177 protein-coding genes and 2 riboswitches (1 of these 179 cut by a window edge) are annotated in these 230,686 nt (G+C 72.9%); of the genes, 98 read left to right on the forward strand and 79 right to left on the reverse strand.

Annotation, left to right across the window (positions count from 1 at the left end):
* The first annotated feature begins 14 nt into the window (after positions 1-14).
* From AB0I22_RS10915 to AB0I22_RS10925, 3 genes are read left to right on the forward strand one after another with little or no spacing between them, the layout of a single operon-like run.
* Complete coding sequence (locus AB0I22_RS10915) at positions 15-4,772, forward strand: amino acid adenylation domain-containing protein (protein ID WP_363130396.1); 4,758 nt, start codon at positions 15-17, stop codon at positions 4,770-4,772.
* Positions 4,769-15,127, forward strand: a complete 10,359-nt coding sequence (locus tag AB0I22_RS10920; protein ID WP_363130397.1) for an amino acid adenylation domain-containing protein — start codon at positions 4,769-4,771, stop codon at positions 15,125-15,127. Before AB0I22_RS10915 ends, AB0I22_RS10920 begins: the two co-directional genes overlap by 4 nt.
* 41 nt (positions 15,128-15,168) lie before the next feature.
* On the forward strand, positions 15,169-15,387 hold the full coding sequence (locus AB0I22_RS10925) for an MbtH family protein (protein WP_363130398.1): 219 nt from the start codon (positions 15,169-15,171) through the stop codon (positions 15,385-15,387).
* Between the two features lie 141 nt (positions 15,388-15,528).
* Here the strand turns inward: AB0I22_RS10925 and AB0I22_RS10930 are convergent, their stop codons facing one another.
* The 6 genes from AB0I22_RS10930 to AB0I22_RS10955 form a co-directional block, all read right to left on the reverse strand.
* Positions 15,529-16,113, reverse strand: a complete 585-nt coding sequence (locus AB0I22_RS10930) for a TetR/AcrR family transcriptional regulator (RefSeq protein WP_363130399.1) — start codon at positions 16,111-16,113, stop codon at positions 15,529-15,531.
* A gap of 122 nt (positions 16,114-16,235) precedes the next feature.
* The gene (locus AB0I22_RS10935; protein WP_363130635.1) at positions 16,236-17,225 is read right to left on the reverse strand and encodes a hypothetical protein; all 990 of its coding nucleotides are present in this window, start codon (positions 17,223-17,225) and stop codon (positions 16,236-16,238) included.
* Between the two features lie 122 nt (positions 17,226-17,347).
* Positions 17,348-18,592 (reverse strand): MFS transporter, encoded by a 1,245-nt coding sequence (locus AB0I22_RS10940; RefSeq protein WP_363130400.1) that lies wholly within the window; start codon positions 18,590-18,592, stop codon positions 17,348-17,350.
* 19 nt (positions 18,593-18,611) lie between these two features.
* Positions 18,612-19,574 (reverse strand): metallophosphoesterase, encoded by a 963-nt coding sequence (locus AB0I22_RS10945; RefSeq protein ID WP_363130401.1) that lies wholly within the window; start codon positions 19,572-19,574, stop codon positions 18,612-18,614.
* A 143-nt stretch (positions 19,575-19,717) separates the two neighbouring features.
* Positions 19,718-20,050, reverse strand: a complete 333-nt coding sequence (locus AB0I22_RS10950; RefSeq protein ID WP_363130402.1) for a DUF427 domain-containing protein — start codon at positions 20,048-20,050, stop codon at positions 19,718-19,720.
* Between the two features lie 119 nt (positions 20,051-20,169).
* Positions 20,170-21,711, reverse strand: coding sequence for a fatty acid--CoA ligase family protein (locus AB0I22_RS10955; protein ID WP_363130403.1), 1,542 nt, complete (start codon positions 21,709-21,711; stop codon positions 20,170-20,172).
* 241 nt (positions 21,712-21,952) lie between these two features.
* On the opposite strand from AB0I22_RS10955, the gene AB0I22_RS10960 reads away from it, so the two are divergent.
* The 4 genes from AB0I22_RS10960 to AB0I22_RS10975 all read left to right on the forward strand — a co-directional run bounded on the left by AB0I22_RS10960 (position 21,953) and on the right by AB0I22_RS10975 (position 27,578).
* Positions 21,953-23,548: an NAD(P)-binding domain-containing protein gene (locus AB0I22_RS10960; protein WP_363130404.1), complete on the forward strand. Its 1,596-nt coding sequence runs from the start codon at positions 21,953-21,955 to the stop codon at positions 23,546-23,548.
* Complete coding sequence (locus AB0I22_RS10965; protein ID WP_363130405.1) at positions 23,545-24,744, forward strand: alpha-hydroxy acid oxidase; 1,200 nt, start codon at positions 23,545-23,547, stop codon at positions 24,742-24,744. The genes AB0I22_RS10960 and AB0I22_RS10965 overlap by 4 nt, the downstream gene beginning before the upstream one ends.
* Positions 24,741-26,198, forward strand: coding sequence for a cytochrome P450 (locus tag AB0I22_RS10970; RefSeq protein ID WP_363130406.1), 1,458 nt, complete (start codon positions 24,741-24,743; stop codon positions 26,196-26,198). The genes AB0I22_RS10965 and AB0I22_RS10970 overlap by 4 nt, the downstream gene beginning before the upstream one ends.
* Before the next feature lie 84 nt (positions 26,199-26,282).
* Positions 26,283-27,578 carry a cation:proton antiporter gene (locus AB0I22_RS10975; RefSeq protein ID WP_363130407.1) on the forward strand — a complete coding sequence of 432 codons (1,296 nt, stop codon included), beginning with the start codon at positions 26,283-26,285 and terminating at the stop codon, positions 27,576-27,578.
* On the opposite strand, the gene AB0I22_RS10980 is transcribed toward AB0I22_RS10975, so the two are convergent.
* The gene (locus tag AB0I22_RS10980; protein ID WP_363130636.1) at positions 27,533-27,964 is read right to left on the reverse strand and encodes a YchJ family metal-binding protein; all 432 of its coding nucleotides are present in this window, start codon (positions 27,962-27,964) and stop codon (positions 27,533-27,535) included. The genes AB0I22_RS10975 and AB0I22_RS10980 overlap by 46 nt on opposite strands.
* Before the next feature lie 159 nt (positions 27,965-28,123).
* On the opposite strand from AB0I22_RS10980, the gene AB0I22_RS10985 reads away from it, so the two are divergent.
* The gene (locus tag AB0I22_RS10985) at positions 28,124-28,498 is read left to right on the forward strand and encodes a PadR family transcriptional regulator (RefSeq protein WP_363130637.1); all 375 of its coding nucleotides are present in this window, start codon (positions 28,124-28,126) and stop codon (positions 28,496-28,498) included.
* Positions 28,495-29,523, forward strand: a complete 1,029-nt coding sequence (locus AB0I22_RS10990; RefSeq protein ID WP_363130408.1) for a hypothetical protein — start codon at positions 28,495-28,497, stop codon at positions 29,521-29,523. The genes AB0I22_RS10985 and AB0I22_RS10990 overlap by 4 nt, the downstream gene beginning before the upstream one ends.
* Before the next feature lie 87 nt (positions 29,524-29,610).
* On the opposite strand, the gene AB0I22_RS10995 is transcribed toward AB0I22_RS10990, so the two are convergent.
* The 7 genes from AB0I22_RS10995 to AB0I22_RS11025 all read right to left on the reverse strand — a co-directional run bounded on the left by AB0I22_RS10995 (position 29,611) and on the right by AB0I22_RS11025 (position 43,696).
* Positions 29,611-32,586 carry a condensation domain-containing protein gene (locus tag AB0I22_RS10995; RefSeq protein WP_363130409.1) on the reverse strand — a complete coding sequence of 992 codons (2,976 nt, stop codon included), beginning with the start codon at positions 32,584-32,586 and terminating at the stop codon, positions 29,611-29,613.
* Positions 32,570-34,558, reverse strand: coding sequence for a non-ribosomal peptide synthetase (locus AB0I22_RS11000; RefSeq protein WP_363130410.1), 1,989 nt, complete (start codon positions 34,556-34,558; stop codon positions 32,570-32,572). Before AB0I22_RS11000 ends, AB0I22_RS10995 begins: the two co-directional genes overlap by 17 nt.
* A 55-nt stretch (positions 34,559-34,613) precedes the next feature.
* Positions 34,614-36,545, reverse strand: coding sequence for a non-ribosomal peptide synthetase (locus AB0I22_RS11005; RefSeq protein ID WP_363130411.1), 1,932 nt, complete (start codon positions 36,543-36,545; stop codon positions 34,614-34,616).
* The gene (locus AB0I22_RS11010; protein WP_363130638.1) at positions 36,542-39,688 is read right to left on the reverse strand and encodes an amino acid adenylation domain-containing protein; all 3,147 of its coding nucleotides are present in this window, start codon (positions 39,686-39,688) and stop codon (positions 36,542-36,544) included. Before AB0I22_RS11010 ends, AB0I22_RS11005 begins: the two co-directional genes overlap by 4 nt.
* 173 nt (positions 39,689-39,861) lie before the next feature.
* The gene (locus tag AB0I22_RS11015; protein ID WP_363130412.1) at positions 39,862-41,220 is read right to left on the reverse strand and encodes a non-ribosomal peptide synthetase; all 1,359 of its coding nucleotides are present in this window, start codon (positions 41,218-41,220) and stop codon (positions 39,862-39,864) included.
* Between the two features lie 93 nt (positions 41,221-41,313).
* Positions 41,314-42,621, reverse strand: a complete 1,308-nt coding sequence (locus AB0I22_RS11020; protein WP_363130413.1) for an MFS transporter — start codon at positions 42,619-42,621, stop codon at positions 41,314-41,316.
* A 397-nt stretch (positions 42,622-43,018) separates the two neighbouring features.
* On the reverse strand, positions 43,019-43,696 hold the full coding sequence (locus AB0I22_RS11025) for a phosphatase PAP2 family protein (protein WP_363130414.1): 678 nt from the start codon (positions 43,694-43,696) through the stop codon (positions 43,019-43,021).
* A 305-nt stretch (positions 43,697-44,001) separates the two neighbouring features.
* Between AB0I22_RS11025 and AB0I22_RS11030 the strand changes: the two genes are divergently transcribed.
* Entirely contained in the window at positions 44,002-45,201 is a 1,200-nt protein-coding gene (locus AB0I22_RS11030; RefSeq protein WP_363130415.1) for a metallophosphoesterase, read from the forward strand.
* Positions 45,202-45,225: 24 nt separating this feature from the next.
* On the opposite strand, the gene AB0I22_RS11035 is transcribed toward AB0I22_RS11030, so the two are convergent.
* Positions 45,226-46,251 (reverse strand): cation diffusion facilitator family transporter, encoded by a 1,026-nt coding sequence (locus AB0I22_RS11035; RefSeq protein ID WP_363130416.1) that lies wholly within the window; start codon positions 46,249-46,251, stop codon positions 45,226-45,228.
* A 351-nt stretch (positions 46,252-46,602) separates the two neighbouring features.
* Here AB0I22_RS11035 and proP point away from each other — a divergent pair, with 351 nt between their 5' ends.
* On the forward strand, positions 46,603-48,201 hold the full coding sequence (gene proP, locus AB0I22_RS11040; protein ID WP_363130417.1) for a glycine betaine/L-proline transporter ProP: 1,599 nt from the start codon (positions 46,603-46,605) through the stop codon (positions 48,199-48,201).
* Positions 48,202-48,213: 12 nt separating this feature from the next.
* Here proP and AB0I22_RS11045 read toward each other — a convergent pair whose 3' ends face one another.
* Entirely contained in the window at positions 48,214-49,839 is a 1,626-nt protein-coding gene (locus AB0I22_RS11045; RefSeq protein ID WP_363130639.1) for an IclR family transcriptional regulator C-terminal domain-containing protein, read from the reverse strand.
* 293 nt (positions 49,840-50,132) lie between these two features.
* Between AB0I22_RS11045 and AB0I22_RS11050 the strand changes: the two genes are divergently transcribed.
* From AB0I22_RS11050 to AB0I22_RS11080, 7 genes are all read left to right on the forward strand, one after another.
* A complete protein-coding gene (locus AB0I22_RS11050; protein WP_363130418.1) occupies positions 50,133-50,954 on the forward strand; it encodes a CoA-transferase in 822 nt (273 codons plus the stop codon).
* A complete protein-coding gene (locus AB0I22_RS11055; protein ID WP_363130419.1) occupies positions 50,951-51,739 on the forward strand; it encodes a CoA-transferase in 789 nt (262 codons plus the stop codon). The genes AB0I22_RS11050 and AB0I22_RS11055 overlap by 4 nt, the downstream gene beginning before the upstream one ends.
* Positions 51,736-52,521 carry a protocatechuate 3,4-dioxygenase subunit beta gene (pcaH, locus tag AB0I22_RS11060; RefSeq protein WP_363130420.1) on the forward strand — a complete coding sequence of 262 codons (786 nt, stop codon included), beginning with the start codon at positions 51,736-51,738 and terminating at the stop codon, positions 52,519-52,521. The genes AB0I22_RS11055 and pcaH overlap by 4 nt, the downstream gene beginning before the upstream one ends.
* Positions 52,522-52,591: 70 nt before the next feature.
* Positions 52,592-53,197, forward strand: coding sequence for a protocatechuate 3,4-dioxygenase subunit alpha (pcaG, locus tag AB0I22_RS11065; RefSeq protein WP_363130640.1), 606 nt, complete (start codon positions 52,592-52,594; stop codon positions 53,195-53,197).
* 148 nt (positions 53,198-53,345) lie between these two features.
* The gene (gene pcaB, locus AB0I22_RS11070) at positions 53,346-54,728 is read left to right on the forward strand and encodes a 3-carboxy-cis,cis-muconate cycloisomerase (RefSeq protein ID WP_363130641.1); all 1,383 of its coding nucleotides are present in this window, start codon (positions 53,346-53,348) and stop codon (positions 54,726-54,728) included.
* Positions 54,725-55,612, forward strand: coding sequence for an alpha/beta fold hydrolase (locus tag AB0I22_RS11075; RefSeq protein WP_363130421.1), 888 nt, complete (start codon positions 54,725-54,727; stop codon positions 55,610-55,612). The genes pcaB and AB0I22_RS11075 overlap by 4 nt, the downstream gene beginning before the upstream one ends.
* The gene (locus AB0I22_RS11080) at positions 55,612-56,787 is read left to right on the forward strand and encodes a 4-hydroxybenzoate 3-monooxygenase (protein WP_363130422.1); all 1,176 of its coding nucleotides are present in this window, start codon (positions 55,612-55,614) and stop codon (positions 56,785-56,787) included. Before AB0I22_RS11075 ends, AB0I22_RS11080 begins: the two co-directional genes overlap by 1 nt.
* Here the strand turns inward: AB0I22_RS11080 and AB0I22_RS11085 are convergent.
* Positions 56,763-57,326, reverse strand: a complete 564-nt coding sequence (locus AB0I22_RS11085; RefSeq protein ID WP_363130424.1) for a TetR/AcrR family transcriptional regulator — start codon at positions 57,324-57,326, stop codon at positions 56,763-56,765. The two genes, AB0I22_RS11080 and AB0I22_RS11085, sit on opposite strands and share 25 nt — an antisense overlap.
* 601 nt (positions 57,327-57,927) lie before the next feature.
* Between AB0I22_RS11085 and AB0I22_RS11090 the strand changes: the two genes are divergently transcribed.
* The 5 genes from AB0I22_RS11090 (at position 57,928) to AB0I22_RS11110 (ending at position 62,879) form a co-directional block, all read left to right on the forward strand.
* Complete coding sequence (locus AB0I22_RS11090; RefSeq protein ID WP_363130425.1) at positions 57,928-59,007, forward strand: ParB N-terminal domain-containing protein; 1,080 nt, start codon at positions 57,928-57,930, stop codon at positions 59,005-59,007.
* Between the two features lie 531 nt (positions 59,008-59,538).
* Positions 59,539-60,480 (forward strand): TauD/TfdA family dioxygenase, encoded by a 942-nt coding sequence (locus AB0I22_RS11095; RefSeq protein WP_363130426.1) that lies wholly within the window; start codon positions 59,539-59,541, stop codon positions 60,478-60,480.
* Between the two features lie 101 nt (positions 60,481-60,581).
* Positions 60,582-60,800, forward strand: coding sequence for an MbtH family protein (locus AB0I22_RS11100; protein ID WP_363130427.1), 219 nt, complete (start codon positions 60,582-60,584; stop codon positions 60,798-60,800).
* A gap of 222 nt (positions 60,801-61,022) precedes the next feature.
* Entirely contained in the window at positions 61,023-61,988 is a 966-nt protein-coding gene (locus AB0I22_RS11105; protein ID WP_363130428.1) for an ABC transporter ATP-binding protein, read from the forward strand.
* Positions 61,989-62,090: 102 nt separating this feature from the next.
* Complete coding sequence (locus tag AB0I22_RS11110) at positions 62,091-62,879, forward strand: ABC transporter permease (RefSeq protein WP_363130429.1); 789 nt, start codon at positions 62,091-62,093, stop codon at positions 62,877-62,879.
* Between the two features lie 94 nt (positions 62,880-62,973).
* Here AB0I22_RS11110 and AB0I22_RS11115 read toward each other — a convergent pair whose 3' ends face one another.
* On the reverse strand, positions 62,974-63,648 hold the full coding sequence (locus AB0I22_RS11115; RefSeq protein ID WP_363130430.1) for a response regulator transcription factor: 675 nt from the start codon (positions 63,646-63,648) through the stop codon (positions 62,974-62,976).
* Positions 63,649-63,703: 55 nt separating this feature from the next.
* The gene (locus tag AB0I22_RS11120) at positions 63,704-64,159 is read right to left on the reverse strand and encodes a flavin reductase family protein (RefSeq protein ID WP_363130431.1); all 456 of its coding nucleotides are present in this window, start codon (positions 64,157-64,159) and stop codon (positions 63,704-63,706) included.
* A 257-nt stretch (positions 64,160-64,416) separates the two neighbouring features.
* Between AB0I22_RS11120 and ddaH the strand changes: the two genes are divergently transcribed.
* From ddaH to AB0I22_RS11185, 13 genes are all read left to right on the forward strand, one after another.
* A complete protein-coding gene (gene ddaH, locus AB0I22_RS11125; protein WP_363130432.1) occupies positions 64,417-65,265 on the forward strand; it encodes a dimethylargininase in 849 nt (282 codons plus the stop codon).
* A 179-nt stretch (positions 65,266-65,444) separates the two neighbouring features.
* Positions 65,445-66,194, forward strand: a complete 750-nt coding sequence (locus AB0I22_RS11130; protein ID WP_363130433.1) for a GNAT family N-acyltransferase — start codon at positions 65,445-65,447, stop codon at positions 66,192-66,194.
* Positions 66,191-66,985: a lysophospholipid acyltransferase family protein gene (locus tag AB0I22_RS11135; protein ID WP_363130434.1), complete on the forward strand. Its 795-nt coding sequence runs from the start codon at positions 66,191-66,193 to the stop codon at positions 66,983-66,985. Before AB0I22_RS11130 ends, AB0I22_RS11135 begins: the two co-directional genes overlap by 4 nt.
* Positions 66,978-67,697 carry a VTT domain-containing protein gene (locus AB0I22_RS11140; RefSeq protein ID WP_363130435.1) on the forward strand — a complete coding sequence of 240 codons (720 nt, stop codon included), beginning with the start codon at positions 66,978-66,980 and terminating at the stop codon, positions 67,695-67,697. Before AB0I22_RS11135 ends, AB0I22_RS11140 begins: the two co-directional genes overlap by 8 nt.
* A 606-nt stretch (positions 67,698-68,303) precedes the next feature.
* Positions 68,304-69,380 carry a cysteine synthase family protein gene (locus AB0I22_RS11145; RefSeq protein ID WP_363130436.1) on the forward strand — a complete coding sequence of 359 codons (1,077 nt, stop codon included), beginning with the start codon at positions 68,304-68,306 and terminating at the stop codon, positions 69,378-69,380.
* Positions 69,377-70,867, forward strand: coding sequence for an argininosuccinate lyase (argH, locus tag AB0I22_RS11150; protein ID WP_363130437.1), 1,491 nt, complete (start codon positions 69,377-69,379; stop codon positions 70,865-70,867). Before AB0I22_RS11145 ends, argH begins: the two co-directional genes overlap by 4 nt.
* Positions 70,864-72,129, forward strand: coding sequence for an ATP-grasp domain-containing protein (locus AB0I22_RS11155; RefSeq protein WP_363130438.1), 1,266 nt, complete (start codon positions 70,864-70,866; stop codon positions 72,127-72,129). The genes argH and AB0I22_RS11155 overlap by 4 nt, the downstream gene beginning before the upstream one ends.
* Positions 72,126-75,407 carry an amino acid adenylation domain-containing protein gene (locus AB0I22_RS11160; protein ID WP_363130439.1) on the forward strand — a complete coding sequence of 1,094 codons (3,282 nt, stop codon included), beginning with the start codon at positions 72,126-72,128 and terminating at the stop codon, positions 75,405-75,407. Before AB0I22_RS11155 ends, AB0I22_RS11160 begins: the two co-directional genes overlap by 4 nt.
* A 128-nt stretch (positions 75,408-75,535) precedes the next feature.
* Positions 75,536-76,447: a kinase gene (locus AB0I22_RS11165; protein ID WP_363130440.1), complete on the forward strand. Its 912-nt coding sequence runs from the start codon at positions 75,536-75,538 to the stop codon at positions 76,445-76,447.
* A gap of 236 nt (positions 76,448-76,683) precedes the next feature.
* The gene (locus AB0I22_RS11170) at positions 76,684-77,229 is read left to right on the forward strand and encodes a hypothetical protein (RefSeq protein ID WP_363130441.1); all 546 of its coding nucleotides are present in this window, start codon (positions 76,684-76,686) and stop codon (positions 77,227-77,229) included.
* 207 nt (positions 77,230-77,436) lie between these two features.
* Positions 77,437-78,795, forward strand: a complete 1,359-nt coding sequence (locus AB0I22_RS11175) for an NAD(P)/FAD-dependent oxidoreductase (RefSeq protein ID WP_363130442.1) — start codon at positions 77,437-77,439, stop codon at positions 78,793-78,795.
* Between the two features lie 228 nt (positions 78,796-79,023).
* A complete protein-coding gene (locus AB0I22_RS11180; protein WP_363130443.1) occupies positions 79,024-81,102 on the forward strand; it encodes a SpoIIE family protein phosphatase in 2,079 nt (692 codons plus the stop codon).
* Positions 81,103-81,200: 98 nt separating this feature from the next.
* Positions 81,201-82,634: an FAD-dependent monooxygenase gene (locus AB0I22_RS11185; protein WP_363130444.1), complete on the forward strand. Its 1,434-nt coding sequence runs from the start codon at positions 81,201-81,203 to the stop codon at positions 82,632-82,634.
* Positions 82,635-83,108: 474 nt separating this feature from the next.
* On the opposite strand, the gene AB0I22_RS11190 is transcribed toward AB0I22_RS11185, so the two are convergent.
* From AB0I22_RS11190 to AB0I22_RS11220, 7 genes are read right to left on the reverse strand one after another with little or no spacing between them, the layout of a single operon-like run.
* The gene (locus AB0I22_RS11190) at positions 83,109-84,239 is read right to left on the reverse strand and encodes a zinc-binding dehydrogenase (RefSeq protein WP_363130445.1); all 1,131 of its coding nucleotides are present in this window, start codon (positions 84,237-84,239) and stop codon (positions 83,109-83,111) included.
* Positions 84,236-84,538: an antibiotic biosynthesis monooxygenase family protein gene (locus tag AB0I22_RS11195; protein ID WP_363130446.1), complete on the reverse strand. Its 303-nt coding sequence runs from the start codon at positions 84,536-84,538 to the stop codon at positions 84,236-84,238. Before AB0I22_RS11195 ends, AB0I22_RS11190 begins: the two co-directional genes overlap by 4 nt.
* Positions 84,535-85,191 carry a glycerol-3-phosphate responsive antiterminator gene (locus tag AB0I22_RS11200; RefSeq protein ID WP_363130447.1) on the reverse strand — a complete coding sequence of 219 codons (657 nt, stop codon included), beginning with the start codon at positions 85,189-85,191 and terminating at the stop codon, positions 84,535-84,537. Before AB0I22_RS11200 ends, AB0I22_RS11195 begins: the two co-directional genes overlap by 4 nt.
* A gap of 29 nt (positions 85,192-85,220) precedes the next feature.
* Positions 85,221-86,774 carry an FAD-binding oxidoreductase gene (locus AB0I22_RS11205; RefSeq protein ID WP_363130448.1) on the reverse strand — a complete coding sequence of 518 codons (1,554 nt, stop codon included), beginning with the start codon at positions 86,772-86,774 and terminating at the stop codon, positions 85,221-85,223.
* Entirely contained in the window at positions 86,771-88,456 is a 1,686-nt protein-coding gene (locus tag AB0I22_RS11210) for a glycerol-3-phosphate dehydrogenase/oxidase (RefSeq protein WP_363130450.1), read from the reverse strand. Before AB0I22_RS11210 ends, AB0I22_RS11205 begins: the two co-directional genes overlap by 4 nt.
* Positions 88,457-88,488: 32 nt before the next feature.
* Positions 88,489-90,036, reverse strand: a complete 1,548-nt coding sequence (locus AB0I22_RS11215; protein WP_363130451.1) for an FGGY family carbohydrate kinase — start codon at positions 90,034-90,036, stop codon at positions 88,489-88,491.
* A gap of 10 nt (positions 90,037-90,046) precedes the next feature.
* Complete coding sequence (locus AB0I22_RS11220; protein ID WP_363130452.1) at positions 90,047-91,510, reverse strand: MFS transporter; 1,464 nt, start codon at positions 91,508-91,510, stop codon at positions 90,047-90,049.
* Between the two features lie 352 nt (positions 91,511-91,862).
* Between AB0I22_RS11220 and AB0I22_RS11225 the strand changes: the two genes are divergently transcribed.
* The 7 genes from AB0I22_RS11225 (at position 91,863) to AB0I22_RS11255 (ending at position 97,757) form a co-directional block, all read left to right on the forward strand.
* Positions 91,863-92,759, forward strand: coding sequence for a heparin lyase I family protein (locus tag AB0I22_RS11225; RefSeq protein WP_363130453.1), 897 nt, complete (start codon positions 91,863-91,865; stop codon positions 92,757-92,759).
* Positions 92,760-92,912: 153 nt separating this feature from the next.
* Positions 92,913-93,488: a TerD family protein gene (locus AB0I22_RS11230; RefSeq protein WP_363130454.1), complete on the forward strand. Its 576-nt coding sequence runs from the start codon at positions 92,913-92,915 to the stop codon at positions 93,486-93,488.
* A 142-nt stretch (positions 93,489-93,630) separates the two neighbouring features.
* Positions 93,631-93,897, forward strand: coding sequence for a GlsB/YeaQ/YmgE family stress response membrane protein (locus AB0I22_RS11235; RefSeq protein ID WP_363130455.1), 267 nt, complete (start codon positions 93,631-93,633; stop codon positions 93,895-93,897).
* 299 nt (positions 93,898-94,196) lie between these two features.
* The gene (locus AB0I22_RS11240) at positions 94,197-94,784 is read left to right on the forward strand and encodes a DoxX family membrane protein (RefSeq protein WP_363130456.1); all 588 of its coding nucleotides are present in this window, start codon (positions 94,197-94,199) and stop codon (positions 94,782-94,784) included.
* 469 nt (positions 94,785-95,253) lie between these two features.
* Positions 95,254-96,000, forward strand: a complete 747-nt coding sequence (locus tag AB0I22_RS11245; protein ID WP_363130457.1) for an SDR family oxidoreductase — start codon at positions 95,254-95,256, stop codon at positions 95,998-96,000.
* Positions 96,001-96,063: 63 nt separating this feature from the next.
* Complete coding sequence (locus AB0I22_RS11250) at positions 96,064-96,972, forward strand: SDR family NAD(P)-dependent oxidoreductase (RefSeq protein WP_363130458.1); 909 nt, start codon at positions 96,064-96,066, stop codon at positions 96,970-96,972.
* 23 nt (positions 96,973-96,995) lie between these two features.
* The gene (locus AB0I22_RS11255; protein WP_363130459.1) at positions 96,996-97,757 is read left to right on the forward strand and encodes a TetR/AcrR family transcriptional regulator; all 762 of its coding nucleotides are present in this window, start codon (positions 96,996-96,998) and stop codon (positions 97,755-97,757) included.
* 277 nt (positions 97,758-98,034) lie between these two features.
* Here AB0I22_RS11255 and AB0I22_RS11260 read toward each other — a convergent pair whose 3' ends face one another.
* The 4 genes from AB0I22_RS11260 to AB0I22_RS11275 all read right to left on the reverse strand — a co-directional run bounded on the left by AB0I22_RS11260 (position 98,035) and on the right by AB0I22_RS11275 (position 101,916).
* Entirely contained in the window at positions 98,035-98,577 is a 543-nt protein-coding gene (locus tag AB0I22_RS11260; RefSeq protein ID WP_363130460.1) for a cupin domain-containing protein, read from the reverse strand.
* A gap of 49 nt (positions 98,578-98,626) precedes the next feature.
* Complete coding sequence (locus tag AB0I22_RS11265; RefSeq protein WP_363130461.1) at positions 98,627-99,559, reverse strand: alpha/beta hydrolase; 933 nt, start codon at positions 99,557-99,559, stop codon at positions 98,627-98,629.
* A gap of 9 nt (positions 99,560-99,568) precedes the next feature.
* A complete protein-coding gene (locus AB0I22_RS11270) occupies positions 99,569-100,153 on the reverse strand; it encodes an isochorismatase family protein (RefSeq protein ID WP_363130462.1) in 585 nt (194 codons plus the stop codon).
* 152 nt (positions 100,154-100,305) lie between these two features.
* Complete coding sequence (locus AB0I22_RS11275; RefSeq protein ID WP_363130463.1) at positions 100,306-101,916, reverse strand: CocE/NonD family hydrolase; 1,611 nt, start codon at positions 101,914-101,916, stop codon at positions 100,306-100,308.
* A gap of 200 nt (positions 101,917-102,116) precedes the next feature.
* On the opposite strand from AB0I22_RS11275, the gene AB0I22_RS11280 reads away from it, so the two are divergent.
* Complete coding sequence (locus tag AB0I22_RS11280; protein ID WP_363130464.1) at positions 102,117-102,749, forward strand: TetR/AcrR family transcriptional regulator; 633 nt, start codon at positions 102,117-102,119, stop codon at positions 102,747-102,749.
* A gap of 296 nt (positions 102,750-103,045) precedes the next feature.
* Here the strand turns inward: AB0I22_RS11280 and AB0I22_RS11285 are convergent, their stop codons facing one another.
* The 3 genes from AB0I22_RS11285 to AB0I22_RS11295 form a co-directional block, all read right to left on the reverse strand.
* Positions 103,046-104,491: a lipase maturation factor family protein gene (locus tag AB0I22_RS11285; RefSeq protein ID WP_363130465.1), complete on the reverse strand. Its 1,446-nt coding sequence runs from the start codon at positions 104,489-104,491 to the stop codon at positions 103,046-103,048.
* Positions 104,492-104,561: 70 nt separating this feature from the next.
* The gene (gene pepE, locus AB0I22_RS11290; protein ID WP_363130466.1) at positions 104,562-105,299 is read right to left on the reverse strand and encodes a dipeptidase PepE; all 738 of its coding nucleotides are present in this window, start codon (positions 105,297-105,299) and stop codon (positions 104,562-104,564) included.
* Positions 105,300-105,375: 76 nt separating this feature from the next.
* On the reverse strand, positions 105,376-106,191 hold the full coding sequence (locus AB0I22_RS11295; protein WP_363130467.1) for an IclR family transcriptional regulator: 816 nt from the start codon (positions 106,189-106,191) through the stop codon (positions 105,376-105,378).
* Between the two features lie 160 nt (positions 106,192-106,351).
* Here AB0I22_RS11295 and AB0I22_RS11300 point away from each other — a divergent pair, with 160 nt between their 5' ends.
* Genes AB0I22_RS11300 through AB0I22_RS11310 form a run of 3 tightly spaced genes read left to right on the forward strand, consistent with a single transcriptional unit; the run spans position 106,352 to position 109,973 of the window.
* Positions 106,352-107,302 carry a DUF1177 domain-containing protein gene (locus AB0I22_RS11300; protein WP_363130468.1) on the forward strand — a complete coding sequence of 317 codons (951 nt, stop codon included), beginning with the start codon at positions 106,352-106,354 and terminating at the stop codon, positions 107,300-107,302.
* Positions 107,302-108,666, forward strand: a complete 1,365-nt coding sequence (locus AB0I22_RS11305) for a cytosine permease (RefSeq protein ID WP_363130469.1) — start codon at positions 107,302-107,304, stop codon at positions 108,664-108,666. The genes AB0I22_RS11300 and AB0I22_RS11305 overlap by 1 nt, the downstream gene beginning before the upstream one ends.
* Positions 108,663-109,973, forward strand: a complete 1,311-nt coding sequence (locus AB0I22_RS11310; RefSeq protein WP_363130470.1) for a M20/M25/M40 family metallo-hydrolase — start codon at positions 108,663-108,665, stop codon at positions 109,971-109,973. Before AB0I22_RS11305 ends, AB0I22_RS11310 begins: the two co-directional genes overlap by 4 nt.
* A gap of 160 nt (positions 109,974-110,133) precedes the next feature.
* On the opposite strand, the gene AB0I22_RS11315 is transcribed toward AB0I22_RS11310, so the two are convergent.
* Positions 110,134-110,841, reverse strand: a complete 708-nt coding sequence (locus AB0I22_RS11315) for a FadR/GntR family transcriptional regulator (RefSeq protein ID WP_363130642.1) — start codon at positions 110,839-110,841, stop codon at positions 110,134-110,136.
* A 188-nt stretch (positions 110,842-111,029) separates the two neighbouring features.
* Here AB0I22_RS11315 and AB0I22_RS11320 point away from each other — a divergent pair, with 188 nt between their 5' ends.
* The 11 genes from AB0I22_RS11320 (at position 111,030) to AB0I22_RS11370 (ending at position 122,867) form a co-directional block, all read left to right on the forward strand.
* Entirely contained in the window at positions 111,030-112,091 is a 1,062-nt protein-coding gene (locus AB0I22_RS11320) for a sugar ABC transporter substrate-binding protein (protein WP_363130471.1), read from the forward strand.
* Positions 112,088-113,662, forward strand: a complete 1,575-nt coding sequence (locus AB0I22_RS11325) for a sugar ABC transporter ATP-binding protein (protein ID WP_363130472.1) — start codon at positions 112,088-112,090, stop codon at positions 113,660-113,662. Before AB0I22_RS11320 ends, AB0I22_RS11325 begins: the two co-directional genes overlap by 4 nt.
* Positions 113,655-114,698, forward strand: a complete 1,044-nt coding sequence (locus AB0I22_RS11330; protein WP_363130473.1) for an ABC transporter permease — start codon at positions 113,655-113,657, stop codon at positions 114,696-114,698. The genes AB0I22_RS11325 and AB0I22_RS11330 overlap by 8 nt, the downstream gene beginning before the upstream one ends.
* 287 nt (positions 114,699-114,985) lie before the next feature.
* Positions 114,986-116,353, forward strand: a complete 1,368-nt coding sequence (locus tag AB0I22_RS11335; RefSeq protein WP_363130474.1) for an L-fuconate dehydratase — start codon at positions 114,986-114,988, stop codon at positions 116,351-116,353.
* Positions 116,350-117,105: an SDR family oxidoreductase gene (locus tag AB0I22_RS11340; protein ID WP_363130475.1), complete on the forward strand. Its 756-nt coding sequence runs from the start codon at positions 116,350-116,352 to the stop codon at positions 117,103-117,105. Before AB0I22_RS11335 ends, AB0I22_RS11340 begins: the two co-directional genes overlap by 4 nt.
* Positions 117,102-118,103, forward strand: coding sequence for an aldo/keto reductase (locus AB0I22_RS11345; protein WP_363130476.1), 1,002 nt, complete (start codon positions 117,102-117,104; stop codon positions 118,101-118,103). Before AB0I22_RS11340 ends, AB0I22_RS11345 begins: the two co-directional genes overlap by 4 nt.
* A 174-nt stretch (positions 118,104-118,277) precedes the next feature.
* Positions 118,278-118,589, forward strand: a complete 312-nt coding sequence (locus AB0I22_RS11350) for an L-rhamnose mutarotase (protein WP_363130477.1) — start codon at positions 118,278-118,280, stop codon at positions 118,587-118,589.
* 4 nt (positions 118,590-118,593) lie between these two features.
* Positions 118,594-119,487: an amidohydrolase family protein gene (locus AB0I22_RS11355; RefSeq protein ID WP_363130478.1), complete on the forward strand. Its 894-nt coding sequence runs from the start codon at positions 118,594-118,596 to the stop codon at positions 119,485-119,487.
* A gap of 281 nt (positions 119,488-119,768) precedes the next feature.
* Positions 119,769-121,178 carry an SDR family NAD(P)-dependent oxidoreductase gene (locus AB0I22_RS11360; protein WP_363130643.1) on the forward strand — a complete coding sequence of 470 codons (1,410 nt, stop codon included), beginning with the start codon at positions 119,769-119,771 and terminating at the stop codon, positions 121,176-121,178.
* Between the two features lie 230 nt (positions 121,179-121,408).
* Positions 121,409-122,095, forward strand: coding sequence for a helix-turn-helix domain-containing protein (locus AB0I22_RS11365; protein ID WP_363130479.1), 687 nt, complete (start codon positions 121,409-121,411; stop codon positions 122,093-122,095).
* Between the two features lie 37 nt (positions 122,096-122,132).
* Positions 122,133-122,867, forward strand: coding sequence for an SRPBCC domain-containing protein (locus tag AB0I22_RS11370; protein ID WP_363130644.1), 735 nt, complete (start codon positions 122,133-122,135; stop codon positions 122,865-122,867).
* Positions 122,868-122,986: 119 nt separating this feature from the next.
* Here the strand turns inward: AB0I22_RS11370 and AB0I22_RS11375 are convergent, their stop codons facing one another.
* Entirely contained in the window at positions 122,987-124,486 is a 1,500-nt protein-coding gene (locus AB0I22_RS11375) for a SulP family inorganic anion transporter (protein ID WP_363130480.1), read from the reverse strand.
* Between the two features lie 431 nt (positions 124,487-124,917).
* Between AB0I22_RS11375 and AB0I22_RS11380 the strand changes: the two genes are divergently transcribed.
* Positions 124,918-125,319 carry a MerR family transcriptional regulator gene (locus AB0I22_RS11380; protein ID WP_363130481.1) on the forward strand — a complete coding sequence of 134 codons (402 nt, stop codon included), beginning with the start codon at positions 124,918-124,920 and terminating at the stop codon, positions 125,317-125,319.
* 307 nt (positions 125,320-125,626) lie between these two features.
* A complete protein-coding gene (locus AB0I22_RS11385; protein ID WP_363130482.1) occupies positions 125,627-126,736 on the forward strand; it encodes an FAD-dependent monooxygenase in 1,110 nt (369 codons plus the stop codon).
* A 342-nt stretch (positions 126,737-127,078) separates the two neighbouring features.
* Here AB0I22_RS11385 and alaS read toward each other — a convergent pair whose 3' ends face one another.
* The gene (alaS, locus tag AB0I22_RS11390; protein ID WP_363130483.1) at positions 127,079-129,733 is read right to left on the reverse strand and encodes an alanine--tRNA ligase; all 2,655 of its coding nucleotides are present in this window, start codon (positions 129,731-129,733) and stop codon (positions 127,079-127,081) included.
* 29 nt (positions 129,734-129,762) lie between these two features.
* Positions 129,763-130,878 carry a tRNA (adenosine(37)-N6)-threonylcarbamoyltransferase complex transferase subunit TsaD gene (gene tsaD, locus AB0I22_RS11395; RefSeq protein WP_363130484.1) on the reverse strand — a complete coding sequence of 372 codons (1,116 nt, stop codon included), beginning with the start codon at positions 130,876-130,878 and terminating at the stop codon, positions 129,763-129,765.
* Between the two features lie 446 nt (positions 130,879-131,324).
* Here tsaD and cbiE point away from each other — a divergent pair, with 446 nt between their 5' ends.
* Positions 131,325-132,695, forward strand: coding sequence for a precorrin-6y C5,15-methyltransferase (decarboxylating) subunit CbiE (cbiE, locus tag AB0I22_RS11400; protein WP_363130485.1), 1,371 nt, complete (start codon positions 131,325-131,327; stop codon positions 132,693-132,695).
* Positions 132,692-133,477, forward strand: coding sequence for a precorrin-4 C(11)-methyltransferase (gene cobM, locus AB0I22_RS11405; RefSeq protein ID WP_363130486.1), 786 nt, complete (start codon positions 132,692-132,694; stop codon positions 133,475-133,477). Before cbiE ends, cobM begins: the two co-directional genes overlap by 4 nt.
* A 270-nt stretch (positions 133,478-133,747) precedes the next feature.
* Here the strand turns inward: cobM and AB0I22_RS11410 are convergent, their stop codons facing one another.
* The gene (locus AB0I22_RS11410) at positions 133,748-134,881 is read right to left on the reverse strand and encodes a TetR/AcrR family transcriptional regulator (protein WP_363130487.1); all 1,134 of its coding nucleotides are present in this window, start codon (positions 134,879-134,881) and stop codon (positions 133,748-133,750) included.
* Between the two features lie 138 nt (positions 134,882-135,019).
* On the opposite strand from AB0I22_RS11410, the gene AB0I22_RS11415 reads away from it, so the two are divergent.
* Positions 135,020-136,231, forward strand: coding sequence for a cytochrome P450 (locus AB0I22_RS11415; RefSeq protein ID WP_363130488.1), 1,212 nt, complete (start codon positions 135,020-135,022; stop codon positions 136,229-136,231).
* Positions 136,232-136,253: 22 nt separating this feature from the next.
* On the opposite strand, the gene AB0I22_RS11420 is transcribed toward AB0I22_RS11415, so the two are convergent.
* Positions 136,254-137,213 (reverse strand): TetR/AcrR family transcriptional regulator C-terminal domain-containing protein, encoded by a 960-nt coding sequence (locus tag AB0I22_RS11420; protein WP_363130489.1) that lies wholly within the window; start codon positions 137,211-137,213, stop codon positions 136,254-136,256.
* Positions 137,214-137,356: 143 nt separating this feature from the next.
* On the opposite strand from AB0I22_RS11420, the gene AB0I22_RS11425 reads away from it, so the two are divergent.
* Positions 137,357-138,469: an FAD-dependent monooxygenase gene (locus AB0I22_RS11425; RefSeq protein WP_363130490.1), complete on the forward strand. Its 1,113-nt coding sequence runs from the start codon at positions 137,357-137,359 to the stop codon at positions 138,467-138,469.
* 27 nt (positions 138,470-138,496) lie between these two features.
* Here the strand turns inward: AB0I22_RS11425 and AB0I22_RS11430 are convergent, their stop codons facing one another.
* Entirely contained in the window at positions 138,497-139,639 is a 1,143-nt protein-coding gene (locus AB0I22_RS11430; RefSeq protein ID WP_363130645.1) for a cobalt-precorrin-5B (C(1))-methyltransferase, read from the reverse strand.
* Between the two features lie 74 nt (positions 139,640-139,713).
* Here AB0I22_RS11430 and AB0I22_RS11435 point away from each other — a divergent pair, with 74 nt between their 5' ends.
* On the forward strand, positions 139,714-140,475 hold the full coding sequence (locus tag AB0I22_RS11435; protein WP_363130491.1) for a cobalt-precorrin-6A reductase: 762 nt from the start codon (positions 139,714-139,716) through the stop codon (positions 140,473-140,475).
* Between the two features lie 186 nt (positions 140,476-140,661).
* Here AB0I22_RS11435 and AB0I22_RS11440 read toward each other — a convergent pair whose 3' ends face one another.
* The 3 genes from AB0I22_RS11440 to cobG all read right to left on the reverse strand — a co-directional run bounded on the left by AB0I22_RS11440 (position 140,662) and on the right by cobG (position 144,234).
* The gene (locus tag AB0I22_RS11440; RefSeq protein ID WP_363130492.1) at positions 140,662-142,161 is read right to left on the reverse strand and encodes a precorrin-2 C(20)-methyltransferase; all 1,500 of its coding nucleotides are present in this window, start codon (positions 142,159-142,161) and stop codon (positions 140,662-140,664) included.
* Positions 142,158-142,805 (reverse strand): precorrin-8X methylmutase, encoded by a 648-nt coding sequence (locus AB0I22_RS11445; RefSeq protein ID WP_363130493.1) that lies wholly within the window; start codon positions 142,803-142,805, stop codon positions 142,158-142,160. The genes AB0I22_RS11440 and AB0I22_RS11445 overlap by 4 nt, the downstream gene beginning before the upstream one ends.
* 100 nt (positions 142,806-142,905) lie before the next feature.
* A complete protein-coding gene (cobG, locus tag AB0I22_RS11450) occupies positions 142,906-144,234 on the reverse strand; it encodes a precorrin-3B synthase (protein WP_363130494.1) in 1,329 nt (442 codons plus the stop codon).
* Positions 144,235-144,754: 520 nt separating this feature from the next.
* A riboswitch (cobalamin riboswitch) is annotated at positions 144,755-144,891 on the forward strand.
* Between the two features lie 166 nt (positions 144,892-145,057).
* On the opposite strand from cobG, the gene cobN reads away from it, so the two are divergent.
* The 4 genes from cobN to trpS all read left to right on the forward strand — a co-directional run bounded on the left by cobN (position 145,058) and on the right by trpS (position 152,110).
* Positions 145,058-148,669 carry a cobaltochelatase subunit CobN gene (gene cobN, locus AB0I22_RS11455; protein ID WP_363130495.1) on the forward strand — a complete coding sequence of 1,204 codons (3,612 nt, stop codon included), beginning with the start codon at positions 145,058-145,060 and terminating at the stop codon, positions 148,667-148,669.
* Between the two features lie 75 nt (positions 148,670-148,744).
* A complete protein-coding gene (locus tag AB0I22_RS11460) occupies positions 148,745-150,019 on the forward strand; it encodes a VWA domain-containing protein (protein WP_363130496.1) in 1,275 nt (424 codons plus the stop codon).
* Positions 150,019-150,858, forward strand: a complete 840-nt coding sequence (locus AB0I22_RS11465) for a hypothetical protein (RefSeq protein ID WP_363130497.1) — start codon at positions 150,019-150,021, stop codon at positions 150,856-150,858. The genes AB0I22_RS11460 and AB0I22_RS11465 overlap by 1 nt, the downstream gene beginning before the upstream one ends.
* A 220-nt stretch (positions 150,859-151,078) precedes the next feature.
* On the forward strand, positions 151,079-152,110 hold the full coding sequence (trpS, locus tag AB0I22_RS11470; RefSeq protein ID WP_363130498.1) for a tryptophan--tRNA ligase: 1,032 nt from the start codon (positions 151,079-151,081) through the stop codon (positions 152,108-152,110).
* Between the two features lie 40 nt (positions 152,111-152,150).
* Here the strand turns inward: trpS and AB0I22_RS11475 are convergent, their stop codons facing one another.
* Positions 152,151-152,561 carry an NUDIX domain-containing protein gene (locus AB0I22_RS11475; protein ID WP_363130499.1) on the reverse strand — a complete coding sequence of 137 codons (411 nt, stop codon included), beginning with the start codon at positions 152,559-152,561 and terminating at the stop codon, positions 152,151-152,153.
* Positions 152,562-152,654: 93 nt separating this feature from the next.
* Positions 152,655-153,596, reverse strand: a complete 942-nt coding sequence (locus AB0I22_RS11480; protein WP_363130500.1) for a hypothetical protein — start codon at positions 153,594-153,596, stop codon at positions 152,655-152,657.
* A 394-nt stretch (positions 153,597-153,990) separates the two neighbouring features.
* Between AB0I22_RS11480 and AB0I22_RS11485 the strand changes: the two genes are divergently transcribed.
* A complete protein-coding gene (locus AB0I22_RS11485; RefSeq protein ID WP_363130501.1) occupies positions 153,991-154,485 on the forward strand; it encodes a helix-turn-helix transcriptional regulator in 495 nt (164 codons plus the stop codon).
* Positions 154,486-155,099: 614 nt separating this feature from the next.
* Here the strand turns inward: AB0I22_RS11485 and AB0I22_RS11490 are convergent.
* The 4 genes from AB0I22_RS11490 to AB0I22_RS11505 all read right to left on the reverse strand — a co-directional run bounded on the left by AB0I22_RS11490 (position 155,100) and on the right by AB0I22_RS11505 (position 160,906).
* Positions 155,100-155,687 carry a YIP1 family protein gene (locus AB0I22_RS11490; protein WP_363130502.1) on the reverse strand — a complete coding sequence of 196 codons (588 nt, stop codon included), beginning with the start codon at positions 155,685-155,687 and terminating at the stop codon, positions 155,100-155,102.
* A gap of 13 nt (positions 155,688-155,700) precedes the next feature.
* Entirely contained in the window at positions 155,701-156,477 is a 777-nt protein-coding gene (locus tag AB0I22_RS11495) for a L,D-transpeptidase family protein (protein WP_363130503.1), read from the reverse strand.
* Positions 156,478-156,686: 209 nt separating this feature from the next.
* On the reverse strand, positions 156,687-158,150 hold the full coding sequence (locus AB0I22_RS11500) for an APC family permease (RefSeq protein ID WP_363130504.1): 1,464 nt from the start codon (positions 158,148-158,150) through the stop codon (positions 156,687-156,689).
* A gap of 5 nt (positions 158,151-158,155) precedes the next feature.
* On the reverse strand, positions 158,156-160,906 hold the full coding sequence (locus AB0I22_RS11505; RefSeq protein ID WP_363130506.1) for a sugar-binding domain-containing protein: 2,751 nt from the start codon (positions 160,904-160,906) through the stop codon (positions 158,156-158,158).
* Positions 160,907-161,138: 232 nt separating this feature from the next.
* Here AB0I22_RS11505 and AB0I22_RS11510 point away from each other — a divergent pair, with 232 nt between their 5' ends.
* Together AB0I22_RS11510 and AB0I22_RS11515 are read left to right on the forward strand one after the other, a co-directional pair.
* Positions 161,139-162,371: an FAD-dependent monooxygenase gene (locus tag AB0I22_RS11510; RefSeq protein ID WP_363130507.1), complete on the forward strand. Its 1,233-nt coding sequence runs from the start codon at positions 161,139-161,141 to the stop codon at positions 162,369-162,371.
* A 183-nt stretch (positions 162,372-162,554) separates the two neighbouring features.
* Positions 162,555-162,779, forward strand: a riboswitch (cobalamin riboswitch).
* A 30-nt stretch (positions 162,780-162,809) separates the two neighbouring features.
* Complete coding sequence (locus AB0I22_RS11515; protein WP_363130646.1) at positions 162,810-163,943, forward strand: HoxN/HupN/NixA family nickel/cobalt transporter; 1,134 nt, start codon at positions 162,810-162,812, stop codon at positions 163,941-163,943.
* A gap of 164 nt (positions 163,944-164,107) precedes the next feature.
* On the opposite strand, the gene AB0I22_RS11520 is transcribed toward AB0I22_RS11515, so the two are convergent.
* Positions 164,108-164,854: a TetR/AcrR family transcriptional regulator gene (locus AB0I22_RS11520; protein WP_363130508.1), complete on the reverse strand. Its 747-nt coding sequence runs from the start codon at positions 164,852-164,854 to the stop codon at positions 164,108-164,110.
* Positions 164,855-164,892: 38 nt separating this feature from the next.
* Here AB0I22_RS11520 and AB0I22_RS11525 point away from each other — a divergent pair, with 38 nt between their 5' ends.
* The 12 genes from AB0I22_RS11525 (at position 164,893) to AB0I22_RS11580 (ending at position 179,796) form a co-directional block, all read left to right on the forward strand.
* Entirely contained in the window at positions 164,893-166,467 is a 1,575-nt protein-coding gene (locus tag AB0I22_RS11525; protein ID WP_363130509.1) for an FAD-dependent monooxygenase, read from the forward strand.
* Between the two features lie 126 nt (positions 166,468-166,593).
* Positions 166,594-167,379 (forward strand): aminotransferase class IV, encoded by a 786-nt coding sequence (locus tag AB0I22_RS11530; RefSeq protein ID WP_363130510.1) that lies wholly within the window; start codon positions 166,594-166,596, stop codon positions 167,377-167,379.
* 207 nt (positions 167,380-167,586) lie between these two features.
* Positions 167,587-168,792 (forward strand): lactonase family protein, encoded by a 1,206-nt coding sequence (locus AB0I22_RS11535; RefSeq protein ID WP_363130511.1) that lies wholly within the window; start codon positions 167,587-167,589, stop codon positions 168,790-168,792.
* Positions 168,793-168,913: 121 nt separating this feature from the next.
* Positions 168,914-170,554 carry an MFS transporter gene (locus tag AB0I22_RS11540; protein WP_363130512.1) on the forward strand — a complete coding sequence of 547 codons (1,641 nt, stop codon included), beginning with the start codon at positions 168,914-168,916 and terminating at the stop codon, positions 170,552-170,554.
* A 170-nt stretch (positions 170,555-170,724) separates the two neighbouring features.
* Positions 170,725-171,228, forward strand: coding sequence for a MarR family transcriptional regulator (locus AB0I22_RS11545; protein ID WP_363130513.1), 504 nt, complete (start codon positions 170,725-170,727; stop codon positions 171,226-171,228).
* 205 nt (positions 171,229-171,433) lie between these two features.
* Positions 171,434-172,477, forward strand: coding sequence for an AvrD family protein (locus AB0I22_RS11550; RefSeq protein ID WP_363130514.1), 1,044 nt, complete (start codon positions 171,434-171,436; stop codon positions 172,475-172,477).
* A gap of 180 nt (positions 172,478-172,657) precedes the next feature.
* Positions 172,658-173,335, forward strand: a complete 678-nt coding sequence (locus tag AB0I22_RS11555; protein ID WP_363130515.1) for a hypothetical protein — start codon at positions 172,658-172,660, stop codon at positions 173,333-173,335.
* A complete protein-coding gene (locus tag AB0I22_RS11560) occupies positions 173,335-173,502 on the forward strand; it encodes a hypothetical protein (RefSeq protein ID WP_363130516.1) in 168 nt (55 codons plus the stop codon). The genes AB0I22_RS11555 and AB0I22_RS11560 overlap by 1 nt, the downstream gene beginning before the upstream one ends.
* Positions 173,502-174,206, forward strand: coding sequence for a 3-oxoacyl-ACP reductase FabG (gene fabG / locus AB0I22_RS11565; RefSeq protein WP_363130518.1), 705 nt, complete (start codon positions 173,502-173,504; stop codon positions 174,204-174,206). Before AB0I22_RS11560 ends, fabG begins: the two co-directional genes overlap by 1 nt.
* 38 nt (positions 174,207-174,244) lie before the next feature.
* Positions 174,245-175,015, forward strand: a complete 771-nt coding sequence (locus AB0I22_RS11570) for an AAA family ATPase (protein ID WP_363130519.1) — start codon at positions 174,245-174,247, stop codon at positions 175,013-175,015.
* Positions 175,016-175,235: 220 nt separating this feature from the next.
* Positions 175,236-177,743 carry an excinuclease ABC subunit UvrA gene (locus AB0I22_RS11575; RefSeq protein ID WP_363130520.1) on the forward strand — a complete coding sequence of 836 codons (2,508 nt, stop codon included), beginning with the start codon at positions 175,236-175,238 and terminating at the stop codon, positions 177,741-177,743.
* A gap of 364 nt (positions 177,744-178,107) precedes the next feature.
* Positions 178,108-179,796: a TIGR03767 family metallophosphoesterase gene (locus AB0I22_RS11580; protein WP_363130521.1), complete on the forward strand. Its 1,689-nt coding sequence runs from the start codon at positions 178,108-178,110 to the stop codon at positions 179,794-179,796.
* Positions 179,797-179,883: 87 nt separating this feature from the next.
* Here the strand turns inward: AB0I22_RS11580 and AB0I22_RS11585 are convergent, their stop codons facing one another.
* On the reverse strand, positions 179,884-180,426 hold the full coding sequence (locus AB0I22_RS11585) for a MarR family winged helix-turn-helix transcriptional regulator (RefSeq protein ID WP_363130522.1): 543 nt from the start codon (positions 180,424-180,426) through the stop codon (positions 179,884-179,886).
* A gap of 551 nt (positions 180,427-180,977) precedes the next feature.
* Between AB0I22_RS11585 and AB0I22_RS11590 the strand changes: the two genes are divergently transcribed.
* Entirely contained in the window at positions 180,978-181,877 is a 900-nt protein-coding gene (locus tag AB0I22_RS11590) for an FAD-dependent monooxygenase (RefSeq protein ID WP_363130523.1), read from the forward strand.
* Positions 181,878-181,941: 64 nt separating this feature from the next.
* Positions 181,942-182,835 (forward strand): DNA-formamidopyrimidine glycosylase family protein, encoded by an 894-nt coding sequence (locus tag AB0I22_RS11595; protein ID WP_363130524.1) that lies wholly within the window; start codon positions 181,942-181,944, stop codon positions 182,833-182,835.
* A gap of 147 nt (positions 182,836-182,982) precedes the next feature.
* Here the strand turns inward: AB0I22_RS11595 and AB0I22_RS11600 are convergent, their stop codons facing one another.
* Together AB0I22_RS11600 and AB0I22_RS11605 are read right to left on the reverse strand one after the other, a co-directional pair.
* Complete coding sequence (locus tag AB0I22_RS11600) at positions 182,983-184,431, reverse strand: amino acid permease (RefSeq protein WP_363130525.1); 1,449 nt, start codon at positions 184,429-184,431, stop codon at positions 182,983-182,985.
* A 90-nt stretch (positions 184,432-184,521) separates the two neighbouring features.
* Positions 184,522-186,873, reverse strand: coding sequence for a GH92 family glycosyl hydrolase (locus AB0I22_RS11605; protein WP_363130526.1), 2,352 nt, complete (start codon positions 186,871-186,873; stop codon positions 184,522-184,524).
* A gap of 207 nt (positions 186,874-187,080) precedes the next feature.
* Here AB0I22_RS11605 and AB0I22_RS11610 point away from each other — a divergent pair, with 207 nt between their 5' ends.
* Positions 187,081-188,628 carry an acetolactate synthase large subunit gene (locus tag AB0I22_RS11610; RefSeq protein ID WP_363130527.1) on the forward strand — a complete coding sequence of 516 codons (1,548 nt, stop codon included), beginning with the start codon at positions 187,081-187,083 and terminating at the stop codon, positions 188,626-188,628.
* A gap of 106 nt (positions 188,629-188,734) precedes the next feature.
* On the forward strand, positions 188,735-189,391 hold the full coding sequence (locus AB0I22_RS11615; protein ID WP_363130528.1) for an SGNH/GDSL hydrolase family protein: 657 nt from the start codon (positions 188,735-188,737) through the stop codon (positions 189,389-189,391).
* A 55-nt stretch (positions 189,392-189,446) separates the two neighbouring features.
* Here AB0I22_RS11615 and AB0I22_RS11620 read toward each other — a convergent pair whose 3' ends face one another.
* Complete coding sequence (locus AB0I22_RS11620) at positions 189,447-190,817, reverse strand: hypothetical protein (RefSeq protein WP_363130529.1); 1,371 nt, start codon at positions 190,815-190,817, stop codon at positions 189,447-189,449.
* Positions 190,818-190,827: 10 nt separating this feature from the next.
* Positions 190,828-193,698 carry a peroxidase family protein gene (locus AB0I22_RS11625; protein ID WP_363130530.1) on the reverse strand — a complete coding sequence of 957 codons (2,871 nt, stop codon included), beginning with the start codon at positions 193,696-193,698 and terminating at the stop codon, positions 190,828-190,830.
* A 360-nt stretch (positions 193,699-194,058) separates the two neighbouring features.
* Between AB0I22_RS11625 and AB0I22_RS11630 the strand changes: the two genes are divergently transcribed.
* The gene (locus tag AB0I22_RS11630) at positions 194,059-194,310 is read left to right on the forward strand and encodes a hypothetical protein (RefSeq protein ID WP_363130531.1); all 252 of its coding nucleotides are present in this window, start codon (positions 194,059-194,061) and stop codon (positions 194,308-194,310) included.
* A 4-nt stretch (positions 194,311-194,314) separates the two neighbouring features.
* Positions 194,315-194,692 carry a toxin Doc gene (locus AB0I22_RS11635; protein WP_363130532.1) on the forward strand — a complete coding sequence of 126 codons (378 nt, stop codon included), beginning with the start codon at positions 194,315-194,317 and terminating at the stop codon, positions 194,690-194,692.
* Positions 194,693-194,730: 38 nt separating this feature from the next.
* Here AB0I22_RS11635 and AB0I22_RS11640 read toward each other — a convergent pair whose 3' ends face one another.
* Complete coding sequence (locus tag AB0I22_RS11640; protein ID WP_363130533.1) at positions 194,731-195,393, reverse strand: helix-turn-helix transcriptional regulator; 663 nt, start codon at positions 195,391-195,393, stop codon at positions 194,731-194,733.
* A 121-nt stretch (positions 195,394-195,514) separates the two neighbouring features.
* Between AB0I22_RS11640 and AB0I22_RS11645 the strand changes: the two genes are divergently transcribed.
* Entirely contained in the window at positions 195,515-198,757 is a 3,243-nt protein-coding gene (locus tag AB0I22_RS11645; RefSeq protein ID WP_363130534.1) for a cytochrome P450, read from the forward strand.
* Here AB0I22_RS11645 and AB0I22_RS11650 read toward each other — a convergent pair.
* The 6 genes from AB0I22_RS11650 to AB0I22_RS11675 are packed head-to-tail and all read right to left on the reverse strand — an operon-like array spanning position 198,742 to position 206,731.
* The gene (locus AB0I22_RS11650; RefSeq protein ID WP_363130535.1) at positions 198,742-199,281 is read right to left on the reverse strand and encodes a DUF2165 domain-containing protein; all 540 of its coding nucleotides are present in this window, start codon (positions 199,279-199,281) and stop codon (positions 198,742-198,744) included. The genes AB0I22_RS11645 and AB0I22_RS11650 overlap by 16 nt on opposite strands.
* 1 nt (position 199,282) lies before the next feature.
* Positions 199,283-201,316, reverse strand: coding sequence for a glycogen debranching protein GlgX (glgX, locus tag AB0I22_RS11655; RefSeq protein ID WP_363130536.1), 2,034 nt, complete (start codon positions 201,314-201,316; stop codon positions 199,283-199,285).
* Between the two features lie 40 nt (positions 201,317-201,356).
* Entirely contained in the window at positions 201,357-202,610 is a 1,254-nt protein-coding gene (locus AB0I22_RS11660) for a hypothetical protein (protein ID WP_363130537.1), read from the reverse strand.
* 56 nt (positions 202,611-202,666) lie between these two features.
* Entirely contained in the window at positions 202,667-203,797 is a 1,131-nt protein-coding gene (locus tag AB0I22_RS11665) for a cupin domain-containing protein (protein ID WP_363130538.1), read from the reverse strand.
* A gap of 51 nt (positions 203,798-203,848) precedes the next feature.
* Positions 203,849-205,648 carry a GMC family oxidoreductase gene (locus AB0I22_RS11670; RefSeq protein WP_363130539.1) on the reverse strand — a complete coding sequence of 600 codons (1,800 nt, stop codon included), beginning with the start codon at positions 205,646-205,648 and terminating at the stop codon, positions 203,849-203,851.
* 12 nt (positions 205,649-205,660) lie between these two features.
* A complete protein-coding gene (locus AB0I22_RS11675; RefSeq protein ID WP_363130540.1) occupies positions 205,661-206,731 on the reverse strand; it encodes a hypothetical protein in 1,071 nt (356 codons plus the stop codon).
* A gap of 211 nt (positions 206,732-206,942) precedes the next feature.
* Between AB0I22_RS11675 and AB0I22_RS11680 the strand changes: the two genes are divergently transcribed.
* Together AB0I22_RS11680 and AB0I22_RS11685 are read left to right on the forward strand one after the other, a co-directional pair.
* A complete protein-coding gene (locus AB0I22_RS11680; RefSeq protein ID WP_363130541.1) occupies positions 206,943-208,265 on the forward strand; it encodes an NAD(P)/FAD-dependent oxidoreductase in 1,323 nt (440 codons plus the stop codon).
* 132 nt (positions 208,266-208,397) lie between these two features.
* Positions 208,398-208,613 carry a dodecin gene (locus AB0I22_RS11685; protein WP_363130542.1) on the forward strand — a complete coding sequence of 72 codons (216 nt, stop codon included), beginning with the start codon at positions 208,398-208,400 and terminating at the stop codon, positions 208,611-208,613.
* Between the two features lie 36 nt (positions 208,614-208,649).
* Here the strand turns inward: AB0I22_RS11685 and AB0I22_RS11690 are convergent, their stop codons facing one another.
* From AB0I22_RS11690 to AB0I22_RS11720, 7 genes are all read right to left on the reverse strand, one after another.
* Positions 208,650-209,603: an aminoglycoside phosphotransferase family protein gene (locus AB0I22_RS11690; protein ID WP_363130543.1), complete on the reverse strand. Its 954-nt coding sequence runs from the start codon at positions 209,601-209,603 to the stop codon at positions 208,650-208,652.
* 75 nt (positions 209,604-209,678) lie between these two features.
* A complete protein-coding gene (locus AB0I22_RS11695) occupies positions 209,679-210,089 on the reverse strand; it encodes a universal stress protein (RefSeq protein WP_363130647.1) in 411 nt (136 codons plus the stop codon).
* Between the two features lie 159 nt (positions 210,090-210,248).
* Complete coding sequence (gene egtD / locus AB0I22_RS11700; protein ID WP_363130544.1) at positions 210,249-211,253, reverse strand: L-histidine N(alpha)-methyltransferase; 1,005 nt, start codon at positions 211,251-211,253, stop codon at positions 210,249-210,251.
* Positions 211,250-212,137 (reverse strand): ergothioneine biosynthesis protein EgtC, encoded by an 888-nt coding sequence (gene egtC, locus AB0I22_RS11705; RefSeq protein ID WP_363130545.1) that lies wholly within the window; start codon positions 212,135-212,137, stop codon positions 211,250-211,252. The genes egtD and egtC overlap by 4 nt, the downstream gene beginning before the upstream one ends.
* Positions 212,137-213,462 carry an ergothioneine biosynthesis protein EgtB gene (gene egtB / locus AB0I22_RS11710; protein WP_363130546.1) on the reverse strand — a complete coding sequence of 442 codons (1,326 nt, stop codon included), beginning with the start codon at positions 213,460-213,462 and terminating at the stop codon, positions 212,137-212,139. Before egtB ends, egtC begins: the two co-directional genes overlap by 1 nt.
* Positions 213,459-214,730: an ergothioneine biosynthesis glutamate--cysteine ligase EgtA gene (gene egtA / locus AB0I22_RS11715; RefSeq protein ID WP_363130547.1), complete on the reverse strand. Its 1,272-nt coding sequence runs from the start codon at positions 214,728-214,730 to the stop codon at positions 213,459-213,461. The genes egtB and egtA overlap by 4 nt, the downstream gene beginning before the upstream one ends.
* A 207-nt stretch (positions 214,731-214,937) precedes the next feature.
* On the reverse strand, positions 214,938-215,351 hold the full coding sequence (locus tag AB0I22_RS11720; protein WP_363130548.1) for a PaaI family thioesterase: 414 nt from the start codon (positions 215,349-215,351) through the stop codon (positions 214,938-214,940).
* 85 nt (positions 215,352-215,436) lie between these two features.
* On the opposite strand from AB0I22_RS11720, the gene AB0I22_RS11725 reads away from it, so the two are divergent.
* Positions 215,437-216,735, forward strand: a complete 1,299-nt coding sequence (locus AB0I22_RS11725; protein ID WP_363130549.1) for a cytochrome P450 — start codon at positions 215,437-215,439, stop codon at positions 216,733-216,735.
* A 66-nt stretch (positions 216,736-216,801) separates the two neighbouring features.
* Here AB0I22_RS11725 and AB0I22_RS11730 read toward each other — a convergent pair whose 3' ends face one another.
* From AB0I22_RS11730 to AB0I22_RS11745, 4 genes are all read right to left on the reverse strand, one after another.
* Complete coding sequence (locus AB0I22_RS11730; RefSeq protein WP_363130550.1) at positions 216,802-217,557, reverse strand: hypothetical protein; 756 nt, start codon at positions 217,555-217,557, stop codon at positions 216,802-216,804.
* Between the two features lie 43 nt (positions 217,558-217,600).
* On the reverse strand, positions 217,601-218,422 hold the full coding sequence (locus AB0I22_RS11735; RefSeq protein ID WP_363130551.1) for a hypothetical protein: 822 nt from the start codon (positions 218,420-218,422) through the stop codon (positions 217,601-217,603).
* 113 nt (positions 218,423-218,535) lie between these two features.
* Positions 218,536-219,300, reverse strand: coding sequence for a crotonase/enoyl-CoA hydratase family protein (locus AB0I22_RS11740; protein WP_363130552.1), 765 nt, complete (start codon positions 219,298-219,300; stop codon positions 218,536-218,538).
* Positions 219,297-220,943: an acyl-CoA dehydrogenase family protein gene (locus AB0I22_RS11745; RefSeq protein WP_363130553.1), complete on the reverse strand. Its 1,647-nt coding sequence runs from the start codon at positions 220,941-220,943 to the stop codon at positions 219,297-219,299. Before AB0I22_RS11745 ends, AB0I22_RS11740 begins: the two co-directional genes overlap by 4 nt.
* Before the next feature lie 130 nt (positions 220,944-221,073).
* On the opposite strand from AB0I22_RS11745, the gene AB0I22_RS11750 reads away from it, so the two are divergent.
* From AB0I22_RS11750 to AB0I22_RS11765, 4 genes are all read left to right on the forward strand, one after another.
* Positions 221,074-221,853: a PaaX family transcriptional regulator C-terminal domain-containing protein gene (locus tag AB0I22_RS11750; RefSeq protein WP_363130554.1), complete on the forward strand. Its 780-nt coding sequence runs from the start codon at positions 221,074-221,076 to the stop codon at positions 221,851-221,853.
* Positions 221,854-222,015: 162 nt separating this feature from the next.
* Positions 222,016-222,726 carry a response regulator transcription factor gene (locus AB0I22_RS11755; RefSeq protein WP_363130555.1) on the forward strand — a complete coding sequence of 237 codons (711 nt, stop codon included), beginning with the start codon at positions 222,016-222,018 and terminating at the stop codon, positions 222,724-222,726.
* 140 nt (positions 222,727-222,866) lie between these two features.
* On the forward strand, positions 222,867-224,306 hold the full coding sequence (locus AB0I22_RS11760) for an ATP-binding protein (protein ID WP_363130648.1): 1,440 nt from the start codon (positions 222,867-222,869) through the stop codon (positions 224,304-224,306).
* Complete coding sequence (locus AB0I22_RS11765) at positions 224,303-224,878, forward strand: hypothetical protein (protein WP_363130556.1); 576 nt, start codon at positions 224,303-224,305, stop codon at positions 224,876-224,878. Before AB0I22_RS11760 ends, AB0I22_RS11765 begins: the two co-directional genes overlap by 4 nt.
* 7 nt (positions 224,879-224,885) lie before the next feature.
* Here AB0I22_RS11765 and AB0I22_RS11770 read toward each other — a convergent pair whose 3' ends face one another.
* The 6 genes in view from AB0I22_RS11770 to AB0I22_RS11795 are tightly spaced (at most 40 nt apart) and all read right to left on the reverse strand, a layout consistent with a single transcriptional unit that may run on beyond the window.
* Complete coding sequence (locus AB0I22_RS11770) at positions 224,886-225,794, reverse strand: hypothetical protein (RefSeq protein WP_363130557.1); 909 nt, start codon at positions 225,792-225,794, stop codon at positions 224,886-224,888.
* A gap of 33 nt (positions 225,795-225,827) precedes the next feature.
* On the reverse strand, positions 225,828-226,808 hold the full coding sequence (locus AB0I22_RS11775) for an SCO2521 family protein (RefSeq protein WP_363130558.1): 981 nt from the start codon (positions 226,806-226,808) through the stop codon (positions 225,828-225,830).
* Positions 226,805-227,761 (reverse strand): SCO2522 family protein, encoded by a 957-nt coding sequence (locus AB0I22_RS11780; protein WP_363130559.1) that lies wholly within the window; start codon positions 227,759-227,761, stop codon positions 226,805-226,807. The genes AB0I22_RS11775 and AB0I22_RS11780 overlap by 4 nt, the downstream gene beginning before the upstream one ends.
* Entirely contained in the window at positions 227,761-228,678 is a 918-nt protein-coding gene (locus AB0I22_RS11785) for an SCO2523 family variant P-loop protein (protein ID WP_363130560.1), read from the reverse strand. The genes AB0I22_RS11780 and AB0I22_RS11785 overlap by 1 nt, the downstream gene beginning before the upstream one ends.
* A 3-nt stretch (positions 228,679-228,681) precedes the next feature.
* On the reverse strand, positions 228,682-230,523 hold the full coding sequence (locus AB0I22_RS11790; RefSeq protein ID WP_363130561.1) for an SCO2524 family protein: 1,842 nt from the start codon (positions 230,521-230,523) through the stop codon (positions 228,682-228,684).
* Between the two features lie 40 nt (positions 230,524-230,563).
* Positions 230,564-230,686 carry the 3' end of an SCO2525 family SAM-dependent methyltransferase gene (locus AB0I22_RS11795; protein ID WP_363130562.1) on the reverse strand. The gene runs 651 nt beyond the window's last position, so 123 of the gene's 774 nt are visible here — the last part of the coding sequence; its start codon lies beyond the right edge, outside the window; it ends in the stop codon at positions 230,564-230,566.

The following is a 230,686-nucleotide window of genomic DNA, read 5'->3' on the forward strand; positions in this document are numbered from 1 at the left end:
GGTCGGCGGAGAATGTGGTGGCGATGCTGGCGGTGCTGAAGGCGGGCGGCGCGTACGTGCCGGTCGACCCGGAGTACCCGGACGAGCGCATCGCCTTCATGCTGACCGACGCGGCCCCCGCGCTGGTGCTCACGAACGGCGACCTCGCCGCGCGACTGCCCGACGCCGCCGCTGCCCCGCTCCTGCTGGACGCCCCCGAAACCCTGGAAGCGCTGGCATCCGGACCGGCCGACGTGGCACGGCTCGCACCGCTGTCGGTGCGCAACCCCGCGTACATGATCTACACGTCTGGTTCGACGGGTGTGCCGAAGGGTGTGGTGGTGGAGCACCGCTCGCTGGGTGCGTATCTGGTGCGGGCGCGTGAGGTGTATGGGGATGCGGTGGCGGGTGTGTCGCTGGTGCATTCGCCGCTGGCGTTCGACTTGACGGTGACCGCGCTCTATACGCCGCTGGTCAGTGGCGGCTGCGTACGGTTGGCGGAGCTGGATGAGGGGGCTGCTGAGGGTCCGCGTCCGACGTTCATGAAGGGCACGCCGAGTCATCTGTCGATTCTGGAGGCGTTGCCGGAGGGGGTGTCGCCGTCGGGGACGTTGATTCTGGGTGGTGAGGCTCTGGTCGGTGAGGTGTTGGAGGGGTGGCGTGCGGCGCATCCGGGTGTGACGGTCTTCAATGCGTACGGTCCGACCGAGGCGACGGTGAACTGCCTCGAATTCCGACTCGCGCCCGGGGAGCCGACGCGGGCGGGTCCTGTTCCGGTCGGCCGTCCGTTCGCCAACACCCGTGCGTACGTGCTGGATTCCTCGCTTCAGCCGGTGCCGGTGGGTGTTCCCGGTGAGCTGTATGTGGCGGGCGTGGTTCTGGCGCGTGGTTATCACGGGCGGGCGGGGTTGACGGCGGAGCGGTTCGTCGCCGATCCGTTCGGCGGGGTCGGTGGGCGGATGTATCGCACGGGTGATGTGGTGCGTCGTCGTGCCGATGGTGACATCGAGTATGTGGGGCGTGCGGATGATCAGGTGAAGCTGCGCGGTTTCCGTATCGAACTGGGCGAGATCGAGGCCGCTTTGGCGGTCCATCCGTCGCTGTCGCGTGCGGCCGTGGTGGTGCGGGAGGACGAGCCGGGCGATAAGCGCCTCGCCGCCTACGTCGTCCCCGACCCGTCGGCCACGGCCGTCCCGAGCGCCGCGGAACTCCACACCTACCTGTCCGACGCGCTCCCCGAGTACATGGTGCCGTCCGCGTTCGTCGTCCTCGACGTGCTGCCGCTGACGCCGAACGGGAAGCTGGACCGCAAGGCGCTGCCCGCCCCCGACTACGGAACCCAGGCGCTGTTCGCCTCAGCTCCCGCCACGCGCGGGCCGCGCTCCCCGCAGGAGGAGATCCTGTGCGGGCTGTTCGCCGAGATCCTGGGCGTGGCGCGGGTCGGCATCGATGAGGACTTCTTCGAGCTGGGCGGGCACTCGCTGCTCGCCATCCGGCTGGTCAGCAGGGCCCGTTCGACGCTCGGCGTGGAGATGGCGATCCGTCAGCTCTTCGAGACCCCCACCGTCGCCACCCTCTCCGCGGCTCTCGGAGCTGCCGGAGCTGCCGGCAGTACGCGGGCCGCCGTCGTGCCCATGGAGCGCCCCGACCGCCTGCCCCTCTCTTTCGCACAGCAGCGGCTGTGGTTCCTCCACCAGATGGAGGGCCCGAGCGCGACCTACAACATGCCCACCGCACTGCGCCTCAAGGGCGCGCTGAACCAGCAGGCGCTGGCCGCGGCCCTGGCCGATGTCGTGGCGCGGCACGAGAGCCTGCGCACCGTCTTCGCCGAGGACGCCGAAGGCAGCTACCAGGTGATTCTCGCCGCCGACGAGGCGCGCCCCGCCATGGAGGTCGTACGGACCGCGAGCGCGGACGTGCGGCAGCGCGTCGCCGAGGCGGCACGCCGGCCATTCGATCTCGCGGCCGAGATCCCGCTGCGCACCTGGCTGTTCGAGGTGGGCCCCGATGAGCACGTCCTGCTGTTCCTGGTGCACCACATCGTCACGGACGGCTGGTCGGACCTCGTGCTCGCCCGCGACGTGGCGCGCGCCTACGCGGCCCGGTGCGCGGGCGCGCTCCCGCAGTGGGAACCGCTGCCGGTGCAGTACGCCGACTACGCCCTGTGGCAGCGCGAACTGCTGGGCAGCGAGGACGACGCCGACAGCGCCATATCCCGTCAACTTGCCTACTGGAAAGACGCGTTGGCCGAACTTCCGGAGGAGCTGGAACTGCCGCGCGACCGGCCCCGCCCGGCGACGGCGACCTACCGCGGCGAGACCGTGACCTTCGGTCTGGGCGCGGAGTTGCACGCCGGGCTGGCGAAACTGGCACGGGAGAGCCGCGCCAGCCTCTTCATGGTGGTCCAGGCGGCCGTCTCCACCCTGCTGTCGAAGCTCGGCGCGGGCGAGGACATTCCGCTCGGCACGCCCATCGCGGGCCGTACGGACGACGCGCTCGACGAGCTGGTCGGGTTCTTCGTCAACACGCTCGTGCTGCGCACCGACGTCTCCGGCGACCCGACGTTCGCTCAACTCGTCGAGCGCGTACGGGAGACGGACCTGGCGGCCTACGCGCACCAGGACGTGCCGTTCGAGCGGCTGGTCGAGGTCGTCAACCCAGCGCGTTCGATGTCCCGCCACCCGCTGTTCCAGACGATGCTGATGTGGAACAACAACGAGTCCGGGGGATCGGCCGGCCGTGACGCCGTCGGGCTGCCGGGCGTCGAGGTCACGGGCGAGCAGGTGAGCATGGAGTTCGCCAAGTTCGACCTGGCGTTCAACCTCGCCGAGCGACACGACACGGCGGGTGTGCCGGAGGGCATGGACGGCGTCATCGAGTACAGCGCCGACCTGTTCGACCGGGCGACGGTCGAAGGGTTCGCCCGGCGGCTCGTACGCCTGCTGGAAGCGGCCGCCGAGACGCCCGCGGCCCCGGTCAGCACCATCGATGTGCTGGACGCCGCCGAGCGGCGGCGGGTGCTGGTGGAGTGGAACGACACCGCGCGCGATGTGCCTGACGCGACGGTCGCGGAGCTGTTCGAGGGGCAGGCGGCGCGTACGCCGGATGCTACGGCGCTGGTTTTCCGCGACGAGACTCTGACCTACGCGGAGCTGAATGCGCGTGCCAATCGTTTGGCGCGGTATTTGGTGGAGCGGGGTGCGGGGCCGGAGCGGTTCGTTGCGGTGGTGTTGCCGCGTTCGGTGGAGCTGGTGGTGTCGCTGCTGGCGGTGCTGAAGTCGGGTGCGGCGTACGTTCCGGTGGACCCGGAGTTCCCGCAGGACCGCATCGACTACGTCCTGGATGATGCCCAGCCGGTCCTGACCCTGACCGAGGCGGAGCTGGCGGGTCTCGACCTCGGCGGATACTCGGTAGCGGACCCTGAGGCCGCCGCGCTGCCCTCGCAGGCGGCGTACGCCATCTACACCTCGGGTTCGACGGGCCGCCCGAAGGGCGTGGTGGTGCCGGGTTCGGCGCTGGTGAACTTCCTGTCCTCGATGCAGGAGCGGTTCGAACTCAGTGCGGCAGACCGGTTGTTGGCGGTCACCACCGTCGGCTTCGACATCGCGGGCCTGGAGCTGTACCTCCCGCTGCTCAACGGCGCCGGGCTCATCCTCGCCTCCCGCGAGACCGTGAAGGACCCCGCCGAGCTGGCCGCCCTGGTCAAGCAGTCGGCCGCCACGGCCGTACAGGCCACCCCGAGCCTGTGGCACGCGCTGCTGGAGGCCGGAGCCGATCTCTCCGGAGTGCGAGTACTGGTCGGCGGTGAGGCGCTGCCGGGCGATCTGGCGGGCGCGCTCGCCGGTGCCGCCCGGTCGGTGACCAACCTCTACGGTCCGACGGAGACGACCATCTGGTCCACGGCATCGGAGGTTGACGCTTCCGGGCCGGTGTCGATCGGGCGGCCGATCGCCAACACCCAGGTGTACGTGCTGGACGCCGCCTTGCGTCCGGTGGCCCCTGGTGTGGCGGGTGAGCTGTACATCGCGGGTGACGGTCTGGCGCGCGGGTACCACCGGCGCCCGGACCTGTCGGCGGAGCGGTTCGTGGCCGATCCGTACGCCCGCGCCGGTGCTCGTATGTACCGGACGGGTGACCTGGTGCGGTGGAACGCCGAAGGACAGCTGGAGTACATCGGCCGTACCGACTTCCAGGTCAAGGTCCGCGGCTTCCGCATCGAACTCGGCGAGATAGAAGCCGTGTTGACCGCCCACGCCGACGTCTCACGCGGCGCGGTCGTGGTGCGCGAGGACGCGCCCGGCGACAAACGGCTCGTCGCCTACGCAGTCCCGGCCGAGGGCGCGGCCCCGGAGGCGGGGGCGCTGCGCAAGCACATCGGAGCCGCGCTGCCCGACTACATGGTGCCCGCGACCGTCGTCACACTCGACGCGCTGCCGCTGACGCCCAACGGGAAGCTGGACCGGAGCGCTCTGCCCGCCCCCGACTACGGGCCCGCGAGCGAGGGCCGGGCGCCCCGCACGCCGGAGGAGGAGACCCTCGTCGGGCTGTTCGCCGAGGTGCTCGGGGTGTCCGGGGTGACCATCGACGACAGCTTCTTCGACCTCGGCGGCCACTCGCTCCTCGCGACCCGCCTGGCCAGCCGGGTCCGGTCGGCCCTCGGCAAGGAGATGAGCATCCGCGGCTTCTTCGAGGCGCCCACGGTCGCCGGCCTCGCGAGCAGCCTGGCCGAGAAGAAGGCGGCCAAGGCCCGTCCGGCCCTCCGCCGCCAGCCCAAGAACAAGGAGAACTCGTGATTCCGCTGTCCTTCGCGCAGCGCCGGCTGTGGTTCCTCCACCAGTTGGAGGGCCCCAGCGCGATCTACAACATCCCCACCGCGCTGCGGCTGACCGGGGAACTGGACCGGCAGGCGCTGCGCGCCGCCCTGGCCGACGTAGTGGAACGGCACGAGACGCTCCGCACCCTCTTCGCCGACGGCCCCGAGGGGCCGCACCAAGTCATCCTCGACGCGCGGGACGCCCGTCCCGAGCTGGCCGTCGTGCCCGTGAGCTCTGTCGGTGAGCAAGGCCTGGACCGGGAGCTGGAGTCGGCCGCCCGGCACGCCTTCTACCCGCTCGCCGACGCCCCGCTGAAGGCGACGCTCTTCGAGGCGGGGCCCGAGGACCATGTGCTGCTGATCCTCGTGCACCACATGGCGAGTGACGGCTGGTCGACTCCGGTGCTCGTACGCGACCTGCTCACCGCCTACACCGCCCGGCGCGAGGGCGGGGCGCCCGACTGGGAGGAACTCCCGGTCCAGTACTCGGACTTCACCGTCTGGCAGCAGGAAGTCCTCGGCTCCGAGGACGACCCGGAGAGCGTCATCTCGCAGCAACTGGCCTACTGGCGGGCCGCGCTCGACGGACTCCCGGAGGAACTGGAGCTGCCGACGGACCGGTCCCGCCCGGCCACCGCCTCCTACCGTGGCGACACCCTGCCCGTCGAGGTGCCGGCCGCGGTGCACGCGGGCCTCGCGGCGCTGGCGCGGGAGAGCCGCGCGAGCGTGTTCATGGTGGTGCAGGCGGCCCTGGCGGCCCTGCTGTCGAAGCTGGGCGCGGGCGACGACGTGCCGGTCGGTACGCCGATCGCGGGCCGCATGGACGACGCGCTGGAGGACCTGGTCGGGTTCTTCGTCAACACGCTCGTGCTGCGCGCCGACGTCTCCGGCAACCCCACGTTCCGCGAGCTGGTGGACCGGGTGCGGGCGGCGGACCTGGCCGCGTACGAGCACCAGGACGTGCCGTTCGAGCGGCTGGTCGAGGTCCTCAACCCGACCCGTTCCATGTCCCGCCACCCCCTCTTCCAGACCCTGCTGACCTGGAACAACAACGACGAGAGCCAGGCCCGGGCAGCGGCCGACCGGACGGCGGGCCTGACGGTCGCCGAGCATCCGACGGGCAGCGGGTTCGCGCGGTTCGACCTCTCCTTCACCCTGGGTGAGCAGCACGGCCCCGGCGGCCGGCCGGCGGGTCTGCTCGGCGCGCTGAACTACAGCACCGACCTGTTCGACCGCGCGACGGCCGAGGCGATAGCGGAGCGGTTCGCGCGGGTGCTCGCGGCGGTCGTCGCCGCCCCCGACGCGCCTGTCGCACGGCTCGATGTGCTGGACGGCGCCGAGCGGCGGCGGACGCTGGTGGAGTGGAACGACACCGCGCGCGAGGTCCCCGCCGCGACGGTCGCGGAGCTGTTCGAGGGGCAGGCGGCGCGTACGCCGGATGCTACGGCGCTGGTTTTCCGCGACGAGAGCCTGACCTATGGCGAGCTGAATGCGCGTGCCAATCGTCTGGCGCGGTATTTGGTGGAGCGGGGTGCGGGGCCTGAGCGGTTCGTGGCGGTGGTGTTGCCGCGTTCGGTGGGGCTGGTGGTGTCGCTGCTGGCGGTGCTGAAATCGGGTGCGGCGTACGTGCCGGTGGACCCGGAGTTCCCGCAGGACCGCATCGACTACGTCCTGGAGGACTCCCAGCCGGTCCTGACCCTGACCGAGGCCGACCTTCGGGACCTCGACCTCGGCGGGTGCTCGCCCGAGAACGTACGGGTGCCCGGCCGCTCGCCGAAGCACGCCGCGTACGCGATCTACACCTCAGGTTCGACGGGCCGCCCGAAGGGTGTGGTGGTGCCGGGTTCGGCGCTGGTCAACTTCCTGTCCTCGATGCAGGATCGGTTCGAACTCAGTGCGGCAGACCGGTTGTTGGCGGTCACCACCGTCGGCTTCGACATCGCGGGCCTGGAGCTGTACCTCCCGCTCCTGAACGGCGCCGCTCTGGCCCTCGCCTCCCGCGAGACCGTCAAGGACGCCGCCGCGCTGACGGACCTGATCAAGCTCTCCGGTGCCACGGCGATGCAGGCGACCCCCAGCCTGTGGCACGCGGTCGTCGAGACCGGCACGGATCTGTCGGGCGTACGCGTGCTGGTCGGCGGTGAGGCGCTGCCGGGTGATTTGGCGGGTGCGCTCGCCGGGGCCGCCCGGTCGGTGACGAATCTCTACGGTCCGACGGAGACGACCATCTGGTCGACGGCGTCGGAGGTGGATGCTTCCGGTGCGGTGTCGATCGGGCGGCCGATCGGCAATACGCAGGTGTACGTGCTGGACGCTGGACTCCGTCCGGTCGCGCCGGGCGTCAGCGGTGAGCTGTACATCGCGGGCGACGGCCTGGCGCGCGGGTACCACCGGCGGCCGGACCTGTCGGCGGAGCGGTTCGTGGCCGATCCGTACGGTCCGGCCGGGACGCGCATGTACCGCACGGGCGACCTGGTGCGATGGAATGCCGAGGGCGAGCTGGAGTACATCGGCCGCACCGACTTCCAGGTCAAGGTCCGCGGCTTCCGCATCGAACTCGGCGAGATCGAAACGGTGTTGACCGCCCACACGGATATCGCGCGCGCCGTCGTGATCGTGCGCGAGGACCAGCCGGGGGACAAGCGGATCGTCGCCTATCCGGTCCCCGGCGACGGCGCGGTGCTCGACCCCGCCGCGCTGCGCAAGCACGTCGCCGCGTCGCTGCCCGACTACATGGTGCCCTCCGCGTTCCTCTCCCTCGACGCGCTGCCGCTCACGCCCAACGGCAAGCTGGATCGGAATGCCCTGCCCGCACCCGAGTACGGGGTCGACAAGGCCGGGCGCGCACCGCGCACCCCGCAGGAAGAGATCCTGTGCGGGCTGTTCGCCGAGGTCCTGGGCGTGCCGCGGGTCACCGTCGACGACAGCTTCTTCGACCTCGGCGGCCACTCCCTGGCCGCCATCCGGCTCGCCGGCCGCATCCGCTCCACCTTCGACGCGGAGATGTCCGTCCGCCGGCTCTTCGAGACGCCGACGGTCGCCGGGCTGGCCGAGGCGATCGGCACGGGCGGCGGCGCGCGGACCGCGCTGGCGGCACGCCCCCGCCCCGAGCGGGTGCCCGTCTCCTTCGCCCAGCGCCGGCTCTGGTTCCTCAACCAGTTGGAGGGCCCCAGCGCCACGTACAACATCCCCACCACCCTCCGGCTCTCCGGCGCCCTGGACGCCGACGCGCTGCGCGCCGCGCTCGGCGATGTCGTGGAGCGCCACGAGAGCCTGCGCACGGTATTCGGCGAGGACGCCGACGGCCCGTACCAGCGGGTCCTGGACCCGTGGAGCGCCCGGCCCGAGCTGACGCCCGTACGCACCACCGAGGAGCGGCTGGAAGAGGAGCTGCGCCGCGCGGCGCGCCACGGCTTCGACCTGGCCACCGAACTCCCGCTGCGGGCCTGGCTGTTCGAGACAGGTGTCGACGAGCATGTCCTGATGGTCCTCGTGCACCACATCGTGAGCGACGGCGGCTGGTCGACGCCGCTGCTGGTGCGCGACCTCACCACGGCCTACACCAGCCGTTCCACGGGGCAGACGCCCGACTGGGCGCCGCTGCCGGTGCAGTACGCGGACTACACCCTGTGGCAGCGCGACATCCTCGGCTCCGACGAGGACCCGGACAGCCCGATCTCCCGTCAGCTCGCCTACTGGGAAATGGCGTTGGCCGGGCTGCCGGAGGAACTGGGGCTGCCGACCGACCGGCCCCGCCCGGCCGAGACCTCCTATCGCGGCGACAACGTCCCGATCGCGATACCCGCCGCCCTGCACCAGCGCCTGGAGGCGCTGGCCCAGGAGAACCGGGCCAGCCTGTTCATGGTGGTGCAGGCCGCGCTGGCGGCGCTGCTGACGAAGCTCACCGGCAGCACGGACATCCCCCTCGGCACGCCCATCGCGGGCCGCACGGACGACGCGCTGGAGGACCTGGTCGGGTTCTTCGTCAACACGCTCGTCCTGCGCACCGACACCTCCGGCAACCCCGCCTTCACCGATCTGATCGCCCGTGCCCGGGAGGCGGACCTGGCGGCGTACGCGCACCAGGACGTGCCGTTCGAGCGGCTGGTCGAGGCGGTCAACCCGAGCCGGTCCATGTCCCGGCACCCCCTCTTCCAGACGATGCTGGCGTTCAACAACGTCGACCAGCGGGCGGCCCTGGGGGAGCGCGGCGGGCAGCTGCCGGGGCTGAGCGTCACCGGCCACCGCGTCGGCACCGGCATCGCCCAGTTCGACCTGCGCTTCGCCCTCGCCGACGGACGGGCCGCCGACGGCGCACCCGACGGGATCAACGGCATCATCGAGTACAGCACCGACCTGTTCGACCGCGGCTCGGTCGAGCGGATCGGCGAGCGGTTCGTGCGGCTGCTGGAGTCGGTGACGGTCGCGCCGGAGCTGGCGGTCAGTCAGGTCGATGTGCTCGGCGCGGATGAGCGGCTGCGGGTGCTGGAGAAGTGGAACGACACCGCGGCCGACGTGCCGCGGGCGACGCTGCCCGCACTCTTCGAGGCACAGGCGGCCCGTACGCCGGACGCCGTCGCCGTCGTGTCCGGCGAAGTGGCGTTGTCCTACGTGGAGTTGAACGAACGCGCCAACCGACTCGCCCATCATCTGATCGCGCTGGGCGCGGGCCCCGAAGGCTTTGTGGGGATCTCCCTGCCGCGCTCGGAGCTCACCATCGTCGCTCTTCTCGCCGTCCTCAAGTCGGGGGCGGCGTACGTGCCGGTGGACCCGGAGTACCCGGCCGACCGCATCGCGTACCTTCTGACGGATGCCGCGCCCGCCCTGTTGATCACGGCCCGGGACGTGCTGTCGCGGCTGCCGGAGGGCAGCGGTCCGGCGCGCCTGGTCCTCGACGATCCGCAGACCGTCGCGGCCGTCGCGGACCGCCCCGCCGCCGATCCGGCGGACGCGGACCGCTCTAGCGCGCTGTCCCCGCTGCACCCGGCGTACGCGATCTACACGTCGGGGTCCACGGGGATGCCGAAGGGAGTGGTGGTGCCGCATGAGAACGTCGCGGATCTGGCGGCGTGGGCGGCGGGCGAGTTCGGGGCCGAGGAGCTGGCTCATGTGGTGGCGTCGACGTCCCTCAACTTCGACGTCTCCGTCTTCGAGATGTTCGGGCCGCTGCTCTCGGGCGGCTCGATCGAGGTCGTACGGGACCTGCTCGCACTCGCGGATGGCTCCCGGCCGGCCGTGGCCGCCGGACTGGTGAGCGGCGTGCCCTCGGCGATGTCCCAGATCGTCGGCGAGGGGCGGCTCCCCGTCACCGCGCGCAGTGTGGTGCTGGCGGGTGAGGCGCTGTCGGCGCAGGCGGCGAACGACATCGTGCGGGCGGTCGGCGCGGAGCGGTTGGCGAACATCTACGGGCCGACCGAGGCCACGGTGTACGCGGCGGCCTGGTACTCCCGGACGGGTGCGGGGGCGACGCCGCCGATCGGGCGGCCGATCCGCAACACCCGGCTGTACGTGCTGGACGCCGGGCTGCGCCCGGTCGCGCCCGGCGTCAGCGGTGAGCTGTACATCGCGGGGGAGGGCCTGGCGCGCGGCTATCACGGGCGGCCGGCCCTGTCGGCGGAGCGGTTCGTGGCCGACCCGTACGGCCGCGCCGGGGCCCGTATGTACCGCACGGGCGACCTGGTGCGGTGGAATGCCGAGGGTGAGCTGGAGTACATCGGCCGCACCGACTTCCAGGTGAAGATCCGCGGCTTCCGCATCGAACTCGGTGAGATCGAGACGGTGTTGGGGAGTTCGCCGCTGGTCGCGCACAGCGCCGTCGTGGTGCGCGAGGACCGGCCCGGCGACAAGCGCCTCGTGGCATACGTAGTGACCGCCGACGGGGCCGAAGCGGACGCGGGCGCGCTGCGCCGCCACGTGGGGGAGGCACTGCCCGACTACATGGTGCCGTCCGCCGTCGTCGTCCTCGACGCGCTGCCGCTCACCCCGAACGGCAAGCTCGACCGCAAGGCGCTGCCCGCACCCGACTACGCCGCCGCCGAGAACGCCGGGCGCGCACCCCGCTCCCCGCAGGAGGAGATCCTGTGCGGGATCTTCGCCGAGGTGCTCGGCGTGGACCGCGTCACGGTCGACGACGACTTCTTCGAGCTGGGCGGCCACTCGCTCCTCGCGACGCGGCTCGCCGCCCGGGTCCGTACCGCGCTCGGCACCGAGCTGTCGGTCCGTCAGCTCTTCGAGCGGCCGACGGTCGCCGCCCTCGCCGCCGCGCTGTCCGGGTCCGCCGACGGGAGGAAGCCGCTCGCGGCACGCGTCCGGCCCGACCGGCTGCCGCTGTCGTACGCGCAGCAACGCCTGTGGTTCCTCCACCAGTTGGAGGGGCCCAGCCCGACGTACAACGTGCCGACCGGCATCCGGCTGTCCGGCGCGCTGGACACCGACGCGCTACGGGCCGCGTTCGCCGACGTCGTGGCGCGGCACGAGACCCTGCGCACGGTGTTCGGCGAGGATGCCGAAGGCCCGTACCAGCGCGTCGTGCCGGAGCGCGAGGCCGCGCCGGAGCTGACGGTCGTCGCCACGTCCGAGGACGGTCTCGCGGGGGAGCTGGAGCGCGCCGCGCGGCACGCCTTCGACCTGACCCGTGAACCGCCGTTGCGCGGCTGGCTGTTCGAGACCGGGGCCGACGAGTGCGTCCTGTTGATCCTGGTGCACCACATCGCCACCGACGGCTGGTCCATGCCGCTGCTCGTCCGCGACCTGACGGCCGCTTACACGGCTCGCTCGGCCACGGGGCGCGCTCCCGGCTGGGCGCCGCTCCCGGCGCAGTACGCGGACTACACCCTGTGGCAGCGCGAGATCCTCGGCGCCGAGGACGACCCCGAGAGCACCGTCTCGCGGCAGCTCGCGTACTGGCGGCAGGCGCTGGCCGACCTCCCCGACCAGCTGGAGATTCCCGCCGACCGGCCGCGCCCGGCGGAGGCCACCTACCGGGGCGGCGAGGTCGCCTTCGAGATCCCCGCCGAGGTGCACGCGGCGCTCGCCCAGGTGGCGCGCTCCACGCAGTCCAGCGTGTTCATGGTGGTGCAGGCCGCACTGGCGACCCTGCTGGCCAAGCTCAGCGGATCGACGGACATACCGGTGGGCACCCCCATCGCGGGCCGCACCGACGCCGCCGTGGAAGACCTCGTCGGGTTCTTCGTGAACACCCTCGTCCTGCGCACGGACGTGTCCGGCGACCCGGTCTTCACCGAACTCGTGGGCCGGGTGCGCCGGACGGCGCTCGCCGCCTACGCGCACCAGGACGTGCCGTTCGAGCGGCTGGTCGACGTCGTCAAGCCGGTCCGGTCGATGTCCCGGCACCCGCTGTTCCAGACGATGCTGGCCTTCAACGCCGCGGGCCACCACAGCGAGTCGGGCCCGGACGCCGGCGGCTCGCCGGACGTGGCGGTGTCCGGCCACCGGGTCGGCACCGGCGTCGCCCGCTTCGACCTGCTGTTCTCGCTCGGGGAGCGGCCGCCGGCCGACGGCGCTCCGGCGGGCATCGGCGGCCTGCTGGAGTTCAGCGCCGACCTGTTCGACCGCGAGACGGCGCGGACTATCGCCGGCCGCCTGGTGCGTGTACTCACCGCTGTGGCCGCCCGGCCGGACCTCCCCCTCAGCGCCGTCGACATCCTCGAACCGGCCGAGCGGCGGCGCGTGCTGGAGGAGTGGAACGACACCACCCTCCCGGTGCCCGACGCGTCGCTGCCGGAGCTGTTCGAGGCGCAGGCAGCCCGCACCCCGGACGCGACCGCCGTCGTCTTCGAGGACGAGGAGCTGTCCTACGCGGAGCTGAACGCGCGGGCGAACCGGCTGGCCCGGCAGCTCCTCGCGCACGGGGCGGGCCCGGAGCGGTTCGTCGCGGTGGCCCTGCCGCGCTCCGCCGACCTGGTGGTCTCGCTGCTGGCCGTGGTCAAGGCGGGCGCCGGATACGTGCCCGTCGACCCGCGGTACCCGGCCGATCGCATCGCCCACATGCTGGCGGACATCGACCCCGTACTGGTGCTGACCAGCCGCGACGCCGCCCGGTCCCTGCCGCCGGCCGACGCGGGGAGCGCGCCCCGGCTCGTACTCGACGCCCCGGACCTCGCGGAGCTGATCGAGGGCGCGGAATCCGCGCCGGACGTCACCGCCGCCGAGCGGCCCGCGGCCCTGCTGCCCGACTGCCCCTCGTACGTGATCTACACCTCGGGGTCGACGGGGAAGCCGAAGGGCGTCGTGATGACCGTCGGCGCGCTGAAGAACCTGCTGACCTGGCACGCGGCGGAGCTGCCGAGCCCGCCGGGCACCCGTGTCGCGCAGTTCACGGCCGTCAGCTTCGACGTGTCGGTGCAAGAGATCCTCTCCGCGCTGCTGCACGGCAAGACGCTGGTGGCCTGCCCCGAAGAGGTGCGGCGCGACCCGGAACGGCTCGTCGCCTGGCTGGAGCGCCACCGGGTGGCGGAGCTGCACGCCCCGAACCTCGTCGTGGACGCCCTGTGCGAGGCCGCCGAGGAGCAGGGCGCACCGCTGCCCGCGCTCAAGCGGCTCGTGCAGGGCGGCGAGGCGCTGACGCTGGGCGGCGCGGTGCGCGCGTTCGCCGGCCGGAGCCCGGGCCGGCGGCTGCACAACCACTACGGGCCGTCGGAGACCCACGCGGTGACGGCGTACACGCTGCCCGAGTCCGTCACGGGCTGGCCGGGCGTCGCCCCGATCGGCCGGCCGATCGCCAACTCGCGGGCGTACGTGCTCGACGGCGCGCTGCGCCCGGTGGCGCCGGGCGTCGCCGGCGAGCTGTACCTGGCGGGCGCGGCGCTGGCCCGCGGCTACGTCGCGCGGCCGGGGCTGACGGGGGAACGGTTCGTCGCCGACCCGTACGGGCCGGCCGGAGCGCGCATGTACCGCACCGGCGACCTGGTGCGGTGGAACGCCCAGGGGCAGCTGGAGTACCTGGGCCGCACCGACCAGCAGGTGAAGGTGCGCGGCTTCCGCATCGAACTCGGCGAGATCGAGGCGGCCCTCGCCTCCCACCCGCACGTCGCCCGCGCCGCGGTCGCCGTGCACGAGGAAGGGCCCGGCGGCAAGCGCCTCGTCGCCTACGTCGTGCCCGCCGAGGGCGCGGCGCCGAGCCCGGGCGACCTGCGCGAGCACGTCGGGGCCGCGCTGCCGGACTACATGGTGCCGTCGGCGTTCATGACCCTCGACGTGCTGCCGCTGCGGCGGAACGGCAAGCTGGACCGCACGGCGCTGCCCGCGCCCGACTTCGCGTCCGCCGCCGGCGGCCGGGAGCCGCGGACGCCGCGGGAGACGGCGCTGTGCGCCCTGTTCGCGGAGGTCCTCGAAGTGGACCGGGTCACCGTCGACGACAGCTTCTTCGAACTCGGCGGCCATTCGCTGCTCGCGGCCCGGCTGGTGAGCCGGGTACGGGCCGCGCTCGGCGTCGAGGCGGCCGTCCGTCAGCTCTTCGCCGCCCCCACCGTCGCGGAGTTCGCCGCCGCGCTGGACGCGGGGGAGGAGGCGGACCCGCACGCGGTGCTGCTGCCGCTGCGCACGAGCGGATCGCGGCCGCCGGTCTTCTGCGTCCACCCGGGAGCCGGGCTGAGCTGGTGCTACGCCGCTCTGCTGGCGCACATCGGGCCCGACCACCCGGTGTACGGGCTCCAGGCGCGCGGCGCCGGTCGCGCGGAACCGCTGCCCGCGACCGTCGAGGAGGCGGCCGCGGACTACCTGGCGCAGCTGCGCACCGTACAGCCCGAGGGCCCGTACCGGCTGCTGGGCTGGTCGATCGGCGGGCACATCGCGCACGCCATCGCCACCGAGCTCCAGCGGCAGGGCGAGGAGGTCGAGCTGCTGGCCATCCTGGACTCCTTCCCGATGACGTGGCGCCACGGCGAGTCGGTCCCCGCCGAGCGGGAGATCGTCGCCGGGAACCTGCGGGGCATCGGGTTCCCGTTCGAGGACTCGGAGATCGAGGACGGGGCCTTCCCGGTGGAGCGCTACCGCGACTTCCTGCGGCAGGGGAACTACGCGATGGCGCATCTGGGCGCGGCGGAGATCCTCGCCCTGAAGGACCTGTGGGTGAACAACACGCGTCTGATGTGGGGGTTCACCCCCGGCCGGTTCACCGGCGACGTGATGTTCTTCACCGCCGGGCGGACCGGGGCGGACATCATGCGGCGGCGCGGCCCCGAGACCTGGCGCCCGTTCGTGACGGGGGAGATCAGGGACCACTTGATCGACTCCGACCATGAGGGAATCATGGTCGAGGCGAGCGCCGTCGCCCATGTCGGACGTCTGCTGGACGAAATGCTGGACACGTTGTGAGCTGCCCGCGGGCAGCCGTCGCGAATACAGGAGCAATTCCCATGACGAATCCGTTCGAGGACGCTGAGGGCACCTATCTGGTGCTGGTGAACGACGAGGGGCAGCACTCGCTGTGGCCCGCGTTCGTGGAGGTGCCGGCCGGCTGGACGGTGGCGCTGAAGGAGACGGCGCGTCAGGCGTGCGTGGATTACATCAACGAGCACTGGACGGACATGCGGCCCAAGAGCCTCATAGCGGCCATGGACGGCGACGCCGCCTGACCGTACGAAGCCTGACCGCAGGACGCCTGACCGTACGACGCCTCACCGGAACGGGCCGGCCGCCGCGAGCGGTCGGCCCGTTCCCGTGCGTGCCGCCTGCCCGCGGAGACCGCCGGGGAGCAGCCGTCATCGAGTCGCTGTTCAGCCGTCGGACTCCAGGCTCCGGGCGATGGCCCGCAGCCCGACGGCCAGCTCACGGCCGCTGGGCGCCCGCTCCGGGTCGATGAGCCACTGCTGGGTCAGCCCCGCGACCAGCGCCATGTGCACCGAGCCGACCGCGCGCGCCGTCTCCTCGTCGGCCTCCGCGTCCAGGCCGTGCAGCGCCGCCGCAAGCTGAGGCCGGGACCGCTCCTGCGCGTCGGCGATCTGCTGCCGGATCTCCGCCGACCGCTCCGCCTGCGCCTGCGACTCGGTGGCCGCCACCAGCAACGGCCGGTCCGACGCCACCGAGTCGACGATCCGCGACCACATCGACTCCAGCCGGTCCGCGGTGCCCGCCCCGGACGCGGGCCGCGCCGACCGCGCGGCGGTGATCCGCTCGCCCCACTCGTCGAGCGACTCCAGCAGGGCGGCGTTCAGCAGCTCCTCCTTCGAGCCGTAGTGGTAATTGATCGTGCCGAGCGGGGCATTGGCCGCCGCGGCGATGTCCCGTGACGTCGTACGGGCGTAACCGCGCTCCTGGAGGCACCGCTTGGCGCCGATCATGAGTTGTTCCCGATGTCCCATGCGTGTCACCCTACCGGGCTCTGGACGCACGTTCAGAACGGATGTTCATGGACCCCCGCCCAGGACGCGCGGATGTTCAAGGACGCCCAGACGGGACACGAGGGCCGTGCGCCCCGCCGCTGTCAGCGGACCATCGCGGGCGACGAACCGCCCGGCACGCGCAGCGCCGGAGCCCCCGAACCGTCCGCCGGCACGGTCCAGATGTCGCTCGTGCCCTTGCCGCGGCCCGGCAGGGCATAGCCGAGGGTGTGATCGTCCAGCCACACCACCTGGTCGTCGACGCTGCGCCGCTCGGCGATCGGCGCCTCCCGCATGGTGCGCAGATCCAGCACGTACAGCCGCCAGGGATCGGTGGCGCCCGACCGCACCCGCTTCTTGAACACCAGCCGGGTGTTGTCGGGGGAGAGCGACGGGCACTCCAGGTTCTCGCGCAGCGTGCGGGCCTTCCACGCCTTCATGTCGCCCTCGACGAGGTAGGTCTTGCCCTTTGTGGACACGGTGGCGTAGAAGCGGTTGTCGTCGCGGGCGAAGGTGACGCCCCAGTAGTTGACGTCGGGGGAGTGGTAGCGGCGGCCGCCGAGGGTCAGCTGGATGTTCTCCATGTTCTTGATGAGGTAGCCGGTGCGGGTGTCCAGGATCGAGGTGCGGGTGGAGAAGGACGACGTGGCGTACGAGTCGCCGGTCGCGAACATCGTCCACGACAGCATCCGCCCGGACGCCGAGACCCGCGCCCGGTTGGGGATGCCGGTCAGCGCGATCCGGCGCTTCTCGCGCAGCTTCCCGTCCAGCACGACCGCGTACGAGGTCGGCGGGATGCCGGGGCGGCGCGTGAGGCACAGGCCGGTGCCGCCCGCCGCGTAGAAGCGCTCGCACGCGGGGCCGCCGGTGGTGCGCTCCGCCGCGCCCACCCCCGGAGCGGCGGGCAGCCGGGCGACGCGGCCGTGTCCGGCGGCGGTGCTGCGGAAGTACAGATTCCCGCTGTCGAGGCCGAACGCGGAGACGGTATCCGCCGGTTCGGCCCGGTGCGCGGCGCCGACCGTATAGACGACGGCGACGGCGGCGAGCACCACGGCGGCCGTCGCGACGGCGATCACCTTGGCGCGTGTCGACATCGCCGCGAACGGGGTACGGGCGCTCGCGGGCGCCTCCTGGGTGCGGAGGTCCGTGACGACGGGTGTCTCGTCCGTCGCCTCGGCCACACCGGTTTCGTCGCTCATGCGTGACGGCATGGGTGTCACGCCCTCCCTTCGAGGCGGCGGAGCAGAACGGCCGAGCAGGCCAGGGCGGCCGCCAGCGCCAGCACGGCGGTGATGAGCGCGGGCCGTACGCCCCACAGCGTCCAGGCCGCGCCGAACCCGGCGGCGGCGACCAGCCGGGCCAGGGCCTGGCCCGTCTGCAACAGGGCCATGCCGCTCGCGCGCCGGGCGGCCGGCAGCACCGGACCGGCCAGCGCCATCAGCACGCCGTCCGTCGCCGCGTAGAAGACCCCGACCAGCAGCAGGACGCCGACCAGCAGGAACGTCCCCGCGCCGGTGGTGAGCAGCAGCAGGTACGCGCCGAGCAGCGCCGCGTGCCCGAACAGGAACGGCACCCGGCGGCCGATGCGGTCGCCGAGCCGCCCGGCAGGCACGGCGAGCGAGAGGTAGACGGCGGCGGCCCCCAGCGGCAGCAGCGGGAACCAGCGCACGGCGAAGTCCAGTTGCTTCTGGAGCAGCAGATAGACGAACGCGTCCCCGATGGTGGCCGCGCCGAGCAGCGACGCCGCGCCGAGGACGCGACGGAAGGCGGGGTCGCGGAACGGGTCGAGGATCTTGGGGCGGGCGGGGGAGGGCGGTACGGGCGGCTGTACGGTCGGCAGCGCGTCGCGCCCCGGCACGAAGGCGACCAGCATCAGCACGCCCAGCAGCCCGACGCAGAAGCTGACGACGAAGACGGCGTCGTACGCGTCGGCGGTGGCCCACAGCAGGGCGAAGGCGGCGAGCGGGCCGAGGAGCGCGCCCGTGGTGTCCATGGCGCGGTGCACGCCGAAGGCCCGGCCCAGCGTCTCGGGCGGGCCGCTGAGCGAGATGATCGCGTCGCGCGGCGCGGTCCGCACCCCCTTGCCGATCCGGTCGGCGGCCAGCGCCGCGCCGATGCCCAGCGTGCCGCCGCCCGCCAGCAGCAGCCCGACGCGGGACAGCGCGGAGAGCGCGTAGCCGGCACCGGCGACGAGCTTGTGCCGGTTGCCGCGGTCGGCGGCGTGTCCGCCGGCGAGCCGCACCAGCGCGGTGACCCCGTTGTACAGGCCGTCGAGGAAGCCGAACTGGAGCGGGGAGAGGCCGAGATGGAGGACGAAGTAGAGCGGCAGCACGGCCGTGACCATCTCGGAGGAGACGTCGGTGACGAGGCTGACCGAGCCGAGGGCGAGAACGGGGCCGGCGACGCGGCCGCGCGACACCTTGCGTGCCGCCGCGGTCGCGCCCGTGGTCGCGAGATACATCAGGGGCGTCCGGGCCCGCTCAGCGGCACTTGTAGGACGGGCTCGTGTCCTTGGTCTTGCCGTCCGTGCCGATCAGTTCCCAGGAGTAGCCGTCGTCGGTGAAGTCCAGCTTGACCACGCCGAAGGTCTTGGTCAGCCGCTTCTCGCTGTTCGGCTGGACCTCCTCGATCTTGTACGGGTTGGCGCCGCCCATCCCGCCGAGCAGCTCGACCAGGCCGTTCGGGTCGGCCTTGCCGTCCGCGTTCTGCGGCGCGAACCGCTCGTAGTGGTGGTCGTGGCCGTTGAGCACCAGCTCGGCCTTGGCGTCGATGAGCATCTTCCAGACGGGCCTGCTGACCGGGTCGTTGCCGTGCTCGCCGGAGGAGTAGAGCGGGTGGTGCCAGTAGGCGGCCACGCACTTCTTGGAGTTGGCGGCGAGGTCGGCCTTGAGCCAGTCGGTCTGGTCGGACTTGTCGAGGCTGTTGGAGTCCAGCGCGATGAAGTGCCAGTTGCCCTGGTCGAAGCTGTAGTAGGACTTGCCCTTGGGGTAGGCGATGGCGCCGAAGTAGGACTTGTAGCCCTTGAGCGCCCCGTCCGGGTCGTACGTCTCGTGGTTGCCGGGGATCGGGTGGGTCTTGTCCTTGAACGCGCCCCACGTCTTGTCGTAGTAGCTCTTGAAGTCCTTGAGCCGGGCGTCGTCGTACTGGTTGTCGCCCATGGTCATGACGAAGGCCGGGTTGATCTTCTTGACCAGCGCGGCGGTCTTGGGGTGGACGCAACCGCTGCTGCTCGCGGTGCACTGTTCGGCGATGTCGCCGGCCGCGACGGCCGTGAAGCCGGCGGCCTTCGCCCCGGCCGGGCGGCCGGTCGCGGCGTCCGCCCGGCCGCCCGGCGACCACAGCAGCGCGCCGCCGACCAGGGCGAGGGCGGCTCCCGCGGCCACGGGGACACCGATCCGGGGGTTTCTGACGAGCGGCTTCCTGGCGCGGGGGGTGGGCGTCATGTCCGTCTCCTCGTTGGGCGGGCGAGCCGTTGCGAGGAATCCTGGCGATGGCTCATGTACGCGTCAAGAACTACGGACGAACTATTGTTAGGAAACTTTCCTACCCTGGGCACTGTGCCCCGCCACGCCTCGCCGCTCCTGTCCTACTGGTCCAACTCGACCTCGTAGAAGCAGTAGTGGTCCTTGATCCGGGCGACGCCGTCCTTCGGCTCGGGGTAGGCCCAGACCAGGTCCCGCGGGCCGCCGTCGAGCGACCAGTAGGAGGCGGTGCCCTTGAACGGGCAGTAGGTGTGGGTCTCGGACGGGGTCAGCAGCTCGGTGCGCACGTCCTCGGGCGGCAGGTAGTAGCGCACCGGCAGCCCGGTCTCGTGCAGCAGGAGCGGACGGCTGCTGTCGGCGAGCACCTGGCCGTCGTGCACGACGCGTACGCGCTCCGCGCCCTGCTCGATCTCGATGTGGTGTCCCTTGGGTGCCATCTGAGTCCCTTTCGGTCGGGGCCGCGTCGTCCGTCCGCGTGGGTGGACGAACGGTCTGCGGTCTGCGGTCTGCGGTCTGCGGTCTGCGGGAAAGTCTCGCAGCCCCCGCGCCCCGGCGCTCAGCCCTCGCCGCGCGCGAGGAACGCGGCGAGCAGCGCCCGCTTGTCCGGCTTGCCGCCCGGCGTCATGGGCGCCTCCCGGACCACGGTGACCGTGGCCGGGACGCTCGCCTCGCCCAGTTCGGCGGCGACGCGCGCTCGGAGCGCGGCGATGTCGGGGGAGCGCCCCGCGACGGGGACGACGAAGGCGTACGCGGCCTCGCCCGTACGCTCGTCGGGCGCGCCGGCCACGTACGCCTGGTCCACATCGGGGTGGCCGGCCAGGCACTGCTCGATCGCCCCGGAGTAGTGGAGCACGGCGTTGACGATGACCACGTCCCGGCTGCGCCCGGTCAGCCGCAGGAAGCCGTCCTCGTCCAGGCGGCCGAGGTCGCGGGTGCGCACCCAGCCGTCCCGCAGCACCTCGCGCGACTGCTCCTCGTCCTGCCAGTAACCGGCCATGGCGCTCTCGGTCCGGGCCCAGATCTCGCCGGTCTCCCCGGTGGCCAGCGGCCGGCCCTCGGGATCGCGGACGCTGAGCTCGACGGTGTCCAGGGGGCGGCCGACGGTGGTCCGCGCCAGGGCCTCGCGCGGCAGGCGGGCCAGTTCGCCGGGGGTGAGCAGGGTCAGCATGCCGGTCTCGGTCTGTCCGTACGCGTGGTGCACGGCGGGGCCCAGCCGCTCGACGGCCTCGGCGAGCCGGTGCGGGGCCAGCGGGGAGCCCGCCACCAGCAGGGCGCGCAGGCTGCCGGTGTCGACGGGCTCGGTGCGCAGGGCGTCGAGGATGTGGTGCAGCCGGGGGACGGTCAGCAGGCAGGCGCTGATGCGGTGGCGCTCGAAGACCCGCGGGAACTCCAGCGGGGGAGCGGGGATGACGGCGGTGCCGCCGCTGAGCAGGCTCAGCGCCAGATGCTCGAAGATCACGGCGCTGGTGAGGGTGCCGAAGAGGAGGTAGCGGGAGTAGCGCTCGGCCAGTTCGGTGGTGCGCGCGGTCCAACGGGCGGGCTGCCAGGCCCAGTTCCGGCTGAGGCTCCGGTAGGTCTGCGCGCACCCCTTCGGGCGGCCGGTGCTGCCGCTGGTGAGGTTGATCAGCGCGATGTCGTCGGGGCGGCCCAGCGCGGCGAGCTCGTCGGGCGGGATGGTCCCGGAGCCGGGGCCCAGCAGGTCGGGGCCGAGGCGCAGCCGGGTGATGTCCTGTGCCGCAGGGGGGAGTTGGAGGCCGTCCGTGCTCTCGTCGGTGACCATGGCTCCGGCGTCGCCGGTCAGCACCTGAGTCAGTTGATGAGGTGTCAGTCCCGGCGGCAGGCCGGTCACCCGGCAGCCCAGCAGGTGGGCCGCGATGCGCAGTGCGAACGCCTCGGGGGTGACGCCGGTCGCCAGCACGAGGGGGCGGCCGGGTCCCAGGCCGGCGGACCGCAGCCCGTGCGCGCACCGTCCGATCAGTTCCAGCACCTCGGCGCGGGGGACCGGGCGCGAGCGGTATTCGAAGGCCGGGACGTCCGGCCGGGCGCGGAAGGCGTCGATGAGGGGCTGCGGAAAAGGGGATTCGGTCGAATTCTCCACTTTGTTTCCACTCCGGGGGTGCGAATGGCTGGAATACGCCGTGATCCGGCCGTCCCGATGGTGCCTGATGGGGTGGTATCGGATCGGCTCAATGGGTCGGAGGGCCGCTCACAAGCTATCGCCAACGACCTTCACGGCCATCCGGAAGGTGTGTGATGTAGGTCACGAAAACGCGGTCTGGTGTCGTTCTTTAACTATCAAGTACTGTCGTTCCACTCTCCCCGCCGAACAGGAGAAAACAATGGCCACTGAAGAATCGGTCGACTACCTCATTGTCGGCGGCGGACCCGCCGGATTACAGGCGGGTTATTTCCTGGGACAAGCGGGGCGCAGCTATCTCATCGTGGAATCCGGCGCCGCTCCGGGTACGTTCTTCACACGCTTCCCCCGGCACCGCAAGCTCATATCCATCAACAAGGTGCACACCAGCTGGGACGATCCCGAGCTCAGGATGCGCACCGACTGGAACTCCCTCCTCAGCGACGAGCACGCCCCCCTTTTCACGACCTACACCGAGCGCTATTTCCCGGCCGCCGACGACCTGGTCCGCTACCTCGCCGACTACGCCGCCGCGCACCGGCTGCGCGTGCGCTACGGCACCCGCATCGCCGAGATCACCCGCCCCGGCGACTTCGTCGCCCGCGCCGAGGACGGCAGCGTCCACCACGCCAAGCGGATCGTCATGGCCACCGGCTACACCCGCCCGTACGTGCCGGACATCGAGGGCGTCGAGACGGCGGAGCGCTACGACGAGGTCACCACGGACGCCGCGGACTTCACCGGCTCCCGCGTCCTGATCATCGGCCGCGGCAACTCCGCCTTCGAGACCGCCGACCACCTCACGGAGAAGGCCGCCGTCATCCACGTGGCGGGCCCCGGCTCGCTGAAACTCGCCTGGCAGACCCACTTCGTCGGCCATCTCCGGGCCGTCAACAACAACTTCCTGGACACGTATCAGCTGAAATCGGAGAACGCGGTGCTGGACGGCCGCATTCTGCGGATAGAGCAGCACGCCGACTCCTCGTACACCGTGGCCGTCGCTTTCGCCCGGGTGAACGAGGTCGTCAAGGAGATACGTTACGACCGGGTGATCCTGGCCACCGGATTCCGCTTCGACGCCTCCGTATTCGCCCCGGAAGTCCGGCCCGAAATGGTCATCAACGACAGGTTCCCCGCACAGAACGACGCCTGGGAATCGACGAACGTACCCGACCTGTACTTCGCCGGCACCATCACGCAGGCACGCGACTTCAAGAAATCCACCAGCGGATTCATTCACGGCTTCCGCTACAACGTCCGGGCCCTGCACCGCATCCTCGAACAGCGCTACCACCGGCACCCCTGGCCCGCCCGCGCCCTGCCCGGCACACCCGAGGCGGCCACCGACGCCGTGATCGCGCGCGTCAACCGCACCGCCGCGCTGTTCCAGCTCTTCGGCTTCCTCGCCGACGCCGTCCTCGTCGGCCCGGACGGCGCCCTGCGCTACTGCGAGGAAGTCCCCGTCGCCCATCTGCACCGGGCCGTGGCCGACGGCCGCTTCGGCGACGTCGACGGCTACGCCGCCGTCACGCTCGAATACGGCGCCGACCACGACCTGATCAACCCGTTCGACATCTCGGCGGGCCGCGTCTCCCAGCAGTCCACCAGCGGGCTCGACGGCCGCTATCTGCACCCCGTCGTCCGCTTCTACCGGACCGGCGACGACGAACCGACCGGCGAACACCACCTCACCGAGAACCTGGAGAACCAGTGGGACAGCGAGGACGTGCACCGCGCCCCACTGCTCCGCTTCCTGCGCACCCGCCTCGACGACCGGCTCCCGGCCCCCCGGCCGTGATCCCCACCCTGTCGGACCTGCGCGAACAGGCACGCAAGCGCCTCCACCCCGCGCACTACGACTTCTTCGCCGGAGGCGCCGCCGACGAACGGGCCGCGCACGAGAACGAACGGGCCTTCCACCGCCTCGCCCTGCTGCCCCGCGTGCTCCGCGGCGCGGCGCACCGGGACATCCGCCTCACGCTCCTCGGCGACCGGCTCTCCATGCCCGTCTTCGTCTCGCCCACCGCCTTCCACCGCCTCGCCCACCCCGAGGGCGAACGCGCCACCGCCCGCGCCGCGGCGGCGGCCGGCACCGTCCTGGTCGCCGCCATGGCCTCGACGGTGCCGGTGGCCGAGGTCACCGCCGCCGCCCGGGCCGTACGCGCCGACGCCCCCGTCTGGTTCCAGCTCTACCTCCAGCCCGACCCCGACGTCACCCGCGCCCTCGCCGACCGGGCCGAACAGGCCGGCTGCACGGCCCTCGTCGTCACCGCCGACTCGCCGGTCTTCGGCCGCCGGGAACGCGACGCGCGCAACGACTTCCACGACCTGCCACCCGGCCTCGCGGTCGAGAATATGCGCCATCTGCCCGGCGCCCGCGACGACCGCCCCCGCGACATCGCCATGTCGCCGACGCTCTCCTGGGACGACCTGCGCCGACTGCGCGCACACACCTCGCTGCCCGTGGTCCTCAAAGGCGTGCTCCACCCCGAAGACGCCCGGATCGCGGTCGTCGAGGGCGTGGACGCGCTGCTCGTCTCCAACCACGGCGGCCGCCAGCTCGACGCGGCCCCCGCCGCCGTCGAAGCGCTGCCCCGCATCGCCGCCGCGGTCGCCGGACGCGTGCCCGTACTGCTGGACGGCGGCATCCGCAGAGGCTCCGACGCGGCGATCGCGCTGGCCCTCGGCGCCACCGCCGTCGGCGTGGGCCGCCCCGCGCTCTGGGGCCTCGCGGCGGACGGCGAACGCGGCGTCACGCACGTACTGGAGCTGCTGCGCGCCGAGTTCGACCACGTCCTGACCCTGTGCGGCGGCACCCGCACGGCCGACCTCACCCCCGACCTCGTCGTCGCCCGCGGCCGGCTCGACGACCAGCGCCCGTACGCCCCGGCTCCGGCCCCGGCCCCATCCCCGGCCCCATCCCCGGCCCCATCCCCGGCCCCATCCCCATCCCCGGCCCCGGTCCCGGCTCCGGAGACAGGAGCGACGGCATGACGCCCCGCCGCGGCCGGCGCGCGGCGGCCGGCGCACTGACCGCCGCCCTCGCCCTCACCACGCCGTACTGGCTCCCCGGCCTCGTCGTCACCGCCCGGATGAAACTCTTCGCCAAGGTCAACGGGGACGAGGGCGTCTCCTTCCCCAACGCCACCGTGGGAGCCGACCGGTTCCAGGAGATCTACTCCCACCCCGCCGCGGGCGGTCGCAGCCGCGGCGCCGCCCTCTCCGACCTCTTCTGGTACTGGCTCGCCCCCGGCGCCGAAGTGCACCAGGAACACCTGGAGAACGGCCCGCGCTACGACGAGGTCGCCCGCACCACCCTGGCCATCCTCGCCGGCCCCAGCCAGGACCTGGCCGACGCCGCCGCCCGCTGCGCCGCGCACGTCCTCGACACCACGGTCACCGGCGACACCGCGCTCGTGCGGCTGCGCGACCTCATGATGCCCGTATGGGCGGAGTTCTTCTACGGACTCGTCTTCCGCGAACCGTGCCCGGCGCACGCCCGCGCGCTCATCGTCGCCAACGCCGAGGACGTGGTGAACTCCCTGAAATGCGTCCGGCCGCGCCACCTGCGCCGCCGCGCCCGCCTCACCCGCTATCTGCGCCGGCGGATCGCCGCCGGCGAGGTGCCGCACCGGCTGCCCGCCGGCCTGACCCCGGCGGAGCAGGCCTACTACCTCCAGGGCACGTACTTCAACACGGCCGTGGTGCAGATGTCCGAAGCCATGGCGCACCTGCTGCTCGTACTCGCCCAGCACCCCGCCGCCCAGGACGCCCTGGCCGCGGACCCGGCGGACGAACGCTACTTCTCCAACGTCCTGAACGAGACCCTGCGGCTGTACCCGCTCTTCGGCGTCGCCCACCGCATCAGCACCGACGACATCCCCCTCGGCGAAGGGACGGTGCTCCCCGCCGGCTCGGTGCTCTGCTTCAACTACCCCGAGTACCACGCCACCGGACACCCCGACCCGCAGACCTTCGACCCCGGCCGCTGGGACCGGATCGCGGCCCGGCAGGCGCACCACATCCCCTTCGGGGTCGCCGCCAACCGCCCCTGCCCCGCCTGGCGGCTCGCGCCCCTGGCGATGCGCGCCGCGACCCGCGAGGTGCTGGACCGCTTCACGCTCGACTCGCCCGTCTCGCACACCCGGTCCATCCCGCACCGCGCCCCCTGCCTGCTGGTCCGCCGCGACCGGCCGCTGCCGCGCCGCCGGCTGACGGCCATACGGACCTTCCTGCGCCTGCGGGACCGGTGGGAGGACGTGGGGCGCGGCTGGGCCCAGCTCGTCCTCGGCGCCTGGATGGTCCTCGACGCCCGCCGACTCCGCCCGGCGGAACGGTACTTCGCCGCCCACGACACCGAGGGGCGCCCGCTGGCCGGGGCCGCGACGCCTGGGCCACCGGCGTCGGGGCCCTCGGCGTCCTGCCCGTACGGCGGGCGCGCGAGCTGACCCGCGCGTCCCGAAAGCCCGCCCGTACACCCCTGTTCCCGTGTTCCCGTGTTCCCGCTCCCCTGAGCCGAAGGGCGCACCGCGATGTCCACCACCGAGCTAGGCCCCGCCTTCTTCCTGGCCGCCGTCGTCATCCTGGTCACCTGCCGCGTCGTCGCCCGCGCCCTGCGCGCGCTCGGACAGCCGCCCGTCGTGGGCGAGATGGTCGCCGGAGTGGTCCTCGGCCCCTCCGCGCTCGGGCTGCTGGCGCCCGGCGTGGAGGAGGCGCTCTTCCCGCAGGAACTGCGGCCGGTGCTGTTCGTCGCCGGGCAGATCGGTCTGGTGATCTTCATGTTCCAGACCGGGTACGAGTTCCGCACCGACCGGATACGGGCCGTGGCGCGCCCGGCCGCGGCCATCTCGACGGCGGGCATCCTCGCGCCGCTGGCCCTCGGCATGGGTCTGACCTTCGCCACCCGCGACGGGGTCGACGTCTACCCGGCGGACGTGCCGATCGGCGTGTCCGCCCTGTTCGTCGGCGTGACCATCGCCATCACCGCGTTCCCGATGCTGGCCCGCATCATCACCGAACGCGGCCTGGTCGACACCCGGTTCGGGTCCCTGTCGCTGGCCGGCGGCGCACTGGACGACGTGGTGGCCTGGGTGCTGCTCGCCGCCGTGCTGGGCCTGGCGGGCGACGGCGCGGGCCCCTTCGCCATCGCCCTCGGGGGCGGCGCCGGCCTGGTCGCCGTGCTCGCCGTGGTGGCCCGCAAGGGCGGGCGGATGACGGCCCTCGCCGACCGCCGCTCGGACGACGACCTGCTGCTGATCACCGTGATCGTGCTGTTCGTCGCCGCCTGGTACACCGACCGGATCGGGCTCTACGCCGTCTTCGGCGCGTTCAGCCTGGGCGTCGTCTTCCCGCGCTCCGCACCGGTGGATCGCACCGTGGCGGCCGTCGCACCGATCAGCCGCATCGTCTTCCTGCCCCTCTTCTTCACCTACTCGGGGCTCAACACGGACTTCGCCCTGCTCGCCGACCCCTCCCTGCTGCTCTTCGCCGCCGCCTGCGTCGCCGTGTCCGTCCTCGGCAAACTCGGCGCCTGCTGGGCGGCGGCCCGCATGGTCGGCGAGACGCCCGGGGTCGCGCTACGGGTCGGCACCCTGATGAACGCGCGGGGGCTGATGCAGCTCATCGCGATCAACATCGGACTCGCGGCGGGCATCGTGACGCCCTCCATGTTCGCGGTGCTGGTCGTCGTCGCCCTCGTGACGACGGTGATGGCCACCCCGCTGCTCAGCCTGTGGGACCGGCTCGACGCGCGGCGGGCCGCCCGCGCCCCGGACCCCGCGGCTCAGCTGCCGCTGACCGCGACCGGCGACGGCACGGGCCCCAGATAGACCCAGCGACCCTCGTCCCGTACGAAGCGGCTGTCCTCGTGCTGGGCGTCCGCGTGCCCCCGCACGCTGAAGTGGGCCCGGAACTCGACGGTCCCCTCGGTGTGGAAGGCGCTGCCGCCCGTCGAGCCGAGGACTTCGAGCCCGGTCCAGCGCTGCTCCGGATCGAAGTCCAGGCCGCCAGGCCGCGTCGACGGATGCCAGCTGCGCAGCAGGTAGGCGGCATCGCGGACGACGAACGCGCTGTACCGGGAGCGCATGAGCCGCTCCGCCGTGGCCGCCTCCCGCTGCCCGCCGTGCAGGGCGCCGCAGCAGTCGCGGTAGGAGGAGTCGAGCCCGCAGGGGCACGGCGAGCCGGGGCCGATCGCCGGTCGCCGGCGCGCGTTCATTCTGGACACCACTCGATTGTGCCGGGTTGGCGGACGGGCGGCGGCTCCGGGGGCGGCTTCACGGGCCGGCGCCTCCGGGGCGACTCGGCGGGTCCTTGCTTTCATACCTCGATATATATCGGAAGCCAGGATATAGTGGGGAGCATGGCTTCGAGAGGCATGACGCAAGCGGCGTTCTTCATCCTCACCGCGCTCGTCGACGAGCCCCGGCACGGCTACGGCATCGTGCGAGAGGTCGAGGAGCTGTCCGGCGGCGACGTCCAGCTCCGCGTCGGGACGCTGTACGGAGTGCTGGACCGGCTGGCGGCGGACGGGCTCATCGAGCTGGACCGCGAGGAGGTGCAGCAGGGGCGGCTGCGCCGGTACTACCGGCTCACCGACGACGGCGAGGCCGCGCTGTCCGCCGAGGCCGAGCGGATGGCCGCCGGTGCGCGTACGGCCGCCCGGCGGATAGCGGACCGCCGCCGCCCGGCCGCCGCACCGCCCGCCGCCGTACGACCCGTCCGCCCCGACATCGCGGGAGGCAGTGCATGACGACCCTGCTCGAACAGCGCTACCGCACCGTTCTGCGACTGCTCCCCGCCTACTACCGCGCCGAGCGCGAGGAGGAGATGGTCGAGACCTACCTGCACGGCATCGACGAGAACGACCAGGACGAGATGCGGCCGGCCTGGGGCGAGGTGGCGAGCGTCGCCGCCCTCGCGGTCCGCAGCCGGATGGGCGGCGCCGGAGCCCCGGCGCGCTACGCGGCGGCCGGCTCGGCGGTGCGGCTCTTCGCCCTGCTGAGCGTGGTCCTGCACGCCGCCTCCGAACTGACCGAGCGGGCCATGTCCCTCGCCTGGTTCCACGCCGCCGCCTCCGCCGACCGGGACATCTACCTCGACCCCTTCACCCACCACGGCGCGTTCGAGAACGTACGCGCCGCCGCGCTCTGGCTGCTCCCGCTCCTGTGGGCGGCGGCGTATGCGGCGCTCGTCCGGGACCGCCGGGCGGCGGCGTCGGCGTGCGCGGCCGTCGCGGCCCTGCCCTCGCTGATGTTCGTCGTGGACTGGGCCACAGGCAGGGCGCTGGGGCCGGTGTCCGCGCTGTCCGTCACCGCCGCGGCCTTCGCCTGGCTGACGGTCCTCGCCCTGTGCTGCGGCTTCCACTCCGACGCGCCGCCGGCCCGGCTCCCGCTGGGCACCCCCGGCCTGGTCCTGCTGGGCACCTGCGTCCTGATGGGCGCGGCCAGTGTGGCCTGGAGGGACGGCGCGGACGTGGTGTGGGGCGACGGCTGGGCGTTCACCGCGGCGGCCGTCGCCTGGCTGATCGCCGCGCTCCGAACACCGAAGCGCGGTACGGGCCCCGCGGCGGACCCCGCGCTGCCGCTCGCACTCGCCGGACTGGGCCTCGCCGTCCTGGCCGTACGGGCGTGCATGCTCGCGCTGTGGGCCGACTCGAACGCCCCCGGCACGCTCATGCTCGGCATCGGCGCTCAGGCGGCCGTGCTCGTGCTCCTGGTGGCGGCCTTGGCCGTGGCCGGCACCCGCGGCCTGGCCGCGCGGACGCGGACCGACTGAAGCGATACGGGCGGAGTGACGTGATGGGGCGTCACCGGCTTTGCGCACTGGTGACGCCCCATCAACTACCTTTTACCTGCGGTTATTTCAGCGAGGGCTCACCATCGATGCGAGCACCGTCCGCCAGTCCTCGCCCGGCTGTCCCCGCAGCGGCGCCGCCAGCCGGTCGGCGCGGTAGCGCCAGCGGTGGTCCAAGTCCTTGTCGGCCTGCGACGCGTAGCGGATCTCACTGCCGCTCCCGAGCAGCCGGGCCAGCTCGGCGGCCAGCTCCGGCCACCCCACGTGGCCGCCCACCGCGTTGGCGACGCCGAGCACCGGCTCGTCGACGCACACCGCAAGGGCGCGGGCCAGGGCCGCGGCGTGCACCCACGGCGCTCCGTACCAGGACGGCACGCCCGGCTGCTTCGGCTTCTGCTTCCGCGTCTGCTTCGGGTCGGGGAGCACCAGCGGCTCTCCGGCCAGGGCCGCCTGGTACAGCGCGCCCGTAGCGCCCCATCGCAGCTGGTCGCGGAGGCGGGGGTGCGCGCCCCAGACGATGGGGGAGCGGACCGCGCTCGCCCCGCCGCGCCCCTCGGTGCCCGCCGCCCGCAGCAGCATCCGCTCGCAGTCGAGCTTCGCCTGCCCGTACGCGCTCAGCGGGCCCTCGCTGGGACCGCCCTCGGCCACCTCGGCGGCCCCGGGCTGCCCGTAGGCGTCCACGCTGCTGACGAAGACGAACGTCCCCGACCGCCAGGAGTCCACCAGGGTCCGCATGGCCGCGACGTCCACCTCGGGCCGGGTGAACGTGCACGCGGCGTGGATGACGCCGGACACGCCCTCCGCCGCGGCCCGCAGGCTGTCCAGATCGGACAGATCGCCCTCGACGACCTCCACCCCGTCGCCGGTCACCTGATGCGCCGACTCGGGTCGGGCCAGGGCGCGAACCGGGCGGCCGCGCGCGGCCAGTTCGCGCAGGACGAACGCGCCGACGCCCCCGGTGCCGCCGGTCACCAGGACCGTGCCCTCACGGGCCCGGCCGCCCCGCCGGGCGGGCGCGGTCGCGGGGGCGGCGGCGCGGCGCTCGGCCTCCCGGCCGTCAAGCAGCGCGGCGAGCGCCCGCGGCGTCCGCTGCTCCATGACGTCGAGCCCGGTCATCGGCAGCTTCAGCCGGCCGCGCAGCCGCTCCGCGAGCTGAACCGCCATCAGGGAATGGCCGCCGAGCACGAAGAAGTCGTCGTCCTCGTGGGGCCGCCCGCCGAGCAGCTCGGCGAACGCGTCGAGCACCGCGCGGGCGCGCGGCCCTTGGGCGGCGTCCGGAACGGCCCGCGGAGGCTCGGCCGGAGCGCCCGGCAGCCGGGAGCGGTCCACCGCGCCGTCGGCGGTGCGCGGCAGCGCGTCGAGCAGCATGACCGCCGCCGGCACCGACGGCGCGTCGAGGCGGCTGCGTACGTACGAGCGCAGTTGCACGGGGGACGCGCCGCCGATGGCGCGCAGCACCGCGTACGCCAAGGGCGGCTGGTCCCCGAGGTCCAGGACCGCGGCCTCGGCCACATCCGGGTGGCCTGCCAGACAGCTCTCGGCCGGATGCCGCCGCTCTCCTGTCGGGGCATCAGGCTGATTGCTCGTCAGGATCTCGCCGGGCAGCAGCGACAAGGCGATGTCGGGTTCGGCCGCCACTGCCTCCAGCAACTGGGCGAAGGAGCGCAGCAGTCGAGCGCCCGATTCCTCGTCGAGAGCCGTGACGCCGTGCTGGAGCAGGCACTTGGGCGCGTCGGTGTCCTCGATGAGGAACGAGAGGTCGAACTTCGCGGTCCCCGGGTCCACCTCGACCGCCTCGGCCTCGGTGCCGGGCAGCCGCAGCGCGGTCGCCTCGCGCACCACGTCGGCCGTGACGCCCACCAGCGGCGCCCCGTCCCGGCCCCGGGCCGCCGCGCCGAGCCGCTCCACGATCAGATCGAAGGGAACGTCCCGCCGGTCCTGCGCCTCCAGCAGCGTGTCCCGCACCCGCCCGAGCAGCGTGTCGAAGCCGGGGTCGCCCGAGGCGTCCACCCGGATGGGCAGCGTGTTGACGCACAGCCCGACGAGCCCGCGCATGGCCGACCCCTCGCGGTGCGTGCTCGCACAGCCGATGACCAGGTCGTTCTCGCCCGTGGCACGGTGCAGGACGGCGAACGCGGCGGTGAGCGCCACGGTGAACAGCGTGGCCCGGTTCCGCTGTCCGATCTCCCGCAGCCCCTCCAGCACGGAGGGCGAGAGCGGAGCCACGTGCGTACGGCCGAGCCGCTCGCGCCGGGCGCGGTCGTCGGAGGGCGGGGGCTGCGAACCGGCGGCAGCCGACCCGGCGGCCGGCCTCGGCAGCGGTACGGGCCGGGCCCCGGCGAGCCGCGCGGTCCAGTGCTCCAGCCCCTCGGCCAGCCTGTCGCCGCCGGACTGCTCCCGGCGTGCGAAGGCGGTGTACCCGGGGGCCGCCGCCAGGGCGGGGGCGCTGCTGTCGAGGGCCGCCGCGTAGAGCGCGGCGAGTTCTGTGGCGATCGTCTCCAGCGAGTCGCCGTCCACGGCGATGTGATGGAGCGTCACCATCACCGTGTGGTCCCGCTGGCCGTGCCGCAGGATGAGCGCGCGCAGGACGGGTCCCGCCGCGAGATCGAACGGGCGGCGCGCCTCCGACAGCAGCAGCTCCCGGCCGTCGTCCTCGACGTCGACCACCGGTACGGGCACCGGGGCCGGGGCGGCGACGTCCTGCCAGGGCTCGCCGTCCCGCTGCCGGTACCGGGTGCGCAGCGCCTCGTGGCGGGCGACGAGCGCGGAGAGCGCCGTGCCGAGGGCGCCGACGTCCAGCGGGCCGCGTACCCGGGTGGCGAACGGCACGCTGTACAGCGCGCCGCCCTGGCCGAGGCGGTCCATCAGCCACATGCGGCGCTGGGCGTACGAGAGCGGCGCGGGCCCGGCGTCCGCCGCGGCGGCCTCGGGGGCGGGGTCCGTATGGTCCGCCGCCCCGCGCGAGCGGGAACGGGAGCGGGCGAGGCGCAGCAGCTCCTCCTGGCGCGTCGCGGAGGTGCGCTCGCGGTCAGTGCCGGTTGCCATCGGTGTCCTCCTCGGGGGTGCGGTGGCCGGACCCGGCCACGTCGGTGTCAGGATCGGCCCCGGCCACGTCGGCCTCGGGGGCGGCTGCGGCTGCGTCGGTGTCGGGAGCGGACCCCGCCACGTCGGTCTCGGGAGCGGGCCCGGCATGCGCGTCGAGCAGCGCCCGTTCGATGAGCGCGGCGTGCCCGGCCACGGTGGGGGCGGCGAAGAACTCGGTGAGGGACAGTTCCACCCCGAGGTCCTCGCGCAGGTCGTCGACCACGGCGAGCGCGAGGAGGGAGTGCCCGCCGAGCGCGAAGAAGTCGACGTCGGCGCCGCTGACCTCGCGCCCGAGGGACTGGGCCCAGGTGTCGGCCACGGCCTGCTGAATCGGCGTCAGGGCGGCGGGCAGAGGCCCGGATTCGGCTGCCGATCGGGCCTCCGCACCCGGGAGTTCCACGAGGGCACGGCGGTCCACCTTGCCGGCGGCGGTGAGGGGCAGCCGCTCCACGACCGTCCACTCGTCCGGCACCAGATGGGCGGGCAGCCGCTCCGCGAGCCGGGCGCGCAGCGTCTCGCCCTTCGGAACCGGCCCCGGGGCGGGGACGACGAACGCGGCCAGCCGCGCGTCGTCCGGCGTCGGGCGGCGCACGGCGACCGCCGCCTCGTCGACCTCCGGCTGCTCCCGCAGCGCGTGCTCGATCTCGCCCGGCTCGATGCGGAACCCGCGGACCTTGACCTGGTCGTCCGCGCGCCCGTGGAAGTCGAGGACGCCGTCGGGGCGGCGCGAGACGAGGTCACCGGTGCGGTAGAGGCGCCCGTGCCGCGGGTGGTCGACGAAGCGCTCCGCCGTCAGCTCGGGCTTGTCGAGGTAGCCCCGCGCCAGCCGGGGGCCGCCGACCCACAGCTCACCGCGCTCCCCGTCCGGCACGGGCTCCCCGGCGCCGTCCAGGACGAGGGCGGTCGCGCCCGCGACCGGCCGGCCGATGGGCGGCGGCGCGTCGCAGTCCGCGTCGGTCACGGTGTGCGCGGTGGCGAAGGTGGTCGTCTCCGTTGGGCCGTAGCCGTTGACCAACTCCAGCCACGGGAAGGCCCGCAGGACCTCGCGGGCGGGCTGGGCGGCCAGCGCCTCGCCGCCGACGACCACCGTGCGCAGCACGCCGAAGAGGCGTGAGCGCCGCGCGGCCAGCTGGTGGAAGAGCGCGGTGGTGAAGAAGGCCACGGTCGCGCCGTGCCGCTCCACGTCCTGCGCCAGCTCCTCCAGTGAGGGACGCTCGGCGGCGCAGACCGCCACCGCCGCCCCGCACGCGAGCGCGATCCACACCTCGAAGGTGGAGGCGTCGAACGTACCGGGGGAGTGGAACAGCACCCGGTCGCGAGGGGTGACCGTGACATACGAGGGGTCGGTCACCAGGTCCGCGATGCCGCGGTGGGTGAGGGCCACGCCCTTGGGCCGGCCGGTCGAGCCCGACGTGAACATCACGCAGGCCGTGGCGTCCGGGTCGTACGGGGCGCGGGCCAGCGGCGCCCGTACCGCGCCCTCGCCGCGCTCCGCGCCGTCGTCGGTCAGGACCAGCGCCCGGTCGGCGGGGACGCCTGCGCGCTCCAGCAGCTTCTTGTCGCCGACCGTCAGCACGGCCTCGGCGTCCGCCAGCATCGCGGCGGTACGCGGCCGGGGGTGGGCCGGGTCCAGCGGCACGCAGGTCGCGCCCGCCCACCAGACGGCGAGCTGGGCGACGACGGTACGCGCGGAGCGCGCCGTGAGCAGCGCGACCGCGTCACCGGGGCGCACCCCGCGGTCGTGCAAGGACGCGGCCAGCCGCGCCGCTCCGGCGACGAGCTGCCCGTACGTCACCGTGGTGTCACCGTCCATGACGGCGAGCGCCGACGGACGGCGCTCCGCCTGGCGGGCCATCAGGGCGGGCAGGCCGCCCGGCTGTTCGGACGCGGTCGACGCGTCGGAGCGGGCGTCGACGGGGGTGTCGGCGAACACGGGGTCTTCCTTTCCGGGATCGGGATCCTTCGAGAGCAAGGGGGTTGACGTCATGTCAGCTCACCGCTTCGGCCGCGAGGCGCTTGTCCACCAGGGCGGCCACCGCGCGCAGATCGGGCTGACGCAGCACCGCCGGGGCGCGCAGCCGTACGCCGACGGCGTCCTGGATCGCGGCCAGCAGCCGGGCGGCGGTCAGCGACTGGCCCCCGGATTCGGTGAAGTTGTCGTCGAGAGTGAGGGCCGGGGCGGCCAGCAGATCCCGGCAGAGCCGCAGCACCAGCACCTCGCTCGCACTGCCGGACAGCTCGTCGGCGTCCATCGCCCCCGTGTCCGTACCGGGCCCCTCCTCCGCCGCCGGCGGCTCGTCGGCGGCGAGCAGCGCGGCCCGGTCCACCTTGCCATTGGCGTCGAGCGGGAACGCGTCCACCAGGTGCACCTCCGCCGGCGCCGCCTGTTCGGGGAGCCACGCCCGTACCCCGCCCAGCAGGTCGCGGGCGAGGGGCGACGCGCCGGGCGCGGGCAGCACGAACGCCGCGAGCCGGGCGTCGCCCGACGCCGAGCGGCGCACGGCCACCACGGCCCGGCGCACCCGCGCGTCGTGCTCGAACGCGGCCTCGACCTCGGCGGGCTCGACGCGCACGCCGCTCACCTTGACCTGGTCGTCGAGGCGGCCGAGGAACTCCAGCTCCCCGTCGGCGCGCATCCGCACCCGGTCGCCGGTGCGGTAGACCCGCTCCACGCCCCGCAGGGCGTCCGGCGCGGCGACGAAGCGCCGCGCGGTCAGCTCCTCGTCCAGGTAGCCCAGTGCCAGGCACTCGCCGCCCACGAGCAGCTCGCCCGCCTCGCCGCGGGGCACGATCGCGCCCCGCTCGTCGGCGACGCAGACGACCGCGCCCGCCACCGGACGCCCGATGGCCGGCGGCTCGTCCGCCGAACCGTCGAGCGGCGCGCCGCGCATGGCGTGCGCGGTGCAGATCACCGTGGCCTCGGCCGGGCCGTACGCGTTGTGGACCGTCGCCGTGACATCGGCTCCCGGACGGCGGCGCAACCGGTCGCCGCCCACATAGATATGACGCACCTTCAGCCCCGCGGGCCAGGGGCGGTCCAGCAGCGGCTCGATCATCGGCGTGGACGACACCGCCACCGTGATCCCCGCCTCCCGCCACCAGTCGGCGAGCGCCCCCGGGTCCCAGCGCACCTCGTCCGGAGCCACGGAGAGAGCCGCGCCGCAGGTCAGGGCGGACCACAGCTCCAGCAAGTGCGGGTCGAAGGCGATGCCGACGTGCAGGCTGTGCCGGTCCCCGGCGGTCAGGCCGGTGCGGGCGCGGTGCCAGCGCAGCAGCGCGCCGAGCGACCGCTGCGCGACGGCGACGGCCTTGGGCGTTCCCGTGGATCCGGAGGTGAGCACCGCGTAGAACGTGCCGTCCGGAGCCGTACGGGCGTCGGCGGCCGGGGGGCGGAAGGCGGCGACGGCCCCGGCGACCGCGTTCACGCCCTCCGTGGGGACGGGCAGCGGCAGGTGCTCCGCCGCGCGGTGGCCCGGCGGCAGCAGTTCGGGAGCGCCGATCACCGACACCACGCGCAGCCCCTCGGCCACGGCGGCGAGCCGCCGCTCGCCCGGTCGCGGCCCCAGCGGCAGGTACACGGCCCCGAGCCGGGCCAGCGCGACGGCGACCGCCACCAGCGCGGCGGACCGGTCCAGGCAGACCGCGACGATGTCGCCGGGGCCCACCCGCCCGCGCAGCGCGTCGGCGACCGCGTCGGCCGCGGCGTCCAACTCGGCGTAGGTCCAGCGGTGTTCGCCGTCCAGGACGGCCGGCGCGTCCGGGGTGTCGCGTACCCAGGTCTCGTACCAGGACAGCACGGTCTCACCGGCCGCGGGGGCCTCGGGCAGCGGGCCGCCGCGCAGCACGCTGGGCGCGGGCACACCGTCCCGGGGGCCGGGTGCTGCCTCGGCCGTCTCAGTGGTGTCGGTGGTCTCGGTCATTTCGACTCCGAAGGCGCGGCCGTCGTGCCGACGGCGGTCAGGGCGCGGGCCTGGTCGGCCAGCACCGGGTTCTGGAACAGCAGCCGCAGGGGCGGCCGGTCGCCGAGGTGCGGCTCCAGCCACGCGGCGAGCCGGGCGGCGAGCAGCGAGTGCCCGCCGATCTGGAAGAAGTGCGATGAGCCCGTGAAGCGTTCGTGGCCGAGCACCTCGCGCCAGCCCTCGGCGAGCAGCGCGACGCCCGGGTCCTCGAAGGCCGCGGGCGCCGGCTCCGGGTCCTCGACCGGCCGGGCCTGCGGCAGGGCGGCGGCGATCCGCGCCAGCCCGACCCGGTCCGGCTTGCCGCCGGACAGCGTCGGCATGGCGTCGAGCCGCACCCAGCGGCCCGGCACCAGCGCGGCGGGCAGCCGCTCGCCGAGCGCGGTGTGCAGCGCCCGCTGGTCCGGCTCGTCCGCCGACTCCAGGAAGCCGACCAGGCGCGGCCCGCCCGCGGCCGCGCGGTCCAGGACGACGGCGCAGGACCGGCCGCCGAGCACGGCCGAGGCCGCGGCCTCGATCTCCTCCAGCTCGATGCGGTAGCCGCGCAGCTTGACCTGGTTGTCACGGCGGCCCAGGAACCGCAGCCGCCCCGCCAGGTCGCGGAAGCCGAGGTCGCCGGTGAGGTAGGCCCGTACCCCGCCGAGCGACTCCAGCGTGACGAAGCGGGCCGCCGTCGCCTCCTCGTTGCCGACATACCCCTGGGCCAGGCCGACGCCGCTGATGGCCAGTTCGCCGACCGCTCCGTCCGGCAGCGGACGCAGCCCGCCGTCCAGCACGTGCACGCGCTCGCCCGGCAGTTCGGCGCCGAGGGGGATCTCCGCGCCGTCCGCCAGATCCTCGGCGGTGATCTCGTGGACGGTGGTGCTGATGGCGGCCTCGGTGACCCCGTACACGTTGAGCACGGCCGCGCCGGTGACCGCGAGCAGCCCGCGCATCGCGTCGGCGGGGATGCGCTCACCGCCGAGCGCGATCAGCCGCGGAGCCCAGCGGCCCTCGCCGAGTGCCGCGCACAACTCCTCGCGCGTGGCCAGGAAGTAACTGGTCGGCAGGTTCGCGACGCTCACCCGGGCGGCGGCCAGCAGCTCGATCAGCTCGGCCCCGGTCGGCACCTCCCGCTCCGGCGCCACCAGGCACGCCCCGGCGTGCAGCGACGGCAGCACCTCTTCCAGCGACACATCGAAGGAGGGCTGGGCGAAGAGCAGCGCACGGTCGCCCGGGGTGATCCCGAACCGCTCGGCCGTGCCCGTCATGTGCCGGACCAGCGCCTCCCGGCCCACCGCGACCGGCTTGGGGACGCCGGTGGAACCGGAGGTGTGGATGATGTACGCCGCGCCCTCCACCACCCGCGCCGCCGCCGCGCGCGGGAAGTCCGCACCGTCCACGAGCGCGACGGGCAGTCCCTCGGCGGGCAGCGTCGCCGCGCCGTCGGCGGTGGTCAGCACCAACGCCGGACCGAGCCGGCCGAGCAGCAACTCCAGCCGCGAAGCGGGGTCGTTGGGCGACAGCGGGCAGTACACCGCACCGGTCCGCAGACACGCGAGCAGGGCGACGACGGAGTCCGTGCCGCGCGGCAGCACCGCCGCGACCGGCTGTCCGGCGGCCACGCCCGCGCCGCGCAGCCGGTCGGCGAGCCGGCCCACCCGCTCGTCGAGATCGCCGTACGTCACCTGCCGCGCGCCGATGAGCAGGGCGGGCAGCGACGGGTCGTTGCGCGCGGCGGGGTCCAGCGCCAGGGCGTCCTCGCCGAGCGCCGCGCACGCGCCCGCTGGTGCCTCCTCGACAGCGGACCCCAGGGAGGCGAGCTTCGCGTCCGGCGTGTCGAGATACGACCGCACCAGGCCCAGGAAGCGCTCCGCGAGCAGCCGCGCCACGTCCTCGCCGAAGAGGTCGGCGTCGTAGTCCCACACCAGCGTCATCCCGGCCGCCCCGTGCCGCGGCCCCACCCCGCGCCGGTCGTCGGGCAGCAGCACCAGGTCGAGGTCGAAGCGCGTGGTGCCGGTGTTGAACCCCTCGAACAGGGACACCTCCAGACCCGGCGTCTCCGTCTCCGGCAGCGCCGCGTCATGGGCGCTGAACATCACGTTGAACAGCGGGTTGTCCGCACCCGAGGTGTGCATGCCCAGCGCGTGGGTCAGCTCCTGCACCGGCACGTCCTGATGCGGCAGGGACCGGATGAGCGTGTCCGTGACCTCGTCCATCGCCTCCTCGGCGCCGGCCTCCGCGTCCAGCCGCAGCCGCAGCGGGATGGTGTTCACGAACATCCCGACGGTCTCCTCGAAGCCCCGCGGCCGGTTGCCCACGGCGGTTCCGACGACCATCTCCGACCGCCCGCTGTGCCGTCGCAGCAGCTCCGCGAAGAGCCCGAGCAGTACCGCGAACGGCGTGTACCCCTGGGTGCGGGCGTGCTCGCGCAGCCGCTCCGCGAGATCCGCGCCGATGGACTGGCGCAACTGCCCGCCCCGGTGGCGGCGCTGCGCGCCGGGCCGGGTGAGCCCCGGCAGCGGCAGGTCGAAGGAGGCGCCGGCCAGCTCGTTCCGCCAGTACGCGAGGGAGCGGGCGCGCTCCTCGCCGCCGGCCGCGGCACGGGCGTGCTCCTCGTACGACCGGACGGGCCGCAATTCCTGGCTCTCGCCCAGCACTCGGGCCCGGTAGACGCCGAAGACGTCGCTCAGGATGATCGCGAACGAGTGCCCGTCGTGCACCAAGTGGTGCTCGACGTGGATCAGCCGGTGGTGGTCGTCGGCCAGCCGCGCCAGCGTCCACCGCAGCAGCGGCGCCTGATAGGTGTCCAGCGGGCGCTCGGCCTCGGCGCGCACCAGCTCCAGGAACGCGGCCTCCGGGTCCGGCTCCCCCGAGAGGTCGACGGTGCGGTAGCGGGGGGCGCATCCGTCGGCGACCCGCTGGCCGGGCACGCCGCCGGGGCCGGCGACGAGCTCCAGCCGCAGGCCGGGGTGGCGGTCGAGGGCCGCGGCGAGGCCGGCGCGCAGCGCGTCCTCGTCGAGCGCGCCCCACAGGTCGAGCGAGGCGGTGAAGTTGTACGCGCGGCTTCCTGGCAGCACCTGCTCGTGCAGCCAGACGATCTCCTGCGAGGAGGAGAGGGTGAACATCGGCAATTCCCAAGGGTTGTCGGGGTTGTCGGGTCCCGGTGCGCAGCGGGCACACCGCGCCGCGCCACGGGTCGCGCGGCGCGGCGGGGAGTGCCCCGCGGCAGGGGGAGGCGTCGAGGCGACGGCCTGTCGGGGCGTCAACTCGATGCGGGAGAGGGGGAGATAAGGGGGCGTCAGGCCATGGGGGCGGGGCGGAGGATCTGGGCGCGCAGCGCGCCCGTCAGCGCGCCGAAGGCGTCCGCGGCGACGTTGTCGTCGAGCACGGAGCGGTCCCAGGCCATCCGTACCAGGAGTTCACGGCTCTGCGAGTGTTCACGGCCCTGTGAGACGGAGACCGCGAACGGCGCGCGTACGGGGCGGCCGTCGACGTACACCTCGCGGCCTGCGACGCCGCCGAGGCGCAGCGTCGGGGTGCGCTGCGCGTCCTCGACGGTCAGCAGTCCGTCGAGCCGCCCCGACCAGGGCGCGCCGGCCGCCCGGGCGGCGCGCACCACCTCGTCGAAGGGGGTGTCCGCGCGGTCGAGGTCGTCCCACCAGGCGGTGGCCGGCGCGGCATGGGCGTCCGGCCCGGCGGCAGCGGCCGTCGCGGGGAAGACGACGGTGTTGAGGAAGCAGCCGAGCACGGGCCGCGCGGCGGCGGGCCGGCCGCCCCACGGGTAGCCGAGCGGGTGCGTTCCCTCGCCGTACAGCGCCTGTGCGGCGGCCGCGCACGCGGCCAGCAGGCCGGGGAAGGGCAGCGGGGCGGCGCCCGCGGTCAGCCGCAGCTCGGCGGCGCCGGAGGGCAGGGCGCCCGGCGGCAGGGATCGGGGCGAGGGGGCGGCCTCGCGTACGGCCCGCAGCCGCTCTCCCCAGTAACCGAGGGCCGCCGGGGCGCCCGCTCGGGACTCGGTTTCGAGCTGGAGGAACACGGCCTCGCGGTAGGCGTCGGCCTCTTGGTCCGCGGCCGCGGGCGGTACGTCGCCGAGGCCGAGTGCGGCGGCGTAGGCGGCGGTCAGCTCCTCGACGACGCGGGAGAGCGACTGTCCGTCGCACGCGGTGTGGTCCAGGGCGATCGCCAGGATCTCGGTGGGCGCGCCCGTTTCATGAGCGGCTCCGGTGTCCGCGGGGACGTCGGCGTCGTGAGCGAGGAAGAGCCGCAGCGGCGACCCCTCCGCCCGCCAGCCGCTCAGCGCGCGGCGCAGCGCGTCGGTCGCGTTCTCGCCGGGCGCGGCCTCGACGCGCACCGCCGGTACGTCGGCGTCCGCGAGCCGCTGTACGGGCGTGCCGCGTACGACCTCGGGCCGGGCGCGCAGCGCGGGGTGGAGCGCGGCCAGGTACCCGGCGGCGGCCCGTAGCCGCGCCAGGTCCACGGTGCCGCGCGGAAAGGCGAAGAAGAGCGGGACGACGTCGGGCCGCCCCTGCGGGTCGAGCGAGCGGACCAGGAGGAACCGCCGCTGCGCGCCGGTTAAGGGGAGCAGGCCGCGGGGGGTGTCCGCGCCGTCGGCTGTCCGCCGGTACCGGGCCAGGTACTGGCCCGTGATGCTGTGGTGCACGGTGTCCTCTCTCTTGTCGTGCTCGTACTCGTGCCGCCGTACGGCGGCCGTTCACCGGAGTGGTCGGGGAGGGGCTGAGGCGAGCGCCCGGGCTCAGCTCACCGAGGCGGTCTCGGCGACGGCGTCGGGGTCCGTACCGGGCTCGTCCGGCTCGGCGACGGGCAGGTCGCGCATCGTCCGCAGCCGGGAGAAGAGCAGGGGCAGCGGGACGGCGAGGAAGCCGATCGCGCACACCCACACCGCGGCCCGCGGCCCGTACGCGCCCGCGACGGCGCCGCCCGCGAGCGCGCCGAGCGGCATGGTGCCCCAGACCAGGAAGCGCATGGTGGCGTTCATCCGGCCCAGCAGCCGGGGCGGGCAGAGCAGTTGCCGGAAGCTGACCTGGGCGACGTTGTAGACGACGGCCCCGAAGAAGACCACCGCGGAGCCCGCCGCGAACAGACCGGCCGCGGCACCGTGCCCGGCCAGCGGCCACAGGAGCGCGAACGGCCCGCTGACCAGGGCGGAGAGCCAGATGATGCGGGCCTGGCCGAGCCCTCGCGCGAGCCGTCCCGCGCAGAGCGCGCCGGCGAGGCCGCCGACGGCCGAGGAGGACAGCATCAGCCCTATGGCGGCGGGCGGCAGGTCGAGGACCCGCACCAGGAACACCGTCTGCACGGACAGCAGCAGGGCGGAGAAGAAGTTGCCGAGCCCGGTGGTGACGACGATGACCCGCAGCAGCGGCTGGCGCAGTACGAAGCCGAGCCCCTCGCCGATCTCGGCGCGCAGCGAGGTGTCCGCGCCCTCGGCGCGCGGCGCGGGCTCCTTGTGGCGGATGGCGAGCAGGAACAGCGCGGAGACGGCGTAGCCGAGCGCGTCGGCGACGATCGCCAGGTGCGCGCCGAGGAGCTGGACCAGGCCGCCGCCGAGGCCGGGCCCCGCCACCTGGGCGGAGGAGCGTACGGTCTCCAGCGCGCCGTTGCCCGCGACGAGCCGGTCCTTGGGCAGGAGCTGCGGCAGATAGCTCTGGTGGGAGACGTCGAAGAAGACCGTGGCGACGCCGGTGATCAGGGCGACGGCGTAGAGCTGAGCCATGGTAAGGAAGCCCGCCACGGCGGCGGCCGGGATGCTGGCCATCGCCACGGCCCGGACGACGTCGGCCCGGATCAGCACGGGGAGTTTGCGCATCCGGTCCACCCAGGCGCCGGCGGGCAGGCCCACGAGGAGGAACGCGGCGGTCTCCGCCGCGGTCAGCAGGGCTACCTGGAAGGCGGGCGCGTCGAGTTCGAGTACGGCGACCAAGGGCAGGGCGACAAGGGTCACTTGCGCGCCGACCTGGCTCGCCGCCGCGCCGGACAGCAGATGCCGGAAGTCCCGGTGCCGAAGCAGTCCGCCCGCCGCGGACTGGTGAGGGGTGCTCATTTGCCAGACATTTGACGATGCGCCCCTTCAGAGTCAAAGCGATCAGGGCGTTTCAGGACAGGTTCATCGGTTCGACGGTGGCTGTAGTGAAAATTTTTAGCTGATAACCGCCAATGGCAGGATGAATTCCGGCCTGCGACCAAGTGGAACCACGCGCTCACTGCCGGGTCCCGCGTCCGGTGACCGAACTTGAGCGCACGATAATCGGACTGGGAACGACTGTCCGAAAACCGAACGCCCGCCTGGGGCCGTACGCAACCCACCGGCCGCCCCGTGCATCCGCGCGCGGCGACGGCCGCCGCACGCCGCGGCGGTCCTGCGTACCGCACGAAAAAGCCGCTGCCGCTGTGAGCCCTAAGGGCTCACAGCGGCAGCGGCGGCCACCTTCGAAGGGCGGCTACTCGACGCGCTGCCGCGACCGGTTCCCCCCGCCCGCCCGGCGCCGTCCCGGCGTCGGCGCGATGAGCAGCGGACGCAGGGCCCCGTTGCGCAGCCGCTCGATCAGCGGCGCCGCGAAGCGGCGCGCGAGCAGCGTGCAGATCGCCCCGACGACGGCCCCGACCACCGCGCCGACCAGCACGTCATGCGGGTAGTGGGCGCCCACGTAGACGCGGGAGAAGCCCATCACCACGGCGACCACGGCGGACAGCGCGCCCAGCCGCTTGTTCACGAGGAACAGCGCGACGGTCACGGCGGCCACGACCGTCGTGTGGTTGCTCGGGAACGCGTAGTCGTTGAGCTCCGGGCACTTCTCGATGAGGAAGTCGTGCGGCAGCGCCCGGCAGGGCCGCGGCTCGGTGAAGACCGTCTTGATCGTGGCATTGGCGAGGTAGGCGATGACCGTGGCCACGGGGGCGGCGAGCGCCGTGGCCATGCCGGCCGCGTCCTGCTTCCGGGCGAGCCACCAGCCCACCAGCATGAAGACGGCGAAGAGCCCGACGCCGATGCTGGTGAAGGTGAGCATGGGCCCGTTCAGCCACCGCGTGTCACGGGCGAAGTCCGTGATGCTCGTGTAGAGACCGCCGTCGATGCCGGCCCCGTCCAGGGCGAGGGACGTCGTGCTGGTGGGCGTCATCGGATACGGGCCTCCGGATCGTTCAGGCGCAGGGGTGCGGTACACCGTCCCCGCTGCGGTGGTCGTGAGCCGCCGTCGTACCGTGGGACCATGGGAAACGCCAGGCGTTTCCCACAAGGCGTACCAGTAGCCGTGAAGCGACCGAGAATACGTGCGTCTACAAGACTGTAGATGATAAATCCGGGCGCTCGCGCCGCCCGCCGGGGCCCCCGGCTCCGATCCGTCGCCCCTGGTAGGGAGAGCCGGCCGCACATGTTCACCCTTCTTCCACCAACCGCCGCGCGGGGCGTGGGAGAACAAGGGCCATGTGTGCAGACGACATCCCCCCGAAGGCCGATCTGACCGAGGCCCAGTGGGCCGCCGAGCGCGGCACGCCCCCCATACCCGAGGCCGCGCCCGACCGGGCGTCCGGCGCGGCCCCCGCCCTGCGGCGGCGTACGCTCCTCGCCTCCGCGGCCGCGGCCGTCGCGGTCGGCGGCCTGGCCTCCAGAACGCCCGCGCGGGCGGCCGCGCCGCAGAAGTTCCCGCTCCCGGCCGGGGTCGGCGCGGACGGCTCGCTCTCGGTGCTCATCACCGGGGACGCGGGCACCGGGAAGGCCGCGCAGTACGCCGTGGCCGCGGCGGCGCGCGAGGTGTGCCGGGCCGAAGGCGTGGCCCTCGCCATCGGCCTCGGCGACAACATCTACGAGAACGGACCGGAGTCGGGCCACGACCCGGAGTTCGCCGACAAGTTCGAGCGGCCCAACACGGGCATCGACGTCCCCTGGCTGATGGTGCTCGGCAACCACGACTGCTCCGGCATCATCCCGGGCAGCGGCGGCAACCCCTCCCGCGGCGACCGCGAGGTGACCTACGCGGCATCGTCGCGGCGCTGGTACATGCCCAGCCGCTACTACTCCGTGCCGCTCCCGGCGGGCGGCTCCGGCCCGCCGCTGGTGGAGTTCTTCGCGCTCGACACCAACCCCGTCGCGTCGACGGTCATGCAGACCGACCCGTACTTCACCTGGGACGGCCCCTACATGCGCGAGCAGCGCGCCTGGCTGGACGGCGCGCTGTCCCGCTCCCGCGCCACCTGGAAGGTGGTCCTCGGCCACCACCCGTATCTGAACAACGGCGTGCACGGCAATGCCGGGGCCTACGACGGCTTCGTGATCGGCGACTACACCAGCGGCGTCCACCTCAAGGAGCTCTACGAGCAGGTGGTGTGCGGCCGGGCCGACCTGATCCTCTCCGGCCACGACCACACCCTCCAGGTCCTGGAGCCGACCGAGCGCAGCCGGGGCACCCGGCAGCTCGTATGCGGCGCGGCGGGCAAGACGGGGGACGGCCGGGCCCACGGCCGTACGCCCGCCCAGTGGCAGGACTTCTCCAGCCACGGATTCATGGTCGCGAAGATCGCGGCCGGGCGGCTGACGGTGAACTCCTACACCGTCGACACCGCCACGGCCCGCGCCCGCCTGGCCCACACCTTCAGCTCCCCGCCGCTGCTCGCCCCGGTCGCCTGACCTCTCGGGCAGGCTTCCGAGAGCTCAGTGCGCGTGCGGCTCGGCCCGGTGCACCGGCCCGTGCGCATCCTCGCAGTGCGCGTGCGCACGGTCCTCGGCCGCCTCCCCGGGCCGGGCCACGGTCAGCACGCGCGCGGGGGCGTGGTCGACCTGGAGGGTCGTGTGGCCGATCTTGTAGTCGTGCCGCAGGACGTGCTCCAGGTCGCGCCGCACCCCGTGGCAGTCGCCCTCCGGGGTGACCAGGACGTGCGCGGAGAGCGCCGGCTGGCCGGAGGTGATCGTCCAGACGTGCAGATCGTGGACCTCGGTCACCGACGGGTTGGCGGCGAGCCGGTCGCCTATGGCGTCGGGGGCGAGGTCCACCGGGGCGGCCTCCAGGAAGATCCGCCCGGACTCGCGGACCAGCCCGTACCCGGCCCGCACCATCAGCGCGACCACGACCAGCGTGACGACGGCGTCGATACGGGCGAACCCGGTGGTCAGCACCACGAGACCGGCGACGGCCGTGGCGATGAAGCCGAACAGGTCGTTGAGAATGTGCTGGTACGCGCCCTCGACGTTGAGCGAGGAGCGGTTGGCCCGCGAGATGCAATAGGCCGCCGCGATGTTCACCACGATCCCGGCCAGCGCCGTGAAGAGCACGAGCGAGCCGTTCACGCTCGGCGGGTCGAACAGCCGGCGCACCGCCTCGTACGTCAGCCACGCGGCGAGGAGCAGCAGGGTGACGCCGTTGAGCTGCGCGGAGAGGATCTCGGCGCGCTTGAGCCCGTAGGTGAAGCCGCCGCGCGCCGGCCGGGCCGCGAGCCGCATGGCGACCAGGGCGAGCACGATCGACGCGGCGTCGGTGAGCATATGGGCCGCGTCGGAGATCAGCGCGAGGGAGCCCGCCGCGATGCCGATCAGGACCTCGACCGCCATATACGCGGTGATCAGGGCGAGCGCGGCGAACAGCCATCGGCGGTCGGCGTCCGCCGACACCCCATGGGAGTGCCCGGCGTGCCCGCCCGGACCGTGGCTGTGATCGTGGCCGTGCTCGATGTGCTCGCTCATCGCTCCTGCGCCTCCCCATCAACGCTGCCGACCCCCGCAGTGAAGCGCACCGCGCGCAGATCGGCAAAGGCTGCACCGGTGACCGTTGTCATCATCGATAACACCGCTCTGACCTGCGGTTATGTGATGCCGGCGGAGGCCGGTAACCGGAATGGCCAACGCCTCCGCGAGCGGGCCCGCGCACCCGGCGGCACCGCCGCACGGGCCCCGCGCAGAGCGCCGAACAGCGGCCCCCGCACCGCGAACGGACGGGCAGTCAGTGCGGAACACGCGGCGCCGGTTGCCCGGTGGGCGACTGGGTAGGGGCGCAAGATGATGATCTAGCCCCTGTCCGCCTCCGTACGGGATGATATGAACACTGGACGACAGAACCCGTCGAACATCAGGCGGGACAAGAGGCAGAACAGCGGCGGCAGCGCCGCCACGGACCGCCTGCTCCGCATCGTGCTGCGCCGCGGCAAGAACTCGCTGAGCGCCGAGGACGTCACGGTCACCGACAAGCCGCAGGTGCGCCGCGCCGTGTCGGCGGCGGCGCTCGGCAACACCATGGAGTGGTTCGACTTCGGGGTCTACGCCTATCTGGCGGGCACGCTGGGCAAGGTGTTCTTCCCGGCCAGCGAGCCGGGCACCCAGGTGGTCTCCACCTTCGCCACCTTCGCCGCGGCCTTCCTGGTCCGGCCGCTCGGCGGGCTGGTCTTCGGGCCGCTCGGCGACCGCATCGGCCGTAAAAGCGTGCTCGCCGCCACCATGATCATGATGGCGATCAGCACCTTCGCCGTCGGCTTCCTGCCCAGCTACGACGCCATCGGCTTCGCCGCGCCGATCCTGCTGCTCGTCTGTCGCCTGGTGCAGGGCTTCTCCACCGGCGGCGAATACGCCGGAGCCACCACCTACATCGCCGAGTACGCGCCGGACAAACGCCGCGGCTTCCTCGGCAGCTGGCTCGACTTCGGCACGTTCGTCGGCTACTCGCTCGGCTCCGGCCTGGTCACCATCCTCACGGCGGTGCTCGGCTCCGACGGCATGACCGACTGGGGCTGGCGGCTGCCGTTCCTGGTGGCCGGGCCGCTCGGACTGATCGGCCTCTATATGAGGCTGCGGCTGGAGGAGACCCCGGCCTTCCAGAAGGAGACGGAACAGGCGGAGGCCGACGCCGAGCACGCCGAGAACGGCGACGGCGACCCGGTCGAGGAGGCCCGCCAGTCCGGCCAGGGGCGGCTGAAGGAGATCTTCACCCGGCACTGGCAGGCCGTGCTGATCTGCATGGGCCTGGTGCTGCTCTACAACGTCACCAACTACATGGTCACCTCGTACCTGCCGACCTTCATGACCGAGACGCTCGGCGAGGACGACCTCACCGCCCAGCTGCTGGTGCTCGGCACCATGATCGTGGTGGTGCTGACCATCACCACCGTGGGCCGCACCTCCGACCGCTGGGGCCGACGGCCCGTCTTCATGGCCGGCAGCATCGCGCTCATCGTGCTCGCCATCCCCGCGGTGGCCCTCATCAAGCAGGGCGGCATCCTCCTGCCCGCGTTCGGCTGCCTGATCCTGGGGCTGCTCCTCGTCTGCTTCGCCGGCACCTCCGCCTCCACGCTCCCCGCGCTCTTCCCCACCCGGCTGCGCTACGGGGCCCTGTCCATCGCCTTCAACATCTCCGTCTCGCTCTTCGGCGGCACGACGCCGCTGTTCGCGTCGGGGCTGGTGCAGGCCACCGGGGACAAGATGGTGCCCGCCTACTACCTGATGGTCGCGGGCGTCATCGGCTTCATCGCCGCCTTCTTCCTGCACGAGACGGCGGGCAAGCCGCTGCGCGGCTCGGGGCCGATGGTGGAGACGCCCGAACAGGCCCAGGCGCTGGTCGCCGACAGCCGCACCGAGGCCGGCCGCCGGGCGCGGGACCTCTGGATCAAGCTCCGCCACCCGTGGGCGCGACGCGAGGGAAAGTAGCCGCTACGGCCCTCACCCCGGCGCCCCGCCCCGCCACGCGCGCAGGTCCGCTTCCAACTGGGCCTGCGCGCGGCCGAGGGCGGGCAGCAGCGCGGCCCGCGTCTCCTCGGCGGTGCACCGGCCCGCGTGGGTGGAGACGTTCAGCGCGGCCACGACGCGGCCGGAGCCGTCGCGCACGGGGACGGCGACGGACCGCAGCCCCTCCTCCAGCTCCTCGTCCACGAGGGCGTGGCCCCCGTCCGCGGCGGCGTCGAGGATACGGGCCAGGGCGCGCGGATCGGTGACGGTGTGCGGAGTGAGCGGGCGCGGTTCGGCCCGTACGAGCCGTGCCGCGCGCTCATCGGCGGGCAGCCCGGCGAGCAGCACCCGGCCCATCGAGGTCGCGTAGGCGGGGAAGCGGGTGCCGACACGGATGTTGACGCTCATGATCCGGTATGTGGGCACGCGCGCGATGTAACGGATGTCGTCGCCGTCCAGCACCGCCATCGAGGCGGACTCGCGCACCCGCGCCGCCAGGGATTCCAGATGGGGCTGGACGACGTCGGTGAAGCCGAGCCCCGACAGCTGGGCGTAGCCCAGTTCCAGAACCCGGGGCAGCGGGCGGAAGAGCCGGTCGCGCGAGGCCGCGTAGCCGAGCCGCTCCAGGCTGAGCAGCGCGCGCCGGGCGGTCGCGCGGGGCAGGCCCGTCGCCTCCGCGACCCGTGCCAGGGACATGCCGCCGGGCCGTTCGCCGAGGGCGCGCAGGACGGCCAGCCCGCGCGCGAGCGACTGGAGGTACTCCGCGCCCAGCTCCGCCTTCGCCGCGCCCAGCTCTTCCCCGGCCGCGCGCGATTCTTCCCCGGCCGCGCGCGGCGCCGGGGGAGCGGCGGCGAGGGGTTTCACGGGCGCCGCCGCCAGCGCCTCGGCCATCAGCGGCAGCCGCTCCCGCAGCCTCGGCAGGACGGCGGCGGCCAGTGAGGCGACCGTGTGCCGACTGGTGTGGCTGACCACGCTCACCGCGCACACGACGCGGCCCGCGGCGTCCGTCACCGGCACGGCGACGGCGATCAGACCGGGTTCGATCAGCCCGTCGTCCGCGGCCCAGCCGCGCTCGGCCGCCTCATCGCGGCGCCGCTCGAAGTCGGCCTCGATGCGCGCCGCGGCTTCTGCGGTCCCTTCCGGGCCGTGCCGGGGCGGTACGGACGGGAAGCCGGCGTCCGCGGGGTCGGTCCGCCGCCGCTCGCGCCATGCCGCGTGTTCCTCGGCGCTCCAGCCGGCGGCGAACAGCGCGCCGGCGGCGCACCGTTCGGCGGGCAGCAGATCACCGATGCGGAAGGCGAGGGACATGGTGCGGCGGCGGGTGTGCTGGGCGACGAACCGCACCCCGTCCCCGTCCGGCACGGCCACGGAGACCGACTCGTCGAACACGTCGGCGAGTTGGGCCGCCGACGTGCCGAGCGCCGCCGGAATGCCACTGGCCGTCAGATAGCCGTCGCCGAGCTCCAGCAGACGCGGCGTCAGCTCGATGTCGCGTCCGGCGGCACGCAGATAGCCGACGCGGACCAGCGTGGCGACGACGCGGTCCACCGTCGAGCGGGCGAGTCCCGTGGCGTGCACGAGATCGCTGGGGCGCAGGCGGTGACCGTCCGGCGCCGACATCGCGCGCAGTACGGCGAGCCCGCGTTCGAGCGGCCCGACGATCGCCGCGTCGGAGGCGGGGCCGGCCGGGCCGGGGGCGTCGGCCGGGGCGGCGGCTGGCGGGTGGGGCACGGAGGGGCTCCTCGGGGACGGGGCTGCTGGGGACGGGGACGGACCGGCCCCGGCCCGCCGGAGATCTTCCCGGCATCTCCTGGCCGGGGCCATTGACACCCGAGAACGCACGGGCAGAGACTCGTCCGCGACCCATTATGAACGAAAGTTCATCAGGCGAACAGCAGTAAGCGAAGGGAACCATGGCCGCGACCCGAACCCTGCGCGACGCCGTAGCGGAACTCATCCACGACGGCGACACCGTCGCCCTCGAAGGGTTCACCCACCTGATCCCGTTCGCCGCCGCGCACGAGATCATCCGGCAGGGCATCACCGACCTCACGCTCGCCCGCATGACCCCCGACGTCATCTACGACCAGCTCATCGGCGCCGGCCTGGTGAAGAAGCTCGTCTTCTCCTGGGGCGGCAACCCCGGCGTCGGCTCGCTGCACCGCTTCCGCGACGCCGTCGAGAACGGCTGGCCGCGCCCGCTGGAACTGGACGAGCACAGCCACGCCGGCATGGCCAACCGCTACGTCGCCGGCGCCTCGAAGCTCCCCTTCGCCGTCCTGCGCGGCTACCGGGGCTCCGACCTCGCGACCCGCACGGACACCGTGTCCACCGTCGTCTGCCCCTTCACCGGCGAGGAACTGGCCGCCGTCGCGGCCCTCAACCCCGACGTCACCGTCATCCACGCCCAGCGCGCCGACCGCGACCACAACGTGCAGCTGTGGGGCGTGCTCGGCGTCCAGAAGGAGGCCGCGCTCGCCGCGCGCCGCGTCCTGGTCACCGTCGAGGAACTGGTCGACGAACTGCCGCCCACGCCCGGCGCCGTCGTGCTGCCCGGCTGGACCGTCGACGCCGTCGTCCCCGCGCCCGGCGGCGCCCACCCCTCCTACGCGAGCGGATACTCCGTCCGCGACAACGCCTTCTACCGGGCCTGGGACCCCATCGCCCGCGACCGTGAGGCGTTCGCGACCTGGCTGACGGAGAACGTGCACAGCGAAGGAGCCCCGGCCCGATGACCGATCAAAACCCTGTCGGGAGGGCGGAGTTCACCAGCGACGAGCTGATGGAGATCAACGCGGCCCGCGCGCTCGCCCGCGCGCGCACCTGCTTCGTCGGCATCGGACTGCCCAGCACCGCCGCCAACCTCGCCCGCCGCACCGTCAACCCCCGCCTTGTGCTGATCTACGAATCCGGCACCATCGGCTCCAAGCCCACCCGGCTGCCGCTGTCCATCGGCGACGGCGAACTGGCCGACACCGCGGACGCCGTCGTCCCCGTGCCCGAGGTGTTCAACTACTGGCTCCAAGGCGGCCGGATCGACGTCGGCTTCCTCGGCGCCGCCCAGGTGGACCGGTTCGCCAACGTCAACACCACCGTCGTCGACCGCGGCCCCGGCAAACCGGAGGCCCGCCTGCCCGGCGCCGGCGGCGCGCCGGAGATCGCCGCCAACTGCGGCGAAGTGCTCCTCGTGCTGCGGCACTCCACCCGCGGCTTCGTCCAGCGGCTCGACTTCGTCACCACCCTCGGCCACGGCTACGGACCCCACGACCGTACGAAGCTCGGCATGCCCGGCCGCGGCCCCGTCGCCGTCATCACCGACCTCGGCATCCTCCGTCCCGACCCGGCCACCTCCGAGCTGACCCTCACCGAACTGCACCCGGGCGTCACCGCCGACCAGGTACGGGCCGCCACCGGCTGGGAGCTGCGGACCGCCGACCCGGTCGGCGTCACCGCGCCGCCGACCGCCGAAGAACTCCGCGAGCTGCGCGCCCTCAAGGCGGCGGGAAGGGACCAGGCGTGAACCACGGGACCTCCCGGCCGCCCACGCAGGCGGAGATCAGCGCCGAGATCGCCGAGCTGCGCGCCGCCTACGCCACGGCGCGTACCGCAGGCGCACCGCCCGCCGACCACCCCGCCCGCGACTATCCCCCCTACCGGTCGAGCCTGCTGCGCCACCCCCGGCAGCCCCTGGTGGCCATAGCCGGCGACCCGGAGACCGTGGAGCTGCACACCCCGGTCTTCGGACCCACCGACATCACCGAGTGCGACGACGATCTGACGGTCCAGCACGCCGGGGAGCCGCTGGGCGAGCGCATCACGGTCTCCGGCAAGCTGCTCGACAGCCGGGGAAGGCCGGTGCGCGGGCAGCTGATCGAGCTCTGGCAGGCCAACGCGGCAGGCCGCTACGCTCACTTGAGGGACCGTCATCCGGCGCCGCTCGACCCCAACTTCACCGGTGCGGGGCGGACGCTGACCGGGGCCGACGGAAGCTACAGCTTCACCACCGTCAAGCCCGGCGCCTACCCGTGGCGCAACCACACGAACGCCTGGCGCCCCGCCCATATCCATTTCTCCGTCTTCGGCACGGCCTTCACCCAGCGCCTGGTCACCCAGATGTACTTTCCCGGCGATCCGCTCTTCGCCCACGACCCGATCCTGCAGTCGGTCACCGACGACGCCGCCCGCGACCGCCTCGTCGCCGTCTACGACCACACGCTCTCCCGGCCGGAGCGGTCGCTCGGCTACCGCTGGGACATCGTTCTCGACGGCCCGTCGGTCATGTGGAACGAGACCGGACACTGAGGGACCGGCGGCGGCCCCGCACCCTTTGGCACCCTCCGACGAGAGGCGAAACGCGGTGAACACCGATCTTATGGGCGAGTACCGCCCCACCCCCTCCCACACCGTCGGCCCCTTCTACGGCTACGCGCTGCCCTTCACCGGCGGCGCGGACGTGGCGCCCGCCGGACGGCCCGACGCGATCACCCTGCACGGCAGCGTCCTGGACGGCGCGGGCGACCCCGTACCGGACGCCCTCGTGGAGACCTGGCAGGCCGGTCCCGACGGAGCCCTCCGCGGCCGGCCCGGCTCCATGCGCCGCGACCTGGCCGGCGGCTTCCCCGGCCGCAACGGCACGGACTTCACGGCGTTCGGCCGGTGCGCCACCGACGCCGACGGCCACTGGGCCGTCCGCACGCTCCCGCCCGGCCCGACCGGCGGCCGCGACGCCCCTTACATCAGCGTGTGCGTCTTCGCCCGCGGCCTGCTCCACCACCTCTTCACGCGCGCCTATCTCACGCCCGAGGCGGCGGACCGGACAATGGGCGGGACCACCGCCCTCGACACCGACCCGCTGCTGGCCTCGCTCACCCCGCGACGGCGGCGCACCCTCCTGGCCGTCGCCGAACCGCACGGCCTGCACCGCTTCGACATCCGCCTGCAAGGCGAGGAAGAGACGGTCTTCCTTGAATTCCGCTGAGAATCCGCCTGGGGATCTGGCTGGGGGTCCGACTGGGGATTCCGGTGGGAATTCCGCCCGGAATTCCGCTGAGACGGCTCACACCGCGGCGGCCCGCGCCCGGACGGCCCACCCGGGCACCGTCGACACGGCCTGCCTGGACGCCGGGCTGCTCGCCCCCGCCCGGGCCGGTTCCGCCGTCGAGGCCGCCACCGGGGACGCCGCGTACCTCGCCGCTCTGCTGGACGCGGAGGCAGCCCTCGTCCGGGCGCAGGCGGCCGTCGGCCAGGCCCCCCAGGAGGCGGCCGACGCTGTCACGGCGGCGGCCCGCGCCGATGCCTTCGACGTACGGGACCTGGCCCTGCGCGCCCGCGACGGCGGCAACCCCGTCATCCCCCTGGTCGCCGACCTCACCGCGGCCGTCGCCCGTACGGACCCCGCGGCGGCGCCGTACGTGCACCGCGGCGCCACCAGCCAGGACATCCTCGACACCGCCCTGATGCTGGTCGCCGCCCGTACCCTGCCGACGATCACCGGCGAACTCGCCTGCGCAGCCGAGTCGTTGGCGGAACTGGCCGCCGCACACCGCTCAACCCCCATGCCCGGCCGCACCCTGACCCAGCACGCCGTGCCCACCGCCTTCGGCCTCAAGGCCGCCGGCTGGCGCGCCCTGATCCTGGACGCCCACGACCGGCTCGCCGCCGTACGGGCCGCGCTGCCCGCCCAACTCGGCGGCGCGGCCGGAACACTGGCCGCGTTCGATGTCTTTGACACCTCTGACACCTTTGACATCTCTGAGACCTTTGATGCCCAGGGCGGCGCGCTGCGGCTGCTCGGCCGGTTCGCCGCCGAGACCGGGCTCGCCGAACCCGACCTGCCCTGGCACACGCTCCGTACGCCGGTCGCCGACCTCGCGGCGGCGCTCGCGTTCTGCGCTGGAGCCCTCGGCAAGCTCGCCGCCGATGTGCTCGTCCTCTCCCGCACCGAGATCGGCGAGGTGGCGGAGGGCGACGGCGGCGGCTCGTCCGCCATGCCGCACAAGACCAACCCGGTGCGGGCCGCGCTCATCGCCGCCGCGGCCCGGCAGGCCCCCGCCCTCGCCGCGATCCTCGTGGCCTCACTCGCCGCCGAGGACGAACGGCCGGCCGGGCCCTGGCACGCGGAGTGGCAGCCCCTGCGCGAACTCCTGCGAATCGCGGGCGGAGCGGCCCGACAGGCCGCCGAACTCACTGCCGGGCTGGCGGTGTTCCCGGAGCGCATGCGCGAAAACCTGGATGCCACCGGCGGTCTGATAGCCAGTGAGCGGATCGCCGCCGCGCTGAGCCCACTGCTCGGCCGCGCCCGTGCCAAGGAACTCCTCACCGCCGCCGCCCGCCGCGCCGCGGCCGAGCGCGTACCGCTGGCGGACGCCCTCGCCGCCGAGGAACCGGGGCTCCTGAAGAAGGTCCCCGAGGACCGGCTCCGGCGACTGGCCGACCCGGCCGGCTACCTCGGCCGCGCCCCGGAACTGACCGACCGCGCCCTTCGACGCCTGCCCAGGACGGACCCATGACCAGCCTTCACCACACCCTCTCCGGCGATCTCTCCCGCGACGGCGACGACAGCGGCAGCAGCGGCGATGACATCAACGAAGACAGTGGCGGCAACGGCTACAGGGGGCTGCCGCTGCTGCTCGGCCCCTCCCTCGGCACCTCGCTCGCCGTCTGGGAACCCCAGTTGCCCGCGCTCACCCCCGGCCGCCCGGTGCTGCGCTGGGACCTGCCCGGCCACGGCGGCTCCGCCGCCGGCCTCGTACCGGGCGACGGCACGGCGACCGTCGCCGACCTCGCGGCGCTCGTCCTGCGCCTCGCCGACGACCGGGGCTGGGACCGCTTCGGCTACGCCGGGATCTCCCTCGGCGGCGCCGTCGGGCTCCACCTCGCCGTCCACCACCCGGACCGCGTCGCCGTGCTCGCCCTCCTGTGCTCCTCCGCCGTCTTCGGCGACGGCGCCGCGTGGCGCGAACGGGCCGCGAGCGTGCGCGCCGAGGGCACCGGGCCGCTGGTCGGGCCGAGCGCCGGGCGCTGGTTCAGCCGCCCCACGACGGCTGAGCGCCCGCCGGGCGCGCGGCTCCTCGACGATCTGCGCAGCGCCGACCCCGCCGGGTACGCGGCCTGCTGCGACGCGCTGGCCGCCTACGACCTCCGTGCCGAACTGCCCCGCGTCACCGCCCCCACCCTGGTCCTCGCCGGCCGCGACGACCAGGCCACGCCGCCCTCCCACGCCCGCGAACTCGCCGACGGCATCCCCGGCGCGTGCCTCCTGGAGATCGCGCACGCCGGTCACCTCGCGGGCGTCGAGCGGCCGCGGACCGTATCGGCGGCGCTACGGGCCCACTTCGCGTCGGCTTCGGACGCGACCGGCCGCGCGGCCCGCGAACGATCGGGGCGGAGCTGATGCGCACCACCGTCGGGATCATCGGCGGCGGGCCCGCGGGGCTGCTGCTCGCCCGGCTGCTGCACCGCGCGGGCATCGACAGCGTCGTCCTGGAGAGCCGCGACCGCGCCTACGCCGAGCACCGCCAGCGGGCCGGAGTCCTCGAACAGGGCACCGTCGACATCCTGCGCGCGTGCGGCGCTGGGGAGCGGATGGACCGTCAGGGGCTGGTCCACCACGGCATCGAGCTCCGCTTCGACCGGCGGGCCCACCGGATCGACTTCCCCTCGCTCACCGGCGGCCGCAGCGTGATGATCTACGCGCAGACCGAGGTGGTGAAGGACCTGATCGCCCTTCAGGTCGCCGACGGGGGGCCGCTGCTCTTCGAGGCGCGGGCGCTGTCCGTCGAGGGGGCCGACACCGGGCGGCCCGTGGTCCGCTTCCTGCGCGGCGGCCGCGAGCAGACGCTGGAGTGCGACTACGTCGTCGGCTGCGACGGGTTCCACGGCGTCGCGCGGGACGCCGTGCCCGACAGCGTGCGACGGATGTACGAGCGGGTCTACCCGTACTCCTGGCTGGGTGTTCTCGCCGATGTGCCGCCCTCCTGCGAGGAGCTGATCTACGCCCACTCGGCGCGCGGCTTCGCGCTGCACAGCATGCGCTCGCCCACCGTCAGCCGGCTCTACCTCCAGGTGCCGAGCGACGACGACGCGGCCGCGTGGCCCGACGAGCGGATCTGGGACGAGCTCGACGCCCGCTTCGCCCTCGATGGGGCATGGCACCTCGAACGGGGCCCGATCACCGCCAAGTCGGTGCTGCCAATGCGCAGTTGGGTCACCGAGCCGATGCGCCACGGGCGGCTGCTGCTGGCCGGCGACGCGGCGCACATCGTGCCGCCCACGGGTGCGAAGGGCCTCAACCTGGCCGTCGGCGACGTCGTCGTCCTCGCCCGCGCGCTGGCCGAGCTGAAGGAGACCGGCTCCACCGCCGCGCTGGACGCCTACTCGGACACCTGTCTGCGCCGGGTGTGGCGGGCCGAGCACTTCTCGTACTTCATGACCACCACCCTGCACACAGAGCCCGAGCAGTCCCCGTTCATCACACGCCTCCAGCTCGCGCAGCTGGACCGCATCGCCTCCTCGACGGCGGCGGCCACCGAACTCGCCCTGAACTACGCCGGGTTGCCCTTCGACTGAAGCAGTGCCTCGGCGGCGGACCGCGCCTGCCGGGCCGGTTCGGGGGAGCCGGAGACGGCGGCGGTGGTGATCGCCCCCTCCGCGAGCAGCGCCAGTTGGCCGGCCAGTTCGGGCGGCGCCCCGGCGTCGGCCGTCAGCTCCGCCAGATAGCGGTGGAACGCGGTCTTGTGCTCGCGGGCCGCGGCGGCGACGGCAGGGGAGACGCCGCCGAGTTCGCCGAAGGCGTTCAAGAACGCGCAGCCGCGGAAACCGGGCTCGGCGAACCAGCCGTGCAGCCAGTCGAATACGGCCAGCACCCGCGGCAGGGGGCCGGTCCGCTCGGACACGTAGGCGGCCAGCGATTCGCGCCACCGGGTGTCGCGCCGCCGCAGATAGGCCTCGACCAGGTCGCTCTTGGAGGGGAACTGCTGGTAGAGGCGCTTGAGCGAGACGCCCGACGCGGACCGGATCTCGTCCATGCCCACCGCCTGCACCCCGCGCCCGTAGAAGAGCTCCTCGGCCGCGTCGAGCAGCCGGTTCCGGGCGATATCGGGATCCACAGCAGACCTGCCTTGTGAGAGAACAATCGTTCTCTCACTGTACCGGCCACAGGGCGGGGGTCGTCGTGGGGGCGGAGTGCGAAGAGGCTGTGAACGATCCTTGTACGGCCGGACGTACGGGAGCGAACGGCCTCCGCCGGGGCCCGCTCGCGGATACCCGGCCGACCTCGAAGGATTGCCGCGAACGGGCCGAAAACGGGAATGAAAGAGAGTACCTAGATCACCCTTTGGTCCGCGAGCCTATGACCGAAAGTAAGTTGACACATTCCGCCTGCGAAGTAACCATCGTCTCGATGTCCGAGACGGGGGCGCATACGGACAGTGGCGAAACATGGCACCACCGCGATGCGCCGGTCATTGCTAGGAGGAGCTATCACGTCATGAACCACTCCGAAACTCCCACCGATGGGATACCGGTCACCTTTGAGAGGCCGGTGCCTACTCTGATCAGTGGCGGTCCGGGGAGCCATGAAGCCGTTGGGGGCGGCCAGAGGCAGCTCTTTGACGCAGCTCTCCATCCATGGAGGCGCACCCCTCGCGGGTCTCACCTTCAAAGGATTCACCAGTCCGTTGGGAACGAATCCACGGCGTGGAGGCTCTGATGGCCTTGTATTTGGCCTCCTCTACGACCGTACCCGTACCGGCCGCCGCCACCGCGGTCGCCACCGTGCAGAGCCCGGCCGCGGCCATGGTCCGCCAGCGCAGCGGCGGCTCCTCGAAACCGGTTCTCACGACGATGGTTCCCATCGATTCCCTGTTGCCCGCCGACTCACCGCGCACCACGGGTGAGGACGACGGGCATATTCAGGTTCTCGCGGAATTGGATGCTCCACTTCCACCCATTATCGTGCACCGCTCGACGATGCGCGTAATCGACGGAATGCACCGGCTCCGCGCAGCCCAGGTAAGCGGCGCGGAGTGCATCGAAGTCCGCTTTTTCGAAGGCACCGAGGACAACGCGTTTGTTCTCGCGGTCAAACTGAATGTCGCCAATGGGCTGCCGCTCTCCCAGAGCGACCGCACCGCGGCCGCCGTCCGTATCCTCGGCAGCCATCCGCAGTGGTCGGACCGGCGCATCGCCGCCGCCACCGGGCTCGTCGCCAGCACCATCGCGTCGATGCGCAAGCGTTCAACCGGTGGCATCGAGCAGTTGAACGCCCGAGTCGGCCGCGATGGGCGGGCCCGCCCGCTCAACTCCGCCGAAGGGCGGCGGCGCGCCAGCCAGGTGATCGCCGACCGCCCGCACGCCTCCCTGCGGGAGATTGCCGACGCGGCCGGGGTCGCCCCCGCCACCGCGAAGGACGTACGGGACCGGCTCCTCCAGGGCCGCGACCCCGTCCCCTCCAGGCTGCGTGAGGCCGAGGCCCAGCAGGAGCCGGCCCCGGCGGAGGCGCCGGCGGCCCGGTCCGGCGCGGACCGTCCCGACGCCCGGCCGGCGGCCGGAACCGCAGCCGCCGGGACCGCGTTGCCGAACATGCGCAAGGACCCGTCGCTGCGGACGGAGGCGGGACGCACGCTCCTGCGGCTGCTGAGCGCCCACTCCATCGGCGAAGAGGAGAAGTGGCGGCGGCTCGTCGACAGCGTGCCCCGGCACCGGGCCGATTCGGTGGCCCGCGCCGCCCGCGCCTGCGCCGAGCAGTGGGTCCGCTTCGCGAAGGAGCTGGAGCTCCGGGGTACCTGAGCGCGACCGGGGCGTCCGTACGTCCCAAGGAGGCCGGTGACGTCGAGGCCGGTGACGCTTCGGCGCCGCCGGCCTCGACGGCGTTCACGGAACCGCGCTCACGGACGCACGTTCACGGAACGGGGCTCATGGGCACGCGTTCGCTGAGCCGCGCCCACGGACGCGCGTTCACGGAACCGCGATCACGGACGTACGCCCACGGAACCGCGCCCACGGACGCGCGTTCGCTGAACCGTCTTCTCGGATGCGCGCCGCGCGGCGAATAGGCCCGCCGGAGAATCACCGGCGAGAACGGTTCGCCGGGGGAATTGCCGACGGCCGTGGTCGGCCATGCGCACGGCCCCCGAACGGCGTTGGCACGCCTACCCCCAGGTGATAGTTTCGCGGCGTAATGCGGAGGGCCGAAAGCGGGGCGGGGGATTCCATCGGCTGTCGCCGATTGCGGCCACCGGGTATATACGCGGAATACCGCGACCGGGAACAGAGCCCACTGGAATTTTTTCGGACGCCCGCGGAAGAGGGAGTTTCGCTGTGACGGACGTGCAGGACTGGAAGCCGCTGGAGATTCGCCCCGAGGACGTCGGGACGCGGCCGGGGGCGGCCGGCCTGGTGGAGTATCTGAAGGGCCATCCGGGATTCGACGCGCTCCTGGTGGAGAACAAGGCAGTGGTGTTCCGGGACTTCGCCGTCCCGGAGGGCGAACTGGAGCCCGTACTCGACCTGCTGCTGCCGAACCGGCTGGCCTATGTGCACGGGAATTCGCCGCGGACCAAGGTGGGGGAGAATGTCTACACCTCCACGGAATATCCGCAGGAACTGACCATTTCCATGCACAACGAGCTGTCCTACAGCGCCCAGTGGCCGTCGCGGCTGCTGTTCTACTGCGCCGTCGCCCCGGGCTCCGGCGGCGCCACCCCCGTCGTCGACGGGGTGAAGTGGCTGGCGTCGCTGGACGACGAGGTGCGGGACGCGTTCGCCCAGGGCGTGCGCTACTCCCAGAACCTGCACGACGGGCTCGGCCTGGGCAAGAGCTGGCAGGACACCTTCGAGACCGGCGACCGGGACACGGTGGAGGCGTTCCTGGCGGGCTCCGCCGCCGAGTGGGAGTGGAAGAGCGACGGCAGCCTGCGGGTGAGCCAGGTCCGCCCGTCCACCACCCGCCACCCGGTGACCGGCGCGGAGGTCTGGTTCAACCAGTCGGACCAGTGGCACCCCGCGGCGCTCGGCGACGAGACCGCGGCCGAACTGGCCGAGCTGCTGCCGGCGGACGAACTGCCGCAGTCGGTGACCTTCGCGGACGGCACCCCCATCCCGGGCGAGTACGCGATCCAGGTACGGGACCGGGGGCTCGAAGCCGCCGTCGACGTGGACTGGCGCCAGGGCGATCTGCTGCTGATCGACAACGTTCTCGTCGGGCACGGGCGGCGGCCCTTCACGGGCGACCGCAAGGTGCTCGTCGCGATGACCGACTGACCGGCCCGGCCGCTCGGCTGCCTGGCTGCCCGGCCCCCTTCCCGTACCCACATGTTGTGAGCTGCCCGCGGGCAGCCGTCGCGAATACAGGAGCAATTCCCATGACGAATCCGTTCGAGGACGCTGAGGGCACCTATCTGGTGCTGGTGAACGACGAGGGGCAGCATTCGCTGTGGCCCGCGTTCGTGGAGGTGCCGGCCGGCTGGACGGTGGCGCTGAAGGAGACGGCGCGTCAGGCGTGCGTGGATTACATCAATGAGCACTGGACGGACATGCGGCCCAAGAGCCTCATAGCGGCCATGGACGGCGAATCCGCCTGACCTGTCCGCCGACGGCGCGCGAAGGCGGCCGACGACCGCGGGGCACGAGCCTCACGGCGCCGGCCGCCTTTCGCGCGCCGGGGCGGTCCGCGCCGAACGCCCCGGCGGCAGCGCGGCCACCTGACGAAAGTGGGGGTCAGGTCCTGTCTAAGGACTCCTGACCACGGACTCACCGGCCCGTAGCGTCCTTGCCACGCACCGCCGGAGAGGACATGGACCACGATGCTCACCCTGCAGGGCCTGACGAAGAGGTACGGCGAGAAGACCGCCGTCGACCAGCTCACGCTGGAGGTCGCGCCCGGTAAGATCACCGGTTTCCTGGGGCCGAACGGCGCCGGGAAATCCACCACGATGCGCATGATCCTCGGCCTGGACCACCCCACCTCCGGCACCGCCCTCATCAAGGGCAAGCGCTACGCGGACCTCTCGCACCCGCTGCGGGAGGTCGGGGCGCTCCTCGACGCCAAGGCGGTGCACCCCCGGCGCACCGCGTACAAGCACCTGCTGGCGATGGCCCGCAGCCACGGCATCGGCGCCAAGCGGGTGGACGAGGTGCTCGGCGTCGCGGGGCTCGGCGAGGTCGCCGGCAAGCGGGCCGGCTCGTTCTCGCTCGGGATGGGGCAGCGGCTGGGCATCGCCGGAGCGCTCCTGGGCGACCCGGAGGTGCTGATGCTCGACGAGCCGGTCAACGGCCTCGACCCGGACGGCGTGCTGTGGATCCGCAACTTCCTGCGCTCGCTGGCCGCCGAGGGCCGCACGGTATTCGTCTCCAGCCACCTGATGAGCGAGATGGAGCTGACCGCCGACCGGCTGATCGTCATCGGCAAGGGCAAGCTCATCGCGGACGCCCCGATGGAGGACATCCTCTCGCGCAGCTCCCGCAACTCCGTCAAGGTGCGCGGCCCCGAGGCCGAGGGCCTGCACATGCTGGCGAACCGGCTGCTGGAGGAGGCCGCCGACGTCACATGGAACTCCTCCAGCGAACTGGTCGTCACCGGCCTGAGCGTCGAGCGAGTGGGCGACCTGGCCCACGAGCGGCACGTACGGCTTCATGAACTGCGGGCAGTGGAAGCCTCCTTGGAGGAGGCGTACATGGAACTGACCGCGGAGAGCGTCGAGTACGGGAAAACGCCGGCCGGACTCGGGGAACGGCAGGCCGCGCACGGAGAGAAGCAACTTGTCCTCTGACCGCCGCACCGTCCGAACCGCCGCCGGCCCGCGCCGGGCCGTCACCGGTCCGCGCTGTCCCTTCACCCTCCACCGAACCGACCAGAGAGACCGCGTCCGATCATGAGCTCGCTGACGACTTCCCCCGCGGCCGCGCCCCGCGCCACACCCCGGCCCTCCGGCGGCGGCCTGCCCGGCGCCGTGGCCGCCGAGTGGACGAAGCTGTGGTCGCTCCGCTCGACCTGGTACTTCCTCCTCGCCGCCGCGGCCGTGATGGCCGTGACGGCCGGGTGCATCGGCACCGTCTCGCACGACGCGACGGCCTCGGTCGCCCGCCCGGCGACGCTGGCGACCGTCTACGGCGTCGAGTTCGTCGTCGCGGCGCTGGCGATGCTGTCCGTCACGGGCGAGTACGCCACCGGCAGCATCACCAACACCCTCCAGTGCGTGCCCAACCGGGCGCGCATGCTGGTGGCCAAGAGCATCACGCTGGGCGGCGTCGCCTTCGGCGCGGGCATCGTGCTGGCCGTGATCGGGGTGGCCACGGGCGGCGTCGCCATGGACGCGGGCACCTTCGAGATGTCCTATGTGGCCGGTCAAGTGCTGGCCATCGCCGTGCATTTGGCGCTGCTGAGCGTGCTGACCATCGGGCTCGCGGCCGTCGTGCGCAGCTCGGCCGGCGCCATCACGGCGCTGTTCCTGCTGCTGCTCATCGTGCCGATGATCCTTCAGTCGATCCCCGCGGACTTCTTCACCGATCTGACGCAGTTCCTGCCGCAGGCGGCTGGCACGCAGTTCATGTCGGACGAGGCCGAGCTGTACGGGCCCGTCGCCGGACTGCTGATCCTCGTCGCCTGGGCCGCCGCGTTCCTGACCGCGGCGACGGTCGTCCTGCGCCGCCGCGACGCCTGAGCGTCGCGGACCCCCGAGCCGGCTGGGCCGGCGCCTTACTCCCCCGGAGGCACCGGCCCAGCCGAACCTCGAAGCGCGAGCTTCGAGGGGCCGCTCAGTCGTCCTCGTCCACCAGGCCCGCCTCGTGGGCGAGGACGGCGGCCTGCACCCTGTTGCGCACCTGGAGCCGGCTGAGTACCGCGCTCATATAGCTCTTCACGGTGCCCTCGACCACGTGCAGCCGCTGGGCGATCTCCGCGTTCGACAGCCCGGCCCCGACGAGCGCGAGGACCTCGCGCTCCCGGCCGGTGAGCACCTCGATCCGGTTCCGGGCCGCCGCTCCGCGCTGCATACGGGCGCAGGCGGAGCCGGAGTCGAGCTCGTCGATGACCCGGTGGGCGATCTTCGGGGAGAGGCAGGCGGCGCCGCCGGCCACGGCCCGTACGCCCGCCGGCAGTTCGCGCGGGTCGCCGGACTTGAGCAGGAAGCCGCTGACGCCCTCGCCGAGCGCACGGGCGATGTACTCGTCCTCGGAGAAGGCGGTCAGCATGACGGCGGCGGTCCCCGGCACGGTCCGCTTGATCTCGGCCGCCGCGGCGAGGCCGCTCATGCCGGGCATCCGGACGTCGAGCAGGACGACGTCCGGACGCTGACCGCGAGCCAGTTCGACGGCCTCCAGGCCGTCCCTCGCCTCCGCCGCGAGCACCTCGATCCCGGGGTCCGTGGAGAGGACGGCTCGAACTCCGGCACGGATCATGGCCTCATCGTCGGCAAGCGGCACTCGAATCACGTGAGCACCGTACGAGTTTCACCGCCGGGCCAGAATCTACGAAAGCAAGAAATGCTCAGACCGTCAGCGGGGGTGTCAGATGCGCGTACTTCCCCCGGTGATAGAGCAATGGCCCCGGTGCGCCGCCGGCGCCGAGTCCACGGACATCCGCCGTGACGATGAGATGGTCCCCGCCGTCGTATTCGGCCTGCAGTTCGCAGTCCACCCACGCGGCGACGCCGGAGAGCAGCGGCATTCCATTGGGGGAGAGATCCCACTCCACGCCGCCGAACTTGTCGCCGCCGGACCGGGCGAAGCCATTGCTCAGCCCCTCCTGGCCGGCCGCGAGGACGTTGACGCAGAAGCGCCCGGCGGCGCTGATGACCGGCCAGGTCGTCGAGGACCGGCTGGGGCAGAGCAGCACCCTCGGCGGCCGCAGCGACAACGAGCTGAACGACTGGCAGGTGAACCCCACCGGGCCGTCCGGGCCGAGGGCCGTCACGACGGTTATGCCCGAACAGAAATGTCCCATTACTGACCGAAACTCCTGAGGGTCGATCCCCTCGGCAGCCACGGCATTGGCGACGGCTTCACGCACTGTCGCTCCTTCCTCCCGTTGAAGGGAAATGATACCGATCGGATTTCCCCCGGACAGAGCTGCCGGGAACCGAATTCCAGCCAACGGACCACAGTCCGCGGCCGTTCCGCCCGCCCCGATTCATACGGGATTCACGCGGCGCACACCGAGCGCGCCGATACTCCACCGAGAGAAACCAAAAGGGAATCGCCATGCCCGACACCCGCAGCACCACGCCCGCCGCCCCCGCCACCCGCACCGCGATACGGCGCCGCCTGCTGATGTGCTCCCCGAGCCACTTCGACGTCACCTACTCCATCAATCCGTGGATGGAGCCCGAGAAGCCGGTCGACGGCGGCCTCGCCCTCGCCCAATGGGAGCGGCTGCGCGACCTCTACCGCGAACTCGGACACACCGTCGACGTCATCGAACCGGTCGGCGGCCTGCCCGACATGGTCTTCGCCGCGAACGGCGCCACCGTCGTCGACGGCCGGGTCCTGGGCGCGCGCTTCCGGCACCTGGAGCGCACCGCCGAGGGGCCCCTCTACCTCTCCTGGCTCCGGGAGCACGGCTTCGGCGAGACGCACTGGCCCGAGCACATCAACGAGGGCGAGGGCGACTACCTCCTCGCCGGCCGCCGGCTCCTGGCCGGCACCGGCTTCCGGACCGACCCCCGCTCCCACGCCGAGGCCCAGGAGTTCTTCGGTCTGCCCGTCACCGGACTGACCCTCGTCGACCCCCGCTACTACCACCTCGACACCGCACTCGCCGTGCTCGGCGACGACGAGATCATGTACTACCCCGCCGCCTTCTCCCCGGGCAGCCGGGCGGCCCTGCGCGAGATGTTCCCGGACGCCCTGCTCGCCACCGACGACGACGCCGCCGTCTTCGGCCTCAACGCCTTCAGCGACGGCCGCCACGTGCTGCTGCCCGAGGCCGCCACCCGCCTCGCCGCCGCGCTGCGCGAGCGCGGCTACGAACCGATCGGCCTGGACCTCTCCGAACTCCTCAAGGCCGGCGGCAGCGTCAAGTGCTGCACGTTGGAGCTGCGCACCGGCTGAGGGGGCGGCCACCTGACGAAGGTCAGGGGTACCCGCTGCCGTTTGTGCAGTGCGCCATCCGGCGTACCGCTCCTACGGTCGTTCCACCAGGGATCAACGTCCCACGGAGGACCGCGAAGCAGGGCAGCGGACGATCGCCGCCGGTACCGAATGCCCATCGAATGGAGATCAGCTCACTCATGCTCTCGACATCCACCGCGTCAGCGGCAACCAGCTCGTACGTCACCTCCATCGCGGACACCACGCAGCAGATACGCGCCGCCCAGCGGCTGCGCTACCAGGTCTTCGGCGAAGAAATGGGCGCCACCCTCCAAACGCCCCTCGCCGGCCACGACATGGACGCCTACGACGAACTCGTCGACCACCTCATCGTCACCGACACGACCACGGACGAGGTGGTGGGCACCTACCGGCTGCTCCCGCCCGGACGCGCCGAACACTCCTACTCGGACAGCGAGTTCGACCTGCGGGCGCTGGACGAGCTGCGCCCCTCCATCGTCGAGGCGGGCCGCTCCTGCGTCCACCCGGACCACCGCACCGGCGCCGTCATCAACCTCATGTGGTCCGCGCTCGCCCGCTACGTCCTGCTCTCCGGCCACCGCTACCTGGCCGGCTGCGCCTCCGTGCCGCTGGCCGACGGCGGGCAGGCCGCCTCCAGCGCCTGGCTGCTCGGCACCGCCAAGCACTCCTCGCCCGCCGAGCTGCGCGTACACCCGCACCGCCCCTGGATGCCCGCCGACCTGGAGGCCGTCCACCCCAGCTACGCCGACCTCCCGCCGCTGCTCCGCGGCTACCTGCGGCTCGGCGCGTGGATGTGCGGCGCGCCCGCCCACGACCCCGAGTTCGACGTCGCCGACTTCTTCGTCCTGCTCGACATGGACCAGCTGAACGACCGCTACCGCCGCTACTTCCTGGGGGAGACCCGATGAACCCATGGGCCGTGGACGCGCGGTGCACCCCCGGCTGCGCCGCGCACGCCGCGCCGCGCGTGCCGATGGCGGAGGCGGTCCGCCGCTACGCCGCCCTGACCTACGAGCTGACCCGCGGCGTGGCCAGGGGCGAGCGGCTCGCCGAGTTCGAGACGCTGCGCGGCCAGGCCCGGGGCGTGCTCGCGGCGCTCGGCGTACGGCTGGAGGCGGCGCCCGACCCGCTGAGCGTCAGCGGACCGAACGGCGTCGGCACGCTCATCGTCGCCAACCATGTCTCCTGGCTCGACATCGTCGCCGTGCTCGCCGTCGAACCGGCGACGCTGCTGGCCAAGCGGGAAGTGGGCGGCTGGCCGCTGATCGGCGCGCTGGCCCGGCGGATCGGCACCCGGTTCATCGACCGCGAGGGGCTGCGGGCGCTGCCGGGCGCGGTCGCGGAGCTGACCGCGACGCTCCGCTCCGGCCGGTCCGTCGTGGTCTTCCCGCAGGCCACCACCTGGTGCTCGACGTCCGGCGGCCGGTTCCGGCGCGCCACCTTCCAGGCGGCGATCGACGCGGGCGCGCCCGTACGGCCGATCACCATCGACTACCGCCAGCACGGCGCGCCCAGCACGGTGGCCGCTTTCCTCGGCGACGAGGACTTCGGCACGTCGCTGCGCAGGGTGGTCAGCGCCGGCGGGCTCAGCGTGCGCGTCACCGCGCATCCGCAGCTCGCCCCGGACGCCGACCGGCGCACCCTGGCCGCCCGTACCCGCTCCGCCGTGTGCGGCACGGAGCTGCCCGCCCATGTTTGAACTGTTCGACCAGCTGGTCGGGCTGTTGCGGTCCTCCCTCGACTCGCCCTGGCTCTGGGTGATCGTCTTCCTGGTGGCCGGCCTCGACGCGCTGCTGCCGTTCATGCCGAGCGAGACGACCGTGGTGATGGTGGCCGTCCTGCTCGGCTCGGACCTGCCGCAGCTCGCGCTGCTCGCCGCCGTCGCGGCGGCGGGCGCGCTCGTCGGCGACTGCCTCAGCCACGGCCTGGGCCGCCTGCTCGGGCCGCGGGCGGTCGCCCGGCTGATGCGCGGCGAGAAGGGCCGGGAGCGCTACGAGTGGGGCCGCTCCATGGTCGCCCGGCACGCCACGACCCTGGTCGTCGCGGCGCGCTTCCTGCCGGGCGGACGGGTGGCCTCCGGGCTGTCCACCGGCAGCCTGGGGTTCCCGCTGCGCCGCTTCATCGCGCTCGACGCGATCGGGGCCGGCCTGTGGGCCGTCAGCAGCACGGCCATCGGCTTCGTCGGCGGGGCGAGCTTCAGCGACGAACCGGTGAAGGGGCTGCTCCTCGCGTTCGCCCTCGCCCTCCTGGTCGTCGGGGCCATCGAGTCGGCCCGCCGCCTCCGGGCGCGCCACGGCGGGCCGGGCGCCGCGCCCCTGCCCGACGCGCGGGCGGTGAGCGGGGGCGGGCCCCGGTCCGCCGCCGGACCCGCGTCCGGGACCGTCGCGGAGAGCGTCGCGAATTCCGACTGAACGACCGCCCGGCGCGTCGAATTCCGGATTCCACGAATCCGGTTGTCCGCGCCGGCACGAATCAGATTGTCCGCGCCGCGCCGGGCCGGACCGCGCCGCGACGATGCGGCAGCCGTACGAGGGCCGGGAATACGGAATCATCCGTCCCGGCCCTCCGGCGTGTCCAGCGCCATCCTTGCGGACCCGCCGTGATTCCGGTAAAGAACCGCGACGCGACAAATACTCTCGACGGCACTCGCGCGCGGCAGCGGAATCGACTGTGACCGTTCAAGGAGACCTTTGACGGTTCTTGATCTAGTGGGTAGCGTCGAACCGCTTTGGTGCGCACCGGCATTGCCGGCACCGACTGCCGAACGCGCGCACCGGAGCGCGGTCCTTGGCTACGCAGTCCTGACGGGGGATGGTGGGCTGGTTGCGTGCGACGCGCTGTCGGCCGGGCGGAAATCGGAGCCCGGCTCACGCGGCCTTCAGCGGATTCCCGGCCATTCGGTGACGACGCCGTTCGGATAAAGTCCGGCCCATCGGCCGGAGGTTCGTAACCGGTTATTTCCGCGTGGGTCAGCACCCTCGTTCTTTCTGTTCGCCCCGAATTCGCAGGGAGCTTTCATGGGGGCAACCATGCCCATGTTCCAGGAGATCACCGAGGCGCAGATGATGCCGCGGCTCGTGCGTCTCGGCCCGAATCTGTACGGAGCCGTCTTCACGCTGATGAAGCTGCTGCCGGCCCGCTACATCCTCCGCCGCGCCATGGAACGCGGCGACCTGGACCGCGACACCGTAATCACGGAGACGACGTCGGGCACCTTCGGCCTCGCCCTGGCGATGCAGGCGGCCCTCATGGAACGGGACCTGATCCTCGTCAGCGACCCGGCCATCGACGCCAACCTCTTCCGCCGCCTCGAAGACCTCGGGGCCCAGGTGGAGATCTGCCTGGAGCCCGCGCCCACCGGCGGCTTCCAGGAGGCCCGGCTGCGCAGACTCGCCGAGATCCGCGCCGAGCGGCCGAACAGCTTCTGCCCCGAGCAGTACACCAACCCCGACAACCCCCGCTCGTACGCGGTCGTCGCCGAGCAGCTGACCCACACGCTCGGGAGCGTCGACTGCGTCGTGGGCCCCGTCGGCTCCGGCGGCTCGATGTGCGGCACCGTCCGCACCCTGCGCGAACAGACCCCGCACACCCGGGCGATCGGCGTCGACACCCACCACAGCGTGCTCTTCGGCCAGCCCGACGGCCCCCGCGCCCTGCGCGGCCTCGGCAACAGCCTGTGGCCCGCCAACCTCGACCACACCGTCTTCGACGACGTCCACTGGTGCACCGCCTCCGAGGCGTACGCGGCCACCCGCCGCCTGCACGCCAAGCACGCCCTCTTCCAGGGGCCGACCAGCGGCGCCGCCTACCTCGCCGCCCAGTGGTGGGCCCGGCGCAACCCCGACTCGCTGTGCGTGGTGATGCTCCCCGACGAGGGCTACCGCTACCAGGCCACCGTCTACGACGACGCCTGGCTCGCCGAGAACGGCCACACCGACGCCGCGCTGCCCGCCGACCCCGTCGAACTCACCCGCGTCGACCAGGCCGAGGAGCGATGGAGCCACCTCGCCTGGCAGCGCAGTCCGTACGGGCGGATACCCGGCTCCGTCGCCATGACCGCGGCCGCCCCGCGCGGCGCCGAGGCGCTCTCATGAGCGGTACGGGCCGGCTCACCGCCACCCTCGGCGCCCGCACCCAGCACGTCGTCTACGGCGACCCCGGGCCCGCCGAGATCCGCCGCGAACTCGGCTTCACCACCACCATCGACCTGGCCCACGTCGTCATGCTGACCGAACGGGACCTGCTGCCCGCCCCGGCCGCCGCGGCCCTCCTCGACCGCATCGGCCGACTGCGCGCCACCGGCTTCGCCGAACTCCTCGACCAGCCAGCGCCCCGCGGCCTCTACCTGATGTACGAGAGCCACCTGGTGGCGGAGCTCGGCGCGGACATCGGCGGCAAACTGCACACCGGCCGCTCCCGCAACGACATCAAGGCCACCATCACCGCGATGCGGCTCCGCACCGAACTGGCCGAACTCCTCGGCCAAGTGCTGCGCCTCCAGGGCGTCCTGCTCTCCCGCGCCCGGGCGTACCGGCACACCGTCATGCCGGTCTACACCCACTTCCAGCCCGCCATGCCCATCACCTACGGCTACTACCTGGCGGGCATCGCGGTCGCCCTCGACCGCGACATCGACGCCCTGCGCCACACCCTGGCCGGCCTCGGCCGCTGCCCGCTGGGCGCGGGCGCCGTCGCCGGCACGGACCTGCCCATCGACCCGGCCCGCACCGCCGGACTCCTCGGCTTCGACGCGCCCCCGCTGCACGCCATGGACGCCGTCGCCAGCCGGGACGGCGTATTGCGGGCGCTGGCCGTCATCAGCGGCGTCGGCGTGACGCTCAGCCGGCTCGCCACCGACCTCCAACTGTGGAGCACCCAGGAGTTCGCGTTCATCGAGTTCCCCGAACGGCTCGTCGGCGGCAGCTCGGCCATGCCCCAGAAACGCAACGCGTTCCTGCTGGAGCACGTCAAAGCCAAGGCGGGCGTCGCGCTCGGAGCCTGGACGGCGGCCGCCGCCACCATGAAGTCCACCCCGTTCACCAACTCCATCGAGGTGGGCACCGAAGCGGTCGGCCCCGCCTGGGGCGCCCTGCACACCGTGACCGAGTCCGTCCTCCTGGCGCAGGTGCTCGTGAGCGGCGCCCGCCCCGCGCCGGAGCGGATGGCCCAGCGCGCCGACGAGGGCTTCGTCACGGCCACCATCCTCGCCAACCGCCTCGTACGGGAAGGCGTGCCGTTCCGGACCGCGCACCACGTCGTCGGCGCCGCCGTGCGCGAGGCCGTCGCGACCGGCGCCACCGCGCTGCGCCTGCCGCCGGACACCCCGGGCGCCGAGCGGGCGTCGCTGCCGCCGCTCGGCGAAGTGGTCGCCGAACACGACCGCGGCGGCGGCCCGGGCATGTTCGACGCGGCCTTCGACACCACCCGCGAACGCCTGGCGGAACACAGCGAATGGCTGCGCGGACACCGGGAGCGCCTCGACGCCGCCCGGCACGAACTCCACACGTCCGCCGCCAAGTTCACCGGTGGGGCGGAACCGGCGGGCGGAACCTACGTGGCAGACCGGAAAGGCACGCGATGAGTGACACCAGCGGCGGACGGCGGTGGTTCGCCTTCCTGGAGAGCAACACCACAGGAACCGGGCGGCAGTTCTGCGCGGCGGCCGCGGCCCGCGGTATGCGCCCGGTGCTGCTCGCCCGCGACCCCGACCGCTATCCGTACGCGGCGGAGGACCGCGTCGAGACCCTCGTGCTCGACACCGGGGACTTCGACGCCGTCCGGGAGGCATGCGAACGGCTCGCGTCCGGGGCCGGACTCGCCGGAGTCGCCTCCAGCTCCGAGTACTTCGTGGCGCCCGCCGCCCGGGTCGCCGCGAAACTGGGGCTGCCCGCCGCCGACGGCGACGCCATCGCCCGCTGCCGCCGCAAGGACGCCCAGCGCGACCTGCTCGCCGCGGCCGGTGTGCCCTCGCCCGACCACCGCTGTGTCGGCGAGATCGCCGAAGCCCTCGACGCGGCACGGGAGATCGGCTACCCGGTGGTGCTCAAACCCGTCAGCGGCTCCGGCTCGGTCGGCGTCAAGCTCTGCCGCGACGAGGAAGAGACGCGGCAGTGGGCGGACCGGCTGCTGTCCCGTACGGGCGACGAACGCGGCACGCCCGTACCGCGCCGACTGCTGGTCGAAGCGGCCGTCGACGGCCCGGAGTTCTCCGTGGAGACCTTCGGTACGGACGTGGTCACCGTGGTCGGCAAGCACATCGGTCCCGAGCCCTACTTCGTGGAGACGGGCCACGACGTGCCCGCGGCCGTCCCCGAGGGCGTGCGGGCCGCGCTCGCCGACACGGCCGTACGGGCGCTCGCCGCCCTCGGACTCGGCTGGGGCGCGGCCCACACCGAACTGCGCTGGTCCGCCTCGGGCCCCGTGGTCATCGAGGTCAACCCGCGGCTCGCCGGCGGCATGATCCCCGCCGCGGTCAAGGCGGCCACCGGCACGGACCTGGTCGACGCGGTCGTCGCCCGTGCCAGTGACGGCTCCCTCCCGGCGCCCGGATCCGCGGCCGGACACGCCGCCGTCCGCTTCCTCATGGCTCCCGGGGCCGGCCGGGTCACGGCCGTCGGCGGGCTGGACGAGGCCGCGGCCGGCCCCGGCGTCGTCCTGGCCCACGCGACCACGGCCGCCGGGAAGACCGTGGGCATCACCCACTCCTTCCTCGACCGCCTCGGCTACGCCGTGGCCACCGGCCGGGACGCCGAGGAGGCCGCGCGGCGCGCGGGTGCGGCCGTACGACAGATCAGGATCGAGATGCGGGCGACGGAATGGGACGAAGGGGGCGGCGGGCAGTGACGGAGAACGCGAGCCAGGGGGTGGCCACCAGCGCCCCCCGGTGGACCGAGCGCCTCGCGCACGGCCACGGGACCGGCGAACACCGCGCCCGGATACCCGGGGAACTGACGGCGGACCTCCGCCGCGCCGCCACACGGCTCGGCACGGACCTCGCCGCCCTGCTGCTCGCCGCGCACGCCCGCGTGCTGGCCACCGTGACGGCGGAACGCGAGCTGAGCATCGGTCAGGTGCGGTCTGCCGGTACGGGTCGGACCGGGCTGCGGCTGACCGTCGCCAACTCCACATGGGCCGAACTGGTGGAGCGGGTAAGGGAGTCGGCGGAGAATCGGGGGACGGGTTCGGGGCCCGCGGCCGAGATCGTCTGCGATCTCGCCGACCTCGAAGACGCTGACTCCGCCGCTTCCGAAGCGGACGCCCGCGACGTTCTGGGTGATGGAGAGCTGCTGCGCGTCGCCTTCGCGCGGGAGGGTGCCGGGCTGTCGCTGCGCGTGCTCTTCGACCGCGCCACGCTGAACGAGGAGTACGCAGCCCGTCTGACGGGCTATCACCTCACCGCGCTGCGGCTTCTCGCCGCGGACCCCGACGCCCCGCACCACCGGCAGAGCCTGCTCTCCCCGGCCGAGACGGAGACCCAGCTCTACGGCCTGTCAGGGCCCCGGACCGGGCCGCCGGAGGGGACGTTCGTGGACGCCTTCGAGGCACAGGTCCGCGGCGGCCCCGACCGGATCGCCGCCGTGCACGGCGCGGACCGGTGGACGTACGGAGAACTCAACGCCCGCGCCAACCGGTACGCGCACGCCCTGCTCGACGCCGGAACGGAGGCCGAGGACGTGGTGGCCGTGGTCATGGACCGCGGCCTCGACTGGATCGCCGCGGCCCTGGGCGTCTTCAAGGCGGGCGGCGTCTACCTGCCCGTACACCCGGACTTCCCGGCGGAGCGGACGGCCGGTCAACTCGACCGCAGCGACTGCCGGTTCGTGCTCGCCGAACCGGCGGCGGAGGAGCGCGTACGGGAGGCCGCGGCCGGGCTCGACCGGCCGCCGCGCATCTTGATCACGTCGCAGGCGTCGCAGGCGTCGCAGGCATCACAGGCAGCACAGGCGGGCCTTCAGGCGGGGGAGGAGAACCCCGGAATCTCCATCGCCTCCGGCCAGGCGGCGTACATCTACTTCACGTCGGGCTCCACCGGCGCTCCCAAGGGCGCGCTCTGCGAGCACGCGGGGCTGCTCAACCACCTCCATATGAAGATCGAGGACATGGGCATGACGGCGGGCGGCGGCGAGGTGAGCGCGCAGACCGCCGCCCCGTTCGTCGACATCTCGCTGTGGCAGTTCGCCGCGCCGCTGCTGGTCGGCGGCAGCGCCCGCGTCGTGGACACCGACACGCTGCTCGACGTCGACCGGTTCCTCGACGAGCTCGTGCGCGGCGCGGTCACCGTCGCCCAGGTCGTCCCCTCCTACCTGGAGGTGCTGCTCGCGCACGTGGAGCGGCACCCGCGACCGCTCGATGGCCTGCGCGCCCTGTCGGTGACCGGCGAGACGCTGCGGCTGGAGTCGGCGCGGCGCTGGTTCCGGGCGTACCCGCACATCAGGCTGGTCAACTCCTATGGGGCCACCGAGGTGTCCGACGACACCATGCACGAGGTCCTGGACCAGGCGCCGGAGGGCGACTCCGTCCCGGTCGGCCGGGCGCTGCGCAACGTCAACGCCTATGTGCTGGACGAGAATCTGGCCCTGGTGCCGCTCGGCTCGCCCGGCGAGATCGCCTTTTCCGGCGTCTGCGTGGGGCGCGGCTACATCAACGACGAGGAGCGGACCCGGCAGGCGTTCGTCCCCGACCCGTTCCGGGCCAACACCCGGATGTACCGCACGGGGGACTTCGGCCGCTGGCTGCCGGAGGGGCGCATCGAGTACCTCGGGCGCCGGGACGAGCAGGTCAAGATCCGGGGCTTCCGCATCGAGATCGGCGAGATCGAGAACCGGCTCCTGGCCATGGCAAGCGTGCGCGACGCCGCCGTGGTCATCGAGGGCGCGGCGGGCGGCCCCCGCAACCTCGTCGCGTTCTTCACCGGCGGCGAGGAACTGTCCGCCGAGCGGCTGCGGGACTTCCTCGCCGGATCGCTGCCCGACTACATGGTGCCCACCTACTTCCACCGCCTGCGGCGGCTGCCGCTGACCGAGAACGGCAAGGTGGACAAGAAGGCGCTGACCCGGCTGGCCGGCACCCTCGGCCACGGCGGCGCGCCCTACGTCGCGCCGCGCACCCCGACCGAGCAGCGCCTGGCCACGCTCTGGGCGGAGGTGCTGAACGCCCCGCTGGAACGCATCGGCAGGGACGACGACTTCTTCGAACTCGGCGGCTCCTCACTGGCCGGGGTGCGGCTCGTGGTCCGCATGGACCGGGAGCTCTCCCTCAAACAGCTCGTCAGATACCCGGTGCTCAGCTCCCTCGCGGCGACCCTCGACGGAACGCACCCCGAGGGCGACACTCCGCCCGCGGACGGCCTGCTCCAGCCGCTGTCCCGGGTGGACGCCGCGCACCACAGCCTGGTCTGTTTCCCCTACGCGGGCGGAAACGCCGTCAACTTCCGTGCGCTGGCCGCCGAGTTGGAGCGTGACGGGATCGCCGTGTACGGGGTGGAGCCGCCCGGCCACGACCTGGTGGGCGACGGCGAGTCGCTGGCCGACGTGGCGGAGGTGGCCCGCCGGGTGCACGCGGAGATCACGGCGCGGATCGGTACGCCCGTACTGCTGTGGGGGCACGGCGAGGGCGCGGCGGCGGCGCTGGAGACGGCGCGGCTGCTGGAGACCGACGGCCGCCGGGCGGAGCGCGTCTTCATCGGTGCGCTGCTGCTGGAGGAGATCGACGACCTGCGGCGCGAGATGCGGACGGTCGCGGACGCCGACAACCGCACCCTCCTCGCGCGGCTGCGCTCCGAGAGCGCCTACGTCGAACTCGACGGGCTCAAGCCGGAGCGCGCCGAGGTGGTGGGCTCGGCCTACCGCCACGACGTGCTGACGGCCAACAGCCACCTCATCACCGTCCGGCAGAACGCCGAGCGGTACGGCATCACGTCCGCGGTGGACGTCGTCGTCGCCCGGGACGACGCGGCGGCCGGCGGGTTCGGCGAGCGGCACGGCGAGTGGAAGCTGGTCGCGGACACCGTGCGGCTGCGCGAACTCGCCCAGGGCGGGCGGTATTTCGTACGGGCGTCCCCGGCGGACAGCGCGGCGCTGGTACGGGCCGCGTGCGAGCGGCCGCGGCGTACCACGGTGTGACGCCGCGTCGGGCCGTGACGTGACATCACGTCAGCCAGAGAGGTGACGCCGCGTCGGACCGCGACGCACTCGGCGTGCCACCGCCCGGACGGTCCCAGCAAGTTCTGTGCAGGCTAAGGGAGATCTTCATGACGATGACGGGGGAAGTCGCGCTCACCGGGGGGCACCGCACGGGCGCCACCGGGATGAGCTCGACGTTCGGGACGTTCGGCGAGCTGCTGCAAGGGGTGCTGCCGGAGGACGACGGGGATTTCCTGGTGACGCTGCCGGTGGCCCGGTGGACGTCGGTCACCTTTCAGACGTACCCGGACAGCGACGGGCTGCACGTATGGCCGCCGCACAAGAAGAAGGCGCTGCGGCTCGTCTCGATGATCATGGACGAGGCCCCCGGCCCCAGCGGCGGCCTGCTGACCATCGACAGCATGCTGCCCGAGGGCAAGGGACTGGCCAGCTCCTCGGCCGACCTGGTGGCCACCGCCCGCGCCGTGGGCAACGCCCTCGACCTGCCGATGCCGCCGCGCCGCATCGAGCGGTACCTGGCCCGTATCGAGCCCACCGACGGCGTGCTCTACCCCGCCGTCGTCGCCTTCCACCACCGCAGCGTGCGGCTGCGGGCGCGGCTGGGCTCGCTGCCGTCGATGGCCGTGGTGAGCATCGACGAGGGCGGCGCGGTGGACACGGTCGACTTCAACCGGATACCCAAGCCCTTCACCGCCGCGGACAAGCGGGAGTACGCCCGGCTCCTGGAGCGGCTCACCGGCGCGGTGGCGCGCCGCGACCTCGCCGAGGTGGGCGCGGTCGCCACACGCAGCGCGCGGATGAACCAGGCGCTGCGCCACAAGAAGTCGCTCGACGCGATGATCGCCGTCTGCGAGGAGATGGGCGGGCTGGGCGTGGTGGTCGGCCACAGCGGAACGACGCTCGGCATCCTCCTGGACACCGCCGACCCGGCGTGCGTGGGCCGGCTGGCCGCGGCGGCGCAGGCGTGCGAGGAGCTGGCGGGAAACGTCACGGTGTACCGCACGCTGAGCTTTCACTAACTTCCGGGACCTTCGTGTCCGGCCGGGACCGGCCGGGGGGCGGCGTGCCGGGCGTCCGGGCCCGGCGTGCGGGGTATGAGCCATGTGGCTCTCCGGGAGGGCCGGTTCGCCGACCGGTCAGTGTCTCCGGGGGGTAAGAGATGTGCGGAGACGTGTAAAGACGCACGGATCCGTCTAAAGACACGCGGAGACGTGCGGCCACGTGCGGAGTCGTGCAGAGATGCCGAGAGGTGCCCATGCCCATCAGGCGGTCAGCCATCTACCTCGGCACTCTCGTCCTCGGCGCGTGGGCCCTGTCGTGCCCGTCGGTGTCGGCGGCCGGGGCGGGCGAGTCCGGGCCCGCGCGCGGAGACCGGACGCCCGCGACGGAACTCGGGGCGGACGCGGCGTGCCAGGTGCCGTCCGTCCATGACGCGGAGGTCATCAGGGTCGTCCACCGGGTCGGCGGCGACCTGGGCGTCGGCGACAAGGTGCTGCTCGCCGGGTTCGAGGCCGGCTGGGTCGAGTCGCACATGAACAACCTCGCGTGCGGCGACCGCGACTCCGTCGGCGTCTTCCAGCAGCGCCCGAGCCAGGGCTGGGGCACGCCCGAACAGTGCATGGACGTCGCGTACGCCGCGAACTCGTTCTTCACCCGAGCGGTCACCGTCGACCGCGGCCACCCGGCCTGGACCGCCGGCCAGGTCGCCCAGGAGGTCCAGCGGTCCGCGTACCCCGACCGGTACGACGAGGCGGAGGCCAAGGCCCGCGCGCTCCTCGAAGAGGCGGGCGAGACGGGTTAGCGGGGAAGGGGCGGGCGGGTGACGGCCCGAAGGGCTGACCCCCGGTCGGAGCACTCCGCCGCCCCGCCGCACCTCTGGTCAGAGCGTCACCCGCCGTACGCACAGCGCCCGCCCGGCCGCCTGCTCCCCGCGCCCCGCCGAGAGGCGGAGCGCCGCGAATGCCCGAACCATGGGTAGGAGCCCGCGAAACCGAGCAGGAGACAGATCATGACGCGACCCAGGATCCTCATCGTCGGCGGCGGCTTCGCCGGAGTCGAGTGCGCCCGCAGGCTGGAGCGCACCTTGGCCCCTGGAGAGGCGGAGATCGCCCTTGTAGCACCCTTCAGCTATCAGCTCTATCTGCCCCTGCTGCCCCAAGTGGCCTCCGGGGTGCTCACCCCGCAGTCGGTCGCGGTCTCCCTGCGGCGCGGGCTGCGGCGCACCCGGATCATCCCCGGCGGCGCGATCGGCGTGGACGGCACGGCCAAGGTCTGCGTCATCAGGAAGATCACCGACGAGGTCGTCGACGAGTCCTACGACTACATCGTGCTCGCCCCCGGCTCCGTCACCCGGACCTTCGACATCCCGGGCCTGAAGGAGTACGGGCGCGGCATGAAGACCCTCGCCGAGGCCGCGTACATCCGCGACCACGTCATCGCCCAGCTCGACCTCGCCGACGCGGCCACCGACGAGGCCGAGCGCGTCTCGCGGCTCCAGTTCATCGTGGTCGGCGGCGGCTACGCGGGCACCGAGACCGCCGCCTGCCTCCAGCGCATCACCACCGCGGCGGCCACCCGCTACCCCCGACTGGACCCGAAGCTCATCAAGTGGCACCTCGTGGACGTCGCGCCCAAGCTGATGCCCGAGCTCGGCGACAAGCTCGGCGCCGACGCCATGAAGGTGCTCCAGCGCCGCGGCATCGAGATCTCCCTCGGCGTCTCCGTCGCCGAGGCCGGGCCGGAGACGGTCACCCTCACCGATGGCCGCGAACTGCCCTGCCGCACCCTGATCTGGACCGCGGGCGTCGCCGCCAGCCCGCTCGTCGCCACCCTCGACGCGGAGACCGTACGCGGCCGGCTCGCCGTCACCGACCGCATGACGCTGCCCGGTTTCGACGGCGTCTTCGCCCTCGGCGACGCCGCCGCCGTGCCCGACGTCCACACGGGTGACGGGGCCATCTGCCCGCCCACCGCCCAGCACGCCCAGCGCCAGGGCAAGGCGGTCGCCGACAACCTCACCGCCACCCTGCGCGGCGCCCCGCTGCGCCCGTACGTCCACAAGGACCTCGGCCTGGTCGTCGACCTCGGCGGCAAGGACGCCGTCTCCAAGCCGCTGGGCGTGGAGCTCAAGGGCATCTCCGCGCAGGCCGTGGCCCGCGGCTACCACCTGATGGCGCTGCGCACCAACGTCGCCAAGATCCGCACGGTGACCAACTGGCTGCTGAACGCCGCCGCCGGCGACGATTTCGTCCGCACCGGCTTCCAGCTCCGGCGCCCCGCGGCCCTGCGCGACTTCGAGTACACCGACTCCTACCTGACCCCCGATCAAGTGCGGGAGCACACCAAGGCCATGTCCGCGCGTCACTGAAAGGGCGACGGGCGCCGCGCCCATGGCGTGCCGGGCCGGGCCTACGGGCCGCCGCGCGATCGGCCCGTAGGCGTACGACCGGCCCGTACGCGGGCGACCGGTCCGTATGCCCAGCCCGGCCGGTATGCCCGACCGGGTCCGTACGCCTGACCGGCCCGTACGTCCGACCGGTCCCGTGCCAACAGCTCTCGCGTCGAAAATGCAGGCAAATGGTGACAGAGTGGCCTCATGGTTGATCGGGGAGCGACGCCGGCCGCCGTATCGCTGCCGGGCGACTGGCCCGCGCACCCGGACCTGACGCTGGCCCTCAACCGCATGGGCACCTTCGACTGGGACCTGGACAGCGGGCTCATGCACCTGGACGCCGCCGCCCTCGCCGTCTTCGACCTCACCCCGGAGGAGTACGACGGCAATCCGGAAACCCTCTTCGACCGGGTCCAGCTCACCGAGTCCGCTCGGCTCGACGGGCTCGTGGCGCGGGCCCTGAAATCCGGCGGCGCCTCCTACGGGGCGTACTTCCGCGTCCGGCGCCGCGACGACACCCCCAGATGGGCCCACATCCAGGGCCACATCCGCCGCGACCAGCAGGGCCGCCCGCACCGCATCCTCGGCGTCTTCCGCGACGCGACCGCCGAACTCGCCCATTCGGTGGAACGCCGCGAGGCTCCCGCCGGCAGCCGCCACCAGAGCGCCGTCGTCGAACGGACCACCGCCGCCCTCGCGCACGCCAGAACCGTGCAGGACGTCATCGACGTCCTCAGCGACTCACCTGGCCTGGAGCGCCTCGGCGCCGACAGCCTCGTCGTCGGCCTCATCGAAGGCGGCCGCATCCACCTCGTCGCCGAAGGCCCCACCGACTCCTTCGTACCCGGCACCCGCTACACCCGGATCGACGACAACTACCCCATGAGCGAAGTGGTACGGACCCTCGCGCCCCGCTTCATCGACTCCCGCGAGGACTTCGCCGCCTCCTACCCCGAGCTCTGGGAGCACATCGACGCGCTCGAACTCTCGGCCGCCGCCTATCTGCCGCTGATCGCCCAGGCCCGCCCCATCGGCGCCCTCGGCCTCCTCTACCGCGACAAACAGGGCTTCACCCAGGAGGAGCGCTCCCTCCTCGTCGCCCTCGGCAGCAGCATCGCGCAGAGCCTGGCCCGCGCCATGCTCTTCGACCAGGAGCACGACCTCGCCGAGGGCCTCCAGCAGGCGATGCTGCCGCGCCGCATCCCCTCCGTCGCCGGCGCGGACCTCGCGGTGCGCTACCGCTCCGCGCGGCTCGGCCGGGACATCGGCGGCGACTGGTACGACATCATCCAACTGCCCGGCGGCCGCGTCGGCGCGGTCATCGGCGACGTACAGGGCCACGACACCCACGCCGCCGCCGTCATGGGCCAGCTCCGCATCGTCCTGCGGGCGTACGCCTCCGAGGGCCACGCGCCCGCCACCGTCATGGCCCGCGCCTCCCTCTTCCTGCACGAACTCGACACCGACCGCTTCGCCACCTGCACCTACGCCGAGGCCGACCTGGCCACCGGGGCGCTGCGGCTCGTACGGGCCGGGCACATCGACCCGCTGCTGCGGCACACCGACGGCACCTGCCGCCGGCTGCCCTTCCCGGGCGGGCTGCCGCTCGGCCTGTCCGCCCAGTTCGGCCGGCTGGACTACCCCGTCACGGCCATCGAGCTGGACCCGGGGGAGACCCTCCTGATGTGCACCGACGGCCTCGTCGAACAGCCCGGCGCGGATCTGGACGACGGATTCCAGTGGCTGACCGACGTCGTCCGCGACGGCCCGCACGACCTCCAGGAACTCGCCGACCAGCTGTGCGAGCGAGTCGACGAGCGGGCCGGCGAGGACGACCTGGCCGTCCTGCTGATGCGCCGGACGGGCACCGCCGCGCACGGCGGCGGGCGGCTCCAGCAGCACATCGCCGCCGCCGACCCGGAGGCCCTGGCCGCGGCCCGGCACATGATCCGCGCGGCGGTACGGGCGTGGGGCGCGCGCGAGCGCGCGGACGACATCGAACTCGTCGCCGACGAGCTGATCACCAACGCCCTGCTGCACACCGACGGGGCCGCCGTCGTGACCGCCCGGATGCTCCCCGGCACCGACGGCGAACGGCGGCTGCGCGTCGAGGTGGAGGACCGGTCCAGCGCCATGCCGCGGCGGCGGGAGCCCGGCGAGGCGGGGGTCTCGGGGCGCGGCCTGCTGCTCGTCGACGGGCTGGCCGACGTCTGGGGCGTGGAGTCGCGGGGCGCCGGCAAATGCGTGTGGTGCGAGTTCACCTGCCCTGAACGCGGCTGCTGAATTCCTGCCCCCGGCGTACCGGGCGCAGCACAATGGGTGCCGGAGCCAAGGCCGTCACCGCCGCGCGTACCGTGCCGCACCCCCAGGAGGACCCGGCCATGAACGAGCCGACCCGCCGATCCGACCCGACCGCCCCCACCGCCCCGCACCCCCGCGCCGTGGTCCTCGGCACCGGCCTCGCCGGGCTGCTGACCGCCGCCGTCCTCGCCGGAGACGGCGTGTCGGTCACCCTCGTCGACCGGGACCGGATGCCATCAACGCCCGCTGCCCGCAAGGGACTTCCGCAGGCGCGCCACGCCCATCTGCTGTGGTCGGGCGGCGCCCGCGTCATCGAGTCCCTGCTGCCCGGCACCACCGACCGGTGGATCGCGGCCGGCGCCCGCCGTATCTCCCTGCCGACCGGCCTCGTCGCCCTGTCGGCCAAGGGGTGGCTGCCCCGCTGGCCCGAGATGCAGTACCTGATGGCCTGCACCCGGGACCTGCTCGACTGGGTCGTACGGGAGCAGGTGCTCGCCCGGCCGGGCATCACCCTCCGCGACGGCGCCGACGTCCTCGGACTCGACGGCGACGCCCGGCGCGTCACCGGCGTCCGGTTCCACGACACGGCCGCCGCGGGCGGCGTGGCGCACCTGGCCGCCGACCTCGTCGTCGACGCCACCGGGCGCGGCTCCCAAGCGCCCCGCTGGCTGACCGAACTCGGCCTGCCCGCCGTCCGGGAGGAGCGCGTCGACTCCGGACTCGCCTACGTCACCCGGATCTTCCGCGCCCCGCCGGGCGCCGAGAACTTCCCCGTCGTCAGCGTGCAGCCCAAGGCCGGACTGGACCGCCCGGCCCAGGGCGCGACCCTCGTCCCCATCGAGGATGGCCGCTGGCTGATCACCGCCTCCGGCACGCGCGGCGGCGAACCGCCCACGGAGGCCGACGGGTTCGAGGGATTCTGCCGCCGGCTCGACCATCCCGTGCTCGCCGACCTCATCGCCCAAGTCCAGCCGCTCACCGACGTGTTCGTCTCCCACAGCACCGTCAACCGGCGCCGCCGCTTCGAGCGGCTGCCGCGGTGGCCCGCCGGGTTCGTCGCCGCCGGCGACTCCGTGGCCACCTTCAACCCCGTATACGGCCAGGGCATGTCGGTGGCCGCCCTCGGGGCCGACGCGCTCCGCCGTGAGCTGCGCCGCGGCGGCCTCGGCGACCCGGGCCTCGCCCGGCGCGCGCAGCGCGCTCTGGCCCGTACCGCCGACAGCGCGTGGGACCTGGCCACCGGGCAGGACATCCGCTACCCCGGCGCGATCGGCGACCAGCCGCCGGTCGCGGCGCGGCTGCTGCGCGGCTACTTCGACCGGCTGATGCGGTCCGCCACCGGCCGGCCCGACGTGGCCCGGGCCATGATCGACGTGATGACGCTGTCCGCGCCCGTCGACGCCCTGCTGCGGCCCGCGGTCGCGCTCTCCGTGCTGCGCGGGCCGGGCAGCGCACCGCTGCCCGGCCCGCCGTTCACGGAGGCGGAGCGGAACCTGTGCCGGGCGCCGCGGTGACGCGGCTGTGGGCGGAGGCCCCGCGCAAGCCGACGCGGCGCGCTGCGGGCGGTAACGGCTTCCTGACGCGGCAGCCGCCGCCTCGCGCATGACGCACGCGGGGCCGCCCTGGACGCACCCGCTCCGTCCAGGGCGGCGAAGACCCGTCGGAATCGGCTCAGACGTCCGCCGACGTGTCGATGATCTGCCGGATCGCCGCGCCGCTCGCCAGTTCTTCCAGCGCCGTGTTCAGCCCGCTCAGCGGCAGCGTCCCGGTGTGCATCTGCTCCACCGGCATCTGCCCGGCCCGCCACAGGCCGAGATAGCGCGGGATGTCCCGGCGTGGCAGCGGGAGCTTGCGGGCGGCCTTGACGCTACGGTCGACAGCGCGCTACGCGGCGCCGCCCCTGATGGAACGGGTGCGCCCGCCGAGACCATCGGCCTAGCGGGCGCCCGTACGGTCGGCCCGGCCGACGCATCCCCGTCGGAATCGGCTCAGACGTCCGCCGACGTGTCGATGATCTGCCGGATCGCCGCGCCGCTCGCCAGCTCCTCCAGCGCCGTGTTCAGCCCGCTCAGCGGCAGCGTGCCGGTGTGCATCTGCTCCACCGGCATCAGCCCGGCCCGCCACAGGCCGAGATAACGGGGGATATCCCGGCGCGGCACCGCGTCGCCCATGTACGAGCCGACGAGCGACTTGCCCTCGCCGGCGAACGCCAGCGCCGGGACCTCAAGTTTCCGGCCCGGCGCGGGCAGCCCCACCGAGACGACGGTTCCGCCGCGGGCCACCGACTCCAGGCACCCCGCCATCACCTGCGGGCTGCCGACCGCCTCCACGGCGAACTCGGCGCCGCCGCCCATCACATCGGCCACGGCCGACGCGTCCTCGGGCGCGAACACATGGCTCGCGCCGAGCCGCAGCGCCAGTTCCCGCTTGGCGGGTACGGGGTCGACGGCGACGATGGGCCAGGCGCCGGCGGCGCGGGCGCCGAGTACGGCGGAGAGCCCCACCCCGCCCAGGCCGTGCACCGCCACCGACTGACCGGGCCGCACCGCGGCGGTGTTGATGACCGCGCCCGCCCCGGTCAGCACGGCGCAGCCGAACATGGACGCCACGGAGAACGGCACGTCCTTGGGGATTCTGACCACGGACTCCTGGGCGACGACCGCGTACCGCGCGAACGCCGAGACCCCGAGCTGATGGTGGATCACCTCACCGCTTGCGCCGCGCAGCAGGGACGGGCCGTGCAGCAGCCCGCCCGAACCGTTGGCCTCCGCCGCCGCGGCGCACAGCGCCGGACGCCCCTCGCCGCACCGCACGCACCGCCCGCAGCTGGGCACGAAGACCAGCGCCACATGGTCGCCCGCCTCGACGTCGCGCACCCCCGGCCCGGCCTCCTCGACCACCCCGACCGCCTCGTGCCCCAGCACCATCGGCAGCGGCCGTACCCGGTCGCCGTTGACGACCGACAGGTCGGAGTGGCACAGGCTCGCCGCGGCGATCCGCACCAGCACCTCGCCCTCGCGGGGGTCGCCCAGCTCGACCTCCTCGATCTCCACCGGCCGGGTGGTCCCGTACGGCCGCTCGGTGGACGTGGCGCGGAGTACCGCGGCGGGCATCCTCATACGGCGGCCTCCCCGCACGGCGCGACCTGCACGACCTCGCGGTGCTCCAGCAGCGGGACCACCTTGCCGAGGACGATGGACTGGAAGTGCTCGCTGGCGCAGTGCGCGGTGAAGTCCGCCTCGGCGTCGTACTCCTCGTAGAGCACGATCGTCCGGTCGTCCGCCGTGCCCTGGTGGACGCGGTACCCGCGGCACCCCCTCTCGCCCAGCGAGGCCCGCGCCATCTCGGCGAGATGGGCGAGCACCTCGTCCTGCGCGCCGGGCGCGGTGCGGTAGCGGGCGATGACGACATGACTCACGGTGTTCTTCTCCTGACGAGGGGGGCGGCGTGCGCCGGGACCGGCGGGAGCTGGTCCCGGCGCAGCTGCCACAGGCGGGGGTCGGAGGTGGCCACGGCGCTGGCGCCCAGCGCGATGGCCACGGCCGCGTCCTGGGCGGTCTCGATGAATCCGGCGGCGACGAACGGCGTCATCGCCGTCTGGGACTCCTGGCTCATGTGCGCGACGATCGGCGCCGGCATCAGCTCGACGAGATCGGGCACGCCGCGGGCGACCGCGTCCAGGCTCCGGCGCAGATTGGAACGGTCGGTGACGAAGACCTTCTGCATGGTGAGGAGCCCGAGCGGGCGGCCCTTCTCGACCAGCGAGAGCCGGGTGGAGACCACCCCGCTCGCGCCCATGTGCTTGAGGAACTCCAGTGCGCCCCGGTCCTGCGCGAGGCCCGGACTGCTGTCCACGTTGACGAAGACGGTCTTGCCGGACTTGCGCAGGGCCGGGACGATCTGCGGCAGCTGGCCCACTGACATCGACGCGAGAATGCACACCGACGCCGGCGCCTCGGCGAACTGCCGCAGCAGCTGCGGCCCCACGACCGACGCGATGACCGGCACCTCGGCGAGGGCCGCCGAGAGCCGGGGTTCGAGCACGGCCCGAGGCCGGTGGCTGGGGTTCATGACCTACCTGGTTGCGGGATGGGGGAGCTTCAGCTCAGCGGAGCGGTGCCGAAGCCGCTGGGAAGTCCCAGCTTGCCAGGGTTGAGGATGCCCTTCGGGTCGAGGGCCTCCTTCACGGCGACGAAGGTCGCGAAGCCCGCGCCGAGCGCGTCGCCGAGGTACGGGCCGCGCAGCAGTCCGCAGCCGTGGTGGTGGCTGAGCGCCGCGCCGTGCCGGATGAGGACGGCGTTGGCCGCGTCCCACACGGCGCGGTACCACTGGCGGCGCTCGGCGCGCTCCACGTCGCCGCGCAGCGAGAAGTAGACGCAGGCGCCGTCGGTGTAGGCGTGCGACTGGTGGGCGGAGGCCGCGAGGGTGCCGGGCACCGACTGGATGGCGGCCACCACCTCGTCGTAGATCACCGGCAGGTCGGCCCAGGACGCGGCCATCTCCAGGGTGTCGGCGACGAAGCCGGGGCCGGGCTTGAAGCCGTCCGAGGACTTGCCGGTCAGCATCCGGTCGTGCAGCCAGCGCTCGAAGACCCGCTCGCTGTCCAGCTCCGGCCCGTACTCCTTGCAGACCTCCTCGCACACCTTCAGCGTGGCGTCGACCAGCGTCGGGTCGCCCTCGTCCGCGATGAGCAGCAGGTTGGTCTCGGGGTGCTCGAAGTGGACGCCGCTCTCCAGCTTGTCGTACAGCCGCAGCGCCGCGGGGGTCGCGCCGCGCTGAAGGATGCGGCGGCACGCCTCCAGGCCCTGGGCGAACGTCTCGAAGCCGAAGGCGAGCGCCTTGGCGTAGTCCGGCAGCGGGTGCACGCGCAGCCGGACGGCGGTGATGACGCCGAGGGTGCCCTCCGAGCCGATGAACAGCTGGCGCAGGTCGGGGCCGGTCGCGGCGCGGGAGTAGTCGCCGTAGGTGGCCTTGGTGCCGTCCGCGTGCACGACGTCGATGCCGACGACCATGTCCTCGATCTTGCCGTAGCGCGTCGAGAGCTGGCCGGCGCCGCGGCAGGCGACCCAGCCGCCGACCGTGGAGAGGGCGAACGCGGAGGGCCAGTGGCCGGTGGTGACGTGGTGGAGCTCCTGGAGCTCCTTCTCGAAGACGTCGCCGAACACGCCGGCCTCGACGTTCACCACGTTGGACTCGGCGTCGAACGACAGGATCTTGTCGAGCCCGCACAGGTCCAGCACCACGCCGCCGAAGACGGGCAGCGCCGCGCCCGTGACGTTGGAGCGGCCGGCCGACGCGGTGACCGGTATCCCTGCCGCGTGGCAGATCCGCAGGACGGCCGCGACCTGGTCGGCGTCGGCGGCCTCCACGATGACGGCGTCCGGCGTCGCGGGGTTGCCGTCGGTCTCGCCGATCATGGAACCGGCCCACCAGTCGCGGGTCCGCGCCACGACCTCGTCGTGCTCGACGTGCACGGCCGCGGCGACGGAGCGCAGCTCCTCGATCACCGGCTCGGGCACCTTGACGACGTCCGTCTGGAGCGACGCGGGGCCCTCGCCGGGCGGCGTGGTCCGCGCCCAGCGGGGCGGGGTGGGCGCGCCCACGGTGTAGTCACCGCGGTTGAAGGGGTTGGTGATGGTCTGACGGCTGATCATGCTGCTGCTCCTTCGGGGCCCTCGAAGAGGACGGTCTTCTCGTGCTTGACGGATGCCAGGTATTCGGCGACCTGCTGGTCGACCTGTTCGGGGGAGAGCCCGAGCTCCTGCCCGAGCAGCCGGCCGACCTCGGGGGCGGCGGCCGCGGACGCGTCCCGGGCGAACAGCCGGGAGCGGGTGCGGCGGGAGAGCACGTCGTCCACCGAGCGGGCCATCTCCGACCGCGCCGCGTAGACGACCTCCGCCTTGGTGTACGGCAGTCCGGCGACGACAGGGTCGGCGAGTTCCCGGTCGTCGGCTATCAGGTCGTGGACGAACCGGGCCTCGGTGCCGTACCGCTCGCCGAAGTGCGCGGCGAGCCCGCCGGACGCGGCCACGGCCTCGGCGTCGTACCCCGCGCCGCCGATCAGCGGGAGGTGGGTGGTGCGGCTGGGCGCCTTGCGGCCGAGGACCGTCATCACCTTGTCGATCACCAGCTCGCCCATGTGCCGGCTGGTGGTGAGCTTGCCGCCGGTGACGGTGACCATGCCGCCCGCGCCGAGCGTGATGTGGTGGTCGCGGCGCATGTCCAGCGTCGCGCCCTCCTTGCCGCCGACCAGCGGCCGCAGGCCGCCGATGGAGCCCACCACGTCATCCGGGGTCAGCTTCGTCGCGAAGGCCGTGTTCGCGCCCTCCAGCAGGAAGTCCATCTCCTCGCGGGTGCAGTGCACGTCGTCGGAGGAGCCCTGGAAGTCGGTGTCGGTGGTGCCGAGCACCACGGTGTTGCCCCAGCGGGTGCAGGTGGCGCGGCGCGCGCGGCCCGGAATGGGCACGGTCACCGTGCAGTCGTTGCGGATCTTCTCCCAGGGCACCACGATGTGCACGCCCTTGGCCGGCCGCACCTGCGGGCGGTGCCCCTCCTCGGCCATGCCGTCGACGGAGTCGGTCCACACGCCGGTCGCGTTCACCACGGCCCGCGCCCGTACGTCGATCACCTCGCCGTCCGCGCTCACCTTCGCGCCGCCGACCCGGCCGCGCTCGGTGATCAGGCCCTCGACCTTGGCGCCGTTGAGCACGGTGGCGCCGAGCGCCGCGGCCGTACGGATGATCGTCAGCGTCAGCCGGGCGTCGTCGGTGCGGCTGTCGAAGTACAGCAGGCCGCCCTTGAGGTTCTCGGCGCGCAGCGTCGGCGCGTGCGCCAGGACCTCCTCGACCGTCAGCCGCTGGTGGAGCTTGCCGATCCGCCAGCCGCCGATGAGGTCGTACGTCCACAGCAGCCCCTCGAACCCCTTCGCCAGCCGGGGGTCGAAGATGCCCTCCTTCTCCAGGATCGGGAAGAGGAACGGCAGCCGGTGCACCAGGTGCGGGGCGTTGCGGCGGAACCGGTGCCGCTCCAGCAGGGAGTGCCGGACGAGGCCCACGTTGCCCTGTTCGATGTAGCGCAGACCGCCGTGCACCATCTTCGAGGACTTCGACGAGGTGCCGGAGGCGAAGTCGTCCTTCTCCACCAGCGCGGCGCGCAGGCCGCGCGAGACGGCGTCGAGCAGGGCGTACGCGCCGGTCACGCCGCCGCCGATGACCAGCACGTCGTACACGTCCTGGCCCAGCTGCCGGCGGGAGCCGTCCCGGTCGAGCAGCAGCGGCTTGGCGCGGGCCGCTCCGGCCGAGGCGCGCCGCGGTTTGCGGGCGGGCAAGGTGATCACAATCAACTCCTGGTGTTTCGGGTGGACGGGTGTCAGTCGTCCGCAGGTTTTTCGCGGGCGGGCTCGCGCAGGTGCGGTTCCAGGACCGCCTGCCAGCCCGCCCGGTGTTCGGCCCGCTCGGCGGCGGACATGACGGGTTCGAAGATCCGGCCGCGGGGCTGCGCCTCGACGACCTCGTCGAGGCCGGACCACAGGCCCTGCCGGACCCCGGCCAGATAGGCGCTGCCGCGCAGGCTCGCCGTGGCGGAGTCGGCGACCCGCTCCAGCGGCAGCCCCACGAGGTCGGCCTGGATCTGCATCAGGGCATCGCTGCCGGACACGCCGCCGCCCACCCGGAGCTGGCCGAACGGCGCCCGCATCGTGTCGCGGACCCCGTCGATCAGGTCGCAGACGGAGTGCGCGATCCCCTCCATCACCGCGCGGGCGATGTCCGCGCGGGTGGTGGCGAGGCTCAGCCCGGTCAGGGCCGCCGTGGCGTTCGGCCGCCAGGCGGGCGTACGGACACCGGCCAGCGCCGGTACGAACCACGCGGAGCCGTTCGCGGGGGCCTTCAGGGCCAGCTCGCCGATCTCCGCGGGGGAGGCGAAGAAGCCGAGGTCGTCGCAGAGCCAGCGGAGCGCCGAGCCGGTGGTGGAGCAGTACGCCTCCAGGCTGAACTGCGTCACCCCGCCCTGCCGCCAGCCGGGCTGGGCCAGCACCCCGGAGATCCCCGACCGGGGCAGCGCCGGGCGCTCCCCGGTCGCGACGTCCACGAACGCCCCGGTCCCGTACACGCACATGCCGCGGCCCGCGGCGAGACCGCCCAGCGCGATCAGCGCCGCGTGCTGGTCGCCCATGGTGGCGGCCACCGGCACGGAGATCCCCAGCAGCGCCTCGTCGGTGACGCCGTCGCACTCGTCGTCGCCGAGCAGGTCGGGCAGCAGCTCCAGCGGGAACCCCTGGTGGGCGATCCACTCCTCGTCCCACGCGTGCCGCTCCAGCAGATAGCCGCCGGTGGAACAGGCGTTGGTGGCGGAGGTGGCGTGCACGGCGCCGCCGGTGAGCTGCCAGATCAGCCAGGTGTCGACGGTGCCGAAGACCAGCCGGCCCTCGCGCGCCGCGGCGGCGACCTCCGGGTGCTCGGCGATCTGCCGGGCCGCCCAGTAGAACGGGGCGCGGCTGCCCACCGGCCGCCCGGTGCGTGCGGTCAGCACCTCGTCCCACTCGCGCTCGTACGCGAGCAGCTCCCGCGCGTACCGCCGGTCCTGCCACACGACGGCGGGCGCCAGCGGCCGGCCGGTGCGCCGGTCCCACAGCATGGCGGTGGCCCGCTGGGTGGACAGCGCGACGGCCGTCACCTCGACGCTCTCGTCGCGCGCCCAGGCCAGGGCCTGCCGGCAGACGTCCAGGGTGGCCGTCCAGATCTCCCACGGGTCCTGTTCGACCGACGCGTCGTCGGGGTGGCTGACCTCGATGGGCCGGTAGCGGACGTGCCCGACCGCGCCGTCGTCCAGGACGATGCCGGCCCGCGTGCCCGTGGTGCCCTCGTCGACGGCGAGCACGCCGAGCCGCCGCGCCGAGCCGTGGTGTGTCTGCGTCATCGCAGCCCTTTCAGTTCGTGCCGGCCGCTGCCGCGGCCGGTGTCTTGCGCCCGGCGCCGCCCCGCCCGCCGGCTGTGTCCTCGTCGTCCTCGTCGTCGGGGGAGACCGCGGCCCGGGTCGGGTCCCACTTGATGACCAGACACGTGATCAGCCCCGCGAGCGGGACGACGGCGATCACCAGGAAGGTGTCGGCCAGTCCGAGGGCGTCCTTGATCTGCGGGAAGAGGTAGAGGCCCACGACGCTGCCGAAGCTGCCGACCATGCCGGTGACCCCGGTGCCCAGGGTCCGCACCTCGCTGCGGTACGAGAGCGCGGCGATCGACTTGCCGTTGGCGCCCGGCCCCGCGGCGTGGCAGAGGATGAACAGCACCGGCAGGATGAACGCGACCGCGGTCGGCACCTTCCCGAAGGTCAGCCCCATCGCGACCAGGGCGACGAGCACGCCGGCGAAACCGGCCGCCGAGCTGAGCCGCAGCCCGAGCTTGCGCGCGAAGTACGCGGAGGCGATGCCCGCGACGATGCCGAAGGCGTTGAAGACCATCGAGCCGATGGTGGCCTTCTCGAAGCTCTCGCCGAAGATGGTGAGGCTGATCAGCGGGAGGTACCAGCCCACCGCGAAGTACTGCATGGCCTGGGCCAGCGAGATCACCGAGGAGAGCACGGTGCGGGCGAGGTAGCGGCCGCGGAAGAGGATGCCGGCCTGCCGCATCCCGATCGCCGGGGCGACGGGCAGGGCCTCGCCGCCCTCGGCGGCCGGGGTGCCCGCGACGGCGGAGATGCCGAAGATCTTGTGGAGGCTGCGGACCGCGTCCTCCAGCCGCCCCTTGGTCGCGAGCCAGGAGGGGCTCTCCGACAGGAAGAGGAACTGGAGGATCAGCAGCGCGGCGGCCACGACACCCGCGGACCCCACCGACCAGCGCCAGATGTCCGCGCCGACGTCGAAGTTGTAGAAGACCAGGGCCAGCGCGAGGTTGCTGGTGGTGGCGATGTACCAGACCGCCTGCCAGAGGTTGAGCCGGCCGCGGATGGAGGCGGGGGTGTACTCGGCCAGCAGCGCCATGGCGACGGCGAAGTCGATGCCGTAGGCGACGCCGACCAGCACCCGGCCGATCCAGACCATGGTGAAGTCGCCCGCGAAACCGGCGAGCAGCGCGCCGAGGAGCGCGAACACCTTGGCCATCAGCAGCGGGGGCACCCGGCCGATGCGGGTGGCGAGCCAGCCGCCGACCGGGTTGAAGATGATGGCCAGGGCGGGGGCCGTGGCGGTGAGCACCGACACCTGCGTGCTGCTCAGCGACATCTGCTCGGTCATGGGGGCGAGACCGGCGCTGAGCGCGGCATTGGAGTAGGCGTCGAGGAAGAGGCCCCCGAATACGAGGAACCAGATGAATTGCGCCCGGCCGGTGAGTTTCCCGAGGCCGTCGATCAGCGCTACGACGTCAGCGACGCCATTGACGCTCTGCCGTTGTGCCATGTGCCCGTCCTTCGAAGGACCGGTCGATGGCAGAACAGTGAGCATAGGCACGGCGAAGCCACCGACAGGTGGTCTGCGTCTGTGCCTGCCTAAAGAACTACGGCCGAGAGTAAGAAGCTTGTCTCGGCCGCGTCAAGAGTTTCCAGAGAAAACACCTGGGCGCAATGGTTCTGTGCTGGGGCCCCGGCCGTGCGAGCACTGGGCAGGGCCCCTTCCGGGGGCGGTCCCGGGGCTCAACTCTCGTCGGGTAAGAGCCACTTGACGCCAACTGGCCACGACCCTAACTTTCACACCTCGACGGTGCCCCTCCGCTTGCTCCCTGTCATGGGCACCTCACATAGAGGAGGCCATGATGGCCGTTTCCGGCCCCCGCACGAAGAACCGCGTCCGGCTGGGCGTCGGCCTGGCCGTGGTCGTCGCGGTGGCCGGCGCCTGGACGGCGACGGCCACCGAGGGCCCTGGCGCGACGGGAACGCCCCCACGCACCGGAGCGGGGCAGCAGCGCGGCCACGGGCAGGCCGCGGACCCCCGCGCTGCCGGCCCGCTGTGGACGGCGGACCCGGGCCGCGGAGTGAAGTCGTTCGAGGGCATCGAGACCAAGCCCGGCTCGGTGAAGGTCGTGAACGACCCCACGGGCCGGTACGGGAAGTCGTACGAGCTCCACACCTCGGGCAAGAAGGAGGACGCCGACACCCGGGTCCGGGTCGAGACGCGCGGACACCGCACCGCCGACGGGTCGCCGCTGCGCTTCTCCAAGGAAGGCGACGTCTTCTATGTCCACTGGCGCTCGATGTGGGGCCCGCTGCCCGTCCAGCGCGGCAAGTGGGTGGTGCTCTGGCAGCTCAAGGACTACGGGCCCGGCGCCGCCACCCCGCCGCTCTCCCTGCGGGCCCGCGGCGACGGCACCGTGGACCTGGAGTACTGCGACCCGAAACTGAAGACCACCCAGCTGTGGCACACCGACCTGAAGCTGAACCAGTGGAACGACTTCGTGGTCGGCTTCAGGGTCTCGAAGAACCCGGCCGAGGGGTGGGTGAAGCTCTGGCACGACGGCAAGGCGCAGGAACTCGCCGGGGGCGGACAACAGCACCCGGCGGCGACGCTGCGCGGGGACTGGGTGCTGGATAAATGGGGCGTCTACCGTGCCGACGGGATCACCGGCCCGGCGACCGCCTATCTCAATGGCGCGGCGGTCGGCAGGTCGTACGGGGACGTCGCGTCCTCGTCTCCGGGCGGCGCCGCGAAGTAGTCTCGGCGGGGTGTCCGGGCGAGTGCCCGTGCGGCTGCCCGATCAGGCGTCCGACCTGGCCTCGCCGGGTTGGGGGAACCGCCGCCCCGTGACCTATGCTTCACCACTTGCGCAATATTTGAAATCTAGCTACGGCGCACTGGGAGGCATTTCGTGGGAGTCACTCTGTCCAAGGGCGGCAACGTCTCGCTCAGCAAGGAGGCGCCCGGCCTGACCGCGGTCATCGTCGGCCTCGGCTGGGACGTCCGCACCACGACCGGCGCCGACTACGACCTCGACGCCTCCGCGCTGCTGTGCGGCGGCGCGGGCAAGGTCCTCAGCGACCAGCACTTCGTGTTCTTCAACAACCTCGCCAGCCCGGACGGCTCCGTGCAGCACAGCGGCGACAACCTCACCGGCGGCGGCGACGGGGACGACGAGCAGATCAAGATCGACCTCTCCGCCGTCCCCGCCGACGTCGAGAAGGTCGTCTTCCCGGTGTCGATCTACGAGGCCGACGAGCGCAACCAGAGCTTCGGCCAGGTGCGCAACGCGTTCATGCGCGTGGTCAACCAGGCCGACGGCAAGGAGATCGCCCGCTACGACCTCACCGAGGACGCCTCCACCGAGACCGCGATGGTCTTCGGCGAGGTCTACCGGCACGGCGGGGAGTGGAAGTTCCGCGCCATCGGCCAGGGGTACGCCTCCGGACTCGCCGGCATCGCCTCCGACTTCGGCGTCAACGTCTGACCCTCGCACCGGCTGCCCCGAGCGGTTGCGCGACGCCGTACGTGCATCGCGCAACCATCGGGCTCCGGCAGCGCGTCCTGACAAGTGCCCCGCGGCACGGAACGCGCCGTGGGGCCCGTACTACGCGAAAGGCAGGGCCCACGTGGGCATCATCGGCTGGATCGTTCTGGGGCTCCTCGCGGGCGCCATCGCCAAGTTCCTCCTCCCAGGACGCGACCCGGGCGGCCTCTTCGGCACCACCGTCATCGGGGTGGCTGGCGCCTTCGTCGGCGGCTGGCTCTCCGCGAAGTTCCTCGACAAGCCGATCTCGAACCAGTTCTTCGACGCCGCCACCTGGGGCGCCGCGATCGGGGGCTCGCTCGTCCTCCTGATCCTCTACCGCATCCTGTTCGGCAACTCGCGGCGCTGACGGCGGCCTGAGGGAACGCGCAGTGCCGACGGGCTCTTCCGGAGGCGCGAGTGCCGATGGCGTCTTTCGGTGAACGGCGCGGCGCTGACGGTCACCGGAAACTCCCGGCGCCGAGGGCCGCCTCCGGAATCCCGCGACAGCACGCGGCGCTGACGGCAGCCTCCGGAAACTCGCGACACCGCGCGGCGCTGACGGCCGCCGTCCACCGCCGCCCGCCACCCGAACGGCGCAGGCCAGGCGGTGGGCGGCGGCCGTCGCCCGAAGACTGGGGGTGTCGCCCGCCACCGGAAGGACCCGCCATGCCGCTGCCGTACCGCAAGGACCTCGGACTCCTCGCCCTGCGCGCGGGCGCGGGCGGAGTGCTCTTCGCGCACGGCGCGCAGAAGCTCTTCGGCTGGTTCGGCGGCCACGGCCTGGAGGCCACCGGCGGGGCCATGGAGGGGATGGGCTTCACGCCCGGCAAGCAGAGCGCGCTGGCCGCCGGGCTCGGCGAAGCCGGCGGCGGCACCCTCCTCGCCCTGGGCCTGGCCACTCCCGCGGCCGGTGCGGCGGCGGCCGGCGCGATGGCGGGCGCGGTGGCCGTACACGCCCCCGCCGGCTTCTTCGTCACCTCCGGCGGCTTCGAGTACCCCGCCTTCCTCGGCTACGTCGCCGCGGGCCTCGGCCTCGCCGGCCCCGGCCGCTACTCCCTCGACCACGCCACCGGCCACTGCCTCGACCGCCCATGGGTGGTCGCCGCGGGCTTCACCGCCAGCGCCCTGGCCGCGGCCTGCGTACTGCGCCGCCGAGCCGCGGCGGTACGGGCCTCGGCGGACCTCGAATCCTTCGACGCCTCTGCCTCCGCCCCTGCCCCTGCCCCTGACGGGGAAGGGCCGGCGGCTTCGTAGAGGCCGCCTGGCCGCCGCGTCCATCGCTCCTGTCAGCCTTGTCGAGCGGTGCCGGACAAGTAGCAGCAGCGATCTACTGACCTTCACGGGTCGCGACGCCGCTCCCATCCGGGCCCGTCGCCGTTCATGTACGACACCGTCCTCCCCGGGCCCGCCCGCCGTGCTCGGAGGGCCCGTGATGCCCACCGACCCCACCCCGCCCACCCCGCCGTCAGCCGGCACGACCCTGACGGTCGAGACGGTCCTGGCCGGCCGCTACGCCCTGCTCGTGCCTGCCGGGGAGATCGACGTCGACACCGCTCCGACCCTGGGACGGGCCCGGGTGCGCTGTCTGGACCGCGGTTGCGCGGGAGGTCCACGTCGATCTGAACCGCGCCGAGGGGTAGCGATGCTACTGCATTGGTGTTAGCGTTGATATCGCCGGGTCGGGGAGCCCCTGTCCGGCCCCATCGGACAAGGGAGTAACACCATGTTCGAGCAGCAGACCACTTCGCGGCGGGTCGCCGTCGTCACCGGTGGGTCCCGGGGTATCGGCCGGGAGAGCGCCGAGCGCCTGGCGGCCGACGGATACGCGGTCGTCGTCAACTACGCGAGCAACAGGACCGAGGCCGAGGCCACGGTGTCGGCCATCACCGCGGCCGGTGGCCGGGCCATCGCCTTTCGCGCCGATGTGGCCGACGAGACCGAGATCGCCGCGCTCTTCGACGCGGCCGAGACGACCTTCGGCGGCGTCGACTCCGTGGTGCACGCGGCAGGCGTCATGACACTGGCGCCGCTGGCCGAATTCGACCTGGACGCCCTGGACCGTATGCACCGCACCAACATCCGCGGCACCTTCGTCGTCAACCAGCAGGCCGCCCGCAGGCTGCGCGACGGCGGATCGATCATCAACTTCTCCAGCTCCGTGATCGCGCTTGCGTTACCCGGATACAGCGCTTACGCCGCCACCAAAGGCGCCGTCGAGGCGATGACGATGGTCCTCGCCCGTGAGCTGCGCGGCCGCGACATCACCGTCAACGCGGTGGCCCCGGGACCGACCGCGACCCTGCTGTTCCTGGACGGCAAGGACGAGCAGACCATCGCGGAGATGGCCGGCCGGCCTCCGCTGGAGCGCCTGGGCACCCCGCAGGACATCGCCGAGGTCGTCTCCTTTTTGGCCGGCCCGGCCCGCTGGGTCAACGGCCAGGTCCTGCGCGCCAACGGCGGAATCGCCTGACCCCGCTCTGCACCGCGGTCGCCCCCCGGTACCTCGCCGCCCCGTTCGAAGAGGAGTCCCGTCATGACCGTCACGAGCAAGACCATCCTCATCACCGGCGCCGGTTCCGGGTTCGGAGCCCTGGCGGCCCGCGCCCTGGCCGGGGCCGGCCACACCGTCTACGCCGCGATGCGTGACACCACCGGCCGTAACGCGGACCGCGTCGCCCAGGCGAAGGCCTACGGAGCCGAGCACCGGGTCGACCTGCGCACCGTCGAACTCGATGTGCTTTCCCAGGAGTCCGCCGACGCCGCCGTAGCGGCGATACTCGCCGACGCCGGCTCGCTGGACGTGATCGTGCACAACGCCGGCCACCTGGTCACCGGACCCACGGAGGCCTTCACCCCGGAAGAGCTCGCCGCCGTGTACGACACCAACGTCCTCGGCACCCAGCGCGTCAACCGCGCGGCCCTGCCGCGTCTGCGCGATCAGCGGAGCGGTCTGCTGCTCTGGATCGGCTCCACATCCACCCGGGGCGGCACCCCGCCCTACCTCGCGCCGTACTTCGCCGCCAAGGCGGCGATGGACTCGCTCGCCGTCTCCTACGCCGCCGAGCTCGCCCGCTTCAACATCGAGACCACCATCGTGGTGCCCGGCTCCTTCACCTCGGGAACCAACCACTTCGCGACCGGCGGTCACCCGGCTGAGCAGACCGTCGTCCCCGCCTACGAGGAGCGCTACGCCGGACTGATGGACCAGGTCATGCAGCGCCTGGCCGGCCTCGCACCGGCAGACGCCGATGTGTCCCAGGTCGCCGACGCGGTGGTCGACGTCGTCGACGCCCCGCACGGCACCCGGCCCTTCCGGGTCCATGTGGACCCGGCGAACGACGGCGCCGAAGAGGTCAGCCGAGTCGCCGACCGTGTCCGTACCGAATTTCTCTCCCGAATCGGCCTGGCCGACCTCCTCGCCCCACACCCCGCCGGCCGGTGAATCAGCGGCAGGCCAGGGGCGCGATGGGCCTTGATAGCGTCAGGCCGGTGAGTACCCGAGCACGCATCCTCGAAGTCGCCGTCGGCCTGGTCGCGCAGTCGCCGGACGGGGACGTCTCGACCCGCGCGGTCTGTGAGGCGGCGCAGGTGGGAGCACCTGCCCTCTACCGGCACTTCGGCGACAAGGAGGGCCTGCTCGCCGCTGTCGTCGACCACGGCTTCGGCGCGTATCTGGCGACGAAACGGCAGCGCGGCCCCACCGCCGACCCCATCGAGGACCTGCGCAACGGCTGGGACAGCCACACCGACTTCGCCCTCCGCAACCGCAACCTCTACCGGCTGATGAACTCCCCGGCGATGCGCACCCCGCCGGACTCGGCGCTGGAGTCGCACCGCATCCTCGAACGCGACCTGGGTCGGGCAGCGGCCCAGGGCAAACTCCGCCTCGCCCCCGAACTCGCCGCCCAGATGGTCATGTCGGCCAATGTCGGGGTGGCCCTGATGCTGGTCTCGCGCCCGGCCACCTTCACCGACCACTCCATCTCACGACGTGTCCGGGACGCCCTGCACACCGCGATCTTCACTCCGGAGGTGATCGCGGGCCTGTCGGACACCGCATCCCGCGGCCCGGCGGACACCACGGACGAAGTGCCCGTACCCGCCACCGCGGCCCGGCTGAGGGCGCTGCTGCACCAGTCACCGGACACCGCGCTCAGCCCGGCGGAAGCCGCCCTTCTCGCACAGTGGCTGGACAAGCTCGCGAACGGCCCTCAGCGGGACCGGTAATCGCACCCACCTCTTCGGCAGCCCCGGGGCGGGGGCCGCGGCCGGCCCGCTCCGCGTTCTTCGTGTGCTCACCGGCTCGATCACCAGGTGACCGGCACCATCCTGGCGGACCGGTCGGCACGCGCGGGTCGGCCGACTCTCATCAAACGGCCGCGGTCGTTCGACCGTCGTTCACAGCAGGCGCGCATGCGGGGAACTTCCGGCCTCCTCATGGGCGTCGATCGACCAGCGTACGGAAGTGGGCACGTAGCGCGCGGAGTTCACCGCCTCCCCGGTCTCACAGCAGTTCGGTGCGGTAACGCGGGGCAAGGTCGGCGGCCTTCTTGCCGCGCGCCGCGAGTTCGGCCTCGCCCAGCTTCGGCGGCTGCGAGGTCGCGCTGGAGACCCGATCGGCGACGGCCAGGAAGTACTCGTCCTGGCCGACGGGGGTGCACATGCAGTGCATGCGTGCCGGGCGGCCGGAGACGTTGCGGAAGAAATGCGGCGCGTTCGCCGGGATGTTCACGGTCTCGCCCGCGTTCACGGTGACTTCCTGCCCGCGGAAGGTGAACTGGATCTGTCCTTCCAGGATCGTGAACATCTCCTCGAAGTCGTGCCGGTGCGGCGGCGGGCCACCGCCCGGCGGGACGCGCATCTCGATGAGGCAGTACCGGCCGTCGGTCTGTTCACCGGACAGCAGGATGGTGTAGATGTCGCCGACGAGCGCCAGATGCCGGAGGTCGCCGTCCTCGCCGGGACGAACGACCGTGAGCTGCCGCTGCGGATCATCGCGCGGGACGGGGGATCCGGTCCCGCCGGGCGAATTGGTGGTCTCGGTCATGACTCTCTCCCTACGAGGCGGCGAGCCGCCGGTGGTGTGCGTCGCGATGTCAGCGTGCAACGGTCTCTGATCGCGTTCGGGGGCGGACGGTACCGGTCAGGAAGGGGACGAGGATCTCCAGGAAACTCCCGGGATCTTCTTCCGCGACGAAGTGTCCGCTGCGGGGCACGACGCCGGCGATCACGCCGGGGACCGCCGGCCGGAGGGCATCGGCGAGCCGGGTGCCGGCTCCCAACTCACCGCCCAGCGCGAGCACCGGCATGGTGAGTCGGCCGCCCTCCTCGTACCAGGTGCGGTTGACCTGCCCGTCGGCGAGCAGGGTCCGGTAGTGCTCGAAGCCGCACCGCAGTGATTCGGCGCCGGAGTAGGCGCGGGTCACCGCGGCGACATCCGCCGTGCCGATCGCGCCAGGCGTGCCCGCGAGGTGGGCGAACCACCAGGTGAAGAAAGCGTGTTCGTGGCCGGAGAACAGCAGTTCCGGCACCTCCGGGGCCATGAACAGGCCGAAGTGCCACCTGCCCCCGGCGGCCACGTCCATGGCCTGCTCCAGACCCAGCCCGGGAACCGCGAGTTCGGCGAGCACGAGCCGCTCCACCACGCCGGGGAACCTCCGTGCGTAGGAGAAGGCGACCATGCCGCCGATGTCGTGCCCGACCAGCCGGACGTCCCGGCTCAGCCGCAGAGATTCGAGCAGCCGGCGCAGGTCGTCCGCTTGCGTGTCCTTCTCGTAGCCGGACCGAGCCCGCGCGGACCGACCGAGCCCGCGCAGATCGGGCGCCACCACCGTGAAACCGAGCCGAGCAAGCGGTGCGAGCACGTGCCGCCACGCCAGAGCCGTCTGCGGCCAGCCGTGCAGCAGCACGAGGGGAGCACCGTCGCCGCCGATCAGGTAGCTCAGGGTGGTGCCGTTGACGCGTGCTTCGCGCCGGGTGAATCCCGGTGGGAGCGTGTCCTCCGGGTCGGTGCCGCCGGTGTCGGGCATGGGTGGCCCTCAGTTCGGGATGAGGGAGGCGACGGCGGGCAGGACGGCCTGTCCGGCAGGGGAATTCCAGTTGCCCGCCAGCCCGGTGAGAATCATGTTCGTCGACGTGATGACAGCGCCGGCCAGTTCCATCTGGCGCAGGGCGGCGTCGTCGGCGATCTTGTTGGTCGAGCCGCCCGCGTCGGCGACGACGTGCACGGTGTAGCCCAGCGCCAGTGCGCTGAGCGTGGGGTAGACCGTGCACACGTCGTTGGTGACGCCGGCGATGATCAGGATGCGCCGCCCGGTCGCGGCGACCGCCGCGGCGAACGCGGGGTCGTCCCAGGCGTTGACGACGCCGGTGCGCTTGATGCGCGCGGCGAACTCGTCCGGGACGAACTCCTCGAATTCCTTGGCGAACGGCCCCTGCGCGTGGTCCTCCAGCGACGAGGTCAGCACCAGTGGCATGTCCAGGGCCTTGGCCGCCCTGGCGAGCGCGATGGCGTTGGCCTTCATCACTTGCTGGTCGATCGAGGAGACCCAACTCATCGTGCCGTCCTGATGGTCGATCAGCAGCATCGCGGTGTCGGCGGGCGGGAGCATCTGCAGCAGCATGATGTTTCCTTGTGGTGGTGGGGACTTGTCAGGCATACGCCGGTGTGGCGCAAGTCAGGCTTACGCCGGTACGGCGAACCGTTCGCGGGCGGTGTCCGCGAACGCGTGCGCGCACCGTCCGACGACGCGCTCGACGTCGTCGTTGACCGTGATCACCGCGGCCGTTCCTGTAGTCGGAGGGTGGACGGGTGGGCGTCGTCGTGGTGGTAGGTGTCGGTGCCGACCTTTTGGCCGTAGAAGTGGGTCATCGGAGCGTCCGCGATCGGGGAGTCGTGGTTGCTGATCGCCAGCCGGATCCGGTCCCCGCGGCGGACGAGGAAGGACATCGGCAGCAGTTCGACGCGTAGCTCGTACACCGTCCCGGGCGTGAGCGGTTCGGCCCGGGTGTGGGCGTGGAAGGGACGCAGCGGGCTGGTCAGCTCGGGTACCTCGGCCCGCTGCGACGCGCGCAGCCACCCCTGGCTGACCCGCGTCGGCCGCGCCGTTCCCGAGCCTGGCACCAAGTACACCGACACCATGAGGTCGAGGTCGCGCTGGTCGGTCGAGGCATGCAGTGTCAGCACGCCCTGGCCGGTGAACTCCCGGTCGCGGTCCATCGGTTCGGACGTGAAGGTGGTCACCCGTGCGGTGTGGTCGGGCCTGCCGTCGGTGTCGAAGACGGTGACGCCCGCTGTCCATTGTGGGTCCGGGTAGGACCAGGATGTGCTGTCGGGCTCTGCCGTTGGCGGCGACGAGGTGAGGGACCCGTCGTTCAGCGACGTAACCGTTCCACTGTGGTCGCCGGAGAGGTAGAAGGCAGTGGTCTGCGCATCGGGGGGCGGCCAGGCGGCGGCGGAGCGGTAGGTGTCCTCGTTGTTCACGTAGTACCGGACGGCGGGCCGGTCCATCACGCCGTTGTCCACCCCCTTGAGGTGGCGGTCGTACCACGGCAGCAACTCGGTCCGGTGGAAGTCCTCGTCGAAGAAGTACCGCTGGGCGCCGGCGAAGCTGTCGGGGTGCGCGACCAAGAGCTGCTTGGGACCGGTGACGCGTTCGTAGCCGGTGAAGTTGCCGCGCAGGTGCAGCGATGCCTTGCCCCACACGCCGATCGAGAACACCGGGATGTCGACCTGGTCCAGTTCCCAGAACGGGGACCGGCGCTGCTGCCACTCGTCGTCGAACGGGTGGCTGAGCGCGTCGTAGACGAACTGGTCCTTGCCGCCGGTGTGGAAGTCGATCCCGTTGAGCTGGTGTTGCATGAGAACCGACCCGAAGAGCCAGGACGAGAAGAACCCCTGGGTGGGGATTCCGCCGTGGTACATCCAGTCCCGGTACATGTCCGTGGCGCCGTCGTAGGCGACGATCGTCTTCAGGTGCGGCGGGCGCGTGCGCGCGGCGTTCCACTGGCTCCAGCAGTAGTGGGACATGCCGATCATGCCGACGGCGCCGGTGGCCCAGTCCTGAGCCGCGACGTGCTCGACCATGTCGTGGACGGCTTCCCCTTCCTGGCGGGAAACCGGGTCCCAAGTGCCTTCGGAGCGTCCGGTGCCGGGCAGATCCATGGCCACGTAGGCGTAGCCGTGGTCGAGGTAGAACTGGATCGGGCCGTACTCGGTGAACGGGAAGATCGGGTGCGGCGGGAGCCGGCGGAGCGACTTTTGGTACGGCGACGCACCTAACAGGACCGGAAGGGGGCCGGAAGCGCCCTCCGGGAGGTACACATCGGCCCGTACGAGATCGCCGGCACGGGTGCGTACCTCGGTCTCGAACGGGGTCACTGCCACGTCTACCACGTCTGTTCGTCCCCTCTTGATCGGCGGCGAACAAACCGCAGCCGTGCACCCGCTTGCGCCGCCGGACAGTCGGAGCCACAGGACCGTCAGAAATCCGGAACATTTCGTCCGCTTAACTGACGCTAGCCCACGCTCACCGAAACTGTCCAGATACACTGGAGAGGAACGTCGCGTCACTTCGAGGAGAACCGATGCCCCGCCCTCGCAAAGTCCGTCGCGACGCGGAGGCCAACCGCGATCGACTCCTCGCGGCTGCTGTCGCGGCGATGCTCCGGGAGGGCCGCAACGTCCCGCTGGCCAGCATCGCGGCCGAAGCCGGCCTCGGCATCGGGACCCTCTACCGCAGCTACCCGGACCGCGACGCCCTGCTGCAGGCCTTGGAGTATCGCGCGTACGGTCTGCTCAACGCCCTTCTGGACGAGATCGAGAACGAGGAAGGCATCAGCGGCCTGGACGCGATCGCCCGGTACCTGGAGGGTGCGCTCGCTGTCCGCGACCAGATGGTCCTGCCGCTGCACGGCGCGCCGCCGCTGGTCAGCCCGGCCGCTGTCGAAGCACGCGAGGCCATCAACCGGCGGCTCGACAGCTTCATCGACGCCGGTCGGTCCGACGGCAGCGTCCGCGCGCCGGTCAACGCCACCGACATCATCATCCACAGCGCGATCACCACGCAGCCCCTGGCACACGGCCCGAACTGGGACCACATCGCGCGACGCCAGAACGCCCTCTTCCTGAACGGCCTGGCGGCCGGGGGGCCGGCAAAGGTGCCGGCCCCCCTTGTCGAACGCACGAGCATCGAGAGCACCTTCAAGCAACACGCGTGACCCGGCTCCGACCGCAGGCGTCCTCCACTGCTCGCAGGGCCCCTTTGTACGCGTCTTTGGCGCACATGCGTACCGCTCGGGCGCTGGCCAGGATGGGACAGAAAAGCGGTTCGCTGCGAGCCTTGTCGGCCCTGGTGGGTGGTGGCTCGGTGTCGACGCTCCGGCTTGGCTGACGGAGGAGACTCAGGTGTTCGCCTTGTCGGAAGATCGCCGAATCCAGGCCTTTCGAAGACGCGCCCCTGTATGCGGTGATGGTGTCAAGGATCTGTAGCCGAGGCTCACCCCCATCGTCGGCATCAGACGCCGGGGCGGGTGCGTGGCTCCTTCGGTGCGGCGAGGCGGGCCGGTGGGAGCAGGTCGCGTTCGTACTCCCGGTGCCAGCACGCTCCTGTCTCGCGGAGCTCCCGCCAGGTCGTGAACCGGTACCGGAACATACGGGCGCGAACGTAACCCGGAGGCCGGTCTGGAAAGGGGTTGCGACGGAGCAGGCGGAGCGTGTCGGGGTCGTTGAGCAGCAGCCGCTCGATGAAGCCGTCGAACCACGAGCGACCGTACGCCGGGGAGAGGGGCACGAACCAGAGCATCCAATCAAGCCGCAGGTGAAAGGGGGCGAACTGGCGCGGCCATCGCTGCGGCTCGCTGGGTTTGCCATAGAACCCGTACTCCCGCCACACCGTCCCCTCCGAGATCTCCGTGTCCTCCGTGCCCTCGATCACCACCTCCCGCCGGGTGCGGCTGACGCTGCCGAAGGCGCCGTAGGCGTTCACCAGGCGCAGCGGATCGAAGGAGGTGTTCATGCGCTGACGGCGCGTGAGGAGATTGCGGGCGGGGCGGTAACTCAGCACCAGGACAAGGGCGGTGACGGCCAGTACGACAACCTCGAACCACATCGGGGATGCGGCGAAGTGGGGAGGGGCGGGGGCCGGGAGGCGGGTGGCGTCCACGGCGCTTGCGGCCAGGAGGATCGTCAGCCAGTTCAGCCAGGCGAAGTTACCGGACGCGACGAGCCACAGTTGGGTGACGATGACCGCGGCCCCGGCCCAGGTCGCCACCGGCTGCGGTGTGAACAGGCCGAAGGGCACGACGAGTTGGGCGACATGGTTGGCTGCGGTCTCCACCCGGTGCGCGGGCCGGGGGAGCCGGTGGAAGAACCAGCTCAGCGGGCCCGGCATCGGCTGTGTCTCGTGGTGGTAGTCCAGGCAGCTCAGCGTCCGCCAGCAGCGGTCGCCGCGCATTTTGATCAGGCCCGCGCCGAACTCGACGCGGAACAGCAGCCAGCGCAGCAGCCAGAGTACGAGCACGGGCGGCCCGGTGCGGGCGTTGCCCAGGAAGACGGCCAGGAATCCCGCTTCCAGGAGCAGGGACTCCCAGCCGAACCCGTACCAGATCTGCCCGACGTTGACGATGGACAGATACAGCGTCCACAGCGCCGCCCACATCGCCATCGACGCCCACAGCGGGGCCGCGTCGGCCGCCCCTGCCAGGATGGCCGCCGACAGCAGCGCGCCCGCCCAGGCCCACAGCGCGAAGAACCGGTCCGAATAGCGCAGGTGGAAGACGCTGGGGGACCGCCGGAACGGCACCCGCGCCACGTACTGGGGCACCGGCAGCATTCCCCGCTCGCCGATGAGCGCGCGGAACTGGCGGGCCGCCGCCACGAAGGCGATCAGATAGACGGCGGCCAGCCCCCGCTGGAAGACCAGCCGGGCGAGCCAGTAGTCGGACGAGGCGAACCACTCCATGGCCGTATCCGTACCACTCGGCGCGGACCGGAAGGAGCGGGCTCGGACCGCTCGGCGCGTCGAAGCGGGCTCAGGCCGTTCGGCGCGCCGGGGAGTCGAAGGCCGCCTCGGCCGTCAGCAGGTGCGAGGCGTCCGAGCCCGCCGGGAGCTCCCGCGGCTCCGTGCCGCGCGTGAAGAGCCGGGCCGGCCGCTCGCCGCCGATGGTCGCCCGCTCGCCCGAGACCCGCAGCCACGAGCCCTCGCGCAGCCCCAGCACCGGCACGTCGTTCTCCTCCAGGAACTCCGTCAGCCGCTCCTCGCGCGTCTCGCCCTTGTGCGTGCTCAGCGGGTCGGGGTCCAGGTAGTGCGGGTTGATCTGGAACGGGACCAGGCCGAGCGTCTCGAAGGACGGCGGCTGCACGATCGGCATGTCATTGGTGGTACGCAGGGTGGGCGCCGCCATGTTCGTGCCCGCGCTCGCCCCCATGTACGGCAGCCCGCCCCGTACGGCCGTACGCAGCGCGTCCCGCAGCCCCGTCCGGTACAGCGCGCTCAGCAGCCGGAAGGAGTTGCCGCCGCCGACGAACACCGCGTCGGCGTCGGCGAGCGCGACGAGCGGGTCGCCGCTCTCGTGTACGCCGCGCACCGTGATGCCGGCCGGTTCCAGGGCGCCGCGCACCCGTGCGGTGTACGCGTCGTGGGCCGCCAACGCGTAGGGCACGAAGGCGAGTCGGGCACCGGAGGGCAGGAACCCGGTGACGGTGTCCAGGGCATGCGCCAGGTAACCCTGGCCGTGCTGGGTGGAGTTGGAAAGCAGCAGAAGGTTCATGGAACGTGCTCCTCTTCGTATCAGGGTTTCGTACCGGGGTTTCGTATCGGGGTTTCGTATCGGGGTACGGGGATGGTCAGTTCTGGGGGCGGCGCGCCGTCCGCTGCGGGGGAGTGGTGAGCCGCTTCTCCAGCGCGTGCGCGGCCCGGCGCAGCGCGTCGAGGCGGTCTTCCGGGCCGTCGGGGAACCGCTCCTCCTCGCCGCCCAGGCTGAGGCTGCCGTACGGTTCCCGGCCCAGGAACACGGGGACGGCGAGGGTGGCCACCCCCGCGTCGTACTCGCCGACCGTCCAGGCGTACCCCCGCGCGCGTACCTGCCGGAACTCCTCCTCCAGCCGGTCCGGGTCGGTCTGCGTACGCTCGGTGAACCGCGCCATGGGGCGGCCCCGGAACAGCCGGTGGCGCTGGTCGTCGGGCAGATAGGCGTAGAAGGACTTGCTGGTGGCCCCGGCGTGCGCCGGGTACAGCTCGCCGACCAGCGGGTAGTAGCGCAGCGGCCCGGACTCGCCCTCGACGGCCGCGACGCAGCGCATGTGGAAGCTGTCCGGCACGCACAGCAGCACCGTGTCGCCGGTCTCGCGGCGCAGTTCCTCCAGCACCGGCCGGGACAGCAGCTCCAGCGTCCCCGACCGCTCCCACAGCCGCCCGAGCCGCAGCACGGCCGGGCCGATGCGGTACCGCCGGGTGGCCGGGTCCGAGACCAGGAAGCCGCGCCCGGCCAGCGTCGCGAGCAGCCGCTGTGCGACCGAGGTGTCCCAGTCGAACTCCTCGGCGACCTCGGTCACCCCCCAGTCCGGGCGGGTCCGCTCGAAGGCGAGCAGGACGAGCAGCGCCCGGTCGACGGTCTGGAGCAGTCCGGGCGGGGTCCGGCGGTCCGCGTCGAAGTCGGTCATCGCCGAGCCCTCTCGCCAAAACCTCCGGGGTCTCCGGGATCTCCAGGATGTCTCACCATGCAGACCTCGATTGCAGATAACGGGAAACTCTTGCGTTCAACGCTATCCCAACTCAATCTGCTGGGAACACCCCCGCCCGGAACGAGGAAAGAAGCGGCTGATGTTGAAGTATGTGCTGGATGTCGTGGACCTCCTGGATGATCCCTCGGTTTCCGGCAAGAGCGTGGTGGACTACCTCGACACCGTCGCCGGCCCCGACGGCTCGGGCGCGCAGGTCACCACCGTCCAGGGCGAGCGGGGCTCCACCGACTTCGTGCTCGTCCGCATCCCCGGCAGCGCGGGCCGCGCCGGCGGCGGCAGCGCCCGTACCCTCGGCGTCGTCGGCCGGCTCGGCGGCGTCGGCGCCCGCCCCGAGGTCACCGGCATGGTCTCCGACGCGGACGGCGCGGCCTCGGCCATCGCCGCCGCCGCGAAACTCCTCGACATGCGGCGCCGCGGCGACACCCTGCCCGGCGATGTGATCGTGGCCACCCACATCTGCCCCGGCGCGCCCACCGAGCCGCACGACCCGGTGCCCTTCATGGGCTCGCCCGTCGACATCGCGACCATGAACCGGCACGAGGTCACGGACGAGATGGAGGCGGTCCTCTCCATCGACACCACCAAGGGCAACCGCATCATCAACCACCGGGGCCTGGCCCTGTCGCCCACCGTCAAGGAGGGGTGGGTGCTGCGCGTCGCCGACCAGCTCGGCGAGCTGCTGGCCGTCGTCTCCGGTGAGCCCCTGGTCACATATCCCGTGACGACTCAGGACATCACGCCGTACGGTAACGGTGTACATCACATCAATTCGATTCTGCAGCCCGCCACGGCCACCGCCGCCCCCGTCGTGGGGCTCGCGATCACCTCGGCCGCCGCCGTCCCGGGCTGCGCCACCGGCGCCAGCCACGAGAGCGACATCGCCACCGCCGCCCGGTACGCGATCGAGGTCGCCAAGGCGTACGGCGACCGGCGCCTCGACTTCCACGACGAGGCGGAGTTCGACAACCTCGTGGGCCGCTACGGGTCCCTCGCACACCTCCAGACCCTCGGCCGAGCACAGGAGTCCTGATGGCAGCTACCGAAACGAAGGCGGTGGGCAGCGACGACTACGCGCTGTCCCGCGTTCCGCGCACCGAGCGGTTCGGCTTCTGGACCATGCTGCTCCAGTGGCTGGGCCAGTCCGGCTCGCTCTCCCAGTTCACCCTGGGCGCCACCATCGGCGTCGGCATGACCTTTGGCAAGGCGTTCCTCGCCTTCACGCTCGGCGCGGTCATCCTGGAAATCGTGATCTTCGCCATCGGCCTGGCCGGCATGCGCGAGGGCCTGGCCACCCCGCTGCTCACCCGCTGGATCGGCTTCGGCCGCAACGGCTCCGCCCTGGTCAGCCTCGTCATCGCGGTCAGCCTGGTGGGCTGGTTCGGCGTGCAGAACACGATCTTCGGCAACAGCGTCGCCGCCCTGGTCGGCGGCCCGCCCGCGCTGTGGTGCGTGGTCGCGGGCGTCGCCATCACCGCCCTGGTGATCTTCGGCTTCAAGTACATGGCGATGCTCGCGAAGATCGCCACCCCGCTCTTCTTCGCGCTGATCGCCTGGTCCATCACCACCACGCTCATGGACCACTCGGTCTCCGAGCTGATCAGCGCCCCGCCGCCGGGCGAGCACCTGCCGCTCGCGGTCGCCGCCACGGCCATCGCCGGCGGCTATATGACCGGCGCGATCGTCGCCCCCGAGATGACGCGCTACAACAAGAAGGGCTCGCACGTCTTCGTGCAGAGCGCCTCCTCCATGATCCTCTCCGAGTACATCGTCGGCATGATCGGCGTGCTCCTCGGCCACCTCGTCAAGAGCAGCGACGTCACCCACATCGTGCTCTCCACCTCCGGCGCGGTCGGCGCGATCGTGGTCATCCTGTCCACCGCGAAGATCAACGACTGGAACCTGTACGGCTCCTCGCTCGGCATCGTCAACTTCTTCCAGGTCGTCTTCGGCAAGCGGCTGCACCGCGGCGTCGTCACCGTCGGGCTCGGCGTCGTCGGCACCGTGCTCTCCGCGATCGGGCTCATGGCCCACTTCACCGAGTTCCTCTCCACGCTCGGCGTCGCGATCCCGCCCATCGGCGGCATCATCGTGGCCGAGTACTGGGTCGTGCGGCGGATGCGCAAGCCGCTGGACGCCACCCGCGACGCCGAGACGCTGCCCGCGTCCGCGCCCACCTGGGTGCCGATGTCCCTGGTGATCTGGGCCGCCGCGTTCTGCGTCGGCAAGTTCGTCACCGCCGGCATCCCCGCGCTGAACTCCCTGCTCACCGCCTTCGTCCTGTACTGCGTACTCGGCGGCCTCGGCTGGATCAAGAGCTACGGCACCTCCACCCTGGACGACGGGGACACCAGCCTCCCCGACGCCCGCGAAGCAACCCCCATGGGAGCGGCATGAACACCACCGACACCCAGCACAGCCCCGCCGAGGAGGAAGTCGTCGACCTCTGCCGGGAGCTGATCCGGTTCGACACCTCCAACCCCACCAGCGACGAGCGCGCCTGCGCCGACTGGGTCCGCGGCAAGCTCGCCGAGGCCGGCATCGACTCCGAACTGATCGAGAGCGCCCCCGGCCGGGCCAGCGTCATCGCCCGGATCGCGGGCAGCGACCCCGCGCGCGGCGCCCTGCTCGTCCACGGCCACCTCGACGTCGTACCGGCCGACGCCGCCGAGTGGCAGGTGCCGCCGTTCTCCGGCGAGATCCGCGACGGCTACCTGTGGGGGCGCGGCGCGATCGACATGAAGGACACCGTCGCGGTGATGCTCGCCACCGCCCGGCACTTCGCCCGTACGAACACGGTCCCCTCCCGCGACCTGGTGCTGGCCTTCCTCGCGGACGAGGAGGCGGGCGGCAAGTTCGGCGGCCACTGGCTCGTCGAGCACCGGCCCGAGCTGTTCCAAGGCGTCACCGAGGCGATCGGCGAGGGCGGCGGCTTCTCCTTCGCCATCGACGACGACCGCCGTCTCTACCCGATCGAGAACGCCCAGCGCGGCATGGCCTGGATGGAGCTCACCGCGAGCGGTCGGGCCGGGCACGGCTCCTCGCCCAACGACGAGAACGCCGTCACCGACCTCGCTGAATCCCTCACGCGCATCGGCCGCCACACCTTCCCCATCCGCCTGATCGAGCCGGTCCGCGAGCTGCTCGCCGAGGCCGCCCGCCTCTACGGCGTCGACTTCGACGAGGACGACATCGAGGGCAGCCTGGCCAAGCTCGGCCCGGTCGCCGACTTCATGCAGGTCGTGCTCCGCAACTCCGCCAACCCGACCATGCTCCAGGCCGGCTACCAGACCAACGTGATCCCCGGCAAGGCCACCGCACGCGTCGACGGCCGCTTCCTGCCCGGCCACGAGCAGGAGCTCATCGACACCATCGACGAACTGCTGCTGCCCTCGGTCGGCCGCGAGTGGGTCAACCACGACATCGGCATGGAGACCGCCTTCGAGGGCCCGCTGGTCGACGCGATGTGCGCGGCCGTACGCGCCGAGGACCCGGACGGCCACCCCGTGCCGTACTGCAACCCGGGCGGCACGGACGCGAAGGCGTTCAGCAAGCTGGGCATCCGCTGCTTCGGCTTCAAGGGCCTCAAGCTGCCGCACGACCTGGACTACGGCCGACTCTTCCACGGCGTGGACGAGCGGGTCCCGCTGGAGGGGCTGCGGTTCGGGGTCCGCGTCATGTCGCGGCTGTGGCAGACCTGCTGACGACAGGCGCCCCCCTTCCGTAACACCCCGAGACCGCACGCCCCGCCGGTCACACCCCAGACCGGATGCCCCGCCCGTAACACCCCAAGACCGCACGCCCCCGCGCCTCCTCCTCGCGGGGGCGTCGCGCATGCCAGCGGCCCGGTGCGGCCCGTAACGCTCAGGCCATGAAGTCCAGTTGGGAGCGCAGCCACTCCTCCACCTCGGCCACGTGCGCCGCGGCCGCCACCCGGGCCGCCTCCGGGTCGCGGTCCGCCAGTGCCCGGTGGATGCGGGCGTGCTCCTTGCGCGTACGGTCGTACGCGCCCTCCTGCTGGTAGCCGCGCCACACGCGGGCCCGGAAGGTGCGGGAGGAGAGGCCCTCCACGATCGCGGCCAGCGAGTCGTTGCCCGCCGCCAGGCAGATCGCCCGGTGGAAGGCCAGGTCGGCGGCGAGGATCTCCTCCGGGTCCTCGGTGGCGTTCATCGCCTGGAGGTGCTCCGCCACGACGGCGAGCTGTTCGTCGGTGATCCGGGCCGCGGCCAGCGCGGTCGCCGTCGACTCCAGGATGCGCCGCACCTCCATCAGCTCCACCAGTCGCGGGCCGCGGGATATCTGCGCGACCACCCCGAAGGTCTCCAGCAGATCGCCGGTCTCCAGTTGGGTGACGTAGATCCCGGAGCCGTGCCGGGCCTGGAGCACACCGAGGACGGTCAGCGCGCGGATCGCCTCCCGCATCGAGCTGCGGGATATGCCCAGTTGGGCCGCCAGGTCGCGCTCGGTGGGCAGCCGCTGGCCGGCCTCCAGGTGCCCGCCCGCGATCATCGCCTTGATCTGCTCGATCGCGCGCTGCGTCACTGTCCCCTTGGGGGGCGTGATGTCCTCCATGGTTCCCCTCCCGGCGTCCGTGTCGCGGCAGTCTATCCGCGAAGTCATCGGACCAATACTCCTTCAAGTCGAGGAAATCGCGGTACGAGGGGTGTTGTGCTGGCCAAGAGGTCTGATAAATATTCGGCGCGGCCGGTGCCGGCAACCAGGCCGCACCCCCAGCGCTTTCCTTGGTGAGGAGCCGTCAGATGAGCGGTAGGCAGGCGAGGTCGAGCAAGCGGGCCGTGCGCGCGATGGCGGCGGCGGCCTGCGCCGCACTGGCGCTCACGGCGTGCGGCAGCACGAAGGACACCGCGGCCGGCGGAGGCGACGGCAAGGTCGGTGTGATCGTGCCGCTGCTGACCTCGCCGTTCTGGCAGTCCTACAACGACTACGTGCCCAAAATGGCCAAGGCCGAGAGCGTCGACGCGCTCAAGACCGTCAACTCCAACAGCGACTCGGCCCAGCAGATCACCGACATCAACAACCAGCTCAACCAGGGCGTACGCGGCCTCGTCGTCGCCCCCCTCGACAGCGCCGCCATCGCCGCCGGACTCGACCAGGCCGAACGCAAGGGCGTCCCCGTCGTCGCCGTCGACGTCGCCCCCGAGAAGGGCAAGGTCGCCATGGTCGTACGCGCCGACAACGTCGCCTACGGGACGCGGGCCTGCGAATACCTCGGCAAGCAGCAGTCCTCCGGCAAGGTCGTGCAGATCATGGGCGACCTCGCCTCGGTCAACGGCCGGGAACGCTCCGAGGCGTTCCGCGGCTGCATGAAGCAGAAGTACCCCAAGGCCAAGGTGTTGGAGATCCCCGCCAAATGGGAGTCCGACACCGCCGCCTCCAAGCTCGACACCCTGCTCAACGCCGACCCCGACATCAAGGGGATCTACATGCAGGCGGGCGGCGTGTACCTCGCGCCCACCCTCCAGACCCTCAAGAGCAAGGGCATGCTCAAGAAGGCCGGGCAGAGCGGCCACATCACGATCGTCTCCAACGACGGCATCCCGCAGGAGTTCGACGCGATCCGCAAGGGCGAGATCGACGCCACCCTCTCCCAGCCCGCCGACGCCTACGCCAAGTACGGCATGTACTACATCAAGGCCGCCATGGCCGGGAAGACCTTCAAGCCCGGCCCCACCGACCACGACTCCACGATCGTCAAGCTGCCCAGCGGCGTCCTGGAGGACCAGCTGCAGACCCCGCTGGTCACCAAGGCGAACGTGGACGACAAGAAGCTGTGGGGCAACACAGTGAACGCGGCCGGATGAGCGCCGACACCGCCCTCCGCCCCCTCGTCGAGGCCGCCGGCATCACCAAGCGCTACGGGCCCACCGTGGCCCTGAGCGACGGCCGGCTGACCGTACTGCCCGGCGAATCGCACGCCCTGGTCGGCCGGAACGGTGCCGGCAAGTCGACCCTCGTATCGATCCTCACCGGCCTCCAGCCGCCCGACGAGGGCACCATCGCCTTCGACGGCGAGAGCGCACCGCCGCTCTCCGACCGCGACGCCTGGCGCGCCAAGGTGGCCTGCGTCTACCAGAAGCCCACCGTCGTACCCGAACTCACCGTCGCCGAGAACCTCTTCATCAACCGTCAGCCGACGCGCCGCTCCTTCATCGACTGGCGCAGACTCCGCACCGAGGCCGCCGGACTGCTCGACGCCTGGGACGTCCGCGTGGACCCCGACGCCCGCACCGCCGACCTCAAGGTCGAGGACCGGCAGATGGTCGAGATCGCCCGCGCCCTGTCCTTCGGCGCCCGCTTCATCGTCCTCGACGAACCCACCGCCCAGCTCGACAGCCGCGAGATCGAACGGCTCTTCACCCGGATGCGCGCCCTCCAGGCGTCCGGCGTGACCTTCCTGTTCATCTCGCACCACCTCCAAGAGGTCTACGAGGTCTGCCAGACCGTCACCGTGCTGCGCGACGCCCGCTGGATCACCACCGCCCCCGTCGCCGACCTCCCGCGCGCCGCCCTCGTCGAGGCCATGGCGGGGGAGTCCGCGCCCGCCGCCCGTACCGCCGCCGCCCGCACCATCGCCGGCACCGCCGCCGCGGACGCCCCCGTACGCCTGGCGGTACGTCAACTGACGGGCGAGGCGTACGAATCCGTGGACCTCACCATCCGCAGGGGCGAGGTCGTCGGGCTCGCCGGCAGCAGTGCCAGCGGCAAGATACAGCTCGCCGAAACCCTCGCCGGGCTCCGCGCACCGCGGTCCGGAACCGCCGAACTCGACGGCGAACCGCTGCCGTTCGGCGACGTGCCCGCCGCCCTCAAGGCCGGCGTCGGCTGCGTACCCCGCGACCGCCACGAACAGGGCCTCGTCTTCGGCATGTCCATCGGCGACAACGCCACCATGAGCGTCCCGGGCCGCCTCGGCCGGTACGGATTCGTCTCCACCGCCCGCAAACGGTCCCTCGCCCAGGCCCTCGTCCGCCGCCTCGACATCCACGCCGAGGGCCCCGACCAGCCGGTCTCCGACCTGTCCGGCGGCAACGCGCAGAAGGTCGTGATGGCCCGCGCCCTGGCCGGCGACCCCCGGCTGCTCATCCTCATCAACCCGACCGCGGGCGTGGACGTGAAATCCAAGGAATCGCTGCTCGCCCGGATGGACAGCGCCAGCGAGGACGGCACCGCCGTGCTCGTCGTCTCCGACGAGGTCGACGACCTGCGCCGCTGCGACCGGGTCCTGGCGCTCTTCCACGGCCGCGTCGTCGCCGACCTGCCGGCCGGCTGGCACGAACACCAGCTGATCGCCTCGATCGAGGGAATCGACGAGGTCGACGAGGTCGGCGAGATCAACGAGATCGACGGAAGTGAAGGAGTGGACCGTGGCTGACACCAAGGCCCCGTCGGCCTCGGCGACCGCCGGGGACCGCACCGCCGCCGAACGCGGCAGGACGGCCGGCAAGTCCGTACTGCTGCGCAGAGCACGGGAGTTGGCGCTCGTACCGGCCCTGATCCTGATGCTCGTGCTCGGTGCGCTGCTCAACGACTCGTTCCTCACCGAGCGGAACATCATCTCCATCCTCGGCGCGTCCGCGGCCCTCGCCATGGTGGTGCTCGCCGAATCGCTGGTACTGATCACCGGCAAGTTCGACCTGTCCCTGGAGTCGGTCGTCGGCATCGCCCCCGCCCTCGGCGCGCTGCTCGTGCTGCCCGCCGCCCAGGCCGGATTCGGCGCCCAGTGGCCGACCGGCGCGGCCCTGCTCGCGATCGTCGTCGTCGGCGCGGCCATCGGCGCGTTCAACGGCCTCCTCGTCGTCAAGCTCCGGCTCAACGCCTTCATCGTCACCCTCGCCATGCTGATCGTGCTGCGCGGCCTGCTCGTCGGCGCGACCAAGGGCAAGACCCTCTTCGGCATGCCGGACGCCTTCTACACCCTCGCCACCAGCACCTTCCTGACCATCCCGCTCTCGGTCTGGCTGGCCGCCGGCTGCTTCGGCGCCGCGGGCTTCATGCTGAAGTACCACCGCTGGGGCCGCGCCCTGTACGCCATCGGCGGCAACCCCGACGCCGCGGCCGCCGCCGGCATCCGCGTCCAGCGCGTCATGCTCGGCGTCTACATCGTCGCCGGGGTCCTGGCCTCCGTCGGCGGGCTGATGCAGACCGGCTACGTCGGCGCGATCAACGCCAACCAGGGCCAGAACATGATCTTCACGGTCTTCGCGGCCGCGGTCATCGGCGGCATCAGCCTCGACGGCGGCAAGGGCACCATGTTCGGCGCCCTCACCGGAGTGCTGCTGCTCGGCGTCGTACAGAACCTGCTGACCCTCGCCCAGGTGCCGTCCTTCTGGATCCAGGCCATCTACGGCGGCATCATCCTCATCGCCCTGATGATCGCCCGCGTGACCACCGGCAGGGCCCAGGACTGAGCGCCCCGGCAGCCTCCGCGCACCAGCCGCCCGGCCTCATCGCACAAGTCCGACCTCAACGCACAAGTCGGACCTCACCGCACAAGGAGTACGGAGCCCAGTGAAGCTGTCGCGCCACGGCGCCCCCGGGGCGGCGCCCGAGCCCGGCCCTCGCCGACGGCCGCCCGCCCCGCCCTGCCCCGGCGACTCCGCCGAAGCGGGCCCGGTCGAGCCCGGCCCCGTCGCATCCGACACCGAAGGGTCCGGCGGCCGGCGCCGGACCCCCGCCCGAGCCTGAGAGGCCCACCGTGTCTTCAACTGTCCCGCGCGTCACCGCGCTCGACACGTACGACATCCGGTTCCCCACCTCGCGGGAGCTCGACGGTTCGGACGCGATGAACCCGGATCCCGACTACTCCGCCGCCTACCTGATACTGCGCACCGACGCGGCCGACGGGGCCGAGGGCCACGGCTTCACCTTCACCATCGGCCGGGGCAACGACGTCCAGGTCGCGGCGATCGGCGCGCTCCGCGCCCACGTCGTCGGCCGGTCCGTCGACGAACTCTGCGCCGACCCCGGCTCGCTCTGCCGCGACCTGACCGGAGACAGCCAACTACGGTGGCTGGGACCGGAGAAGGGCGTGATGCACATGGCCATCGGCGCGGTCGTCAACGCCGCCTGGGACCTCGCCGCCAAACGCGCCGGCGTCCCGCTGTGGAAACTGCTCGCCGACGCCGAACCCGAATGGCTCGTCTCCCAGGTCGACTTCCGTTACATCGCCGACGCGCTCACCCCCGAGGACGCCCTCGGCCTCCTGCGGCGCGGCCGCGACGGAGCCGCCGAACGCACGGAGCGGCTGCTCGCCCACGGCTACCCCGGCTACACCACCTCGCCCGGCTGGCTCGGCTACCCAGACGAGAAGCTCACCCGCCTCGCCCGGCAGGCCGTCGCCGACGGCTTCACCCAGATCAAACTCAAGGTCGGCGCCGACCTCGACGACGACATCCGGCGGATGCGCACCGCCCGCGCCGCCGTCGGCCCCGGCGTCCGCATCGCCATCGACGCCAACCAGCGCTGGAACGTGCGCGAGGCCATCGATTGGACCAACGCGCTCGCGGAGTTCGACCCCTACTGGATCGAGGAGCCCACCAGCCCCGACGACGTGCTCGGCCACGCCGCCGTCCGCCGGGCCGTCGCCCCCGTGAAGGTCGCCACCGGCGAGCACGTACAGAACCGGATCGTCTTCAAGCAGATGCTCCAGGCGGACGCGCTCGACATCCTCCAGATCGACGCGGCCCGCGTCGGCGGCGTCAACGAGAACCTCGCCATCCTGCTGCTCGCCGCCAAATACGGCGTCCCCGTCTGCCCGCACGCGGGCGGCGTCGGACTCTGCGAGCTCGTCCAGCACCTGTCGATGTTCGACTACGTGGCGCTCTCCGGCACCACCGACGACCGCGTCATCGAGTACGTCGGCCACCTCCACGAGCACTTCACCGAGCCCGTGCGCATCCGCGACGGCCACTACGGCGCGCCGCTCGCCCCCGGCTTCTCGGCCGCCATGCGGCCCGAGTCCATCGCCCGGTACACCTACCCGGACGGCGACTTCTGGGCCGCCGACCGCGCCTCGCAAGGGCCGCCCGACGGCACAGACGGATCAGAAGGAGAAGCGGCATGACGGAACTTCAGGGACTTAACGCCCTTGTCACAGGCGGCGGTTCGGGCATCGGCCTGGCGACGGCCCGACTCCTCGCCGAGCGCGGCGCCCGCGTCGCGGTGCTCGACCTCGACCCCAAGGCGGCCGGGGAACCGCTGCTCGGCCACGCGGCCGACGTCGGCGACGACGCGTCCGTACGCGCGGCCGTCCAGGCGGCCACCGCCGAACTCGGCGGCCTCGACATCCTGATCAACAACGCCGGCATCGGCGCCGCCGGCACCGTCGCCGACAACGACGACGAGGAATGGCGCCGCGTACTCGACGTCAACGTCATGGGAGTCGTCCGTACGAGCCGGGCCGCCCTGCCGCACCTGCGGCGCTCCGCACACGCCGCGATCGTCAACACCTGCTCCATCGCCGCCACCGCCGGACTCCCGCAACGCGCCCTGTACTCGGCCAGCAAGGGCGCGGTCCTCTCGCTGACCCTCGCCATGGCCGCCGACCACGTCCGCGAGGGCATCCGCGTCAACTGCGTCAACCCCGGCACCGCCGACACCCCCTGGGTCGGCCGGCTGCTGGACGCGGCCGACGACCCCGAGGCCGAACGCGCCGCCCTGAACGCCCGTCAGCCGATGGGCCGTCTGGTCACCGCCGGTGAAGTGGCCGCCGCCATCGCCTACTTGGCGAGCCCCGCCGCCGCCTCCGTCACCGGCACGGCCCTCGCCGTCGACGGCGGAATGCAGGGACTGCGACTGCGCCCGGCCGAACGGTGAGGTCCGCCCGGCTCGGCCGCGGCACGGTCCGCGTCACCGAGCTGTCCTTCGGAGCCGCCGCCATAGGCAACCTCTACACCCCCGTCAGCGACGCCGACGCCAGAGCCGCCGTCGACGCCGCCTGGGAAGCGGGGATGCGCTACTTCGACACCGCGCCGCACTACGGCCTCGGCCTCTCCGAACGCCGCCTCGGCGCCGCCCTGCGCGACCGGCCGCGCGCCGAGTACACCGTGTCCACCAAGGTCGGACGGCTGCTGGAAGCGGACCCCGCCGCCGTGGGCGAGGACACCGCGGGCGGCTTCGCCGTGCCCGCCACCCACCGCCGGATCTGGGACTTCAGCGCGGACGGCGTGCTGCGCGGCATCGAGGCCAGCCTCGCGCGGCTCGGCCTGGACCGCGTCGACGTCGTATACCTGCACGACCCCGACGACCACCTCCGGCAGGCCCTCGACCACGCCTACCCGGCCCTGGAACGGCTCCGCGCCGAAGGCGTCGTCGGCGCGATCGGCGCGGGCATGAACCATGCCGCGCCGCTCGCCCGCTTCCTGCGCGACACCGACGTCGACGCCGTGCTGCTCGCCGGCCGCTACACCCTCCTCGACCAGAGCGGCCTCGCGGAACTGCTCCCCGAGGCGACGGCGCGCGGCAAGAGCGTGGTGGTCGGCGGGGTCTTCAACTCCGGGCTGCTCGCCGACCCGTGCCCCGGCGCCCGGTACGACTACGAAGCCGCGCCCCCGCGCGTACTGGAACGGGCGCTGGCCGCGCGGACCGTGGCCGAACGGCACGGCATACCGCTGCGGGCCGCGGCCCTGCACTTCCCCTTCGGCCACCCGGCCGTCGCGAGCGTCCTGGTCGGCGCCCGCTCGGCTGGCGAGGTCCGCGACGGCGCGGATCTGCTGCGGCGGCCGGTGCCCGCGGAGTTCTGGACCGAACTGCGCGAGCGCGGGCTGCTGCCGGAACGCGTGCCGGTTCCGGCGCCGGGGCGGGGGGTGCGATAGCCGCTGGTCCTTGTGCGCCGCCGCTTGCGTGCTGGCCGGCGCCTCTGCTCGTACGTCCGTACCGGCTCGTACGCCCGTACCCGCCCGTAAGTCCGTAGCGCCCGTACGTCCGTACCCGCTCGTAAGTCCGTAGCGCCCGTACGTCCGTACCGCCCCTTCGATCCAGGAGCTGCCATGAGGATCGCCCTGCACACCACGGTCCGCCCCGAGCGGATCGAGGAGTACGAGGCGGCGCACCGCGAAGTGCCCGCCGAACTGGTCGCCGCCATCCGGGCCGCCGGAGCCGACTCGTGGACCATCTGGCGCAGCGGCACCGACCTCTTCCACGTCATCGAGTGCCCCGACTACCCGCGGATGCTCGCGGAGCTGGAGAAACTGCCGGTCAACGTCGCCTGGCAGGCGCGGATGGGTGAACTTCTGGACACCGCCCATGACTACTCGCAGGACGGAGCCGCCGCCGGGCTGCCCGTCGTATGGGAGCTGTGACGCCGTGACGACAGAGCGCACGGACCGGAGCGCCGCGCCTCCGACCGGGATCGTGGACGCGCACCACCACGTCTGGGACCTGGCGGTACGGGACCAGGACTGGATCACCGGACCCCGGATGGCCCCGCTGCGGAGGAACTTCGCCCCGGCCGACCTCCGGCCCGAGGCGGCGGCGGCCGGGGTTACGGCGAGCGTGGTCGTCCAAACGGTCACGGTGGCCGAGGAGACCCCGGAGCTGCTCGCACTCGCGGCGGACGACGAGCTGATCGCCGGAGTCGTCGGCTGGACCGACCTCACCGCACCCGACGTCGCCGACTCCCTGGCCGCCCTGCGCGACCTGCCCGGCGGCGAGCGACTGGTGTCCATTCGCCACCAGGTCCAGGGCGAGGCGGACCCGGAGTGGCTGCTCCGGCCCGAGGTGCTGCGCGGGCTGGCGGCGGTCGCCGCGGCCGGTCTCGCGTACGACCTCGTCGTCCTCGACCATCAGTTGCCGGCCGCCCGCGCCGCTGCCGCGGCCGTGCCGCAGCTCACCTTCGTCCTCGACCACCTCGGCAAGCCGCCCATCGCCGCCGGCGGCCCGCGGCCCTGGTCGGACGCCGTCCGCGCGCTCGCCGCGCTGCCCAACACGGTCTGCAAGCTCTCCGGCCTGGTCACCGAGGCCGACTGGGAGACCTGGACGGTGGACGACCTGCGCCCGTACGCCGACACCGTGCTCGACGCCTTCGGCCCCGACCGGCTGATGTTCGGCTCCGACTGGCCGGTCTGCCGCCTCGCCGCCTCCTACACCGAGGTCCTGGCCGCGGCGCGCGAGCTGACCCGCGGCCTCGGTCCGGCCGAGTCGGCGGCGGTCTTCGCGGGGACGGCGGTACGGACGTACGGCCTGGACCCGAAGGGCTGAGCCGCGGCCTGGCCGAAAACGTCAAGTAAAGTTCTGCTGAGAGTTGAACAGGGCTGAGGCTCGAACAGAGCAGACGGACAGAGTGGGAAACGGCACCGGCGATGACGGTCACTGAAGAGAACAGGGCCGGTCAGGCGGCCGAGCACCCGGTAGGGGCGGCGAAGCCCACGATCCCGGCCCCCGGCGGCGAACCGCGGCCCGACGGCCGCGTGGAGGCCGATGGGCCGGGTGCGGAGGTTCCGGGCGCCGACGCGGGCGCCCCCGGCATCGACGCGGAGCGCATGGCGGTCTGCCTGAGCGTCCTCGCCGAGCTCGACGAGCTGCCCGTGGACCACCCGGACGCCATCGCGATCCGCCGCGCCACCTCCGGCATCTACCGCACGGTCAAGCAGCGCCGCCGCCAGGAGCGCCGAGCCGCGAAGACCGCCAACGACAAGGCGGTCACGGAGGCCACGGCGACCGGCGCCGCCGACCGCATCGACGATGAGACGCGCGGCATACCGCTCGCCGCGACCTCGTCCGCCGAGATCGTCGGCATCCTGGAGCGCCCCCGCTCCTGCTACATCTGCAAGACGCGCTACGTCGAGGTGGACGCCTTCTACCACCAGTTGTGCCAGGACTGCGCCGCGCAGAACCGGGCGCGCCGCGACGCCCGCGCGGACCTGACCGGACGGCGCGCGCTGCTCACCGGCGGCCGGGCCAAGATCGGCATGTACATCGCGCTGCGGCTGCTGCGCGACGGCGCGCACACGACGATCACCACCCGGTTCCCGAACGACGCCGTCCGGCGGTTCAAGGCGATGGAGGACAGCGGGGACTGGCTGCACCGGCTCAAGATCGTCGGCATCGATCTGCGCGACCCCGCGCAGGTCGTGGCGCTCGCCGACTCCGTGAGCGCGGACGGCCCGCTGGACATCCTGATCAACAACGCCGCGCAGACCGTGCGGCGCTCCCCGCAGGCGTACCGCGAGCTGATCAACGCCGAGGCGGGCCCGCTGCCGGCGGGGGAGCTGCCGCGGTCCGTCGTCTTCGGGGCGTTCGGCAGCGGCGCGCAGCCCGAGCTGCCGGGCCCGGCCATCGCCGGCCATGACGCGCTGACCCCGCAGACCCTCACCGACCTGGCGCTGACCAGCGGCTCCGCGTCGCTCGCGCGGGTCGAGGCGGGCACCGCGATCGACGCGGGCGGGCTCGTACCGGACCTCGACGCGTCGAACAGCTGGATACAGCGGGTGAACGAGGTCGACCCCGTCGAACTGCTCGAAGTGCAGCTGTGCAATGTGACGGCGCCGTTCGTGCTGGTGAGCCGGTTGCGCCCGGCGATGGCGGCGGCCGCCGCGCGCCGCAAGTACGTGGTGAACGTCTCCGCGATGGAGGGGCAGTTCAGCCGCGGCTACAAGGGCGCGGGCCACCCGCACACCAACATGGCCAAGGCCGCCCTGAACATGCTCACCCGCACCAGCGCCCAGGAGATGCTGGACTCCGACGGCATCCTGATGACCGCCGTCGACACGGGCTGGATCACCGACGAGCGCCCGCACCCGGACAAGGTGCGGCTGGCGGCGGACGGCTTCCACGCCCCGCTGGACCTGGTCGACGGGGCGGCCCGGGTCTACGACCCGATCGTCCGCGGCGAGGAGGGCGAGGACCTGTACGGCTGCTTCCTCAAGGACTACGCGCCCGCCGCCTGGTGAGCGGCGGCCCCTGCCGGGGCATGCGCGGAACAGCGGAACAGCGGAGGGCGGGGCCCACGACACCGGTCGAGTGTCGTGGGCCCCGCCCTTTTCGTTGCCCTCCTTCTTGCCCTTCTCGTCGGTCTCCTCGCTCTTCTCGCCGCGGTCGGACGGACAGGGCTCTTCTCGCCGGTCGAACGGACAGGAAAATAAGTCTGGACAAAAATAATTGTCGGTGAGAGGGTGAGGTCATGTTGGACGTGACAGTGATCGAGGACCCCGCCGCCGCAGAGATCTCGCTCGACCCGATACGGGCCCGGCTCCTCGCCGAGCTGGCCGAACCGGCGTCGGCCGCCATGCTGGCCGCGAAGGTGGGCCTGGCCCGGCAGAAGGTGAACTACCACCTCAAGGCGTTGGAACGGCACGGTCTGATCGAGCTGTCCGGGGAGCGCAGGAAGGGCAGCGTCACGGAGCGGCTGATGCGGGCCACCGCTGCCTCGTACGTGATCTCCCCGCTCGCCCTCGCCGAGGTGCAGCCCGACCCCGCCCGCTTCCGGGACCAGCTCTCCGCCCGCTGGCTGCTCGCCGTCGCCGCACGGCTGGTACGCGATGTGGGCGCGCTGGTCACCGGCGCGGCGAAGGCCCGTAAGCGGCTCGCTACGTTCGCCCTCGACGGCGAGGTGCGGTTCGCCTCCGCCGCCGACCGGGCCGCGTTCGTCGATGAACTGACGCGGGGCGTCGGCGACTTGGTCAGCAAGTACCACAGCGAATCGGCCGAAGGCGGGCGGGAGCACCGCCTCGTCATCGCCCTGCACCCCGCCGTCAAGGCCGAGGCCGTCGAGGCGCGGCCGACGGGCGAACCATCCGCAGCATCCAAAGCGGCTGAAGCATCAGCAGCATCCGAAGCGGCCGAATCATCAGCAGCAGTCGAGAAGTGATCGGCAAGTGACCGACGCGAACGCAGGAGACACCGCCATGGGCAAGAAATTCGAGATCGTCCGGGAATTCGAGGTTCCCTCGTCGCCCGAGCAGGTATGGGAGGCGATCACCACCGGTACGGGCGGCTGGCTGTGGCCGATGGAGTACGAACCGCGTACGGGAGGCGCCGCCCCCTTCGGCGGCACCGTCACCGCCTGGGACCCGCCGCACCGGCTGACCGCCCGGTCCGAGGGCGAGGTCGAGGGCGCGGAGAACCAGACGCTCAACCAGCTCGACCACGTCATCGAACCCCGCGAGAACGGCTCCTGGGTGCGCTACGTGCACAGCGGCATCTTCGTGGACGACTGGGACAACCAGTACGACGGCGCCAACCAGCACACCGACTTCTACCTGCACACCCTCCGGCAGTACCTGGCGCACTTCCCCGGCCGCCCGGCCGCGTACACCGCCGTCGAGGGCCCCGCCGCCTCCGCCGCACCGGGTTCGTTCGACGCGGTGCGCCGGGGCCTGGGCCTCGCCGACGACGCGGCGGAGGGCGCGCGGGTACGGGTCGAGCCGACCGGGATCGCCCCGCTTGATGCCGTGGTGGACTACCGCGGCGCGCACTTCATCGGGCTGCGCACGGACGACGCCCTGTACCGCTTCTTCGGGCGGGACGCGTTCGGCGCCCCGGTGGGCGTCGCCGTGCACGAGTTCGCCGCAGGCGCGGACCGGAAGGAGACCGAGCGGGTCTGGCAGGACTGGCTCACGGGCCTGTTCGCCCGCCCCTGACGCCGAGCGGCCGGGCCGCGAGACGCGTGACGGGCCCGCCCCTTCGACGAGATCGGGGCGGCTGCGACAGGGCCGCCCCTTCGGAGACGTCGGGGCGGCCTTCGGTCGTGCGGCGCCGGTCAGTGACTGGTGAGTTCGCCGCTGAGCCGTTCGTGGATACGGGCGCTGGCCTCGTTCAGGCCGGTGAACTCGACGCTCTTGCCGCGCTGCGCGTACTTGGCGGCGACGGCGTCCAGCGCGGACACGGAGGACGCGTCCCAGATGTGAGCGCTCGTCAGGTCGATCACGACCGAGTCAGGGTCGCCCGCGTAGTCGAACCGGTCGACCACGTCGTTGGCCGAGGCGAAGAAGAGTTCGCCGGTCACCGCGTACACGACCCGCCCGCCGTCCGGGTCGGCGACCGAGGTGACGGCGGTCGAGTGGGCGACGCGCTTGGCGAAGACCGCCATGGCGGTGAGCGTGCCCACGACGACGCCGATCGCGAGGTTGTGCGTGGCGACCACGCAGCCGACCGTCACGACCATGACGGCGATCTCGCCGACGGGCAGCCGCTTGAGGGTGCTGGGCGCGATGGAGTGCCAGTCGAAGGTGGCGACCGACACCATGACCATGACGGCCACCAGCGCGGCCATCGGGATGTCGGAGACGACCGGGCCGAACACGATGCACAGGACCATCAGGAACGCCCCGGCGAGGAACGTGGACAGGCGGGTACGGGCGCCGGAGACCCGTACGTTGATCATCGTCTGGCCGATCATGGCGCAGCCGCCCATGCCGCCGAAGAAACCCGTGACGATGTTGGCGATGCCCTGGCCGACGGACTCGCGGGTCTTGTCGGAACGGGTGTCGGTGATGTCGTCGACCAGCTTGGCCGTCATCAGCGACTCCATCAGCCCCACCAGCGCCATGGCCAGGGCGTAGGGGGCGATCGTCGCCAACGTGTCGAGGGTGAAGGGCACGTCGGGCAGGCCGGGCACCGGCAGCGAGGTGGGCAGCGAGCCCTTGTCGCCGACCGTGGGCACGGCGATCCCCGCGGCCACTGTGATGGCGGTGAGGACGGCGATGGAGACCAGCGGGGCCGGGACCACCTTGGTGATCCTGGGGAAGAACACCATCAGGGCCAGCCCGCCGACCACCAGCGGATAGACCGGCCACGGCACGTCCCGCAGCTCCGGCACCTGGGCCAGGAAGATCAGCACGGCCAGCGCGTTGACGAAGCCGACCATCACCGGGCGGGGCACGAACCGCATCAGCTTGGCGACGCCGAGCGCGCCGAGGACGATCTGGAGCAGACCGGCGAGGATCACGGTCGCGATCAGAAAGCCGAACCCGTGCTCACGGTTGACCGGGGCGATGACGAGGGCGACGGCGCCGGTCGCGGCGGAGATCATCGCCGGCCGGCCGCCGACGACGGAGATGGTGACGGCCATGGTGAACGAGGCGAACAGGCCGATGCTCGGATCGACCCCCGCGATGACCGAGAAGGAGATCGCCTCGGGGATCAGCGCCAGCGCCACCACCAGGCCGGCCAGCACCTCGGTGCGGAGGGCCTTCGGCGACAGCCGGTACGTACGGGCGCCGCGCAGCCACGCGGTCGGGGACGGGACGGAAGGAGGCAAGGGGCAACCTGTCGTACTCGGGCCCGTTCCGCCGCCGCGAGCCGGCCTTCGGCGGGCCGAAGCGGTCGGGACGGCCGGGGGGAAGTCGGAGCAGTGGGGAGCGGTAGCGGTGCGGACGGCCGGAAGGATGCCGGATGGCAGGGGGCGACGTCGGGACACGGCCGGGAAGGGCGGGGGAGACCGGCGTCGGGCGCGGGCCAGTCGGTGTCAGAGGCGGGGCCTCACGGCGGGCAGGCGGGGCTCCCGTGCATCATGGACATGCGCGTCACACTCTCCCGCGGGCGTCGGTCTGCGTCAGGGGTACCAGTGCCGTCGTCGACGGCGACTCTCGGCAGCCGGCACCCGGCAACTCTACCCTAACGTTAGGGTAGAGATCGGTGCGGGGGCATACGGCCGTGACGGCACCGGAACGAGAAGGCCAGGAGCACGGCGTGGACGGCAAGCACATGCAGATCGGCGAGGTCGCCGAGCGGACCGAGCTGTCCCTCCGTACCATCCGGCACTACGAGGAGAGCGGCCTGGTCGTCCCCTCGGCCCGCTCCCAGGGTGGCTTCCGCCTCTACACCGACGCCGACGTGGCCCGCCTGATGGTCATCCGCCGGATGAAGCCGCTCGGCTTCACCCTGGAGGAGATGCGCGACCTGCTGTCGGCCACCGACCGTCTCGACTCCGGCGAGGAACTGACCGAGGACGAGCGGGCGTCGCTCCTGGAGCGGGTGGGCGGCTTCGAAGAGGCCGCCGCCGAGCGCGTCACCAAGCTCCGTACGCAGTTGGCGCGGGCCGAGGAGTTCGCGGCCACGCTGCGCGAACGGCTCGCGCGAGTGTCGGGCTGAGCGCTCCCGCGGTATGCGCGGCCGACTGACCGCGGGCCGCCGGCTGGTCGCGCGGTTCCCCGCGCCCCTCGCGGGGTGTGGCGCCGAAGCTCCCGCCACCCCGTCACCCCGTCATCCCGGCCGACTCCGTCCGCGCGCTGATCACGAGTCCCGCCGTTCTCCTGACAGAGACCTGTATCGATCCGAGGATTGATCTCCGACAGCGGATGGTCGCCGCCCGATCCGGACCAGGCGGAGAGCCTGCGGATCTTGCGGTGCCGGAGAAACAAGTGCTCTGGAGGCGTACATGGACAGCGGTTGTCGCGGTGTGCGAACGGCCTTGATCGTCGGCGCGGGCGTCGCCGGCCTGACGGCGGCCACGGCCCTCGCACGCGCGGGATGGCGGGTCGAGGTCGCCGAGGTCGGCGCGTCCGGAGCGACCGCCGGCTGGGGGCTGTGTCTGACCGGGCCTTCGCTGCGCGCGCTGGCCGAGTTGGGGCTCGCGGACGCGTGCCTGGCCGAGGGCCACGGCATGAGCGTGATCACACATGTGGATGTGCGCGGCGAACACGCGGACCAGACCGAGTTGCCGCGTCTGATCGGCGCGCGGCGGCCGGCGATGGCCGGCATCGCCCGGCCCGTACTGCACCGCATCCTGTACACGGAAGCCGAGCGGTGCGGCGTGGTGGTGCGCCACGGACTGACCGTCACCTCCATCGACCAGGAAACGGAGCTGGTCCGCGCGCGCCTGTCGGACGGGACCGGGCGACAGGCCGCGCTCGTCGTCGGAGCGGACGGGGTCCGTTCCGACGTACGGGGGCTGCTGGGCCTGCGGGCCTCGCCCGACTATCACGGGCAGATGGTGTGGCGGGCGCTGGTGCGGCGCCCGTCGTGGGGCACGGGCATCCACCAGTTCGCCGGAAAGGACAATACGGCGGGACTCGTCCCCATCTCGGACAGCCGGGCGTACGTCTTCCTGACGGAGAACAGGGCGGAGCGGAACGTACTCCCGGACGCCGAACTCGCCCCGCGCCTGCGGCGATTGCTGGAGCCCTTCCCTGGCCGGGGCGCGGCGCTCGCCCCGCTGGTGTCCGAGTCCGAGTCGGTCGTACGCCGCCCGGTGCTGACGAACTTCCTTCAGGGCGACTGGAATCGCGGCAGCGGCGTGGTCATCGGCGACGCCGCCCACGCACCCGCGCCGCAGATGGCCAGCGGCGCGGCCCTGGCCATCGAGGACGGCCTCGTGCTGGCGCGGGAGTTGGAGCGGCACGAGTCGGTCGGCGCGGGGCTCAAGGCGTTCGTGAGCCGACGGGCGCAGCGGTGCCGAACGCTGGTGGAGACCTCGGTGGCCATCGCCGGCCTGGAGCGGGAGCAGCGTCATGAGGAGGCGTATCCGCTGGCCGGCGCCTGCCACCGCCTCATGGCGGAGCCCGTGTAGCCGGCCGGCTGTCCGTACGACGGACCGCCCGGCCGGGCCGAACCGGGCGTCCGCCGGACCGAGCCGATTCAACCGGTCAGAAGCCCGACCGGACCGAGCCAGGCCCCCGACCGGGACGAGCCGGGTTGAGCCAGGAGCTTGGCCGAGCTGAACACTCGTCCAAGGGTCGTCTCCTGCCTGGGCCGCTTCGCCGGTGACTACCGCGGCCGTTTCGGCGAGCTGCCCTCCGACACCGCGGCCTGCCGGTAGCACCGCCTGACCGCGGATTCCGGTGGCCGGGCACGCGTCTCCCCGCGCCCCTTTCGAGGCGCGGGGCGGTCCGCGCGCGGGCCCGTCTCCGGCTCAGCGGCCGGCGAGCAGTCCCGGCAGACCGTCCAGGGCGCTGCCCAGGCGGTCCGAGGGGAGGCCGCCGCCCTGGGCGGTCTCGTCGTTGCCGCCGCCCCGGCCGTCCAGGAGGCCCTTGACGAGGGTGGCGGCGGACAGGCCGGCGGTGCGGCCGGCGGCGTTCACGGCGACGACCACGACGGCCTTGCCGCCGGCCGTCGCGCCGACGGCCGCCACGCCGGGGCGCTCGGCGGGCAGCCGGTCGCGTACGGCCTGGGCGAGGGTGCGCGCGTCGCCGCCGTCGCCGTCCGTGGTCGCGGTGACCATGAGCGTGCCGTGGACGTCCCGCGCCGCGGCGGCCAGCTCGGCGGCCCGGCCCAGGGCGGCCCGGCGGTGCAGTTCGTCGGCGCGCTGGTCCGCGGCCTTCAGCCGCTCCAGCAGCGACGCCACCCGGTCGGGCAACTGGGCGCGCGGGGCCTGGAGCTGCTCGGCGAGCCGGGCCACCAGGTCGCGTTCCCGGGCGAGGTAGCCGAAGCCCTCGACGCCGACGGCGGCCTCCAGGCGGCGCATTCCCGCGCCGACCGAGGACTCGCCGGTCAGCGCGATCAGCCCGACCTGGGAGGCGTGCTCGACGTGGGTGCCGCCGCACAGTTCGCGCGACCACGCGCCGCCGATCTCGACGACCCGCACCCGCTCCCCGTACGTCTCGCCGAAGAGCGCGAGCGCCCCCAGCTCCTTCGCCTCGGGCAGGGTCATCCACTTCACGTCGACCGGCAGATCGCGGCGCAGCGCGCGGTTCGCGGCCTCCTCCACCTCGCTGCGGGCGCTCGGGCCGAGCGCGCCGCGCCAGGGGAAGTCCAGCCGCAGCGATCCGGGCCGGTTGTACGAACCGGCCTGCAGCGCGGTCGGGCCGAGCACCTGGCGCAGCGCCGCGTGCAGCACGTGCGTACCCGAGTGCGCCTGCCGGGCGCCGAGCCGCCACTCCGGGTCGACGGCGGCCCGTACCGCGTCACCGGTCGCCAACTCGCCTGCCGTGACCCGGACCTGATGGGCCACCAGCCCTGGCAGAGGGCGCTGCACGTCCAGCACCTCGGCCTCGACCGACGCCCCGGTCAGCAGCCCCGCGTCGCTCTCCTGGCCGCCCGACTCGGCGTAGAACGGGGTGCGGTCCAGCACCACGGTCGCGATCTCGCCGGTGCGTACGACCGGCAGCGGGCCGTCCGCGCCCAGTACGGCCAGCACGCGGGAGTCCGTCTGAAGGGACTCCCAGGCGCGCCAGTCGGTGGGGCCGTTCGCGTCGAGAACGGTACGGAAGGCCGAAGTGTCCGCGCTGACACCGGACTTGCGGGCCCGCGCGTCGGCCCGGGCGCGTTCGCGCTGCTCGGTCATCAGCGCCGTGAACCCCTCGCGGTCCACCTCGACGCCCTGCTCCTCGGCCATCTCCAGCGTCAGCTCGACGGGGAAGCCGTAGGTGTCGTGCAGCAGGAACGCCTGCGCGCCCGGCAGCGAACGGCCGCCCGACTCCTTGACCTTGGCGACCGCCGTGTCCAGCACCGTCGTGCCCTGACGCAGCGTCGAACGGAACGCGTCCTCCTCCGCGTACGCCTGCTGCGCGATGCGGTCGAACTGCTCGGCGACCTCCGGATAGCTGGGCGCCATGCAGTCGCGGGCCACCGGCAGCAGCTCCGGCAGCGCCGGGTCCTGGTAGCCCAGCAGCCGAACCGAGCGCACGGCCCGGCGCAGGATGCGCCGCAGCACGTAGCCGCGCCCCTCGTTGCCGGGGGCCGTGCCGTCGCCGAGCAGCATCAGGGCGGTGCGCACATGGTCGGCGACGACCCGCAGCCGTACGTCCGCCTGCGCGTCGGCGCCGTAGCGGGAGGCGGTGAGTTCGGCCGCGCGGTCCAGCACGGGGCGGGTCTCGTCGATCTCGTACAGGTTGTCGACGCCCTGCAGCAGCATCGCCATCCGCTCCAGGCCCATGCCGGTGTCGATGTTGCGGCGGGGGAGCTCGCCGAGGATCGGGTAGCCGGACTTGCCGGCGCCCTCGCCGCGCTCGTACTGCATGAAGACGAGGTTCCAGAACTCCATGTACCGGTCCTCGTCCACGGCCGGCCCGCCCGCGCGCCCCAGCTCCGGGCCGCGGTCGTAGTACATCTCCGAGCAGGGGCCGCATGGGCCCGGCACGCCCATGGACCAGAAGTTGTCCTCGTCGCCGCGCTCGACGATCCGCTCCGGCGGCAGCCCCGCGACGCGCCGCCAGATATCGGCGGCCTCCGCGTCGGAGTGGTGCACGGTCGCCCAGATGCGGTCCGGGTCGAGCCCGTAACCCCCTTGCGCCGCCGGCGTGGTGGACAGCGCCCACGCGAAGCCGATGGCCTCTTCCTTGAAGTAGTCGCCGAACGAGAAGTTCCCGTTCATCTGGAAGAAGGAGCCGTGCCGGGTGGTGCGGCCCACCTCCTCGATGTCCAGGGTCCGCACGCACTTCTGCACGCTCGTCGCCCGCGGCCACGGCGACTGCGCCTCGCCCGCCAGATACGGCTTGAAGGGGACCATCCCCGCGTTGACGAACAGCAGCGTCGGGTCCGGGGTGGGCAGCGGCGCGCTCGGGACCACGGTGTGGCCCCGCTCGGCGAAGAAGTCGAGGAAGCGGCTGCGGATGTCGGCGGTACGCAAGTCGGGCTCCGAGGGGCTCGGGAGGGTGGTCAGGCGACGCTGGTCGAACGGGCGGCGCGCGCCGCCTTCGCCGCCTTGGCGGTCTTGGCCGTGCTGCTCACGGGGTGCAGCGCCGCGTACTCCAGCGGCGCCGACGGGTCGATGGACACGTCGAGCGGCGCGGGCTCGGCCCCCGCGCGCACCAGCAGGTCGCCGACCGCCGCGATCATCGCGCCGTTGTCGGTGCACAGCCGCAGCGGCGGCACCCGCAGGGTGATCCCGGCGGCCTCGCACCGCTGCTGGGCCAGTTCCCGCACGCGCGAGTTGGCGGCCACGCCGCCGACCACCACGAGGGTGTCCACGCCGTGGTCCCGGCAGGCGGCGACGGCCTTCTTGGTGAGCACGTCCGCGACCGCCTCCTGGAGGGAGGCAGCGCCGTCCTCGACGGGCAGCGGCTGTCCGCTCGCCCGGTGCTGCTCCGCCCAGCGGGCCGCCGCGGTCTTGAGGCCGGAGAAGGAGAAGGCGTACTTGTCGTCGCGCGGCCCGGTCAGCGGGCGGGGGAAGGCGACGGCGCGCGGGTCGCCCGTACGGGCCGCCCGGTCGACGGCCGGCCCGCCCGGATAGGGCAGCCCGAAGACGCGCGCGACCTTGTCGAAGCACTCGCCGGCCGCGTCGTCGAGCGTGTCGCCGAGGTGGACGATCGGATCGCGGGCCAGGTCCCGTACGAGCAGCAGCGAGGTGTGGCCGCCGGAGACGATCAGCACCATGCACGGGTCGGGCAGTGGGCCGTGCTCCAGGGTGTCGGCCGCCACATGGCCCGCGAGGTGGTGCACGCCGTACAGCGGGACCCCCAGCGAGTAGGCGAAGCCCTTGGCGGCGGCGACGCCGACCTGGAGTGCGCCGGACAGGCCGGGGCCGGTGGTGACGGCCACGGCGTCGATGTCGGCCATCTTCAGCCCCGCGTCGGCGAGGGCGGCCCGTACGACCGGAGCGGCCGCGTGCACATGGGCGCGCGCCGCGATCTCCGGGACGACGCCGCCGAACCGCGCGTGCTCGTCCATACTGGACGCGACGGCGTGGCCCAGCAGCACACCGTCCTGGACCAGACCGGCTCCGGTCTCGTCGCAGGACGACTCGATTCCCAGCACCACCGGTGAACGGCTCACGCCACTGCCTCCTGCCATTGATCTGTACCTGCGAATTGTACGCAACCGGAACTCCGGCCGGTCCCGGCCGCGACCAGCACGCCGCAGGTCAGTAGAGTTCCGTTGCCGCTCGTGCCGTCTGTCGCGGCACATGCTCTGACCTGCCCGTTCTCATACCTGTCCGTGTTCACTGCCGCACCCTGCGCAGTGCCGGGACCCGCCGTCACCCCGAGCCGTCCAGCCGCCGCCAACCCGTTCCCCGTCCTCTTTCCCTTCCTCTTCCCTTGTCTTCCGCTGTTCTGATTCCATCTGATTCCGTCGCGCTGATTCCGTAGTTCCGAACCATCTCGTCGCCGCCCGTCATTCCGCTGCCCGTCATTCCACCGCTCACCATCTCGCCGCTCGCCGTCCGTCATCCCGCCGTCCGTCCGATCCGGACCTTCCGCCGATATCCGAGGTACGCCCCCGTGACCCCCGTTCCGCCACCGCCGCCCGAGACGACACCCGGCGCGGCACCCGTGACGGTCGTGGGCATCGGCGCCGACGGCTGGCCGGGCCTCGCCCCAGCCTCCCAGGAAACCCTGCGCGCCGCCGATGTGCTCATCGGCGGCCCCCGCCAGCTCGGCCTCCTGCCACCCGGCGAGTGCGCGGGGGAGCGGGTGGCCTGGCCCTCGCCGCTGCGGCCTGCTGTCCCCGGACTCATCGAGCGCTTCGCCGGGCGGCGCGTCTCCGTCCTGGCCAGCGGCGACCCCATGTTCTTCGGCATCGGCCGCACCCTGACCGAGGTGCTCGGCCCCGAACGGCTGCGAGTGCTGCCGCACCCGTCCTCCATCTCGTACGCGTGCGCCCGGCTCGGCTGGGCGGTGGAGGAGACCGAGGTGATCAGCTTGGTCGGGCGGCCCGCCGCGACGCTCTCGGCGGCGGCGTACGCGGGCCGCCGGCTGCTCGTGCTCAGTGCCGGGGCCGACACGCCCGCCGAGGTCGCGGCCCTGCTGTGCGAGCGGGGCTTCGGGCCGAGCCGGCTGCGCGTACTGGCGCGGCTCGGCGGCGCGGACGAACACATCGCCGAGGGCGTCGCGGAGGACTGGCCGCACCCGCCGGGCGACGCGCTCAACGTCGTCGCGGTGGACTGCCGCGCGTCCGGGGACGCGGTGCGGCTCGCGCTCACCCCGGGCCTGCCGGATCATTCGTACGAGCACGACGGCCAGTTGACGAAGCGTCATGTACGGGCCGCGACCTTCGCCGCGTTGGCCCCCGCGCCCGGCGAACTGCTGTGGGACGTCGGCGGCGGAGCCGGCTCCATCGGCATCGAGTGGATGCGCGCGCACCGGAGCTGTCGGGCCGTCAGCATCGAGCGGGACCCGGTACGGGCCCGGCGCATCGAACGCAACGCGAGCGCGCTCGGCGTGCCCGGTCTGCGCGTCGTCACCGGCCCCGCCCCGGACTCGCTCGCCGAACTGCCCACGCCCGACGCCGTGTTCATCGGCGGCGGTCTGACCGCGCCGGGCGTGCTCGACGCGTGCTGGGACGCGCTGCGGCCCGGCGGCCGGATCGTCGCCAACACGGTCACCCTGGAGTCCGAGGCGCTGCTCGCTGACCGGCACCGGCGCCTCGGCGGCGAGCTGGTCCGTATCGCCGTCGCGCACGCCGTGCCGGTGGGCGGGTTTACGGGGTGGCGGCAGGCAATGCCCGTCACACAGTGGGCGGCGGTCAAGCCCGGGCCGGCCGCCCCGGCTGTCGGGAGCGCCGACGCCGATCGCGCCGACGTCGAGAGTGCCGATGTCGAGATCGCCAGTGCCGATAGTGCCGATAGTGCCGATCGAGGAGAAGAACGATGACCGTGTACTTCATCGGCGCCGGCCCCGGCGCCGCCGACCTGATCACGGTCCGCGGGGCGCGGACTCTGGCCCGCTGCCGGGTCTGCCTGTACGCGGGCAGCCTCGTCCCCCGCGAACTGCTCGCCGACTGCCCCTCCGACGCCCGGCTCATCGACACCGCGCAGCTCAACCTCGACCAGATCGTCGAGCAGCTCGTACGGGCGCACGAGGCGGGCGAGGACGTGGCGCGGCTGCACTCCGGCGACCCCTCGGTCTTCAGCGCCGTCGCCGAGCAGATGCGGCGCCTGGACGCGGCCGGGGTGCCGTACGAGGTGGTGCCCGGCGTCCCCGCCTTCGCCGCGGCCGCCGCCGCGCTGAACCGCGAGCTGACCGTGCCGACCGTCGGCCAGACCGTCGTCCTCACCCGCATCGCCCAGCAGGCCACCCCCATGCCGGACGGCGAGGACCTCGCCACCCTCGGCCGCAGCCGCGCCCTCCTCGTCCTGCACCTCGGGGCCCGCTACGTCGACCGCATCGTGGACCAGCTGCTGCCGCACTACGGCGCCGACTGCCCGGCCGCCGTCGTCGCCATGGCCAGCCGCCCCGACGAACTCGTCCTGCGCGGCACCCTCGCCGACATCGCGGACCAGGTGAAGGCCGCGGGCGTGGTCCGCACCGCCGTCATCCTGGTCGGCCGCTCCCTGGGCGCCGAGCAGTTCCGCGACAGCCACTTGTACTCGGCGGACCGGGACCGGCCGCACGGGTCTTGCGAGGCGACCACGTCGCGTGGGACAGCGGGCTGAGGCCACACACGTTCGCGGCGGCGGTTCGCCTCCTGTCCTGAACGGCGGCCCGGCTGCGGCCTGCGGCGCGTGGGGGAGCGGGCGGCCGTCGGTGCGTACGGCGCGCCGCTCTGGGGCCCGGCCGCCGGTGCGGCTTCGCCACGTTGCCGCGATGACCGCACGCCCGCAGCTCCGCTGCGAGGGCGCTGACGCTGACGGGGCGCTCCGGCCCGTTGAGCCGCGGCGGCTAACCTGCCACGGTCTGCCTGGCCTCGGGCCTTCGGCCAGGCACTACCTGTGACGCCCGTTCGGCGGCGTCCGGGACCCGGTGTCCGGCGAACCGCCGCCCTGCGGCCGTCCCGCACCCGCCGAAGCCGCCGCGTGGCAAGCGCCGCGGCCGTCGGCGCGGGCGGTGACGCGGCCCGCCTCGACGCGGACGGCGGCCTCGGTTCCGTCGCTGACGGCGGGCACACCGGCCGCCGCGGCGAGGACGCCCCGCTCGTCGTGTACGAGCCGCAGGCGCGGCCACGCCGACTCCGGGAAGGCCCGGCGCAGGCCGCGGGCGAACTCGGTGACGGTCAGCCGGGCGAGCGGGCCCAGTTCGTCGGGGTCGCCCGTGACCAGGACGGCGGTGACCTGGTCGCCCGGGCGTGCGGCCCGTACGGCCTCCTCGGCGGCTTCGAGGCGGTGCAGTCCGAGCACCGCCACCACGCCGTCGCCCGAGAGGTCCACCGGCTCGCCGCGCAGCGCGTCCACCGCGGGCGGCGGGGACCAGGGCGCGTCGGCGGGGCGGGCCTGCGGGGCGTAGGGGAGGTGGGGCGGCGGCCAGGCGTCGGCGAGGTCGAGGGCGGCCAGGTGCTCGCAGGCGCCGACGACGTTGAAGGGGTCGACGAAGCCGGGAGCGGCGGCGGCCAGCCGGCTCGCGCCGTGCAGCGTCGTGAGCACGCTCTCCGCCAGGCGGACCTGCCGGCCGGCTGACGGGCGAACCTGCTCCAGGGCCAGGCCGAGCAGGATCGCGTCGACCTTCATGAGCTGCGCGAACGGCAGTTGAATCCGCTCGTCCGCGAGGACTGTCGGCATCAGGTCCAGGCCGATTCGGGCCGCCCCGTCCCGCTCGTCGGCCGCCAGGGGGAGCGGGGCCAGCCAAGCGCGCGCGAACGCGCCCAGCGCCGTGCGGGCGGTGCGGCCCGGCTCCGGGTGCGGCGGTGCGGGCGCGGCGTCGGCGAGAGCGGCCAGTACGGAGAAGTACAGGGCCCGCTTGCCGGGGAAGTTGGAGTACACCGCGCCTCGGGTGAGGCCGGCGCGCTCGGCGATCGAGTCGATCTTGGCATCGCGGAAACCGCGCTCCGTGAACTCCTCCCCGGCGGCGGCCAGCACCTTGGCGCGGTTCTGCTCCTGGAGCTGTGCTCTGCTCAGCCGAACCATCGTGTGCTCATCCTCCTCGCCCGGCGTCCATCCATCGCCGTTGCTTCGCGTCCTCGTGCAAGATACCGTCACCATTCAGATGACGAGAGCATGTGGTTTCGCCATCTGGAATCTGACTCCGAACGCCCGGGAGGGCTCATGACGGTCGCCGACCAGGACACCAGCGGCATCCCCGAGATCGACCTCACCGACCCCGAAGTGCTGCGCGACCCCTTCACCGCCTACGGACGGGCCCGCGAGCGCTCCCCGCTGGCGCGGCTGCGAGCCCCCGGCATCGGGACGATGTGGGCCGTCACCCGGTACGAGGCCGCCAAAGCGCTACTGGCCGACCCCCGCTTCGAGATCAACGCCCGCAGTTTCCTGCGGCCCGACGTCCCCGAACACTGCCTCGCCTACATGCGGACCATGTCCGAGCTGGACGGCCCGGAACACTCCCGGCAGCGCCGGCTGGTCTCGCCCGCGTTCACCGTGCGCCGCGCCGCCGAGTTCCGGCCGCGGATCGAGCCGATCGTCGAGCGGCTGCTCGACAGCCTGCCCGAGCACGCCGAGAACGGCTCCGTAGACCTGCTGCGGCACTTCACCCGGCCGCTCCCGATCGACGTCATCTGCGAATCCGTCGGCATCCCCGGACCCGACCGGCCGCGCTGGCGCGCCTACGGCGCCACCATCGCGGCGGGCTCGGGCCAGGGCTTCGGCGAGGCCGTGCCCGGCATCATGGAAGGGGCCAAGGCGGCGATAGCGCGCCGCCGCGCCGATCCCGGCGACGATCTGCTCTCGGACCTCATCCGCGCCCAGGCCGAGGACGGCGACCGGCTCAGCGAGACCGAACTCGTCACCATGGTCTGGCACTTGGTCCTCGCGGGGCAGACGCCCGCCAACCTCATCGCCAACGCCGTGGCCGTCCTGCTCGCCCACCCCGAACAGCTCGCCGCCGTCCGCGCCGACCCCGCGCTCATGCCGCGCGCCGTCGAAGAGCTGACGCGCTGGTGCGGCCCGACGCTGCTGTCGATTCCCCGTTACCCGCGCGAGGACGTCGACCTGTTCGGCACGCCGGTGGGCAAGGGCGAGCCGGTCACCGCCGTCATCGCCGCCGTCAACCGCGACCCGCGCGCCTTCGCCGACCCCGACCGGCTCGACCTCGCCCGCCCCGCCGGCCCCGCGGGCCACCTGGGCTTCGCCCACGGGCCGCACTTCTGCCTCGGCGCGTCCCTGGCGCGCGTACAGACCGAAGTGGCCCTGACCGCCCTGCTGCGCCGGTTCCCGAACCTCGCCCTGGCCGGACCGTCGGCCGCTCAGCGCGCCGTGGACCCGGGCACCTGGCGGCTGGCCGAGCTGCGTGTGACGCTCTGACCCGCTGCCCGTAGAAGCCCTCTCAGCCGCCGGCGCCGCCGCCCTCGACGAGCGACGTCAGACCGTCGAGCATCGACGTGAGGCCGAGGTCGAACAGCTTGTCCAGGTGCAGGTCGTAGCCGTTCTCGTCGAGGTCCCCCATGACCCGGCTGAACGTGGGGTAGTCACCGGACGCGAGCACCGACGCGAGGGCGGGCGCCTGGGTGTCCAGCCACTGCTCGTCCGTCAGGCCCGTGGCGCTCGCGGCCTGGGCCTCGCGCTCCAAGTGGACGGCGACGCCCTGCACATGGCTGTAGAGGAGGACGTTCACGTCGTACATGGCGGTCGGCGTCAGGCCGAGGCCGTCCAGAGCGCTCAGGACCCACTCGGAATAGGCGATCAGGTTGGGCGACACCTGAGGGCGGGTGAGCGGGCCGGTCTGCGCCAGCCAGGGGTGCGCGCGGTGCAGCGTCCACAGCGCCCGGGCCCCCGCCTCCAGCCGCGCCCGCCAGTGGGCGGGGACCTCGGCGGGATAGACCAGCTCGCCGTGAGCGGAGTCGGTCATCAGCAATACGAGGTCGTCCCGGCTGTTCACGTAGCGGTACGGCGACATGGCGGCCGTACCAAGGCGTGCGGCGACGCCCCGCATGGTCAGGGCGGCGAGCCCCTCCGCGTCGGCGATCTTCATGGCGGTGCGCACGATGCGCTCGCGGGTCAGCTCGTGCCCGGAACCGGCCGCCGCGCGGGACGGATGGTCCGGGTCCGCGCGGCGGCCCGCCGGGGCGACCACTGTGCCGACGCGCGCTTGGGGCCGCACCAGCCCCTCCTGTCCCAGGGTCGTCAGCGCCTTCGTGGCGGTGGCCAGCGCGACGTTCCACTCGCGGGCGATCTGTCGCGTCGACGGCACCCGGTCGCCCGGGGCCAGTTCGCCCTCGGCGATGCGCCGACGCAGCTCGGCGACGATGCGCAGATACGGCGGGACGTCTTTCCTGGACACGACCATGGCGTGCTCCCTTCCTACCTGTCCTAGTACAGAAATTAGCAGAACGCGGAGCTGTACGCTCCGATTCACGCAGCCTCAGCGCACTTGCCGAGGCTGTGCGTACGGCGTAAATTCAGGTGCGTACACCGTACGAAGGGGTTCATGTGAAGACCGTGCTCATATCCGGCGCCAGCGTCGCCGGACTCACCCTCGCCCACTGGCTGCGCCGCCACGGCTACGCCCCCACCGTCGTCGAACGCGCCCCCGCCCTGCGCCCGGGCGGCCAGGCGCTCGACGTGCGCGGCGTCGCGCTCGGCGTCCTCGAAAGGATGGGCATCCTGCCCGAAGCGCGGGCCCTGCGCACCCGGATGCGCGGCATGACGATGCTCGACGGCGACGGCAACGAACAGTGGAGCTCCACGGAGATGGCGCTCAGCAGCGGCCGACTGGACAGCGACGACATCGAACTGCTCCGCGACGATCTCACCCAACTCCTGTACGGGCAGGCGCGGGACGGCGTCGAGTACCTCTTCGGCGACCACATCACGGCCCTCGACGAGGACGCGTACGGCGTCCACGCCACCTTCGAGCACGGCCCGCGCCGCAGCTTCGACCTGGTCGTGGGAGCCGACGGCCTGCACTCCGCGGTGCGCCGCCTGGCCTTCGGCCCGGAGCGGGACTTCGTCCACCACCTCGGCCCCCACGTGGCCGTCTTCGCCACCGAGAACTTCCTGGAACTCGACAACTGGCAGACCTGGCTCACGGACGGCACCGCCACCTACTGCCTCTACCCGGCGCGCGACAACTCCGAGATGCGGGTCACGCTCGGCTTCATGGCGCCGGAGCCCGTCGACTACGACTACCGCGACACGGAAGCACAGAAGGCGCTCGTCGCCGAGCGGATGTCACACCTGGGCGGGGACGCCCCGAGGCTGCTCAAGGCGATGTGGGACGCCCCGAACTTCTACTTCGACGCGATGGCCCAGACCCGCATGGACCACTGGACGAAGGGCCGGGCCGCGCTGGTCGGGGACGCCGGATACTGCCCGTCGCCCCTCTCCGGGCAGGGCAGCAGCCTGGCCCTCGTCGGCGCCTACGCGCTGGCCGACGAACTCGGCCGGGCCGACGGCGACCACGCCGCCGCGTTCGCCCGCTACGAGGAGCGGCTGCGCCCGTACGTCGAGCTCAACCAGGCGCTCGCCACCGAGAACCCCGACGGGCCGCCTGCCGAGGAATCGGCGGAACGCGCCAAGAACGCGTTCTCCCTCGACGCCTGACCTCGCGGCCCCGACTCCAGCTCGTGGTCACCCCTCGCGCGGCCCCCGCGCCCCGGCCTGCCCCACGATCGTGCCCGCGCGGTCGATGCAGATGACGTCGACCGCCACGGGCGCGCCGCGCAGCACGCCGAGCGCCTCGTCGCGGGCGGTCCGCGCGACCAGATCGCCCAGCGGCACGCCGCGCGCCGCGCACAGCTGCATCGCCTCCAGACCGGTGTTGGCGGAGGCCACCGAAGCGGCCAGTTCCTCGTCCGCGCCGCCGCCGCGGGCGAGCTCCGCCAAGAAGGACTTGTCCACCTGGGAACGGGACGAGTGCAGGTCCAAGTGGCCCGCGGCGAGCTTCGAGAGCTTGGCGAAGCCGCCCGCGATGGTCAGCCGGTCCACCGGGTGGCGGCGCACGTACTTCAGCACCGCGCCCGCGAAGTCGCCCATGTCCAGCAGCGCGTCCTCGGGCAGCCCGTGCACGGCCACCGCGACCTTCTCGGACGTCGAGCCCGTGCAGCCCGCGACGTGCGTACGGCCCGCCGCGCGCGCCACGTCCACGCCGCGCCGGATGGAGTCGATCCACGCCGAGCAGGAGTACGGCACCACGATGCCCGTCGTGCCCAGGATGGACAGGCCGCCGAGGATGCCCAGGCGCCCGTTCCACGTGGAACGGGCGATCTCCTCGCCGTGGTCCACGGACAGCTCGATCTCCACGTCGCCGCTGCCGCCGTACCGGGCCGCGACCGCCGCGACGTGCTCCCGCATCAGCTGCCGGGGCACCGGGTTGACCGCCGGCTCGCCCACCTCCAGCGGCAGCCCCGGCCGGGTGACCGTGCCCACGCCCGGGCCCGCCCGGAAGACGACCCCCGAGCCCGGCGGCAGGGCCCGCACCGTCGCGCGGACCAGTGCGCCGTGCGTGACGTCCGGGTCGTCCCCGGCGTCCTTGACGATCCCCGCCATCGCGCGCCCGTCGCCCAGCTCCTCGGCGGCCAGCGCGAACGCGGGCGTCTGCCCCTTCGGCAGCGTGATCGTCACGGGGTCCGGGAACTCGCCGGTCAGCAACGCCGTGTACGCGGCCGTGGCCCCGGCCGTCGCACACGCCCCCGTCGTCCAGCCGGACCGCAGCCCGGTGTGCTGCAACTGCGCGCCGCGCCCGCCGGTAACGTTCGCCTTCGCCTCAGCCACGGCGTGCTCCGGCCCCGCCACCGGCGCGGCCCGGCAGCCGCCGGGCGCGGCAGGCACGACCAGAAGGGGACCTCATGATCACGCCGCCCACGCCACGCCACGTACTGATCCTCGGCGGCACCGCCGAGGGCCGCCGGCTCGCCGCCGAACTCGCCGCCGACCCCGCGCTGCGCGTCACCAGCTCCCTCGCGGGCCGCGTCGCCCAGCCGCGGCTGCCCGCCGGGCAGGTGCGGATCGGCGGGTTCGGGGGGCCCGACGGACTGGCCCGGTGGCTGCGCGAGCAGCAGGCGGACGCGGTCATCGACGCCACCCATCCTTTCGCCGGCACGATCAGTTTCAACGCGGCACAGGCGGCCGCCGAGGTCCATGTTCCCCTGCTCGCGCTCCGCCGGCCCGGCTGGGTCGCTGGTCAGGGCGATGACTGGCACTCCGCCGGGTCCCTGGCAGAGGCCGCGGACCTGCTGCCCGCGCTCGGTGAGCGGGTCTTCCTCACCACGGGCCGGATGGGGCTCGGGGCCTTCGCCCACCTCACCCGGCTGTGGTTCCTCGTACGGTCCGTCGACGCCCCCGAGCCGCCGATGCCGCCCCACACCGAGGTACTGCTCGACCGCGGCCCGTTCACCGTCGAGGGCGAGGCCGAGCTGCTGCGCCGCCACCGCGTCGACGTCCTCGTCACGAAGGACAGCGGCGCGTCGGCCACCGCCGCGAAGCTCGTCGCCGCGCGCGATGCGGAGGTGCCGGTGGTCGTGGTGCGCAGGCCGCCCGTGCCGGACGGTTTGCCCGCCGTGGGGACGGTGGGGGAGGCGGTGGAGTGGGTGCGCGGGGTGCTCGGGTGACGGGATCGTAGCCCCGACCCCGGATCGTAGCCTTGGCCCCGGCCCGTAGCTCTGGCCCCGGTCCGCAGCCCCGACCCCGGCCCGTAGCTCTGGCCTCGGTCCGTAGCCCTGGCCCTCGGACGTCGGCCACGCCCGTACGGCCCTCACGGACGTACGGGACCGATCGCCACCCCCGCGCGACCGGTCTCACCCCTCCGGATACCGCCTGGGCGTCCACACGATCTGCCGGCCGTCGCCCCGCCGCACCGTCCGCGTCTGGGAGGAACCGACGAGCAGGATCGTGCGCATGTCGACCTCGGCCGGTTCCAGATCGGCGAGGCGCACGATCCGCACGCTCTCCTCCGGGCCGCCCACGTCGCGGCCCAGCACCACCGGGGTGTCCGGGGACCGGTGCTCCAGCAGGAGTTCGCGGGCCTTGCCGACCTGCCAGAGGCGGCTGCGCGAACCGGGGTTGTACAGGGCGAGCACCAGATCGGCCGAGGCCGCCGCGTGCAGCCGCTCCGCGATGACCTCCCACGGCTTGAGCCGGTCGGAGAGGGAGACCACCGCGTAGTCGTGGCCCAGCGGCGCGCCCGCGCGCGAGGCCGCCGCGTGCGCCGCCGTCATCCCCGGCAGCACCCGCACCGGCACGTCCCGGTACGGGCCCTCGGAGGCGACCTCCAGCACCGCCGTCGCCATCGCGAAGACGCCCGGGTCACCGGAGGAGACGACGGCCACCCGCCGCCCCTGCCGGGCGAGGTCGAGGGCGAACTCGGCGCGCTCGGACTCCACCTTGTTGTCCGAGGGGTGCCGCCGCTGACCCGACCGTACGGGCACCCGGTCGAGGTACGTGGTGTAGCCGACCAGGTCGTCGGCGGCGGCCAGTTCCCCGCGGGCCTCCGGCGTCAGCCACAGCGGCCCGGCCGGGCCGAGGCCCACGACCACGACCTCGCCCTCGTGCGCGACGGGCGCGGCGTCGATCCTGCTGGGCAGCACGGCCACCGCGAAGTACGGCACCGACGCCGGGTCCACGTCCGCCAGCCGGCCCGTACGCTCCCCGCTCATCGTCGCCCGCTCCACGTACCGCGCCTCCGCGAGCCGGCCCGAGCGCTCCAGCGCGCCCCGCACGGCGGGGAACGTCCGTCCGAGCTTCATCACCACCGCGGAGTCCGTCGAGGCGAGGCGCGCCGCCAGCTCCTCCTCGGGCAGCGTGCCCGGCAGGATGGTCAGCACCTCCTCGCCCTCCACCAGCGGCTCGCCGAGCCGGGCCGCGGCCGCGCTGACCGAGGTGACGCCGGGGACGACCTCGGTCGGGTAGCGGTCGGCGAGCCGCTTGTGCATGTGCATGTACGAGCCGTAGAAGAGCGGGTCGCCCTCGGCGAGCACGGCGACGGTGCGCCCCGCGTCCAGGTGCGCCGCCAGCCGGGCCGCCGACTGCTCGTAGAACTCCTCCAGCGCGCCCCGGTAGCCGCCCGGGTGGTCGGTCCGCTCCGTGGTGACCGGGTAGACCAGCGGCTCCTCGATGTGGTCGGCGCGCAGATGCCGTTCGGCGATGGAGCGCGCGATGGAGCGGCCGTGCCGGGCGCTGTGGTACGCGACGACGTCGGCCGCGCCGATGACCTCGACGGCCCGTACGGTCATCAGCGACGGGTCGCCGGGGCCGAGCCCGACCCCGTAGAGCCGGCCGGTGGTCTGCTGCTCGCTCACTCTTCCTCGCTCGCTATCGCGTTGATCGCGGCCGCCGCCATGGCGCTGCCGCCGCGCCGCCCGCGCACCACCAGGTGTTCGAGGCCCGCCGGGTGGCCGGCCAACGCGTCCTTGGACTCGGCGGCGCCGATGAAACCGACCGGTATGCCGATGACGGCCGCCGGGCGCGGCGCCCCCGCCCCTCCTTCGCTCACCATCTCCAGCAGCCGGAACAGCGCCGTCGGCGCGTTCCCGACCGCCACCACCGCGCCGTCGAGCCGGTCGCGCCACAGCTCCAGCGCGGCGGCGCTGCGCGTGGTGCCCAGCCGCTTCGCCAGGTCCGGCACGGACGGGTCGGCGAGGGTGCAGATCACGTCGTTGTCCGCGGGCAGCCGCTTGCGGGTGACGCCGCTGGCGACCATGTTGGCGTCGCACAGGATGGGCGCCCCGGCGCGCAGCGCCTCGCGGGCGCGGGCGACGACGCCGGGGGAGTAGGCGAGGTCGCGGACGAGATCGGTCATCCCGCAGGCGTGGATCATCCGCACCGCGACCTGGGCGACGTCGGGCGGCAGCCCGCCGAGGTCCGCCTCCGCGCGGATGGTGGCAAAGGACTGGCGGTAGATGGCCGCCCCGTCCTTCTCGTAGTCGAACACTGTTCCTCGCATGCTGGGATCACTGACTGGGTCTGGCTGGATGGTGCCGGGCCGTGGCCGGCCGTCGTTTCAGGGGGTGTCGTCCACCGGTCACATCGGTCGGGCACGCACGCTACGCGGTGCGCGCCGCCGCCACCGCGTCGGCCAGCTCCCGCCCCGGCGCGACGACCTCGGGCCCGGCCGGCCCGCCGGAGCCGTCAGCGCCGTCGGGCACCGGCCGTACGGTGACGCGGTAGCCGTCGCCCGTCGCCAGGACGTCGACCCAGCCGCCGCCGGGGTGGCCGCAGCGCCGCTCGCAGCCGGACCAGTAGACCGGGAGCCCGCCGCCGCTCCGCCCGGAGAGCGCCGCCGCCGCGTCGGTACGCACGTCCGCGAGGGACTTCGCGCAGCCGGGCCGGCCCGCGCACGCTCCCGCTCCGTGCCAGGGCGATGCCTCGCTGGTGACGAAACCGGCGTCCGCCAGCGCTGCCAGCCGCGCCGGGGCGGCGGCGGCCCGCAGGCCGGGGAGGACGATGCCGCGCCAGGGTGTCACACGCAGTTCGCCGCTTCCGTCGCAGGCCGCCGCCTCGATGAGCAGCTCCCACTGGGCGACGGTCATCCGCCCGAGCGGCGCCGCCACCGAGAGGGCGTACGCGCCGTGCGGGCCGGGGACGAGGCCGGGGGCGGGCGGCGCGCCCAGCGATGGTGAGGTCCGGGGCAGCGGGGTGCTGCCGATGTCTTCGGCGGCGAGGCGCGCGGCCAAGGCGCCGGCGCGCGGGCGGTGGTCCTGGGGGAGGTCGGTCACGCGCCAGGCGTCAACGCCGCTGCCGTCGCGTGCGCTCAGGAATTCACGCGCCGCCAGCACGGCGGCGCGGGGGGCGTCTTCGGCGGCGAGGCCGAGGGCCGGTCCTCCGGTGCCGTAGCCGAGCGCCGTACGACCGTCCTGACCTGCGATCAATGTCACATCGGGGACGAGGGCGGCCACGTCGCCGCGGCCGTCGTCGAGGCCGAAGAGGAAGCGGCCCGAGAGCCGGGCGGTGTCCGGGTCCGCGCACAGCAGCGCGTCCAGCTCGCGGGCCCAGGCCTGTACGTCCGCGTGCCCGGCGCCGTCGAGTCCGGCGAGGGGGGATGCCGCGATGTTGCGTACGCGCTCGTGCCGGTCGGAGGGGAGCAGACCGGCCATGCGCAGCCGGACCGCGAGCGCCGCCCCGCGGTCGGGGGCGAGCCCGCGCACCTGGATGTTGCCGCGCGAGGTGAGGTCGAGACAGCCGTCGCCCAGTTCCGCCGCCAGGTGGGCCAGTGCCGTTGCCTGACGTGTCGTCAGGAGTCCGGCGGGGACGCGGATACGGGCCAGGGCGCCGTCCGCGGCGGGGTGCAGGCGCAGCGCGCCGGGGCATGCGTCGTCGCCGTGCCGGGCGGTGGGCCGGGCCCCTGGCGGGGTGGGAGCGGGGGCGAAAGGCATGGCTGCGAGCATACCGAGACGTTCCACTTGGGTGGGTGCCGGTGTTTCTCGCGGGGCGCCGCCCCGCACCCTGGTCCTCAATCGCCGGACGGGCTGGATGGGGTGGCTGTGCGTCCTCGGGTGTCGGCGAGATGGGACGCGGGCCTTGTCCTCAATCGCCGGACGGGCTGGATGGGGTTGCTGTGCGCCCCCGGCCGCCGGCGGGACGGGGGCGGGGCTTGTCCTCAAGCGCCGGACGGGCTGGATCGGGTCGCTGTGCGTCCTCGGGTGTCGGGCCGGATGGGGTCGCTGTGCGTCCTCGGGTGTCGGGCCGGTTGGGGGCGCTGCGCGTCCTCGGGCGTCGGGCCGGATGGGGGCGCGGGCCCGGTCCTCAAGCGCTGGGCGGGCTGGATCGGGCGGCCATGTGTCCTCAAGTTTCCCCGGCTCCTGCTGGGAGGCGTCCTCCGTGGGCCGGCATGAGAGGCCGGTCGGCCTCGCCGGCCCTCAGCTCGGAACGTATAGCGCTTACTATTCTCACCGGTGGATCATTTCGATCCGCCGGACGCCAGCGACGGCGCCAGGGGAGGAAGCCGGTGAGACTCCGGCACGGTCCCGCCACTGTGAGCCAGGCAGCGATGCCGGGCGAGTCAGGAACTCCCGCCGTCCTCCCACCGCCCGGGGCGCGGACCCCGAGGAAGGCTTGCCGACGCATGCGCATGTTCCGGCTCCGCGCGCCCCGGACGGACCCGCTGTCCGCCCGCCGCTCTGCCGCGGGCTCCCGTACCCCCAGCCGCCGGGCCCCCTCGGCCACCCGGCCCGGAACGACTACGCGAGGCGAGTTCCAGTGATCCTGCTGCTGTCGACGTCCGACACCGACCTGCTCAGCGCGCGCGCCGCCGACGGGCCCGTGCCCTACCGGCTCGCCAACCCGGCCCGCCTCGACCTGAGCGAGCTGCCCGGCCTCCTCGACGGCGTCCAGCTCGTCGTCGTACGGCTCCTCGGCGGCGTACGCGCCTGGCAGGAGGGGCTCGACATCCTGCTCGCCGGGGACCGGCCCGTGGTGGTCCTCACCGGCGAACAGGCCCCCGACGCCCAGCTGATGGAGGCGTCCACCGTCCCCGTCGGCATCGCCGCCGAGGCGCACGCCTACCTCGCGCACGGCGGGCCCGCCAACCTGGAGCAGCTCGCGCGCTTCCTCTCCGACACCGTGCTGCTCACCGGCCACGGTTTCGAGGCGCCCGCGCCCGCCCCCACCTGGGGTTCGCTGGAGCGCACCCCGCGCGCCGACGCGAGCGGCCCGCGGATCGCCGTGCTCTACTACCGCGCCCACCACATGAGCGGCAACACCGCCTTCGTCGAGGCGCTGTGCCAGGCCGTCGAGGACGCGGGCGGCGTGCCCATGCCGCTCTTCGTCGCCTCCCTGCGCGCGCCCGAGGCCGAGCTGGTCGAGGCGCTCGGCGCGGCCGACGCCGTCGTCACCACCGTCCTCGCGGCCGGCGGCACCAAGCCCGCCGAGGCGTCCGCCGGCGGCGACGACGAGTCCTGGGACGCGGGCGCGCTCGCCGCCCTCGACGTGCCGATCCTCCAGGCCCTGTGCCTGACCGGGCCGCGCACCGCCTGGGAGGAGAACGACGAGGGCCTCTCCCCGCTGGACGCCGCCACCCAGGTCGCCGTCCCCGAGTTCGACGGCCGCCTCATCACCGTCCCGTTCTCCTTCAAGGAGGTCGACGAGGACGGCCTGCCCGCCTACGTCGCCGACCCCGAGCGCGCCGCCCGCGTCGCCGGCATCGCCGTGCGCCACGCCCGGCTGCGCCACATCCCGGCCGCCGAGAAGCGCCTCGCGCTCGTCCTCTCCGCCTACCCCACCAAGCACTCCCGCATCGGCAACGCCGTCGGCCTCGACACCCCCGCCAGCGCCGTCGCCCTGCTGCGCCGCCTGAAGGCCGACGGCTACGACTTCGGGACCGAGCCCGTACCCGGCCTCGAATCCGGCGTCGGCGACGAGCTGATCTACGCCCTCATCGAAGCCGGCGGCCACGACCAGGAATGGCTCACCGAGGAGCAGCTGGCGCGCAACCCCGTCCGCATCCCGGCCGCCGACTACCGGCGCTGGTACGAGCGGCTCCCCGCCGAACTGCGCGAGGCCGTCGAGGGCCAGTGGGGACCCCCGCCCGGCGAGATGTTCGTCGACCGCAGCCGGAACCCCGAGGGCGACATCGTCCTGGCCGCCCTGCGCCGCGGCAACCTCCTCATCCTCATCCAGCCGCCGCGCGGCTTCGGCGAGAACCCCATCGCCATCTACCACGACCCCGACCTGCCGCCCTCGCACCACTACCTGGCCGCCTACCGCTGGATCGCCGCCGACCGGGCCGACGGCGGCTTCGGCGCCGACGCCATGGTGCACCTCGGCAAGCACGGCAACCTGGAGTGGCTGCCCGGCAAGAACGCGGGCCTGTCCGCCGCCTGCGGCCCCGACGCCGCCCTCGGCGACCTGCCGCTCATCTACCCCTTCCTGGTCAACGATCCCGGCGAGGGCACCCAGGCCAAGCGCCGCGCCCACGCCACCCTCGTCGACCACCTCGTGCCGCCGATGGCCCGCGCCGAGTCCTACGGCGACATCGCGCGCCTGGAGCAGCTCCTCGACGAGTACGCCTCCATCGCCGCCATGGACCCGGCCAAGCTGCCCGCCATCCGCGCCCAGATCTGGACGCTGATCCAGGCCGCCAAGCTCGACCACGACCTCGGGCTCGCCGACCGGCCGGACGACGACGGGTTCGACGACTTCCTGCTGCACGTCGACGGCTGGCTGTGCGAGGTCAAGGACGCCCAGATCCGCGACGGCCTGCACGTGCTCGGCGGCGCCCCCACCGGCCCCGAGCGCGTCAACCTCGTCCTCGCGATCCTCCGCGCCCGGCAGATCTGGGGCGGCACCGCCGCCCTGCCCGGCCTGCGCGAGGCCCTCGGCCTCGACGAGTCCGCCGCCACCCGCACCGGCGCCGACGAGGCCGAGGAGCGCGCCCGTACGCTCGTCGCGGCCATGGAGGACGCCGACTGGGACCCGGCCGCCGCCGAGAAGGCCAGCCTGGAGCTGCCCGAGGCGCAGCGCCAAGGCGTCCGCGCCATCCTGGAGTTCGCCGCCCGCGAGGTCGTGCCGCGCCTCGCCGCCACCACCGACGAGCTCGACCACGCCGTGCACGGCCTCAACGGCGGCTTCGTGCCCGCCGGGCCGTCCGGCTCCCCGCTGCGCGGCCTGGTCAACGTCCTGCCGACCGGCCGCAACTTCTACTCCGTCGACCCCAAGGCCGTGCCCAGCCGCCTCGCCTGGGAGACCGGCCAGGCGCTCGCCGACTCGCTGTTGGAGCGCTACCGCACCGACAACGGCGAGTGGCCCAAGTCCGTGGGCCTCTCCCTGTGGGGCACGAGTGCGATGCGCACCTCCGGCGACGACATCGCCGAGGCACTGGCGCTGCTGGGCGTCCGGCCCGTCTGGGACGACGCCTCGCGCCGCGTGAACGGCCTGGAGCCCATCCCCGCCGAGGAGTTGGGCCGCCCCCGCATCGACGTGACCCTGCGCATCAGCGGCTTCTTCCGCGACGCCTTCCCGCACGTCATCGGGCTCCTCGACGACGCCGTGCGGCTTGCCGCCGGGCTGGAGGAGAGCGACGAGCAGAACTACGTGCGGGCCCACGCCCAGGCAGACCTCGCCGTGCACGGCGACGAACGCCGGGCCACCACCCGTATCTTCGGCTCCCGGCCCGGCACGTACGGCGCGGGCCTGCTCCAGCTCATCGACAGCCGCGACTGGCGCACCGACGCCGACCTCGCCGAGGTCTACACCGTCTGGGGCGGCTACGCGTACGGCCGCGAGCTGGAGGGCCGCCCGGCCCGCGAGGAGATGGAGAGCGCCTACAAGCGCATCGCGGTCGCCGCCAAGAACACCGACACCCGCGAACACGACATCGCCGACTCGGACGACTACTTCCAGTACCACGGCGGCATGGTCGCGACCGTACGGGCGCTCAAGGGCACCGCGCCCGCCGCGTACATCGGCGACTCCACCCGGCCCGAGACGGTCCGCACCCGCACCCTGGTCGAGGAGACCTCGCGCGTCTTCCGCGCCCGCGTCGTCAACCCCCGCTGGATCGAGGCGATGCGCCGCCACGGCTACAAGGGCGCCTTCGAACTCGCCGCCACCGTCGACTACCTCTTCGGCTACGACGCCACCACCGGCGTCGTCCCCGACTGGATGTACGACAAGCTCGCCCAGACCTACGTCCTCGACCCCGAGAACCGCGCCTTCCTCCAGGAGGCCAACCCCTGGGCGCTGCACGGCATCGCGGAGCGGCTGCTGGAGGCCGAGAGCCGCGGCATGTGGGCCGAGCCGGACGCGGAGACCCTCGACGCCCTGCGCCAGGCGTTCCTGGAGACCGAGGGCAACCTGGAGGGCGACGACTGACCCCTCGTCGCGAGGGTGACGGCTCCTCAAATTGCAAATTGGGCCCATGGCCCGGTGATCACTAAGATCCGCTGAATGATCATCACAAGACGGCTGGTGGCGGGCGCCTTCGCGGCGCTCGCCACGCTGGCCGCCGGCGCCTCCCCGGCCCTCGCCGCGGACGAAGCGGCGGAGAAGGCCCCCAAGGTAGAGCTCGTCCTCGACGTCAGCGGCTCGATGAACGCCAAGGACATCGACGGGCAGTCGCGCATGGCCGCGGCCAAGCAGGCGTTCGGGGAGGTGATCGACGCGACGCCGGAGGTCGTCCAGCTCGGCATCCGGACCCTCGGCTCCGAGTACCCCGGCGAGGACAAGGTGATCGGCTGCCGGGACAGCAAGCAGCTGTACCCCGTGGGCCAGGTCGACAAGGCCACCGCCAAGGCCGCCGTCGCCAACCTGAAGCCGACCGGCTGGACGCCCATCGGCTACGCCCTGCGCGCCGCCGACAAGGACCTCGGCAACGACGGCGGCACCCGGCGCATCGTCCTCATCACCGACGGCGAGGACTCCTGCGGCAAGCCCGACCCCTGCGACGTGGCCCGCGAACTCGCCGCCAAGGGCACCCACTTGACGGTCGACACGCTCGGCCTCGCCCACGACGACAAGACCCGCAGGCAGCTCAGCTGCATCGCGGAGGCGACCGGCGGCACGTACACCTCGGTGCAGCACGCCGACCAGCTCTCCGGCCGCATCAAGCAGCTCGTCAAGCGCACCGCCGACCCGGTCGAGGCGCCGCCGAAGGCGGTGCAGGGCGCCACGGACCAGTGCACCGACGCGCCCGTGCTGGGCGCCGGGATCTTCACCGACCGCGAGAAGTTCGCCGAACACCGCTGGTACCGCGTGAAGGTGAACCCCGGTCAGGAACTGCGCGCCGCGGTGAGCGTCAGCGCCGACCGCGCCGTCAACCCCGACTACGGGGTGCGGCTGCGCGCCGTCAGCGACAAGGGCCAGGAGCTCGTACGCGGCAGCGACGCGGGCAGCGGACGCACCGACGTGCTCTCCTCGGGTCTGCGCTACCCGGTGGCCGAGCAGGACAAGAAGTCCGACGGCAGCCGACCGGACCCCAAGACCGTCTGCCTTGAGGTCGCCAACTCCTTCTCCGCGCCCGACTCCGTCAAGCGCGAACCGGGCCTCCCCGTCGAGCTGGCCGTCGACCTCGTCAAGGCGCCCGACAACGCCTCGGACGTGGCCGCCTTCGGCCTCGGCCGCGGCTGGGTGCTGCTCGCCGCCCTCGGCGGCATCGGCCTCCTCGCCGGTCTGATCTGGGGCTGGCTGACGCGCTGGCGCGTCGCGGTCTGGAGGGCGAACTGATGCGTACGACACGTGTGCTGGGCGCGGCCCTGCTCGCCGCCACGGCCCTGCTGTTCGCCCCGGCCGCCTCCGCGGCAGCCGACGACGCGACTCCCACCCCGAGCGCCGGCGCGAGCGGAGACAACTCCTCCGAGTCCGCGCCGACGGAGGCCGGTACGGGCTTCCGTACCGCCACGGCCATCAAGCAGGGCCAGAAGGCGAGCGCCACCGCCTCCACCGGCGACTACCTCTACTGGCAGTTCCCGGCCGGGGCGGGCCAGCGGGCGACCGCCAAGGCGACCGTGACCCTCCCGGAGGCGAGCCTTCGGCACGGCGCGGCCACCTGGCAGCTCGACGTCTACGACGGACTGCGCCGCCGCCAGGCGTGTGCCTCCGGCGAACCGACGAAACGGGCGTCCGAGACGGACACCGCCATCACCCTCACCTGCACCCTGCGCCCCGTACGGCAGTGGGCCGAGCGCTGGTCCAACGACCCGCTGCCCGGCGCGTACTACCTGCGGCTGACCGTCGCGGAAGCGCCGGACAAGGACATGGGCCTCGCGGCCCGCGCCGAGGTCGAGGCGACGGCGGAGAGCGCCGGCGGCTCGTACGACGGCGGCGGCGAGCTGGGCGCGCCGCTGCACGCCCAGTCGGTCGCCGAGCCGGAGGACGGCTGGACGGGCGGCTGGTTCTCCGACCGCTGGGCGTGGACCCTGGGCGGCGGCGTCCTCGCGGCGCTCCTCGGCGTCGGCGGCTACACGCTGACCCGGCATCCCCGCAACCGCTGGGGAGCCCGCCCGCCCGCCGCGCGCCAGCCGGGGCAGGGGTATCCGGGCGACGGGTACGGCGACGTGCGCTAGCGGACCACGCGGGCGGCGGGCCCTTGGGCCCGTCGCCCGCCCGCACCTGGGCGCTATGATTGCCGCATGCACTTTTCTCCGTGTCAGAACTGGTGGCCGTCCTAGCGGGACGGCTTCCGATCAGACACGACCACGGGCCGTCCGCAAGGGCGGCCCTCGCGCGTTCTCCACGCTCCCGGCCGCTGCCGCGTCCGGCCTCCACCCAGCGAGGAGAACCCCGATGTCCATCACAGCCCTCGACGCCGACGTGTGCCGCGCCCCCGGCGACCACCGCGTACTGACCGGCGACCGGCCCACCGGCCCGCTCCACCTCGGCCACTACTTCGGCACCCTGCACAACCGGGTACGGCTCCAGAACCTCGGCGTCGAGATGATCGTGCTGGTCGCGGACTACCAGGTGCTCACCGACCGCGACGTCGCCGACCGCCTCGGCGACCACGTCGAGGGCCTCGTCCTGGACTACCTCGCCGCCGGCATCGACCCCGAACGGGCCACCGTCTTCGCGCACAGCGCGGTCCCCGCCCTCAACCAGCTGCTGCTGCCCTTCCTCAGCCTGGTCACCGTCGCCGAACTGAGCCGCAACCCCACGGTCAAGGATGAGATCGCGCACTCCCGGCAGTCCGCCGTGAGCGGGCTCATGTTCACCTACCCCGTCCACCAGGCCGCCGACATCCTCTTCTGCAAGGCCAGCCTCGTCCCCGTCGGCAAGGACCAGCTGCCGCACCTCGAAGTCACCCGCACCGTCGCCCGCCGCTTCAACGACCGCTACGCGCACGGCGGCCCGGAGATCTTCCCGCAGCCCCAGGCGCTGCTGTCCGCCGCGCCGCACCTGCTGGGCACCGACGGCGGCAAGATGAGCAAGAGCCGCGGCAACGCCATCGCGCTGGGCGCCTCCGAGGACGAGACCGCCCAGCTCGTCAAGCGCGCGAAGACCGACGCCGAGCGGCACATCACCTACGACCCCGAGACCCGCCCGGAGGTCTCCGGCCTCGTCCTCCTCGCCGCGCTCTGCCAGGACCGCGACCCGCACCAGGTCGCCGAGGACATCGGCGCGGGCGGCGCCGCCGCGCTGAAGAAGGTGGTCACCGAGTCCGTCAACGAGTACCTGCGCCCGATGCGGGCCCGCCGCGCCGCGTACGCGCGGGAGCGCGGCTACGTCCGCGAGGTGCTGCGGACCGGCAATGAGCGCGCCAACGCCATCGCCGACGCGACGCTGCGCGAGGTGCGCGAGGCGATGGGGGCGACGTACTGAAGGGAACCGGGGAGCCCAGGGGGCTCCCCGCCCCGACCGCTCAGGCGAGCAGCCCCTCGGCCGCCAGCCGCTCGATGACCTGCCAGAGCGCCGGCGCCCCGCGCCCGGCGTCGGCCACGCCCAGCCACGCCAGCTCGGCGATCTCCCGCCCGGGTGCCGGCTCGCCCGCGGCCTCGCCCGTGTAGCAGGTCATGTGCAGCCGCCTGCCGTCCTCCTGCCCGTGCGCCACGTCCTCGACGACGAACGCCTCGGTCAGCGCCTCCGGCGCGGCAGCGATCCCGAGCTCCTCGGACAGCTCGCGGGAGAGCGCCTGCGGGCCGCTCTCACCGGGCTCCAGCTTCCCGCCGGGCAGGTAGAAGACCTCCCGGCCGTGCGTGCGCACGGCCAGCAGCCGGCCGTCCCGCACACACAGCCAGCTCACCGATTCCAGGGCGGGGAGTACCGCTGACACCGCTGATCCACCTCTCGTACGCACCACGTTGACGTGACGCATTCTCGCAGGCGGGACGGAACGCGCCTCCGGAGCCCCGACCGGTGACACGGTCTACCGCGGCCGCGCCGGATCGTCGCCGCGCACGGCGTGGATGTACAGCGCCAGGGTGTCCGCGGTGAAGTACGAACTGTAGGAGATGTCCGGGAAGTCCCCTCCGGTGTGGTAGCCCCCGATCACCCCGATGAGGCGGTAGCCGCTGAGGGACCGCACCAGGAACGGGCCGCCCGACGTGCCGCCGATGTAGCCGGCGCAGGCGATCTCCAGGAAGTCGCCGGGCGCGGCCGGGTCCGTGCTGGTGTAGCGGTGCGTGGCGGAGCGGCAGTCCAGCGGCTTGGGGTGGGTGGCGTCGTCGGTGCCCGGGTAGCCGATCAGCCGTACGCGCCGGTGCTCGTAGCCGGGGTAGACGCCGAGGCCGAAGCCGCCGGCGGCCTCCTGCGCCTCGGTCCCGTCCGCGCGCGGGCCGACCCGGACGACGGAGTAGTCCCAGCGGGCGCCCGCGTCGGTGCCCAGGTCGTAGTAGCGCTGGTCGATGTAGACGCGCTCGACGGGGAAGAGCCCGAACGGCTTCTGCCCGTCGTGGTACTGGGGCACGAAGGACAGGTGCCGCTTCGGCTTCGGGGTGCGCAGGCAGTGCCCGGCGCCGACCACGAGGTCGCGGTGCGGGCTGCGGACGATGGTGCCGCCGCAGGAGCGCCCGGTGCCGGTGTCGTCCGTCCAGAAGAACGTGCCCACTTGGGGGAGGCCGTCGAAGGGGCGGCTCGGCGCGGTGGGCCCGGCGGCCGGGGCGCCGCCGCGCGCCGCCGCCCGCACGCCCGCGACGGGTTGCGCCGCGGCCATCCGCCGCGCCGTCCAGTAGGCGTCGTCGGAGGCGGCCGTGGAGCGTTCGGTGCTGTCGGTCCTGCCGGCACTGTCGGCGGCGTGTGCGGTGGACGTCGCCGCGACGAGGAGCAGGGACAGGAGGGGCAGGAATACGGGGCGCGGCGGTCTTCTCATGGAGCGGGTCCTCCCGGGGACGAGAGCTGCGGGTCCGGAGTCTGCGCCGGTACGAGCGTGTCATCGTCCCCCGCGCGCGGCGGGTCCGCGAGAGCGCCACGGCGTTCGGGCGCCGGATCTCCCCGAGAGGTGTGCCACCCCACAGAGCCGAGACTTTCCCCGCGGGCCGCCGCCACCGCATTATGGTCAAGACGGGTTGGCGGCCCGTTAGGTTGCTTCCGTGTGGCTGTCAAGAACCGGCCCCGGTTAAACCGGTGGTTAAGTAAGACACATCGTTCTTTCCCTCTGACGCCCTGGTGCGGCGCGTTACCTCCGTGGCAAGATGCTCTCCACGGCGGTTGCGGGCTTAACTGCCCGTGAGATGCCGTGCGACACATTCCGAAGGATGGAGCAAATGGCAGTCGGGGGCGACAGATCGGCGGGGGCCGGTGAGAGCCCGCTCGCGGAACGGCTCAACTACCTGTTCGCGAGCATGCACCCGCCGGGAGCTCCCTATACCAACGGACACGTGGCGGACCGGATCAGCACCGGGACGGACGAGTACGGCGGAGTCAGCGTGACGGAGCAGTATCTGTCGATGCTGCGCAACGGCCGGCGCGCCAATCCCAGCCCCGATCTGCTGCGGGCGCTCGCCAAGTTCTTCGGAGTGCCGGTCGGTTACCTGTTAGGCGATCTGTCGCCGTCTCAGGCCGAGCGGGTGGAGGAGGAAGTCCGCTTCCTCACCGCCATGCGGGACCAGCGCGTACGCGCCATCGCCCTGCGCTCGGTAGGTCTGCCGCCGGAGGTGCAGGACAGCCTGACGACGATCATCGGCCAGTTCAGACGGCAGATGAACCTTCCGGCGGACCCGCCCGAGACGGGAGCCGAGGAACCGCGTGGCGAGAGCTGAGCGGACCGGGCTCCGAGATCCGGCGCGGATCGGTGGAGACGAGGTGGCCCTGGACGGGGGTCAAGGCCGCCTGCGACACAGGCTGGTGCCGGGCCCGTACGAGCGTGTACGGACCCGGCGCCGCCCGTGCGATCCGTCGGTTTCCGGTCGAGGACGCGGCGACCGGCATCCGGGCGGCGACGGTGGGGCGAAGACGCCGCCCACCGCTGACCCGATCTCTTGTGGTCCGGATTTGTTCCTGGGGCCGGAGCGTGCGGGTCCGGCGCCGTGGCCAGTCGGGACGTCCGGTGCCGGGGCGTGGGGCCCCTGCTGTCCGGGTGCGCCGTCGGCCCGTACGGAGCCCGGGGCGACACGTGCGGAACAGCTGCCCGAAGCTCGGGAATCGCTGTCCGGGCCCGCTCCGAATAGCGACCGGCCCGCGCTGAAGTGGCGTTCCACGATCCGTGCGCGTGGCCTGAATTCGCTCCCTGTCCGCTGGTAATCAGTCAGCCGAACAGGTTTTTGATGCATAACCCATCCTTGATGAGGTAGAAAGGTTCCTGTGCCCGCCCGGTGTGCATCCCCCGTCGCACCGGGCGGGCCTTCTCCTTCCCTCGGCTTTCTCCGGCATGTTCTCAGTGCCCCGGCGGGAACTTGAGGAGAGCGCCGGCGGCCAGCATCTGGATGCTCACCGAGGCGAGTGCCTTGTGTGTCGGCAGGTGGTGCTGACCGCGAATCAGCAGGGCGGCCAGCGCGTAGCCGAACAGCCAGGTCAGGCCAGCCAGGGCGCGTACCGCCAGGGAATGAGCCGGGAGCCAGGCGTGCAGTGCCAGGCGCGGCAGGTCGGTGGTCCAGAACAGTACGACGAACAGCGTGACCGTCGGGCCGAACCTGCCGTTGCCGCCCAGGCGCCGGGCGATGGTGTGGGTGACGACGCCCAGTACCAGGCTGGCGAACAGGACCCCCGCCTCGACGGTGGCCAGTGAGCCCAGCGCGAGCGTGCGGTTGCCGTCCCACTGCTGGCGGAACGAGCCCTTGGTGACGGTGCCGAGCGCCCCGCAGACCAGGCAGAGCAGGACCGCCGCGCCCCACACGCCGCGGTCCCGGGCCTCGTCCAGGATCTCGACGGGGCGGTACCAGAGGCCCGGTATCAGCCGGTGCCAGTAGAGCCTGCGCCGTTTCGTGGGGGGCGCGGGCGGGGGCGGGGCGGTGGTCGCAGGCATGGTTGCCGTTCTATCACCGGTGATTTCGAGCCGACGCCGGGCCCATCACGACCACCGGCTTGAGCTTCGGGTCGAGGGTGCGCAGCAGGGTCCGCATCACATTCGGCTTCAGGCTCACACAGCCCTGGGTGGGGCCGTCGTGGTCGACGTGCAGCCACACGCCGCCGCCCTTCTTCGCCCCGAGCGGCCGCCGCGGATCGAGCGGTGAGGTGCCGGGCACCCGGTTGTAGTCGATCCCGATGACGTAGTCGAAGGCGCCGGCGAGGGGTTCGCCCTCGACGCCGCTGCCGGAGGCGATGAAGGACCCGTTGTGGTCGTACGGGAGCTTCGCGTCCGGGAAGGCGAGCTTGCCGCCCGCGCCGGTGAGGGTGAACACGCCCTCGGGGGAGCGGAGGTCGCCGTAGTGGTGGTCGGGGGTCCAGCCGTGCGCGGCGTTGTGCGCCGGCCAGCTCGGGCCCGGCCGCCAGAGTCGCGAGTCCTCGGCGCGGGTGTAGAGGACCGCGGTCGAGTCGGAGGAGTCGGCGCCCCGGCCGGTGACCACCAGAACTTGGCGGGATTCCGCTGGTATTCGCTTGCGCGCGGCCGCGTCGAGGCCCGGAATCCGGCCGTCGTCGGTCGGCTTCGGCGAGGGCGGCACGGCCGCCGGCGCGGCGGGCGTCGTCGTCGCGGGGGCCGCCGCCGCGGGCGAGTCGGCTTTGACCTCGTGTCCCGAGGCGGCCCAACTCCACAGTCCCGCGGCGGCGATGGCGGCGGTCGCCGTGGAGAGGACGACCTTGCCCCGCCGGGTCACGCGTACACGTTCGTTATCGTTCAATTCCGGTCCACCAGGTAGGGATATAGGGATCTTTCGCACCCTACCCGGACGTGCGGATTCCGCTGACCGGTGTGACACGTGTGGCTCGAATACAGCCGAAGGCCCCCGCGGCGCAGGGACCTTGCGACGCGGAGACCTTGCGATGCGGGGACCTTCGGCCTTCGGCCTTCGGGCGGCCGCCGGGATCAGCCGCCGGCCGGCGACCCGTCCTCGGCGTCCGGGTCGGCGCCGCGCAGATACTCCTCGCTGATCTCGCGCGGACCGAACGGCCACACCTTCTCGTACCGCGACCAGAGCAGGAACGCCACGCAGCCCGCCGCGACCCAGGCCAGCGACCATTCGATGGGGTGCCTGCCCGGCGAGTTCTTGTCGGCGTAGCCGTAGATCACCAGCCAGCCGACGAGCGCGACGACGCTCGGCACCGGGTACAGCCACATCTTGTACGGCCGCCGAAGCCCCGGCTGCCGGCGGCGCAGCACCGTGACGGCGGCGATCTGGGCCAGCGCCTGCACGATCACCATGACGGTGGTCAGCAGCTGGATGATGGTCGCCAGGTCCGTATGCCTGCCGATCATGAAGCCGACGGCCGTGACGGCGCCCATGGTCAGCAGGGACAGCACGGGGAAGCGGTGGCGCGGGTGCAGCTTTCCGTACGGGCGGAAGAACACCTTGTCGCGGGCGGCGTCGTACGGCACCCGCGAGCCGCCCAGCAGCCCCGCGAAGACGGAGGCGACGGCGGTGATGAGGATCAGCACGGTCACGGCGTCGGCCGCGCTCTTGCCCCAGGCCTTCTCCAGCACCGCCGAGGCGACGGAGGAGGACGCCGTGCTGTCCGGGTCGAGCATGTCCTTCCAGTCGATGACGCCGAGCGTGCCGATCTGGAGCAGCAGGTAGATCGTCATGATGCCGAGGATCGAGTAGATGATGGCGCGCGGCAGGGTGCGGCCGGGCCGCTTGATCTCGGCGCCCATGTACGCGGCCGTGTTGTAGCCGAGGTAGTCGTAGATGCCGATGGTCAGCCCCGCCGCGAAGCCGATCCAGAAGTGGTTGCTGGTCAGCTCGAAGGCGTGCGCCGGGTAGGTGAAGGCCCGCTCCGGGCTGAAGTGGGTGAAGGCGGCCAGGATGACGAGCACCACCGAGGCGATCATCACGGTCCACATGACGACCGAGAGCTTGGCGATGTTCTCCACCCGGCGCCACAGCATCGCGAGGATGACGACGATGGCCGCCAGCCCGACGAGGTCGCCCTGGCCCCGGCTCATGCCCGGCCACAGATAGCCGAGGTACTGCACGAACCCGATGATCCCGGTGGACATGGCCAGCGGGATGAAGAGCATCGCCGTCCATACGAAGAGGAACGGCATCAGCTTGCCCGTGCGGTACTGGAACGCCTGCCGCAGATAGACGTAGCTGCCGCCCGCGCCCGGCAGCGACGCGCCCAGCTCGGCCCAGATCAGCCCGTCGGCGAGGGCGAGGACCGCGCCCGCGATGAACCCGATCACGGCCTGCGGCCCGCCGAAGGCCGCGACCATCAAGGGGATCGTCACGAACGGCCCGATGCCGCACATCTGGCTCATATTGATGGCGGTGGCCTGGAACAGGCCGATGCGCCGTACGAATCCGACGCGCTCGTCCATGAGGTCCGGCATAAGCGTCAGCCCTTTCTCGTGCGTAGCACGCTGCGCGCCGTGCTCTGTGGGGTGTTCCAGCCGGACACCCGGACCGAGGGCGCCGAGCCGTGCAGATCCGCGGTGCGGTAGCTCGCGGTGACCGTCACCGACTCGCCGGGCCACAGGCTGACCTGGTTGTCCGTCCACCGCACAGGTAGCACCGGTCGGCCTGCCGCGTCCACGACATGGACGTCGGTCATCAGCGCCGGCGCCGAGCCACCGCCCGTGCGGCGCAAGGTGACGGTCGTCGTGGAGGTGCCGTCGGGCCCCTGGTCCGTGCGGGACTTCGAGACCACCCGCGCCCGGCCCATGGAGGCGAGCCCCGTCAAGTCGGCGTAGCTAGTCGTCGGCGTGTAGTACCAGTCGGTGCGGGACCAGTCGAGGACGTCCGGCTTCGTGGAGAGCCAGTACACGTTGCGGCTGACCTCCCTGCCCCGCGCGTCGGTCAGCCGGAGCTTGGCGAGGTAGGTCCCCTTGAGCCCGGGCACCCGGGCCGGGAGCGTCAGCGCGGTGGCCTTGCCGCCGTCGCCGGGCGCGGTCACCGCGGCCTCCCGCACGAGCTTCCGCCGCCCGTCGGGGGTGTAGAGACCCACCTGGGCCCTGAGCCCGGCCGCGGCGGTGTGGCGCTGGTTGACCACGACCACCGACCGGTCGTCGTAGGAGTACTGGATGTGCAGCGGCTCGCCGGCCTTCTTCGCGCCGAAGTACGCGCCGCCCTGGTCGAGGTAGCGGTCGAAGAGCTGCCAGTGCAGCGACGTCCAGCCGCTGTTGAGCAGCCAGTAGATGAGACCGGTCGACGGCTTCGACCGGTCGCTCGCGTTGCGCCCGTACGCCTCGAACTCGGCCCGCACCGCCTCGTACTGGGTCAGCTGCGCCTTGCGGACGTAGTCGTCGAGGCCCTTCGGCCGGCCGTAGCGGCCGGCGAGCGCGTTCCCGTACAGCTTGAGATCGCCGAAGGTGGTGGACGGCGAGCGGTGGTACTGCCGCGCCGACGGGTCCTTCCAGAGCGTGCGCAGCTCGGCGGGGGAGAGCATCCGCTTGAGGGTGTCGAGGGTGGGGACGGACGGCCCGGCGCTGGTCTCGGAGTTGAAGCCGGTGGCGCCGCCCTCGCGCTTGGCGTACCAGTAGTTCGGCGGGACCCAGTCGTAGGGGCCGGTCATCTTCATGCCGGACGCGCCCAGGACGGGCGAGGGGCGCTTGGAGGCGGAGGAGACGACGGGGTTGGGCCAGTCGGCCGCCTTCAGGGCGTCGAGGTAGTCCTTCTCGGTGCGCGCGCCGGGCGCGAAGTCGGAGCCGATGAGGAAGGAGATCACGCTGGGGTGGCCGCGGAGCCGGGCGGCCTCGGCGGCCATGGACGCCTTGGCGACGCGGTGGTCGGCCTCGGTCCACTTCTCGCCCGGCTCGTCGCCGTTGTTGTCGCCCTCCCATTTGCCGCAGCACTCCCAGCCGGGGAGCGTCAGGATGCCCATCCGGTCGGTCAGCTCGAAGAACTCGTCCGGCTCGATATGGCCCTCCAGCCGTACGGTGTTGAGGCCGAGGTCGGTCACGTACTTCAGCCGGTCCTTCACATAGCGGGGGTCCCAGCGCAGGAAGATGTCCGACAGCCAGCCGCCGCCCTTGATGAGCAGCGGCCGCCCGTTGACGGAGTACCGGCGCGCCCCGGCCGGGTCGAGCGGGGCCTTGACGTCGCGGATGCCGAACTCCTCGTGCGCGGTGTCGGCGGTCCTGCCGTCCACGGCGGCGGTGAGGCCGAGCCTGTACAGCGGCTGCCCGCCCATCCCGGCGGGCCACCACACCTTCGGATGGGCGAGGCGCAGCCGGGGGGTGTCGGCGGGGCTGAAGGAGACCGCCCTGCTCTCGTGCGCGGCCAGCGTCACGCGCTTGCCGAAACGGACCGGCCCGATGGCGCCGGAGACGGTCGTGGTCAGCGGGGCCGCCGTCTCATTGCGGGCGGTGGCCTTGACGGTGAGGTCGGCGGAGCCCATGCCGGGCAGTGCGAGCTTCGTCGACACATGTGCGTCGCGCAGCGCTACGGGGCCGCCCCGGCGCACCAGGACGTCGCGGACGAGGCCCATGTTCGCGTCGGGCGGCGGTTGCAGCCAGTCGACCCAACCCATCGTCAGGTTCTTGTCCGGATTGTTGGGACGGACCTTCAGCGCAACGGAGTTGACGCCCTTTCGGACGAGTGAGGTGATGTCGAGTTCGTGCCGGGTGTACGCGCCGGCGACCTGGTCCGCGCCGGCCGCCCGCTTCCCGTTCACGTAGACGTCGGCCGCCGAGAGCACGCCGCTGAAGTCGAGGTAGGTGCGGGTTTCGGGGTGCTTGGCCTTCCCGACGGTAAAGTCCGACCGGTACCACCAGGGGACGGAGAAGTCCTTCGCCGCGATCTTCTTCATGTTGGTGGAGTAGAAGGGATCGTCCTTGTACGTGCCGTCGGCGAGCAGCGCGGCGAGCACGGTGGAGCGCGCCGCCGCCGGATGCCAGCCCTCGGCCCCGTAACCGGGGGTGGAGATGGCCTCGGGGGTGTCGGAGACCTCGGCCGAGGACTGGATCGCGTACCCCGAGAGCGGGGTCGCGGCACCAGGGGCCGGTGCGGCCCGGGTGACGGGGGCGACGGGCGGGGCGGCGGGACGCGGCGCCGGGGCGGTGGCGTGCGCGGGGAGGGCCGAGGCGGGGAGGGCGAGGCTCAGCAGCAGACCGGTGACGGCTAATGGCGCGGCGGGGCGGAGGGACACAGCGGGTACCTCTCGGACGGCCGAGTCGGCGGGGGATCGGCAGGATTGGCAGGAATGGCAGGATTCAGAAGGAATGGCCGGGCGCGGCGTAATTCACCTTTCGTCACTGGAAGTTAAGAAACCTTCCTATTGGGTGGGGCAGGACGCTAAGGAATCGCACCGTTCATGTCAATGATCTGAGCGGAGTCCGACGGTACGACCGGACGAGTGGATGAGGGGATGAGGGGAAGCTGTGCGCGGAGGACGAGTGGCCGTCGTGGGCGGGAGCATCGCCGGCTGTGCCGCGGCGCTGGCCGCCGTACGGGCCGGGGCGGCCGAGGTCGTGGTGTACGAACGGGCCGCCCGGCGGCTCCAGGACCGGGGCGTCGGCCTCGCCGTCCAGCAGGACCGGTACGCCGAACTGGAGCGGGCCGGGTACGTCGACGCCGCGATGCCCTGGGTGCGGCTCACCCGGCGCGTCTGGCTGCTCGGCGACACGGACGCGCGCGGCGGGCGGGAGTTCGGGGTGCTGCCCTTTCCCTTCCGCTCCTACAACTGGGGTTCCCTATGGCGGGAGTTACGCGCCCGCGTCCCCGAGCGGGCCGACTACCGGTCGGGCGCCGCCGTCGAATCGGTGACACCCGACCCGGACCGCGGTGACGTCCCGCGCGGCGCCGTTCTGCGTCTCGCGGACGGCGGCGAGGAGCGGTTCGACCTCGTGATCGGCGCGGACGGCTACCGCTCGGTCGTCCGCGCCGCGATGTACCCCGACGTCGCGCCCCAGTACGCCGGGTACCTCGCGTGGCGCGGCTCGCTGCCGGCAGACCGGCTGCCGGGTCCCCGCGACGCGTGGGCCGAACAGGACGCCGCCACCGTCGCGTTCCCCGGGGGCCACATGATCGCGTACCGCATTCCCGGCCCCTCCGGCCGCGGCACCTCCGTCAACTGGGTGTTCTACGCGGTGCCCCCCGACGTGCCGGGGCTGCGGCTCGACGACCCCACCATGCCGCCGCCGCGGACCGTCGCCGCCGAGCTGTTCGAGCATCAGGAGAAGCTGGTGGCCGCGCACTTCCCGCCCTACTGGCGGGAGGTCGTCCAGCGCACCCGCGCCGAGGACACCTTGGTGCAGCCCATCTTCGACCTCGCCGTGCCGCACTACGCCAAGGGCCGCCTCGTCCTCCTCGGCGACGCCGCCGCCATCGCCCGCCCGCACACCGGCGGCGGCGCGGTCAAGGCGCTGCAGGACGCCACGGTGCTGGAGCGCGCACTGCGCTCCGCCGACGGCTTCGACGCCGGGCTGGCCGCGTACGACGCCGAGCGCGCGCCGATCGGCCGGGCGGTGCTGGAACTTGGCAGGCGGCTCGGCCGGGCGCAAGTGCTGTCCGTACCGGACTGGGCGGCCATGGACCAGCGGTCCACCGAGGAGTGGTGGCGCGCGGCCTCGGAGGGCGAGCGGGGCTTCGGCGGGATCGCCCTGGGCAGGTAGACGGAGTTCGGTGAGCGCGCCCGTGGAAGGCGGGGAGGGGTTCGGCGAGTGCGTTCGCGGAGGGGGAGCGGAGTCCGCCGAGTGCGCCCGCGGGCGGCGGAGCCGCGTGCGTCACATCGGCCCGCCACTGGTCAGAGGCGTCGAAACCGTTAAATCCGCCACTGGCCAGAACCGCCGAAGCCGTTAAAGTAGCCCAGCCGTGGTGTTCGGGAAGACCGGTGAGGGGCCCTCGCGGCCCTATTCCGGAGCGGCCCTCGCCACTGTGATCGGGGGCCCTCAGCCCTTCCGTACCCGCCTCGGCGGCCGTACGGAGCCACTGGCCGCAGCCTGCGACCGGGAAGGCCGGGCGGAGGACAGCGCGAGCTGAACCCGTAAGCCAGGAGACCGGCCACGGCATCTCACGAACTGATCCACGAGGTGCTGGAGCGTGAAATACGGATGGCCCTGCCCACCGACACCCCCACTGATTCCCCCGCCGGTCCCGGCTCCGATACCGCCGCGCCCGCGTTCCGCTGGCAGCGGCAGGACACCCTGCGCACCGCCGGACTGCTGGCCGTCATAGCCGCACTGCACGTCGTCGCCTTCGGCGTGCTCTTCCTGTTCGTCGTGCCCAGCCACTACACCGTCGGCTCGCAGGTGTTCGGCGTCGGCCTCGGCGTCACCGCCTACACCCTCGGCATGCGGCACGCCTTCGACGCCGACCACATCGCCGCCATCGACAACACCACCCGCAAGCTGATGGCCGACGGCAAACGCCCGGTCTCCGTGGGCTTCTGGTTCGCCCTCGGCCACTCCAGCGTGGTGGTCGCCATGGCCGCGCTCGTCGCGGGCGGCGCCCATCTGGCCGGCACGCTGATCAACGAGGACTCCACGGCCCACCAGGCGCTCGGCGTCGTCGGCACGACCGTCTCCGGAACCTTCCTCTACCTCATCGCCGCGCTCAACCTGGTGGCCCTCGCGGGCATCTGGAAGGTCTTCCGCTCCATGCGCGCGGGCCGCTTCGACGAGGCCGAGCTGGAGGAGCACCTGGACTCGCGCGGCTTCATGAACCGGGTGCTCGGCCGGTTCACCCGCTCCATCACCCGCCCCGGCCAGATGTACCCGCTCGGCTTCCTCTTCGGCCTCGGCTTCGACACCGCGACCGAGGTCACGCTGATGGTGATGGCGGGCAGCGGCGCCGCGGCCGGGCTGCCCTGGTACGCCATCATGTGCCTGCCGCTGCTCTTCGCCGCCGGGATGAGCCTCTTCGACACGCTCGACGGCACATTCATGAACTTCGCCTACCAGTGGGCGTTCGCCAACCCGGTCCGCAAGGTCTACTACAACCTCACCATCACCGGTCTGTCGATCGCGGTCGCCTTCCTCATCGGCACCATCGAGCTGGTGAGCGTCCTGCGCGAGAAGCTGGCCATGGACGACGCGGTCACCGGCTGGATCTCCGGCCTCGACCTCGACAACGTCGGCTTCGTCATCGTCGGGCTCTTCGTGGTGGTATGGGCGGCGGCGCTCGCGTACTGGCGGTTCGGCAAGGTCGAGCAGCGCTGGGCGGCCCGGACGGCGCCGGAGGGCTGACGCCGGCCGATCGGCCGGTGACGGGGGCGGCGCGGCGCCGGCCGCGCCGCCCCCGTACGTGCGTTCGTGGTGGCGCGGCCGTCGCGCGTACGGGCAGAGGTCCCGTCGCGTGTACGGGCAGAGGTCCCGTCGCGTGTACACGCGGAGATGAGGAGGCCCGTCGGTCAGGCCGGCGCCGAGCCGCCTCGGGCGACGACGGTCGCGAGCCCGTCGAGCACCCACTCCAGGACCTGGTCGAACGGCTGAGGACCGGGGGCGTGCCGTCCGGGGTCGGTGACCCAGCGGATGAAGTGGGGGTGCCTGCCCGCGGCGGCCACCCGCTCCAGGTAGGGCTCGACGGCCTTCTCCAGCTCGTCGTCGGTGTGCAGCCCGACGCGGGCCCGCATGGTCCGCTCTTCCAGCAGGGCGAGCCCGGAGCCGAAGACCTGGCCGAGCACGGTCTCGACGCACCGCATGCGGGTGGCCGCGTCGAGCCCGAGGGGGTCGAGCTCGGTGAGCGCGGATTCGTAGAGATCGAGGGCGTTCGGCCCCAGCGGCGGGCGGCTGAAGGCCAGCCGCGCGAACCACGGGTGGCGTTGCACGGCGTCCCAGCCCGTGCTGCCCATGGTGTGCAGCGCCGCGCGCCAGCCCTCGCCGCGGGCGACGGTGAGCTGCCCGTAGACCTGATCGGACATCAGATCCAGCAGTCCGTCCTTGCTGCCGACGTAGCGGTACAGGGCCATGGGGCTGCGCACGCCCAGCCCGGTCGCGAGGGCCCGCATGGTGAACTCGCCGGCCGCCTCGCGGTCGGCCATGTCCATCGCGGCGCTCACGATGCGCTCGCGGCTGAGCTGTTCGGTCCGGCGGGGCGGTGCGGGCTCGTCGAACCACACCAGGCCACCGGACGCGGGGCGACGGTCGGAGGAAGTCATGTTCCTCGAACCCTACCATCGGGTGTACGTTGTACATCATGAGTGGACAATGTACACAGACCTCTGACGTACTGATCTCCGGCGGCGGCCTGACCGGCCTGACCGCCGCGCTGGTCCTCCGCCACCACGGCGTCGCCGTCACGGTGGTGGAGAGGCGCGCGACCACCTCGCCGCAGCCCAAGGCCCGCCGCTTCCATGTGCGCAGCATGGAGATATTCCGCGAGCTCGGCCTCGCCGGACTGGTCCACGACGCCGCCCGCGACCTCGCCGGCCACGACCACATGGCGGCCGGCCGCACGCTCGCCGAAGCCGAACAGCTCCCGCTGTGGCAGCCCGTGGCGCCCGGCGCCCCGGCCCTCGACGTCAGCCCCGAACAGCCCTGCCTGATCGCCCAGGACATACTCGAACCCGTCCTGCGCGCCGCCGCCGTCGACGCCGGCGCCACCGTGCGGTTCGACACCGAACTCCTCGGCTTCGACCAGGACGCGGACCGGGTGAGCGCCGAACTCCTCGACCGTACGGACGGCAGCCGCCACCGCGTCGAAGCCCGGTATCTGGTGGCCGCCGACGGGGCACGCGGCTTCGTGCGCGAGACCCTCGGCATCAGCCGCTCCGGAGAGGGAGCCGTCGGCGGCCCGAACGTGAACGTCTACTTCCACGCGGACCTCGCCGAGGTCGTACGCGGCCGGGAGTTCAACCTCTGCCGGCTCGACCACCCCGACGCCCCCGGCGCGCTCGCCTCCGTCGACGGCCGCCGCCGGTGGGTGTTCATGAGCCCCGGCGGCGAGGCAGACCGCGACTGGCCCGCCCTGCTGCGGACCGTGCTCGGCGTCCCCGTCCCGGACCTCGACATCCTCAGCGTGCTGTCCTGGCAGGCCGAGATGCTCGTCGCCGACCGCTACAGCACCGGCCGCGTGCACCTGGCGGGCGATGCCGCCCACGTCATGCCGCCGTTCGCCGCCAGCGGCGCCAACACCGGGATCGCCGACGCGCACAACCTGGGCTGGAAGCTGGCCGCCGTCCTGCGCGGGGAGGCCGCGCCCGCCCTCCTCGACAGCTACGACGCCGAACGCCGCCCGGCCGGCTGGTTCGCGGCCGACGAGTCCAGCCGCCGCATCGCGACCTTCCAGAACCTCGCGGCGCCCCCGGACCCGACCCTCGCCCACCCCTTCGTCCTGGCCGCCGGGGGGTTCCAGCACACCGAGGGGGCCCTGGTGAGCGGCCCGGAAGCGACGGACGACCCGGAGCCGGTCACCGAGTTCGCGCCCGCCGGGCGCGTCGGCACCCGCGTTCCCCACCGCTGGCTCGACGAGGCCCGTACCCGCTCGACGATCGACCTCGCGGGCCCCGGCTGGTCCCTCCTCACGAGCCCGGAGACCGCCTCGCCGCGAACGGACCGGCTCCCGGTCCACCGGCACGAGCTGGACTTCCTGCCCGCGGGCGAGTGCCTGCTGCTGCGGCCCGACCACCTCGTCGCCTGGCGGGGCACGGACCCCGACCGGGCGGTCGAGGTGTACGACGGCCTGCTCCGGGCGGAACTTTCCGAGCTGTCCGAGCTGTCCGACGCGGGACCGGAACGCCGGGACCCGGCCGCGCGCACCGCCTCCGCGTAGCGGTACGGCCGCGCCGCCTGCCGCCCGTTCGTCGGGTCGTACGGTCGTACGGTCGTACGGGCATGCGGTGCGTCGGGCAGCGCCGTGCGGCCGTTCGGGGGAGGGGCCCCACGTAGGGTCGACGGCATGACCGATCTTCCTGACCTCCGGATCGAGCTCGACGGGCGGGTGGCCACAGCCGAAGAGCTGTTCGCCCCGCTGATGAGCAACTACGGCCATTTCACCGCCATGCAGGTGCGCGGCCGGGCGGTGCGCGGCCTCGACCTCCACCTCGCGCGGCTCGACGCGGCCACGCGCGAACTGTTCGGCGCCGGCCTCGACGGCGGCCGGGTCCGCGAGCTGATCCGGCACGCGCTCGGCGGCGTCGAGGACGCGTCGGTGCGGGTCAACGTCTTCGTACCGGCCCCCGAAGCGGAGCCCTCGGTGCTGGTCAGCGTGCGCCCGCCGACGACCATGCCGGCCACCGCGCAGGCCCTGCGCACCGTGCCGTACGAGCGCCCCGTCGCCCACGTCAAGCACACGGGCGGCTTCGCGCAGGGCTACTTCCGCCAGCAGGTCCAGCGAGCGGGCTTCGACGAGGCGCTGCTGGTGGGCCCGGACGGCACCGTGGCCGAAGGCGCCATCACCAACGTCGCCTTCATCGACGGCGACACCGTGGTGTGGCCCGACGCCCCCGCGCTGGACGGCATCTCGATGCTGCTGCTCCGGCAGGAGCTGGACGCGGCGGGCCTGCCCTGGCGGCGGTCCGGCGTGCGTACCGCCGACCTGGCTTCGTACGGCGGGGCCTTCCTCACCAACTCCCAGGGCATCGCGCCCATCTCCCGCATCGACGACCTGGCGTTCCCCGCCGACGTGCCGCTCGTGGCCGAGGTCGTGCGGATCTTCGGGATGATCGCGGCGGACGTCATCTGACGGCATCGCGGCGGCCGCCGTCCTGCGCCCCCTGTGACGATCCCCCCGACGGCTCTCTTGAATGACCCTCTTTAGCGGCCCCCTCTGACGGCCCGTCGGCGGGGGCCGCGCGGGGCGCCGGGCCTCTTGATCGGCAAGGTGGCCGGGGCCACTGTGGCTTCGAGTGACTGGATATCGCTGGATGTCCACGGACCCGGAGGTGCGGGCATGGGTGCTGAAGTGGAAATGGGCCGCCGTCGGCTGCTCGGCGCGGTCGCCGCCGGCGCGGTCGCGGGGGCGGTGGCGAGCGGCGGTACGGCGCGGGCCGCGCGGCCGGCCGACCTGGCCGCGGCCGCGGAACGGGGGCGGGGCGGCGGCGCGAGCGGGCGGCCCTGCTACCTCGGCACGTACACGTCGGGCGGCAGCGGCGGGCGGGGGATCGGGTTCGCGGCCTACGACGGCGACACGGGCCGGCTCACCTCGACGCGGGTGCTGGAGGGCGTCGCGGACCCCTCCTTCCTGGCCCTGGACCCGTCCGGGCGGACGCTGTACGCGGTCGACGAGCAGGACGAGGGCGGCGTGAGCGCCGTGCGGCTCTCGGCGGACGGCGGGGCGCGGCTGCTGGGGCGGCAGCCCACCGGCGGCGCGGCGCCCTGTCATCTCTCCCTCCATCCGGGCGGCCGCCATCTGCTGAGCGCCAACTACGGTTCCGGCAGCGTTGCCGTCCATCCCATCGGCCGGGACGGCGCTGTCGGTGCGCGGACCGACCTCGTGCGGCATACGGGCTCGGGCCCCGACCCGGAGCGGCAGCGGGGCCCGCACGCGCACCAGGTGCTCACCGCGCCGGACGGCAGGTACATCCTGGCGGTGGATCTGGGCACGGACGCCGTGCACACGTACCGGCTGGACGAGTCCACCGGCCGGCTGCGGCACATCTCGCGCGCGGCGACGCGGCCGGGCGCCGGGCCGCGCCACCTGACGTTCCATCCGTCGGGCCGATTCGCCTATCTGGCCAATGAGTTGGACGACACGGTGGTGGCGTGCCGGTACGACCCGGCGGCCGGCCGGCTCACGCCGGGCGCGCCGCAGCCCGCCACTGTGCCGGGGCCCGGCGGCGGGGTGCGCAACTACCCGTCGCAGGTGCTGGTCACGGGCGACGGCCGGTTCGCGTTCCTGGCGAACCGCGGGCGCGACTGCCTCACGCGGTACGCGGTGCGTGACGGCGGCGCCCGGCTGGAGCTGCTGGACGCGGTGCCGGTCGGCGGGGCGTACCCGCGGCACATCGCTTTCTCGCCATCGGGGTCGCTGCTGTTCGCCGCCAACCAGAACTCGGACTCGGTGACCGTCTTCGCCGTGGACCGCAGGTCAGGTCAACTCGCCCTGACCGGAGGGAAGTTCACCGCCCCCACGCCCGTGTGCACGGTTCCGGCCTGATTGCCCGCCAACTCCCCTGGAAACGTTGACAGTCGGAATCTCAGTCCATACCTTCTTGGATCGTAGGAAAGATAAATGATTGATGATCCGATAGACGGTGTGAAGGACTGGGGGAGTCTTGATGACCGAGTCGACCGCGACAGCCACTGCCGTGCCGAGGCCCGGCGGCGGACGCGGATGGACGCTCGCCGCCGTCTGTGTGGCGACGTTCATGCTGATGCTCGATCTGACCGTGGTGAACGTCGCGCTACCTGATATGCGCACGCATCTCCACGCCAGCTTCTCCGACCTGCAATGGGTGCTCGACGCCTACGCCTTGGGACTCGCGGTTTTCCTCCTCACCGCGGGCTCCCTGGCGGACCGGCTCGGTCGGAAGCGGGTGTTCAACACCGGATTCGTGATCTTCGTTCTGGCCTCGCTGGCCTGCGGCCTCGCCCCGAACGCGGCATTCCTGTCCGCCGCGCGAGGGGTGCAGGGCCTGGGCGGCGCGATGCTCTTCGCGGTCGGCCCCGCGCTGATCGGGCACGAGTACCGCGGCAAGGAGCGGGGCAAGGCGTTCGGGATCTTCGGCGGCGTGGTGGGACTGTCCATCGCGTTCGGCCCGTTGATCGGCGGCGCCCTCACCGACAGCCTCGACTGGCGGTGGATCTTCCTGGTGAACGTCCCGGTCGGCATCGCCGCGCTGGTGATCGGCGTGCTGCGCATGCGCGAATCGCGGGACCCGCGAGCGCACTCGGTGGACTGGTGGGGGCTGGTCCTGTTCTCGAGTGCGCTCGCCCTACTCGTCCTCGGTTTCCTGCGCGGGGAGGCGCAGGGCTGGGGGAGCGTCGCGATCGTGGGCATGTTCACCGCCTCGGCGCTGCTCTTCGCGGCTTTCTTCATCGCCCAACGGAAGCTCGGCGAACGGGCGATGCTGCGCCTGACGCTCTTCCGCAATGTCACCTTCAACGGCATCTCGGCGGTCACCCTGCTCTGCGCGGCGGCCACCATGTCCGCGCTCTTCCTGCAGATCTCCTACGTGCAGAACGTGCTGGGCTTCTCGGCCTGGGACACCGGGCTGCGGTTCCTGCCGCTGACGCTGACGCTCTTCGTGGCCGCGGCCGTCGCCGGCGGCCTCACGACCCGGATGCCGCAGTGCGTGCTCGTCGGCTTCGCGATGAGCTTCGTGGCGCTGGGGCTAGCCCTGGTCATGCTGGTGGACGCGGACAGCGCCTGGACGTCGCTGCTGCCCAGCATGTTCGGACTCGGCCTCGGCATGGGCCTGTTCAACCCGCCGCGCGCCTCGCTGTCCATCGCGGTGGCCGAGCCGTCCGAGGCGGGCATGGCGTCCGGGATCGGCGAGACATTCCAGCAAGTGGGCGTCGCGGTGGGCATCGCGGCCTTCGGCGCGCTCTTCCAGTCCAGGGTCACCGACCTGTTCGTCGAATCCGACGCGGGTCGTCAACTGGGCGACCGGGCCCAGGAGTTCGGCGAGGCGGTCGCCGCGGGCGGCGGCTCGCAGGCCGCGGCCGGAATGCCGGCCGCGATCGCGGAACAACTGGACCGGGCGGCTCGTACAGCCTTCGCGGACGGCCTCCACGAGGTAATGATCGTATGCGCGTCGATAGCGGCACTCGGCGCACTGATCGCGTTCGCGTTCATCCGCACCCGAGATCTCCATGAGAGCGCCCTCACCGGGGCGGAGAGCGAGGGTGCACGCGCCGGAACCGCGGCGGAGACGGCAGCAGCGGATGCCACGGGGAAAGTCTCCGCCCGGGCCTGACCGACCGGCGTGCGACGGTGCCCCGGGGACTTCGGCCCCCGGGGCACCTGCCGCTATCCGTGCGCCGATCCGGCGATCGTGGATGTTCATTCAACCCGCCACCGGCGATAATGGCAGGTGAGCGCAGACCGACAGACCTTCCCATCCCCCGACGGAAGAAGCGGCCCTCGATGTCAACCACCGACCATCTCTCCGCCCCACTGCCTCAACCCACGGCCGAGGCAGTGGATTTCCCGCTGGTCCACCGGACCGGCTATCTGCTGCACAAGGCCGGGCTCCTGCTCATGCACGAGGCCGGCCGGGCCCTGGAATCCCGCGGGATGCGGATGCGGTATTTCTACGTGCTCGCCGCGCTCGAAGGCCAGATCAGCCTCTCCCAGCAGGACTTGAGCCGGCTGCTCAACCTCGACCCCACCACGATGGTCGCGCTCATCGACGAGATGGAGGAAGCGGGCCATGTGGAGCGGCGGCGGAATCCCGCCGACCGCCGGCGGTACATCCTTCATCTGACGGATTCCGGACGGCAGGCGCTGTGCGGCGCCTCGCGCGCCGTGGACGACGTGGAGCAGGCGTTCATGGCCTCGGTGGACTCCGCCGACCGCGACCGGCTGCGGAAGATCCTCGGCGAACTGCTCGCCGGCCGCTGGCCCAGCGTCGTCGCCTGCGAGGACTGACCGGCAGAATTCAGCACTCCGCAAAACACCGTCCCGCATTCCCTGGAGGCGACACATTCGGAGCATTTAATTCCCCCGTCAGATTGGCGTCAAATGTATTTCGGTTGACTTGAATTAGTTGAAGTGAGCCTCTTCACAAGGACCCTGTTGATGTTTTCCCGGTGCTAGCCTCAGGATGAGTCACCACGGGGGAAGGAAAACGGGGATGAGTGAAGAAAGGTTGATTTTCGACTCGCTTGACGCCTGCCTCGGACCGAGGGGTTCGAGGTTCTTCGGCACGGGATACAAGCGAGTCGGACAGCAGTTGCACCACATCGAGGCGGACGGGCTCACCGGGCCCGGCGCGGGCGCCGACGCCCGCGCCACGCTCACCTATCCGGCCGACTGGTCCCGCAAGGCCGCGGGCCGCGAACTGCGGCCGCACCTCAGCAGCATCGACGCGCTGGTGCTCGCGGCCTCGCTCGCCGAGATCCACCTGAACGGCGCGCACGGGCTCGACGACGAGCAGCGCCGCCGCACCTGGCTGCGGACCGCGGACATCCGGGCCGGCAGCCGGCCGCACGAGGACCTCACGGACTTCGCCGTCTCGGCCCGGCTCGCGCACACCGGGCCGGCCGGCCCGGCGGACGCCGCCGGGACCGGCCCGAACACGCCGGTCAGCAGCGTCTACGACTGCCGCATCGGCGAGTTGAAGGTGCGCTGCGACTTCGTGCACGAGGCGGGCGGCGCCGGACCGCGCGGCCCGGCCCGCTACGAGACGGACGAGGAGGCGCTCGGCGCCGCCCGCACTCGGCACTACGGCGCGGGCTACAAGGCGCACAGCCACCACGCCGACGGCGTCAGCGTGGACCTCGCCGAACAGCAGGTCAGGGCCCGGCAGTTCGTCGTGCCCAGCGTCGAGCGACTGCACGAGGCGCACGGCGCCGAGGCCGCGTACGCGCCCTCGGTGTCGCTCGTCGACACGCTGGTGTGCGTCGCGCAGCTCGCGCAGGCGCTGCTGTACGCGCAGGACGGCGTGGACCGCGGCCGCAGCAACACGCTGTGGATGCGGCGCACGGTGGTCGGCGCGCACCGCCCGCTGCGGCCCATGGCAGGGCCGATCGAGGCCAAGGCGTACGTCACCCGGACCCGGCTGCTCGGGCTCGGCGACGACACCTGGCGGGTCGCCGACCTCGCGGTCGACGACTTCTCCGGCGTCTACGGCCGGTGCTCCATCGCGCACCAGCTGCCGATGCTCGCCGCCGCCTGAGCACCCCGGCAGCCGCCGCGTGGCGGCCGTCCCAGTACGGCCGCCACGCGCTACGGGCCGCCGGGCGGCAAGGGCCCGCACGCCAACAACTCCGCAATGAGTCAACAGCTCCGCGGCGAGTCGACGACTTCGCCGCGGGCCGACGACTCGGCAATGAGTCGATAACGGGGAACTGTATTCATGAACGGAACGCCGATGATGCGCTTCGGCGAAGTGCTCGTCGTATTCGAAGGACCCGACCGGATCAGCTGGCGCGCCGCGGAACACGGGGAGTGGACGCTCGACGGAATCTGGCCGGAACAGACGCTCCGCGCACTGCTGGCCGAGCACATCGACAGCGGTTCGCCGCTGCTCGTCGTCCTGGACGAGGCGCGCCACACCGTGCCCGTACTGCGCGAGGAGTGGGAACGCGCGCCGTACCCCGTCCGGGCCGCGCTGGCCGGCGCCCACGCCGCGGCCCGGACCGAAGAGGCCGGGGCCGCGACGGGCCGGACCGCGGCGCACGCTCCGTGCGCCGAGTTCGCCCAGTGCGCCGAACACGGCGAGATCATCGAGGTGCGGGTGCCGTTCCTCGACTGGCTGCCCGCGCCCGTACGGGCCCGCGCCGCGGCCTTCCTCGCCGACAGCGACGAGACGCTCGCCCGCACGCCGACCGCGCTGCTGCCGCCACTGCTCCTGGAAGACATCCGGCCGCAGCCCCAACCCGCCGCACCCCAGGTGCGGTTCGCGCGCCGGCTGCTCCCCGGAGCGCTCACGCCGGCCCGGCTCTCGGCGGCGGTCCGGCACATCTTCACAGGCCGGCCCGCCGGATGCGAGGGGTCCGCGGCGCGGTACGGCGGTACGGCGGTGGCCTGCTGATGAACGATCAGGAGCGGATCGCCGCCGACGCCTTCGCGCTGCTGAGCCGCGACGAACTCGGCGCGGCCATCGCCACCATGGCCTTCGCCGAACTGGCCCGCACCCGGCCGGACCCGGCGGGCGGGCCCCGGCCGGGCGCCGCCGAGCCCGAAGGGGGCGACCTCTGATGCCCCGCTCCGTGCTCGTCACCGGCGGCAACCGCGGCATCGGGCTCGCCGTGGCCCGGGCCCTGCGGGACGACGGCGACAACGTCGCCGTCACCCACCGCGACGACGCGCCGCCCGACGGACTGTTCGGCGTACGGGCCGAGATGACCGACCCGGACAGCGTGGACGCGGCCTTCGCCGAGGTGGAGGCCGCGCAGGGGCCCGTGGAGGTGCTCGTCGCCAACGCGGGCATCACCCGCGACATGCCCTTCCTGCGGATGGCCGAGCAGGACTTCCTCGACGTCGTCGACACCAACCTCGGCGGCGCCTACCGCGTCGTGCGGCGCGCGGCCCGCTCCATGGTCCGCGCCCGCTGGGGCCGCATCGTCCTCATGTCGTCGATGGTGTACGCCTTCGGCGCGCCCGGCCAGGCCAACTATGGCGCGTCCAAGGCGGGACTGCTCGGCCTCGCCCGCTCCCTGGCCTGGGAGCTGGGCCCCCGCAACATCACCGTCAACCTCGTCGCCCCGGGCCTGATCGACACCCAGATGGGCCGCGGCGTCACCGACCGCCGCCGCGCGGAGCTGGCCCGCATCACCCCGCTCGGCCGCCCCGGCACCACCGAGGACGTCGCGGCGGCCGTGCGCTATCTGACGGGGGAGTCCGGACGGTACGTCACCGGGGCCGTGCTGCCGGTCAGCGGCGGACTGGGGCTCGGCGGATGACCACGGACCAGCACCTCACGGAAGGAACGGCACCGACCATGGCAGACCGCGTCATCCACCTCGCCATCTCCGGCACGTACTCCAGCGGCAAGAGCACCACCACCGAGGCCGTCTCCGTCGCCACCGGCATCCCCCGCACCCACGCGATGACCTCCCGCGAGATCCTCATGGACCTCGTGCCGGGCAAGCAGGTGCAGGAGCTGTCGGCGGCCGAGCTGATGGCGCTCGGCCTGCGCCGGCTGGAGGAGCGCATCCACAACGAGGCGCTGCCCGGCTCCTTCGTCTCCGACGGTTCGGTGATCCACGAATGGATCTACGGCGAGGCGCGGATGCGGGTCGGTATCAACCCCGGCGCGGGCTTCGTCGCCAAGGCGGTCAAGAACGTCGCCGGGCTGCCCGTCAAGCGCTTCTACCGCGACTACATGAACGCCTACGGGCAGATCACCAAGGCCCGCGCCAAGCGGATCTACGACGCCTATGTGCACCTGCCCGTGGAGTTCGAGATGAAGGCCGACGGTCACCGGCCGGTCTCCGAGCCGTTCCGCAAGATGTCGGACGAACTGCTGATAGCGACCCTGGAAGAGATGGAGATCCCCTACCACGTGGTGGGCGGCACCGTCACCGAGCGGGTGCGGCGCATCGTCGACCTCTTCGACCTGCCGCTGGTCATGCCGCTCGACGAGGCCGTCGAGATCGCGCAGGAGCGGGTCCGCGAGGCCAACGAGGTCCTGGAGGCCGACGCCCGCCACCACAGCGCCCGGCGCGCCACCTCCTGGCGCCGACGCGTCTCGTACGCGCTGCGCTACTGACCGGGCGCGGCGGACCGGCAGGGCGCGGCGGACCGTTCAATCCGTCGTGCCGCCCGGCCCGACGTGCTGCCGGTTCCGCCGGGCCCGCCGTGCCGCCGGTTCCGCCGGGCCGTGGCCTCGCCGAGCCGCCCGGCCCGGCGGGCCCACCGGGCGTCCGCGGGGCCGCCGCATCTAGGATCGGCACGCGAGAACACAGTGCCGACCAGCGGAGACGACCTCGATGAACGACCCGGCAGGCCCGGCGCACCCGTACGGCCGCGATGCCGCGCACGACCCGTACGTACGCGTCCGCGGCGCCCGCGAGCACAACCTGCGGTCCGTGGACGTCGACCTCCCGCGCGACGCGCTCGTCGTCTTCACCGGGGTCTCCGGCTCCGGCAAGAGCTCGCTGGCCTTCGGCACCGTGTACGCGGAGGCCCAGCGCCGCTACTTCGAGTCCGTCGCCCCGTACGCGCGCCGGCTCATCCACCAGGTCGGCGCGCCCAAGGTCGGGGAGATCTCCGGGCTGCCGCCGGCCGTCGCCCTGGAACAGCGCCGCTCCGCCCCCACCTCCCGGTCCTCCGTCGGCACCGTCACCACCCTCTCCAACTCGCTGCGGATGCTCTTCTCCCGCGCGGGCGACTACCCCGACGGCGCGCCGCGGCTCGACTCGGACGCCTTCTCGCCCAACACCGCCGCCGGGGCCTGTCCCGAGTGCCACGGCCTCGGCCGCGTCCACCGGGTCACCGAGGACTCCCTCGTACCCGACCCGGACCTCTCCATCCGCGAGGGCGCCGTCGCCGCGTGGCCCGGCGCCTGGCAGGGCAAGAACCTGCGGGACATCCTCGCCGCGCTCGGCCACGACATCGACCGCCCCTGGCGCGAACTGCCGAAGGCCGACCGGGACTGGATCCTGTTCACCGACGAACAGCCCGTCGTCACCGTCCACCCGGTGCGCGACGCGGGCCGCATCCACCGCCCGTACCAGGGCACGTACATGAGCGCCCGGCGCTATGTGCTGCACACCTTCGCCGACTCCAAGAGCAGCACACTGCGGACGCGCGTCCAGCGGTATCTGGTCAGCGGCGCGTGCCCCGCCTGCCGGGGCCGGCGGCTGCGGCCCGAGGCGCTCGACGTCACCTTCGCGGGCCGCGACATCGCCGAGGCCGCCGCCCTGCCGCTGAGCGCGCTGGGCGACCTGCTGCGGCCCGCCGCCGACGGGGCCGACGAGAGCCCGGCCGCCCTGCTCGCGGCGGACCTCGTCGCCCGCGTCGAGGTGCTCACCGAACTCGGCCTCGGCTATCTGAGCACGGACCGGCCCACCCCCACCCTGTCCGCCGGCGAACTCCAGCGGCTGCGGCTCGCCACCCAGCTGCGCTCCGGGCTCTTCGGCGTCGTGTACGTGCTCGACGAGCCCTCCGCCGGGCTGCACCCCGCCGACAGCGCGGCCCTGCTCACCGTCCTGGACCGGCTCAAGGCCGCCGGGAACTCCCTCTTCGTCGTCGAGCACCACCTGGACGTGGTGCGCCGCGCCGACTGGATCGTGGACGTCGGGCCGTACGCCGGGGAACACGGCGGGCAGGTGCTCTACAGCGGCCCCGTCGCCGGGCTCGCCGACGTCGCCGAGTCGGCCACCCGCCGCTTCGTCTTCCCGGACCCCGGCGCGCCGGCCGCCGAACCCGCCCGCCGCACCCCCTCGGGCACGGTGCGGCTGCACGGCGTCACCCGGCACAACCTGCGCGACCTCGACTGCGACATCCCGCTGGGCGTCTTCACCGCCGTCACCGGAGTCTCCGGTTCCGGCAAGTCGACGCTGATCAGCCAGGTCCTCGCGGACGCCGTCGCCGAGCACCTGGGCGGCGACGGCGCGGACGCCGCCGATACGGGCGACGAGCCGGCCGCCGGAGCCGACGGGCCGTACGAGGTGCGGGCCAAGGGGCTGGAGGCCGTCGACCGGCTGGTGCGCGTGGACCAGAAGCCCATCGGCCGCACCCCCCGCTCCAACCTCGCCACCTACACCGGGCTCTTCGACGCCGTGCGGAAGGTGTTCGCCGCGACCGACGAGGCCCGCGCCCGCGGCTACACCGCCGGCCGGTTCTCCTTCAACGTGGCCGCCGGCCGCTGCGAGACCTGCCAGGGCGAGGGCTTCGTCGCCGTGGCACTCCTCTTCCTGCCCGGCACCTACGCCCCCTGCACCGCCTGCCACGGCGCCCGCTACAACCCCGAGACGCTGGAGATCACCTACCGGGGCGCCACCATCGCCGACGTCCTGGGCATGACGGTCGACGCGGCGGCCGGCTTCCTCGCCGACGTGCCCGCCGCGCTGCGCGGCCTCGCCACCCTGCGCGACGTGGGCCTGGGCTACCTGCGGCTCGGCCAGCCGGCCACCGAGCTGTCCGGCGGCGAGGCCCAGCGCATCAAGCTCGCCGCCGAACTCCAGCGCACGCACCGCGGCCACACCCTGTACGTACTCGACGAGCCCACCACCGGGCTGCACCCGGCCGACACCGAACTGCTGCTGCGCCAGCTGCACGGGCTCGTGGACGCGGGCAACTCCGTCGTGGTCGTGGAGCACGACATGGCCGTCGTCGCCGGAGCCGACCGGGTCATCGACATGGGGCCCGGCGGCGGTGCGGCGGGCGGCCGCGTCGTCGCGGCCGGCACCCCGGAGGAAGTCGCCCGCGCGGAAGGGAGCCTGACGGCCCGCTACCTGCGGGCGGCGCTGTCCGGCACGGGTACGAACGGCTGACGGCCATCCGGGTGGGCGGCGGCCTCGGCGGCACCGGTACGCACACCCGTACGCGCCCTACCGGCGCCCCCACGGGTCACTTAGGCTGCTGTGCGGTCGGCGGCCGCACCCGCCGGGGCGCGCCGGTCGGCGCCCCTCCCGGCGCCGTGCACACCGTCGCCCTGCTCATCCCGGTACCGCGGAGCCCCAAGGGGCGGCTCCCCGGCCCCGGTACGGAATCCCGCAAGGCGACGGTGCACCGCCTCCTTGATCCTGGTGACCTGTCGTGTCCGTGATCCGCTCGGCGCCGTGAGCCCGTCGGTGGCGTCGACGGGCCGTCAGCGGCGTGCGCACGCCGCCAACCGCCACAGTGGGGAGACCGCGCATGTCCAGCAGATCGCACAGACCCGCCGCCTCCGGCCCCGACCGCCCCGCGGGCCTCGGCCGGCGTACGTTCCTCGCCGCCGCGGCCGCCGCCACCGGGGGCGTCGCCATCGGGGGCCCCGGCACGGCGAGCGCCGCGGCCGCCGGGCCCACCGGCCGCGGCACCACCCTCGCCTCCGTCGCCACGCCCCGCGGCGCCGGCGGCTACCGCAGGCTCGGCGACGGCCCCGGCTGGCCCCGGCTGCTCCGCTCCGAACTGGCCGGGACCAAGCGGGGCCGCACCGAACGGCGCACCACGCTCGCCTCCTTCGTGCAGTTCACCGACCTCCACCTCACCGACGTCCAGCACCCGCTGCGCTACGAGTTCTTCCGGGCGGGCGGCCCCGGGGCCTGGCGGCCGCACGAGGCGCTCACCCTGCCCGGCGTGGTCTCCCTCGTCGAGCGCGTCAACGCGCTGCGCCGCGGCCCGGAGACTGGGGAGCCGTTCTCCTTCGTCATCACCACCGGGGACAACGGCGACGAGAACGCGCGGATCGAGGTGGAGTGGTTCCTGACCGCCCTCAGCGGCGGCCGGCTGAACCCCAACACCGGTGACCCGGACGGCTACGAAGGCGTGCAGGACAGCGGCCTGCCGCTCTACTGGCACCCCGAGCGGGACCTGCGCGACCAGGACAAGCAGGTCGGCTACCCGCGCATCGACGGCTACCTCGACGCCGCCATGCGCCGGCTGAGCAGCCCGGGTCTGAACATCCCCTGGTACTCCACCTTCGGCAACCACGACCTGCTCTCGGGCGGCTGCTACCCGGCCGCCGGCACCTGGATCGAGGACGTCGCCGTCGGTTCGAAGAAGCTCCAGATCATCCCCGCCGAGCAGGCCAAATGGCTGATGGACGGCGAGGCGAAGGGCGTCGACCCCAAGGGCGAGCGGATCAAGGCGGTGCTGCGCGAACACCGCGCCCAGATGCGCACGGTCACCCCCGACGAGCGGCGGGTGCCGCTGACCGCCCGTCAGTACGCGGCCGCCCACCTCGACCCCCGCCACCGGGGCCGCGGACCCCTCGGCCACGGCTACACCCACGAGAACCTCGAATCCGGCGACCTCTACTACACCTTCCGCGTCTCCGACCGCGTCATCGGCGTCAGCCTCGACTCGACGGACCCCGGCGGCCACTACCAGGGATCGCTCGGCACCTCGCAACTGCGCTGGCTGGAACGGGTGCTGAAGCGCCACAGGGACGAGTACGCGCTGGTCTTCAGCCACCACGCCAGCTGGAGCATGGACAACCTCACCCCCGACCCCGCGCATCCGGGGGAGAAACGGCACGGCGGGGACGAGCTGATCTCGGTGCTCCAGCGCCACAGCAACGTACTGGCCTGGATCAACGGCCACAGCCACCGCAACCGGATCAGGCCGCGCGGCACCTTCTGGGAGATCTGCACCGCCTCGCACGTGGACTACCCGCAGTTGGCCCGCGCCATCGAGATCACCGACAACCGGGACGGCACCCTCTCCCTGTTCACCACCCTCGTCGAGTCCGCCGCCCCCTACCGCACCGACTTCGAGGACCTCTCCCGAACCGGCCTCGCCTCCCTCTACCGGGAGTTGGGCTTCAACGCCCCCGGCTCCGACGCGACCCTCGCGGGCGACCCCACCGACCGCAACACCGAACTGCTGCTGCCCCGGCGCTGAGATCTGCCCGTCGCCCCTGGGCGCGGCGTGCCTGACTGTCCGTCACGGTGCGCCCAGGTCAGGGGTGTCGGGCTTTCGGACGGTGGTTCAGCCCGTCTCCTCCGGCGCGGGGACGGGACGGCCCTCGCAGACGTCGACCATCACCCGCCAGCTGCGGATGAAGTCGCGGCGGGCCGCGGGCGTGAGCTGGCCGAGCGCCTGGCGCAGCGGCTCCGTGCGGGCGCGGGCGCAGCGCTCGACCAGCGGGCGGTGCGGCTCCTCGACGCTGACGATCGTCCGCCGCCGGTCGCGTTCGTCCTCCGCGCGGCGCACGAGCGCGCCGCGGTGGAGTTCGTTGACGAGCTGGCTGGTGGTGGTCGCGCCGAGGGCCATCCGCTCGGCGAGTTCCCCGACGGACGCGGGGCCGTCCATCGCGAGCGAGACGAGCGGCGCCAAGTGCCGGTTGGAGAGCCCGGCGCCGGAGAGGAGGGCACGCAGTTCCTCGGGCACATCCTCGTCCGGGTCGCGCACGTGCCGAAGAAACCGTGCCATCAGGCGCATCAGCGCCTTCAGATCGTCATCGGCGATCGGCGCGCTCGCTGTGGGGCTGCTGTCGGCGGGGCGGCCGTCAGGGGTCAACTGGTAGGACATGGCGTGAAGTTCAACATGTTCGATGACGCATCGCAAGGTGATATGGAATTCAACCAAATCTGCTCCCGATGAGCTTTCGAGGGGTGCTCGTCGCCCACCCGCGCGGCCGGTAGTCGACCGTGCGCCGGGGAACGCCGCGACGGCCCCTTGACATACCGCCGTCGCCGCACGCCATGCTCGTGCGCGGACCGCGCGAGCAGCCCGTGACCTGGTACGACCGGCTTGACGACATGAGGGGGACGCACGTCCATGACCCGCGCACTGATCATCGGCGGAGGCGTCGCCGGCCCCGTGGCCGCACTGGCGCTGCGCAAGGCAGGCATCGACTCCACGGTGTACGAGGCGTACCCGCGAGGCGCCGAGGACGTGGGGGCGTTCCTCATGCTCTTCTCCAACGGGCTCGCCGCACTGCGCAGCGTGGACGCCCTCAAGCCCGTACGAGAGCGCTCCTTTTCGGCCGAAAGCGTCGAGTTCTACAGCCGGACCGGCGAACAGCTCGGCAAGCGCCCCCTCGCCGGCTCCGGGGACGACGAGCTCACACCCCGCGCACCATGGACCGGGCCGCCCTGCACCGCGCCCTGCAGGAGGAGGCGGCGCGGCACTCCATCGCCATCGAGTACGGCAAGCGGCTCGTGGACGCCGCCCCGACCCCGAGCGGCGGCGTCGTGGCGACCTTCGACGACGGCAGCCAGGCCGAGGGCGACCTGCTCATCGGCGCCGACGGGCTGCACTCCCGCACCCGGACGCTGCTGGACGCCGCCGCGCCCCGCCCCCGGCACGCGGGCCAGAGCACCGTCTGCGGCCGGATACCGCACAACCCCGAGGCCGCGCCGCCCGGCACATACCGCATGATCTCCGGGGACCGTGCCTTCTTCGGCTGCACCACCGCGCCCGACGGCCCGACCTACTGGTTCGCCAACATCCCCGGCGAGGCGCTCTCCCGCGACGAACTCGCCGCCATCACCCCCGCCCAGTGGCGGCAGCGCGTCGCCGACGTCTTCGCCGGCGACAGCACGCCCGCCGCCGGCATCGTCGCGGCCACCGGGACGGAGATCGTCGCCCGCAACACCTACGACATCCCCTCCACCCCCGTCTGGCACAACCCCTCCATGGTCATCATCGGCGACGCCGCCCACGCCACCGCGCCCAACGCCGCCCAAGGCGCCGCTCTCGCCATCGAGGACGCCGTCGTCCTCGCCCAGTGCCTGCGCGATCTGCCGGACGCACCCCAGGCGTTCGCCGCCTACGAACGGCTGCGCCGCGAGCGCGTCGAGCGGGTCGTGGCCATCAGCGGACGGCTCGCCGCCCGGGACCCGGACGCCGCCTCCGCGCGCACCCGCGACGCGCGCACCGCGCGGGCCCTCGACCGTGACGAGGGCCGGGGCGAGGAACGGGGCGACAACGACTGGCTCGTCGGCTACCGCATCGACTGGGACGAGAAGGTCGGCTGAGCGGGAAGCTGAGCGGGAAGAGGCCCGAGTTGCCGGGTGTGAGCGCTGCGGCACACTGGTGCACATGCCGGAGCTCCCGGAAGTCGAAGCCCTCGCCGGATTCCTCGCCGAGCACCTGATGGGCCGTACGGTCGCCACGGTGCTCCCGCTCGCGGTGAGCGTCCTCAAGACGTACGATCCGCCGCTCGGCGCCCTGGAAGGGCGGACGGTCACGGGCGTACGCCGCCGGGGCAAGTTCCTGGACCTCACGGCGGAGGACGGGGCCGGCGGGCCCGCCGTGCATCTGGTGATCCATCTGGCCCGCGCGGGATGGCTCCGCTGGCGCGAGGAGTTCCCGGCGGCGCCGCCCCGGCCCGGCAAGGGGCCGCTCGCCCTGCGGCTGCGGCTGACCGGGCCGGACGGGGCGCCGGGCGCGGGCTTCGACCTCACCGAGGCGGGCACCCAGAAGAGGCTCGCCGTGTACTGCGTCCGCGACCCGTCCGACGTGCCGGGCATCGCCCGGCTGGGCCCGGACCCGCTCGACGCGGACTTCACCCCCGAGGCGTTCGCCGCACTGCTGCGCGGCGAACGCCGGCAGCTCAAGGGCGTGCTGCGGGACCAGAGCGTCATCGCCGGCATCGGCAACGCCTACTCCGACGAGATCCTGCACGCGGCCCGGATGTCGCCCTTCAAACTGGCCGCGAGCCTCACCGACGACGAGACGCGGGCGCTGTACGCGACGGTCACGGGCACCCTCGGCCGGGCGGTCGAGCAGGCCCGCGGCCTCGCGGCGGGCGACGTGAAGGCCGGCAAGCGGGCCGGGATGCGGGTGCACGGCCGGACCGGGCAGCCCTGCCCGGTCTGCGGGGACACGGTGCGCGAGGTCTCGTACCGCGATTCCTCGCTCCAGTACTGCCCGACCTGCCAGACGGGCGGGAAGCCCCTCGCGGACCGGCGGCTCTCCCGGCTGCTCAAATAGCCGCCGCCCGGCCGGGCCCGCCCGCCCCGCGCCTGCGACCGCTGCCCGGCTGCCCGTTCCCGCTGCCCGGCCGCGTCTCACGCCCGCCGCCCGGCCGGGCCCCGTTGAAAAGGCCGAAGCCCGGCCACGCCACCGCGTCCGTAGCCGCTACTCGCCGGCCTCCCGCTCCCGCTCCCGCGCCTCCGCCTTACCCAGCTCCGACCGCTTGTAGGAGTAGCCGAAGTACACGACCAGGCCGATCAGGAACCACACCGCGAAGCGCACCCACGTCTGCCACGCCAGATAGGTGATCAGCCACAGCGACGCGGCCACCCCGATGAGCGGGACCACCGGCATCCCCGGCGCGCGGAACGTGCGCGGCAGCTCCGGCCGCTTGTAGCGGAGCACGATCACCGAGACGCAGACCACGGCGAAGGCGAGCAGAATGCCGATGTTCGTCAGCTCCGCCGCCTCGCCGATCGGCAGGAACCCGGCGATCGCCGCCGACGCGAAGCCGACGATCCAGGTCACCCGCGTCGGGACGCGCCGCTTCGGATGCGTCTTCGCGAACCACTTCGGCAGCAGCCCGTCCCTGCTCATGGCGAAGCCGACCCGTGTCACGCCCAGCATGAACGTGAACATCACCGTGAGGATGCCGATGATCGCGCCGACCGCGATGACGTCCGCGAGCCCGCCCAGCCCCACCGACTTGAAGGCCGTGGCGAAGCCGCTCTCCTTGTCGATGTCCTTGTAGTTCTGCATCCCCGTCAGCACCAGGCAGACCAGCACGTACAGCACCATCGAGATCGCCAGCGAGTACAGGATGGCCTTCGGCATATGGCGCTGCGCGTCCTTGGACTCCTCGGCCACCGTGGACATCGCGTCATAGCCGAACACCGCGAAGAACACCGTCGCCGCGCCCGTGAACGCGCCGCCGACGCCGTAGGGGAAGAACGGGCGGTAATTGCCGGTCTTGATATGGAAGAAGCCCACCACGATGATCAGGATCACCACCAGGACCTTCAGCCCGACGACGACCGTCTCGAAGCGGGCCGCGTTCTTGATGCCGCGCGACAGCAGATAGGCGATGAACAGGCACAGCAGTGCCGCGAACAGGTCGACCCGGTGGCCGTCCCCGGTGCCGGGGGCGCCCAGCATCCAGTGCGGCAGCCCGGCGTCCATCTCCCCGAGCAGATAGCTGATGTAGCCGGAGATGCCGATCGCCACCACCGCGACGATCGCCGTGTACTCCAGCAGCAGGTCCCAGCCGATGAACCAGCCGCCCAGTTCGCCGAGGACCGCGTAGCCATAGGTGTAGGCGGACCCCGCCTTCGGGATGAGGCCCGCGAACTCCGCGTACGAGAGCGCCGCGGCCGCGCTCGCCACCCCGGCGATCAGGAACGATACGAGCACGGCGGGGCCCGCCTTGCCATTGGCGATCGTGCCCGCCAGGCTGAAGATGCCGGCGCCGATGAGGCCGCCGACGCCGATCGCCGTCAATTGCCAGAGCCCGAGCGTGCGTTGGAGCTGCTCGCTCGGCGCCCCGGCCGTGCCCTCTTCGAGCTGTTCAATCGGTTTGCGGCGCAGTACGCCCCGTCCCGCCCGTAGCCCTGCCATGGTGTTCCCTCTCCGTCGGAGCCGACGGCCGATCATCATGGCCGAGCCCGGACGCGTGCGGAAGGACCCGCACCACGCCGCGCTGTCCGGTCAGTTCACCGCGGGCGGCGCGGCCCACGCCGAGGTCCCCCAGTCCGAGGGCGCGGAGCCGACGCCGAAGGACAGCGTCCGGCCACGCCGGATGTCCTCGGTGCGCACGTACGTCTTGCCGTACGGCGAGCCGTTCAGGCGCACCGACCGGATGTACCGGTCGTGGTCGTCGGTGCCGGGCGCGGTGACGGTGAACCGGCCGTGCGGGTACCAGCGGCGGTCCAGGCGCAGGTCGACGCGGTCGAAGAGCGGCGTGGACAGCCCCCAGACGTCGGCGCCGGGCTGCACGGGGTAGACGCCGATGGCGGACAGCACCATCCACGCGGACATGGTGCCCAGGTCGTCGTTGCCGGTCATGCCGCTCGGCGAATCGGTGAAGAGGGTGAGCGCCGCGTGCACCACGTCGGTGGTCTGCCAGGGCCGGCCGGTGGAGAGGTAGGTGTACGGGGCGATGGTGTCGGGTTCGTTCTGCGGGTTGTACTTGTCGGCGTTGTAGTAGTCGTACGGGCCGTTGACCCACACCTTGCGCGCCGTACCCGCCGGGTCCTTCAGCAACTTGTCATAGGCGAAGAAGGAGTCGAGGCGTTTGTTGGCGGCGTCCTTGCCGCCGATCAGGGACACCATGCCGGGCAGGTCCTGCGGGACCAGCCACTGGTACTGCCACGCGGTGCCCTCGTGGAAGCCGACGCTCTTCGCCGGGTCGGCGGGGCCGGTGAACGCGCCGCCCGCGTCGCGGGCCCGGAAGAAGCCGGTGCTCGGATCGAAGATGTTCCGGTAGTTCTGGGCGCGCTTCGCGTAGCGGGCGGCGTCCGCCCGGTGCCCGAGGCCGCGGGCCATCCGGGCGAGCATCGCGTCCGACAGCGCGTATTCGAGGGTCGCCGACGCGCCGTGGTCGAAGTCGGAGTCGCCGGGCTTCTGGTGCTTCCAGTCGGCGAGGTAGGGGGCGTAACCGTCCTTGATGTACTGGGCGTTGGCCTCCCGGCCGACGGCGGGGGAGCCGGCCGGCGGCACCCCGTCGGCGTTCTTCTTCAGCGCCCGGTACGCCTCCTCCTCATGGCCCTTGAGGAGCCCCTGCTGGTAGGCGTTGGTGAGGTAGGGCGTCACCGGGTCGCCGGTCATGATGTTGGTCTCGACGGTGCCGTACCCCCACTTGGGCAGCCATCCGCTGTCCGCGTCGACGCGCAGCACGGACAGCGCCATGTCCCGTGCCTCGTGCGGCGCGAGGAGCCCCAGCAGCTGTGCCTGGGTGCGGTAGGTGTCCCACAGGGACCAGTTCTGGTAGTAGTCGAATCCTCTGGCGCGGTGGATCTTCTGGTCCCAGCCGGTGTAGCGGCCGTCCACGTCGCTGCCGAGGTTGGGCGCGAGGAAGGACCGGTAGAGGGAGGAGTAGAAGGTGCGGCGCAGTTCCTGGCCGCCGCCCTGGGCCCGTACGTCCGTCAGCCGCCGCTCCCAGGCCGCGTCCGCCGCGCGGGCCGTACGGTCGAAGCCGCCGCTCTCGGCGCGCAGGTTGCGCCGCGCGCCGGCCGCGTCCACGTAGCTGATGGCGGTGGTGGCCTCCACGCTCCGGTCGCGGGTGGCGTCGAAGCGGAGATACGCGCCGTTGCGGCCGGTGCCGGTGGAGGATCTCGAACCGGCGGTGACGGTGCCGTCCCGCCAGGTGCCGTAGGCGGCGAAGGGCCGGTCGAAGCGGGTGACGGTGTGCAGGGTGTACGGCTTGGTGCCCTGGCAGAACCCGTGTCCGGTGATGGTGGTGCGGACGGTGCGCGAGTCGAGGATCTCGACGGTGGTGGAGTCCGTCTTGTGCAGCGACTGCCCGGCGTTGAGCAGGACGTTGGCCTTGTCGGTGGCGGGGAAGGTGTAGCGCTGGTGGCCGGTGCGCCGGCCGGCGGTGAGCTCGGCGGTGATGCCGCCGTAGGACTTCAGGCCGACGCGGTAGTAGCCGGGGCGGGCCTTCTCGTCGTCGTGGCCGAACTCGGCGGCGTAGCGGGCGTAGTCGGTCTCGGTGACCTCACCGGTGGTGGGCAGCGTCGGCAGGTCGCCGCCGAGGCCGCAGCCGACGCCGGACAGGTGGACGGCGCTGAAGCCGCGGACGCGGGTGTCCTTGTAGTCGTAGCCCGTGTTGTGCCCGGTGTCGGGGGAGAGCTGCACCATGCCGAACGGCACGGAGGCGCCGGGGTAGGTGTTCCCCTCGTTCTGTGTGCCGATGAAGGGGTTCACCAGGTCGGTGAGGCGCCCGGTGGTGCGCGCCTCGGCGGCCGCCTGCGCGGGTACGGCCACGAGCCCGCCCAGCAGCGCCGCGCAGGCGAGGGCGGCGGCGCGGGCGCGCAGCCGCGGGTGTTGGGTCCATGTCATCGTTCACGACCTTCACACGATCGGTGACATCGTTGTCAGCGCCGAGGCTGGCCCGACCCGTGCGCCCTGTCAAGGACGCGCCAAAAAACGCGGTGCGCGCGTCCGCCGGAAGGCCCTGTCCGAACCGGTCCTTCCGCGCCCCGCCGCCAGGGACGAGACTGACGCCCGGCCAGTCGATTCCCCTACCGTGAACAGAGGCGGACCACCATGCCGAACGGCGCGCAGACCCTGATCCGCGGCCTCGTCGACGCAGGCGTCGACGTGTGCTTCGCCAACCCCGGCACCTCGGAGATGCACTTCGTCGCCGCCCTCGACGACGTCCCCGAAATGCGCCCCGTCCTCTGCCTGTTCGAGGGCGTCGCCACCGGCGCCGCCGACGGCTACGCGCGTATGGCCGAGCGGCCCGCCTGCACCCTGCTGCACCTCGGCCCCGGCCTCGCCAACGGCCTCGCCAACCTGCACAACGCCCGCCGCGCCCGTACCCCCATCGTCAACCTCGTCGGCGACCACGCGCTCGGCCACAAGCCGCTCGACGCCCCGCTGGAGTCCGACATCGACGCCCTGGCCGGCAGCGTCTCCGGCTGGCTGCGCCGCACCCACGACGTCGGGGAACTGGGCGCCGACGCGGCGGAGGCCGTCGCCGCGGCCGCCGAGGGGCAGATCGCCACACTGATCGTGCCCGCCGACGTCTCCTGGACGGAGGGCGGCAAGGCGGCGCCCACCGGACTCGGCGTGCGCTCGGGATCCATCCCGCCCGACCTCGCGGCCGTCACCGCCGCGCTGACGTCGGGCGAGCCCGCCGCCATCCTGCTCGGCGGCGCCGCGACCCGCGGCGCGGACCTGGAGGCCGCCGCCCGGATCGCGCGGGCCACCGGAGCCCGGCTGCTGTGCGAGACCTTCCCGGCCCGCCTGGAGCGCGGCGCCGGCGCCCCCGAGGTCGAGCGGCTCGCCTACCTCGCCGACGCCGCCTCCGCCCAGCTCGCCGGCCTGCGCCACCTGGTGCTCATCGGGGCCGTCTCGCCCGTCACCTTCTTCGCCTACCCCGGCAAGCCCGGCGACCTGGTGCCGGAGGGGTGCCAGGTGCACACGCTCGCGCCGACCCCGCGGCAGGCGGCGACGGCACTGCTGCCGTTGGCGCACCAGGTCGCGCCCGAGGCCGCCCCCGCGCTCGCCGCCGCCCGCAGGCCCGACCGCCCCGTCGGCCCGCTCACCGCCGAGTCCGCCGCCGACGCCATCGGCGCGCTGCTCCCGGAGGACGCGATCGTCGTCGACGAGTCCAACACCTCCGGCCTCTGGCTGCCCGGCGCCACCGCGGGCGCGCCCCGCCACGACTGGCTGACCCTCACCGGCGGCGCCATCGGCCAGGGCCTGCCGGTGGCGACCGGCGCGGCCGTGGCCTGCCCGCGGCGGCCGGTGCTCTGCCTGGAGTCGGACGGCAGCGCCATGTACACGTTGCAGGCCCTGTGGACGCAGGCCCGCGAGAACCTCAACGTCACCACCGTCATCTTCGACAACCGCTCCTACGCGATCCTCAACCTGGAGCTCCAGCAGGTGGGCGCGGCGGCGGCCGGCGAGCGGGCCCGCGGCCTGCTGGACCTGTCCCGGCCCGAACTGGACTTCGTGGCCCTCGCCAACGGCATGGGCGTACCCGCCTCGAAGGCCACCACCGCCGCGGAGTTCACCGCCCAGCTGGAACGCGCCCTCGCCGACCCCGGCCCGTACCTCATCGACTGCGTGGTGCCGCCCGTCGTCTGAGCCGCCCGCGCCATGCCCCTGGTCGGATCAGCGTCCGGTGTCCGGTGCGTACGCTTCGAATCCGCCGCGAACGGCGCGGCGAGAGATCGAGCATCGGAGCCGCCACATGCCGGACACCAAGCGCATTCTCTGCTTCGGGGACTCACTGACCTGGGGCTGGACCCCCGTGGCCGAGGGGGAGACCTCCCGGCGCTACCCCTTCGAGGAGCGGTGGACGGGGGTCATGGCCGGCGCGCTCGGCGACGCGTACACCATCGTGGAGGAGGGGCTCAGCGGCCGGACCACCACCGCCGACGACCCCGTCGACCCCCGGCTCAACGGCTCCCGCTACCTGCCGTCCGCGCTCGCCAGCCACCTCCCGCTCGACCTCGTCGTCATCATGCTCGGCACCAACGACACCAAGGCGCACTTCGCCCGCACGCCCTTCGACATCGCCACCGGGATGTCCGTGCTCCTGAACCAGGTGGCCCGCTCGGCCGGCGGCGTGGGCACGGACTACCCCGCGCCCCGGGCGCTCGTCGTCGCGCCGCCGCCGCTCGGGGAGGTCTCGGGCCCGTGGCGCAGCCAGGTCTTCAGGGGCGGCCAGGAGAAGTCCGCCCAGCTCGCGGGCGTCTACCGCGCCCTGGCGGATGCCGCGGGCGCGGCCTTCGCCGACGCCGGGGAGTTCATCACCACCGACGGGAAGGACGGCGTCCACTTCACCCGGGAGAACAACGAGGTCCTGGGGCGGGCGCTGGCCGAGGCGGTGGCCGCGCTGCTGTAGCCGCCCGCGGCGAAGGGCCGGACCCCGGCGGGGCCCGGCCCTCAGCGGCCCGGTCTCAGCCGGGGGCGTCCCACAGGCCCGCGTGCCTGCGGTGCGCGTCCGCCACGCCCTGGTTGAAGAACCGGTCGTAGTACTCCAGCTCCACATGGTGGGCCTGGAGCCAGACCCCCGGCACATGGATCGCGTCCGTATGGGCGGGGAACCGGCCGTGCGTGTCGAAGATGTACGAGCAGATGTCGCGGGCGCAGTCGACGACCCGCTCGTCGTACTCGCTGGCCTCCGCCAGATAGCGCTGCCCGTAGTCCTCCTTGTAGATCCGGGCGAAGACGTCCTTGTCCGTGTACGTGCCGCCCGGGCCGAACTTCGCGCGGACCACCGAGTCCACGGCCGCCGGCATCGACGCCTGGTAGGGCGGGCAGGCGGCCTCGATCAGCCGCTCGCCGCCGCGCTCCAGGCCGACGGGGTGGGACCGGGTGTTCGCGTACTTGGGCAGCGGTACGTGCCAGCGCCAGATGTCCGCCAGCCGCCAGCGCGGGGTGACGAACGAGAAGCCCAGCATCCGCCCGTACAGCCGGGAGAACTTCGGGTCGCCCAGCGCGATCTGCGGGTTGATCGAGGCGTGGATCCACGCGCCCAGCCCCATCGCGTCCGCGACGAGCATCAGGTTCTGGAGCAGCAGATCCGCCTCGATCTGGGTCCGCAGCGGCCCCAGCGCCCCCAGCGGCAGTTTCAGGTCGCCGTTGAGGAAGCCGCTCTTGACCCACTTCTTGACGCCCGCCGGGCGGTAGAAGTTCCGGTCGTCCACCAGCGTGGGCCGCGCCCCGTCGGGCTGCGTCAGCAGATACATCAGCCCGTTGATGTACTGGTGCGAGAGGTCCACGACCGGGAAGAAGACCGTGCTGCCCGGCAGGTTGGACAGGAACCGGTTGGAGTCGAGGTACGCGGGGAAGTCCCGCAGCCCCTCCGCCACGTCGAGCCGGGTGTCGAGCACCTTGACCTTCGCCAGCCGGGCCCGCTCGATCAGGTGCGCGGCGTCGAACGGCACGTCCGGCGCGGGCGGGAGCCTGCGCAGGAAGTACGTGCCGCTGTCGTCGATCATGAAGAAGTGGGTGCCCTGCGCGTTGTCCGGGCTGCCCGCCGACCGGCCGGCCATCGTGAGGTTGGGCTTCGACATGATCGGCTTGCCGTCGCGCGGGTCCTCGAACGGCCGGTCCGGCATGGTCAGCCCGGTGCAGCCGGTCATCGCGATCAGCACCGCCTCCTCCAGCTCGCCCAGCGGCTCGGGCGAGTGGGGGGAGTGGTAGGTCATCGACCCGGCCGAGACGGACGCGCCCCGGCTCACCCGGTGCGTACGCCGCCGCCACACAGTCTCCAGCAGGGGCCGGGCGAGCAGGTCGTCCAGCCCCTCGTGCGCTGCTGTGCTCATCGCCGTCCTCTCAGCCGTCGGCGCCGGGGCCCCGGGCCGGCTGCACCGGCCGCCAGGGGGCGAAGGCGCTGCCGTGCCGCGGCAGCATGGCCGCCAGCTCCGGGCAGTGCCGCAGGATGACCGAGTTCATCGTGCCGTGCTCCACCCAGTCCATGCCCAGCGGCGTGTAGACCTCGGGCCGGTAGTCGACGGTCAGGAAGCGGTCGCTCTGCAGCCGCCGGGTCGCCATCAGGATGAAGATGCGGAACGCCGTGTCGCTGAACCCGAAACCGGTCGGCGGGTTCTCGGCGAACAGCCCGACCATCGTGTCGATCTCGTCGACCGAGCTGTACACCTCCTTGAGCCGCGCCACCGTCTGCGGGTCCGCGCTGAGCTCCTCGAACCGCCGGATGCGCTGCATGCGCAGCCCGGCCCGGAAGTCGTTGTACCGCGGCACGCCGCGCCGCCGGGTCCGTACCAGGTCCACGACGGACAGGTCGATCACCTCGCCGTCGCGCTCGAAGTGCTGGAGCGCGCGCGGGAAGTTGTTGAGGGTGATCGCGCCGGGGTGGGCGATGCCGAAGGAGTACAGCGAGTCGGTCAGCCCCGTCTTGCGGGCGACGGACTCGGCCGCGACGCCCTGGATGTCGTTGAAGCCCAGCGTCTCCAGCCGCTGCCCGAAGTGGTGCTCGCGCATCTCGAAGTCGTCCGGGATCAGCGGGTGCATCCGGTAGACGGTGACGAAGTCCTCGGTGAGCGAGTACGGCACGCCGTTGTGGTCCGGCACCGTCTTCGGGATACCGGTCAGGGCGTGCGCGTCCAGCAGCCACAGGCCCAGCTTGCTCAGCCAGTTGTCCGGCGGGCCCTCCCAGTTGGTGTGCAGACCGATGTCCAGGGCCTCGGTGGCGAGGATCGCCGGGGTCCACTCGATCGTGTGGATTTTGGCGATCAGCGCCGAGACCACCAGCCGCGCGGTCTGGTATATCCGCTCCTCGCTCATCGTCGGGTAGGCGTGCCGCAGCGCGCCGCAGACCGCGTTGTGCTCGCGGGCGAAGAGGGTGTGCATCATGCTCAGGCCCAGCCACCAGTTCTCGCTGAAGCCGGTGAGCGGGATGCCGTCGTGCCCGATGGGCAGGTGGCCCTCCTCCAGACGCAGCGTCGCGCCGCCGTCCGCGTCCCGCATCGAGCGCGCCGTCTCCTCGTTCTCGCCGTACACCTCGGACCCGTCCCACCAGTGCGAGGCGGTGTTGGAGAAGAGGATCGGCGGCCGGTTGCCGGGCTGCTCGACGCCCTCGTTCTCGGCGAAGCGCATCACGTTCTCCGGCGGCCCGCCGGGGGTGTTGTGCCACTCGGGGCTGCCCGGCGGCAGCGCCACCTCGACGTTCCGCTTGCCCGCCGGATAGCGCCGGTGGTTGACCCAGTCGTGCACCTGGAACTGGATCCAGGACGCGGCGAGGATGTTCAGCGACGTCGCCGGCCGGAACTCCTCACGGGTCAGCAGCTGCCGGCTCACGGTCACCGGGTTCGGGGTGTCGAAGAGGTCCGGGCGGTAGTCCGGCTTGAGGTTGCGGCCGAAGGACGCGCCGACCGCGCCCATCTTCGGGGCCGACAGGTCGTTGGACGTGCCGTCGTACGTACGCGCCGTGCGCGTCTGCTCGTCGAGGGGCGCCGGTACGGGCACGGCCTGCGGCGGCGCCTCGCGGACCTCCGAGTCGATCAGGTTGTACCGGCGCAGCGCCTGCCGCAGCGCGACCAGGTTGACCAGGCTGAGCTGCAACGGCAGCTTGTGCCACGGAACGAACCGGTTCACCAGCCGGAACACGGCCCGTACGGGCACCCCGAGGATCACGTTGCGGCGCGGCTCCACCGTCACGAACCGCAGCCCCAGCCGGTACGCGCTGCTCGCCTCGTACGCCACCTTGCGGGCCCGGTTCAGGTTGCCCAGCGGACGGAACTCGTCCGTGGTGTACCAGGGGTTGAACGCCAGCTCCTCGACGCGCCGCGCCGCCGACCGGGCCTCCGCGGTGTCGATGTCCTGCGCGGGCAGCGTCAGCACCGCGACCGGCACCACCGCCGCCACGCTCTCCTGCCACTCCACCGCGCCGTTCTCGATGGGCGTGCGCCGCTCGTCCACGAACCGCTGCACGCACAGTTCGAAGGCGATGTCGCCGGTGCCCAGCCGCTGCGCCAGCTCGCGCCGCAGATAGCCGGGGTCGGCGTGGTCCGCCTTCGGCGCGGGAGGCGAGCCGGGGGCGGGGCGCAGCTGGTAGCGGACCGGTCCCGCCTCGCCCCACAGGATGGCGCCGCGGCTCCAGTACGTCTCCCGCGCGAGGCTGTCCACCTTGCGGCGGGTCGCCGCCTGCACATTGCGCCGCATTCGGGTCGCGGCCGAGAAGCCCACCGCCAGCGGCAGCTTGACCAGCAGTCCGAACGCCTTCTGGAGCGTGTTGCCGGCCCCCGCCATGGCCTTCGCGAAGGCCACGAACTCCCGGGCGTCGCGGGCGTGCGACACGGGGAAGTTCGTCGTCAGCAGGTCGTGGCTCTCCTCCGCCGACACCTCGACGCGCACCGCCGCGCCGCGCAGGTCGCCGGCGGCGTCACTCTGCGGGATGCCGCTCGCGTTCGAGAGCCGCAGCAGCGCCGGATACTCGGCGCCGGGCTGCGCGAAGCCCGTCCGCAGCGCCGCGGGCAGGTCGTCGAGGAACCGCAGCCGCGCGTTCTCCAGCCCCAGCACCGCCTTGGCGTGGAAGGCCCGCTGCGGGTGCGCGGCGCCGCTCGCCTCCTTGTTCTTGAGCTGCACGCGCATCAGGTCGCGGGCGAGCCGCTCGAAGACCAGCCGTTCGGCCTCGGGACTGCCGCCTTCGTAGTGTTCGTAATGGTCGTGCTGCCCGGTGTCGGCCATGGGACGCGCCCTCCGTTACGGGAGCAGGGGGCAGTGACGCTACTCGCGCGGATTCGCTTGCCACAGATGAGGTTTCGGGCCTCCTTGTGGATCTCGTCGGCGGGCGGCCGGGGCCCGGCCCGTACCGGAAAGGCCCAGCTCGGAGGGGAGGAGAGCGCCGCCGCGGTGCCCCCGGGGCCGAGCGGACGAGGACGTCCCTCCTCAGCAGCCACACCAGGCCCGCATCCGATGGCCGGTGTTCGCGTCCGCCGGGGCCCGGCCCATTCGGGGAAACCGTGGGGAGCGCTTTCCAGTACCCGTGAATATTATCTCTGACCTGCTCTTATTGATGCTGGGGTACCCGCGCAGTACGGTGGCCCCATGCCAGCCCTGAATGTGGACTTCCCCGACCAGGAGCTCCAGGAGATCCGGGAGATCGCCCAGGAGCGCGGGATGACGATGAAGGCGTTCGTCCGCGCGTCGACGGCCGATGCCATCGCGCACCACCGGGCGCTCAAGGAGGGCGCGGAGGTCTTCCGCCGGGTCTTCAACGACCCCGACCTCGCCGCCGCCATCGCGGAGGCCGGGATAGACGACGGCCCCACCACCGGAACCTCCGGCCGGGCCGCCTGAATCCATGCTCCCGATTCTCCACATCGATGTCCGCTGGCTGCTCACGCAGCACGAGATCGCGCTCCCCGACCAGCCCGTGATCTCCGACTTCTCCGCCCTGGTCGCCGCCGTCGCCCGGCACCGCGTCGACCCGCCCCGGCTGGGCGTGGACTCCGACCCCGCCTGGCGCGCGGCCGCCCTCCTGCACACCCTCGTCCTGCTCAAGCCGCTGCCCGCGTACAACGTGCGGTTCGCCTGCGCGGTCACCATCTCCTATATGCACGCCTCGGGCGAGGGCCTCGACGACCCCTACGGCGAGCTGGTGGAGCTCACCAAGGAACTGGCGGCCGGCGCGAGCGACGTCTTCGCCGCCGCCGACCGCATCCGCTCCTGGCGGCTGTGACGGCTGTTGTACGGAAGCGGGGCCTGACGGCAGGGCCCCTACGCGCCGGGCCCCGCCTGTTCCGGAGCGGGCGGCCAGGCGTCCGTACGGAGCACCCCGAGCACGTACGCCTTCGCGACCAGCGCCGTGCGGTTGGGGACGCGCCAGCGCCGGGTCAGCCGGGTCAGGTGGTAGTTGACGCCGTCCACGGTCAGGCCGACCGCCTTGCCGACGGCGGCGGTCGTGGCGCCCGAGGCCACCAGCGCCAGCACCCGCGCCTCGACCTCGCTGACCTCGGGCACGGCGGGCGGCGGGGGTTCGGGGGCTGCCTGGAGGACCGCGAGGAGGAGCGGATAGCCCGTCGGGGACGGCTCGCCCACCGGGTCCACCATCAGTTCGCCCGCGCGCTCCGCCCCGTCCGTGCCCGAGCGCCAACGCACCGCCAGCGGATAGCGCGAGCGGCTGCCCCGCCGCACCGCCTCGATCACCCGGTCGAGTTGGGCGGGGGAGCGGGGCCGGAGCAGCCCCAGCAGGTCGCGACCCGGCAGCCGGCCGGGGACCGTGCCCCATTCGGCGGCCATCGCCCGGTTGGCGAGGACGACTTCGCCGTTGGCCCGGCACACCGCGATCGGCAGCGGGACGCGGTCGAGCAGCAGGATGAAGTGGTTGCGCCAGACGACGGTCGCCTCGTGTCCGTCCGGGGGCGGCTCGTACTCCTGCATGTCAACCGCCCCCTCATGCACCGCCGAAGGCGCCCGCGCAAGAGCGGAACGCCATAATCCACTGCACAATCATGCAGTGCCGCGGCGCGCGGCGGCCGGGCGGGGTGGCCAGGCTTGAGGCATGAGCAATGTGATCCTCGCGCACAGTGGAACGGGCCCCGGCACGGACGCCGCTACGGATACGGGCATCGGTACGGATGCGGGCATCGACCAAGAAACCGGTACGGACATCCCGCGGGTGGACGTCACCGACGCCCCCAGCGACACCCCCATCCAGCAGGCCATGGAGCTGGCCCGGCAGCACGGCCCCGTCTTCCGGCGCACCCGGCACGGGCACAGCATCCTCCTCATCTCGGACCTGGACCTGGTCGCCGAACTCGCCGACGAGGACCGGTTCGCCAAGGGCGTCGGGCCGGCGCTGGAGAACGTGCGCGAGTTCGCCGGCGACGGACTGTTCACCGCCTACAACGACGAGCCCAACTGGGCCAAGGCGCACGACATCCTGATGCCCGCCTTCGCCATGGGCTCCATGCGCGCCTACCACCCTGCCATGCTCCGCGTGGCGCGCCGCATGATCCGCGGCTGGGACGGCCGCCTCGCCGAGGGCGCCGCCGTCGAGGTCCCCGAGGACATGACACGGATGACGCTCGACACCATCGGCCTCGCCGGATTCGGCTACGACTTCGAGTCGTTCGCCCGCGACGAACCGCACCCCTTCGTCGGAGCCATGGTCCGCTGCCTGGAGTGGAGCATGCGGCGGATGGGCCGCGCGCCGGACGGCGACCACACGGCCGAGGACCAGGCGTTCCGGGACGACGCCGACTTCCTCGCGGGCGTCGTCGACGAGGTCATAGCCGCCCGTACCGCCTCCGGCGACACCTCCGCCGACGACCTGCTGGGCCTCATGCTCAGCGCCCCGCACCCCGTCGACGGCACCACCCTGGACCTCGCCAATATCCGCAACCAGGTCATCACCTTCCTCATCGCCGGCCACGAGACCACCTCCGGCGCCCTCTCCTTCGCCCTCTACCACCTGCTCAAGGACCCCGTGTCGCTGCGCCTCGTGCAGCGCGAGGCCGACGAGCTGTGGGGCGACGCGGACGAGCCCGACCCGGCCTTCGAGGACATCGGCCGGCTGCGCTTCACCCGCCAGGTGCTCAACGAGGCGCTGCGGCTGTGGCCGACGGCCTCCGCCTTCGCCCGCCAGGCCCGCGAGGACACCCTCCTCGGCGGCCGGTACCCGCTGCGCGCCGGGGAAGCCGTCACCGTCCTCACCCCCATGCTCCACCGCGACGCAAGCTGGGGCGACAACCCCGAGCTGTTCGACCCCACCCGGTTCTCGCCGGAGGCGGAGGCCGCCCGCTCGCCGCACGCGTACAAGCCGTTCGGCACGGGTGAACGCGCTTGCATCGGGCGGCAGTTCGCGCTGCACGAGGCCACCATGCTGCTGGCGCTCCTCGCCCACCGCTACCGCTTCGTCGACCACACCGACTACCGGCTGCGCATCAAGGAGACGCTCACCCTCAAGCCCGACGGCCTCACCGTGCGGCTCGTCGCCCGCACCCCCGCCGACCGCGCCGCGGTCCGCGGCGCCCTCCCGGCCGGGACCGCGGAGGCCCGTACCGACGCCGACGCCGCGAGCGGCCTGCCCACCCGCGCCCGGCAGGGCACCGGGCTCCTCGTCCTGCACGGCACCAACTACGGCACCTGCCGCGACTACGCGCAGCGCCTCGCCGACGCCGCCGCCGACCTCGGCTTCGCACCCGCCGTCGCCCCGCTCGACGCCCACGCCGGCGCGCTCCCCGCCGACCGGCCCGTCGTCATCGTCGCCGCCTCCTACAACGGCCGGCCCACCGACGACGCGGCCCGCTTCGCCGCCTGGGCCGAGCACGCCGAGGACGGCGCGGCCGACGGCGTCGCCTACGCCGTGCTCGGCGTGGGCGACCGCAACTGGGCCGCCACCTACCAGCGCGTCCCCACCCTCCTCGACGACCGCCTCGCGGCCCTCGGCGCCGCCCGGCTCCTGCCGCGCGCCGAGGCCGACGCCTCCGGCGACCTCGGCGGCGCGGTCAAGGCGTTCGCCGCGGCCCTGCGCGACGCCCTGCTGGCACGGTACGGCGACCCCGCCTCCATCGGCGCCGCCGCCGACCCCCGCGCCGACGAACCCGCGTACGCCGTCACCGAAGTGACCGGCGATCCCCTGGACGCCCTCGCCGCGCGCCACGACCTGCTCCCCATGACCGTCACCGAGGCGTACGACCTCACCGCCGCCGCCCACCCGCGCACCAAGCGGTTCCTGCGCCTCGAACTCCCCGCCGGGACCGCGTACCGCACCGCCGACCACCTCGCCGTGCTCCCCGCCAACGACCCGGCGCTCGTCGCCCGCGCCGCGGCCCTCATCGGAGCCGACCCCGAGACCGTACTGTCCGTACACGCCCGCCGCCCCGGCCGCGAAACCCTGCCCGTGGACCGGCCACTGACGGTACGTCAACTCCTGACCCGCTACGTCGAGCTCCAGGACCGGCCCACCGCCGAACAGCGCGCGATCCTCGCCGAGCACAACCCCTGCCCGCCGGAACAGGCAGCGCTCCGGGCGCTCGGCGACGACGACCCGCGCACCCTCCTCGACCTCGTCGAGGACCACCCCGCGCTGCGCGGCGCCCTGCCCTGGCCGGTCCTGCTGGAGCTGCTGCCCCCGATGCGGACCCGCCACTACTCCATCTCCTCCGCACCGGCCGACGACCCCCGCCACGCCGACCTGATGGTCTCCCTGCTGCACGCCCCGGCCCGCTCCGGCCGCGGCGACCACCGGGGCACCGGCTCCGGCCACCTCAACGCGCTGCGCCCCGGCGACACCGTCCTCGCCCGCGTCCAGCCCTGCCGCGAGGCGTTCCGCATCGACCACGGCGCACGGACCCCCGTCATCATGATCGCCGCGGGCACCGGCCTCGCCCCCTTCCGCGGCGCGGTCGCCGACCGCCGCCGCGCCGAAGCCGCCCCGGCCCTCCTCTACTTCGGCTGCGACGCACCCGACGCGGACTTCCTGCACGCGGACGAGCTCCGCGCCGCCGAAGCGGCCGGGACGCTCTCCCTGCGCCCCGTCTTCAGCGCCCGCCCCCAGGACGGCCACCGCTATGTGCAGCACCGCATCGCCGCCGAGGGCGCGGAGCTGTGGGACCTGCTGGAGGCGGGCGCCGTGGTGTACGTGTGCGGCGACGGCAGCCGCATGGCGCCCGGCGTCCGCGACGCCTTCCGGGACCTGTACGCCGAGCGCACGGGCGCGGACCGGGCGACGGCGGACGCCTGGCTGCGCGAGCTGACGGCCGCCGGTCGCTATGTGGAGGACGTCTACGCGGCGGGCTGACCGCCGGACCTGTCCCACCACTGGGGCGGCAGGTGCAGCACGACGAGGGTGAAGCCCGCCAGGATGAAGTTCCGTCCGGCGGGCTCCAGCCCGTTCCACTTCGACGACTGCCACATCGCGAACCACTCCCCGCCGATCGCGATGAACCCCGCCCCGAAGAGCAGCATCAGCATCAGGAGCCCCAGCGTGCTCAGCCGCCGGGCGCGGACGAAGCCCCCGCGCCACAGCCCGCGCACCCATAGCGCCGTGGCGGCGACGAGGGCGAGGGCGGCCAGCGTCTCCCAGGCGATGATGCCGATATAGGCGATGTCCTGCACGGTGCGCGAGTCGATCGCCCGCCACATGAGGTCGTCGTCCTTGAAGGTGGTGTCCATCGCCAGCACATGCCGTACGAAGTCACGGTTGGTGTCGAAGTCGGTGATGTTGCCGAAGGCGACGAGCGCTATGTAGAGCGCCAGCGTGCCCGTGAGCACCGTCGCCGCGACGGGCAGCGTGCCGAGCCGCCCGAGTCTCTTGATGACCATGTCAGGAAACTAGCGGTGCGGCGGCCACGAGGACAGTCCGGGGTGGCACGGCATACCGGTCGCCGGCGCTCAGCACCGCGCCGGGCGCGGGCGCGCCGTCCTCGGCGCCGGTGTCGAGGACGAGGCCGTAGCGGGCGCCGGACCGGCCGGGAACGGCGAAGTCGGCGGGCGACGTGTCCGCGTTGAGGAGCACCAGGATGTCGTCGTCCCGCACCGGGCCGCCCCGTCCGGGGACGCCGTCGCCCGCGAGCAGCAGCCCGAGGAACCGGGTCGCCGGGTCCTGCCAGCGGCCCACGGTCATGACGCGGCCGTCCCGGTCGTACCAGGCGACGTCCGGGGGCGCGCCGGACCCGGTGAGGAACGCCCGGCGCTTGAGGGCCGGGTGCGCCCGCTGAAGGCCGACGACCCGGCGTACGAACGCGGTGAACGGCTCCGGCCCCTGCGGCCAGTGGTACCAGCTCACCTCGTTGTCCTGGCAGTACGCGTTGTTGTTGCCGCGCTGCGTGCGGCCCAGCTCGTCGCCGCCGAGGAGCATGGTGACGCCCTGCGACAGGAGGAGAGTGGCGAGCAGGTTGCGGCGCTGCCGGGCGCGCAGGGCGTTGACGGCCGGGTCCTCGGTCGGGCCCTCGACGCCGTAGTTGGCGGCGCGGTCGTCGCCCGTGCCGTCCCGGTTGTCCTCGCCGTTGGCCTCGTTGTACTTGCGCTCGTACGTCACCAGGTCGGCGAGGGTCTTGCCGTCGTGGCAGGTCACGAAGTTGATGGAGGCGTCGGGGCCGCGCCGGTCGGCGGAGTAGAGGTCCGCGGAGCCCGCGAGCCGCTCGGCGAGGCCGCCGACGGCCGGCCGGCCGCGCCAGAAGTCGCGGACCGTGTCCCGGTAGCGGTCGTTCCACTCCGCCCAGCCCGGCGGGAACCGCCCCACCTGATAGCTGTCGGGCGCCCCCACGTCCCACGGCTCGGCGATGAGCTTCGTACGGCCCAGCACCGGGTCCTGGTACAGCAGGCCGAAGAACGCGGAGAGCCGGTCCACATAGCCGTGCTGGCGGGCCAGGGTGGCGGCGAGGTCGAAGCGGAAGCCGTCGACGCGCATCTCGGTGACCCAGTACCGCAGCGAGTCGAGGATCAGCCGCAGCACCTCGGGGCGGCCCGCGTTGAGCGTGTTCTGGGTGCCCGTCGTGTCGATGTAGCGGGACGGGTCGGCGGGGTCGAGCCGGTAGTAGACCTCGTTCGCCAGCCCGCGGAAGCTCAACGGCGGCCCCTCGGGCGGCCCTTCGGCCGTGTGGTTGTAGACGACGTCGAGAATCACCTCGATGCCCGCCGCGTGCAGCGCCTTGACCATCGACTTGAACTCCGCCACCTGCTGACCCCGGTCGCCCGCGGAGCTGTAGGCGCAGTGCGGTGCGAAGAACCCGACGGTGGAGTAGCCCCAGTAGTTGGTCAGTTTCAGGTCCAGCACGCGCTGCTCGGACAGGAACTGATGGACCGGCAGTAATTCCACGGCGGTCACCCCCAGCTCCGCGAGGTGCCCGACGACCGTGGGATGGGCGAGGCCCGCGTAGGTGCCGCGCAGGGCGGGCGGCACCCCGGGGTGCGTGACGCTGATCCCCTTCACATGCGTCTCGTAGAGCACCGTGTCCGCCCACGGCCGCTCCGGCGGCCGGTCGGCTCCCCAGTCGAAGGCGGTGTCGACGACCAGGCATCCCAACTGCCTTGGTGCGAGCGGGTACATGGCCTTCGCGTAGGGGTCGAGCAGCAGCCGCTCGCCGTCGAAGAACAGCCCGCGCGCGGGATCGCGGGGTCCGGACGCGCGGAAGCCGTACCGCTGACCGGGCCGCGCCTCCGGCACGTACACATGCCAGATGTCGCAGTCCGCGTCCATCGCCACCCGCCGCTCGCCGCCTCCGTCGTCGAGCAGGCACAGCACCACCTCGCCGCCGTACGCGCCGGCGGAGGAGTACACCGCGAAGTTCGTGCCCCGCCCGTCCCAGGCGGCGCCGAGCCGGTACGGGCCCGGAGTCCCCAGAGCTACGGTCTCCATCATCGAACTCCCCTCGAACCGGGCCCGCACGAGGCCGGGTTCAGTCGTAGCCGCCGAACATGAAGAGGGCGGCGCGCTGGTCCGCCGGGTTCAGCAGGCCGTGCAGCTGCCCGCCCTTCAGCAGTGCGAGATGACCGGCCGTCAGCCGCCGGACCTCGAAGCAGCGGGTGCGCGTGCCCGGGTCCGCCCAGTCGCCGATCACCATCAGGCCGTCCCCCTCCAGCATCAGGAAGACCTCCTGGTTGTCCCGGTGCCGGTGCAGCCCGATCCCGCAGGCCGGGTCCATGACGTGCAGGTCCATATAGGAGACGGCGAAGAACGGCTCGCGCTCGCCGCTCGCGTGCCCCTTGCGGCCGAACGCGTCGAGGTTGTACGGCTCCAGCGCGCGGTCCAGCTCCCCGCTGTCCGCCAGCCGCCCGTACGAACTGAACAGGTTGCGGTACTCCAGGAAGCCGAGACCGCCGTGCGGCTGCGGGCTGACGCCGACGCTCAGGAAGGCGTCCCAGCCGCGCACCCGCATCTCGAAGCCGAGCCGCACCGCGCCCTCCGCCGGGTCCGAGGCCCCCGAGCCGTCGGCGTCCGCCGTCCACCGCACGTCGACGTAGAGGGGGTTGACCGGGTGCATCGGATGCCGCGCGGAGACGGAGCGCAGGTCCTGCCCGTCGAGTCCGTCGCGGTCGAAGTCGGCCGCCCCGCCGCGGATCAGCTCGGGGCGCGGCTGGAGCAGCCCCGTGTCCAGCGAGGACTTCCCCCGCTCGCCGAGCCGCTCGCGCAGCCCGTCGCCGCCCCGGCCCCACAGCTCGACCGTGTAGAAGTCGCTCTCCTCGTCGTACGGGGCGCGCAGCCGCACCGCCTCGCCGCCGCCGACGGACACCGTCACGCCGATGGCGTCGCCGAGCCGCCCGGCCGCCTGCCACAGCCCGGAGTCCGGCCCGCCCCGGTAGCTCAGCTGGAGGAACGGGCCGCGCCAGCCGTCCGTCGCCGCCCAGCCGCGCACCGCACGGGTGTCGCCGAGCCGGAAGTCGCGGACGTTCTGCTTCTGGAAGTCGGTCTTGACGTCCTGCTCCTCGGCGGCCGTCAGGTCCTGGTCCGGCGCGCTCGGCCCGTACAGCTCCAGCCACCGCAGCGGGAAGAGGTACTGGAGCGAGTCGGCCTCGTACGCCTCGCGCTCCGCCGCCAGCCGGGAGCGCTCCACGAGCCCGAGGAGCTTGACGAGCGGGTTGGCGGCCTCGTAGTCCGGTGGCTTGCCGGGCTCCACGCGGAAGACCGCGTCGCTGTGCACGATCGTGGGCATCGGCCCTCCATGAGAGGTCGGCGAAGACAGAAGAGGTCTGCGCCAGGCGACGGCGGCTACGTGGTGTGGTAGAGGAACGCGACGAACACGAGCGGTTCGTCGAACGGATTGCGGATGCCGTGCACCCCGCCGCTCTTGGTGTAGATGACGCTCCCCGGCCGCACCGGCAGCTCCCGGCACTTGACCGGCCCCACCCCGAACACCGGCCGCTCCACCAGCGGATAGCCGTCCGTGTCCGGGGCGTCCCCGTCGCCCATGTACGCGAGTCCGGCGCCCGAGACGACGTAGTACAGCTCCTCCGAGCCGATGTGCCGGTGAGTGCCCTCCACCGCGTGCGGCGGGACGGTGACCTCGTGGAAGAAGACGAGGTCGCTGCCGAGCTCGCGCTGGAACAGCCAGCGCATCCGCACGATGTTGTCGTCGCGCCGGTCCGGATTCGACTCGTCGCTCATGGCGTTGCGGTAGTTGACGGGCTTGACGCGCGAGGAGTCCGGGATGAAGAAGCCGCGCCGGAAGTCCAGCAGGTAGTTGCTGTCGGGGACGGTGTTCTCCGGGGCGCTGGGCGTATCGGTGCGCGGCTCCTGGTGCGAACGCAGATAGGCGTTGTCCCATTGGGGTTCGCGCAGCCGCTGCCCTGTCGGATACACCACGCCGTCCTCGCGGAACGCCACGGCCACCTCGCGGACCCGGCCGAGCAGCGGCGAGAGCGCCGGCACCCGGGTGATGGGCGCGTCCCGCCCCATCAGCGGCAGCACCCGCAGATCGTGCGGCGTGCCCTCCGGCGGCTCCAGGGTCTCCCAGATCTCGACCGCGTACGCGCCGATCACCGGGTCCCAGTGCAGCGTGACCACCGCCTCCGCCGGGGCCCCCGCGTCGTCCCCGGTCACCCGCACCCACGCCTTCGTACGGGGCCCGAGCCGCCGCCCGAACTCGCGGGCCTGCTCGACGAGCCGGAGGCCGGAGTACTCGATCCGCAGCATCGGGCAGAGCCTGCTCCCGCCGAGGTAGACGTCGCCCTTGATGGCCGTGCCGTCCGCCGAGCCGCGCACCTCCGCGACGTAGTAGCGGTAGCGCGAGGACCGCGTCGCGTTCAGATACCGGGCGTGGTAGATGCGGTCGGGGTAGAAGACGACCCGGAAGATCTCGTTCTCCGGGTGGGTGTAGACCTGATCGAAACGGCTGTCCATTCAGCGCCTCCCGCCCATCACAGCCCCCTGCTCATCAGCGCCGCCCGCTCATCACAGCCGCCCCAGCAGGGCGTCGCCGACCCGGAACGAGTTGGCCTCGATCGTGAGCGTCGGGTTGCCGCTCCCGGACGTCGGCATGAACGCCCCGTCCGTCACATAGAGGTTGTCGAAGTTCCAGGCCCGGCAGTCCGCGTCGAGCACCGAGTCCCGAGGGTCGGCGCCGAACCGCGCGCCGCCCAGCACATGGTTGGCGATCCGCACCACGGAGGCGCCCACCGAGCCCGAGCTGACGTCCTTCACCTCGCCGCCGTTCTCCAGGATCGCCCGGCACCGGTCGGCGAGCACGTCCATCAGCGCGCGGTCATGGCTGTGCCAGGTCTTGATGATGTACGCGACCGGTCGGCCCCACTTGTCCTTGACGTGCGGGTGCAGCTCGACGCGGTTGGCGCGCTGCGGCACCTGGTTGGCCATGAACGCCAGCGACAGCCGCCGCCCGAACCCCGCGTCCAGGTAGTCCTCGAAGCCGTTGCCGAGAATGCCCGTGTCGTAGAGGTAGCCCTTCCACATGTCGTCCATGTCCATCGCGTGCCAGGTGCGCGCCAGCGAGATCGGCAGGGCCCCGTCCGAGGTGTTGTTGTAGATCACGCCGCCCGCCCACAGCCCTTGCTCGCGAAACCACTCGGGCCGCGCGCAGTGGTCGGTGGCCCAGTCGGAGTCCAGCGTCCGGGACTTGTCGGCGCGCGTCGGCACGGCGCACTGGGCGCCGCCGAAGCAGTGCGTGAGGAAGTACGCGCCGAGCAGCCCGTTCCCGTTCATCCGCCGCTCGAAGGCGGGGTCGGCCGCGCCCGACAGGAGCAGCAGCCGCACCGACTCCACCGCCGAGCACGCCACGACGACGACCTGCGCCGAGACCGTACGGGCCGCGCCGCCCGGATCGCGGTAGTGCACCCTGGTGACCTTCGCGCCCTCGGCCTCCAGATGCGTGACACAGCAGTTCGCGCGCAGCTCGAACCCCCGGCCGTCCGCGCGCAGCGGGGCCAGCAGCGACACCCACGTATTGGACTTGAGCCCCAGCGGATCGCCGTACCGGTTCACGAACGCCGTCTTGATCGACTCCCGGTCCGCCGGCACCGTACGGCCGCTCGGCGCGTGGTCCTCGGTGATCACGGCGAGCGGCGTGCGGTAGCGGCGCATGCCGAGCGCGTCCATCCCGGCCGCCGCGTACACGCTGATCGGGTTGGGCGCCAGCGGCGGCTGGTAGTGGTCGGCCGACGCCGTCTTGGCCTGGCCCTCCCAGGTGCCGTTGACGCCGATGAGCCGCTCGGCGCGCCCGTAGTACGGCTCCAGCTCCGCGTAGTCCACCGGCCAGTCGCGGGCCTCGCGCACCACGTCACCGCCCGGGTCCGCCCGCAGATCCGACCGGCCCTCGTTGAACGAGCGCAGCCGCAGGTCCTCCGGCGTGAACCGGGGCGAGACCCCGCCGTAGAGCTGGGTGCCGCCGCCCACCACCTGCGCCGTGTATCCCTCGATGGTGACCCGGTCCCGCCCGTCGCCGTCCCGGTAGACATGCGGCTCGTCGTTGAGGTCCGGCTCCACATGGCTGGAGAAATAGGACTCGCCCGTATTGGCCACGCCCCGCACGGTGATCCGCTTCTCCGCGCCGGTCGCGAACGACTCGTCGCGCTTGAAGTCGCTCAGCCCGTCCGGGCTCTGCGCCTGGGTGCGCAGCAGCGGCCCCTTCTCCAGCACGAGCACCTGATGCCCCGCGCGTACGAGCGTATGGGTCAGCGGCGCGCCGCCCGCGCCGCTCCCGATGACGACGACCTCGACATGCTCCGTCTCCTGCCGCACGTTCCCGCCCCCTCAGCCGCGGTAGTCGGGGCTGTGCCCCAGCGGCTCCTCCACGGCACGTCGCCAGTCGAAGAGCGTGTCACCGGCCGCGTCGCGGAACCGGCTCTCCAGATACATCCAGCCCGCCGCACCGGAATTGCCGCCGTGCCGCGGATGCGCGAAGGCGCCGGTCATCGCGTGCCGTCGTAGCAACAGCAGGAAATACCGGGGACTTCGATAACGGTCGTAATCCCAGCCGTCCACCCGCTCGGCCGCCATCTGCGCGTAGAGATCCGCGTACAGCTCCGGCGGAGCGGCCGCGGGATCCAGCCCGCCGAACCGCGACCGCAGCACATCGCCGACGATGTCCAGGCAGATGTGGTAATCGACCGCGTGATGCTGCTCCTGCCGCGATATGACCTTGTCGATGTAATTGACCGTGCCGACTTCCTCGTCCAGCTGATAGGAGAGCGGGAACTCGGCGCCCCGCGCGCCCCGGTCGATCGACTCGTACACCTCCCGGACGAACCGCCGGTTCTCCTCCAGCCGGAACGGCAGCAGGTGCCGCACCAGCCGCCCGAGCAGCTCCCGCTCGCCGCGGCCCAGCGCCAGCGGCACCGAGCACGCGTCGGTGAACAGCCGCGACCACGTACGGCCGTTGTCCGCGACCGTCTGCTGCGGGTTGACCGGATCGAGGACGTACGCGCCGTCGACCGCGAACTTGTACTGGTGCACCTGCCCCTTGGCGATGCGCACCGTGGCGGCGAAGAACCCCGTCGGCCGCCGGGCGAAGTGCACCGGCCGCAGCGGCACCAGCATGTGCAGCGGCGCGAAGGTGCCCACCACCGAGACCGCCTCGGGGGCCGCGGCACGGCCGTCGTACACGAACGTCACATCGTTGAAGGCGAACGACGTACGGGCGCCGATTCCGTCCCAGTGCGTGTCGACGACCGGGAAACGCCACGCCTCGCACACCGCGGCCCGCGGGTCCCGAGGCCCGTACTGGCCGAAATCATGGCGGGCGTCGAAACTGTCCCGCGCGAGATATTTCGTGCAGTGATTCAGAACGTATTGATCGTCCTTCTCGATGATCTCGACTTTCACCGCGGCCCCCCGAGCGATGCGACGATCAGGCGTCACCGACGCTGGAATGCCAATGAAAGTATTCCCGGTCCGGGGGCTTGTCCACGGCAGCGGTGCGAAGCGATGAACCGGACGGATGGCGTCCATGGGTTTGGCCCCGCCGTACGGGGTACTTGTGGCGTTCTCGACCGTATCGTCACCCCGGTCGCCGTCCCCCTGGTTGGAGCCGATCGTGAGCCGAGCCCGCATCGTCATCGTCGGAGCCGGGTTCGCCGGCTACCAGGCCGCCCGCGCCCTGTCCCGCTCCGCGCGCGGCGCGGCCGAGATCGTGCTGGTGAACCCCACCGACTACTTCCTGTACCTGCCCCTGCTGCCGGAGGTCGCGGCCGGGGTGCTGGAGCCGCGCCGTGCCACCGTCTCCCTGACCGGCACCCTCAAGCACGTCCGCCTCGTCCTGGGCCAGGTCGGCCGGGTGGACCTCGCCGAGCGCCGGATCGGCTACACCGACCCCGAGGGCCGCCGCGGCGAAATCGGCTACGACCGGCTCGTACTGAGCGTCGGCAGCGTCAGCAAACTGCTGCCGGTGCCCGGCGTCGCCGAACACGCCCACGGCTTCCGCGGCCTGCCCGAGGCGCTCTACCTACGCGACCACATGACCCGCCAGATCGAACTGGCGGGCTCGGCCGCCGCGCCGCGCGAACGCGCCGCCCGCACCACGTTCGTGGTGGTCGGAGCGGGCTACACCGGCACCGAGGTGGCCGCGCACGGCGCCATGCTCACCGAAGCCCTCGTCCGCCGCAGCCCGGCCCTGCGCGAGGACCGCATCCGCCCCCGCTGGCTGCTCGTCGACATCGCCCCGCGCGTCCTGCCCGAACTCGACGAGCACCTCTCCCGCACCGCCCACCGCGTGCTGCGCAAACGCGGCGTGGAGATCCGCACCGGCGCCTCGGTCAAGGAGGCGACGGCCGACGGCGTCCGGCTCGACGACGGCGACTTCGTCGAGACCCGGTCGCTGATCTGGTGCGTGGGCGTACGGCCCGACCCGCTCGTCGCCGGGCTCGGGCTGCCCACCGAACGCGGGCGGCTCTGCGTGGACGAGTATCTGACGGTCCCCGGCCACCCGGAGGTCTTCGCCTGCGGGGACGCCGCCGCCGTGCCGGACGCGACCCGGCCGGGCGAGTACACCCCGATGACCGCGCAGCACGCCCAGCGCCAGGGCCGGGCCGTCGCCCGCAACGTCGCGGCCTCCCTCGGCCGCGGCGCCCGCCTCCCGTACCGCCACCACGACCTCGGCTTCACCGTCGACCTCGGCGGCGCGCAGGCCGCCGCCAACCCCCTGCACGTGCCGCTCTCCGGGCCGCTCGCCGGGGCCGTCACCCGCGGCTACCACCTGCTGGCGATGCCCGGGAACCGGGTCCGGGTCGCCGCCGACTGGCTGCTCGAATCCGTCCTGCCCCGGCAGGGCGTCCAGCTGGGCCTGGTGCGCTCCGGCTCCGTACCCCTGGACAGCGAGTCGCCCGAACTGCCGCGGGTGCCGGCGGACGGCCCCCGCTGACCGTCCCGCCGACGTCGCCCGGCCGACGCGCGCCTCGCGAGCCCGGCCGGTGCTCGCCTCGCGGGCCCGTGCCCGCTGGGGCACCGTGGAATGAGCCCCACCGTCCTGCCCGACCGTGAGAGGGAGAGACCCATGTCAGGCCACACCTACCGGGTGACCGAGATCGTCGGCACATCGCGGGAGGGCGTCGACGACGCCATCCGCAGCGGCGTCGCCCGCGCCTCGCAGACGCTGCGCGGACTCGACTGGTTCCAGATCACGGAGGTCCGCGGGCACATCGTGGACGGCGACATCGAGCACTACCAGGTCGGCCTGAAGGTCGGCTTCCGCCTGGAGGACGACTCCTGAACCGGCGGCCCTTTCCGCCAGGGCCCGCCGAGCGGCTCAGGCCAGCGCGGGCCACGGCGGGGGCGGGCCGGCGGCGAAGAAGCGCAGCAGCCCCAGCAGACGACTGGCCGGCGGCGCGGTCCAGTGCCGCTCGCCGGGCCTCGGCACGGGGTCCGGCAGCCGGCCGAGCGCCCACGTGAGGTGGTGCCACAGGACACGCGCCTCCCAGTCCCCCTGCCCCGCCGGCTCCCCGGCCTCCTGCCGGTAGCCGTCGAGCATGGCCGGTACGCCGCCCAGCGGGATCTTCGCGAACTCCGCGGCGGGGTCCGCCCACATGGCGTCGCCCCAGTCCACGACGGCGCTCAGCCGGGCCGGCGAGGCAGCGACGAGAAGGTTCTGCGGAGCGATGTCGCCGTGCAGCAGGACGCGGGGCGGGTCGGCGGGCAGCCGGGCCGCGAGCCGGCCGAACCAGCCGGTGAGCCAGCGCGCGGTCCCCGAGTCGAGCCACCCGCCGTCGAGGAGCCGGGCGACCAGCAGCCGGGGGTCCTCGGGGGCGTCGTCCACAGGGACACCGGGCAGCTCATCCCGTTCCGGCGACTGCCGGTGGAGCTTGGCCAGCTCCCGCCCGACCTGGCGCAGGACGCGGTGCGCCTCGGATTCCGGCAGCGCGAGTACGGACATGTCCCGGCCCGCGGCGCGGCGGACGACCATGTGCGGCACGTCGGTCTCGGACCCGTCGCCGTCCTCGAAGGCGACGATCTCCGGGGTGCGCACACCCGCGGCGCGCGCGACGGGGACGACCTCGGCCTCCTTGCGCAGACCGGCGGCGGCTTCCCGCGTTCGCGGCATCCGCAGCACCAGCCCGTCCCCGAGCAGGAAGACGCGGTTGGCGCCCCCGGAGGGGAGGGCGCGCACCTGGCCGGCGGGGACGCCGTACCGGGCGGCGAGCGCCGTCGCCGCCCCGGGGCCCGTAGCGGTGTCGTCCGGCGCCGATTCGTCAGCCGATTCCATGACCGGCCATCCTGACGGCCCCACGGCGGCCCCGAAAGCGAATATCGGGATGCCGCCGGGGGCCTGCCCGGAGGGCTACGGAACCACCGTGACCGGCCAGCGGCCCGCCTTCACGAGCCGGACCGCCACCGAGCCGATGATGCGGTGCCCCGCCTGCTCCGACGCGCCGACGATCACGGCGTCCGCCCTGAGGTCGTCGGCCGCCTGCACCAGGCCGGTGTACGGGTCGCCGCGGAATGTGTGGAACTCCCAGCGCACATCCCATATGCCGCGCAGCCGCTCCGTCGAGGCGCGGATCTCCGCCATCAGCTCCTCCGCGACCTCCTCCGTCGTCTCCACGACCGCGGCACCCAGCGCCGCGCCCGACGCCAGCACCGGCTGTACGTACACGATCGCGAGCAGCGCGTTCTGCCGCCTGGCGAGCCCCGAGGCGTACGCGGCGGCCCGCCAGGAGGAATCGGAGCCGTCCACCCCGGTGACGATCACCTTCGGGCCGTCCGTGCCGCGCTCGAACCCCGCGGGCGCCCGGTCCGTCCCGTCGTCGGCCTCGTTGTGCTGGTCCTTCTCGTCCTTCACTGACCTTCGCCTCGCGTCATCCTCGTTACGACCCTGGGGGAGAGGCTAGCGGGCCGGACGTGCTCATGATCACCTGCCCCCGCGCTGGGCGGCGGACGCGGGCTCCGGCGCCGGGACCGGCACCGCCAGGCAGAGCGCGAAGCGGTCCGCGTGATCGGTCCACCAATGGGTGAGCTCCATCCCCGCCGCCGCCAGTTCGGCCCGTACGCCGGCCCGGCGGAACTTCGCCGACACCTCCGTGCGCAGCTCCTCGCCCGCTTCGAAGGCCACCGCGAGGTCGAGCGCGGGGATCTTGACGGTGACGGCGGACCGGGCCCGCAGCCGCATCTCGATCCACTCGTGCTCCGGGTCCCAGAGCGCGACGTGGTCGAAGCCGCCGGGGTCGAAGTCGGCGCCCAGCTCGCGGTCGATGACGGCCAGGACGTTCTTGTTGAAGGCCGCGGTGACGCCCTCCGGATCGTCGTACGCGCGCACGAGCACCCGCTCGTCCTTGACCAGGTCCGTGCCGAGCAGCAGCGCGTCACCGGGCTCCAGCGCGGCCCGTACGGACGCCAGGAACGCCGCCCGCTCGGGCGGCAGCAGATTGCCGATGGTGGAGCCGAGGAACGCCAGCAGCCGCGGCCCCGGCGTCCCGGGCAGCTCCAGCCGGTGCTGGAAGTCGGCGACCAGGGCGTGCACGGACAGCCCGGGGTGGTCCGCGAGCAGCGCGCGGGCGGCGCCGTCGAGCGCGCTCTCGCTGACGTCCACGGGCACGTAGTGGTCCAGCCCGGTCAGCGCCCGCAGGAGGTGGCGGGTCTTCTCCGAGGAGCCGGAGCCCAGCTCGACGAGGGTGCGGGCGCCGGTCGCCGCCGCGATGTCACCGGCCCGGACGAGGAGGATCTCCCGCTCGGCGCGGGTCGGGTAGTAGGCGGGCAGCCGGGTGATCTGATCGAACAGCTCGCTGCCGCGGGCGTCGTAGAACCACTTCGGCGGCAGCTGTTTGGGCTCGCGGGTCAGCCCGTCGGCGACGTCCGCGCGCAGGGCGGCGGCGGTCGCGTCGGCGGGCAGTGCGCGGGTCAGGGCGAACGGGCTCACGGGCAGGGCTCCTTGAGCGGGGTCAGCAGGACGTCGGTGCGGGAGGCGGTGAGCAGGGTGCGGTCCGGCACCTCGTGCCAGCGCGGATCGTCGTCGTACGGCTCGGAGGCGACGACCACCCGCTGCCCCGGCCCGCCGACCGCCGGGCCACGGGCCATGGGTCCGCGGGCCGTCGGACCGGCGGCCGTGGGCTCGGGGGCCGGCAGAGCAGAGGCCCGGTCGTCGGTCCGCGGGGCGTCGGTGCGGCGGCGGCCGGGAGCGGCGGCGGCCAGATACCAGAGCGTGTCGCCCCACGCCGTCGCCGTGATGGTCTCGCCATCGGTGACCAGCAGGTTCAGGCGCGAGCCGGGCGCGGCCGCGGCGAGGGCCGCGACCGTCTCCGTCAGGGCTTCGGCGGCCGTGTCCCCGCCGTTCAGCCGGTGCCGCACGAGTGCCCATACGAACGCGGAGTCGCAGCGCGCGGCCAGCCCCAGCAGCTCGGCGGCGGGCAGCCCCGCCGCGAGCCGCGCGGCGGAATCGGGCCACCCCAGCAGCGCGCCGTTGTGGCTGAACAGCCAGGGGCCGTCCGCGAACGGCGCTGCCGCCGCCTCCCCGTCCGCGCCCGCCTCGGTCGCGTCCCGCACGGCGCCGAGCAGCGCCCCGCTCCGCACGACCCGCGCCAGGTCCATGACCGACAGGTCCGCCCAGATCGGCCCGGACCTGCGGTACCGCGCGGGCACGGGGTCCCCGGGCGCGTACCAGCCGACCCCGAATCCGTCCGCGTTCACGGTCCCGTACCGCTGCCGGCGTGGGGCCCACGACTGCTGGTAGAGGGAGTGCGGGGGGCGCGTCAGCACCTCGCCGAGCGCGATCTCCGGCCCCAGATAGGCCAGGTGACGGCACATCAGAGGGCCTCCGCGTCGCGCGCCGTGCGGAACCCCGAGAAGATCTGGCGGCGCACCGGCAGATCCCAGTTGCGGAACGTGCCGCGGCAGGCGACGGCGTCGACGGCGAAGGAACCGCCGCGCAGCACCTTGTGGGAGTCGCCGAAGAAGACCTCCGAGTACTCCCGGTAGGGGAAGGCCCGGAACCCCGGGTACGGCAGGAAGTCGCTGGACGTCCACTCCCATACGTCGCCCATCAACTGCCTTACACCCAAAGGCGACTGGCCCCGCTCGTAGGCGCCCACTGGCGCCGGGCGCAGATGGCGCTGCCCGAGGTTCGCGTGCTCGGGGCCCGGGTCGGCGTCCCCCCACGGATAGCGGCGGGAGTCGCCGGTGGCCGGATCGTGCCGGGCCGCCTTCTCCCACTCGGCCTCCGTGGGCAGCCGGCGGCCCGCCCACCGGGCGTACGCGTCGGCCTCGTACCAGCTCACATGCAGCACCGGCTCGTCCGGCGGTACGGGCTCCACGACCCCGAACCGCCGCCGCACCCAGCCGCCGCCCTCGCGGCGCCAGAACAGCGGCGCGGCCAGCCGGTGCCGGCGCACCTGCGCCCAGCCCTCGGGCCGCCACCAGCGCGGGTCCGCGTACCCGCTGTCCTCGATGAAGCGCAGGTACGCGCCGTTGGACACCGGCAGCGTGTCGATGTGGAAGGCGGGCACGAAGCGCCGGTGGGCGGGGCGCTCATTGTCCAGCGCCCACGGCTCGGCGGAGGTGCCCATCATGAACGGGCCCCCCTCCACCCGCACTTCGGACGGCAGCAGCGCCGTGGAGGCGGGGGAGGGCGGCGGCTCGGGCGCACTCAGCGCGGCGGGCCCGCGGCGCAGCTGATGGGTGATCAGCATGGTCTCGTCGTGCTGCTGCTCGTGCTGCGCGACCATGCCGAACGCGAAAGCCGCGTCCAGCAGGGGACGGCCGTGCAGCGGGGTCCGGGCCAGCACGTCCAGCACCCGGTCGCGTACGTCCGCCGCGTAGCCGCGCGCCTCGTCGGGCGGCAGCAGCGGCAGCGAGGGGCGCTCCGCGCGCGGGTGCTCGAAGGCGTCGTACACGGAGTCGATCTCCGGGCGCAGCGCGTCCTGACCGCCGACGGCGCGCAGCAGCCACAGCTCCTCCTGGTTGCCGATATGGGCCAGGTCCCAGACGAACGGCGACATCAAGGGCGAGTGCTGGGCGGTGAGTTCGTGTTCGTCGACACAGCCCGTGAGGGCGCGGGTGCGTTCGCGCGCGGCGGTCAGCGCCGCCACGGCGCGCCGCCGCAGCGGGCCGGGGTCGATTTCCGGGGCGGTCATCGGGATATCTCCTCGCCGGTAGCGGTCTCCAGCAGGTCGTCGGCCGGACATCGGCGGCACGCCACGTACCGGTCGGTGAACTCGGCGACGGCGCGCCGCACCCGCTGCGGTGCGCCGAGGCGGGGCAGCGCCTCCTCCGCCGCGGCGAAGCAGCCCACGGCGGCGGCGTGCAGCTCGGGGTCGGCGAGCCCGTCCCGGGCGGCGGTCAGCCACAGCGGATTGCCGGGCGCGGGCAGTGAACCGGCCGTGTCGCCCAGGGGTTTGACGGTCCGGTAGGCGGTCTCGGCGGCGATCGGGTCGTCGAAGAGCGCCGCGGTCACGGCGAGCGGCACCAGCCAGCCGTCGTCGCCGGGCTGCGCGTCGATCATGCGCAGTTCGAGATGGCCGCGCGGCCGCACCGGCGGGAAGAGCGTCGTCAGGTGGTAGGCGAGGTCGTCCTCCGTGGGCGGCCGGGGCCGCCCGCCGCGCGCCCAGGCGCGGAAGGACAGCGCCTCGGGCAGCTCCCAGGGCCCGTCGTCGGCCCGTACGCACATCACCGGCGCGTCGAGCGCGTACGCCGTCCACGCCGCCCGCGGATCGGCGCAGTCGTCGGGCGGCGCGAGGATACGGCCGGGGTCGAGCTGCGCCCACGTCGCCTGCCGGGCCGAACGCCAGCCCGTCGGGCGGCCCAGATGCAGCGGCGAATTCGCGAACGCGGCCACCAGGACCGCGCCCAGCAGATGCGCCAGCCGCCAGCGCCGCCCGAAGCCGAGCGGGCCGGGCTCCTCGTGGCCCGCGTCCACGCAGACCTGCACGGAGGCGGTGCGGCTCATCATGGTCCGCCCGGCCGGTCCCCGCCGGTCGAAGTAGGACTCCATGGCGTCGTAGCGCGCCTCGCGCAGCAGGCGGTACGGCGGGTGCCAGGGGTCCTTGCCGTGTCCGGCGAGCGCGATCCCGAAGTCGCCCAGCGCGTCCCGGGTGAGGGCGAGGTCATGGGCGGTGTCCGCCACGCAGGCGGTGAGGGATTCGGCGGGCAGCGAGCTGAGCTCCAGCTGGCCGCCGGGCTCGAAGGTGAGCGCCGATCGCAGCGGCAGAGTGCGGGCCCGGGCGGCGGCCGCCCTCAGCCGGGCCGGGGCGACGGGGCGCAACGGATCGTGCAGGTCGTGCAGGAGCCATTCGAGTTCGACCCCGACCCGGCGCGGCGGCCCGGTCTTGAAACAGATACCGCGCACGAGATCCTCGGACTCGGTCTCCGTGACGGCTCGCGCGGTGTGCTGGCTGTGCGGCATGACCTGTGCCTCCCGTCCACTGCTGCCGCGACTTCCGTCGCGCCGGGCGTGGTGCTCCGTACCACCTAAGCCACTGCGGGCCCTCGGCTCAAGGGGGCCGAGGGCAAGATCCAGCCGCCCGGAGCCGAGCCCTGGACTGCCCGGAGCCGCGCCCGGGACCGCCCGAAGAGGCCCCGCACCGGCCCGGCCGCCCGGGTCGCGGCCGGGTCATCCGGCGATGGCGTACACGGCCGTGGCGTGCGCGGCCGGCTCGTCCCGGCCCTGCGGGGTCAGCGTAATGTCGGCGAACGCCAGCCGCCGCCCGAGCTTGGTGACACACGCCCTGACCAGCACATCCGTCCCGGTGACCGGGCGCTGGAAGGTGATGGACTGCTGGACGGTGGTCATCGGCCCGAACCCGCCGCGGGCGGCCGACACGGCGATCACGACAGCCGTGTCGGCGGCGGCCATCAGCGCCTGCCCGGACAGCGCGCCGCCCTCCCGCGCCAGCGCGTCCGACCAGGGCAGCCGCAGCACCGCATGGCGCTCGCCCGTCTCCGTCACGGTCAGCCCCAGCTCCCGTACCCACGGGGCGAAATTGTCGGCGAGGATCGTGGCGGCGGCTTCGTTCGTCAGCGTCATCGCGCCATTGTGGCCACCTCTCGACGCGACTTCCAGGACACGCCGTTCTTGACGCCGCCACCAGGGCACGCCGTACGGTCGCGGCGTGAGTGCCGACGACGTGTTCGCGCCCGAGACGTACGCCCGCGGCGTGCCCTACGACCTCTTCCGGGAGCTGCGGGCCACGGCCCCGGTGTGCCGCGTCGAGGAGCCCGCCAGCGGGCCCTGGCCGGCCGGCGCCGGGTTCTGGGCCGTCTTCCGGCACGCCGACGTCCGGCACGTGCTGCGCACCCCCGAGGACTACTCCTCGCACCTCGGCGCCACCCAGATCCGCGACCCCGACACCCCCGCCGACCTGGCGTTCGTCCGGGCCATGATGCTCAACCAGGACCCGCCCGGACACGCGCGGCTGCGGCGGATCGTCGCGGCGTCCTTCACGCCGCGCGCCGTGCGCGAGCTGGAGCAGGCCATCGAGGCGCGGGCGCACGCGCTGATCGACGGCGTCGCGGCGCGCGGCGGAACCGACTACGTGGAGCTGGCCGCCGATCTGCCGGTGTGGACGCTCGCCCATGTTCTGGGCGTGCCGGAGCGCGACCGGCGGCTGCTGTTCGACTGGTCCAGCCGGGTGATCGGCTATCAGGACGATGAGTACGCAGGGTACGCGGCGCACGGCGGGGGCGGCGCGGACGGGCTCAGCGAAATGGGGCGCGCTGCCGTCGCGGTACGCCCGGCGCTCCGAGCCCGGCCGGACGGGAGCGCGGTCAACCCCCGCTCGCGCGCGGCGCTCGCCGACATGTTCGCGTACGCGCACGCGCTGGCCGAGGCGCCCCGGCCCGGCAGCGTGATGGCGCACATGCGGGAGGGCGGGCTGAACCGGGAGGAGTTCGAGAACATGTTCTTCCTCTTCGCGGTGGCCGGGAACGAAACGCTGCGCAACGGCATTCCGGGGGCCCTGCTGACCCTCCTAGATCACCCGGAGCAGTGCGCCCGGTTCGTGCGGGAGCCCGCGCTGACCGACTCCGCCGTCGAGGAACTGCTGCGCTACTGGCCGCCCGTGATGGACTTCCGGCGCACCGCCGCCCGCGACGTCGAACTGGGCGGCGTACGCATCCGGCGCGGCGAGAAAGTCGTCGTCTACCACGCCTCCGCCAACCGCGACGAGACCGTCTTCCCCGACCCCGACCGCTTCGACATCACCCGCGCCCCCGGCCCCCACGTCAGCTTCGGCCACGGCCCGCACCTGTGCCTCGGCGCGCACCTCGCGCGCGTACAGCTGCGGGCCATGCTGCGCGCCACCCTGGAGCGGCTGCCCGGACTCGAACGGGCGGGGGAGCCCGTCCGGCTGTCCTCCAACTTCCAGAACGGGCTCAAGCACCTGCCCGTCAGCTGGCGAACGGCCGCCTGACCCGGGCCGCCCCCGATACGGCTGGCGGAACGGCGGGTCGCCAGCCGGTGAACGGGCCTCGGGCCGTCAGACGGCGAACAGGACCGTGAACGGACCCGTCGCGTCCCCCACGGCGTGGCCGAACGGGGAGTCGAAGTCCCAGATCAGGAAGAGCAGGAAGGCGATCAGCGCGCTGTAGATCCCGGCCAGCAGCAACTCCCGCCCCGAGCGCCGGATCTGGAGGGTGAAGATCAGCCCCACTGCCACCACCGCCCCGGCGATCAGCCCGAACCACACCACCCCGGGCATCGTGTCCCCGGCGTTGTGCGCCCGTTCGCCCCGCGCGTCGTCCACCGCGCCGACCTGGTCGAGCAGCGGCTGGTACGACTGGTTCTCGTGGTCGTTTCGCGGCACGTACGAGGTCACGTCCTCGCGGACCTTGTCCAGCAGTTCGGCGCTCCGGTCGGTCAGTTGCCCCGTATCGAGCATCTTCGGCCACTCCTTGTGCACCACGTGGTCGACGTACGCGTGCACGTCCGCGCGGGTGGCGTCGCGGGCCGTCGGCGCGTACGCCTGGACCCGCTCGCTCACCTCGTGCAGCGCCTGCGCCTCGACGCGCACCCCGTCCTGCGCGGCGGTCCGCGCCTCCCACACCCCGGCGATGGCGAGGCCGAGCACGATGGCATAGACCACGCCGACCATCATTGTCATGTACTCGATGACGTCGGGCGTCTCGCTCGGATCGTCGTCGTCGCCGACTCTGCGCTGTCTGAGCACCGTGATCGTCAGGACCACGGCGCACGCGGCGGCCATCGCCAGGGTCAGGACCAGCCACTCCGACACGGGAACCTCCGAAGGACGAACGGGATACGGGCGACGCGGTGCGTCAGCGGCCGCGGCCGCCGCTGCCCGAACGCGGCCGCAGCATCGCGGCGGCGAGCACGGCCGGAGCCATGATCAGCAGTGCGAACGTGACCATCGACTGACCGCCCGCCGGCCGCTTGCGCACGGACCGGTGATAGGCGCGCGGCGCGACGTGGGCGGGCGTCGGCGTCGCGGCCGGGGCGGACGAGCGCGACGGCGGGGGAGCGGGGGCCTTCGGCGTCGGCCGCGGCGCAGGCTCCGTCGGCACGGGCGAGGGGGCCGGGTGCTTGGGCGGTGCGGGCTGCGCGGGCGCCGGTTCGGGCGGCCGGGGTTCGGGCGGCCGGGGCTTGGGCGGTACGGGCCGCTTCGGCGGCCTGGGCGCGGCGGCGCGGCACGAGCGGCCGATCACCGCCCAGGACGACCCGGCGCCCGCATGCGCCCGGATGCAGCCGCCGGGCCCTCGCACGGTCGCCGACGCGGACGAACCGTCGCTGGAAGCGGAGACCGAGGAGCCACCGCCCGATACGGACGCACCCGACGGACCCGGTACGGAGACCCCCGGTACGGACACACCCGGCACGGAGACGGCCGAGCCGCTGCCGCGCGAAGGGAGCGGCCAGGCAGGGGAGTCGGCGCGACCGCGCGCCGTCCGCTCGCGAGGTTCGACGGGGAGCGCGCCTCGCACCGCACCCGCGATCGCCGGTCCGCTCTCGACGTGGCGGCGCACCACGGCGGCCGGGCCGTCCGGCGTGCCGCCGTCGGTCCCCGCGCCCATCCCCGCCGTGGCCAGTACGGCCGTCGCGGCGACGATGGCCGAACGTCCTGCTCGAAGCCATGCACTCACATCAAGGATGGTGCGCGGCGCGGCTGTTGATCAGTCGCCCGAGTGGCCGGATTCCTTCGATGTGCTGAAAGGCGGGCCGTTGCGGCCGTTCCGGGTTTGATCCGTGGCCTGTCTCAAAGGTCCGTGAAGTCCCCGTGCCGCCCCGCGCCCCCGGTGAAGCGGGCGGCGCCCTCGGCGGCCTCGCCCAACGCCATTACCCCGTATTCGAGTTCGAAAGCCATGGCGGCGTCGAGCGGCAGCCCCTCCTGTTCCAGCAGGGAGGCGCGGTCGGCGCGCAGGCAGGTCTGCGGGAAGCGGGCGATGTCGGCCGCGAGCCGCTCGGCCTCGGCGCGGGACCGCCCCGGCGGTACGAGGCGGTTGACGAGGCCCATCCCGTACGCCTCGGCGGCCGGCACCGGACGGCCTGTCAGCACCAGGTCCATCGCCCGGCTCGCGCCGATCAGGCGGGGCAGCCGCACCGTGCCGCCGTCCACCAGCGGCACGCCCCAGCGGCGGCAGAACACGCCGAGGACGGCGCCCTCCTCGGCCACCCGCAGATCGCACCAGAGCGCCAGTTCCAGCCCGCCCGCCACCGCGTGACCGCTGACGGCCGCGATCACCGGCTTGGTCAGCCGCATCCGGGTGGGCCCCATCGGCCCGTCGCCGTCCGCCGCGACGCGGTTGCCGCGCCCGGTGCCGATCGCCTTGAGGTCGGCGCCCGCGCAGAACGTACCGCCCTCGCCCCACAGCACCGCCGCCCGCGCCCGGTCGTCCGCCTCGAACTCCCGGAAGGCGTCGGCGAGCGCCGCGGCGGTCGGCCCGTCCACCGCGTTGCGCACCTCGGGCCGGGAGAGGACGACCGTGGTGACGTCCCCCGCCCGCTCGACGCGGACGCTCACCGGGATTCCTTGGGAAGCGCCCGCTCCAGCACGGCGGAGAGGTCGGTGTCCGGCGGCAGCGTGCCGAACGCGTGGCCCCAGTCGCCGTCCAGCCGCGAGGCGCAGAAGGCGTCCGCGACGGCCGGCGGGCTGTGCCGCACCAGCAGGCTGCCCTGGAGTACGAGCGTCAGCTGCTCCGCCAGTCGGCGCGCCAGCAGCTGGGCCCGCCCGGGATCGGACAGCTCCCCGAGCAGCGCGCGCACCCGCGCGCCAGCTGCGTCGAGCCGGGCGTCCGCGCCCGCCGCCGCGTCGACCTCGGCGAAGAAGGCGTCCAGTGCGGCCGGCTCCTTGGTGAGGGCGCGCAGCACGTCGAGGGCCGCGACATTGCCGGACCCCTCCCAGATGGAGAGCAGCGGCGCCTCCCGGTACAGCCGCGGCATCCCCGACTCCTCGATGTAGCCGTTGCCGCCGAGGCACTCCAGCGCCTCGGCGGCGTGCACGCTGCCCCGCTTGCAGACCCAGTACTTGCCCGCCGCCAGCGCCAGCCGCCGCAGCGCCGACTCCGCCGCGTCGCCCGCCATGGACCGGTCCAGCGCCGCCGCGAGCCGCATCGCCAGCACCGTCGCGGCCTCCGACTCCACCGCGAGATCCGCGAGGACGGCGCGCATCAGCGGCTGGTCTATCAGCTCCGCGCCGAACGCGCGCCGGTGCGCCGTGTGGTGCAGCGCCTGCCGCAGCCCGGCGCGCATCCCCGCCGCCGAGCCCAGCACGCAGTCCAGCCGGGTCATGTTGACCATCTCGACGATCGTGCGCACCCCGCGTCCCGGCTCGCCGACCGGCCACGCCACGGCCCGCTCGTACTCGATCTCGGCGGACGCGTTCGACCGGTTGCCGAGCTTGTCCTTGAGCCGCATCAGCCGCATCGCGTTGCGCGTGCCGTCCGGCAGCACCCGCGGCAGCAGGAAGCAGGTCAGCCCCTCCTGGGCCCGCGCCAGGATCAGGAACACGTCGCTCATCGGCGCGGACGTGAACCACTTGTGCCCGGTGATCAGATACGAGCCGTCGCCCGCCGGCACGGCCGACGTGGTGTTGGCCCGTACGTCCGAGCCGCCCTGCTTCTCCGTCATCGACATGCCCGCGATCAGCCCCCGCTTGGTCAGCGGCGGGCGCGTCCCGATGTCGTACGCGGTCGCGGCGAGCAGCGGTTCGTACGCGGCGGCCAGCTCCGGCTGCGCGCGCAGCGCGGGCACGGCCGCGTACGTCATGGAGATCGGGCAGCCGTGCCCGGGCTCGGCCTGCGCCCAGGTGTAGAACTTCGCGGCCCGCACCAGATGCGCGCCGGGCCGGTTCCGGGCCCAGGCGGCGGCGTGCTGGCCGCTCTCCACGGCGGTGGCCATCAGCTGGTGCCAGGCCGGGTGGAACTCGACCTCGTCGACGCGGTGCCCGAACCGGTCATGGGTGTGCAGTACGGGCGGCGACGCCTCCGCCATCCGGGCCCAGTCCTGCACCTCGGCCGACCCGGCGCGCGCACCGAGCACGCGGACCTCCTCCTCGCCCCACTCCCCGCCGTCCCTGCGCAGCGCTTCGAGCAGCGCCGGATCGTCGGCCGTGCTGAAGCCGGTCAGGGGCGGGGCCTGGTTCTGAACCTCGTGGGTGGTGCTCATGGCGGCGACCTCCGGGCGGTGCGGCTGGCGGGGGGATGCGGGTCCGGGCGGTGCGGGTCCGGGCAGTTCGGCGGTATTACAGTTCCATGATGCGTGATGTGGAACTGTAATGGATAGGGTGTGGACAGCCATGGACGACACCGAACCGGACGGCACGCGGCCGCACAGCGCCGAACTCCGCACCCCGGACCCCCTCCGGCCGCTGACCGCCCGCTCGATCGTGCTCTCCACCCTGCTGGGCCACCACCCGCCGACCCTCCCGGCCCGCGCCCTGGTGCGCGTGGGCGAGCTCTTCGGCATCGCCGAGGGCACCGTCCGCACCGCGCTGACCCGGATGGTCGCCGCCGGGGACCTCGCACAGCACGACGGCGCGTACCGGCTCGCCGACCGGCTGCTCGCCCGCCAGGCCCGCCAGGACGACAGCCGCGCCCCCCGCACCCGCCGCTGGGACGGCGGCTGGGAGATCGCCGTGGTCACCGCCGAGCGCCGCCCCGCCGCCGAGCGCACCGCGCTCCGCCAGGCCATGACCGCCCTGCGCCTCGCCGAACTCCGCGAAGGCAGCTGGCTGCGCCCCGCCAACCTCGTACGCGAACGCCCGCCCGTCGTCCTCGCCCAGTGCACCCTGCTGACCGGCGCCCCCGAGACCGACCCGGCGGAGCTGGCCGCCGCCCTGTGGGACCTCGACGGCTGGGCGCGGCGCGCCCGCGACCTGGAGCGGACGCTGACCGGTGCGTACGGGCTCGCGGAGCGGTTCACCGTCTCCGCCGCCATCCTGCGCCATCTCCTCGCCGACCCCGTACTGCCCGCCGAACTGCTGCCGCCGCACTGGCCGGGCGACACGCTGCGCGCGGGGTACGACGCCTTCGAGGATCAGTTCCGCCGGCTGCTGGCCCAGCACGTCGGCGCGTAGCCCGTCCGTGCACAGCCCGTCCGTGCACAGTCCGTCCGGGCACAGCCCGCCCGCGCGCCCGTACCGCCTCGAAGCGCCCGGGAATGTGAGCGGTCGATGACAATTCCGCTGATCGGCGGCCCCGGTGCGGGACCGGGGCCCGATCGGATCGATACTGATCGCATGTCACGCGTGCTGCTGATCGAGGACGACCGCGCCGTACGGGAAGGGGTCACCCTCACCCTCCGCCGCCGCGGCCACGAAGTCGAGGCCGCGCCGACCGGCGACGCCGGACTCGCCGCGCTGGAGACCTTCCGGCCGGACCTCGTGCTCCTCGACCTCATGCTCCCCGACCGCAGCGGCTTCGAGGTGTGCCGCCGCATCCGCGCCACCCAGCAGCTGCCGATCATCATGCTCACCGCGCGCGGCGACGACATAGACGTCGTGCTCGGCCTGGAGGCGGGCGCCGACGACTACATCGTCAAACCCGCCCGCGGCGAAGTGCTCGAAGCGCGCATCCGCGCCGTACTGCGCCGTGCCGCGCCCGGCGGCGAAGCCGCCGCGGAGGGCCCCGCCCCCGCCGCGGCCCCCGCCGCCGAGACCCACGGCGACCTCACCATCGACCGCGGCGGCCTGCTCGTCGCCAAGCACGGCAAGGACCTGCCGCTCGCCCCCTCGGAGATGAAGCTGCTGCTGTACCTGTCCGCCGCGCCCGGCCGGGTCTTCAGCCGCCAGCAACTCCTGGAACACGTCTGGGAGCACAGCTACTACGGCGACGCCCGCCTGGTGGACGCCTGCGTGATGCGGCTGCGGACCAAGATCGAGGAATCCTCGCGCTCGCCCCGGTACATCCAGACCGTACGCGGCTTCGGCTACCGCTTCGGGCCGCTGTGACGTCCTCGGAACCCGACGGCCGAAAGGCCTCCGACGGTGGGGAAGGGGCCGCGGACCGTACACGCGCCGGGCGCGGGAGCCCTGCGCACGAGGGCGCCGAGGACGCGCCGGACGGCCCGCCCGCCCGGCGCCGGTTCAAGCTGCGCCCCCTGGCCCGCGGCCTGCGCGCCCGCCTCGTGGTCGCCTTCCTGCTCGTCGCGGCCCTCAGCGCGCTCACCACCGCGGCCCTCACCTTCCGCGAGGCCCGCAACGCGATCCTCAAGCGCACCCAGGACACCGCCGTGCAGACCCTGCGCTCCCGGGTCAACACGCAGCTCCCCGACGTCCCCTTCCCGCCCGACGAGGACGCGCTGGCCACCTTCACCCACGACCTCGACCAGGCAGGGGAGCCCCAGCGCTGGAGCACCTACGCCCGCTACAAGAACGAGGGCGCGGTGGTGGACGCCATCCCGGGCGGCACGGTTCCCCCCAAGCTCGCGGAGAAGGTGCGCAAGGGCGTGTCCGCCTTCCAGCGTGTCGAGGACGCAGGCGAGCCGTGGCTCGTCATCGGCCTGCCCGTCACCTTCGCCGACAACGCCTCGGAGCTGTCCGGCCTGGAGGTCTACGCGCGGATGCCGCTGCGCGGCGAGGAAGCCAATGTGCAGGCGCTCGTCCAGGCCGCCCAGCGCGGCGCGCTGCCCGCCTTCGCGATCGCCATCGTCCCGGCGCTGCTCGCCGCGCGAGGGGTGCTGCGGCCCGTACGGGAGTTGCGGCGCGCCACCCAGAAGATCACCGAAGGGGAGCTGGACACCCGGCTCAAGGTGACCGGCGGGGACGAACTCGCCGACCTCTCACGGACGTTCAACGGCATGGCCGCCGCCCTGGAGGAGAACATCGCCGAGTTGCGCCGGATGGAGGCCAACGCCCGCCGCTTCGCCGCCGACGTCTCGCACGAGCTGCGCACCCCGCTGGCCGCCATGACCGCCGTCGCGGACGTCCTCGACGAGGACGCCGGCGACCTCGACCCCGACACCGGGCACGCCGTTCGCCTCATCACCGAGGAGACCGGCAAACTCGCCCGCATGGTCGAGGACCTGATGGAGGTGTCCCGGTTCGACGCGGGGGCCGCGGCTCTCCATCTCGACGAGGTGGACATCCGCGAGGCGGTGCGCAAGACGCTCCAGGCGCGCGCCTGGGAGGGCCGGGTGACGACCGATCTGCCCGAGGGCGTACGGGCCAGGATCGACCCGCGCCGGATCGACGTCGTGGTCGCCAACCTGGTCGGGAACGCGCTGCGGCACGGCGGCCCGCCCGTACGGATCACGGCGCGCACCGAGCCCCGCGAGGACGGAGACCGGCTGCTGATCGAGATCTCCGACGGCGGTAGCGGCATAGATCCCGAAGTCCTCCCGCACGTCTTCGACCGCTTCTACAAGGCGGACGCCGCGCGGGCCCGCTCGGAGGGCAGCGGGCTCGGCCTCGCCATCGCCATGGAGAACGTGCGGCTGCACGACGGTACGGTACGGGCCGCCAACGGGCCCGAGGGAGGAGCGGTGTTCACCGTGGAACTGCCGCTGAGGCGGGGAGGGAAACCGGCGTGAGGAGACTGCGGACCGGGGCCTTCGTGGCGCTGCTGCTCGTCGTGGTCCCGGGGTGCGGCGTCGAGTCGACCGGGGTCATCGATGTGGGGCAGCCCGCCTCCGGCGCGAAGCGGCCCGGCGCCTCGGAGCGCGAGGCGGTGCTCTACTTCCTCTCGCCCATGGGCCTGCGGCCGGTCCGCCGGCCCGCCTCCGGCGCGGTGAGCGCCCAGCAGGCGGTGCGGCTGCTGATGGGCGGCCCCGACGAGGCGGAGCGGCGGCGCGGCATGCAGACGGAGGTGCCGAAGATGACCGGCGTCCACGTCACCACCGGCAAGGGCCGGGTCGGCGTGCAACTCCCCATGGACGTACGCGAACTCAGCCCCGTCGTCAGGAGCCAGCTCGTGTGCACCGCCGCCGACAACGACGTGCCGGGCGGCAAGCCGGCCTCGGAGGTCAAGGTCGAACTCAGCGGCGGCGGAGAGGTCGTCTCGAACCTCGTCTGCGACGCGAACAGCGCCTTCCCCGCCGGGGGCATGCCCACTCCTCCGAAGCGCCCGGTGCCCACCATGACCGGCCGCTCCGGCGGCTACTGACGGTCCGTCACTGACCCGCGTCCCAGAGGTCCTTGAAACGCCGTACGCGCTGGGCGACCCGGACGTCGCGCAGCACCAGCCGGGTGTTGGCGATCACCGGTTCCAGCGCCTGCTCGGCGCTGACCTCATAGCTGACCGCCTCGTCGAAGATGATGAAGTCGAACATCGTGTCGAGCTTGAGCACATGCGGCAGTGTCGACATCGCCAGCACCCGCACCTCCACGCCCAGATCCTCATGGCTCACGCACAGCCGCCGGATCGCCTCGTCGTCGACCAGGTCGGAGCGGTCGACGATGAACAGCCGGCGCACCCGCACGCCGCGCTTGATGGCCTCCCGCTGACCCGCCAGGTAGCGCCGGCCGAGCTCGGTGGTCCAGAAGTTCACGTCCACCGAGGTGCTCGTGGCGTCGATGGAGTCGGTGGCGCTGTGCGTGAGGGCGAGCAGCCAGTCGTGGTCCTCCCCGTCGTAGGCCGCCTCCCCGCCGTCGAGGTCCTCCATCAGCATGCCCACCCGGCTGATCTCCGACTGGGCGAACGTGGCGACGATGCCGGCGCCCTCCGCCTTGATCTTCGCGGCCTTGCTGACCAGCTGGACGACCGAATCGGTGTGCAGCGGGGAGTTCTCCACCAGGCTGAACAGCTTGGTCGCCTCGCTGATCTGGGAGTACCGCCGGTCGACGAGGGCCTCCATGTCCTTCGCGTGCCGCTCCAGCGACGTCTCCACGCTGGCCAGCCGGCGGTCGAAGTCGGCCATGTACTGGATGATCAGGGTCGAGCCGCCGATGAAGATGGAGATGGTCAGCCGCCAGATCTCCGGCTGCCCGGTGGCGTTGGTGATGAGGTAGGCCGCGCCTCCGACGGCGAGCGTGATCGCGGCCTTCCACAGAAACGGCGGTATCGCGTGATCGCGTTCCATGTCGTCCCCCCGGGGGTCGTGCCGTGGCGCCCGCTAGCGGGACGTCAGAGCTTCGCACAGCAACGGGATTGCTTGCAGCGTCAGTTGGTCCCGGATGCGCTGGACCAAGGTGTGCCACTGCCGGGTGAATCCGGGCTCCCGTTCCAGGGCGTCCCACAACGGCGCCAGAACTCGGTTCACGCGTGCTTTCGGCATCCACAAGTGCAGCAGGTGATCGACCGCGGGGCGCAGGGACAGCACGGCCCCCGGGCCCTCGGCCGACCCCAGGCGGCTGCGCTCGACCATGGTGACCAGGGTCGTCAGCAGCCAGTCGTGCAGGGCGAGATCCTCACAGAAGGCGGCGGCCGCCGCCGGGTCGGGGCCCGGCAGGCGCAGGGAGAGCGTCCGCAGCCGGTCGTCGGCCACGGTGAACCGCTCGATGGCAGCGCCGTCGTCGCCGTCCCCCTCGGCGCACCGCACCGCGGCCCACCGCAGCCGGGTGCGCCGGGACTTGAAGGGCGGCCGTCGGTCGAGCAGCGGGTGCTCCAGCACATCGGTGAGCAGCCGCTCCGCGATGGCCCCGAGATCGACCGTACCGGCGGCCGGGGGCTCGCCGGAAAGGAAGCCGTCGCGTATGTCGGCCACCGACGGACGCCCTACGGGCACCACCACCCCCGGCCGTACCAGGTAGTGCCCCCACGGCATCCGCTGCTCCGTGCCCGCCTCCCCGGCCCGGAACAGCGCCGTGGCCTGGAGCACCCGCCCCCCGGTGAGCACGGCCCGCGCCGCCACCGTGCCGACGCCCCGCACCTGGCGGCCCGACGCGGTGGGCAGCGCGCAGTCCACGCCGGTGAGCAGGTCCGGCGAGGACGCGTACGGATTCGGGCGCTCCGAGACGCGCACCAGTTCGTCCGGGCGCAGCCGCAGCAACTGCGCGGACCCGTCGCGCGAGAGGGAACCGGAGGTCTGGAGGAGGCACGTCCGCACCTCGCCGCACGCGATGACCCGGCCCTCCGGTCCCGCCGGGCCGCTCATGGCTCGTCGAAGAAGTGGTAGGAGGTCCGCCGCACGATCTCCGCCGGCACCTCGACGCCCTCGCGCGCGGAGCGCTCCGCGACCTGCCGCAGCACGGCCTCCTCCACCACCACCCGGCCGAGCACGATGTGCACGGCGTGCTCCACGGGCAGGAACCGGGTGGGCAGGATGGAGTACGTGCGGTAGGCCGCGAACGGCGCGGCGGCCGGGTTGAGCTGGAGCAGCGGCGGCAGCTCCGCCCACTCCTCGGGAAAGTCCCCGCTCCACGGGCTCGGCCGCAGCACGGGCTCCCCGCGGTCCCTGAGCAGGCCCAGCCGGGTCAGCTGCCAGACGGCCGCGAGGAAGGGGCAGGACCAGGTGCGGTCCGCGCCGTGGCCGTCCCACAGCTCGACGTCGACGAAGATCGAGTGGCGGCGCGCGCCGACCTCCGACGGCGGCTGCCACGCGGCGAACCCGCTCATGGCCTCCAGCGAACCGGTCGCGGGGCTGCGCTCGCCGTTGGCCAGCCAGCCCACCTGCCGTACGGACGGCCGCGAGCCGTCGCTGCCCGGCGGCGGCGACTCCACCAGCCGGGGCTCCACGGACCGGGCCGGCTCCACGCCCCGCGCACGGGCGCACGCCGACTCCCGCGCCAGGTAGTCGATGGTCAGCCCGGCCCGCCGCGCCTCGTCGAGCAGCGGCGGAAGCACCTCGGCGGGCGACGCGAACGGGCTGAAGTAGTCGTCGACGAGAAAGCAACTGCTCACCCGCGGGCGGCCCTTGGGCACCGACCCGGCGAGCGACGCGTGCAGGGCGTCGGCCCACGGCTTGACCTGGCCGAGCTGCCGCCGCAGCCGCTCGCGGCCCGCCGCGAAGTCCTCCATGTACAGATGCCCCAGCTCCATGGAGACATGGGAGAGCGGCACCGCCTGGGTGCGAGGGTCCGCGGTCGCCTCGCGGAACACGGAATCCACTACCGCTCCCCCCAGACCCCGTCGTCGTAGAGCTTGTCCGCGAGATCCTCCAGGGCCTCACGGGTCGCGCCGTTGGCCACCTTGCTCGCCAGCACGTCCTCGTCGGTGATCAACTGCTCCCGCCACTGGAGCACGGGCTCCAGCGGCACCGTGCTGAGCACCCGGCTGTAGCCGACCTGCTGGGCCGACGCGAACTCCTTGAGGTCCTGGTCGCACTTGCGCAGCCACGCCGACTGCGGCGCCGGTACGTGCGCCAGCAGCGGGGACTCCGGGTCCGGCACGGCGGCCCGTACGAACCGGATGGAGGACAGCAGCCGCGCCTTGTCGTGCCCGCGCGCCACCCCGCCGGCCACCACCCCCCGGTCGCCGTAGACCAGCCCGGAGGCGGCGATGATGTGCTGCCGGGTCCAGCGGTGGAAGATCAGCCAGCGCACCAGCAGCCCCCGCGCCTCCGGCTGCGAGGTCGCGTCGAGCGCCATGTCGACGGCGTAGGAGCGGCCCGCGCTCAGATCGACGAGGATCACGTCGAACTCCTCCTCCAGCCGCAGGAAGAGGCTCACGCAGCGGCGCACCGCGTCCCGGTTGGTCGCGAACTCACCGCCGCTGCGGTCGCCCGGCACCAGCACCAACTGGCCTGAACCCATGGGGCGTTGCCGCAGCGCCTCGTTCTCGGTGTCCGCCCACACGTCGATCCGCCGCGGCTCGGTGACCTTTCCCTGGAGGTACGAGTGCAGTCCGCCGCCCTCGACGCCGCGCAGCGAACCGGGGACGTCGAAGACGGCCGCGGCGGTGGGGGAGCCGAAGTCGAAATCGAGATAGCAGACGTCGTCGCCGCGCAGCGAGCGCCGATAGGCGAGATTGGCGCTGGTGACCGAGCGGCCGGTGCCCCCTTTGTCGGAGGCGGCGAAGACCAGCATCCCTCACACCCCTCTCGACCCGGCGCGCCGGGCGACGACCAATTCGTCGAGCTTGCCCAGCACGTCCAGAGCCAGCGCGCACGCGGTGCCCGGCCGGTCGTCCGCGAGCTGCCGCGCCCTGCGCAGCTGGAGCTCCACGGTTTTGAGCCGGATCTCCCGCGAGGTGTCCTCGAAGGAGGTGGCTTCCAGCATCTCGTTCCCGAAGAGATGGCCGGCCTCGCTGAGCAGAGCCGTCGCCATGCTGTTCAATTCCGCGCTGCGGATGGGAGGTTGACGGTACAGGCCGGTGGCCGCGGTCATGCATTCGACTATGCGTTCGGTGATGGTCCAGGACAGCGGCGACGCGGTCGGCGGCGAATCCGGGCAGACGGCGTGCACGTTGTCCCACAGCTTCGCGCCCGCGCCCGCGGGAATGCGCCGCTCCCAGAGATGGTCCAGGATCTGCTCCGCCAGCCGCAGCAGCCGGTCGTGCGAGGCGATGTTCCGGGAGAGGCTGCACAGCTGGATCGTCCGCTTGAGCAACTGCGCCGGGAAGTCGGACATCGACCACTGCATGGCCGGCCCCAGGCTCTCGCTGCCCAGCAGCGGCAGCCTGATGCCCGGATTGTGCAGCTCCACCGCGGGGTCGTCGCGCGTCATCCGCCGGGTGATCTTGGCTCGCGAGGCCAGCTCCTCCATGACCGCCACGGTCCGGGTGAGGTCGTCGTCCGTGGCCCGGCGGCGGAACAGGTCCTGGACCAGAATGGCCGCCACCGAGAGGCTGAAGTAGTCCGACTCCAGGTACTGACCGCCCGTCTGCCAGGGAACGTCCTCCAAGGGCCAGCGGCCCTCGCCGAACCGGGCGATCTTCGACCAGTACTGCTGGGTGATCTCCCAGCGCAGCCGGAGCGCCTCCGCCAGCCGCTGCTGCTCCGTGTTGAGCAGACCCAGCGTCAGCGTCCGGTTGGAGAACAGGTCCGCGATGCCGTCGAGCGCGACCACCGTGAAGTACAGATAGGGCGACGGCCGCGCGACGCCCTTGGGCTGGGCGCCGATGGCCGCGGTGGTGTCGATCGGCGGAGCGTCCTGCACCACGCCCCAGGACCAGCCGCACTCGAACAGCAGATTCTCGTTGCCGAGGTCCCCCACGACGTTGATGCCGAGATCGACGTATTCCCGGATCGCGGCCCGGATCGGTTTGAGCTCGCGCTGGAGCTGCTGCACCACGGAACGCCGGGAAAGGCGCTCCTGATTCACCCGGTCGCACAGCGCGATGCCCTGCTCGGATTCGGCGTCGAAGAGATTGACGGTGAAACACCGCAGCAGGCTGACCATGGCCGCGGTCAGCCGCTTCCTGGTGGCCGCCTCCAATTCGAGCGCCATTTCCTCCACGTCTTTGCGCCGCGGTTCCCGCGCGTAGACCTTGAGGAACCCGAGCGTCGCCAGCGCCAGTGTGATCGACATGGAGTAGGAATCCACCACGCCGAGCGCCCGCTGCTCCGGCGTCAATTCCTCATTCGGGTCCTGCGAGTCGAAATAATATCCGCCGGCGAAACTGGGGACCGATTCTTCGGTGGTGTGCGCCGCCATGAACTGCGTGATCGCGGCGATCAGATTGCACGGAATATCCTCGCGGGTGCCCGCTTTCCGCAGGGCGCGCAGAGCGTCGTCCGTGGTCTCGTTCGGCGCGTCCAGCCGGAAGGCCGGAATCTCGGTCGCCGGATACAGCAGGCACAGCAGATGCTCCGCGTCGGCGACGCTGCTCGCGCCGCCCCGCTCGCCCCATTGCCAGCTGCCATCGGGAAATGAATGCCGCGCGATGGCCTGCCAGATTTCCAGCAGGTGCTGTCGTGGCTGGATGCGCATCCCCGTACCCCTTGGATGAGAGCGTCGGTGTGCGGATCGATCAGGACGGGCCGCGCCGGCCGCAGGCCAGGACCATGCCGGTGTACCCCTCCCGTACCGGGCCCTCGGGCAGGCCGAACCGCTCCAGGATCTCGACCGCGGCGTGCGGGTCCAGGCTCGCCTC

The sequence above is a fragment of the Streptomyces sp. NPDC050610 genome (assembly GCF_040654875.1).
GTDB lineage: Bacteria > Actinomycetota > Actinomycetes > Streptomycetales > Streptomycetaceae > Streptomyces.

Bases quoted from the DNA above. Each gene is read 5' to 3' on its own strand.
- AB0I22_RS11560 (WP_363130516.1), top strand. From the start codon at position 173,335: ATGAACGATCAGGAGCGGATCGCCGCCGACGCCTTCGCGCTGCTGAGC.
- AB0I22_RS11545 (WP_363130513.1), top strand. From the start codon at position 170,725: ATGTCAACCACCGACCATCTCTCCGCCCCACTGCCTCAACCCACGGCC.
- AB0I22_RS11315 (WP_363130642.1), bottom strand. From the start codon at position 110,841: ATGGAGGACATCACGCCCCCCAAGGGGACAGTGACGCAGCGCGCGATC.
- AB0I22_RS11090 (WP_363130425.1), top strand. From the start codon at position 57,928: ATGGCCTTGTATTTGGCCTCCTCTACGACCGTACCCGTACCGGCCGCC.
- AB0I22_RS10945 (WP_363130401.1), bottom strand. From the start codon at position 19,574: ATGACGCCCACCCCCCGCGCCAGGAAGCCGCTCGTCAGAAACCCCCGG.
- AB0I22_RS11035 (WP_363130416.1), bottom strand. From the start codon at position 46,251: ATGAGCGAGCACATCGAGCACGGCCACGATCACAGCCACGGTCCGGGC.
- AB0I22_RS11025 (WP_363130414.1), bottom strand. From the start codon at position 43,696: ATGACGCCCACCAGCACGACGTCCCTCGCCCTGGACGGGGCCGGCATC.
- fabG (WP_363130518.1), top strand. From the start codon at position 173,502: ATGCCCCGCTCCGTGCTCGTCACCGGCGGCAACCGCGGCATCGGGCTC.
- AB0I22_RS11525 (WP_363130509.1), top strand. From the start codon at position 164,893: ATGAGTGGACAATGTACACAGACCTCTGACGTACTGATCTCCGGCGGC.
- AB0I22_RS11005 (WP_363130411.1), bottom strand. From the start codon at position 36,545: ATGACCGAGACCACCGACACCACTGAGACGGCCGAGGCAGCACCCGGC.
- AB0I22_RS11465 (WP_363130497.1), top strand. From the start codon at position 150,019: ATGCGTACGACACGTGTGCTGGGCGCGGCCCTGCTCGCCGCCACGGCC.
- AB0I22_RS11570 (WP_363130519.1), top strand. From the start codon at position 174,245: ATGGCAGACCGCGTCATCCACCTCGCCATCTCCGGCACGTACTCCAGC.
- AB0I22_RS11340 (WP_363130475.1), top strand. From the start codon at position 116,350: ATGACGGAACTTCAGGGACTTAACGCCCTTGTCACAGGCGGCGGTTCG.
- AB0I22_RS11460 (WP_363130496.1), top strand. From the start codon at position 148,745: ATGATCATCACAAGACGGCTGGTGGCGGGCGCCTTCGCGGCGCTCGCC.
- AB0I22_RS11590 (WP_363130523.1), top strand. From the start codon at position 180,978: ATGGACCGGGCCGCCCTGCACCGCGCCCTGCAGGAGGAGGCGGCGCGG.
- trpS (WP_363130498.1), top strand. From the start codon at position 151,079: ATGTCCATCACAGCCCTCGACGCCGACGTGTGCCGCGCCCCCGGCGAC.
- AB0I22_RS11770 (WP_363130557.1), bottom strand. From the start codon at position 225,794: ATGGAACGCGATCACGCGATACCGCCGTTTCTGTGGAAGGCCGCGATC.
- cobG (WP_363130494.1), bottom strand. From the start codon at position 144,234: ATGCCTTTCGCCCCCGCTCCCACCCCGCCAGGGGCCCGGCCCACCGCC.
- AB0I22_RS11265 (WP_363130461.1), bottom strand. From the start codon at position 99,559: ATGCCCGACACCGGCGGCACCGACCCGGAGGACACGCTCCCACCGGGA.
- AB0I22_RS11020 (WP_363130413.1), bottom strand. From the start codon at position 42,621: ATGAGCACCCCTCACCAGTCCGCGGCGGGCGGACTGCTTCGGCACCGG.
- AB0I22_RS11360 (WP_363130643.1), top strand. From the start codon at position 119,769: ATGGCGGTCTGCCTGAGCGTCCTCGCCGAGCTCGACGAGCTGCCCGTG.
- AB0I22_RS11755 (WP_363130555.1), top strand. From the start codon at position 222,016: ATGTCACGCGTGCTGCTGATCGAGGACGACCGCGCCGTACGGGAAGGG.
- glgX (WP_363130536.1), bottom strand. From the start codon at position 201,316: ATGGAGACCGTAGCTCTGGGGACTCCGGGCCCGTACCGGCTCGGCGCC.
- AB0I22_RS11105 (WP_363130428.1), top strand. From the start codon at position 61,023: ATGCTCACCCTGCAGGGCCTGACGAAGAGGTACGGCGAGAAGACCGCC.
- AB0I22_RS11415 (WP_363130488.1), top strand. From the start codon at position 135,020: ATGACGGTCGCCGACCAGGACACCAGCGGCATCCCCGAGATCGACCTC.
- AB0I22_RS11685 (WP_363130542.1), top strand. From the start codon at position 208,398: ATGTCAGGCCACACCTACCGGGTGACCGAGATCGTCGGCACATCGCGG.
- AB0I22_RS11130 (WP_363130433.1), top strand. From the start codon at position 65,445: ATGCTCTCGACATCCACCGCGTCAGCGGCAACCAGCTCGTACGTCACC.
- proP (WP_363130417.1), top strand. From the start codon at position 46,603: ATGAACACTGGACGACAGAACCCGTCGAACATCAGGCGGGACAAGAGG.
- AB0I22_RS10970 (WP_363130406.1), top strand. From the start codon at position 24,741: ATGACGCCCCGCCGCGGCCGGCGCGCGGCGGCCGGCGCACTGACCGCC.
- AB0I22_RS11325 (WP_363130472.1), top strand. From the start codon at position 112,088: ATGAGCGCCGACACCGCCCTCCGCCCCCTCGTCGAGGCCGCCGGCATC.
- AB0I22_RS11575 (WP_363130520.1), top strand. From the start codon at position 175,236: ATGAACGACCCGGCAGGCCCGGCGCACCCGTACGGCCGCGATGCCGCG.
- AB0I22_RS11285 (WP_363130465.1), bottom strand. From the start codon at position 104,491: ATGGAGTGGTTCGCCTCGTCCGACTACTGGCTCGCCCGGCTGGTCTTC.
- AB0I22_RS11490 (WP_363130502.1), bottom strand. From the start codon at position 155,687: ATGCCTGCGACCACCGCCCCGCCCCCGCCCGCGCCCCCCACGAAACGG.
- AB0I22_RS11645 (WP_363130534.1), top strand. From the start codon at position 195,515: ATGAGCAATGTGATCCTCGCGCACAGTGGAACGGGCCCCGGCACGGAC.
- AB0I22_RS11785 (WP_363130560.1), bottom strand. From the start codon at position 228,678: ATGCTGGTCTTCGCCGCCTCCGACAAAGGGGGCACCGGCCGCTCGGTC.
- AB0I22_RS10990 (WP_363130408.1), top strand. From the start codon at position 28,495: ATGACGACCCTGCTCGAACAGCGCTACCGCACCGTTCTGCGACTGCTC.
- AB0I22_RS11255 (WP_363130459.1), top strand. From the start codon at position 96,996: ATGGGCCTTGATAGCGTCAGGCCGGTGAGTACCCGAGCACGCATCCTC.
- AB0I22_RS11660 (WP_363130537.1), bottom strand. From the start codon at position 202,610: ATGCCCACGATCGTGCACAGCGACGCGGTCTTCCGCGTGGAGCCCGGC.
- AB0I22_RS11260 (WP_363130460.1), bottom strand. From the start codon at position 98,577: ATGACCGAGACCACCAATTCGCCCGGCGGGACCGGATCCCCCGTCCCG.
- AB0I22_RS11075 (WP_363130421.1), top strand. From the start codon at position 54,725: ATGACCAGCCTTCACCACACCCTCTCCGGCGATCTCTCCCGCGACGGC.
- AB0I22_RS11205 (WP_363130448.1), bottom strand. From the start codon at position 86,774: ATGATCAGCCGTCAGACCATCACCAACCCCTTCAACCGCGGTGACTAC.
- pepE (WP_363130466.1), bottom strand. From the start codon at position 105,299: ATGAACCTTCTGCTGCTTTCCAACTCCACCCAGCACGGCCAGGGTTAC.
- AB0I22_RS11615 (WP_363130528.1), top strand. From the start codon at position 188,735: ATGCCGGACACCAAGCGCATTCTCTGCTTCGGGGACTCACTGACCTGG.
- AB0I22_RS11500 (WP_363130504.1), bottom strand. From the start codon at position 158,150: ATGCCGGACCTCATGGACGAGCGCGTCGGATTCGTACGGCGCATCGGC.
- AB0I22_RS11665 (WP_363130538.1), bottom strand. From the start codon at position 203,797: ATGGACAGCCGTTTCGATCAGGTCTACACCCACCCGGAGAACGAGATC.
- AB0I22_RS10985 (WP_363130637.1), top strand. From the start codon at position 28,124: ATGACGCAAGCGGCGTTCTTCATCCTCACCGCGCTCGTCGACGAGCCC.
- AB0I22_RS11220 (WP_363130452.1), bottom strand. From the start codon at position 91,510: ATGGCACAACGGCAGAGCGTCAATGGCGTCGCTGACGTCGTAGCGCTG.
- AB0I22_RS11445 (WP_363130493.1), bottom strand. From the start codon at position 142,805: ATGCGAGGAACAGTGTTCGACTACGAGAAGGACGGGGCGGCCATCTAC.
- AB0I22_RS11775 (WP_363130558.1), bottom strand. From the start codon at position 226,808: ATGAGCGGCCCGGCGGGACCGGAGGGCCGGGTCATCGCGTGCGGCGAG.
- AB0I22_RS11480 (WP_363130500.1), bottom strand. From the start codon at position 153,596: ATGAGAAGACCGCCGCGCCCCGTATTCCTGCCCCTCCTGTCCCTGCTC.
- AB0I22_RS11225 (WP_363130453.1), top strand. From the start codon at position 91,863: ATGGCCGTTTCCGGCCCCCGCACGAAGAACCGCGTCCGGCTGGGCGTC.
- AB0I22_RS11410 (WP_363130487.1), bottom strand. From the start codon at position 134,881: ATGGTTCGGCTGAGCAGAGCACAGCTCCAGGAGCAGAACCGCGCCAAG.
- AB0I22_RS11305 (WP_363130469.1), top strand. From the start codon at position 107,302: ATGGCAGCTACCGAAACGAAGGCGGTGGGCAGCGACGACTACGCGCTG.
- AB0I22_RS11370 (WP_363130644.1), top strand. From the start codon at position 122,133: ATGGGCAAGAAATTCGAGATCGTCCGGGAATTCGAGGTTCCCTCGTCG.
- pcaG (WP_363130640.1), top strand. From the start codon at position 52,592: ATGGGCGAGTACCGCCCCACCCCCTCCCACACCGTCGGCCCCTTCTAC.
- AB0I22_RS11120 (WP_363130431.1), bottom strand. From the start codon at position 64,159: ATGGGACATTTCTGTTCGGGCATAACCGTCGTGACGGCCCTCGGCCCG.
- AB0I22_RS11540 (WP_363130512.1), top strand. From the start codon at position 168,914: ATGACCGAGTCGACCGCGACAGCCACTGCCGTGCCGAGGCCCGGCGGC.
- AB0I22_RS11420 (WP_363130489.1), bottom strand. From the start codon at position 137,213: ATGGTCGTGTCCAGGAAAGACGTCCCGCCGTATCTGCGCATCGTCGCC.
- AB0I22_RS11270 (WP_363130462.1), bottom strand. From the start codon at position 100,153: ATGCTGCTGCAGATGCTCCCGCCCGCCGACACCGCGATGCTGCTGATC.
- AB0I22_RS11245 (WP_363130457.1), top strand. From the start codon at position 95,254: ATGTTCGAGCAGCAGACCACTTCGCGGCGGGTCGCCGTCGTCACCGGT.
- AB0I22_RS11145 (WP_363130436.1), top strand. From the start codon at position 68,304: ATGGGGGCAACCATGCCCATGTTCCAGGAGATCACCGAGGCGCAGATG.
- AB0I22_RS11350 (WP_363130477.1), top strand. From the start codon at position 118,278: ATGAGGATCGCCCTGCACACCACGGTCCGCCCCGAGCGGATCGAGGAG.
- AB0I22_RS11580 (WP_363130521.1), top strand. From the start codon at position 178,108: ATGTCCAGCAGATCGCACAGACCCGCCGCCTCCGGCCCCGACCGCCCC.
- AB0I22_RS11605 (WP_363130526.1), bottom strand. From the start codon at position 186,873: ATGACATGGACCCAACACCCGCGGCTGCGCGCCCGCGCCGCCGCCCTC.
- cobM (WP_363130486.1), top strand. From the start codon at position 132,692: ATGACCGTGTACTTCATCGGCGCCGGCCCCGGCGCCGCCGACCTGATC.
- AB0I22_RS11010 (WP_363130638.1), bottom strand. From the start codon at position 39,688: ATGTTCACCCTCTCCTCCTCGCAGGAGATCGTCTGGCTGCACGAGCAG.
- AB0I22_RS11625 (WP_363130530.1), bottom strand. From the start codon at position 193,698: ATGGCCGACACCGGGCAGCACGACCATTACGAACACTACGAAGGCGGC.
- AB0I22_RS11635 (WP_363130532.1), top strand. From the start codon at position 194,315: ATGCTCCCGATTCTCCACATCGATGTCCGCTGGCTGCTCACGCAGCAC.
- AB0I22_RS11180 (WP_363130443.1), top strand. From the start codon at position 79,024: ATGGTTGATCGGGGAGCGACGCCGGCCGCCGTATCGCTGCCGGGCGAC.
- AB0I22_RS11155 (WP_363130438.1), top strand. From the start codon at position 70,864: ATGAGTGACACCAGCGGCGGACGGCGGTGGTTCGCCTTCCTGGAGAGC.
- AB0I22_RS11100 (WP_363130427.1), top strand. From the start codon at position 60,582: ATGACGAATCCGTTCGAGGACGCTGAGGGCACCTATCTGGTGCTGGTG.
- AB0I22_RS11190 (WP_363130445.1), bottom strand. From the start codon at position 84,239: ATGAGGATGCCCGCCGCGGTACTCCGCGCCACGTCCACCGAGCGGCCG.
- AB0I22_RS11595 (WP_363130524.1), top strand. From the start codon at position 181,942: ATGCCGGAGCTCCCGGAAGTCGAAGCCCTCGCCGGATTCCTCGCCGAG.
- AB0I22_RS11170 (WP_363130441.1), top strand. From the start codon at position 76,684: ATGCCCATCAGGCGGTCAGCCATCTACCTCGGCACTCTCGTCCTCGGC.
- AB0I22_RS11300 (WP_363130468.1), top strand. From the start codon at position 106,352: ATGTTGAAGTATGTGCTGGATGTCGTGGACCTCCTGGATGATCCCTCG.
- AB0I22_RS11535 (WP_363130511.1), top strand. From the start codon at position 167,587: ATGGGTGCTGAAGTGGAAATGGGCCGCCGTCGGCTGCTCGGCGCGGTC.
- AB0I22_RS11610 (WP_363130527.1), top strand. From the start codon at position 187,081: ATGCCGAACGGCGCGCAGACCCTGATCCGCGGCCTCGTCGACGCAGGC.
- AB0I22_RS11640 (WP_363130533.1), bottom strand. From the start codon at position 195,393: ATGCAGGAGTACGAGCCGCCCCCGGACGGACACGAGGCGACCGTCGTC.
- AB0I22_RS11240 (WP_363130456.1), top strand. From the start codon at position 94,197: ATGCCGCTGCCGTACCGCAAGGACCTCGGACTCCTCGCCCTGCGCGCG.
- AB0I22_RS11745 (WP_363130553.1), bottom strand. From the start codon at position 220,943: ATGAGCACCACCCACGAGGTTCAGAACCAGGCCCCGCCCCTGACCGGC.
- AB0I22_RS11720 (WP_363130548.1), bottom strand. From the start codon at position 215,351: ATGACGCTGACGAACGAAGCCGCCGCCACGATCCTCGCCGACAATTTC.
- AB0I22_RS11790 (WP_363130561.1), bottom strand. From the start codon at position 230,523: ATGCGCATCCAGCCACGACAGCACCTGCTGGAAATCTGGCAGGCCATC.
- egtB (WP_363130546.1), bottom strand. From the start codon at position 213,462: ATGACCGCCCCGGAAATCGACCCCGGCCCGCTGCGGCGGCGCGCCGTG.
- AB0I22_RS10940 (WP_363130400.1), bottom strand. From the start codon at position 18,592: ATGTATCTCGCGACCACGGGCGCGACCGCGGCGGCACGCAAGGTGTCG.
- AB0I22_RS11215 (WP_363130451.1), bottom strand. From the start codon at position 90,036: ATGACGCAGACACACCACGGCTCGGCGCGGCGGCTCGGCGTGCTCGCC.
- AB0I22_RS10980 (WP_363130636.1), bottom strand. From the start codon at position 27,964: ATGAACGCGCGCCGGCGACCGGCGATCGGCCCCGGCTCGCCGTGCCCC.
- AB0I22_RS11110 (WP_363130429.1), top strand. From the start codon at position 62,091: ATGAGCTCGCTGACGACTTCCCCCGCGGCCGCGCCCCGCGCCACACCC.
- AB0I22_RS11310 (WP_363130470.1), top strand. From the start codon at position 108,663: ATGAACACCACCGACACCCAGCACAGCCCCGCCGAGGAGGAAGTCGTC.
- AB0I22_RS11530 (WP_363130510.1), top strand. From the start codon at position 166,594: ATGACCGATCTTCCTGACCTCCGGATCGAGCTCGACGGGCGGGTGGCC.
- AB0I22_RS11250 (WP_363130458.1), top strand. From the start codon at position 96,064: ATGACCGTCACGAGCAAGACCATCCTCATCACCGGCGCCGGTTCCGGG.
- AB0I22_RS11135 (WP_363130434.1), top strand. From the start codon at position 66,191: ATGAACCCATGGGCCGTGGACGCGCGGTGCACCCCCGGCTGCGCCGCG.
- AB0I22_RS11200 (WP_363130447.1), bottom strand. From the start codon at position 85,191: ATGAACCCCAGCCACCGGCCTCGGGCCGTGCTCGAACCCCGGCTCTCG.
- egtA (WP_363130547.1), bottom strand. From the start codon at position 214,730: ATGCCGCACAGCCAGCACACCGCGCGAGCCGTCACGGAGACCGAGTCC.
- AB0I22_RS11030 (WP_363130415.1), top strand. From the start codon at position 44,002: ATGTGTGCAGACGACATCCCCCCGAAGGCCGATCTGACCGAGGCCCAG.
- AB0I22_RS11185 (WP_363130444.1), top strand. From the start codon at position 81,201: ATGAACGAGCCGACCCGCCGATCCGACCCGACCGCCCCCACCGCCCCG.
- egtC (WP_363130545.1), bottom strand. From the start codon at position 212,137: ATGTGCCGTCACCTGGCCTATCTGGGGCCGGAGATCGCGCTCGGCGAG.
- AB0I22_RS11515 (WP_363130646.1), top strand. From the start codon at position 162,810: ATGGCCCTGCCCACCGACACCCCCACTGATTCCCCCGCCGGTCCCGGC.
- AB0I22_RS10950 (WP_363130402.1), bottom strand. From the start codon at position 20,050: ATGGCACCCAAGGGACACCACATCGAGATCGAGCAGGGCGCGGAGCGC.
- AB0I22_RS10960 (WP_363130404.1), top strand. From the start codon at position 21,953: ATGGCCACTGAAGAATCGGTCGACTACCTCATTGTCGGCGGCGGACCC.
- AB0I22_RS11620 (WP_363130529.1), bottom strand. From the start codon at position 190,817: ATGAGCACAGCAGCGCACGAGGGGCTGGACGACCTGCTCGCCCGGCCC.
- argH (WP_363130437.1), top strand. From the start codon at position 69,377: ATGAGCGGTACGGGCCGGCTCACCGCCACCCTCGGCGCCCGCACCCAG.
- AB0I22_RS11050 (WP_363130418.1), top strand. From the start codon at position 50,133: ATGGCCGCGACCCGAACCCTGCGCGACGCCGTAGCGGAACTCATCCAC.
- AB0I22_RS11045 (WP_363130639.1), bottom strand. From the start codon at position 49,839: ATGTCGGCGCCGGACGGTCACCGCCTGCGCCCCAGCGATCTCGTGCAC.
- AB0I22_RS11485 (WP_363130501.1), top strand. From the start codon at position 153,991: ATGGCAGTCGGGGGCGACAGATCGGCGGGGGCCGGTGAGAGCCCGCTC.
- AB0I22_RS10935 (WP_363130635.1), bottom strand. From the start codon at position 17,225: ATGTCGACACGCGCCAAGGTGATCGCCGTCGCGACGGCCGCCGTGGTG.
- AB0I22_RS11520 (WP_363130508.1), bottom strand. From the start codon at position 164,854: ATGACTTCCTCCGACCGTCGCCCCGCGTCCGGTGGCCTGGTGTGGTTC.
- AB0I22_RS11080 (WP_363130422.1), top strand. From the start codon at position 55,612: ATGCGCACCACCGTCGGGATCATCGGCGGCGGGCCCGCGGGGCTGCTG.
- AB0I22_RS11585 (WP_363130522.1), bottom strand. From the start codon at position 180,426: ATGTCCTACCAGTTGACCCCTGACGGCCGCCCCGCCGACAGCAGCCCC.
- AB0I22_RS11435 (WP_363130491.1), top strand. From the start codon at position 139,714: ATGATCACGCCGCCCACGCCACGCCACGTACTGATCCTCGGCGGCACC.
- AB0I22_RS10930 (WP_363130399.1), bottom strand. From the start codon at position 16,113: ATGGGACATCGGGAACAACTCATGATCGGCGCCAAGCGGTGCCTCCAG.
- AB0I22_RS10995 (WP_363130409.1), bottom strand. From the start codon at position 32,586: ATGGCAACCGGCACTGACCGCGAGCGCACCTCCGCGACGCGCCAGGAG.
- AB0I22_RS11175 (WP_363130442.1), top strand. From the start codon at position 77,437: ATGACGCGACCCAGGATCCTCATCGTCGGCGGCGGCTTCGCCGGAGTC.
- AB0I22_RS11295 (WP_363130467.1), bottom strand. From the start codon at position 106,191: ATGACCGACTTCGACGCGGACCGCCGGACCCCGCCCGGACTGCTCCAG.
- AB0I22_RS11600 (WP_363130525.1), bottom strand. From the start codon at position 184,431: ATGGCAGGGCTACGGGCGGGACGGGGCGTACTGCGCCGCAAACCGATT.
- AB0I22_RS11750 (WP_363130554.1), top strand. From the start codon at position 221,074: ATGGACGACACCGAACCGGACGGCACGCGGCCGCACAGCGCCGAACTC.
- AB0I22_RS11630 (WP_363130531.1), top strand. From the start codon at position 194,059: ATGCCAGCCCTGAATGTGGACTTCCCCGACCAGGAGCTCCAGGAGATC.
- AB0I22_RS11650 (WP_363130535.1), bottom strand. From the start codon at position 199,281: ATGGTCATCAAGAGACTCGGGCGGCTCGGCACGCTGCCCGTCGCGGCG.
- AB0I22_RS11055 (WP_363130419.1), top strand. From the start codon at position 50,951: ATGACCGATCAAAACCCTGTCGGGAGGGCGGAGTTCACCAGCGACGAG.
- AB0I22_RS10975 (WP_363130407.1), top strand. From the start codon at position 26,283: ATGTCCACCACCGAGCTAGGCCCCGCCTTCTTCCTGGCCGCCGTCGTC.
- AB0I22_RS11365 (WP_363130479.1), top strand. From the start codon at position 121,409: ATGTTGGACGTGACAGTGATCGAGGACCCCGCCGCCGCAGAGATCTCG.
- ddaH (WP_363130432.1), top strand. From the start codon at position 64,417: ATGCCCGACACCCGCAGCACCACGCCCGCCGCCCCCGCCACCCGCACC.
- AB0I22_RS11280 (WP_363130464.1), top strand. From the start codon at position 102,117: ATGCCCCGCCCTCGCAAAGTCCGTCGCGACGCGGAGGCCAACCGCGAT.
- AB0I22_RS11140 (WP_363130435.1), top strand. From the start codon at position 66,978: ATGTTTGAACTGTTCGACCAGCTGGTCGGGCTGTTGCGGTCCTCCCTC.
- AB0I22_RS11555 (WP_363130515.1), top strand. From the start codon at position 172,658: ATGAACGGAACGCCGATGATGCGCTTCGGCGAAGTGCTCGTCGTATTC.
- AB0I22_RS11165 (WP_363130440.1), top strand. From the start codon at position 75,536: ATGACGATGACGGGGGAAGTCGCGCTCACCGGGGGGCACCGCACGGGC.
- AB0I22_RS11550 (WP_363130514.1), top strand. From the start codon at position 171,434: ATGAGTGAAGAAAGGTTGATTTTCGACTCGCTTGACGCCTGCCTCGGA.
- AB0I22_RS11320 (WP_363130471.1), top strand. From the start codon at position 111,030: ATGAGCGGTAGGCAGGCGAGGTCGAGCAAGCGGGCCGTGCGCGCGATG.
- AB0I22_RS11690 (WP_363130543.1), bottom strand. From the start codon at position 209,603: ATGGAATCGGCTGACGAATCGGCGCCGGACGACACCGCTACGGGCCCC.
- AB0I22_RS10925 (WP_363130398.1), top strand. From the start codon at position 15,169: ATGACGAATCCGTTCGAGGACGCTGAGGGCACCTATCTGGTGCTGGTG.